196 protein-coding genes, 3 tRNA genes, 3 rRNA genes and 2 pseudogenes (2 of these 204 running past the window's edge) are annotated in these 230,686 nt (G+C 61.0%); 104 read left to right on the forward strand and 100 right to left on the reverse strand.

Features of this window, described 5'->3' with window-relative positions:
- From EPZ47_RS00680 to EPZ47_RS00755, 17 genes and pseudogenes are all read left to right on the forward strand, one after another.
- A 23S ribosomal RNA gene (locus EPZ47_RS00680) occupies window positions 1-527 on the forward strand (it extends 2,365 nt beyond the left edge of the window).
- A 149-nt stretch (window positions 528-676) separates the two neighbouring features.
- Window positions 677-792, forward strand: a 5S ribosomal RNA gene (gene rrf, locus EPZ47_RS00685).
- Between the two features lie 108 nt (window positions 793-900).
- Window positions 901-1,016 (forward strand): 5S ribosomal RNA (gene rrf, locus EPZ47_RS00690).
- Between the two features lie 185 nt (window positions 1,017-1,201).
- Window positions 1,202-1,837: an NADH:ubiquinone oxidoreductase subunit N gene (locus EPZ47_RS00695; protein ID WP_135843076.1), complete on the forward strand. Its 636-nt coding sequence runs from the start codon at window positions 1,202-1,204 to the stop codon at window positions 1,835-1,837.
- Window positions 1,838-1,992: 155 nt separating this feature from the next.
- Complete coding sequence (locus EPZ47_RS00700) at window positions 1,993-3,498, forward strand: YdgA family protein (RefSeq protein ID WP_135843077.1); 1,506 nt, start codon at window positions 1,993-1,995, stop codon at window positions 3,496-3,498.
- Between the two features lie 245 nt (window positions 3,499-3,743).
- Window positions 3,744-6,224, forward strand: a complete 2,481-nt coding sequence (gene pgaA, locus EPZ47_RS00705) for a poly-beta-1,6 N-acetyl-D-glucosamine export porin PgaA (protein WP_135843078.1) — start codon at window positions 3,744-3,746, stop codon at window positions 6,222-6,224.
- A 12-nt stretch (window positions 6,225-6,236) separates the two neighbouring features.
- Complete coding sequence (gene pgaB / locus EPZ47_RS00710; protein ID WP_135843079.1) at window positions 6,237-8,234, forward strand: poly-beta-1,6-N-acetyl-D-glucosamine N-deacetylase PgaB; 1,998 nt, start codon at window positions 6,237-6,239, stop codon at window positions 8,232-8,234.
- A 1-nt stretch (window position 8,235) separates the two neighbouring features.
- Window positions 8,236-9,591 carry a poly-beta-1,6-N-acetyl-D-glucosamine synthase gene (gene pgaC, locus EPZ47_RS00715; RefSeq protein ID WP_135843080.1) on the forward strand — a complete coding sequence of 452 codons (1,356 nt, stop codon included), beginning with the start codon at window positions 8,236-8,238 and terminating at the stop codon, window positions 9,589-9,591.
- The gene (gene pgaD / locus EPZ47_RS00720) at window positions 9,588-10,136 is read left to right on the forward strand and encodes a poly-beta-1,6-N-acetyl-D-glucosamine biosynthesis protein PgaD (RefSeq protein WP_135843081.1); all 549 of its coding nucleotides are present in this window, start codon (window positions 9,588-9,590) and stop codon (window positions 10,134-10,136) included. Before pgaC ends, pgaD begins: the two co-directional genes overlap by 4 nt.
- Before the next feature lie 184 nt (window positions 10,137-10,320).
- Window positions 10,321-10,881: a YbhB/YbcL family Raf kinase inhibitor-like protein gene (locus EPZ47_RS00725; protein WP_135843082.1), complete on the forward strand. Its 561-nt coding sequence runs from the start codon at window positions 10,321-10,323 to the stop codon at window positions 10,879-10,881.
- A gap of 166 nt (window positions 10,882-11,047) precedes the next feature.
- A complete protein-coding gene (locus EPZ47_RS30160) occupies window positions 11,048-11,221 on the forward strand; it encodes a hypothetical protein (protein WP_178084229.1) in 174 nt (57 codons plus the stop codon).
- A gap of 39 nt (window positions 11,222-11,260) precedes the next feature.
- Window positions 11,261-12,574: an MFS transporter gene (locus tag EPZ47_RS00730; RefSeq protein WP_135843083.1), complete on the forward strand. Its 1,314-nt coding sequence runs from the start codon at window positions 11,261-11,263 to the stop codon at window positions 12,572-12,574.
- 92 nt (window positions 12,575-12,666) lie between these two features.
- A pseudogene (locus EPZ47_RS30300) lies at window positions 12,667-12,899 on the forward strand (zinc-binding dehydrogenase); the annotation flags it as partial.
- A 102-nt stretch (window positions 12,900-13,001) separates the two neighbouring features.
- Window positions 13,002-13,583 (forward strand): hypothetical protein, encoded by a 582-nt coding sequence (locus EPZ47_RS00740; protein WP_135843084.1) that lies wholly within the window; start codon window positions 13,002-13,004, stop codon window positions 13,581-13,583.
- A gap of 176 nt (window positions 13,584-13,759) precedes the next feature.
- Window positions 13,760-15,433: a vWA domain-containing protein gene (locus EPZ47_RS00745; protein WP_135843085.1), complete on the forward strand. Its 1,674-nt coding sequence runs from the start codon at window positions 13,760-13,762 to the stop codon at window positions 15,431-15,433.
- A gap of 168 nt (window positions 15,434-15,601) precedes the next feature.
- On the forward strand, window positions 15,602-16,174 hold the full coding sequence (locus EPZ47_RS00750) for an RNA polymerase sigma factor (protein ID WP_135843086.1): 573 nt from the start codon (window positions 15,602-15,604) through the stop codon (window positions 16,172-16,174).
- Window positions 16,171-16,788 (forward strand): hypothetical protein, encoded by a 618-nt coding sequence (locus tag EPZ47_RS00755; RefSeq protein ID WP_135843087.1) that lies wholly within the window; start codon window positions 16,171-16,173, stop codon window positions 16,786-16,788. The genes EPZ47_RS00750 and EPZ47_RS00755 overlap by 4 nt, the downstream gene beginning before the upstream one ends.
- A 61-nt stretch (window positions 16,789-16,849) precedes the next feature.
- Here EPZ47_RS00755 and EPZ47_RS00760 read toward each other — a convergent pair.
- A tRNA-Arg gene (locus EPZ47_RS00760) sits at window positions 16,850-16,926 on the reverse strand.
- Between the two features lie 349 nt (window positions 16,927-17,275).
- Here EPZ47_RS00760 and gabD point away from each other — a divergent pair.
- The 3 genes from gabD to EPZ47_RS00775 all read left to right on the forward strand — a co-directional run bounded on the left by gabD (window position 17,276) and on the right by EPZ47_RS00775 (window position 21,529).
- Entirely contained in the window at window positions 17,276-18,718 is a 1,443-nt protein-coding gene (gene gabD / locus EPZ47_RS00765) for an NADP-dependent succinate-semialdehyde dehydrogenase (protein ID WP_135843088.1), read from the forward strand.
- A gap of 171 nt (window positions 18,719-18,889) precedes the next feature.
- The gene (gabT, locus tag EPZ47_RS00770; protein WP_135843089.1) at window positions 18,890-20,167 is read left to right on the forward strand and encodes a 4-aminobutyrate--2-oxoglutarate transaminase; all 1,278 of its coding nucleotides are present in this window, start codon (window positions 18,890-18,892) and stop codon (window positions 20,165-20,167) included.
- A gap of 144 nt (window positions 20,168-20,311) precedes the next feature.
- The gene (locus EPZ47_RS00775; protein WP_135843090.1) at window positions 20,312-21,529 is read left to right on the forward strand and encodes an HDOD domain-containing protein; all 1,218 of its coding nucleotides are present in this window, start codon (window positions 20,312-20,314) and stop codon (window positions 21,527-21,529) included.
- A 71-nt stretch (window positions 21,530-21,600) separates the two neighbouring features.
- Here EPZ47_RS00775 and EPZ47_RS00780 read toward each other — a convergent pair whose 3' ends face one another.
- Together EPZ47_RS00780 and desA are read right to left on the reverse strand one after the other, a co-directional pair.
- Window positions 21,601-22,590: a GGDEF domain-containing protein gene (locus EPZ47_RS00780; RefSeq protein WP_135843091.1), complete on the reverse strand. Its 990-nt coding sequence runs from the start codon at window positions 22,588-22,590 to the stop codon at window positions 21,601-21,603.
- A 197-nt stretch (window positions 22,591-22,787) separates the two neighbouring features.
- Complete coding sequence (desA, locus tag EPZ47_RS00785; RefSeq protein ID WP_135843092.1) at window positions 22,788-23,972, reverse strand: delta-9 fatty acid desaturase DesA; 1,185 nt, start codon at window positions 23,970-23,972, stop codon at window positions 22,788-22,790.
- A gap of 146 nt (window positions 23,973-24,118) precedes the next feature.
- Here desA and dibA point away from each other — a divergent pair, with 146 nt between their 5' ends.
- The 6 genes from dibA to EPZ47_RS00820 all read left to right on the forward strand — a co-directional run bounded on the left by dibA (window position 24,119) and on the right by EPZ47_RS00820 (window position 30,787).
- Window positions 24,119-26,026, forward strand: a complete 1,908-nt coding sequence (gene dibA / locus EPZ47_RS00790; protein WP_135843093.1) for a phosphodiesterase DibA — start codon at window positions 24,119-24,121, stop codon at window positions 26,024-26,026.
- 542 nt (window positions 26,027-26,568) lie between these two features.
- Entirely contained in the window at window positions 26,569-26,751 is a 183-nt protein-coding gene (oscA, locus tag EPZ47_RS00795) for a sulfur starvation response protein OscA (protein ID WP_030138496.1), read from the forward strand.
- A gap of 136 nt (window positions 26,752-26,887) precedes the next feature.
- On the forward strand, window positions 26,888-27,901 hold the full coding sequence (locus tag EPZ47_RS00800; RefSeq protein WP_135843094.1) for a sulfate ABC transporter substrate-binding protein: 1,014 nt from the start codon (window positions 26,888-26,890) through the stop codon (window positions 27,899-27,901).
- A gap of 192 nt (window positions 27,902-28,093) precedes the next feature.
- Complete coding sequence (cysT, locus tag EPZ47_RS00810; RefSeq protein WP_013692011.1) at window positions 28,094-28,912, forward strand: sulfate ABC transporter permease subunit CysT; 819 nt, start codon at window positions 28,094-28,096, stop codon at window positions 28,910-28,912.
- A 12-nt stretch (window positions 28,913-28,924) separates the two neighbouring features.
- The gene (gene cysW, locus EPZ47_RS00815; RefSeq protein WP_135843095.1) at window positions 28,925-29,794 is read left to right on the forward strand and encodes a sulfate ABC transporter permease subunit CysW; all 870 of its coding nucleotides are present in this window, start codon (window positions 28,925-28,927) and stop codon (window positions 29,792-29,794) included.
- Window positions 29,795-29,797: 3 nt separating this feature from the next.
- The gene (locus EPZ47_RS00820; RefSeq protein WP_135843096.1) at window positions 29,798-30,787 is read left to right on the forward strand and encodes a sulfate/molybdate ABC transporter ATP-binding protein; all 990 of its coding nucleotides are present in this window, start codon (window positions 29,798-29,800) and stop codon (window positions 30,785-30,787) included.
- 106 nt (window positions 30,788-30,893) lie between these two features.
- Here EPZ47_RS00820 and EPZ47_RS00825 read toward each other — a convergent pair whose 3' ends face one another.
- Window positions 30,894-31,418, reverse strand: a complete 525-nt coding sequence (locus EPZ47_RS00825; RefSeq protein ID WP_135843097.1) for an Mpo1 family 2-hydroxy fatty acid dioxygenase — start codon at window positions 31,416-31,418, stop codon at window positions 30,894-30,896.
- 87 nt (window positions 31,419-31,505) lie between these two features.
- On the opposite strand from EPZ47_RS00825, the gene EPZ47_RS00830 reads away from it, so the two are divergent.
- Window positions 31,506-32,192 carry a Crp/Fnr family transcriptional regulator gene (locus tag EPZ47_RS00830; RefSeq protein ID WP_135843098.1) on the forward strand — a complete coding sequence of 229 codons (687 nt, stop codon included), beginning with the start codon at window positions 31,506-31,508 and terminating at the stop codon, window positions 32,190-32,192.
- Between the two features lie 149 nt (window positions 32,193-32,341).
- Here EPZ47_RS00830 and EPZ47_RS00835 read toward each other — a convergent pair whose 3' ends face one another.
- Entirely contained in the window at window positions 32,342-33,346 is a 1,005-nt protein-coding gene (locus EPZ47_RS00835) for an AraC family transcriptional regulator (protein ID WP_135843099.1), read from the reverse strand.
- Window positions 33,347-33,446: 100 nt separating this feature from the next.
- Between EPZ47_RS00835 and EPZ47_RS00840 the strand changes: the two genes are divergently transcribed.
- The 3 genes and pseudogenes from EPZ47_RS00840 to EPZ47_RS30685 all read left to right on the forward strand — a co-directional run bounded on the left by EPZ47_RS00840 (window position 33,447) and on the right by EPZ47_RS30685 (window position 36,762).
- On the forward strand, window positions 33,447-34,520 hold the full coding sequence (locus EPZ47_RS00840) for a fatty acid desaturase (RefSeq protein ID WP_135843100.1): 1,074 nt from the start codon (window positions 33,447-33,449) through the stop codon (window positions 34,518-34,520).
- Window positions 34,521-34,881: 361 nt separating this feature from the next.
- Window positions 34,882-35,859: pseudogene (locus EPZ47_RS30680) on the forward strand (cache domain-containing protein); the annotation flags it as partial.
- Window positions 35,860-35,976: 117 nt separating this feature from the next.
- A complete protein-coding gene (locus EPZ47_RS30685) occupies window positions 35,977-36,762 on the forward strand; it encodes a methyl-accepting chemotaxis protein (protein ID WP_406550197.1) in 786 nt (261 codons plus the stop codon).
- 252 nt (window positions 36,763-37,014) lie between these two features.
- Here the strand turns inward: EPZ47_RS30685 and EPZ47_RS00850 are convergent, their stop codons facing one another.
- The 5 genes from EPZ47_RS00850 to EPZ47_RS00870 form a co-directional block, all read right to left on the reverse strand.
- Window positions 37,015-37,479 carry an SRPBCC family protein gene (locus tag EPZ47_RS00850; RefSeq protein WP_135843102.1) on the reverse strand — a complete coding sequence of 155 codons (465 nt, stop codon included), beginning with the start codon at window positions 37,477-37,479 and terminating at the stop codon, window positions 37,015-37,017.
- Window positions 37,480-37,511: 32 nt separating this feature from the next.
- Window positions 37,512-40,937: a non-ribosomal peptide synthetase gene (locus tag EPZ47_RS00855; RefSeq protein ID WP_135843103.1), complete on the reverse strand. Its 3,426-nt coding sequence runs from the start codon at window positions 40,935-40,937 to the stop codon at window positions 37,512-37,514.
- 10 nt (window positions 40,938-40,947) lie between these two features.
- Entirely contained in the window at window positions 40,948-41,880 is a 933-nt protein-coding gene (locus EPZ47_RS00860) for a diiron oxygenase (RefSeq protein WP_135843104.1), read from the reverse strand.
- Window positions 41,877-42,653, reverse strand: coding sequence for a DUF3050 domain-containing protein (locus EPZ47_RS00865; RefSeq protein ID WP_135843105.1), 777 nt, complete (start codon window positions 42,651-42,653; stop codon window positions 41,877-41,879). The genes EPZ47_RS00860 and EPZ47_RS00865 overlap by 4 nt, the downstream gene beginning before the upstream one ends.
- A gap of 685 nt (window positions 42,654-43,338) precedes the next feature.
- Window positions 43,339-44,031, reverse strand: coding sequence for a GntR family transcriptional regulator (locus EPZ47_RS00870; protein ID WP_135843106.1), 693 nt, complete (start codon window positions 44,029-44,031; stop codon window positions 43,339-43,341).
- Between the two features lie 273 nt (window positions 44,032-44,304).
- On the opposite strand from EPZ47_RS00870, the gene lapG reads away from it, so the two are divergent.
- Together lapG and lapD are read left to right on the forward strand one after the other, a co-directional pair.
- Window positions 44,305-44,928: a cysteine protease LapG gene (gene lapG / locus EPZ47_RS00875; protein ID WP_406550198.1), complete on the forward strand. Its 624-nt coding sequence runs from the start codon at window positions 44,305-44,307 to the stop codon at window positions 44,926-44,928.
- A gap of 14 nt (window positions 44,929-44,942) precedes the next feature.
- Window positions 44,943-46,889, forward strand: a complete 1,947-nt coding sequence (lapD, locus tag EPZ47_RS00880; RefSeq protein ID WP_135843108.1) for a cyclic di-GMP receptor LapD — start codon at window positions 44,943-44,945, stop codon at window positions 46,887-46,889.
- Window positions 46,890-47,574: 685 nt separating this feature from the next.
- Here the strand turns inward: lapD and EPZ47_RS30565 are convergent.
- Window positions 47,575-47,703 carry a hypothetical protein gene (locus tag EPZ47_RS30565; RefSeq protein ID WP_272949215.1) on the reverse strand — a complete coding sequence of 43 codons (129 nt, stop codon included), beginning with the start codon at window positions 47,701-47,703 and terminating at the stop codon, window positions 47,575-47,577.
- Between the two features lie 509 nt (window positions 47,704-48,212).
- Between EPZ47_RS30565 and EPZ47_RS00890 the strand changes: the two genes are divergently transcribed.
- Window positions 48,213-48,584: a DUF6124 family protein gene (locus tag EPZ47_RS00890; protein ID WP_135843110.1), complete on the forward strand. Its 372-nt coding sequence runs from the start codon at window positions 48,213-48,215 to the stop codon at window positions 48,582-48,584.
- A gap of 190 nt (window positions 48,585-48,774) precedes the next feature.
- Here the strand turns inward: EPZ47_RS00890 and EPZ47_RS00895 are convergent, their stop codons facing one another.
- The 3 genes from EPZ47_RS00895 to EPZ47_RS30065 all read right to left on the reverse strand — a co-directional run bounded on the left by EPZ47_RS00895 (window position 48,775) and on the right by EPZ47_RS30065 (window position 58,716).
- Window positions 48,775-49,113: a hypothetical protein gene (locus EPZ47_RS00895; RefSeq protein ID WP_014335964.1), complete on the reverse strand. Its 339-nt coding sequence runs from the start codon at window positions 49,111-49,113 to the stop codon at window positions 48,775-48,777.
- 183 nt (window positions 49,114-49,296) lie between these two features.
- Window positions 49,297-58,338: a retention module-containing protein gene (locus EPZ47_RS00905; RefSeq protein ID WP_135843111.1), complete on the reverse strand. Its 9,042-nt coding sequence runs from the start codon at window positions 58,336-58,338 to the stop codon at window positions 49,297-49,299.
- A 216-nt stretch (window positions 58,339-58,554) separates the two neighbouring features.
- Window positions 58,555-58,716, reverse strand: coding sequence for a hypothetical protein (locus tag EPZ47_RS30065; protein ID WP_158296343.1), 162 nt, complete (start codon window positions 58,714-58,716; stop codon window positions 58,555-58,557).
- Here EPZ47_RS30065 and EPZ47_RS00910 point away from each other — a divergent pair.
- Genes EPZ47_RS00910 through EPZ47_RS00920 form a run of 3 tightly spaced genes read left to right on the forward strand, consistent with a single transcriptional unit; the run spans window position 58,697 to window position 63,598 of the window.
- Window positions 58,697-60,046, forward strand: coding sequence for a TolC family outer membrane protein (locus EPZ47_RS00910; RefSeq protein WP_135843112.1), 1,350 nt, complete (start codon window positions 58,697-58,699; stop codon window positions 60,044-60,046). The genes EPZ47_RS30065 and EPZ47_RS00910 overlap by 20 nt on opposite strands.
- A 38-nt stretch (window positions 60,047-60,084) precedes the next feature.
- Window positions 60,085-62,241 (forward strand): type I secretion system permease/ATPase, encoded by a 2,157-nt coding sequence (locus tag EPZ47_RS00915; protein ID WP_135843113.1) that lies wholly within the window; start codon window positions 60,085-60,087, stop codon window positions 62,239-62,241.
- On the forward strand, window positions 62,231-63,598 hold the full coding sequence (locus EPZ47_RS00920) for an HlyD family type I secretion periplasmic adaptor subunit (protein ID WP_135843114.1): 1,368 nt from the start codon (window positions 62,231-62,233) through the stop codon (window positions 63,596-63,598). Before EPZ47_RS00915 ends, EPZ47_RS00920 begins: the two co-directional genes overlap by 11 nt.
- 94 nt (window positions 63,599-63,692) lie before the next feature.
- Here EPZ47_RS00920 and EPZ47_RS00925 read toward each other — a convergent pair whose 3' ends face one another.
- Complete coding sequence (locus tag EPZ47_RS00925; RefSeq protein WP_135843115.1) at window positions 63,693-64,442, reverse strand: RHS repeat-associated core domain-containing protein; 750 nt, start codon at window positions 64,440-64,442, stop codon at window positions 63,693-63,695.
- 242 nt (window positions 64,443-64,684) lie between these two features.
- On the reverse strand, window positions 64,685-65,056 hold the full coding sequence (locus EPZ47_RS00930) for a DUF6124 family protein (protein WP_135843116.1): 372 nt from the start codon (window positions 65,054-65,056) through the stop codon (window positions 64,685-64,687).
- Between the two features lie 404 nt (window positions 65,057-65,460).
- Here EPZ47_RS00930 and EPZ47_RS00935 point away from each other — a divergent pair, with 404 nt between their 5' ends.
- The 6 genes from EPZ47_RS00935 (at window position 65,461) to EPZ47_RS00960 (ending at window position 73,275) form a co-directional block, all read left to right on the forward strand.
- On the forward strand, window positions 65,461-65,916 hold the full coding sequence (locus tag EPZ47_RS00935) for a cell division protein (protein ID WP_178084230.1): 456 nt from the start codon (window positions 65,461-65,463) through the stop codon (window positions 65,914-65,916).
- Window positions 65,913-68,348, forward strand: a complete 2,436-nt coding sequence (locus EPZ47_RS00940; protein WP_135843117.1) for an alpha/beta fold hydrolase — start codon at window positions 65,913-65,915, stop codon at window positions 68,346-68,348. Before EPZ47_RS00935 ends, EPZ47_RS00940 begins: the two co-directional genes overlap by 4 nt.
- Before the next feature lie 232 nt (window positions 68,349-68,580).
- Window positions 68,581-69,360 (forward strand): efflux RND transporter periplasmic adaptor subunit, encoded by a 780-nt coding sequence (locus tag EPZ47_RS00945; RefSeq protein WP_135843118.1) that lies wholly within the window; start codon window positions 68,581-68,583, stop codon window positions 69,358-69,360.
- Window positions 69,357-70,676, forward strand: a complete 1,320-nt coding sequence (locus tag EPZ47_RS00950; RefSeq protein ID WP_135843119.1) for an efflux RND transporter periplasmic adaptor subunit — start codon at window positions 69,357-69,359, stop codon at window positions 70,674-70,676. The genes EPZ47_RS00945 and EPZ47_RS00950 overlap by 4 nt, the downstream gene beginning before the upstream one ends.
- 1 nt (window position 70,677) lies before the next feature.
- Complete coding sequence (locus EPZ47_RS00955) at window positions 70,678-72,774, forward strand: site-2 protease family protein (RefSeq protein ID WP_135843120.1); 2,097 nt, start codon at window positions 70,678-70,680, stop codon at window positions 72,772-72,774.
- A gap of 9 nt (window positions 72,775-72,783) precedes the next feature.
- On the forward strand, window positions 72,784-73,275 hold the full coding sequence (locus EPZ47_RS00960) for a GNAT family N-acetyltransferase (protein ID WP_135843121.1): 492 nt from the start codon (window positions 72,784-72,786) through the stop codon (window positions 73,273-73,275).
- Between the two features lie 132 nt (window positions 73,276-73,407).
- Here the strand turns inward: EPZ47_RS00960 and EPZ47_RS00970 are convergent, their stop codons facing one another.
- Both EPZ47_RS00970 and EPZ47_RS00975 read right to left on the reverse strand, forming a co-directional pair.
- Entirely contained in the window at window positions 73,408-73,719 is a 312-nt protein-coding gene (locus EPZ47_RS00970; protein ID WP_135843122.1) for a DUF6916 family protein, read from the reverse strand.
- Window positions 73,720-73,764: 45 nt separating this feature from the next.
- Window positions 73,765-74,352, reverse strand: a complete 588-nt coding sequence (locus EPZ47_RS00975; RefSeq protein ID WP_135843123.1) for a phage tail protein — start codon at window positions 74,350-74,352, stop codon at window positions 73,765-73,767.
- 305 nt (window positions 74,353-74,657) lie between these two features.
- On the opposite strand from EPZ47_RS00975, the gene EPZ47_RS00980 reads away from it, so the two are divergent.
- Genes EPZ47_RS00980 through EPZ47_RS01000 form a run of 5 tightly spaced genes read left to right on the forward strand, consistent with a single transcriptional unit; the run spans window position 74,658 to window position 85,155 of the window.
- The gene (locus EPZ47_RS00980) at window positions 74,658-75,503 is read left to right on the forward strand and encodes a sulfotransferase family protein (RefSeq protein WP_135843124.1); all 846 of its coding nucleotides are present in this window, start codon (window positions 74,658-74,660) and stop codon (window positions 75,501-75,503) included.
- A gap of 52 nt (window positions 75,504-75,555) precedes the next feature.
- A complete protein-coding gene (locus tag EPZ47_RS00985) occupies window positions 75,556-81,876 on the forward strand; it encodes an Ig-like domain-containing protein (protein ID WP_135843125.1) in 6,321 nt (2,106 codons plus the stop codon).
- Window positions 81,877-81,916: 40 nt separating this feature from the next.
- The gene (locus EPZ47_RS00990) at window positions 81,917-83,428 is read left to right on the forward strand and encodes a TolC family protein (RefSeq protein WP_135843126.1); all 1,512 of its coding nucleotides are present in this window, start codon (window positions 81,917-81,919) and stop codon (window positions 83,426-83,428) included.
- A 12-nt stretch (window positions 83,429-83,440) separates the two neighbouring features.
- Window positions 83,441-84,226 carry an aspartyl/asparaginyl beta-hydroxylase domain-containing protein gene (locus EPZ47_RS00995; RefSeq protein WP_135843127.1) on the forward strand — a complete coding sequence of 262 codons (786 nt, stop codon included), beginning with the start codon at window positions 83,441-83,443 and terminating at the stop codon, window positions 84,224-84,226.
- Window positions 84,214-85,155, forward strand: a complete 942-nt coding sequence (locus EPZ47_RS01000) for a sulfotransferase family protein (protein WP_135843128.1) — start codon at window positions 84,214-84,216, stop codon at window positions 85,153-85,155. Before EPZ47_RS00995 ends, EPZ47_RS01000 begins: the two co-directional genes overlap by 13 nt.
- Window positions 85,156-85,187: 32 nt before the next feature.
- On the opposite strand, the gene EPZ47_RS01005 is transcribed toward EPZ47_RS01000, so the two are convergent.
- Window positions 85,188-85,949, reverse strand: coding sequence for a slipin family protein (locus tag EPZ47_RS01005; RefSeq protein WP_135843129.1), 762 nt, complete (start codon window positions 85,947-85,949; stop codon window positions 85,188-85,190).
- A gap of 1 nt (window position 85,950) precedes the next feature.
- Entirely contained in the window at window positions 85,951-86,472 is a 522-nt protein-coding gene (locus EPZ47_RS01010) for an NfeD family protein (RefSeq protein WP_135843130.1), read from the reverse strand.
- Between the two features lie 144 nt (window positions 86,473-86,616).
- Here EPZ47_RS01010 and EPZ47_RS01015 point away from each other — a divergent pair, with 144 nt between their 5' ends.
- The 4 genes from EPZ47_RS01015 to EPZ47_RS01030 all read left to right on the forward strand — a co-directional run bounded on the left by EPZ47_RS01015 (window position 86,617) and on the right by EPZ47_RS01030 (window position 89,743).
- Complete coding sequence (locus EPZ47_RS01015) at window positions 86,617-86,862, forward strand: DUF2789 domain-containing protein (protein ID WP_135843131.1); 246 nt, start codon at window positions 86,617-86,619, stop codon at window positions 86,860-86,862.
- A 204-nt stretch (window positions 86,863-87,066) separates the two neighbouring features.
- On the forward strand, window positions 87,067-87,648 hold the full coding sequence (locus EPZ47_RS01020) for an alpha/beta hydrolase (RefSeq protein WP_109751875.1): 582 nt from the start codon (window positions 87,067-87,069) through the stop codon (window positions 87,646-87,648).
- Between the two features lie 59 nt (window positions 87,649-87,707).
- Window positions 87,708-88,643: a sigma 54-interacting transcriptional regulator gene (locus tag EPZ47_RS01025; protein WP_135843132.1), complete on the forward strand. Its 936-nt coding sequence runs from the start codon at window positions 87,708-87,710 to the stop codon at window positions 88,641-88,643.
- 317 nt (window positions 88,644-88,960) lie between these two features.
- On the forward strand, window positions 88,961-89,743 hold the full coding sequence (locus tag EPZ47_RS01030; RefSeq protein ID WP_135843133.1) for a MetQ/NlpA family ABC transporter substrate-binding protein: 783 nt from the start codon (window positions 88,961-88,963) through the stop codon (window positions 89,741-89,743).
- 527 nt (window positions 89,744-90,270) lie between these two features.
- Here EPZ47_RS01030 and EPZ47_RS01035 read toward each other — a convergent pair.
- On the reverse strand, window positions 90,271-91,431 hold the full coding sequence (locus EPZ47_RS01035) for an AAA family ATPase (protein WP_135843134.1): 1,161 nt from the start codon (window positions 91,429-91,431) through the stop codon (window positions 90,271-90,273).
- Window positions 91,432-91,564: 133 nt separating this feature from the next.
- Between EPZ47_RS01035 and EPZ47_RS01040 the strand changes: the two genes are divergently transcribed.
- From EPZ47_RS01040 to EPZ47_RS01050, 3 genes are read left to right on the forward strand one after another with little or no spacing between them, the layout of a single operon-like run.
- Complete coding sequence (locus EPZ47_RS01040) at window positions 91,565-92,668, forward strand: efflux RND transporter periplasmic adaptor subunit (protein ID WP_135843135.1); 1,104 nt, start codon at window positions 91,565-91,567, stop codon at window positions 92,666-92,668.
- On the forward strand, window positions 92,665-93,729 hold the full coding sequence (locus EPZ47_RS01045) for an efflux RND transporter periplasmic adaptor subunit (protein WP_135843136.1): 1,065 nt from the start codon (window positions 92,665-92,667) through the stop codon (window positions 93,727-93,729). Before EPZ47_RS01040 ends, EPZ47_RS01045 begins: the two co-directional genes overlap by 4 nt.
- On the forward strand, window positions 93,726-96,773 hold the full coding sequence (locus EPZ47_RS01050; RefSeq protein WP_135843137.1) for an efflux RND transporter permease subunit: 3,048 nt from the start codon (window positions 93,726-93,728) through the stop codon (window positions 96,771-96,773). The genes EPZ47_RS01045 and EPZ47_RS01050 overlap by 4 nt, the downstream gene beginning before the upstream one ends.
- Window positions 96,774-96,863: 90 nt before the next feature.
- Here the strand turns inward: EPZ47_RS01050 and EPZ47_RS01055 are convergent, their stop codons facing one another.
- Entirely contained in the window at window positions 96,864-99,083 is a 2,220-nt protein-coding gene (locus EPZ47_RS01055; RefSeq protein ID WP_135843138.1) for a heavy metal translocating P-type ATPase, read from the reverse strand.
- An 86-nt stretch (window positions 99,084-99,169) separates the two neighbouring features.
- Between EPZ47_RS01055 and cadR the strand changes: the two genes are divergently transcribed.
- Entirely contained in the window at window positions 99,170-99,616 is a 447-nt protein-coding gene (cadR, locus tag EPZ47_RS01060; RefSeq protein WP_135843139.1) for a Cd(II)/Pb(II)-responsive transcriptional regulator, read from the forward strand.
- A 141-nt stretch (window positions 99,617-99,757) separates the two neighbouring features.
- Here the strand turns inward: cadR and EPZ47_RS01065 are convergent, their stop codons facing one another.
- The 3 genes from EPZ47_RS01065 to EPZ47_RS01075 form a co-directional block, all read right to left on the reverse strand.
- Complete coding sequence (locus EPZ47_RS01065) at window positions 99,758-100,729, reverse strand: thymidylate synthase (protein WP_135843140.1); 972 nt, start codon at window positions 100,727-100,729, stop codon at window positions 99,758-99,760.
- A gap of 47 nt (window positions 100,730-100,776) precedes the next feature.
- On the reverse strand, window positions 100,777-101,586 hold the full coding sequence (gene lgt, locus EPZ47_RS01070) for a prolipoprotein diacylglyceryl transferase (protein ID WP_135843141.1): 810 nt from the start codon (window positions 101,584-101,586) through the stop codon (window positions 100,777-100,779).
- A 68-nt stretch (window positions 101,587-101,654) separates the two neighbouring features.
- Window positions 101,655-102,437, reverse strand: a complete 783-nt coding sequence (locus EPZ47_RS01075) for a sulfite exporter TauE/SafE family protein (RefSeq protein WP_135843142.1) — start codon at window positions 102,435-102,437, stop codon at window positions 101,655-101,657.
- A gap of 148 nt (window positions 102,438-102,585) precedes the next feature.
- On the opposite strand from EPZ47_RS01075, the gene EPZ47_RS01080 reads away from it, so the two are divergent.
- Window positions 102,586-103,332: an NRDE family protein gene (locus EPZ47_RS01080; protein ID WP_135843143.1), complete on the forward strand. Its 747-nt coding sequence runs from the start codon at window positions 102,586-102,588 to the stop codon at window positions 103,330-103,332.
- A 60-nt stretch (window positions 103,333-103,392) separates the two neighbouring features.
- Here the strand turns inward: EPZ47_RS01080 and ptsP are convergent, their stop codons facing one another.
- Together ptsP and EPZ47_RS01090 are read right to left on the reverse strand one after the other, a co-directional pair.
- A complete protein-coding gene (ptsP, locus tag EPZ47_RS01085; RefSeq protein WP_135843144.1) occupies window positions 103,393-105,672 on the reverse strand; it encodes a phosphoenolpyruvate--protein phosphotransferase in 2,280 nt (759 codons plus the stop codon).
- A gap of 22 nt (window positions 105,673-105,694) precedes the next feature.
- The gene (locus tag EPZ47_RS01090) at window positions 105,695-106,174 is read right to left on the reverse strand and encodes an RNA pyrophosphohydrolase (protein WP_003186867.1); all 480 of its coding nucleotides are present in this window, start codon (window positions 106,172-106,174) and stop codon (window positions 105,695-105,697) included.
- 143 nt (window positions 106,175-106,317) lie between these two features.
- Between EPZ47_RS01090 and EPZ47_RS01095 the strand changes: the two genes are divergently transcribed.
- Window positions 106,318-106,974 carry a histidinol-phosphatase gene (locus tag EPZ47_RS01095; protein ID WP_135843145.1) on the forward strand — a complete coding sequence of 219 codons (657 nt, stop codon included), beginning with the start codon at window positions 106,318-106,320 and terminating at the stop codon, window positions 106,972-106,974.
- A 103-nt stretch (window positions 106,975-107,077) separates the two neighbouring features.
- Here EPZ47_RS01095 and EPZ47_RS01100 read toward each other — a convergent pair whose 3' ends face one another.
- Window positions 107,078-107,506: a DUF2269 family protein gene (locus EPZ47_RS01100; protein ID WP_135843146.1), complete on the reverse strand. Its 429-nt coding sequence runs from the start codon at window positions 107,504-107,506 to the stop codon at window positions 107,078-107,080.
- 46 nt (window positions 107,507-107,552) lie between these two features.
- Window positions 107,553-109,067 (reverse strand): threonine ammonia-lyase, biosynthetic, encoded by a 1,515-nt coding sequence (gene ilvA, locus EPZ47_RS01105; protein ID WP_135843147.1) that lies wholly within the window; start codon window positions 109,065-109,067, stop codon window positions 107,553-107,555.
- Between the two features lie 137 nt (window positions 109,068-109,204).
- Here ilvA and rpiA point away from each other — a divergent pair, with 137 nt between their 5' ends.
- Window positions 109,205-109,879, forward strand: coding sequence for a ribose-5-phosphate isomerase RpiA (gene rpiA, locus EPZ47_RS01110; RefSeq protein ID WP_135843148.1), 675 nt, complete (start codon window positions 109,205-109,207; stop codon window positions 109,877-109,879).
- A 147-nt stretch (window positions 109,880-110,026) separates the two neighbouring features.
- Here the strand turns inward: rpiA and EPZ47_RS01115 are convergent, their stop codons facing one another.
- From EPZ47_RS01115 to EPZ47_RS01135, 4 genes are all read right to left on the reverse strand, one after another.
- Window positions 110,027-110,941 (reverse strand): SdiA-regulated domain-containing protein, encoded by a 915-nt coding sequence (locus EPZ47_RS01115; protein ID WP_135843149.1) that lies wholly within the window; start codon window positions 110,939-110,941, stop codon window positions 110,027-110,029.
- 118 nt (window positions 110,942-111,059) lie between these two features.
- Entirely contained in the window at window positions 111,060-111,989 is a 930-nt protein-coding gene (locus EPZ47_RS01120) for an SdiA-regulated domain-containing protein (RefSeq protein WP_135843150.1), read from the reverse strand.
- A gap of 215 nt (window positions 111,990-112,204) precedes the next feature.
- Window positions 112,205-112,870, reverse strand: a complete 666-nt coding sequence (locus EPZ47_RS01130; protein WP_135843152.1) for a fumarylacetoacetate hydrolase family protein — start codon at window positions 112,868-112,870, stop codon at window positions 112,205-112,207.
- Between the two features lie 36 nt (window positions 112,871-112,906).
- Window positions 112,907-114,301 carry an FAD-binding oxidoreductase gene (locus EPZ47_RS01135; RefSeq protein ID WP_135843153.1) on the reverse strand — a complete coding sequence of 465 codons (1,395 nt, stop codon included), beginning with the start codon at window positions 114,299-114,301 and terminating at the stop codon, window positions 112,907-112,909.
- Between the two features lie 205 nt (window positions 114,302-114,506).
- On the opposite strand from EPZ47_RS01135, the gene serA reads away from it, so the two are divergent.
- Complete coding sequence (gene serA, locus EPZ47_RS01145) at window positions 114,507-115,736, forward strand: phosphoglycerate dehydrogenase (RefSeq protein ID WP_030140520.1); 1,230 nt, start codon at window positions 114,507-114,509, stop codon at window positions 115,734-115,736.
- Window positions 115,737-115,827: 91 nt separating this feature from the next.
- Here the strand turns inward: serA and EPZ47_RS01150 are convergent, their stop codons facing one another.
- Window positions 115,828-116,253, reverse strand: coding sequence for a DUF4399 domain-containing protein (locus EPZ47_RS01150; protein ID WP_135843154.1), 426 nt, complete (start codon window positions 116,251-116,253; stop codon window positions 115,828-115,830).
- Window positions 116,254-116,387: 134 nt separating this feature from the next.
- Between EPZ47_RS01150 and EPZ47_RS01155 the strand changes: the two genes are divergently transcribed.
- Window positions 116,388-116,966, forward strand: coding sequence for a transporter substrate-binding domain-containing protein (locus EPZ47_RS01155; protein ID WP_135843155.1), 579 nt, complete (start codon window positions 116,388-116,390; stop codon window positions 116,964-116,966).
- Between the two features lie 91 nt (window positions 116,967-117,057).
- Here EPZ47_RS01155 and EPZ47_RS01160 read toward each other — a convergent pair whose 3' ends face one another.
- From EPZ47_RS01160 to EPZ47_RS01215, 12 genes are all read right to left on the reverse strand, one after another.
- The gene (locus EPZ47_RS01160) at window positions 117,058-117,684 is read right to left on the reverse strand and encodes a class I SAM-dependent methyltransferase (RefSeq protein WP_135843156.1); all 627 of its coding nucleotides are present in this window, start codon (window positions 117,682-117,684) and stop codon (window positions 117,058-117,060) included.
- A gap of 103 nt (window positions 117,685-117,787) precedes the next feature.
- On the reverse strand, window positions 117,788-118,432 hold the full coding sequence (locus tag EPZ47_RS01165) for a methionine ABC transporter permease (RefSeq protein WP_135843157.1): 645 nt from the start codon (window positions 118,430-118,432) through the stop codon (window positions 117,788-117,790).
- Window positions 118,422-119,546, reverse strand: a complete 1,125-nt coding sequence (locus EPZ47_RS01170) for a methionine ABC transporter ATP-binding protein (protein WP_135847930.1) — start codon at window positions 119,544-119,546, stop codon at window positions 118,422-118,424. Before EPZ47_RS01170 ends, EPZ47_RS01165 begins: the two co-directional genes overlap by 11 nt.
- Before the next feature lie 2 nt (window positions 119,547-119,548).
- Window positions 119,549-120,358, reverse strand: a complete 810-nt coding sequence (locus EPZ47_RS01175; protein WP_135843158.1) for a MetQ/NlpA family ABC transporter substrate-binding protein — start codon at window positions 120,356-120,358, stop codon at window positions 119,549-119,551.
- Window positions 120,359-120,372: 14 nt separating this feature from the next.
- A complete protein-coding gene (locus tag EPZ47_RS01180) occupies window positions 120,373-121,770 on the reverse strand; it encodes an LLM class flavin-dependent oxidoreductase (protein ID WP_135843159.1) in 1,398 nt (465 codons plus the stop codon).
- The gene (locus EPZ47_RS01185) at window positions 121,770-122,963 is read right to left on the reverse strand and encodes an SfnB family sulfur acquisition oxidoreductase (RefSeq protein WP_135843160.1); all 1,194 of its coding nucleotides are present in this window, start codon (window positions 122,961-122,963) and stop codon (window positions 121,770-121,772) included. Before EPZ47_RS01185 ends, EPZ47_RS01180 begins: the two co-directional genes overlap by 1 nt.
- A gap of 23 nt (window positions 122,964-122,986) precedes the next feature.
- Window positions 122,987-124,228 (reverse strand): SfnB family sulfur acquisition oxidoreductase, encoded by a 1,242-nt coding sequence (locus EPZ47_RS01190; protein ID WP_135843161.1) that lies wholly within the window; start codon window positions 124,226-124,228, stop codon window positions 122,987-122,989.
- 308 nt (window positions 124,229-124,536) lie between these two features.
- Window positions 124,537-125,307 carry a hypothetical protein gene (locus EPZ47_RS01195; RefSeq protein ID WP_135843162.1) on the reverse strand — a complete coding sequence of 257 codons (771 nt, stop codon included), beginning with the start codon at window positions 125,305-125,307 and terminating at the stop codon, window positions 124,537-124,539.
- A gap of 478 nt (window positions 125,308-125,785) precedes the next feature.
- Entirely contained in the window at window positions 125,786-126,547 is a 762-nt protein-coding gene (gene tcyN, locus EPZ47_RS01200; protein ID WP_135843163.1) for an L-cystine ABC transporter ATP-binding protein TcyN, read from the reverse strand.
- Window positions 126,548-126,550: 3 nt separating this feature from the next.
- On the reverse strand, window positions 126,551-127,216 hold the full coding sequence (gene tcyL, locus EPZ47_RS01205; RefSeq protein WP_135843164.1) for a cystine ABC transporter permease: 666 nt from the start codon (window positions 127,214-127,216) through the stop codon (window positions 126,551-126,553).
- The gene (gene tcyJ / locus EPZ47_RS01210) at window positions 127,216-128,010 is read right to left on the reverse strand and encodes a cystine ABC transporter substrate-binding protein (protein ID WP_135843165.1); all 795 of its coding nucleotides are present in this window, start codon (window positions 128,008-128,010) and stop codon (window positions 127,216-127,218) included. Before tcyJ ends, tcyL begins: the two co-directional genes overlap by 1 nt.
- 303 nt (window positions 128,011-128,313) lie before the next feature.
- Window positions 128,314-129,312 carry a D-cysteine desulfhydrase gene (locus EPZ47_RS01215; RefSeq protein WP_135843166.1) on the reverse strand — a complete coding sequence of 333 codons (999 nt, stop codon included), beginning with the start codon at window positions 129,310-129,312 and terminating at the stop codon, window positions 128,314-128,316.
- Window positions 129,313-129,816: 504 nt separating this feature from the next.
- Here EPZ47_RS01215 and betT point away from each other — a divergent pair.
- Complete coding sequence (gene betT / locus EPZ47_RS01220; RefSeq protein WP_178084290.1) at window positions 129,817-131,778, forward strand: choline transporter BetT; 1,962 nt, start codon at window positions 129,817-129,819, stop codon at window positions 131,776-131,778.
- A 123-nt stretch (window positions 131,779-131,901) separates the two neighbouring features.
- Here the strand turns inward: betT and EPZ47_RS01225 are convergent, their stop codons facing one another.
- On the reverse strand, window positions 131,902-132,642 hold the full coding sequence (locus EPZ47_RS01225; RefSeq protein ID WP_135843168.1) for an SDR family oxidoreductase: 741 nt from the start codon (window positions 132,640-132,642) through the stop codon (window positions 131,902-131,904).
- A gap of 117 nt (window positions 132,643-132,759) precedes the next feature.
- Here EPZ47_RS01225 and EPZ47_RS01230 point away from each other — a divergent pair, with 117 nt between their 5' ends.
- The 4 genes from EPZ47_RS01230 (at window position 132,760) to mgrA (ending at window position 135,559) form a co-directional block, all read left to right on the forward strand.
- Window positions 132,760-133,650 carry a LysR family transcriptional regulator gene (locus EPZ47_RS01230; RefSeq protein ID WP_135843169.1) on the forward strand — a complete coding sequence of 297 codons (891 nt, stop codon included), beginning with the start codon at window positions 132,760-132,762 and terminating at the stop codon, window positions 133,648-133,650.
- A 129-nt stretch (window positions 133,651-133,779) separates the two neighbouring features.
- On the forward strand, window positions 133,780-133,962 hold the full coding sequence (locus EPZ47_RS01235; RefSeq protein ID WP_135843170.1) for a type II toxin-antitoxin system HicA family toxin: 183 nt from the start codon (window positions 133,780-133,782) through the stop codon (window positions 133,960-133,962).
- Between the two features lie 92 nt (window positions 133,963-134,054).
- Entirely contained in the window at window positions 134,055-134,456 is a 402-nt protein-coding gene (locus EPZ47_RS01240; protein WP_135847931.1) for a type II toxin-antitoxin system HicB family antitoxin, read from the forward strand.
- A gap of 65 nt (window positions 134,457-134,521) precedes the next feature.
- Window positions 134,522-135,559 (forward strand): L-glyceraldehyde 3-phosphate reductase, encoded by a 1,038-nt coding sequence (gene mgrA / locus EPZ47_RS01245; RefSeq protein WP_135843171.1) that lies wholly within the window; start codon window positions 134,522-134,524, stop codon window positions 135,557-135,559.
- Window positions 135,560-135,615: 56 nt separating this feature from the next.
- Here mgrA and tauD read toward each other — a convergent pair whose 3' ends face one another.
- From tauD to EPZ47_RS01285, 7 genes are all read right to left on the reverse strand, one after another.
- Window positions 135,616-136,458, reverse strand: coding sequence for a taurine dioxygenase (gene tauD / locus EPZ47_RS01250; RefSeq protein WP_135843172.1), 843 nt, complete (start codon window positions 136,456-136,458; stop codon window positions 135,616-135,618).
- 50 nt (window positions 136,459-136,508) lie between these two features.
- A complete protein-coding gene (tauC, locus tag EPZ47_RS01255; RefSeq protein WP_135843173.1) occupies window positions 136,509-137,348 on the reverse strand; it encodes a taurine ABC transporter permease TauC in 840 nt (279 codons plus the stop codon).
- Window positions 137,345-138,139, reverse strand: a complete 795-nt coding sequence (gene tauB / locus EPZ47_RS01260) for a taurine ABC transporter ATP-binding subunit (RefSeq protein WP_135843174.1) — start codon at window positions 138,137-138,139, stop codon at window positions 137,345-137,347. The genes tauC and tauB overlap by 4 nt, the downstream gene beginning before the upstream one ends.
- A gap of 25 nt (window positions 138,140-138,164) precedes the next feature.
- Entirely contained in the window at window positions 138,165-139,142 is a 978-nt protein-coding gene (tauA, locus tag EPZ47_RS01265; protein WP_135843175.1) for a taurine ABC transporter substrate-binding protein, read from the reverse strand.
- 215 nt (window positions 139,143-139,357) lie between these two features.
- Window positions 139,358-140,941: a glutamate--cysteine ligase gene (gene gshA, locus EPZ47_RS01270; RefSeq protein WP_135843176.1), complete on the reverse strand. Its 1,584-nt coding sequence runs from the start codon at window positions 140,939-140,941 to the stop codon at window positions 139,358-139,360.
- Between the two features lie 271 nt (window positions 140,942-141,212).
- A complete protein-coding gene (locus tag EPZ47_RS01280) occupies window positions 141,213-141,596 on the reverse strand; it encodes a PaaI family thioesterase (protein WP_135843177.1) in 384 nt (127 codons plus the stop codon).
- Entirely contained in the window at window positions 141,596-143,920 is a 2,325-nt protein-coding gene (locus tag EPZ47_RS01285) for a Tex family protein (protein WP_135843178.1), read from the reverse strand. Before EPZ47_RS01285 ends, EPZ47_RS01280 begins: the two co-directional genes overlap by 1 nt.
- Before the next feature lie 357 nt (window positions 143,921-144,277).
- Between EPZ47_RS01285 and ompR the strand changes: the two genes are divergently transcribed.
- Together ompR and EPZ47_RS01295 are read left to right on the forward strand one after the other, a co-directional pair.
- On the forward strand, window positions 144,278-145,018 hold the full coding sequence (gene ompR / locus EPZ47_RS01290; RefSeq protein WP_003186825.1) for an osmolarity response regulator transcription factor OmpR: 741 nt from the start codon (window positions 144,278-144,280) through the stop codon (window positions 145,016-145,018).
- 113 nt (window positions 145,019-145,131) lie between these two features.
- Window positions 145,132-146,445, forward strand: a complete 1,314-nt coding sequence (locus tag EPZ47_RS01295) for an ATP-binding protein (RefSeq protein ID WP_135843179.1) — start codon at window positions 145,132-145,134, stop codon at window positions 146,443-146,445.
- A gap of 182 nt (window positions 146,446-146,627) precedes the next feature.
- Here EPZ47_RS01295 and rimK read toward each other — a convergent pair whose 3' ends face one another.
- Window positions 146,628-147,533 carry a 30S ribosomal protein S6--L-glutamate ligase gene (rimK, locus tag EPZ47_RS01300; RefSeq protein WP_003196697.1) on the reverse strand — a complete coding sequence of 302 codons (906 nt, stop codon included), beginning with the start codon at window positions 147,531-147,533 and terminating at the stop codon, window positions 146,628-146,630.
- Window positions 147,530-148,012, reverse strand: a complete 483-nt coding sequence (rimB, locus tag EPZ47_RS01305) for a retropepsin-like aspartic endopeptidase RimB (RefSeq protein WP_025211286.1) — start codon at window positions 148,010-148,012, stop codon at window positions 147,530-147,532. The genes rimK and rimB overlap by 4 nt, the downstream gene beginning before the upstream one ends.
- A gap of 233 nt (window positions 148,013-148,245) precedes the next feature.
- On the opposite strand from rimB, the gene EPZ47_RS01310 reads away from it, so the two are divergent.
- From EPZ47_RS01310 to EPZ47_RS01320, 3 genes are all read left to right on the forward strand, one after another.
- Window positions 148,246-148,650, forward strand: a complete 405-nt coding sequence (locus EPZ47_RS01310; protein ID WP_135843180.1) for an RNA-binding S4 domain-containing protein — start codon at window positions 148,246-148,248, stop codon at window positions 148,648-148,650.
- 158 nt (window positions 148,651-148,808) lie between these two features.
- On the forward strand, window positions 148,809-149,711 hold the full coding sequence (gene hslO / locus EPZ47_RS01315; RefSeq protein WP_135843181.1) for an Hsp33 family molecular chaperone HslO: 903 nt from the start codon (window positions 148,809-148,811) through the stop codon (window positions 149,709-149,711).
- A 178-nt stretch (window positions 149,712-149,889) separates the two neighbouring features.
- Window positions 149,890-151,434 carry a phosphoenolpyruvate carboxykinase gene (locus EPZ47_RS01320; RefSeq protein ID WP_135843182.1) on the forward strand — a complete coding sequence of 515 codons (1,545 nt, stop codon included), beginning with the start codon at window positions 149,890-149,892 and terminating at the stop codon, window positions 151,432-151,434.
- Window positions 151,435-151,581: 147 nt separating this feature from the next.
- On the opposite strand, the gene EPZ47_RS01325 is transcribed toward EPZ47_RS01320, so the two are convergent.
- Both EPZ47_RS01325 and EPZ47_RS01330 read right to left on the reverse strand, forming a co-directional pair.
- Window positions 151,582-151,935, reverse strand: a complete 354-nt coding sequence (locus tag EPZ47_RS01325) for a DUF1493 family protein (protein ID WP_135843183.1) — start codon at window positions 151,933-151,935, stop codon at window positions 151,582-151,584.
- Between the two features lie 43 nt (window positions 151,936-151,978).
- Window positions 151,979-153,049, reverse strand: coding sequence for a S8 family peptidase (locus EPZ47_RS01330; RefSeq protein ID WP_135843184.1), 1,071 nt, complete (start codon window positions 153,047-153,049; stop codon window positions 151,979-151,981).
- A 256-nt stretch (window positions 153,050-153,305) separates the two neighbouring features.
- Between EPZ47_RS01330 and EPZ47_RS01335 the strand changes: the two genes are divergently transcribed.
- The 3 genes from EPZ47_RS01335 to EPZ47_RS01345 all read left to right on the forward strand — a co-directional run bounded on the left by EPZ47_RS01335 (window position 153,306) and on the right by EPZ47_RS01345 (window position 157,034).
- Window positions 153,306-155,234 carry a RecQ family ATP-dependent DNA helicase gene (locus EPZ47_RS01335; RefSeq protein WP_135843185.1) on the forward strand — a complete coding sequence of 643 codons (1,929 nt, stop codon included), beginning with the start codon at window positions 153,306-153,308 and terminating at the stop codon, window positions 155,232-155,234.
- 107 nt (window positions 155,235-155,341) lie between these two features.
- Window positions 155,342-156,568, forward strand: a complete 1,227-nt coding sequence (locus EPZ47_RS01340) for a 3-hydroxyacyl-CoA dehydrogenase (RefSeq protein ID WP_135843186.1) — start codon at window positions 155,342-155,344, stop codon at window positions 156,566-156,568.
- 46 nt (window positions 156,569-156,614) lie between these two features.
- A complete protein-coding gene (locus tag EPZ47_RS01345; protein WP_135843187.1) occupies window positions 156,615-157,034 on the forward strand; it encodes an acyl-CoA thioesterase in 420 nt (139 codons plus the stop codon).
- A gap of 86 nt (window positions 157,035-157,120) precedes the next feature.
- Here EPZ47_RS01345 and EPZ47_RS01350 read toward each other — a convergent pair whose 3' ends face one another.
- The 4 genes from EPZ47_RS01350 to EPZ47_RS01365 all read right to left on the reverse strand — a co-directional run bounded on the left by EPZ47_RS01350 (window position 157,121) and on the right by EPZ47_RS01365 (window position 162,030).
- Window positions 157,121-157,597, reverse strand: coding sequence for a glycine zipper domain-containing protein (locus EPZ47_RS01350; RefSeq protein WP_135843188.1), 477 nt, complete (start codon window positions 157,595-157,597; stop codon window positions 157,121-157,123).
- Between the two features lie 267 nt (window positions 157,598-157,864).
- The gene (locus EPZ47_RS01355; protein ID WP_135843189.1) at window positions 157,865-160,213 is read right to left on the reverse strand and encodes an FdhF/YdeP family oxidoreductase; all 2,349 of its coding nucleotides are present in this window, start codon (window positions 160,211-160,213) and stop codon (window positions 157,865-157,867) included.
- Window positions 160,210-161,049 (reverse strand): formate dehydrogenase accessory sulfurtransferase FdhD, encoded by an 840-nt coding sequence (gene fdhD / locus EPZ47_RS01360; protein WP_135843190.1) that lies wholly within the window; start codon window positions 161,047-161,049, stop codon window positions 160,210-160,212. The genes EPZ47_RS01355 and fdhD overlap by 4 nt, the downstream gene beginning before the upstream one ends.
- Before the next feature lie 93 nt (window positions 161,050-161,142).
- A complete protein-coding gene (locus EPZ47_RS01365) occupies window positions 161,143-162,030 on the reverse strand; it encodes a LysR family transcriptional regulator (RefSeq protein ID WP_135843191.1) in 888 nt (295 codons plus the stop codon).
- A gap of 135 nt (window positions 162,031-162,165) precedes the next feature.
- Here EPZ47_RS01365 and lysM point away from each other — a divergent pair, with 135 nt between their 5' ends.
- A complete protein-coding gene (gene lysM, locus EPZ47_RS01370) occupies window positions 162,166-162,606 on the forward strand; it encodes a peptidoglycan-binding protein LysM (RefSeq protein WP_135843192.1) in 441 nt (146 codons plus the stop codon).
- 114 nt (window positions 162,607-162,720) lie between these two features.
- Here lysM and yrfG read toward each other — a convergent pair whose 3' ends face one another.
- The gene (gene yrfG / locus EPZ47_RS01375; protein WP_135843193.1) at window positions 162,721-163,383 is read right to left on the reverse strand and encodes a GMP/IMP nucleotidase; all 663 of its coding nucleotides are present in this window, start codon (window positions 163,381-163,383) and stop codon (window positions 162,721-162,723) included.
- 88 nt (window positions 163,384-163,471) lie between these two features.
- Here yrfG and nudE point away from each other — a divergent pair, with 88 nt between their 5' ends.
- Window positions 163,472-164,038: an ADP compounds hydrolase NudE gene (gene nudE / locus EPZ47_RS01380; protein ID WP_135843194.1), complete on the forward strand. Its 567-nt coding sequence runs from the start codon at window positions 163,472-163,474 to the stop codon at window positions 164,036-164,038.
- A complete protein-coding gene (cysQ, locus tag EPZ47_RS01385) occupies window positions 164,035-164,862 on the forward strand; it encodes a 3'(2'),5'-bisphosphate nucleotidase CysQ (protein WP_135843195.1) in 828 nt (275 codons plus the stop codon). The genes nudE and cysQ overlap by 4 nt, the downstream gene beginning before the upstream one ends.
- A gap of 171 nt (window positions 164,863-165,033) precedes the next feature.
- Here the strand turns inward: cysQ and EPZ47_RS01390 are convergent, their stop codons facing one another.
- Genes EPZ47_RS01390 through rfbB form a run of 7 tightly spaced genes read right to left on the reverse strand, consistent with a single transcriptional unit; the run spans window position 165,034 to window position 172,134 of the window.
- Window positions 165,034-165,489 (reverse strand): thioesterase domain-containing protein, encoded by a 456-nt coding sequence (locus EPZ47_RS01390; protein ID WP_135843196.1) that lies wholly within the window; start codon window positions 165,487-165,489, stop codon window positions 165,034-165,036.
- A 37-nt stretch (window positions 165,490-165,526) separates the two neighbouring features.
- Complete coding sequence (locus tag EPZ47_RS01395) at window positions 165,527-166,918, reverse strand: sigma-54-dependent transcriptional regulator (protein WP_135843197.1); 1,392 nt, start codon at window positions 166,916-166,918, stop codon at window positions 165,527-165,529.
- Window positions 166,915-168,723, reverse strand: a complete 1,809-nt coding sequence (locus tag EPZ47_RS01400; RefSeq protein WP_135843198.1) for a sensor histidine kinase — start codon at window positions 168,721-168,723, stop codon at window positions 166,915-166,917. The genes EPZ47_RS01395 and EPZ47_RS01400 overlap by 4 nt, the downstream gene beginning before the upstream one ends.
- Before the next feature lie 36 nt (window positions 168,724-168,759).
- The gene (gene rfbD, locus EPZ47_RS01405) at window positions 168,760-169,641 is read right to left on the reverse strand and encodes a dTDP-4-dehydrorhamnose reductase (RefSeq protein ID WP_135843199.1); all 882 of its coding nucleotides are present in this window, start codon (window positions 169,639-169,641) and stop codon (window positions 168,760-168,762) included.
- Window positions 169,638-170,183 (reverse strand): dTDP-4-dehydrorhamnose 3,5-epimerase, encoded by a 546-nt coding sequence (gene rfbC, locus EPZ47_RS01410; protein ID WP_135843200.1) that lies wholly within the window; start codon window positions 170,181-170,183, stop codon window positions 169,638-169,640. The genes rfbD and rfbC overlap by 4 nt, the downstream gene beginning before the upstream one ends.
- Entirely contained in the window at window positions 170,180-171,055 is an 876-nt protein-coding gene (gene rfbA / locus EPZ47_RS01415) for a glucose-1-phosphate thymidylyltransferase RfbA (RefSeq protein WP_135843201.1), read from the reverse strand. Before rfbA ends, rfbC begins: the two co-directional genes overlap by 4 nt.
- Window positions 171,052-172,134 carry a dTDP-glucose 4,6-dehydratase gene (rfbB, locus tag EPZ47_RS01420; protein WP_135843202.1) on the reverse strand — a complete coding sequence of 361 codons (1,083 nt, stop codon included), beginning with the start codon at window positions 172,132-172,134 and terminating at the stop codon, window positions 171,052-171,054. Before rfbB ends, rfbA begins: the two co-directional genes overlap by 4 nt.
- Window positions 172,135-172,460: 326 nt before the next feature.
- On the opposite strand from rfbB, the gene EPZ47_RS01425 reads away from it, so the two are divergent.
- The 9 genes from EPZ47_RS01425 to EPZ47_RS01465 all read left to right on the forward strand — a co-directional run bounded on the left by EPZ47_RS01425 (window position 172,461) and on the right by EPZ47_RS01465 (window position 181,997).
- Window positions 172,461-175,373: an aminotransferase gene (locus EPZ47_RS01425; RefSeq protein WP_135843203.1), complete on the forward strand. Its 2,913-nt coding sequence runs from the start codon at window positions 172,461-172,463 to the stop codon at window positions 175,371-175,373.
- A gap of 214 nt (window positions 175,374-175,587) precedes the next feature.
- The gene (gene aguA, locus EPZ47_RS01430) at window positions 175,588-176,694 is read left to right on the forward strand and encodes an agmatine deiminase (protein ID WP_135843204.1); all 1,107 of its coding nucleotides are present in this window, start codon (window positions 175,588-175,590) and stop codon (window positions 176,692-176,694) included.
- A 243-nt stretch (window positions 176,695-176,937) separates the two neighbouring features.
- A complete protein-coding gene (locus tag EPZ47_RS01435; RefSeq protein ID WP_109751950.1) occupies window positions 176,938-177,138 on the forward strand; it encodes a hypothetical protein in 201 nt (66 codons plus the stop codon).
- Window positions 177,139-177,361: 223 nt separating this feature from the next.
- Window positions 177,362-178,033, forward strand: coding sequence for a DsbA family protein (locus tag EPZ47_RS01440; RefSeq protein ID WP_135843205.1), 672 nt, complete (start codon window positions 177,362-177,364; stop codon window positions 178,031-178,033).
- A 238-nt stretch (window positions 178,034-178,271) separates the two neighbouring features.
- On the forward strand, window positions 178,272-179,558 hold the full coding sequence (locus EPZ47_RS01445) for an OprD family porin (protein WP_135843206.1): 1,287 nt from the start codon (window positions 178,272-178,274) through the stop codon (window positions 179,556-179,558).
- A 235-nt stretch (window positions 179,559-179,793) separates the two neighbouring features.
- Window positions 179,794-180,540, forward strand: a complete 747-nt coding sequence (locus tag EPZ47_RS01450; protein WP_135843207.1) for a 2OG-Fe dioxygenase family protein — start codon at window positions 179,794-179,796, stop codon at window positions 180,538-180,540.
- A 13-nt stretch (window positions 180,541-180,553) separates the two neighbouring features.
- A complete protein-coding gene (locus EPZ47_RS01455) occupies window positions 180,554-180,991 on the forward strand; it encodes a GNAT family N-acetyltransferase (RefSeq protein ID WP_178084231.1) in 438 nt (145 codons plus the stop codon).
- Window positions 180,988-181,701 (forward strand): AzlC family ABC transporter permease, encoded by a 714-nt coding sequence (locus EPZ47_RS01460; RefSeq protein ID WP_135843208.1) that lies wholly within the window; start codon window positions 180,988-180,990, stop codon window positions 181,699-181,701. Before EPZ47_RS01455 ends, EPZ47_RS01460 begins: the two co-directional genes overlap by 4 nt.
- The gene (locus tag EPZ47_RS01465; RefSeq protein ID WP_135843209.1) at window positions 181,680-181,997 is read left to right on the forward strand and encodes an AzlD domain-containing protein; all 318 of its coding nucleotides are present in this window, start codon (window positions 181,680-181,682) and stop codon (window positions 181,995-181,997) included. The genes EPZ47_RS01460 and EPZ47_RS01465 overlap by 22 nt, the downstream gene beginning before the upstream one ends.
- Here the strand turns inward: EPZ47_RS01465 and EPZ47_RS01470 are convergent.
- Window positions 181,914-182,840 carry a LysR family transcriptional regulator gene (locus EPZ47_RS01470; RefSeq protein ID WP_135843210.1) on the reverse strand — a complete coding sequence of 309 codons (927 nt, stop codon included), beginning with the start codon at window positions 182,838-182,840 and terminating at the stop codon, window positions 181,914-181,916. The two genes, EPZ47_RS01465 and EPZ47_RS01470, sit on opposite strands and share 84 nt — an antisense overlap.
- Before the next feature lie 693 nt (window positions 182,841-183,533).
- Between EPZ47_RS01470 and EPZ47_RS01475 the strand changes: the two genes are divergently transcribed.
- The gene (locus tag EPZ47_RS01475) at window positions 183,534-183,944 is read left to right on the forward strand and encodes an MbcA/ParS/Xre antitoxin family protein (protein ID WP_135843211.1); all 411 of its coding nucleotides are present in this window, start codon (window positions 183,534-183,536) and stop codon (window positions 183,942-183,944) included.
- Entirely contained in the window at window positions 183,944-184,621 is a 678-nt protein-coding gene (locus EPZ47_RS01480; RefSeq protein WP_135843212.1) for an RES family NAD+ phosphorylase, read from the forward strand. The genes EPZ47_RS01475 and EPZ47_RS01480 overlap by 1 nt, the downstream gene beginning before the upstream one ends.
- A 191-nt stretch (window positions 184,622-184,812) precedes the next feature.
- Here EPZ47_RS01480 and EPZ47_RS01485 read toward each other — a convergent pair whose 3' ends face one another.
- Both EPZ47_RS01485 and EPZ47_RS01490 read right to left on the reverse strand, forming a co-directional pair.
- Window positions 184,813-186,420, reverse strand: coding sequence for a methyl-accepting chemotaxis protein (locus EPZ47_RS01485; RefSeq protein WP_135843213.1), 1,608 nt, complete (start codon window positions 186,418-186,420; stop codon window positions 184,813-184,815).
- 264 nt (window positions 186,421-186,684) lie between these two features.
- Complete coding sequence (locus EPZ47_RS01490; protein ID WP_135843214.1) at window positions 186,685-186,963, reverse strand: DUF3077 domain-containing protein; 279 nt, start codon at window positions 186,961-186,963, stop codon at window positions 186,685-186,687.
- A gap of 522 nt (window positions 186,964-187,485) precedes the next feature.
- Here EPZ47_RS01490 and EPZ47_RS01495 point away from each other — a divergent pair.
- A complete protein-coding gene (locus EPZ47_RS01495; RefSeq protein WP_135843215.1) occupies window positions 187,486-188,127 on the forward strand; it encodes a BRCT domain-containing protein in 642 nt (213 codons plus the stop codon).
- Between the two features lie 161 nt (window positions 188,128-188,288).
- Here EPZ47_RS01495 and EPZ47_RS01500 read toward each other — a convergent pair.
- From EPZ47_RS01500 to EPZ47_RS01525, 6 genes are all read right to left on the reverse strand, one after another.
- A tRNA-Thr gene (locus tag EPZ47_RS01500) sits at window positions 188,289-188,364 on the reverse strand.
- Window positions 188,365-188,792: 428 nt separating this feature from the next.
- A complete protein-coding gene (locus EPZ47_RS01505; RefSeq protein WP_135843216.1) occupies window positions 188,793-190,025 on the reverse strand; it encodes a methyltransferase in 1,233 nt (410 codons plus the stop codon).
- Window positions 190,006-190,695, reverse strand: a complete 690-nt coding sequence (locus EPZ47_RS01510) for an ABC transporter permease (RefSeq protein ID WP_135843217.1) — start codon at window positions 190,693-190,695, stop codon at window positions 190,006-190,008. Before EPZ47_RS01510 ends, EPZ47_RS01505 begins: the two co-directional genes overlap by 20 nt.
- On the reverse strand, window positions 190,692-191,387 hold the full coding sequence (locus tag EPZ47_RS01515; protein ID WP_135843218.1) for an ABC transporter permease: 696 nt from the start codon (window positions 191,385-191,387) through the stop codon (window positions 190,692-190,694). Before EPZ47_RS01515 ends, EPZ47_RS01510 begins: the two co-directional genes overlap by 4 nt.
- A 78-nt stretch (window positions 191,388-191,465) precedes the next feature.
- Complete coding sequence (locus tag EPZ47_RS01520; RefSeq protein ID WP_135843219.1) at window positions 191,466-192,215, reverse strand: ABC transporter substrate-binding protein; 750 nt, start codon at window positions 192,213-192,215, stop codon at window positions 191,466-191,468.
- 13 nt (window positions 192,216-192,228) lie between these two features.
- Entirely contained in the window at window positions 192,229-193,002 is a 774-nt protein-coding gene (locus EPZ47_RS01525; RefSeq protein ID WP_135843220.1) for an ABC transporter ATP-binding protein, read from the reverse strand.
- A 381-nt stretch (window positions 193,003-193,383) separates the two neighbouring features.
- Between EPZ47_RS01525 and EPZ47_RS01530 the strand changes: the two genes are divergently transcribed.
- Window positions 193,384-193,821, forward strand: coding sequence for a carboxypeptidase regulatory-like domain-containing protein (locus tag EPZ47_RS01530; protein WP_135843221.1), 438 nt, complete (start codon window positions 193,384-193,386; stop codon window positions 193,819-193,821).
- A 9-nt stretch (window positions 193,822-193,830) separates the two neighbouring features.
- Here the strand turns inward: EPZ47_RS01530 and EPZ47_RS01535 are convergent, their stop codons facing one another.
- From EPZ47_RS01535 to panM, 9 genes are all read right to left on the reverse strand, one after another.
- On the reverse strand, window positions 193,831-194,277 hold the full coding sequence (locus EPZ47_RS01535; protein WP_135843222.1) for a hypothetical protein: 447 nt from the start codon (window positions 194,275-194,277) through the stop codon (window positions 193,831-193,833).
- Window positions 194,278-194,428: 151 nt separating this feature from the next.
- Window positions 194,429-195,472 (reverse strand): PDDEXK nuclease domain-containing protein, encoded by a 1,044-nt coding sequence (locus EPZ47_RS01540; RefSeq protein WP_135843223.1) that lies wholly within the window; start codon window positions 195,470-195,472, stop codon window positions 194,429-194,431.
- Between the two features lie 221 nt (window positions 195,473-195,693).
- The gene (locus tag EPZ47_RS01545) at window positions 195,694-196,101 is read right to left on the reverse strand and encodes a hypothetical protein (protein ID WP_135843224.1); all 408 of its coding nucleotides are present in this window, start codon (window positions 196,099-196,101) and stop codon (window positions 195,694-195,696) included.
- Window positions 196,102-196,166: 65 nt separating this feature from the next.
- Window positions 196,167-196,496, reverse strand: a complete 330-nt coding sequence (locus tag EPZ47_RS01550; RefSeq protein WP_135843225.1) for a DHCW motif cupin fold protein — start codon at window positions 196,494-196,496, stop codon at window positions 196,167-196,169.
- Window positions 196,497-196,617: 121 nt separating this feature from the next.
- Window positions 196,618-196,693 (reverse strand) — tRNA-Phe (locus EPZ47_RS01555).
- Window positions 196,694-196,795: 102 nt separating this feature from the next.
- On the reverse strand, window positions 196,796-197,068 hold the full coding sequence (locus EPZ47_RS01560; RefSeq protein WP_135843226.1) for an oxidative damage protection protein: 273 nt from the start codon (window positions 197,066-197,068) through the stop codon (window positions 196,796-196,798).
- A complete protein-coding gene (gene mutY, locus EPZ47_RS01565) occupies window positions 197,065-198,132 on the reverse strand; it encodes an A/G-specific adenine glycosylase (RefSeq protein WP_135843227.1) in 1,068 nt (355 codons plus the stop codon). The genes EPZ47_RS01560 and mutY overlap by 4 nt, the downstream gene beginning before the upstream one ends.
- Window positions 198,129-200,354, reverse strand: a complete 2,226-nt coding sequence (locus EPZ47_RS01570) for an AsmA family protein (RefSeq protein WP_135843228.1) — start codon at window positions 200,352-200,354, stop codon at window positions 198,129-198,131. Before EPZ47_RS01570 ends, mutY begins: the two co-directional genes overlap by 4 nt.
- A gap of 118 nt (window positions 200,355-200,472) precedes the next feature.
- Complete coding sequence (gene panM, locus EPZ47_RS01575) at window positions 200,473-200,871, reverse strand: aspartate 1-decarboxylase autocleavage activator PanM (RefSeq protein WP_135843229.1); 399 nt, start codon at window positions 200,869-200,871, stop codon at window positions 200,473-200,475.
- A gap of 262 nt (window positions 200,872-201,133) precedes the next feature.
- Between panM and EPZ47_RS01580 the strand changes: the two genes are divergently transcribed.
- The 7 genes from EPZ47_RS01580 to EPZ47_RS01610 all read left to right on the forward strand — a co-directional run bounded on the left by EPZ47_RS01580 (window position 201,134) and on the right by EPZ47_RS01610 (window position 206,938).
- Window positions 201,134-202,795: an OFA family MFS transporter gene (locus tag EPZ47_RS01580; RefSeq protein ID WP_135843230.1), complete on the forward strand. Its 1,662-nt coding sequence runs from the start codon at window positions 201,134-201,136 to the stop codon at window positions 202,793-202,795.
- Window positions 202,796-203,082: 287 nt separating this feature from the next.
- A complete protein-coding gene (gene hisB, locus EPZ47_RS01585) occupies window positions 203,083-203,676 on the forward strand; it encodes an imidazoleglycerol-phosphate dehydratase HisB (protein ID WP_003186751.1) in 594 nt (197 codons plus the stop codon).
- Entirely contained in the window at window positions 203,676-204,314 is a 639-nt protein-coding gene (gene hisH, locus EPZ47_RS01590; protein ID WP_135843231.1) for an imidazole glycerol phosphate synthase subunit HisH, read from the forward strand. Before hisB ends, hisH begins: the two co-directional genes overlap by 1 nt.
- The gene (locus tag EPZ47_RS01595) at window positions 204,314-204,568 is read left to right on the forward strand and encodes a DUF2164 domain-containing protein (protein WP_003186749.1); all 255 of its coding nucleotides are present in this window, start codon (window positions 204,314-204,316) and stop codon (window positions 204,566-204,568) included. Before hisH ends, EPZ47_RS01595 begins: the two co-directional genes overlap by 1 nt.
- 42 nt (window positions 204,569-204,610) lie before the next feature.
- A complete protein-coding gene (gene hisA, locus EPZ47_RS01600; protein ID WP_135843232.1) occupies window positions 204,611-205,348 on the forward strand; it encodes a 1-(5-phosphoribosyl)-5-[(5-phosphoribosylamino)methylideneamino]imidazole-4-carboxamide isomerase in 738 nt (245 codons plus the stop codon).
- Window positions 205,349-205,357: 9 nt separating this feature from the next.
- Window positions 205,358-206,128, forward strand: a complete 771-nt coding sequence (gene hisF, locus EPZ47_RS01605) for an imidazole glycerol phosphate synthase subunit HisF (protein ID WP_003196830.1) — start codon at window positions 205,358-205,360, stop codon at window positions 206,126-206,128.
- Between the two features lie 63 nt (window positions 206,129-206,191).
- Window positions 206,192-206,938, forward strand: coding sequence for a substrate-binding periplasmic protein (locus tag EPZ47_RS01610; RefSeq protein ID WP_135843233.1), 747 nt, complete (start codon window positions 206,192-206,194; stop codon window positions 206,936-206,938).
- 85 nt (window positions 206,939-207,023) lie between these two features.
- On the opposite strand, the gene EPZ47_RS01615 is transcribed toward EPZ47_RS01610, so the two are convergent.
- From EPZ47_RS01615 to gpmI, 4 genes are all read right to left on the reverse strand, one after another.
- A complete protein-coding gene (locus EPZ47_RS01615) occupies window positions 207,024-207,806 on the reverse strand; it encodes a divergent polysaccharide deacetylase family protein (RefSeq protein WP_135843234.1) in 783 nt (260 codons plus the stop codon).
- Window position 207,807: 1 nt separating this feature from the next.
- Complete coding sequence (locus EPZ47_RS01620; protein ID WP_135843235.1) at window positions 207,808-209,124, reverse strand: S41 family peptidase; 1,317 nt, start codon at window positions 209,122-209,124, stop codon at window positions 207,808-207,810.
- A 32-nt stretch (window positions 209,125-209,156) separates the two neighbouring features.
- Entirely contained in the window at window positions 209,157-210,449 is a 1,293-nt protein-coding gene (locus EPZ47_RS01625) for a murein hydrolase activator EnvC family protein (protein ID WP_135843236.1), read from the reverse strand.
- Between the two features lie 218 nt (window positions 210,450-210,667).
- Window positions 210,668-212,197: a 2,3-bisphosphoglycerate-independent phosphoglycerate mutase gene (gene gpmI / locus EPZ47_RS01630; RefSeq protein ID WP_135843237.1), complete on the reverse strand. Its 1,530-nt coding sequence runs from the start codon at window positions 212,195-212,197 to the stop codon at window positions 210,668-210,670.
- Between the two features lie 152 nt (window positions 212,198-212,349).
- Between gpmI and EPZ47_RS01635 the strand changes: the two genes are divergently transcribed.
- The 3 genes from EPZ47_RS01635 to secB are packed head-to-tail and all read left to right on the forward strand — an operon-like array spanning window position 212,350 to window position 213,541.
- Complete coding sequence (locus tag EPZ47_RS01635; protein WP_135843238.1) at window positions 212,350-212,763, forward strand: rhodanese-like domain-containing protein; 414 nt, start codon at window positions 212,350-212,352, stop codon at window positions 212,761-212,763.
- Between the two features lies 1 nt (window position 212,764).
- Window positions 212,765-213,019, forward strand: a complete 255-nt coding sequence (gene grxC / locus EPZ47_RS01640) for a glutaredoxin 3 (RefSeq protein ID WP_135843239.1) — start codon at window positions 212,765-212,767, stop codon at window positions 213,017-213,019.
- A gap of 39 nt (window positions 213,020-213,058) precedes the next feature.
- The gene (secB, locus tag EPZ47_RS01645; protein WP_135843240.1) at window positions 213,059-213,541 is read left to right on the forward strand and encodes a protein-export chaperone SecB; all 483 of its coding nucleotides are present in this window, start codon (window positions 213,059-213,061) and stop codon (window positions 213,539-213,541) included.
- Between the two features lie 131 nt (window positions 213,542-213,672).
- Here the strand turns inward: secB and trmL are convergent, their stop codons facing one another.
- Complete coding sequence (trmL, locus tag EPZ47_RS01650) at window positions 213,673-214,128, reverse strand: tRNA (uridine(34)/cytosine(34)/5-carboxymethylaminomethyluridine(34)-2'-O)-methyltransferase TrmL (RefSeq protein WP_135843241.1); 456 nt, start codon at window positions 214,126-214,128, stop codon at window positions 213,673-213,675.
- On the opposite strand from trmL, the gene EPZ47_RS01655 reads away from it, so the two are divergent.
- Complete coding sequence (locus tag EPZ47_RS01655; RefSeq protein WP_135843242.1) at window positions 214,127-214,567, forward strand: hypothetical protein; 441 nt, start codon at window positions 214,127-214,129, stop codon at window positions 214,565-214,567. The two genes, trmL and EPZ47_RS01655, sit on opposite strands and share 2 nt — an antisense overlap.
- A 524-nt stretch (window positions 214,568-215,091) precedes the next feature.
- On the opposite strand, the gene ntrC is transcribed toward EPZ47_RS01655, so the two are convergent.
- The 6 genes from ntrC to glnA form a co-directional block, all read right to left on the reverse strand.
- A complete protein-coding gene (gene ntrC, locus EPZ47_RS01660; protein WP_013692071.1) occupies window positions 215,092-216,528 on the reverse strand; it encodes a nitrogen regulation protein NR(I) in 1,437 nt (478 codons plus the stop codon).
- A complete protein-coding gene (gene glnL, locus EPZ47_RS01665) occupies window positions 216,525-217,610 on the reverse strand; it encodes a nitrogen regulation protein NR(II) (RefSeq protein ID WP_135843243.1) in 1,086 nt (361 codons plus the stop codon). Before glnL ends, ntrC begins: the two co-directional genes overlap by 4 nt.
- 231 nt (window positions 217,611-217,841) lie before the next feature.
- A complete protein-coding gene (locus tag EPZ47_RS01670) occupies window positions 217,842-218,462 on the reverse strand; it encodes a DUF4124 domain-containing protein (protein WP_135843244.1) in 621 nt (206 codons plus the stop codon).
- The gene (locus tag EPZ47_RS01675; protein ID WP_135843245.1) at window positions 218,459-218,977 is read right to left on the reverse strand and encodes a DUF4124 domain-containing protein; all 519 of its coding nucleotides are present in this window, start codon (window positions 218,975-218,977) and stop codon (window positions 218,459-218,461) included. The genes EPZ47_RS01670 and EPZ47_RS01675 overlap by 4 nt, the downstream gene beginning before the upstream one ends.
- Window positions 218,978-219,166: 189 nt before the next feature.
- Window positions 219,167-219,730 (reverse strand): chorismate mutase, encoded by a 564-nt coding sequence (locus tag EPZ47_RS01680; protein ID WP_135843246.1) that lies wholly within the window; start codon window positions 219,728-219,730, stop codon window positions 219,167-219,169.
- 121 nt (window positions 219,731-219,851) lie between these two features.
- Window positions 219,852-221,258, reverse strand: a complete 1,407-nt coding sequence (glnA, locus tag EPZ47_RS01685) for a type I glutamate--ammonia ligase (RefSeq protein WP_135843247.1) — start codon at window positions 221,256-221,258, stop codon at window positions 219,852-219,854.
- A 328-nt stretch (window positions 221,259-221,586) separates the two neighbouring features.
- Between glnA and thiI the strand changes: the two genes are divergently transcribed.
- A complete protein-coding gene (thiI, locus tag EPZ47_RS01695) occupies window positions 221,587-223,041 on the forward strand; it encodes a tRNA uracil 4-sulfurtransferase ThiI (RefSeq protein WP_135843248.1) in 1,455 nt (484 codons plus the stop codon).
- A 139-nt stretch (window positions 223,042-223,180) separates the two neighbouring features.
- Entirely contained in the window at window positions 223,181-225,001 is a 1,821-nt protein-coding gene (typA, locus tag EPZ47_RS01700; RefSeq protein ID WP_135843249.1) for a translational GTPase TypA, read from the forward strand.
- 223 nt (window positions 225,002-225,224) lie between these two features.
- Here typA and EPZ47_RS01705 read toward each other — a convergent pair whose 3' ends face one another.
- The gene (locus EPZ47_RS01705; protein ID WP_135843250.1) at window positions 225,225-225,662 is read right to left on the reverse strand and encodes a YkgJ family cysteine cluster protein; all 438 of its coding nucleotides are present in this window, start codon (window positions 225,660-225,662) and stop codon (window positions 225,225-225,227) included.
- Window positions 225,663-225,915: 253 nt separating this feature from the next.
- Between EPZ47_RS01705 and EPZ47_RS01710 the strand changes: the two genes are divergently transcribed.
- Window positions 225,916-228,366, forward strand: a complete 2,451-nt coding sequence (locus EPZ47_RS01710; RefSeq protein WP_135843251.1) for a glycogen/starch/alpha-glucan phosphorylase — start codon at window positions 225,916-225,918, stop codon at window positions 228,364-228,366.
- Window positions 228,367-228,655: 289 nt separating this feature from the next.
- Window positions 228,656-230,686 carry the 5' portion of a DUF2339 domain-containing protein gene (locus EPZ47_RS01720; RefSeq protein WP_135843252.1) on the forward strand. 1,584 nt of this gene lie beyond the right edge of the window, so only the first 2,031 of its 3,615 coding nucleotides appear in the window; the start codon lies at window positions 228,656-228,658; its stop codon lies off the right edge, out of view.

Below are 230,686 nucleotides of genomic sequence, written 5' to 3' on the forward strand. Positions count from 1 at the left end.
AGTAGGTCTTAGTGATCCGGTGGTTCTGTATGGAAGGGCCATCGCTCAACGGATAAAAGGTACTCCGGGGATAACAGGCTGATACCGCCCAAGAGTTCATATCGACGGCGGTGTTTGGCACCTCGATGTCGGCTCATCACATCCTGGGGCTGAAGCCGGTCCCAAGGGTATGGCTGTTCGCCATTTAAAGTGGTACGCGAGCTGGGTTTAGAACGTCGTGAGACAGTTCGGTCCCTATCTGCCGTGGACGTTTGAGATTTGAGAGGGGCTGCTCCTAGTACGAGAGGACCGGAGTGGACGAACCTCTGGTGTTCCGGTTGTCACGCCAGTGGCATTGCCGGGTAGCTATGTTCGGGAAAGATAACCGCTGAAAGCATCTAAGCGGGAAACTTGCCTCAAGATGAGATCTCACTGGGACCTTGAGTCCCCTGAAGGGCCGTCGAAGACTACGACGTTGATAGGCAGGGTGTGTAAGCGCTGTGAGGCGTTGAGCTAACCTGTACTAATTGCCCGTGAGGCTTGACCATATAACACCCAAGCAATTTGCTGACCCGAAAGGGCACCAGATTGCGGTGTGTGAAGACGACATGAACCGAAAGTTCGCAGCAAACACACAAACTATCGCATACCCATTCGCTGGCACGTGACCGCAATGCACGCACCGGCTACCGAATTTCTTGACGACCATAGAGCATTGGAACCACCTGATCCCATCCCGAACTCAGTAGTGAAACGATGCATCGCCGATGGTAGTGTGGGGTTTCCCCATGTGAGAGTAGGTCATCGTCAAGATTAAATTCCGAAACCCCTATCTGCTGATGCAGGTAGGGGTTTTGTTTTAAGTAGAAGTTATAGATTTTCACTGGCTCGTTGCTGTTGAACGGGCTGGTCACAGAATTTCTTGACGACCATAGAGCATTGGAACCACCTGATCCCATCCCGAACTCAGCAGTGAAACGATGCATCGCCGATGGTAGTGTGGGGTTTCCCCATGTGAGAGTAGGTCATCGTCAAGATTGAATTCCCAAAACCCCTGTCTGCTGATGCAGACAGGGGTTTTGTCGTTTTAAGGCCGGTAATCGGATCGAGCCCTTTGATTGCTGCCAACTCCCGGCAAACCCCGGGGCCGTTGCTATGCTGTGATAGTCGGGCTCTGGTGAAAAAGCGGCCCGCGACGTCACTGGTCATGGGGATTCCAATAATGAAAAACCCTTATGCTCCCGGCTTCTGGTGCGCTACTGCAGCGTTGATGCTGCTTTCAGCCACCTATTTCTACGGCGTCATGCTCACCCACCAGATCGACAAGGCGCTACTGTTCCTGGACAGCGCAGCTGCGTTGATCGGCGTGATCTCTATCGCAATCGTGGCCTGGGCATCGCTTCAGGGCCAACGCATCAAGAAAAAACATCTTGAGCAAGGCAAGACGCTGGTCCTGATCTGGGACACCAAGGTCGCGCTGCGGCGTGTCGAAACGGTCTTTGATCGTTATTTCTGGGGCAGCTACTGGCAGCCTGGCCGCACGTTCCAGGAAGTCATGGGCGAGCTCACCGGTACCCCGCTGGAAAAAAGCCTCGAAGCACTCAAGACCCAATGCGCAGCCTTGGACAAGCAAGTCACCCAAGACGGCTGGCATTGGCTCAACAACGCCCGTGAGCTCTGTGACGTCGCCAATGCCATGGCCCGGGAGCGTTACCAACTGGACTTCTGCGATTCGCGCACAGATTCATCAGGTGCAGCGGTGATCAACCGCGATTTTGAAGTGCTGGTGTACACCTGGACGGCGCGGCTGAAGACGTTCGACCACCAACTCGACGAGATTGAAGTCCAATATTCGTAGACCACCTCGCAAGAATATTCTTTTCCCCCTTTAAACATTGGGCCCGCTAGGGTGCCTGATGGTAATCTCCCTCCACTTTACGGCGTCGAGCCACACCCTTTACGGTGTCAGGGAAGACGACGGCTTTCTTCAACCATGGATCGATCGGGTCACACATGAATAAATCAGCAAGCGTACTTCTTGGAATCGTTGTGGTTATCGGTGCAGTCAGTGCAGGTGGCGCCTGGTACACCGGCACGAAGCTCGAAGGAGTGCTGCAAACCACTATTGCCGATAGCAACAAACAGATGCAAACGGCCTTGGCCGGGTCCAATAGCACCTCTTCAATCGAGCTGGTTTCCCTGGATCGTGGGACTTTCAGCAGCACCGCTCATTATCGCCTCAAGGGCGAAGGCGAGATATTTGGCGCAGAGCCAATCGAGCTGCTCTTTGTCGACAGGATCGAGCACGGCCCACTGCCATTCTCGCGTCTGGTGACGCTCAAATGGCTGCCGGTCATGGCCACGAGCCACAGCGAGCTTGAGCGCAATCCGCTGACTGAAAAGTGGTTTGCCGCCGCCAAGGACAAATCGCCGCTCAAAGGTGTGGTCAACCTGGGTTACGACAAGTCCATCAATGGCAGCTACGAGTTGCTGCCGTTGGATACCAAGCTCGATGAGCAATCCCAGCTTACCTTCTCCGGTCTGAAAATCGACTTGGCCGCCAGTGCCCAGGCCCAGAAGATCAAGGCCGACGGTTACATGGACAGCTTCAAGCTGACCACCGTCGCCGAAGACCAGACTCCGGTGCAGGTTGAGGTGAACGGCCTGACGCTGGCCAGCAACCTGAGCAAAAGCTCGTACGGTTACTACATGGGTGATAACACCCTGCTGCTGAGCAGCGTCAAGAGCACCTTTGGTGAGCCAAAATCGGTGCTGGGCCTGAAGAACTTCGAGATGAAGAACAACAGCACCGAGAACGGCACCAGCGCTTCGGGACGTGCTGATTACAAGATCGGTGAGTTGTCGTTCAACGATAAGACCATCGGTTCGGCACAAATGGCAGTCAGCCTGAAGAATCTGGACATCCCTGCCACGATGTCGCTGATGCAGGTTTACCAGACCAAACTGCAGCCTTACGAGAAAGCCGCTGCCGAAGCTGCGGCAGCTGGCGAACCAGCTCCAGAGTTGAACCTGACCGAGGCTGAAGAGGCCCAGGTCAAGGCCGATCTGGAAAAACTCCTGGCCGGCGGTCCACAAGTGGCGCTGGAAAACCTGTCGTTCAATACCACCAACGGTGAAAGCCGTGCGAGCCTGGTCGTCGATTTGGCCAAGCCGCAATCGATGGATCTGCCACCTGATGAGCTGGGTCGTCAGTTGCTCGCCCTGCTGGATTTCAACCTGAAAGTGTCCAAGCCGATGCTGGTGGATCTGATGACCGTACAGGCGCAGATGGAAGGTCAGACTGACGCCAAACTGATCGCCGATCAGGCCACCGCCACCAGCGATATGTTCAGCGCCATGGCAGTGGGTACAGAGCTGGCGACACTTGAAGGCAACGATGTGGTGACCAAACTGCATTACGCCAACAATCAGGTCGATTTCAACGGCCAGAAGATGACAGTTGAGCAATTCACCGCGTTCGTCATGAGCAAGCTTGGCGGCGGCGTCGCCGTTCAGTAACTGCTCAAGTAACGCCTAAAGCCCGACCCGTGCATTGCGCACGGGCCGGGCTTTTTTTTGCCCATCGACAACCCCGTCGCCGAAATCTGTTTCGATTCTGAAGAATTGTGGCGTTCTGAAAAATGACCTGTCCGAGAGTGCAAAACTAGGCCCATTAAAGCTTGGCTGGATTCCTTTGATCCGGCTTCCTGTTTGATGGGCAAGGGGGCACTGCGACCCGGCTGGCCATGTAAGGATGCTGACGAATGCCGCGTACTGTGGGTCCTTTTGTTCAACGTGGTTTGCGCCCGTTGTTTCGCGTCGCGCTGTGCAGCCAATTGTGTTGGCCGATGCTGGCGTTTGCCGATACTGCCTATGACCAAATGGTGATCGACGCCCGTGCAGGCCATTACACGCCTGCGCTGACCGCGTTGCGCCAGGTGCCGGCCGGCCAGGCCAGTGCCGCGCAGATCAGCGACCATCTGCAGATCGCCAGTTGGGCGGGGCTCGATGCCGAAGTCGTGCAAGTCTATGAGACCCAGGGGCGCTATCGCGACTTGCCGGTTCAGGCGCTGAGCGCAACGGCTCGCGCCTATCGCAACCTCAAGCGTTGGGATGCGGCTACCGAGCTGTATCGCCAGGCGCTGGCAATCGACCCTCGCAATCCCGACCTGCAACTTGGCTTGATCTTGACCCAGGCGGATGCCGGCAAGCCCGATGAAGCCGTCAGCCGCGCCAAGGCCTTGGTCGCCGCCAAGCCTGACGATCCAATGCGCCGACTCGCCTTGGGCTACGCCCTGACCTGTGCGAACAGCCCCCACGAGGCGCTGTTCGAGTACGACCAGGCTTTCACCCGCGCCGGCAACAAACCCGAGGTCGCGCGGGAATATGTCATCGCCCTGCAACGTGCCCAATTGCCGGAGCCGGCCCTGCGCCTGGCGCGTCTACAGCCGGGGCTGATTGACCCTGGAATGCGTCGGCGGCTGGAAGGCGACGTGGCGGCCGAACGGGTACGCCTGACGGATATGGCGAGCCGCAGCGAAACGGAGCGCTTCATCATTGCAGACCGCGCCTTGGCCGATTACGACAAGCTACTCGCCACCTGGAGCCCAGTGACTGAGGCCCATGATGACGTGCTCCGTTGGCGCATCGATCGCCTGGGTGCCCTCAACGCTCGCGCCCGCCGTGCTGAAGTGATTGCCGAGTACCAGAAGCTGATCGCCGAGGGCGTAAGCATTCCAACTTATGCCCTGCGCTGGGTGGCCTCTTCCTACTTGGAACAGCGGGAACCGGAGATCGCTGTCGATCTGTACCGCCGGGTATTGACGGCGCCCGATGCCGATCCTGCGGACCGCTTCGAAGACAGCACGGCGCTCTACTACGCGCTGCTGGAAAGTGAAAAATCCGAAGAGGCCCGTGTGCTGGCCGAAGACCTGGCAAAAGCCCAGCCACCACGCGTCGAGCTCAAGGGCCTGCCGATCGGCAACCCCAACGACGAGTGGATGGACGCCCAACAACTCGCCGCCCAGGCCGGTACATACGGCGCCGACCTGCCTTCCGCCGAAGCGCGCCTGGACACCCTGGTCAATCAAGGCCCTGGCAACATCGGCCTGCGCCTGGCCCAGGCCGATCTGTACCAGGCCCGTGACTGGCCGCGTCGTTCGGAAAGCCTGCTCAAGGAAGTCGAAGCCACGACGCCGCGCGACCGTGGCCTGGAAGTCGCCCAAGCCCGTGCCGCCATGGATTTGCAGGAGTGGCGGCAGATGGATGCTCTGGTCGATGACGTGGTCGCCCGCTACCCGGAAAACGCCCATGTCAAACGCCTGCAACGCCAGCGCGAAGTGCATGACATGGCCGAACTGCGCATCGAAGCCTATACCGGCAAGAGCTACGGCGGCGGCAGCGGTGACGCTGGCGCGGTCACTGGCAGTCGGGATTTTGGCATCGAAACGCTGCTCTACAGCCCACCCATTAACGAAGACTGGCGACTGTTCGGCGGCGCTGGCTACGCCACTGGCGATTTCGAGGAAGGCACCGGTCATCACCGTTGGCAGCGCCTTGGTGTCGAGCGCCGCACCCGTGACATGACTCTGGAAGCCGAGGTCTCCAACCACTCGTATGGTTCCGGTGACAAACAGGGCGCGCGCCTGGCCGTGGCCCGAGACATTAATGACCACTGGCAATACGGCGGTAGCCTGGATTACCTCTCGGCCGAAACCCCGTTGCGGGCGCTCAACAGCGGCATCCGTGCCAATGGCGGCAGCGGTTTTGTTCGCTGGCGTGCCAATGAAAGTCGCGAGTGGCGACTGGCTGTCAGCCCGTCCCATTTCAGCGATGGCAACAATCGTCTCGAGGCCGTGGTTACCGGTCGCGAGGGCATCTACAGCGCTCCGCGCCTGCAAGTGGAGTTGGGCCTGGAAGTGGCGACCAGCCGTAACAGCGGTTCCAACGAAGTGCCTTACTTCAATCCCAAGTCGGACTTCACCGTCATGCCGACCGTGAACGCCAACCACGTGTTGTACCGCCGCTACGAAACCACCTGGAGCCAGCAGTTCCAAGTGGGGGCCGGTACCTACAGCCAGCGCGACCACAGTACCGGCGCCATGGGTTTGCTCGGCTACGGCCAGCGTTTCATCTGGAACGACGTGCTGGAGGCAGGCGCCGCACTGAGCTGGCTCAACCGCCCTTACGACGGCGACCGCGAAAGCGACCTGCGCCTGCTTGTCGACCTCACTTACCGCTTCTAGAAGAGTTTGAAGATGCCCGTCATTTCGCGATTCATCCTTCTGCTGGGGGTCTTGCTGATCAGCGCTTGTGCCCAGCAAGCCCCGGCGTTCACATCGCCTTCGCAACGGCCGCTGGCGGCCAACGATGCTCCGTGGCCGAAGAACCATGTGCTCGGTATTGCCTACCACGATGTCGAGGACCGTGACCCGGACCAGGCGCTGGTGGCTGTGCGCACCGAACGTTTGATCGAACAGCTGGCGTGGCTGCGGGAAAATAACTATCAGCCGGTCACCGTGGACCAAATCATCACCGCTCGCAACGGCGGCCCGGAACTGCCACCGCGTGCGGTGCTGCTGAGTTTCGACGACGGTTACTCGAGCTTCTACACCCGGGTCATGCCGATTCTGCGCGCCTATAACTGGCCGGCGATATTGGCGCCGGTCGGTAGCTGGGTCGATACGCCGCTGAACCAACCGGTGGATTTTGCCGGGGTGCCGCGCAAGCGTTCCGAGTTTTTGACCTGGGAGCAGATTCGCGAGGTTTCGAAATCGGGCCTGGTAGAAATCGCCGCCCACACCGACGCCAATCACAAAGGTGTACTGGCCAACCCGCAAGGCAACCTGCAACCGGCGGCGACGACCCGGCGCTACGATCCCGCCACCGGTCGCTATGAAAGCGAAGCTGATTTCCAGGCTCGCCAGCGCAAGGACGTGGTGGCCATTTCCGAGAAAATCCGCAAGGTCGCCGGCTACAGTCCGCGGGTTTGGGTCTGGCCCTACGGTGCCGCCGATGGCACCGCGTTGCAGGTGATCGGCAGCGAAGGTTATCAAATGGCCCTGACCCTGGAAGATGGCCTGGACAGCCTCAATAACCTGATGAGCGGCCCACGTTTTCTGGTGGCCTCCGATCCGGATGGTGCGCACTTCGCCGAGAGCGTCGTCGGCGTGCAGACGATGGACCCGTTGCGGGTGGTCCATGTCGACCTGGACTACGTCTACGACCCGGACCCCGTGCAGCAAGAGGCCAACGTCGGCAAACTGGTCCAGCGCATCTACGACCTGGGCGCCAATACCGTATTCCTGCAAGCGTTCGCCGATCCGAAAGGCGACGGCCTGGTGCGCTCGCTGTATTTCCCCAACCGTCACTTGCCGGTACGGGCCGATCTGTTTGACCGAGTCGCGTGGCAGTTGAAAACCCGAGCCAACACCAAGGTTTTCGCTTGGATGCCCGTGCTCAGTTTTGCCCTCGATTCGAAGCTGCCGCGCGTACAGCGCTGGGATCCGGAAACCGGCAAGACGGCCATCGCCCCGGATCAATATGTACGTCTGTCGCCCTTCGACCCGAACGTACGGCGGGTCATCGGTGAGGTTTATGAAGACCTGGCGCGGATGAGCTCGATTGACGGCGTCCTGTACCATGACGACGCGGTGTTCTCCGACTTCGAAGATGCCGGCCCCGCCGCGTTGAAAGTCTATGCCGCCAACGGCTTGCCGAGGTCCATCGCCGCCTTGCGCGATGACCCGGCGACGATGCAACGCTGGACTCGCTTCAAGAGCCGCTACCTGATCGACTTTACCCGTGAACTCACCGCCAAGGTCCGGGCGATTCGCGGTCCGCAGGTGCAAACGGCGCGCAATATCTTTGCCGAGCCGATGCTCAATCCTGAAAGCGAAGCCTGGTTCGCCCAGAACCTGGACGACTTCCTCGGCGCCTACAACTGGACGGCCCCGATGGCCATGCCGTTGATGGAAAACCAGACCCTCCAGCAATCCGGTCCCTGGCTTGAGCGCCTGGTCGCCACCGTCAAGGCCCGCCCCGGTGCCCTCAAGCGCACGGTGTTCGAATTGCAGGCCCGCGACTGGCACAGCCAACCGGCCCGCGACATCGACGGCGAACAATTGGCTGACTGGATGGGGCGTCTCAAGCGCCAGGGCGTGACCAGTTTCGGCTACTACCCGGACAACTTCATCGAAGACCAGCCCGCGGTGAAAGCCGTGCGGCCGGCGCTCTCCAACAAGTGGAATCCTTGACATGTTCGACAGACTGCTCGCCCTGCTGGTGCTGGCGATTGTCCTTGGCGTGCCCCTGGGCCTGATCTTCCTGGTCACTGGGCAATTCCTGATGGACTTCGTGTTCTTTTACCCGCTGTTCATGTCCGGGCTGTGGATCGCTGGCGGCCTGTATTTCTGGCTGCACTGGGAGCGCCATTGGCCGTGGAAGGACGACACCCTGCCGCCGCCCTTGGCCGGCGAGCCGCTGATCAGCATCCTGATTCCGTGCTTCAACGAGGGCGACAACGTCGCCGACACCATTCACGCGGCGCTGGGCCAGCATTACCCGAACATCGAAGTCATCGCCATCAACGACGGCTCAAAAGACAACACCGCCCAGATGCTCGACCAACTGGCGGCTGAAGACCCGCGCCTGCGCGTGCTGCACCTGGCGGAAAACCAGGGCAAGGCCGTGGCCCTGCGCATGGGGGCCATCGCGGCGCGCAGTGAATACCTGGTGTGCATCGATGGTGACGCGTTGCTGGCGCCCAATACCTGCGCCTACCTGGTAGCTCCGATGCTCGATAACGCCCGCCTTGGCGCGGTAACCGGCAACCCGCGCATCCGCACCCGTTCTACCCTGGTGGGCCGGGTCCAGGTCGGCGAGTTCTCCTCGATCATCGGCCTGATCAAGCGCACCCAGCGGGTCTTCGGGCGGATCTTCACCGTTTCCGGGGTGATCGTCGCGTTCCGTCGTACCGCCCTGCACCGGGTCGGCTACTGGAGCCCGGACATGATCACCGAAGACATCGACATCAGTTGGAAGCTGCAACTGGACCACTGGAGCATCTTCTACGAACCCCGCGCACTGTGCTGGATCCTCATGCCCGAAACCCTGCGCGGCCTGTGGCGGCAACGGCTGCGCTGGGCCCAGGGCGGCGCCGAGGTGCTGTTCAAGAATATCCGTGGCATCTGGCAATACCGCCACCGCTACTTGTGGCCGTTACTGTTCGAATATTGCCTGTCCACCGGTTGGGCGTTCACGTTCCTGCTGTCGGTGATTTTCTGGGGCGCTGGCAAATTCGTGGAAATGCCGGCGGCCATCGCGGTCGACCACCTCATGCCGCCGGCCTTCACCGGGTTGTTGCTGGCGGTGGTGTGCCTGCTGCAGTTCGCGGTGAGCATCCTGATTGATCGCCGCTACGAAAAAGGCCTGTGGCACATCATGTTCTGGGTGGTCTGGTACCCGTTGGTGTTCTGGTTGATCAGCCTGTTCACCACCCTGGTGAGCTTTCCAAAGGTGCTGTTCGGCCAGCACCAGCAGCGTGCGCGTTGGGTCAGCCCGGATCGCGGCATCAAACCGTTAGACGATGAAGAAGAGGAAGTGATCCGATGAAAATTATCAGGACCCGGCAAAGACCTTTTCTGGTGGTCATTGACGTTCTCTTCACTGTGCTGGCGTGGGTTGGGTTGGTGTATTTGTTGGTCAATGGCTTGTGGCCGCTGTTCGACAATCAGGCAGGCGCGCATCTGGGGGGATCGCTGTTCGACACCCTGGGGACCTTGCAGATCTACGGCTGGATCGCCTTGGTCAACGCGGTCCTCCTGATTACTTGGGCACGTTATCAGCAGCGCAAAAGCCGCAGCTTTGCCCAGCGGCGGTTGCCGGCACCGGTGGTGGACGATCAAGGCTTGAGCGACAGTTTCAAATTGACCGACGAGCGCCTGGACACCTTGCGCCAGCCTGGTTCGAAGATCATCCACAACAATCAGGATGGCGACATCAGCCACGTCGTGGCGCATTTCCATCTGCTGAGCCCGGAGTTGCAACCGCCGCCTCTCGCTCCACTGGAGCGCCCCCGGGTGATTCACCTGCCGGCCGATCGTGGGAGCGAGCTTGCTCGCGATGGCGGAGTGTCAGCCAGCATAGATGCCGGTTGAACCGACGCCATCGCGAGCAAGCTCGCTCCCACAGTGGATTGGGGTTGTTGGACAGATTGGGGGCACATGTGGCGCTGTCGGGGAAAGTGGAGCGAAGTTCATCATAATTGTCACTGCAACCGGGTGGGTGCTGCGGCTATAGTTCGCAAGCCGTCCATGGCCTGATCCGCATAAGGTGCCCGGTATGACCCGATTGAACTCTCTTACCCCCTGGCTGGCGGCCGTCGCCCTGATGCTATGCGCGCAAGGGGCTGTCCAGGCCGAGGAGCGTTTCACCCTCAGCATTCCCGGCGTGTCGGACGACCGCCTCTTCACCGCAGCGGCGGCCAGTGACGCCAACACGTGTGGTGGCAAGAACATTTCCCCGGCCCTGAGTTGGAACGCCGGCCCGCCCGGCACCCTCAGCTACGCCATTGTCATGTTGGACCCGGACGGCCAAAGGGGTCAGGGCGTCGATCACTGGGTCCATTACGGTATCAAGGCCACCACACGGCAGATTCCGACGGGTGCAGGTACCAAGCCGACGCTGGAAGGCATGAGCGGTATCAACAGCAAGAACACGCGCGGCTATATCGGCCCTTGCCCGCCCATTGGCGACAGCGCGCATCATTACCTGATTCAGCTCTTCGCCTTGGACCTGCCTCCTGAAGCGTTGCCCGCCGGCCTTACGCGCGCCCAGTTGATGGAAAAGATCAACGGCCACGTGCTGCGCAACAGCAGCGTCGTGCGGCGCTACCACCGCTAAGCCAGTCATCAAAAACGCCTGTTTAGACTGGGGATATGGTCTACACCCTGTGGCGAGGGAGCTTGCTCCCGTTGGGTTGCACAGCAACCCTCCCACCACAAAATTGGCATCGCGCGCCAAAAGCGAGCACTATCGAGCCCCTGTTCACTCATGCCGGAGGATGGCGATGACGCAGAAACCCGACGGCATCGCCCGCCTCCTGAACTGCCCCACCAAGGGCGATGAGATACGCCGGGCTATCGCCCAGAGCCGCAAGGATTTCCTGCCTGCTGACGAGGCCGAAGACGCCGAGCCAGGCCAACCACCGGCTGAGCCCGTGGACAACGGTCGCGACGGCTGAGCTGTCGCCCTCTCTCAACTCCATTTTTCAAATCTGCCTATGACTGCCACCACTCATCTGCCAGGCGACCGATTCAGTCGGTCCGATTACAAAACCCTGGGCCTCGCGGCCTTGGGAGGCGCGCTGGAGATTTATGATTTCATCATCTTCGTCTTCTTCGCCCTGACCCTCAGCCAGTTGTTCTTCCCGCCGGAAATGCCCGATTGGTTGCGCTTGCTGCAAAGCTTCGGGATTTTCGCCACCGGCTACCTGGCTCGGCCCTTGGGCGGCATTCTCATGGCGCATTTTGCCGATCGCCTGGGACGCAAGCGGGTGTTCAGCCTGAGCATCCTGATGATGGCCTTGCCCTGCCTGCTCATCGGCGTCATGCCGACTTACGCGCAAATCGGCTATTTCGCCCCGTTGCTGTTGCTGGCGTTGCGCATTCTGCAGGGCGCGGCGGTGGGCGGGGAGGTCCCCAGTGCCTGGGTGTTCGTGGCCGAACATGCGCCGCTGCATCATCGCGGCTACGCCCTCGGCTTCCTCCAGGCCGGCCTGACCTTCGGCTACTTGCTGGGTGCCCTGACCGCCACAGCGCTGGCACGAATCTATACGCCGACGGAAATTCTTGATTACGCCTGGCGCTTCCCATTCCTGCTGGGCGGCGTCTTCGGGGTGATTGGTGTCTGGCTGCGCCGCTGGCTGAGCGAAACGCCGATTTTCATGGCCCTGCAAGCCAATCGCGACGGCGCGGCGGAACTGCCGCTGCGCACGGTCCTGCGGGACCACCGGCACGCTTTGCTGCCCGCCGCCATCCTCACCTGCGTGCTGACCTCCGCCGTGGTGGTGTTTGTGGTCATCACCCCGACCGTGATGCAAAAAAGCTTCGGCATGACCCCCAGCCACACCTTCGCCCTGAGCAGCCTGGGCATCGTCTTCCTGAACATCGGTTGCGTGCTGGCCGGCCTCATCGTCGACCGCATCGGCGCCTGGCGTACCGTCATGCTCTACAGCCTGTTGCTGCCGGTGGGCATCGCCGTGCTCTATGCGAGCCTGATCAGCGGCGGCGCCTGGCTGGGCCTGGCCTACGCCGTGGCCGGCCTGGGTTGCGGGGTGGTCGGCGCGGTGCCTTCGGTGATGGTCAGCCTGTTCCCGCCGAAAATCCGCGTGTCCGGCATCTCGTTTACCTACAACATCGCCTACGCCTTGTGGGCGAGCATGACGCCGTTGATGCTGATTGCGCTGGTGCCGTGGAGCCCGTGGGTGTGCGTGGGGTATTGCGTGGTGATGGGGGCGGTGGGTGTGGGGGCGGCGGCGTATTTTCCAGGACGGCATACGAGGGCTTCGCAGCGTTCGTTGGCGTGTGAATCCTGATCCGGCCCTTCAAGACGCTCACGAAGAAAGTCCACAAAGGCCCGGGTTGGTGCCGAGCGGCGCCGGTCCTGGCTGAACACGGCGCCGCGTTGTTTCGAGGAGCGAGTTATTCCGGGGTATTCACCTTGATGCCGCTGCTGACCGGCAAAGGACGTGAGCATCATGGCCAGATCCTGCGGGAAGCGGCGGCTCTGGTTGAGGCGGGACAACTGCGGATCAAGGTGGACAGCGCCGGTTTGGCCTGGGGGAAGTCAATGAGGGGTTTGCCCAGGTAGCCGAAGGGCATGGTGCGGGGAAAACGATGGTGGACATTGGGGTTGAGTAAGACGAGACCGCATTGCTTAAGGCCAAACAACTTGAGGGCGCGTTCAAACCCCGTAGAATGTAGCCGCCATTATGCCGCAGCATCTCAAGGACGAATTCAAACATGCGAGTTTTTACCCTCTTCCTGGCCCTCTGCCTTATGGCAGGTTGCGCTTCCAAGCCCGATTACTACATTTCCCCTGCGCCGGTGGTGATCCCCGAGACCGCCACTTATTGGATCGACACGTTCAACGTTGAAGTCGTAGGCAAAAACGAACGCTTTCTTCCCGACGAAAAAGTCCGAGACCAGTTGCACACCGACCTGATCGTCCGCCTGCTCGACGGCAATCGCTATGCATCCAGCAAGGAAACCGCTGACTATCTGCTGGACGTCAACGCCGTCTATGCGCGCCGGATTCAAGACACCCAAGGTGGCTTCATGAGCAAGATCGTTGCCGATGGTACGTATCTGGCCAGTGTCGATTTCAATTATGAGGTCAAGGTGAAGAAGACGGGTGTCGAAGTGTTGCACTTCGCCCAAGCCCGCAAGGGGCTGATGCCAGGTGGTACGATCGGGCAACTCGAGGTCATGAGAGGCATGGCGGGCGCCCTGACGAACAGAGGAAATTCCGATGTCGAAGACTATTACACCGGCCAGTTGAGCCGCTTCATCGCCGACGATCTGCAGGGCATTCCGTCCCGCTAGCAATGCCTGCTGCAACGTGCTGACGATTGCTCCAATCGCGGTAACGGCCTGGCCACTTTGGGGTGGCCAGTCCTGTCTTTTCAGCGCATTAAAAAAAATTCTTGGTCGTTAACCCGAACCGCGTGAGTCTAGCGTCTGACCCTGTGAACGGATCATTCATTCACGAGGTTCAGCCCATGTCCCGTCCACTTCCCTTTATGCGTCCTGCTGCCCAGGGCTTCGCCGTGACTTTGCTGGTGGCGTTGGCCGGTTGTGGGTTGTCTTCGTCCCGCGAGGCTGCCAAGTCGGCCGAACCGGTCGCCGTAGCGCCCAGCGTTGTACCGCAAGGCGAGATCGTCGAAATGCACTCGTCGGCGGTCAAGCGCATGGCCAAGCCGACATTGATGCCCGCCCCAAGGGTGGCGAACGATGCCGTCGTCGCGGGTTACCGTGACGAGCCGCGTGAGCAGTACGAAAAACTGCCGGACAACCCGATTCACAGCGTGGCTGAAACGCCGGTCTCGACCTTTAGCGTGGATGTCGATACCGGCAGCTATGCCAATGTGCGACGTTTGCTCAATCAAGGCAGCCTGCCGCCCGAAGGTGCCGTGCGATTGGAGGAAATGGTCAACTACTTCCCTTACCACTACGCGCTGCCCACCGATGGCTCGCCCTTTGGCGTGACCACCGAAGTGGCCCCGTCGCCATGGAACCCGCACGCCCGCTTGCTGCGCATTGGCATCAAGGCGAGTGACCGCGCCGTGGCGGACCTGGCGCCGGCCAACCTGGTATTCCTGGTGGACGTTTCCGGTTCCATGGACCGTCGCGAAGGCCTGCCGCTGGTCAAGAGCACCCTGAAGCTGCTGGTGGATCAATTGCGTGACCAGGACCGGGTGTCGCTGGTGGTGTATGCCGGCGAGTCCCGGGTGGTGCTCAAGCCCACTTCGGGCCGCGATAAGGTGAAGATCCGCAACGCCATTGATCAACTCGATGCCGGGGGTTCTACCGCAGGGGCGTCGGGTATCGAACTGGCTTATCAAATGGCTCGGGAGAGCTTTATCGACAAGGGCATCAATCGCATCCTGCTGGCCACCGATGGCGACTTCAACGTGGGTGTCAGCGATTTCGACAGCCTCAAGCAGATGGCCGTGGATCAGCGTAAAAGCGGTGTATCCCTGACGACGCTGGGCTTTGGTGTGGATAACTACAATGAACACCTGATGGAGCAACTGGCCGACGCCGGTGATGGCAACTACGCCTACATCGACAACCTGCTCGAAGCGCGCAAGGTGCTGGTGGACCAACTCAGCTCGACTCTGGCGGTGGTGGCGCGGGATGTGAAGTTGCAGGTGGAGTTCAACCCTGCCCAGGTCAGCGAATATCGCCTGCTGGGTTATGAGAACCGCGCGCTCAAGCGTGAGGATTTCAACAACGATAAGGTCGATGCGGGTGAGATTGGCGCCGGGCACACGGTGACCGCGTTGTATGAAGTTGTTCCGAAAGGTGAGCAGGGCTGGTTGGAACCGTTGCGTTATGCCAATACGCCTAAGCCGGACGGCAAGTCAGGAGAGTTGGCGATGTTGCGCGTACGCTACAAGCCTGCAGAAGGTGGTAGCAGCCGATTGATCGAGCATCCCATCGCCAGCGCTCCAAACGATGCCAAGGCCAGCGATGACTTGCGCTTCGCCGCCGCCGTGGCTGCTTTCGCCCAGCAGCTCAAGGGTGATGGGCGTTACACTGGAGCAATGAGCTTGAAGGACACCGCACAATTGGCTCGCTCCGCCCGAGGTGATGACCCGTTTGGTTTGCGTGCCGAATTTGTGCAATTGGTCGAGCTGGCGCAGAGCCTGAAACCCACGGTCAAACAGTGATTCTGAACACAACGGGATCAACTGTGGGAGCTGGCTCGCCCGCGAAGGCGGCCTGTCAGGCAAGGAAGTGCGGTCTGACACGCCGCCTTCGCGGGCAAGTCCGGCTCCCACAGAGTCATCCGCAATCCGCAGGACCGTGTTCAACACCGAAAGGAGTTCGCCACCCCCATGCCCGCTCCGCTTGATCCTCCCAGCGATGAATCGCTGCTGGCCCGCTACCGCGACGGCGACGGGGCTTCTTTTGAGGTCCTGTACGCACGCCATCGACTGGGGCTTTACCGGTTCCTCGTGTCCTTGAGCAACAAAGCCGAACTGGCTGAAGAAGTGTTTCAGGAGACCTGGCTCAGCCTGATCCGCAGCGCTACCCAGCCACAAGGCCGGGCGAGTTTTCGCACCTGGCTGTTCCAGATTGCCCGCAACCGCTTGATCGATCACTGGCGCAAACACGGGGTCCACAACCCGTTGCACGACAGTTACGACGAGCAGCTTCACGTCCAGCCCGACGACACCAGCAGCCCTGAGCAACAGTTGAGCCTTAGCCGCGACCAGGCTCGTCTCGAGGCCGCGTTGCAGGCCTTGCCCGAGGATCAGCGGGAGGTCTTCCTGCTGCGCCTGCACGGCGACCTGGAGCTACCGCAGATCGCCGCCTTGACCGGCGTCCCGTTGGAAACGGTCAAAAGCCGCTTGCGTTACGCCCAGCAGAAGTTGCATCGACTGCTGGCCGAGGAGGTACCCGCATGATTGATACCAAACACACCCCGGATCCCGACGACGAAATGCTCATCGAGCATTTCCGCCAACACGCCAGCGGCGAACCGCCCGCGTCCCTGGACGCTTTCATCCTGGCTGCCGCCCATCGCGAAGCGCCAACGCCCGTCCCAAGCTTGTGGACGCGCTGGCTGCAAGCCTGCCAACGGCCGCGTTGGCAAATGGCATTCGCCACGGTCGCCGGTGTGGCGCTGATGATTGGTCTGGTAGTGCGTTCACCCGTGTCCCACGACGAGCTGGCCTCACCCGCCTCGATGGAGTTTTCCGCCGATCGGCAAGAACCCGCCGTTGCCGCTGCACCGCCGCCGGCCATGCCCGCTCCCGCACCGATAGCCCGTATGGCGCCCCAGGGCGAACTGGCCCGAGCCCCGGAAAGCACTGACCAGGCCCTTGCGCAAAAGCCCGCGGCGAAAATGAGCAAAAGCGCGCCCGTTGCCCTGCCATCGTTGGAGCAGGAACTACTGGAAATCCTGCGGTTGCGCCAGGCGGGTGATGCCAAGGCCGCTGATGAGAAGCTGCTGGCGCTGCATAAGCGTTTCCCCAAGGAGGATTTGCCGGCGCGGTTGGAGGCGTTGCAAAAGCGTTGAGTGAGACAGCGCCCACAAAAAAGCCCCAGGTCTTGCGACCTGGGGCTTTTGATTCTGCAAATGGTGCACCAGGCGGGATTCGAACCCACGACCCCTGCCTTCGGAGGGCAGTACTCTATCCAGCTGAGCTACTGGTGCGACGCGGGCGCCATGATACTCATATGCATGGCGGGCGTCCATGCTGCTGAATCGCCTGCGTTTTTGGGCCGCTCGCTGGGTGTTGGCTACGCTGATCAGAAAAAACGGACAAATTCGTATTTTTCGTTCTTTTTTTCGAACAGCCTATTGTCCTTCACCCCCATCGGCCCTAGGATTCGTTTGAGATTTCAAACGCTCTTGTCTGGGTGCTGAACCGCACGTCTGTGCTTATGTGCGATATTTCTGTGCTTCAGCCCGGTGGATGATTTCCCTGACGGCAGCCCCTGAGGCGCCTTTCTACAAATCTAATTCGCTCCGCGCGTGCGCGGTGCTGTTAAGGAAAGTCGACATGCAGCTTAAAGACACCCTGTTGTTCCGCCAACAAGCCTTTATCGATGGCGCTTGGGTCGATGCGGACAATGGTCAGACAATCAAGGTCACCAACCCGGCAACGGGCGAAGTGCTGGGCACTGTGCCGAAGATGGGCGCCGCCGAAACCCGTCGGGCGATTGAAGCTGCCGACAAGGCGCTGCCGGCCTGGCGTGCGCTGACGGCCAAGGAGCGCGCGAACAAGCTGCGCCGCTGGTACGAATTGCTGATCGAGAACCAGGACGACCTCGGTCGCCTGATGACCCTGGAACAAGGCAAGCCACTGGCCGAAGCCAAGGGCGAAATCGTCTACGCAGCGTCGTTCATCGAATGGTTCGCCGAAGAAGCCAAGCGCATCTACGGTGATGTAATTCCCGGCCACCAGCCCGACAAGCGCCTGATCGTGATCAAGCAGCCAATCGGCGTGACCGCTGCCATTACCCCATGGAACTTCCCGGCCGCGATGATCACCCGCAAGGCCGGCCCGGCCCTGGCCGCCGGTTGCACCATGGTCATCAAGCCGGCTTCGCAGACGCCGTTCTCGGCCCTGGCCCTGGTTGAGCTGGCGCACCGTGCGGGCATCCCGCAAGGCGTGCTGAGCGTGGTCACTGGCAGTGCCGGCGACATCGGCGGCGAGCTGACCAGTAACCCGATCGTGCGCAAGCTGTCGTTCACCGGCTCGACCGAGATCGGACGCCAGCTGATGGCCGAATGCGCCAAGGACATCAAGAAAGTCTCCCTGGAACTGGGCGGCAACGCGCCGTTCATTGTGTTCGACGATGCGGACCTGGATAAGGCCGTCGAAGGCGCGATCATTTCCAAGTACCGCAACAACGGCCAGACCTGCGTCTGCGCCAACCGCCTGTACATCCAGGATTCGGTGTACGACGCGTTCGCTGAGAAACTGAAAGTGGCGGTGGCCAAGCTCAAGATCGGCAACGGTCTGGAAGACGGCACCACTACCGGCCCGTTGATCGATGGCAAAGCGGTTGCCAAGGTGCAAGAGCACATTGCCGATGCGGTCAGCAAAGGCGCGACCGTGCTGTCGGGCGGCAAGGCGATGGAAGGCAACTTCTTCGAGCCGACCATCCTCACCAACGTGCCATCGAACGCCGCCGTGGCGAAGGAAGAAACCTTCGGCCCGCTGGCGCCGCTGTTCCGCTTCAAAGACGAAGCCGAAGTGATCGCGATGTCCAACGACACCGAGTTCGGCCTGGCCTCGTACTTCTATGCCCGTGATCTGGGCCGTGTGTTCCGTGTGGCTGAAGCCCTGGAATACGGCATGGTCGGCGTCAACACCGGTTTGATCTCCAACGAAGTCGCGCCGTTTGGCGGCATCAAGGCCTCGGGCCTGGGCCGTGAAGGCTCCAAGTACGGCATCGAGGACTACCTGGAAATCAAATACCTCTGCCTGGGTATCTGATCCGCTTCAAGCGCAAAGGGCACGAGAGCGCTGTCCCTTTGCGTGTTTCACCCGTTCTGTTTCTTGTGGCCGGAACGCTGCGGCAGTCGATCATCGCATGCTGTCGCAGTTGCCTCCCGGCCATGTATTCCTTGAACCACGCCGACCGATGAGCGGCGAATGAGGACTGTAATGAGCAAGACTAACGCTGACTTGATGGCCCGCCGTACCGCTGCTGTTCCCCGTGGCGTCGGCCAGATTCACCCGATCTTCGCTGAATCGGCGAAGAACGCCACGGTAACCGACGTCGAAGGCCGTGAATTCATCGACTTCGCTGGCGGCATCGCTGTGCTGAACACCGGCCACCTGCACCCGAAAATCATCGCTGCCGTGACCGCACAACTGAACAAGCTGACCCACACCTGCTTCCAGGTCCTGGCCTATGAGCCGTACGTGGAGCTGTGCGAAAAAATCAACGCCAAGGTGCCGGGTGATTTCGCCAAGAAAACCCTGCTGGTGACCACCGGTTCCGAAGCGGTGGAAAACGCCGTGAAAATCGCTCGCGCCGCCACGGGCCGTGCCGGTGTGATTGCCTTCACCGGCGCTTACCACGGTCGTACCATGATGACCCTGGGCCTGACCGGTAAAGTCGTGCCGTACTCGGCCGGCATGGGTCTGATGCCTGGCGGTATCTTCCGCGCCCTGTACCCGAACGAACTGCACGGCGTGAGCATCGACGATTCCATCGCCAGCATCGAGCGCATTTTCAAGAACGACGCCGAGCCCCGTGACATCGCCGCAATCATCATCGAGCCAGTGCAGGGCGAGGGTGGTTTCTATGTGGCGCCCAAAGAATTCATGAAGCGCCTGCGCGCGCTGTGCGACCAGCACGGCATCCTCTTGATCGCTGACGAAGTGCAGACCGGCGCCGGTCGTACCGGCACCTTCTTCGCCATGGAGCAGATGGGCGTTGCCGCCGACCTGACCACCTTCGCCAAATCCATTGCCGGCGGCTTCCCGTTGGCTGGTGTTTGCGGCAAGGCCGAGTACATGGATGCCATCGCGCCGGGTGGCCTGGGCGGCACCTACGCCGGCAGCCCGATTGCTTGCGCGGCTGCCTTGGCGGTGATGGAAGTCTTCGAGGAAGAGCACCTGCTGGACCGCTGCAAGGCGGTGGGGGAGCGTCTGGTTACCGGCCTCAAGGCCATCCAGAAGAAGTACCCGGTGATCGGTGAAGTCCGAGCTCTGGGCGCGATGATTGCGGTGGAGCTGTTCGAAGACGGCGACTCCCACAAGCCGAACGCCGCAGCGGTGGCTCAGATCGTGGCCAAGGCGCGCGACAAGGGCTTGATCCTGCTGTCCTGCGGCACCTACGGTAACGTTCTACGGGTGCTGGTGCCGCTGACCTCGCCGGACGAGCAACTGGACAAAGGCCTGGCAATCATCGAAGAGTGCTTCTCCGAGCTCTGATTTACGAACTCTGATTGTGCGCTGATTCACAAAAAACCCGCTTCGGCGGGTTTTTTCATATCCGCAGGCATATCCCGCAGGTTTGAGCTGTCTGGAATGGCCTTCATTGGCTAAGGTGCATGTATGGCAAGGGAGCGATGCTGCATGGCTGCTGTGGTTTTACCCGCTGTACCGCGTGTGCTGATTGCCGAGGCCGACCCGGCGTCCCGGGAGCTGCTTGAGCAAGTGTTGTCGGGCGTGCGTTGCGATGCCCGAGTGGATACCTGCGGTGAGGGGCAACAGGCCCTGGATTTGCTGGCGCATAACTCGTACGACCTGGTCATCGCCGATTGGGAGCTGCCGGGTGTTGATGGCCTGGCGATCCTGCGTGGTCTTCGCCAACAGCATCGCACCCCGCCGTTGCCATTCATCCTGATGAGTCGGCGTAACGACAGCGCCAGTGTGCGTGAGGTCGTGCCACTGGCGCCGATGGCGTATTTGACCAAACCCTTGAACCGCGAAAGCCTGACCCAGCGTTTGCAAGGGTTGCTGTTGAGTGGCAGTGAAGAAACCTCCCACGACGTGCCGGTCCCAGGGCCGGGGCTGACCCTGGTAGCGTTTCTGGAGCGTCGGCGTGAGCTGTCCGAAGGCGCGCCGCTGATGACCGATGTGCAGGTGGCGGTCAAGCGCTGCCTGAATCCCACGGGTCTGGATCTGAAGCTGCTGGAAGAGGAGATTCGCACCGACCCGCAAATCACTGGGGTGCTGATTGCGGCGGCCAACAATGCTGCCCAGCATCAGGGTGGCGGCCCGGTGCAGACCGTAGCCCAGGCGCTGCACCAGCTCGGCACGGGGCAGAGCATGAACCTGATCCTCGGCCTGACTCTCAAGCGCTGCGCCCGGCTCAGCGTTCCGTGCCTGGCGGACTATGCCAAGCGCTACTGGGAATTGTCCCTGCACACCGCCGAGTACGCCCGAATCCTGGCTCGGCTGCTGGATCTGGAGCCGGAACGCTGTTATTGCGCCGGGTTGTTACACCGCCTGGGCGACCTGGCGCTGCTGCGTTGCCTGGAGGAGTGGACGCAGGCGGGTGGCGAGCTGGATGAGTGGGAGGAAGTAGGAAATTCCCTCGATCAATACGGCGCCGGTTTCGGCTCGGCGCTGCGCACCCGTTGGCGCCTGCCGCTGGAGCTGCGTGAGTTGATCGCGGCAGCCTACAGCCTGGGTGGTGGGGTTTACTCTCGCGAGGCACTGGTGATGAACATGGCGGCGCAGATGGCTCACCTGACCGAGCATGAAGGGCTTGAAGAGCTGGCCCGGGGGCGCACGGCGCGTTTGCTGAAGATCGGTTTGCCGGAGTTGATGCGATTGCGCAGGAAGTAGCGTCGCTGACTAACTCCCACAGGAATTTGGGTATGACTGGAGTTTTGCTGACTCCTTAGCGCGGAGATTGCTCAAGCCGCAATGATGCGATTCTTACCCTGGCGCTTGGCTTCATACATGGCCGCATCGGCCCGGGCGAACAGGCTGTCGAGGGTCTGGTCTTCGACGGTGATGCTGGTCAGGCCCTGGCTCACGGTAATGCCGAAGTTCTGCTCGCCGCAGCGAAAATTCAAGCGCTGGATTTCCCGTTGCAGACGCTCGGCCACTTGCAGCGCCATGTCCGGGGCACAACCGGGGAACACGGCGGCGAATTCTTCGCCGCCGATCCGCCCAAACAGATCACCGCGCCTGAGCACGGAGCGTCCGCTTTCGGCGATTTTCTGCAGCACGGTATCGCCTTCCTGGTGGCCGTAGGTGTCGTTGATCACCTTGAAGTCATCGATGTCCAGCAGTAGGAACGCCATAGGCATCCCCTGTAGCCGTGCCTGCTCGAACTCTCGGTGGGCGCACTCGAAGAAATGGCGTCGATTGCTGCTCTGGGTCAGCACGTCAGTGGTTGCCAGTCGCTGCAGTTCACTTTCCAGCAGCTTCTTTTCGGTGATGTCTTCGGCGATGCCCACCACAATCACCGGTTGCCCTGGCTCGGCCTTGCGGTTGATGAAGCATTTGTCGCTCAGCCAGCGGATCTGGCCATCAGCGGCGATGATGCGGTATTCGCGATCTTCGACGGCGCCTTTGACCAGCACTTCGGCCAGGCTGCGTTCGGCGTACTCTTGGTCATCCGGGTAGATTGCGTCGCGCCATTCGTTGAAATCGGCCATGACCAGGCCAGCAGGCCGGCCAAAGATCCGCTCGTAGGCGGGGCTGACGTACAGCACTTGCCGGGTTTCCCAGTTGAACGCCCACAGCACGGCATTGACACTGACCAGCAGCGAGCTGAACAGCTGCTCACGCTCGCTCAGGCGTGCGACTTCGCCCTGGGCGTGCATCAGCGCCATGAGGGTCTGGGCCGCTTCGGGCCAATGAGGTTGGGATGAATCCTGTAGGTTCTTGTCGACCATCGGCACAAATCTCAAAGAACGTGCACTGCTGTGGATTTGCACGCGCTCACTCCAAAGCCCGCCTGGATGGCGAAGTGCTCATTGAGATAGGGGATTTGAGGCGAAGTTCCTTTTCAGGCGACGAAGGGCGGGGCCTGGCAACATTTAACAGGGGGCGTGCAGCAAAGAAAAACCCCGCCGGAGGCGGGGTTTGGTTATCAGGCCGTGGCGGGCCGCAGCGAGTAGGTCTTGAGCTGGTCGGCGAAGTCCCGCAGGGACTGGATGCCGCTGGCCTCGGCTTCGTGGACCCATTCCTTGATGGCGGCAAGCATGTCATGGCCGTTGCTGCTGGTCTTGACCCAGATCTGTTGCAAGGCCAGGCGTTTTTCGTAGATCACCTTCAGCGCCTGACTGTGTTCCAGCATGTTCTGGATGCGCGCGTGGTGACGGTCATCCAGCAGGCTGGTTTCCCGCGACAGCAAGCGTTTGGCCCGGTGGAACTGATGGCGCACCGAGTGATCGACCTTCTCCAGTTCCTGTTTGACCAGCGGTGCGATGACCAGCCGGCGATACTGGGCCATGATCTGGAAACGGTTGTTGAGGATCGCCATGGCGGTGTCCATGTCCAGATGGCCCTTGCCTTCGACCCGGTGGGCGATCGGCGCGACCCGCTGGACCTTGGCCAGGCGCAGGAAACTGAACACCTGGATCCAGGCCCAGCCCAGGTCGAACTCCCATTTGCGTACCGACAGCTTGGCCGAGTTGGGGTAGGTGTGGTGGTTGTTATGCAGCTCTTCGCCACCGATCAGGATGCCCCAGGGCACCAGGTTGGTCGCCGCGTCGCGGCATTCGAAGTTGCGGTAGCCCACGGCATGGCCCAGGCCATTGACCACGCCGGCGGCCCAGACGGGAATCCACATCATCTGGATGGCCCAGATGGTGATGCCGATGGTGCCGAACAGCAGCAGGTCGATGGCGCCCATGATCGCCACACCCAGCAGTGGGAAGCGGCTGTAGAGGTTGCGCTCGATCCAATCCTCAGGGCAGTTCTTGCCGTAGATGCGCAGGGTTTCCGGATTCTCCGCCTCGGCGCGATACAGCTCGGCACCTTTGCGCAGTACGGTGGACAAGCCTTTGATCACCGGGCTGTGGGGGTCGTCGACGGTTTCGCATTTGGCGTGATGCTTGCGGTGGATAGCGGTCCATTCGCGGGTGTTCTGTGCCGTGGTCAGCCACAGCCAGAAGCGGAAGAAATGTTTGAGGCCAGCATTGAGCTCAAGGGAGCGATGCGCCGAATAACGGTGCAAGTACACCGTGACGCCAATGATCGTGACGTGGGTCATCAGCAGGGTGACTGCCACCAGTGACCAGGGCGACAAGCCAAGAAAACCTTCGTACCACATAGGCTGTAGGACCCTCGATAAAGATAGAAACTGCCGTTGCATTATCACCGGCCCGACAGATAAAACCAGTCGCCCTTTCAGATAAAAGTGGCAGGATGTTTCTTCCTCTATAATTCCCGCCTCTTCATAGGGACATGGATGGCCGAATGACTGTCTACCGCCGCATCGCTCTGCGCACAGCGCTGCTTTATCTCTTGCTGTCAGTCGTCTGGCTGCAGCTGGTTGGTTATTTATTGAGCAGTTTCTTCGATCAATCCGCCGACCGACTTCGCTGGTTGCTGATCAACGGTTATGCCTGGGTGCTGGTCAGCGCCGGGTTGATTTTCCTGACCCGAGTGCGGATGTCCCGGTTTTTCGGGCCGGGCGAGCACAGCGCCGATCGCGAGCGCCTGCGCCAGGCCGCCGCCGTCTTCGATTGCACCCGCGAAGGGGTGTTGGTGACGGACCGCAACGGCCTGATCGTGCACGTCAACCGGGCCTTTATGGCGATTACTGGTTACGGTCGGGACGAAGTGCTGGGCCAGCGACCCAATCTGTTCAAGTCCGGTCGTCATGGGCCGGATTTCTATCGCGACATGTTTGTCGCCTTGGACAGCCTGGGTGAGTGGAGCGGTGAGATCTGGAACCGGCGTAAAAGCGGCGAGATCTACCCGCAGTGGCAGACGATCCGCGTCGTTCGCGACGACAACGGCCAGGTCAGTCATTACGTCGCTGTGTTTTCGGATATCAGCGCAATCAAGGATTCCGAGCACGAACTGGCACACCTGGCCCATCACGATCCGCTGACAGGCTTGCCCAACCGCCTGCTGTTTTCTGATCGCACGGAACAGGCCCTGGCGTCGGCACAGCTCCACAAACGTGGCTGCGCGCTGCTGTTGGTGGACCTGGATCACTTCAAAAACATCAACGACAGCCTGGGGCACAACATCGGTGATGAGTTACTCAAAGGTGTGGCCGAGCGGTTTCGCGGGCTCTTTGCCCCAGGTGTGACCCTGGCCCGGCTGGGGGGCGACGAATTTGCCGTGCTGGTGGAAAACTGTGCGCAGCCCGGGCAGGCGGCAGCGTTGGCGCGGCGCATTCTAGACGCCCTGAAGGAACCGTTGCGGCTCGATCAGCAGTCGTTGTTCATCAACGCCAGCATCGGCATCAGTCTGTTTCCCGGTGATGCCCTCAGCGCCGGGCAGTTGCTGCGCAACGCCGATTCGGCGCTGTTCAAGGCCAAGAGTGCCGGGCGCGACGGTTACGCCTTGTACACCGAAGAGCTCACCGTCCACGCTCAGCAACGGGTCGAGATCGCCTCCGAACTACGCCTGGCCCTTCAGCAGCAGCAATTGCGGGTTCATTACCAACCGGTGTACGACCTGGCGAGCAGCCGCCTGATCGGTGTCGAGGCATTGGTGCGGTGGGAGCATCCCACGCGCGGGTTGGTTTCGCCCGCCGAGTTCATTCCCATCGCCGAGCGCGTCGGGCTGATTGCCCAGATCGATGCCTGGGTCATGGACCAGGCCTGTCGGCAGATGTGTCGGTGGCAGCAGGCTGGAGTGGCGTTGTCGTTCGTCGCGGTCAACGTCTCCAGCCGACTGTTCGCCCGTCGCGAGTTGTACGAGCAGGTCGCCAAGGTGCTGCACGACACGGGCCTGGACCCTGCGTGCCTGGAGTTGGAGGTGACCGAAAGCGCTGTGATGGAAGACCCGGAGGTGGCGCTGGAACAGATGCATCGCCTACGGGAGTTGGGCGTACGGCTGGCGATCGACGATTTCGGCACGGGTTATTCGTCGTTATTGCGGCTCAAGCGCTTGCCGGTGCAGAAGCTCAAGATCGATCAGGGCTTTGTCGCCGGGTTGCCGTGGGATGAGGACGACGCGGCGATTGTCCGAGTGATTATCGCCCTGGCACACAGCATGGGCATGCAGGTGCATGCCGAAGGCATCGAGCAGCGCGAGCAGGCGGCATTTTTGCTTGAACAGGCGTGTGAACTCGGGCAGGGCTACTGGTTTGGCCGGCCGGTGGCCGCGCAGCAACTGGATTGGGACCGTGCGCCGGCCATTGCCTGATCACCCGTTGAATTGATGTTGACTGATGCTCGGGTAGAAACCGGAGACATCCTTTATAGGTGTGAAATACGGTCAGGAGGTGCCTGACCATGCCCTGGACCGCTTGCACGTAATGGAGGGGGGCAGCTGTGTACGAGTGTGCAAGACCGAGTCACCTACCCAAACTCGGTAGATCCGAAGATCTCCCGAACACAGCCGTCATAGAACACGGGCGCGAATGGCTAGAAGCATTCTGGGTGGGTGTTTACTCGGACTTGCACGTCCGTGTCACCGTTTTTTGCGATGATGAACCAAGGTTAGCGGCAGAAAACCAGGGTGCCTAGTTCATGAACAGCCCAGCGTTTTGAAGGAAATATCCGAGGGTTTGGCAGGGGAAAAGCCCCCCAATTACCCCTGCCGTAGGACGCCAGATACTTTATGTTATTTTGGTTATATAAAAATTCTTAAATAGTCTTTTTAAGAATATCTGCGCTTATCTAATATTGCTCCCACGCCGCAAGCAGTGCCGCCCACTGCCAGGCATTCATTCAAGGAGCAGCAGCATGAGCGCATCCCTACGTAGCGTTGATGGCCAGGACGAAGCAACCATCTTGCGCGAGATCCAGAGCGCACTGCGCGATCTGCGCTTTGGCGCGGTGGAAATCACCGTGCACAACGCGCAAGTGGTTCAGATCGAACGCAAGGAAAAATTCCGGTTGCAGCAGCCGAGCCAAAAGCCGTCTTGAAAAAGCCAAAAGATCGCAGCCTTCGGCAGCTCCTACAGGGGGGCTAGGCGTAGGCGCTGCCGAAGGCTGCGATTTTTTCTATGAGCCAAATGAATTTCCAGAAGCCATAAAAACCAGAATTCCAGGAGCTTTCACCATGTCGTCAATTCGCCGTTATGCCTTGGCCGCCCTGGCCAGTGCTGTTTTTGCAGGTTCCGCGGTTGCCAAGGATTACGAGTTGCTTAACGTGTCCTATGACCCGACCCGCGAGCTGTATCAGGATTACAACGTCGAATTCGCCAGTTTCTGGAAGAAGGCGCACCCGGACGATAACGTGAAGATCCAACAGTCCCATGGCGGCTCGGGCAAACAAGGTCGAGCGGTGATCGATGGTCTGCGGGCCGACGTGGTGACCCTGGCCCTGGCCGGTGACATCGACGAAATCGCCAAGCTGGGCAAGTCCCTGCCGGTGGACTGGCAAACACGCCTGCCGGACGCCAGCACACCGTACACCTCGACCATCGTGTTCCTGGTGCGCAAGGGCAATCCCAAGGGCATCAAGGACTGGGGCGACCTGATCAAGAATGACGTCTCGGTCATCACCCCGAACCCGAAGACCTCCGGCGGCGCTCGTTGGAACTTCCTCGCGGCCTGGGCCTATGGCCTCAAGGCCAACGGTGGTGACGAAGCCAAGGCCAAGGAATACGTGCAAGCGCTGTTCAAGCATGTGCCGATCCTCGACACCGGCGCCCGCGGCTCGACCATTACTTTCGTCAACAACGGTCAGGGCGACGTGTTGCTGGCCTGGGAAAACGAAGCGTTCCTGGCGCTGAAAGAAGATGGCGGCGCGGACAAGTTCGACATCGTTGTGCCGTCGCTGTCTATTCTGGCCGAACCGCCGGTGGCGGTGGTGGACAAGAACGCCGAGAAAAAGGGCAACCTGGAGATCGCCGAAGCCTACCTCAAGCACCTGTACAGCCCGGCCGGCCAGGAAATCGCCGCGAAGAACTTCTATCGTCCACGTGACAAGGATGTGGCCGCCAAGTACTCCCGGCAGTTCCCGAAACTGGAGCTGGTGACCATCGACAACGACTTCGGTGGCTGGAAAACCGCCCAGCCGAAGTTCTTCAATGATGGTGGCGTGTTCGACCAGATCTATCAGGCGCAGTAAGCTGAAATAGAGCGCAATTCATGTGGGAGCGGGCTTGCTCGTGAAGGCGGTACAGTCAGTATCAATGTTGCCTGACATACCGCTTTCGCGAGCAAGCCCGCTCCCACAGGTTACGCACCCTAACGGGCTGGCATTTGCTAACAGGTCCCGATTTACCATCGGGGCTTTGCGAGTTCTCAACCAAGGACCTTTATGTCGCGTCGCATATCCCCCGTCATACCCGGCTTCGGGCTGACGCTGGGCTACACCCTGGTGTACCTCAGTCTGATTGTGCTCATACCGCTGGCGGCGATGTTCGTGCATGCCGCTCAACTCACCTGGGAACAGTTCTGGGCGATCATCTCGGCGCCGCGGGTGCTGGCTGCCTTGAAGCTCAGTTTCGGCACCGCGCTGTACGCCGCGATCATCAACGGCGTGATCGGTACGCTGTTGGCCTGGGTGCTGGTGCGCTACACCTTCCCCGGTCGCAAGATCATCGATGCGATGATCGACCTGCCGTTCGCCTTGCCCACCGCCGTGGCGGGTATTGCGCTGACGGCGTTGTATGCGCCGACCGGCCTGGTCGGCCAGTTCGCCACCGACCTGGGGTTCAAGATCGCCTATACGCCGCTGGGTATCACCCTGGCGCTGACCTTCGTGACGCTACCCTTCGTGGTGCGCACGGTGCAGCCGGTGCTGGCCGATATTCCCCGTGAAGTCGAAGAGGCCGCCGCTTGCCTCGGCGCCAAGCCGTGGCAAGTGTTCCGCCACATCCTAGTGCCGGCGCTGTTGCCGGCCTGGCTGACCGGCTTCGCCCTGGCCTTTGCCCGTGGCGTGGGCGAGTACGGCTCGGTGATTTTCATCGCCGGCAACATGCCGATGAAAACCGAGATCCTGCCGCTGCTGATCATGGTCAAGCTCGACCAATACGACTACACCGGCGCCACCTCCATCGGTGTGCTGATGCTGGTGGTTTCCTTCGTCCTGTTGCTGCTGATCAACCTGCTGCAGCGGCGTATCGAAACCCCATAAGGAGGCGCGAACATGTCCCAATCGTCTATTTCCGCGGCCTCCACCAACGCCGCTCGCCGCGGCAGTGCAACTTCGCGGGGCGTCCTGATCGGCCTCGGCTGGCTGATTTTTGCGCTGTTCCTGCTGCTGCCGTTGTTCATCGTGGTGTCCCAGGGCCTGAAGCTCGGCCTGGGGGCGTTCTTTACCGCGATCTTTGAACCCGACGCGCTGTCGGCGCTGAAGCTCACGGTGGTTGCGGTGCTGATCTCGGTGCCCCTGAACCTGGTGTTCGGTGTCAGCGCCGCGTGGTGCGTGAGCAAATATTCATTCCGTGGCAAGAGCATGCTGGTGACGCTGATCGACCTGCCGTTCTCGGTGTCGCCAGTGATCGCCGGCCTGGTCTATGTGCTGATGTTCGGCGCCCAGGGCCTGTTCGGGCCGTGGCTGTCGGATCACGACATCCAGATTGTGTTTGCGCTGCCGGGCATCGTGTTGGCGACGATCTTCGTCACCGTGCCATTCGTGGCCCGTGAGCTGATCCCGCTGATGCAGGAGCAGGGCACCCAGGAAGAAGAGGCTGCGCGCCTGTTGGGTGCCAATGGCTGGCAGATGTTCTGGCATATCACCGTGCCGAACATCAAGTGGGGGCTGATCTATGGCGTGGTGCTGTGTACCGCCCGGGCCATGGGCGAGTTCGGTGCGGTGTCGGTGGTGTCCGGGCACATTCGCGGGGTGACCAACACCCTGCCGCTGCACGTCGAGATCCTCTACAACGAATACAACCACGTAGCCGCGTTCGCCGTGGCGAGCCTGTTGCTGATCCTGGCGCTCTTGATCCTGCTGCTCAAGCAGTGGAGCGAAAACCGAATCAACCGCCTGCGCGCCAGCGCCGCGGAGGAATAAGTCATGTCGATCGAAGTCCGTAATGTCAGCAAGAATTTTCACGCCTTCAAGGCCCTGGACAACATCAGCCTGGACATCCAGAGCGGCGAGCTGGTGGCGCTGCTGGGCCCGTCGGGTTGCGGCAAGACCACTCTGCTGCGGATCATCGCCGGCCTCGAAACCCCGGACCAGGGCAACATCGTGTTCCACGGCGAGGACGTGTCCGGCCACGACGTGCGTGATCGCAACGTCGGTTTCGTATTCCAGCACTACGCCCTGTTCCGCCACATGACGGTGTTCGATAACGTCGCCTTCGGCTTGCGCATGAAGCCCAAGAACCAGCGCCCGAACGAAAGCCAGATCGCGACCAAGGTCCACGAACTGCTGAACATGGTGCAACTGGATTGGCTTGCCGACCGTTACCCGGAGCAACTGTCCGGTGGCCAGCGCCAGCGCATCGCCCTGGCCCGTGCATTGGCGGTGGAGCCCAAGGTGTTATTGCTGGACGAACCCTTCGGCGCCCTCGACGCCAAGGTCCGCAAGGAACTGCGTCGTTGGCTGGCGCGGCTGCACGAGGACATCAACCTGACCTCGGTGTTCGTGACCCACGACCAGGAAGAAGCCATGGAAGTCGCCGACCGGATCGTGGTGATGAACAAAGGCGTGATCGAGCAGATCGGCTCACCGGGGGATGTGTATGAAAACCCGGCCAGCGACTTTGTCTATCACTTTCTCGGCGACTCGAACCGCCTGCACTTGGGCGAGGATCGGCATGTGCTGTTCCGCCCCCATGAAGTTTCGCTGTCGCGTTCGGAACTGGAGGATCACCACGCCGCCGAAGTGCGCGACATCCGCCCGCTGGGCGCCACCACCCGGGTGACCTTGAAGGTCGAAGGCCAAAGCGAATTGATTGAAGCCGAAGTGGTGAAGGATCACGACAGCCTGGTGGGCCTGGCGAAGGGCGAGACACTGTTCTTCAAGCCGAAGGTCTGGCAGAAGGTCGCCAACCTCTAAGATCACAAGCATCGCGAGCAAGCTCGCTCCCACAGGGGATTTGTGAACGGCGCAGATCTATTGTGGGAGCGAGCACGCTCCCACAGAGGTTCGCATTGCGTTGTTTTCAGGCCGCCGATCGTCGGTTGCGCACGGCCACCGGCCCTGCGCGTTCTTCAATGGCCCGCTTCAGTTCGCTTCTGAGCCCCAGCAGAAAACCCGCTTCAACCACCACAAACAACGGCCCGACAATCAGCCCGGTGAGGTCGTCTACGAACGCTGGTTTGCGGCCTTCGTAATAGTGCCCGACAAACTGGATCACCCAACCCACCACAAACATCCCCAGGCCACTGCCCAGCCACACCGAGGTGCTTTGCCCGGCCAGCGTCTGGCCCAGCCATACCGCCAGGCCCAGCAGCACCGTCATGAATACACCCAGGCGCAACTCCAGGCGCAGATAGAACCAGGCACTCGCTGCCGCCACCAACAACGCCGGAGACAACAGGATCGCGCCCATCGGCCAACCCGGCCGAGACAGCAGCACGGCGACGGCGACGAAAATCAGCGGAATGCCAATGAAGTGGCTGGCGATGTTGCGTGGATCGCGGTGGTAGGCGGCATATTGACTGAGATGATCGACGAGGCTTTTCATTGTTGTTCCTCCTGAGGTGATGCCTGCATGATGCCCAGGTTCAATGAGTTGTTCTGTCAGTTAGCCGACACTTGTCCCGGAGTTTCCATGAATTCGCGTCCCTGGCACTCGCACCTGATGGCCGGTCACTGGTACCGCCATTTGCCTGTTGAGTTACAGAATAGTCTGCTGGGGATGTCGCGGGTACTGCGCCTGTTGCCGGGGGATCGACTGTTCCAGCGTGGCGATCCACCTTGCGGGATCTACGCCGTGCTGGAAGGCGCGGTACGGGTCGGTGCGGTGAACGAGCAGGGCAAGGAGGCGCTGCTAAGCGTGGTCGAGGCGCCCCACTGGTTCGGTGAAATCTGCCTGTTCGATGGCCAGCCGCGGACCCATGATGCGCAGGGGGTAGGTCAATGCACCCTGCTGCACTTGCCTCAGGCGCCGCTGCTGGCATTTCTGCAGGAGCAACCGCTCTACTGGCGGCATCTCGCGTTGCTGATGAGCCACAAACTGCGCCTGGCCTTCACCAACCTCGAACACCTGAGCCTGATGCCCGCCCCCGCACGCGTGGCCCATCGCCTGTTGATGATCGCCGAAGGCTACGGCGAAATCGAGCCGGCGCGCCGGGTCTTGCAGCTGCCCCAGGAACAACTGGCGCTGATGCTCTCGCTGTCGCGCCAGACCACCAACCAGATCCTCAAGGATTTGCAGGGCCAAGGCATTCTTCATCTCAGTTATGGCGAGATCGAAATCCTCGACATCGAGCGGCTGCGGGCGTTGACCACATTCTGAGGCCAACCTCAACCTGTGGGAGCGGGCTTGCTCGCGAAGCGGTGGGTCTGTTGGCGGTGATGTTGACTGTGCTGTCGCCTTCGCGAGCAAGCCCGCTCCCACCAGGGATTTGTGTATGCCGCAGATCATTGTGAGAGCAACACAAATCCCTAGCGCAACCCATCTCGAAACTGCCCCGGCGTCATTCCGGTCCAGCGTTTGAATGCGCGGCTGAAGCTGCTGGTGTCGGCAAATCCCAACAGATAACTGACCTCGCTCAGCGAGCAATGCGGATCACGCAGGTGCAGCAGCGCCAGGTTTTCCCGGCACTCGTTGAGCAGTGCGTCGAAGCGGCAGCCTTCGTCGGCCAGGTGCCGTTGCAGGCTGCGCAGGCTCAGGTGCATGGCCTGGGCGATGCGTTCGGCGCTGGGTTCGCCTTCGGGTAATTGGGCCTCGATGGCGGCACGCACCTTGCGCTCCCAGGTCAGCGGCTTGAGTTGCGCAAGGGTGCGCTCGAGCACCGTTTCGTTGTGTTCGGCCAGCTCCGGGTTGGCGTCGTCCAAATGGCTGTCGAAATCCGTGAGGTTGAACTCCAGGCAATCCTGGGCCGCGCCGAAATACACCGGCGAGCGGAACACTTTGTGCCAGGGGCTGGGGTCCGCCGGTTCCGGGCGCCGCAGGTACACCGCCAGCGGCGCGTAGTCGCGGCCGAGGCGGTTGCGACAGGTGCGCACATAAATCGCGGCGAACGCGTCGATGGCTTCAAAGGCCGGTCCCGGACGGCCCGGGGGCACATCAAGACTGAAGCGGTAGCGGTCTTCGCCGCGGCTCAGTTGCAATGTCAGTGCATCGCTGACCACCGGGTGATAGCGCACGATCCGCTCGAACACTTCCCGCAGGCTGCCGCTGGCCACCAGGGCATAGCCCAGTGCGTGAAAGGTGGTGGGGCTGACGAAGCGCGACACCCGCAGGCCAATCGCCGGGTCGCCGCTGGCCTGCACCGCCAACGCCCACAGGCGCGTGGTACCCGAGAGCGGGTAACGGGCGTTCGGGTCGTCCATCAGTTGCGGGTCGAGGCCAGCCTCGACGCACAGGGCATGGCTGTCCAGGCCCAGCGCATCGAGCTGTTTGCGCAGGGCACGGGTCCAGCTGGCGAGTGAGGTCGGTTCAGTCATGACGATTGGCGCTTGCGGTCAACAGGTTGGCGTTTACGGCTACCACCCGAGGGGACAACGCCCGGCAGGATGAGCACATCGATAACAGAGGATGTAAGCCATGCACGGCACTTGCGCAAGCCCCGAGCGATTGAATGCACAACAGCGATCCGCCCATATTCGCCAAGTGGTATTGGCCCGAGGCGAGCAATTGCGCCAGCGCTACCCGATTTTGCACCACCAGGATGCACTGGGCGCGGGCATCCTGGTGTTCGCCCTGGCCGGGATGATCGGTTCGGCGCTGCTCTACATCAACGGCCATCTCGCCGGGTGGGCGTGCCTGCTGCTCAACGCTTTTTTCGCCTCCCTGACCCACGAGCTGGAACACGACCTGATCCACAGCATGTATTTCCGCAAGCAGCGCCTGCCCCACAACCTGATGATGGGCCTGGTGTGGCTGGCGCGGCCCAGCACCATCAACCCGTGGATCCGTCGCCACCTGCACCTTAACCATCACAAGGTCTCCGGCAGCGAGGCCGACATGGAGGAGCGGGCCATCACCAACGGCGAGCCATGGGGGCTGGCGCGGTTGCTGATGGTCGGCGACAACGTGATGTCGGCTTTCATCCGCCTGCTGCGGGCCAAGACCTGGGCGCACAAGCGCAGCATCCTCAAGCGCACGCTGAAGGTGTACTTCCCGCTGGCGCTGCTGCACTGGGGCGCCTGGTATGTGTTCCTCGGTTTTCATGGGGCCAACGGTGTCGCCAGCCTGCTGGGTACTTCCATCGCCTGGTCGCCAACCGCGTTGTCGGTGATGCATGTGATCGATATCGCGGCGGTGGTGATCATCGGCCCGAACGTGCTGCGGACTTTTTGCCTGCACTTCATCAGTTCGAACATGCACTACTACGGCGACATCGAGCCGGGCAACGTCATCCAGCAAACCCAAGTGCTCAACCCGTGGTGGCTGTGGCCGTTGCAGGCGTTCTGCTTCAACTTCGGCAGCAGCCACGGAGTCCATCACTTCGTGGTGAGGGAACCGTTCTATATCCGTCAATTGACGGTGCCGGTGGCCCATAAAGTGATGCGTGAAATGGGCGTGCGGTTCAATGATTTTGGAACGTTTTGGCGGGCGAACCGGTTTGTGGGCGAGAAAGGGCCGGTGAGGGAAGAGGTGGATACGGTACGGGTTTGAGACGGCTATTGAAAAAGCTCTTCGGCAAGCCCCGATATTTCAGCCAGATCTGAATCCTGTGGCGAGGGAGCAAGCCCTCGCCACAGATTGTTACAACCGGCCACTCACCTGGGCGGCCACGCTTCGTTCGCCCTTGGGGCAGTCCCTCAGGCCTCCCGGCTGCATTCCAACGCATCCCATGGAAGCGTCTAATCTTCTCCTCTCGTCGGCCAACATCATAAAGCCCTAATTTTTTCCAACGGCGTGCCGACAGATTGGTATGCGTGCACCAAAGTGGAGCGGGTCAAAAGCCTGCTCGCGCTTTACGTGAAATGTTGCAACCGGAATGCACCCCCACTCCCTGCATAAGAAGCCTAACTAAATGAATCTAAAGTTCAGCCACAAAATCCTTCTTGCCGCCTCCGGTGTCGTGGTTCTGGCTTTCGCCCTCTTTACGCTCTACAACGACTATTTGCAGCGCAATACCATCGGCCGTAGCCTCGAGTCCTCCATCGAGCAATCCGGTGACTTGACGGCCAGTAGCATCCAGAACTGGATGAGTGGCCGGATACTGGTGCTGGAAAACCTGGCGCAGAACATCGCGCATCAAGGCACCGGTGCCGATCTGCCGGGGCTTGTCGACCAGCCGGCGCTGACGTCGAACTTCCAGTTCACTTACGTAGGCCAGGCCAGTGGTGTCTTCACCCAACGCCCTGACGCAAAAATGCCTGATGGCTACGATCCGCGTCAGCGCCCTTGGTACAAACAGGCCGTCAGCGCCGACAAAACCATGCTGACTCCGCCATACCTGGCGGCGGTCGGCGGCCTGGTGGTGACCATCGCCTTGCCGGTGAAGCACAACGGCGAATTGCTCGGCGTGGTGGGCGGCGACCTGAGCCTGGAAACCCTGGTGAAAATCATCAACTCGGTGGATTTCGGTGGCATCGGCCATGCCTTCCTGGTCAGCGGCGACGGTCAGGTGATCGTCAGCCCGGACAAAGACCAGGTGATGAAGAACCTCAAGGACATCTACCCCGGTACGCCAGTGCGCATCGGCAAAGGCATCCAGGAGGTTGCGCTGAATGGGCAGGACCGCATTCTTTCGTTCACCCCGGTCACTGGCCTGCCGAACGCTGAGTGGTACATCGGCCTGTCGATCGACAAGGCAAAAGCCTACGCACCGCTGAGCCAGTTCCGTACGTCTGCGTTGATTGCGATGTTTGTCGCGGTGGCGGCCATTGCGTTGCTGCTGAGCATGTTGATCCAAGTATTGATGCGTCCGTTGACCACCATGGGTCGGGCCATGCAGGACATCGCCCAGGGCGAGGGCGACCTGACTCGCCGCCTGGTGGTGCAGGGCAAGGATGAGTTCGCGGTATTGGGTGGTTCGTTCAACCAATTCGTGGAGCGGATTCACGCCTCGATTTCCGAAGTGTCTTCGGCGACACGGCAGGTGCATGACCTGTCGCAGCGGGTGATGACTTCGTCGAACGCCTCGCTCATCGGCTCGGATGAACAGAGCGCTCGCACCAACAGCGTGGCCGCGGCCATCAACCAATTGGGCGCGGCGACCCAGGAAATCGCCCGCAACGCCGCCGATGCCTCGCAACAGGCCAGCGGCGCCAGCGAGCAGGCCGATGATGGTCGTCAGGTGGTGGAAAAAACCATCCACGCGATGACCGAGCTGTCGCAGAAGATCAGTCTCTCGTGCACCCAGATCGAAACCCTGAACGCCAGCACCGACAACATCGGGCACATCCTGGACGTGATCAAAGGCATCTCCCAGCAAACCAACCTGCTGGCCCTGAACGCTGCCATTGAAGCGGCCCGGGCCGGTGAAGCCGGCCGTGGTTTTGCGGTGGTGGCCGATGAAGTGCGTAACCTGGCGCATCGCACCCAGGAGTCGGCGGAAGAAATCCACAAGATGATCACCTCGCTGCAGGTCGGTTCCCGCGAAGCGGTGACCACGATGAACGCCAGCCAGTTGTCCAGTGAGGAAAGCGTGGAAGTGGCCAATCAGGCCGGTCTGCGGCTGGTCAGCGTGACGCAGCGCATCGGCGAAATCGATGGGATGAACCAGTCGGTGGCCGCCGCGACCGAAGAACAGACCGCGGTGGTGGAAACCCTCAATATGGACGTCAGCCACATCAACCTGTTGAACCAGCAAAGCGTGGCCAACCTCAATGAAACCCTGAAGGATTGCGATGCCTTGTCGCAACAGGCCAATCGGTTGAAGCAACTGGTGGATAGCTTCAAGATCTGAGGCCTCAGCCGACATCACCGCAAGTTGAGCCACCGCCATCGCGAGCAAGCTCGCTCCCACAGGGGATTGGCGGTGGACCTGGGTTTCGCGTCCACTTCTGCGTCCACAGGGGATGGGTGGTGAGCCTGGATCTTGGGTTCACTCCAACTCAATGTGGGAGCGAGCTTGCTCGCGATGGCGGCAGTCCAGTCAAATTACTGCAAGCTGACCCACCGCTTTCGCGAGCAAGCTCGCTCCCACAAGGGAGGGGGCTTACTTGAACATCACTTGCACATTCGCCATCGCCTCATCGGCAAACCCTTGCAGGAAGTCCCTGAACCCCGACGGTGTATGGGCGTCGGTGTGGTCGGCGATGATGGTCCACGTGGCGCGGCAGCGGTTGTCGCTCAGGGGCTCGACGCGCATCGCCGCCCAGAGGTTGTCGATGCCCAAGGTGTTGTAGATCAGCGTCCAGGTCATGTGCATGGCCTGGTCGTCATGGCTATTGAGCTGTTCCACCACCAGGTTCTGGCCATCGCGGAAGAACTTCTTGCGCAGGGATCTCACGCCATTGCCGGTCATCTCAATACGTTCCAGTGCCGGGATGAATTGATCGAATCCACCAAAGTTACCCACCACTTCCCAGACGCTCGCCGCATCGCGTGCTACCTCCACCGAGGTTTCGACCTGGCAGATGTGGGGGTTCTTGATCAGGGTATCGGGTTGAAATGCATTCATGGTCTTGCTCCTTGCTTTAGGTTGGGGGTGCTTCAGATGAAATCGATGGCCTTGAGGTAATCGGCGCCGCGGCGCAGCAGGGCCGGGGATTTTTCTGGGTAGCGGGCGCCCATCTGCCGCACGCCGGCGCGGGCGTTGTCGTGACTGATCAGCGAGATGTCGCCGATGTCTTCCTCGAAGCCATTGAGATAGAAACCCAGTACGCCAAACAACGCGTTGTCGGCATCGACCCGACCCAATTGCCGTTGCCAGTCGGCGACGCTCACCAGGGAAAACTCCCGGCCGCTGTCGCGGAACGACGCCACATAAGCATCCCAGCTCAAAGGCTCGGGGTTGTGCAGGTTGAACACCGCTTGCGTCGGCTGGTAACGGCTGGCGTGGAAGGCGATGAAACGCGCCAGGAAGTCCACTGGCATCAGGTCGAAATTGAGGGACAAGTCCGGCACCTGCCCGAGCTGGATCGAGCCCTTCAGCATCAGCATCAAGCGATTTTTATGGGGCTGGCAGACCCCGGTCAGGCTGTTGAAACTGATGTTGCCGGGGCGGAACAGATTGACCCACACCCCGCGCTCGCGGGCGCGCTGCAGGATCCGTTCGCCCACCCATTTAGACAGGTTGTAGCCGTTCTTGATGTAGATCGGCGGCGTCTTGGCGGCGGGTTGCTCCAGGACCTGGCCATCGGCATCCAGGGCGCTGGACGCCGAAAGTGTGGAGACGAAATTGAAGATCTTCTTGCTGCGCCCTTCACACAGGCGCAGGCATTCAAAGATCGGCTCGACGTTGTCCCGCGCCAGGGACTCGTAGTCGAGCACATGATTGACGTGGGCGGCGTTGTGCACCAGTGCGCCGAAGGTACGGTCGATGCGGGCGTAGACGTCATCCGGCAAACCCAATTGCGGCTGGGTGATGTCGGCGTTGTAAACGCTGATGCGGCTCAGGTCCAAATGGGTCAGGCGGTTATCCTGCAAGGCTTGGGAAAAACGTTCCGCAGCGCTTTGCCCTCCAGACGCGCGCACCAGGCAGGCGACTTCGGTGGCGCCCCAGGTCAGCAACGCCTCGACGATGTGTACCCCAAGAAAACTGTTGGCGCCGGTCACCACCACCTTGTGCACATCACCGCACTGGCTGATGGGCAGCGGGTCGAGGTTGAGCTCGGCTTCGGCGTCGATGAAGGCCTGGGGGCTGAGGGTCGATGCACTGTTTTGTTCAGAGTCGTCCAGCAACTTCGCCAAGGTCATCAGCGTAGGCGCTTCGATGAAGCGATTGATCGACAGGCTGCGCCCGAAGGCTTCGCGGATGCTCAGCAGCAGTTGCGACAGCAGGATCGAATGCCCGCCGAGGTTGAAGAAGCTCTCGTCGGTGGCGATGTCTTCGACCGGCAGATCCAGAAGCTCGGCCCACAGTTTCTGCAACTGCTTTTCCAGCGCGTTCTGCGGTTGGCGCCGCTGGCTGCCGACCTGCACCTGCACCGCTGTGGCGAGCAAGGCCCGACGATCGACCTTGCCGTTGCTGGTGTAAGGCAGGCTGGGCAGTTCGACGTAGGTCGCCGGGTGCATGTAGCTGGGCAGGGTGTTTTGCACATGCTCGCGCAAGGCCTGGAGGGCGGTGCCGGGCCGGTCTTCCCGGGGGTGAACCAGGAATGCCAGGATCCGTCGGCGTTCATCGACCCCTACCGCCACTTGGCGAAACAACTGGCTGTCTCGCAGGCAATGCTCGATTTCCTCAGGCTCGACTCGAAAGCCGCGGATCTTCACCTGGTTATCGCGACGGCCACACAGTTCGATGCCGCAGTCGGTCCACTGGCCGATATCGCCGGTGCGATAAACCCGCAGTATTCGCCCGGTGGGCAGCGTCAGGTTGAGATAGCGTTTGGCGGTCAGCACCGGATCGTTCAGATAACCCAGGCCGACACCCGGCCCGGTGATGTACAGCTCACCCGGCGAGCCTTGCGGTACGGGTTGCAGCTGCTCGTCGAGAATCAGCACCCGGGCGTTGGCGATGGGCATGCCCAGGTTGCGGTTGTTGTCGCCGACGCCGAATTGCCGCGTGGTGGCCAGCACCGTGGTTTCGGTCGGGCCGTAGATGTTGTGGAACCGGCACTGTGGCGCGAGCTGTTCAATCACGAACGGCTCACAGACATCGCCGCCGGTAATCAGGTGCGCCAAACCCAACGGCGCGTCCAGCGGCATCACGCTCAGCAGCGCTGGCGGCAGGAACGCGTGAGTCACCTGCTGCGCGCCCATCAGCTCCACCAATTGTTGCGGGTCGCGGCGCTGGTCTTCGCTGGGCACCACCAGTAACGCGCCCTGGATGAAGGTCGGCAGGATATCCAGCAACGAGGCGTCAAAGTTGATGGTGGAAAATTGCAGCGCCCGACTGTCGCGCTGCAATTGGACGTAGTCGCCGTACCAGGCACAAAAATGGCCGAGGTTGCGATGACTGAGCAGCACACCCTTGGGCTGGCCGGTGGTGCCGGAGGTGTAGATCGCCACCGCCGGCTCGTCGATGCCCACCACACGACGGATCAACGAGGCCGGGATGCCAGGCTTGGGCGCAGGCAACCGATGCACATTCAGCGTCGGCAGCGCGAGGTCGCCCAGATCGCCGTCGCCGTCGTGCAGCAGTAGGTCCGCCTTGGCATTCTCCAGGATAAAGCGCCGACGTTGTGCCGGGTGCTGCGGGTCCAGCGGCAAGTACACCGCCCCACAGCCCAGCACCGCCAGGATCGCCGCGTACAGGTGCGCAGACTTGGGCAGGCACACGCCGATCACCAGTGGGTGGTCGGTTGCTTCCTGGAGCTGTGCCAACATGGCCTGCTGCAACCTCAGCGCCAGGCTGCGCAAAGTTTTGTAGTCGGTGAGCTGCCCATCAACCCACAGGGCCGGTTGTGTCGCGTCATCGAGCATGCGCTGTTCGATACTCTGCATCACCGGCACCTCGGCCGCGGCCAATAGCCAGGGCTCCGGTGGTCGGTTGAGGCAGTGTTCGAAGGCCAGCGACTCCAGCGCATCGAGCCCGTGCTGGGGCTGGTCGGCGGCGTCATCTGGTATCGTCGGCCAGTGCTCGAAGCAGGTTTCATCCCGTGATAACTGGCTGACCATCCGCGCACCGCTCTCGACCACCGCTGCCAGCGTACGCAAGCGCAAGGACTGACCATTGCCGGAGTTTTCCAGGGCGATCACTTCCCGGCACAACAGCCGCTGTGCACCGTCACGAAAAACCAATACCGGTTGTGGCAATCCCTCACCGGGCATAACTCGCAACGCCACGCGCACTTGAAGGCAGGTGCGCGCTTCAATAGCGCACGGCGCTGTGCCGTCGTCGATCAGCAAATCGACCGCACCGTGTGTTGCTGGCGATTGAGGATCCACCACACCATGGCCGTGCAGCTCAAGTTCCCGGGCCAGTTCGGCCATGGCCTGGCTTGTGCCAGGCACTGCAATTTCGAGGCGTCTCATTGAAAGGTCCTCATGGGGTCAGGTAGTCGGCGAGGGCATCGCGCACGCAGGGGGACGTGAGCATCGAGCTGCTGCGAAAAAAGCGCGTGATATTGGCCACCAAAGGGTGAAAGCGATTGACCGGGTAGGCCAGTGCGCTGGCGTCTTCACGCAGCGACTGGCGTACCGACTCGTCAACAGGCAGGTGCGCAATCAGCTCGAAATCGAACGCTTGCTGCAGGTCACTTGTCAGGTACTGGGCGATGAAACCGGGCATCAATCGTGCGATCGCCTCGTGGTCCTCGTCGGGCGCGGTGCGCCAGTAAATCTGCACCAGCCGCGTCCAGAAACCGGAATGCCGTCCTTCGTCCAGTAAGTGGTCGGCCATCAGCCCCTTGATCGAGGCCTTGACCGAATCGTCCCGGGCAAAAGCCGCCACATCGTTGGTCACGGTGTTCTCGGCAATGGCGATGCAGATCAGCTCCACGGCACTGAGCAAGTGCTCCGGCGCCTGGGCCAGGGCCGCCGGTATCGCGCGGCTGAGTTCGATCTGCGAAGGCAACGGGATCGGCGCAATACCGGTCATGTCGATGGTTTGCTGCATGAAGTCCATCGCCACCAGCGCGTGGTAATCCTCGTCCACCACCACGGTCATCGCGTCGTAACGGCAGGCGAACGGGAACTCAATGCCGAAGCTGTTCTTGGCTATACGCCGGGCGGTGTGGTCCACCAGTTCAGTCTCGAAAATCACCACGTCGTTGATGAACTTGTAGAGGCTTTGCACCAGCACAAAATCGCGCAACTGCGGGCAGTGGCTAAGAAAGGTCTGGCTGTGCACCAGTGGCTGACGGCTCATGGGGAAGATCAACTTGTCGTCGTTTTCGACCCGGCGCCGGGGCCGGGTGCGGATGGTGGCGCGGCTCTCCCAGGCGTCGGCGAACGATTGGTATTGGATGGCGTTCATGGGGTCACCTGTGCAACCGGTTGGGCCATGCTCTGGCGCAGGCCATCCCACAGCGCTGCGCGGCTGTGGACGGCGGCGAGGGCGGCGACCAACACCTCGGTTTCGCGCTGCGGGTCGCCATCGATCAGCCGGGCCAAGAGCTTTTCCGCGGCCGGGCCATGGTCTTCGGAATCGACTTCGATGTGCCGCTGCAGGTAGTAACGAAAGGTCGGCGCCTGATCCAGGCCAATGCCCCAGGCGTCGAGCATGCGCTGGAACATCTGCGGGATAACACTCTCGCGTCCATGCACGAACGCGGCGGCCACGCTGTGGGCTGGGGCGTGCAGGGCGGTGTGCAGGGTCTGGCGGACGAAACGTGCCGCCGCCGGTTCTACTTCGACGCTCTCCAGCGCTGTCTCGGGGCTGACGCCTTCCTGTTGCAGGGTGATGAACTGCTCGATGGCGCGGGTATCGGCACCGACCTCGCGCATGGCATCCAGATACAGTTCGAAATGGCTGCAATAGCCTGCTCCGGGGCGGTCATCCGATTCTTCGCCCAAGACAATTTCGTTGATCAGGCGTGCCGCGTGTGGGTCCGCCGGCGGCAGCCAGGGCAGGTGGACACAGGTCAGCTCCCGTTGCAGCCGTTTGGTCAGTGACATGAAGTCCCACACGGCAAACACATGGCTTTCCATAAAACGGCGTAGCAGATCAATTGATGTTATTTCGGAAAAAACCGGGTGTTGGCCAAGTTCGTGTTTTTTCAGAGATAGTTGTTCTTTGGTTGGCTGCATTGGAACGTCCTCATCAATGATGTTGTGCCCGGAAAGTTGCCCGTTATTTATCAAGGCGAACGGGCGCCTGAACCGGAATCCATGAATTGCTCAAGTGGCTTAAGTGCTTGCCTTTAATGCGCGTCGCCAGCCTGTGGCGCTTGATTCTTAAGCGTTGGCCGAAGGCGGGCGCGGTCGATAACAATTCGACGAATAAAAAACTAATACACAAAACAAGTAAGCGGCAAGAAGTATTTTAAATATTTAAACTGGCAAGTTTATTGGGCGCGAAAGAGACTGTTAAAACTTTTAATATAAGTTTTATTCAGGCGAAGAAGCTCCTTCCGATTTAGGGGTGTCAGAATCGAATAGTTCGAGTGAATGCCTCACTCGGAGCACTTCAGGGATCAGGGATTAAGAAGTTTGTGATTTAAGGGAGGGACACCGGTCGGACATCCGATCATCCCGCCAGTGGGCGACGCTCCTTGCGTATTGGCTTCGATTCGCCTGGTCTATCGCCAGGCGCTGACTTCTTCAGGTCTATTTTTGAATCGACAAGCGCAAGAGTGAGCCCAAATCGATGGCAGTGCCATTGAACTGATGGGACGCCGCGTCGCCGCCATGCTCAGGCGGCGCCAGGCAGGCGAGAAGTGGCGCGCAAGGATATGTAAGAAGTTTTTACGCCGGCGGGACCGTCGGCGAGGGGTCAACGATTCGACTGTTGTTCGAGATACCGGCGCATGGTGATGCAGGCTTTTTCCAGGTGGAGTTCCAGCAAGGCAATGGCTTTATCGATGTCTTTGGCTCGCGCGGCTTCAAGCAGCGCACGATGATCGTCCTGGGTCAGTTTGCCCAGGCCCATGGACGACAGATGAAAGCGCAAGAAGCGCTCTTCTTCGTTGAGCTCGTGCTCAATCAAGTCCAGCAGCCTGCTGTTGGGCGCCTTGTGGTAGAGCGACATGTGAAACAGCCGATTGAGCTTGGCGATCTGGGCGTGGTCGGTTTCGGTTTCCAACTGCTCGATGTATTGGGCTCCCAAGGCCAGGTCACTGGCGTCGAGCAGGGGAATGGACAGGCGCAAGGCGAAAGACTCCAACACCGAACGCAAGGCGTAGGTCTCGACCGCATCGTTGTTGATCAACGGAGCCACCACGGCGCCCTTGTGCTGGACCACATTGAGCAGTGACTGCGCCTCGAGCTGGCGCAAGGCTTCGCGCACCGGCATGCGGCTCACACCGAACAGGTCGGCCAGCTCCTGCTGACGCAAGGCTGTACCGCAGGGCAGGCGCCCGTCGAGAATGGCCTCGCGCAGAGACTCTTCGATGATCGAGCGTGCCTGGGCAGCGGGGATGGGTCCGTTGACCTGGATAGTACTGAGCGGTTTGGGCTTCTGTGTCACAACAACGTACCCTGACTGGTAGTAGCGAAAATTGGATCCAAGCCAACGTTAGTTACAGATTGCCTAGCCGTCAAAGTCTCGTGGCCCCGGTTCCTGAACTAAAGTTTAGCGTGCCTGCGGTGATTGCACCCTGCCATTGTTTTTTACCGGGCCAGGCTTCACCATCCAACGAATTTCCAACGGCCCTTTTCGGACGTATTTCCCTTGGCTGCACCTTTCCCTGTTCTCAGGTCCTTGCGCTGGCTGTGTTCGGCATTGTTGCTGGCCGGCCTCATGCTGGGTGGCTTGCGGGCCGACTGGGACTTTGCGCAGATCAGCCGCCGGGCGCAAGCCTTATATGGGCCGCTGGGTGAAGGGCAGCAACGAATCGATGCCTGGCAGCAATTGTTGGCGACCCAGAAGCAGGTTCCGGAGTTGGAGCAGCTTAAGGTGGTGAATCTGTTCTTCAACAAACAGGTGCGCTACGTGGAAGACATCGACCTGTGGCGTGAGGTCGATTACTGGGAAACTCCAGTCCAGGCCTTGTGGAAAGGCGCTGGCGACTGCGAGGACTACGCCATCGCCAAGTACTTCAGCCTGCGTCATCTCGGGGTCTCCAGTGACAAGCTGCGCATCACTTACGTCAAGGCCTTGCGGCAGAACCGTGCGCACATGGTGCTCACCTATTACGCCACCCCCGATGCGATGCCGCTGGTCCTCGATAGCCTGATCGACGGCATCCAGCCAGCCAGCCAGCGAACCGATCTGCTGCCGGTCTACTCTTTCAATGCCGAAGGGCTGTGGTTGCCGGGTGCCAAGGGCAACAAAAAAGTGGGTGACACCAAACGCCTGTCCCGGTGGCAGGATGTGTTGAAAAAAATGCAGGCCGAAGGTTTTCCGGTCGAGACGACTAACTAGGAGCGCGCGCTCAGATGTCTTTGTTCAAACAGCTGTTGATCGCTATCTGTCTGTTCCTGGTGGTTGCCTTCAGTGGCAGCTTCATGGTCAGCCTGGAGAGCTCGCGGACCCAGTACGTCAACCAGTTGCGCTCCCACGCCCAGGATGCGGCCACGGCGCTGGCGCTGTCGTTGACGCCGAACATCGACGACCCGGCGATGGTGGAGCTGATGGTCAGCTCGATCTTCGACAGCGGCTATTACGCGAGCATCCGCGTGGTCGACGTGACCACCGACAAAACGCTGGTCGAGCGCACGGGCATTCCGGACGCCGGCAGCGTGCCGAAATGGTTCGTCAAACTCATTGGCCTGGAGCCGGCCGGCGGTGATGCGATTGTCAGTCGTGGCTGGGAACAGGCGGCGCGAGTTGAGGTGGTCAGCCACCCGATGTTCGCTCTCGCCAAGCTGTGGCAAAGCGCGTTGGGCAGCCTCGGTTGGTTACTGCTGTGCGGCGCCGTGAGCGCGGTGCTGGGGGCCTTGCTGCTGCGTCGTCAGCTCAAGCCGCTGGATTACATGGTGCACCAATCCCATGCCATCGCCCGTCGTGAGTTCTTGAGCCTGCCGGAATTGCCACGTACCCCTGAATTGCGTCGCGTGGTGCAGGCGATGAACCAGATGGTCGAGAAGCTCAAGGCACTGTTCCAGGAACAGGCCGAGCGCAGTGAGAAGCTGCGGGTCGAGTCCTATCAGGACAACCTCACAGGCCTGGCCAACCGGCGTTATTTCGAAATGCAGCTCAATGCCCGGGTGAGCAACCCGGAGCAGGCCAGTTCCGGTTATCTGCTGTTGCTGCGGGTCAAGGACCTGGCTGGTTTGAACCAGCGGTTGGGCGGGCAGCGTACCGACCAGTTGCTTAAAGCGGTTGGTGAACAATTGCTGCGTGAGTGCGCCCGGTATCCGGAAACCCAAAACCTGGTGACGCGCATCCGCGGTGGGGAGTTTGCTGTGCTGGCGCCCGGGTTGGTGCGTGAAGAGGCGTTGCAACTGGCGCAGAACCTTGAAGGGGCGTTGGCGAGCCTGCACGCCACTGGCGCGACCGATGTGGCTTCGGTGGCCTCCATCGGATTGGCACCGTTCGTCCATGGCGACTCGCCGCAAGCGGTGCTCCAGCTCGGCGATCAGGCTCTGGCCCAAGCCGAAAGCCAGGGCGAACCGGGCTGGGCCTGCCTGGATCACAGCGCCTCGGCGAGCGTCGGCGACGATCACCATGCCTGGCACACTTTGCTCGACCAGGCCTTGAATCATCAGCGATTCGAGCTGTATTTCCAACCGGTGGTCGCCGCCCAGGACACCCAAGTGGTGCTGCATTACAAAGTGCTGTCGCGGTTGTTCGACGAGCAGGGTCAGACCATCCCTGCCGGGCGCTTCCTGCCCTGGCTGGAGCGCTTTGGCTGGACTGCGCGCCTGGACCGCTTGATGCTCGAGCAGGTGCTCAAGCAGATGGCCGGGCACGATCAATCCCTGGCGCTGAACTTGTCCTCTGCGACCCTGGCCGATCCTCAGGCGCTGAACAAGGTTTTTGAAATTCTGCGGGCGCATTCCAACCTCGGGCCGCGCCTGACGTTGGAGATTGGTGAAGAGCAACTGCCGGAGCAAGCCGTCCTGGAGCAATTGACCCGGCGTTTGCGCGAGCTTGGCTTCTCTCTGAGCCTGCAGCGTTTTGGTGGGCGGTTCAGCATGATTGGCAATTTGTCGCGGCTGGGGTTGGCTTATCTGAAGATCGATGGCAGCTATATCCGCGCGATTGATCAGGAAAGTGACAAGCGCCTGTTCATTGAAGCGATCCAGCGGGCTGCTCACAGTATTGACTTGCCGTTGATTGCCGAGCGGGTTGAGACGGAGGGGGAGTTGGCGGTGATTCGGGAGATGGGGTTGTTTGGGGTGCAGGGGCAGTTGGTGGGTGAGCCTAAGCGTTGGGAGTGAGGCTGGCTGGTGAGGCGGCCTGTGCCCTTCTGACCGTGTACATATCCATTCCTGCGGTAACGGCCACTGGCGGTTCCGCCCTTACGGCGGGTCACTTTTGGCAAACGCCCCAAAAGTAACCAAAAGGTCTTGCCCCACCACTCGGCATCTCGCCTAGGCTCGGTGTGCCCGAACGCAGGCATTGCTCCGTGGGCCCGCCGCGAAGGGCCATCCATGGCCCAGCGCGGCTATCCCGGCATCCATGCCGGGATGCCCACTCCACAATGCCTGCGTTCGGCCAGCGTGGTTAACGGGGCGCCGAGATCAACGTCTACCGCGAGGCGGCCTTAGAGCCGACCTGGTTCTCCCGGTTGTACACCCATCAGATCTGTGGGAGCAAAGCTTGCTCGCGAGGCGGCCTGACAGCCGACCTGTCTCTCCGGCCATACTCCGATCCAACTGTGGGAGCGAGCTTGCTCGCGATGGCGGAGGGTCAGTTTGCGGTGGTGTTGGATGTGCTGGCGTCATCGCGAGCAAGCTCGCTCCCACAGGTTTTTGTATCGTGTGCGAATGTTGTGAACACCCGCAAACCTATGTGGGAGCGAGCCTGCTCGCGATAGCGAAGGGTCAGTTTGCGGTGATGTTGGATGTGCCGGCCTCTTCGCGAGCAGGCTCGCTCCCACAGGAGAAACGCGATCACTCAGAATCAGGTCGGCTCTAAGGCCGCCTCGTGGTGGACGTTGATCTCGGGGGCCCCGTTAACCACGATGGCCGAACGCAGGCATTGCGCAGTGGGCACCTCGGCATGGATGCCGAGGTAGCCGCGCTGGGCCATGGATGGCCCTTCGCGGCGGCCCACGGAGCAATGCCGGAGTGAGGGCACACCGAGCCTAGGCGAGGTGCCGAGTGGTGGGGCAAAGCGTTTTTGGTTACTTTTGGCGCTCTTCCAAAAGTGACCCGCTGTAAGAGCGGAACCGCCAGTAGCCGTTACCGCAGAAACGGATATACACCCCCTCTAAAAGTAAGGTCCTAGGAGATTTCCTTCAAGTTGTAGCGAAGTCGGTGAACTTGTCCGGCGTCAGCCCCGTGGCTAGTCTGGGTTTGTCACTGAAAAAACGGTGACACCGGCGTGCAAGCCGGTTAGAAAGACGCCCAACAATATCACCAGCCACTTATCGTGCATTCGTGCTCATGTTTTATGGCAGCTGTGTGCGGGAGACCTTCGGGTCTGCCGAGGTTTTTGGGCGTTGTCTTACTCGGTCTTGCACACTCGCACATAGCTGCCACCCTTCATTGCGTGCAAGCGATCCAGGGCGGCTCTGAATTGAATAGGAAGCCCAAACCATGTTCAAAGCTACGCCTAACCCTCCACAGCCCTCATCCAAATCCCGAGTCGAAACCCTGCAAGCAAAAAAGCTCGACGAAGCCGCCGAACGCGCCCTCGACTACTACCTCAATCCCAAACCAACCGATGAAGCCTCGGGAAAACCCCAAACCGCCCAGCTCTTCATGGTCTCCCCGGACATCGACACCGAAACCCTCCTGGCCAATGCCTCCGAAGACCTGCTGTCCATCAGCGCCATCGCCGCCGACCTGGCGGATGACGTCGACGGCTCGCGCCGCAGCGTGATCCTGGCAATCAGCCGAATGGCCGATGGGGTGCATCTGTTGGTGGAGCGGGCGATGGATCGGCTTGAAGTGCAAGCGTCGAGCTGACAGGCCTGCGGTGGATTGACGATCGCCATCGCGAGCAAGCTCGCTCCCACACTGGATCTGCGTCGAACCGACAGATCGAGATCAAAACCGATCAACTGTGGGAGCGAGCTTGCTCGCGATGACTTTCGCCCAGACAACTCGCCACAGGGATTTGTGCTCTGCCCGGAACGCGTCAATCCAGGCGGCAGGCCTAGATCAACCCCTTCTCATCATCATCGATCAACCGGCTCAGCCCGCCCAATGCTTCCCGGGCCTGGTTGCGGTCCATCAGTTTGGCCTGGGCTGCTGGCGGCAGGTCGGTGACGCGGATGACGCCTTTGCTGGTCAGCACCTGGATCAAGTCGTCGAGTACCCGGATCATCTCCAGGTCGCTCTGCTTGAGCTGCTTGAGGCTGTTTTCCACCGCCTGGTTGGCGAACCAGTCCTGGATCTCGTGGTTGTCGGCCGGCAAGGTCTCGGTGGCCTCGGCGTAGGCGGTGGCTTCTACGCGCACCAGCAAGCCTTGTGCATCGCGTTGCACATAAAACATCGGGCATCCCTCATGTATGAAGCGGCGTCATGCTGGGCAGCATAGGCCAACTGCGGGGGAGTATGAACACTTATCCCGTGGCGAGGGAGCTTGCTCCCGCTGGGCTGCGCAGCAGCCCTAAAAAACAGGGCCGCTTCGCGCCCCAGCGGGAGCAAGCTCCCTCGCCACGGTTTTGTGTCAGGTTCAGCTGTTGTTGTGATCGACCTTGATGGTCGGGTCACTGCCGGCGATCAGCGAGTTCAGGTTGACGTTCGACCAGTTGTTGCCTTCGAGCTTGATCGTTACGTCCGGTGTGGCCGCTGCGCCGTTGGCCGCGTTGAACTGGCCGGTCGTGCTGACCTGCAGCGACGACACGCCATCGACCGTGCTGATTTTCAGGAAGTGGTCAATGGTGCTGCCGGTTTCGCCCTGCAACAGATCCCGCAGGTCGATCCGGTCGCCGTCGCTGGCCTTGAAGTCCTTGATCACGTCGGTGCCGGTGTCGCCGGACTTCCAGACAAAGGTATCGCCTCCCAGGCCGCCGATCAGGGTGTCATTGCCCGGGCCACCGAGCAGGGTGTCGTTGCCAGAGCCACCCAGCAGGATGTCATTGCCCTTGCCGCCATTGAGCGTGTCGTTGCCGCCCTGGCCGAAGAGAATGTCATTGCCGGCGCCACCGAGCAGGGTGTCGTTGCCATCGTGGGCACCGGACACATCGAACGCGGTGTAGTGCTCGGTGATGTACTGGTGCACGTTGCTGGTGGTGACTTTGCTGACGTCCACACCGCTCTGCTGGGCGACGAACGCCTGGATAGCCTGATAGCCCTCGCCGGCGATGCCGTTGAAGCTCACCAGGTCGCCGAACAGGATGTCGTTGCCTTCGCCGCCGTTGACCGTGTCGGAGCCCGGCAGGGTCGCTTCGGTGTGGCCGATGATCGAGTTGGCCAGGTTGTTCGGGTCGATGTTGGTCTGCGGTGTCGAGTCCGAATCGTAGGGCTTGAGGTCGTTCAGGGTCACGTCGTTGTTCAGGCCGATGGCTTCGACCGTACTCAGGCCCTTCAACAGTGTGAAGCTTTCGCTCGAGCCTGTTGCCGAATCGACATAGTTCCAGTAATCGCCATAACCGGTGCCACCCAGGTTCGACAGTTCAAAGGTGCCATTGCCCTCGGCATGTACCTTGCCCACATAGCTATCGGTCCATTTCTTGCCGTTTTTGGTCGACAGGTACATCTCACCGTTTTCGTAGATGGTGTACTTGTGCGTGCTGTCGATCGTCTGGGTGTAGTACTTGCCGACGGTGTACTTGGAGGCGCTCAGTACGTCATCGAGTTTGACGTTGTCATACAAGGTCGGGTTGGTCTGCTCACCGGTCTGGTAGTAGGTCGGCTTACCGTCGGTAATGAAATACGTCAGGTTCTTCGCGCCGGTATTGCCCATGGCTTCGGTACTTTTGAAGAAGTTCGCCGTGGTCTTGAACACGTCTTCGTAGTTGGTGCCGCCACCGGAGGCCATCGAGTCGAGCACGCCTTTGAGTTGGTTCAACGCGTCCGGGTCGTTAAGGTTGACCGAGACAGACGTGTTCACCTGGCTGTCGAAGTCCGCCAGGAAGATGTTCACGGTCCCGGAGTTGCCGCCCATGCTCTGCTTGAGGGTGTTGAACACCGAGGTCAGCGAGTTTTTGGCCGCCGTGAGGGACGCCTCGCTCATACTGCCGGAGCTATCGACCATGAAGGCGATGTTGTAGTTGGTGCCCGGCACCACTGTCAGCCCGCCGATGTCAGCGACCACCACGTCGTTACCGTCGGTGCCGGTCACGTTGTCACTGCCGGAGGTGGCGGTGATGGCGTTGTAGGTCGCCGGGTACACGGTGACTGGGATCTGCGCCGTGGTGGTCGCCGATCCGCCGAGGGCTTCGGTGGAGGTGGAAGTCACGGTCAGGTTGAGCTGGCCGTTGTAATAGGTCGGCGGGGTCAGGGTCAGGCTGCCCAGGTTCCAGCCACTGACCGACGCTTCGCCGTTGCTGCCCACGGTCGCGAAGTGGCCCGCGCCGTCGCTCAGCACACTGCCTTCCGGCATGCCGCCAATCTTCACGCTCAGGCTTTCGGAGCCGTCGGTGTCAGTCAGGGCGGTGGTGATTTTCGACAGGTGCACGCTGGTGCCTTCGGCGCCTTCGTTGAGCTTGAAGCCGTCGTAATAACCTTCGCCGTTGGTACCGTGCAAATCGGAGACCGTCACGCCAGCGTTCGTCAGGTCGGTCACGCTGGTGTACAACGGCACGCCGGCGCCGTTCAGGTCGACCGGTGTGCTGCCGTTGACCGACAGGTTCACGTCATAGCTGCCCGGACCGGTCTGGTTGTGGTGGTAGATGTCCAGGGTGTAGTAGCCGCTGGAGGTCGGGGTGAACGAGCCGTTCAACTTGCCGCCCGCGCCCCAGGTGATGGCCGCCACGTCCTTGCCGCCGATGGTCACCAGCAGGCTGTCGTCGCCGGTACCGCTGAAGGTGTAGGTCTTGCCGGCTTCGAGGAAGATCAGGCCCGAGGTTTTCGACGCTGTGCCCGGGTTGACGTTGCTGTCGGACTGCACGTTGGTCACGGTGCCGCTGCTGTTCGGCGTGCCGGCGGCATCGATCACCGATTTAAGGGTGCCGGATGGCGCACCGCTGCCATCGGTGCCCAGGCCCGACAGGCCGGTCCAGACCTCCTTGATCAAACCGGTGGAGGTCACGGCGTTGCCGGCCACGTTGAGGGTCGGTGCGTCGGCGACTGGGGTGATGTCGATTTTCACAGTGCCGGTATTGCCCAGTGCCTGGCCATCGGTTTGCTGGAATTTGACCTGTGCGTAGTCGGCCTGGTTGTTGCCCGTGCTGCTGCCAACATAACCATTGGCGCCGGACTCGTTGGCGTCCGGAGTGAAGCGCAGCTTGCCGGCGTCGATGTCAGCCTTGGTGAAGGTCTGGTTGTTGGCCACGTCCTTCCAGGTTGCACCGTCCAGGTACTGCAATTTGCCATCGGCCGGCAGCTCGGTGATTTTCACACCCAGGCTGGCGGCGGCATTGTCCACGTCGCTGACGCCGAAGGTCGACCAGCCGAGGACCAGAGAAGTGTCTTCGGTACCGGTCACGGCGCCGCCAGTGGCAACCGGCGCATCATTGACCCCGACCACGTTCACCGTGGTGGTGGCGGTGTTGGAGTAGTTGCTGCCATCGGTCACCGTCACGGTGATGATGCGCGGCACGGTGCTCGGATCTTCGCTGTTGTTAATGAAGCTGATGTTCTTGATCTGCTGCATGTAGTCGGCCAGCGTCGCGTTGCCCGACAGCGTCAGCGTGACTTTGCCATCGGTGCTGTTGGCGTTGATGCTGATGCCGTTGACGCTGTTGCCCAGGTTCAGCGCATCGCCGGGCTGACGGTTGGTCAGCACGATGGTGGCGCCGGTCAGCATGGTGCTGTCCGGGTCGGTGATTTTCAGGTCGGTGTCGCCGATGGACACGCCCGGGCCAGTGGTGCCTTCGGTGAAGGTCACCTGATAATCGGCGCCGGACTTGCCGCTGGAGTTGTTGGCGTCCAGGTCGAGCACTGGCGGCGCATCGTTGTCGATGATCGAGGTGCTGACGCTGCCGTTGGTGCCGCTGACAGCCAACTGCTCGAAGTTGCCACCGGTGGCCGAGTCAATCTTGACCACGAAGTTTTCCGTGCCTTCGGTGATCTTGTCATCCAGTGTTGCCACGTCAAAGGTGGCACTGGTGGCGTTGGCCGGGACCTTCACGGTGTACACCCCGGTGAAATCCGTGCCGTCGGCGGCGGTACCGCTGTAGACGATTTTGACCGTCACCTCGGTTTGCGCCGGATTCGTCAGGCTGACTGTGTACGTGGCGGCTTGGCCTTCGGTGACCGAGGTGCTGCCGGAGATGCTGACGGTGGTGGTGTTGACGGTGTCGGTGACATCGGTGACCGCTGGCGTGGTGCTTGGCACCAGGTTTTCGAAGTTGCCACCGGTGGCGTTATCAATGCTGACTTCGACTTTGCCGGCGTCTTTGTAGACGTCGTCAGTCGGTGCATCAACGCTGACGCTACCCGTGGTGGCGCCGGCAGCGATGTTGATCACGGCACCGTTGCTCAGGGTTACGGTGACTGGAGTGCCGGCGGCATTGGTCAGGGTTGCGGTGTAGGTGATCTGACCACCTTCGGCGACAGTATCGGTTGCCGACAGAGTCAGGCCCGTGGAGTCTTGGACATCAGTGACCGAGGTTTCAGCCGGTGTTTGATCTGCAACCAGGTTCTCGTAATTACCGCCCTGAGCGTCGTCAATCTTCACGCTCAGTGAATCACCACCCGCCAACGCATCGTTTGGCGTGGTGAAATTCACAGTGCCCGAACTGGAGCCGACCGGAATCGTGATGCTCTGGCCGTTGCTCAAGGTCACAACCAGTGGAGCACCGGTGACCGGAGCATTGACCGAGGCGGTGTAAACAACGGTGCCGCCTTCGGCCACGGTAGAAGTAGCAGTCAGGCTGACGGTTGACGTATCGATGGTGTCAGTAACGTCAGTGACGGCTGGCGTGGTGCTTGGCACCAGGTTCTCGAAGTTGCCGCCGGTGGCGTTATCAATGCTGACTTCAACTTTGCCGGCATCTTTGTAGACGTCATCAGTCGGTGCATCAACGCTGACGCTGCCCGTGGTGGCGCCGGCAGCGATGTTGATCACGGCGCCATTGCTCAGGGTTACGGTCACTGGCGAACCAGCGGCATTGGTCAGGGTTGCGGTATAGGTGATCTGACCGCCTTCGGCGACGGTGTCGGTCGCCGATAGAGTCAGGCCCGTGGTGTCCTGGACATCGGTCACTGAAGTGTCGGCAGGCGTGCCGTCGATTTCCAGTTTTTCATAGTTGCCGCCCTGAGCGTCATCGATTTTCACGCTCAAGTTATCGCCGCCAGCAAGGGCGTCGTTTGGTGTAGCGAAGTTGACCGAGCCGCTGCTCGAACCGACCGGAATGGTAATGCTCTGGCCGTTCGACAGAGTGACGACCAGCGGAGCACCGGTGACCGGAGCATTGACCGAGGCGGTGTAAACGATGGTGCCGCCTTCAGCCACAGTCGAGGTCGCGGTCAGCGAAACGGTGCTGGTGTCGATGGTGTCAGTGACATCAGTAACCGCTGGCGTGGTGCTAGGTACGAGGTTCTCGAAGTTACCGCCAGTGGCGTTATCAATGCTGACTTCAACTTTGCCGGCATCTTTGTAGACGTCGTCAGTCGGTGCATCAACGCTGACGCTGCCTGTGGTGGCACCGGCGGCGATGTTGATCACCGCGCCATTGCTCAAGGTTACGGTCACTGGCGAACCAGCGGCATTGGTCAGGGTTGCGGTGTAGGTGATCTGACCGCCTTCGGCGACGGTGTCGGTCGCCGATAGAGTCAGGCCCGTGGTGTCCTGGACATCGGTCACTGAAGTGTCGGCAGGCGTGCCGTCGATTTCCAGTTTTTCATAGTTGCCGCCCTGAGCGTCATCGATTTTCACGCTCAAGTTATCGCCGCCAGCAAGGGCGTCGTTTGGTGTAGCGAAGTTGACCGAGCCGCTGCTCGAACCGACCGGAATGGTAATGCTCTGGCCGTTCGACAGAGTGACGACCAGCGGAGCACCGGTGACCGGAGCATTGACCGAGGCGGTGTAAACGATGGTGCCGCCTTCAGCCACAGTCGAGGTCGCGGTCAGCGAAACGGTGCTGGTGTCGATGGTGTCAGTGACATCAGTAACCGCTGGCGTGGTGCTAGGTACGAGGTTCTCGAAGTTACCGCCAGTGGCGTTATCAATGCTGACTTCAACCTTGCCAGCGTCTTTGTAAACGTCGTCAGTCGGTGCATCAACGCTGACGCTGCCTGTGGTGGCACCGGCGGCGATGTTGATCACGGCGCCATTGCTCAGGGTCACAGTGACCGGGGTTCCGGCGGCGTTGGTCAAGGTTGCGGTGTAGGTGATCTGACCGCCTTCGGCGACGGTGTCGGTCGCCGACAGAGTCAGGCCCGTGGTGTCCTGGACATCGGTCACTGAAGTGTCGGCAGGCGTGCCGTCGATTTCCAGTTTTTCGTAGTTGCCGCCCTGAGCGTCATCGATTTTCACGCTCAAGTTATCGCCGCCAGCAAGGGCGTCGTTTGGTGTAGCGAAGTTGACCGAGCCGCTGCTCGAACCGACCGGAATGGTAATGCTCTGGCCGTTCGACAGAGTGACGACCAGTGGAGCGCCGGTAACTGGTGCGTTCACCGAAGCGGTGTAAACGATGGTGCCACCTTCAGCCACAGTCGAGGTCGCGGTCAGCGAAACGGTGCTGGTGTCGATGGTATCAGTGACGTCGGTGACCGCTGGCGTGGTGTTTGGCACCAGGTTTTCGAAGTTGCCGCCAGTGGCGTTATCAATGCTGACTTCAACCTTGCCGGCATCTTTGTAGACGTCATCAGCCGGTGCGTCGACGCTGACGCTGCCCGTGGTGGCGCCGGCAGCGATGTTGATCACGGCACCGTTGCTCAGGGTTACGGTGACTGGAGTGCCGGCGGCATTGGTCAGGGTTGCGGTGTAGGTGATCTGACCACCTTCGGCGACAGTATCGGTTGCCGACAGAGTCAGGCCCGTGGAGTCCTGGACATCAGTGACCGAGGTTTCAGCCGGTGTTTGATCTGCAACCAGGTTCTCGTAATTACCGCCCTGAGCGTCATCGATCTTAACGCTCAAGTTATCGCCGCCAGCGAGGGCGTCGTTTGGTGTGGTGAAATTCACGGTACCTGAGCTGGAGCCGACTGGAATCGTGATGCTCTGGCCGTTCGACAGAGTGACGACCAACGGAGCGCCGGTAACCGGTGCGTTCACCGAAGCGGTGTAAACGATGGTGCCACCTTCAGCCACAGTCGAGGTCGCGGTCAGCGAAACGGTGCTGGTGTCGATGGTATCAGTGACGTCGGTGACCGCTGGCGTGGTGTTTGGCACCAGGTTTTCGAAGTTGCCGCCAGTGGCGTTATCAATGCTGACTTCAACTTTGCCGGCATCTTTGTAGACGTCGTCAGTCGGTGCATCAACGCTGACGCTGCCTGTGGTGGCACCGGCGGCGATGTTGATCACCGCGCCATTGCTCAAGGTTACGGTCACTGGCGAACCAGCGGCATTGGTCAGGGTTGCGGTGTAGGTGATCTGACCGCCTTCAGCCACTTCGGTGGACGCCGACAAGCTCAGGCCGGTCGCGTCGACCGAATCGGTGATTGTGGTGACCGCAGGCGTAGTGCTCGGCACCAGGTTTTCAAAATTGCCACCCGTTGCGCCAGTAATGGTGGTGCTAACGGTGCTGCCATTGTTGTAGACGTCATTGGCCGGGGTATCGACAGCGACGGTACCGGTGGTCTGGCCCGCAGCGATGGTGATGACCGAGCCGTTGCTCAAGGTCACGGTCACTGGAGTTTGAGCCGGGTTGGTCAGGGTAGCGGTGTAAGTGATCTGGCCGCCTTCAGTGATGGTCTCGCTGGCGGTCAAAGTCAGGCCGGTAGCATCGACCGAATCAGTGATTGTGGTAACTGCAGGCGTGGTGCTTGGCACCAGGTTTTCAAAATTGCCGCCGGTCGCACCGGTAATAGTGGTGCTAACGGTGCTGCCATTGTTGTAGACGTCATTGGCCGGGGTATCGACGGCGACGGTACCGGTGGTCTGGCCCGCAGCGATGGTGATGACCGAGCCGTTGCTCAAGGTCACGGTCACTGGAGTTTGAGCCGGGTTGGTCAGGGTAGCGGTGTAAGTGATCTGGCCGCCTTCAGTGATGGTATCGCTGGCGGTCAAAGTCAGGCCGGTCGCGTCGACCGAATCGGTGATCGTGGTGACCGCAGGCGTGGTGCTCGGCACCAGGTTTTCAAAGTTGCCGCCGGTCGCACCGGTAATAGTGGTGCTAACGGTGCTGCCATTGTTGTAGACGTCATTGGCCGGGGTATCGACAGCGACGGTACCGGTGGTCTGGCCCGCAGCGATGGTAATGACCGAGCCATTGCTCAAGGTCACGGTCACTGGAGTTTGAGCCGGGTTGGTCAGGGTCGCGGTGTAAGTGATCTGGCCGCCTTCAGTGATGGTCTCGCTGGCGGTCAAAGTCAGGCCGGTAGCATCGACCGAATCGGTAATCGTGGTGACCGCAGGCGTGGTGCTCGGCACCAGGTTTTCAAAATTGCCACCCGTTGCGCCAGTAATGGTGGTGCTAACGGTGCTGCCATTGTTGTAGACGTCATTGGCCGGGGTATCGACAGCGACGGTACCGGTGGTCTGGCCCGCAGCGATGGTAATGACCGAGCCATTGCTCAAGGTCACGGTCACTGGAGTTTGAGCCGGGTTGGTCAGGGTAGCGGTGTAGGTGATCTGGCCACCTTCAGTCACCGTATTGTCTGCCGACAGGGTGACGTTGGTGGTGTCGATGGTGTCGGTGATCTGGGTTACGGCCGGCGTGGTAGGCAGGGTCACGGCAATGCCGCTGCCGCCGGTGGTACCGGTGACGGTCACGCTGATCTGGCTTGGGTCGTTGTAGACGGTGTCGTTCGGTGCCAGCGGTACGTTGACGCTGCCGGTGGTTTGTCCGGCAGGAATCACGATCACGGAGCCGTTGGACAGGGTCACGGTCAGGTCGGTCTGGGGCGCCTGGGTAACGGTCGCGGTGTAGACCAGCACGCCGCCGGCCTCGGTCAGAGTCGGGGTGGCGCTCAGGGTCAAAGTCGAATTGAGCAGCGCGTTGGCTGTGGTGTCAGCATTGGTGTCGCCGCCTGTGATGTCGTCGTCAGCGGCTGCGGTCGTGCTCAAACCTTCAGTCGGGAAACCCACGGTGGGATCGACGCTGCCAGCGGTGGCATCCAGCACCACAAAGCTGTGGCCGCCACCGGCGGCACCACCCGTACCTGCGGCGGTAGCGCCGGCGGCGGTGGCTTCCAGGGCGGTCGTCGGGTCGACGCCTGCGGCGATGGCTTGTTGTAGCTCTTCTACCGACGGCGCGGCCTGAGCGGTGGCTTGTGCCAGGTCAGTGGAAGAATCTGGAGCACTGGCGCTCCACTGAGTGTCGCGGCCCAGGTCCAGGGAGCGGCCATCGGCCAGCTCCAGTGTGACGGCGCCGGCAGGGCCGGTGTCCAGCTGGTCGCCCGTGTACAGGCGATCCCCTTCAATGAGTACGCGCCGAATGCCCTCGGGGGATACGGCGAAAACCTGACCGACAATGCTTTTGACAACGGCAACAACACTGCTCATTGAAGATTCTCCGGGTGCCACGCTCAGTAGACTTCCATGGACCCGCGGCCAATGGCAGCAACGGTCTGGACGTTCTTGTTTCACTAAATAAGGTTGTTTTGACGCTTTTCGGTGTCAATATTTTGGCTTATTTTTTTTGGATGATTTGTTTGTGCCAAAGTATTGACCTTATGCTGGCCATCCTAAACAATCGCTGCCGCAATGTCACATTGATATTTAAGCGGCGACCTGTTCTTTCGGTGCATGTTCCAGCTCCTGCTTTGAACTTTCCGACATACGGTTATTCCGGTTGCCATCATCCGATGCAGCGCCACGTTTCGCTGTGATCCAAGACAAGTGTTTCAGGAAGAAATCCACTATGCGTTCGCCCTTGTTCATGGCTTTACCCTTCGCCCTCGCCGCCAGTTTCGTCCAAGCACAAACCTTGCCGCAGGCCATGCAACAGGCGCTGGATGTCCACCCTGAAATTCAGGCGGGTGTGAACAGTCGCCTCGCGGCGGACTACCAGCTCAAGGCGGCCAAGGGCGGCTACCTGCCTAGGGTGGATCTCGCAGCTGGGTATGGCCGGGAAGGTACCGACAGCGTCACTACCCGTTCGGGTGGCACCAATCATTGGGAAACCTTGAACCGCAGCGAGTCGAGCCTGCGCCTGTCGCAAATGGTTTTTGACGGTTTTGCGACGTCGAGCGAAGTGGGGCGTCAACAAGCTACCGTCAATGCCCGTGCCTATTCGTTGCTGGACGCCTCCGAGCGCACCGGGCTGACCGTGGCCCAGGTTTACCTGGACGTGCTGACCCGTCGCGAGTTCGTGCGCCTGGCCGAGGAAAACCTCAAGAGCCACGAGCGCATCTTCGACCAGATCAAGCTGCGCACCAGTCGTGGCGTGGGCAGCGGTGCCGACCTGGACCAGGCCGAAGCGCGGATGGCCCAGGCCCGCAATAACCTGATCACCGAACAAACCAACCTGGCCGACGCCGAGACCAATTACCTCAGTGCGGTGGGCCAACTGCCCGATCAACTGGATCGTCCCGCCGATTTTCTGGCGCTGTTGCCGGCCAACCTGACCGAAGCCCGCGCCCAAATGCTGGAAAACAGCCCGGTACTGCGTTCTGCCGAAGCGGACATCGCGGCTGCCGAGCAGCAGTACGAGGCCGCCAAGTCGAGCTTCTACCCACGCTTCGACGCTGAACTGGGTCGCACCGCCGACAACGACCTGGACGGCCAGAACGGTCACAACAATGAATGGCAAGCCATGCTGCGCATGCGTTTCAACCTGTATGCCGGCGGCAGCAACAAGGCGGACCTGGAGTCCAAGTCGTACCTGTCCAATCAGGCCCTGGATATCCGCAACAACGCGCTGCGCCAGCTTAATGAAGAGCTGGGCCTGGCTTGGAACGCCTTGAACAACGCCAACGCCCAAGTGCCGATCGCCCAACAATACGTAGATCACAGCACGAGCGTGCGCACCGCCTACCAGAAACAGTTCAGCCTTGGCGAGCGGACCCTGCTTGACTTGCTCGACAGCGAAAACGAGCTGTTCAGCGCCTCCCGCCGCCTGGCGGAAATCAAGAATGTGCAACTGTTCACCCAATATCGGATCAAGGCGACCATGGGTCAGTTGCTCAAAAGTCAGGGCGTGGTCGCGCCGTTGGCATCGGTTGTGCAGAATGACGTGAAGCCCAAGGTTCAGTTGCCTGGGATGAATTGAGTCATCCATCCAGTTTTGATCAGCAAAGAGTGCCGAGCGTGGAATCAGAAGTCAGTCGAGTCGAACTCATCCATGATCCACGCACGCTGCACGATGACCCGTTGCTGGACGGTTTGCTGGCGCTCTGCATGCTGCATCAGAAGCCGGCCAGCGCGGCGATGCTCACCACGGGCCTACCGCTGCCCAAGCAACGGCTGAGCGTCGAGTTATTGTCGCGCGCAGCGGCCCGTGCCGGTTTGCAAGGTCGGGTGCTGCAACGCAAGCTTGAACAGATCCCGACCATCGCCATGCCGGCCCTGTTGCTGCTCAAGGACGGGCGCAGCGCCGTGTTGCTGGGCTGGGTTGGTGACGACCAGGCGCGGCTGCTGCTCAGCGAAAGCGATGGCGGTGAAGTGACGGTCAGTCGCGAATTGCTGGCTGATGACTACAGCGGCAAGGTCTTCTTCGCCCAACCCCAGCATAAATTTGACGTCAACCACGGCACGCTGATTCCCCGGGCGCGTTCGTGGTTCCGCGACACCCTCAAGCGTTCCCGTTGGCTGTACGCCGACGCCATCGCCGCCAGCCTGCTGATCAACATCATCGCCATGGCCGCGCCACTGTTCGTGATGAACGTCTACGACCGTGTGGTGCCGAACCAGGCCGAATCGACCCTGTGGGTGTTGGCCATCGGCATCACTGGCGCCTACATCTTCGACCTGATCCTCAAGATGCTGCGCAGTTTGTGCCTGGACCTGGCCGGCAAGAAAACCGACCTGATCATTTCGGCCACGCTGTTCGAGCGCATCGTCGGCATGGCCATGAAATACCGCCCGGCGCGGGTCGGCAGCTTTGCCCAGAACATCCATGAGTTCCAGAGCCTGCGGGACTTCCTCGCCTCGCTGACCCTCACCAGCCTGATCGATTTGCCGTTCACCCTGCTGATCTTCATGGTCATCGCGATCCTCGGTGGGCACCTGGTGTGGATTCCGGTGCTGGCGTTCCCGATTGCCCTGTTGATCGGCTATGCGTTGCAGAAACCCTTGGTGGCAACCATGGAGCGAACCATGGCCCTGGGCGCCGAGCGCCAGTCCAGCCTGATCGAAACCCTGGCGGGCCTGGATGCGGTGAAGGTCAACAACGCCGAGAGCGAGCGTCAGTACCAGTGGGAACAGACCATTGGCACCCTTAGCCGTCTCGAGCTGCGGGTGAAAATGCTGTCCGGCCTGGCGATGAACATCACCTTGCTGATCCAGCAACTGGCCGGGGTGATCATGATCGTCTTCGGCGTTTACCAGATCATTGACGGCAACCTGAGCATGGGCGGGTTGATCGCCTGCTACATGCTCAGCGGTCGCGCCCTCAGCCCATTGGCGTCGCTGTCTGGCCTGCTGACCCGCTACCAGCAGGCGCGGGTGACCATGACTTCGGTCGACCAGATGATGGAGCTGCCCCAGGAGCGCAACTTCGACGAGCGTCCGCTGAGCCGCAAGGTCCTGCAGGGCGCCGTTGAATGCCGTCAGTTGAATTTCACCTACCCGAACCAACAGAACGCCGCACTGAAGAACATCAACCTGGTGATCAAGCCGGGCGAGAAAATCGGCATCATCGGCCGCAGCGGTTCGGGCAAGAGCTCCTTGGCCAAGTTGCTGGTGGGCCTTTACCAGCCCGACGACGGCGCGTTGCTGGTAGACGGCGTGGACATCCGCCAGATCGACGTCAGCGAGCTGCGCTACAACATCGGTTATGTGCCCCAGGACATCCAACTGCTGGCCGGCACCCTGCGGGACAACCTGACCTCCGGCGCCCGTTACGTCGAAGACGAGCTGGTGCTCCAGGCCGCCGAGCTGGCAGGGGTGCATGAGTTCGCGCGCCTGCATCCGCAAGGCTATGAACTGCAGGTTGGTGAGCGTGGGCAGAACCTGTCCGGTGGCCAGCGCCAGAACGTCGCCCTGGCCCGCGCATTGCTGCTCAACCCGCCGATCCTGTTGCTGGACGAACCCACCAGCGCCATGGACAACACCGGCGAGGAGCGCTTGAAACAGCGCCTGGCCGCCGTGGTGGAAAACAAGACGGTACTGCTGGTGACGCATCGGGCATCCTTGCTGTCGCTGGTGGACCGCCTGCTGGTGATCGACCGTGGGCAGATACTGGCCGACGGCCCGAAAGCGGTCGTGATGGAAGCGTTGAAGAAGGGGCAGATCAGTGTTGCTTAAGTCGGGTTTCAAGGACGCCATCGGCCGCTATTTCAAAGGTTCTGCCTCGCTGCACGGCCAGCCGCTGCCCGAGGTCAACAAAGCCCTGATCGAAGACGCCCCACGGGTGGTGCGCCTGACGATCTGGGGGATCATCGGCTTCTTTGTGTTCCTCGGTCTGTGGGCCAACTTCGCGGTGATCGACGAAGTGACCAAGGGCGACGGCAAGGCGATTCCATCGTCCAAGATCCAGAAAATCCAGAACCTGGAGGGGGGTATCGTCGCCGAGCTGTTCGTCACTGAAGGGCAGATCGTCGAAGCGGGTGCGCCGTTGATTCGCCTGGATGACACACGGTTTGTCTCCAACGTCGGGGAAACCGAGGCTGACCGCCTGTCCATGCTGTTGCGGGTCGAACGTCTGAGTGCCGAGGTCGATGATCGACCGTTGAATTTCCCCGCCGATGTGCTCAAGGCCGTGCCGGGCCAGGCCGCCAGCGAGGAGTCGCTGTACATCAGCCGCCGTCAGCAGTTGCACGATGAAATTGGCGGGTTGCAGGAACAATTGATCCAGCGTCAGCAGGAACTGCGCGAGTTCGTTTCCAAGCAGGCGCAGTACCGCTCCGGCCTGGCGCTGCAACGCCAGGAAATCAACATGTCCGAGCCGTTGGTGGCCCAGGGTGCGGTATCGCCGGTGGAAGTGCTGCGGCTCAAGCGCGCCGAGGTTGAAACCCGCGGGCAACTGGACGCCACGACGCTGGCGATTCCCCGCGCCGAATCGGCGATCAAGGAAGTTCAGCGCAAGATCGACGAGACCCGCGGCAAGTTTCGCAGCGAAGCCCTGACCCAACTCAACGAAGCACGCACCGACCTGAACAAGGCTCAGGCCACCGGCAAGGCCCTGGAAGATCGGGTGAGCCGGACCCTGGTGACATCGCCGGTACGCGGCATCGTCAACAAGTTGCTGGTGAACACCATCGGCGGGGTGATCCAGCCCGGCAGTGACCTGGTGGAAATTGTGCCGTTGGACGACACCATTCTAGTGGAAGCGAAAATCCGGCCACAGGACATCGCCTTCTTGCACCCCGGCCAGGACGCCACGGTGAAATTCACCGCCTACGACTACACCATTTATGGCGGGATGAAAGCCAAGCTGGAACAGATCGGCGCCGATACCATCACCGATGAAGACAAGAAAACCACCTACTACATCATCAAGCTGCGCACCGAGCGCAGCCACCTGGGCACCGATGAAAAACCGCTGCTGATCATTCCCGGCATGGTCGCCTCGGTGGACATCATCACCGGCAAGAAAACCGTGCTCAGCTACCTGCTCAAGCCGATCATCAAGGCCCGGGCCGAGGCGTTGCACGAGCGGTAATGCGCTGGCCTGCGTCTCCTAAAATCGCCAAACGGGAAAAGCTGTAATGAGCTAAGTACCGAAACTACCTCCACTCGCGATTAATGAAGCGAATTCATTTATTTTTCCTGACGTCGGTTGTGCCCGTGGTACGCGGAGGTGGTGGTTTGGAGGGTGTAACATCCCTTCTGGTTGAATAGCCAGTATTTTGAGGTGGTGGTTGGTTGCTTGGAAGCGACGTTCTGTTTGCATAACCGCCGGCCTTGTCAGAGAGCAAGTTAAGCGGTCCTTTCGTCGTTGTCGGCCCCGTACTTGGCTGGCTAGGCATATTGGCCACCCATTCTCTGAGTTGTTTTGTAATGTCGCCGAGTTCTTTTATACCCTGGCTAATTGGGGGGATGGGCAACTGACTAGTTGTCAATCCCAGAGTAGGGGCAACTACATCGTCGAGCTTCTTCACAACCGCCGCGACCGCCGCGGCCGCTATAACCTTCAAGAAGAAGTGGCCCGTCGGATCCAAATTCAACACCGGTTCACCGCCGCAATACATGTATGCATTCAACCCGCCCTCACCAAACGGACTCATGCTGTCCGGGCTATGAAAGCGCATCAGTCGTGGGTTGTAGACGCGATAGCCATTACCCAGATAGTACCGTTCGGGCATCGTTTCGCGCCGTTCACCGTTGAATCCCAATTGGCATATGACCTCAAGCTGTGCCGATTGGTGACCATACGGTGAGTACGCAATGGGATTGGTATTGCCCGCGTCGAGTTCAGCGAGTACCGAGTTTTTGAGATCCACTGCCAGCAACACCGTACGTTGCTGGCTCGGATTCGCTTGGTCGTTCGGTTTGCTTTGAATCATACGAAGCACTCGTAAGAGTGAGGCTGGGAGCTGTTGGCCATAGTTCTACTCTCCTTGCGCAGGGTGGAGAACTATCAGAACTGTTAGTTGTTCCCTCTTTCTGGGTTGTCTGGGCTGACGCCTTCGCGAGCGAGCCCGCTCCCACAGTTGGTCGGCGTTGAGCTCGATATTTCGGTTCTACATAGATCCAGTGTGGGAGCGGGCTTGCTCGCGAAGGCGGGCTTCAAGCCACCACAGGCACATCAGCCCGCTGCTTGCACCTCAAGCCGATCCATCGCCCGCTCCACCAGCAAATGCACCCCATCAGCCATCCGACTGATCGCCAGGATCACGCTGCGACGGGTGCCATCGACGTCGTCGGTCAGGTCGGCGGCGATGGCGCTGATGGACAGCAGGTCTTCGGAGGCATTGGCCAGCAGGGTTTCGGTGTCGATGTCCGGGGCGACCATGAAAAGTTGGGCTGTTTGGGTTTTGCCCGAGGCCTCATCGGCGGGTTTGGGGTTGAGGTAATAATCGAGGACGCGTTCGGCGGTTTCGTCGAGTTTTTTGGATTTCGAGGATTTGTCGGAGTCGTTGCCAGGATTACCTGGCGGATTCGGAGTTACTTTGAACATTAGAGATATCCTAAACAGTAATTGGAAAGCGTCACCGTTCGCTTGCACGCGAATGAGGGTGGCGGCCGTACGCAGGTGTGCAAGACCGGGCCTGTTTAGGACACCCAGCAGATCCAGGGATCTCCCGCGCGCAGCCGCCATAAAGCCAGAGGGCAGAAAGCCTCTGATCGACATAGCGTCGCATCCTAAACAGTTTGTTCGGACTTGCACGTCCGTGTCACCGTTTTTTCAGTGACAAACCCAGACTAGCGGGGGACCCCAAGCCGGACAAGTTCACCAAAGCCGCTACAACTTGAAGGAAATCTCCTAGGACCCTGCCGTACGAGCCGCGCACCAATTAGCCAAGTAAAATGCCTTCCTTTTCCTTTAGACTGGCCGCCCTCAGCAAGCCTTCAGGACACGGAATGCCAGCCTCTCACAGCACCCTTCGCCAAGCCCTGGTCATTTGGTTGTATGTCGCCGCCCTGATGCACCTGCTCGGCGGTGTCACGCTGACCTGGGCAGGCCATTCGGGATTGTTCGATGACTATCTGCTGACCCTCGAGCAGGCTTTCTGGGCCACCGACGTGGCGCCCGCGGCGGCCAGGGCGCAACAAGTCTGGTGGGTGGCGTTGTTCGGCGCCACGTTGCAAAGTTATTCGCTGTACATGCTCGCCCTCGTCCACATCGGCAATCGCTTGAAACGCGCCATGCCCTGGGGATGGTTGATCGCCGGCATCGTGCTCTGGGCGCCCCAGGACATGCTGGTTTCCGCTCAGGCACGGGTCTGGTCGCATCTGTGGCTCGACAGCCTCGCACTGCTTGCCCTGTTGCCGCCGCTGTTCTGGCTTTATCGCCATGATCGCCGGACCTCCCCATGAGCAAGCCGCGGATGTACCTGCTGGCCGGCAACGGCAGCGCCGCCGATTGGTGGGATGACGCCTTAGCGCACTTTGAACGCTACGACGTGGTGCCGCTGGAGTTGCCGGGTTTTGGCAGCAACCCACAAGCCCCTTGCGAGGACCTGGCGGCCTACGCTCAAGCGTTGCTGACGGTGACGGTCAAGGGCAGCGCGATCATGGCGGTCGGGGTCAACGCGTTGCTGGTGTTGCATGCCTTGCAGCGTCAGCCAGGGCACTTTTGCCGCAGTGTGTTATTGGCGCCGGTCGGCGCCTTTTTGTGGCAGCGGCGATTGCCGGCGTTGATGTCGCCGCTGCCGATTCGCAAGACCATTCACTGGCTGCTTTCGAACGAGCCGACGCTGTTTGCCCACAAGTTCTCCCGCCAGACCTGGACGCCCGCGCAGTACCAACGCATGGGCGCTGGGTACGCCCGTTGTCGCGCTTTTGTGCCGCACTGGGATCTGGTGCGGGCGGACACCGCGTTGCCGTTGCTGGAGTGGATCACCGACCCGGTCGAATTGGTCTGGGGCGATCAGGACAAGGTGCTGGGCGTCGAGCAGGCGGCGGCCTGGTCGGCCATTCTTGCCCGCGCCGATTTGACCATCAGCCTGAAACCCGGCTGGGGCCACTACCCATGGATTGACGCACCGGCCGAGTTCGCCGCATGGCTGGAGTCGGGTGAGCGTGGGTTCGTCGCGCACACCAAGGGTGGGCGCTTGCGTCTGGCGGCATTGGCCGGGCAAGCGGTACCCACGGCGCTGTCACTCAACGATTGTCACGACCCGCGCTTGCCGGCGTTTCTCGACAGCCAACCGGACGCCCTCTGGGCGGTGCGCTCTTCCAGCTACGGAGAGGATCAGGCCGATGCGGCCAATGCTGGCTTGAGCACCACGTTCCTGCGCGAGCCGACATCCAACGTGTCGGAGCGCGTCGCCGAGTTGAGCGCGGCGGGTGTCGAGGAAGTGGTGGTGCAGCGCTTCATCACACCACGGCTGTCTGGAATCGCATTCGTGCGTCACCTGTCCGTTGAATTGGAATGGGTCGAAGGGCATCTGGAGTCGTTGGCCGATGGCAAGGTGAGCCCCGAACGCGCGATCATTTCCCGCCTCGGCGCGTCATGGAACAGTGACACATTCAAGCCAGCCCATGGCCTGACCGAAGACCTGCTGTGGCGTTTCCTGCAAGGTGTGCTGCGGGTCTTTCACTACGTGCCCGGCGACGTTGAATGGGCCTGGGATGGCACGCAGCTCTGGCTGCTGCAGTACCGGCCGATCAGCGACTACGGCTGGCGCCGGCACCTGACCGCCGCCAACATCGCCGAGATCCTGCCGCCGCAACCCAGCGTGTTGGTGGAGTACGCCCAGCGCCGCGCGGCGGCAAGCATTCCGGCGATCATGGCCCGTTGGGACTCAAGGGTGTTGCAGGACAACGAACCGTTCACCGCTGTGTTTGGCGGCGCTTCGTACATCAACAATGATCTGTTCCTCGCGCGACTGGCCGACTGGGGCATCAGTGCCAGCAGCTACGCCGGTGAGGTCGGCGGCGCCACCCCGCATCTACCTTGGCGGCCCCTGCGCCTGCTGCGTTCGTTGCCGTTGTTCCTGCGTATGCAGCGCATCGCGCGTGGCCATTTGCTGACGCTGGAAAACGGCCTGCAACGCTTTGACCGCGAGCTGCTTGAACTGACCGGGCAAGGTGCTGACGGCCAACAACTGGCCGACTGGTTCACCCGGTTCTATGTGTTCGTGGTGCAGGGCAACCTGTGTATCGCGACCGCATTGGCCAGCAGCGGCGGCGATTTGCTGGGGCGACCTCCAACCGCCTATGACGACCTTGAACACAGCCCGCACCGGCTGCCCTGGGAAACCGACCCGGCGACGCCACGCCCAGCCTCCACCGAGCTGCCATTGCAGGCATTCCCCCAATGGCCCCTGGCGATTCGCCTGGCCCATGGGGCCGGTCTGCCGGGTTTACGCGGTTACTACCTGCAAGTGCGCGAATGGTATCGCGACAACCTGATGCGAATTTTCTTTCGCCTGCACCACGCCATGCCGACGGGGGACCGGGCACAGTGGTTCGCGCCGCACCCGGACATTCGCAGCCGTGACGGCAGTTTCTGGCAGGACGGTCGTGAAGGCACCGAGCAGGCAAGCGGCTTCCTGATCTATCCGGGCCAGGCTCAAGGCATCCTGGGTGAGGACATTCTGCTGGAAGACACCCTCGACCCTGGTCGTCATGCCCACTATCAAAGCGCCCGGGCAGTGATTGCACGCATGGGCGGGCGCTTGTCCCACGGCTCGACGCTACTGCGTGAACTGCGCAAACCCTCGGCGGTATTGCCTCAGGTCGATGTGGCTTGGTTGGGGCGTGAGGTGGTGTATTGCGATGGTGAGTTGAGGTTGGTGGAGTAGGCCTGCGCGATGTCTGTCGATCACAGGGAGTGCGTTCAGCTCAGGGGCTGTTCTCAATCCCCAGAAACGAAAAAACCGGTCGAAGCCGGTGTTTTCACCCCAACGGCCAGAGAATTTAATCTCTGCGTACGGGGTTGAGTATGACCACCAGATTTCTCACCTCTCACGGCCTCTCCCTTGACGCCCCCCACCGCTGTCGTAGACTCCGACCATCCGTCAGGGAGTAACGGTCATGCGGCGTTTGAGTAGTTGGGTTGTGGGATTGACCTTTGTAACGTGTGGTATCCAGGCGCAAACGCCTGTAGCAGACGATCCATTGCTTGAGGGCAACGTCACGGCCAGCGCGTCGGGCGGCAATGAGGCGCGAGGGGTGCTTCGGGCGCGGGATCAGGCGGTGCTGGCCAGCGAGTTGGCTGGGCGTATCGTCGAGTTGCCGTTCAGTGAGGGCGAGTCGTTCAAGAAGGGCGACACTTTGGCGCGTTTCGACTGCTCGGCGTATCAGGCCCAGCTCAATGCGGCCCAGGCGGCGAGTCGTGGTGCCAGTGAAGAGCTGGCGCATAACCGGCAATTGGCGGCATTGAAATCTGTCGGACGTTTTGAAGTGTCGCGGGCCGAGGCTCGGCTCAACGAGACTCAGGCGCAGTCCCAGGTGTATCAGGTTCAGGTCAAGCGCTGCAGCGTGATCGCACCGTTCGACGGGCAAGTGGTGGCGCGCAAGGTCCAGCGTTATGAAAGCGTGGCGGCCGGTGCGCCGTTGCTGGACGTGGTGGACAACCGCACCCTGGAGATCCATCTACTGGTGCCTTCGCGTTGGATGGACCGGCTCAAGCCCGGTCAGCCTTTCACCTTTGTCCCCGATGAAACCGGCAAGCCGTTGCAAGCGACGGTCAAGCGCCTGGGCGCACGCATCGATGAGGGCAGCCAGACCTTGCTGCTGGTGGCGAGCGTGCCAGATGCCAGTGGCTTGCTGTCTGGAATGAGCGGTACGGCGCGTTTCTCGGAGTCCAAGTGAACGCGCCGGTTACGGGCAGTGCCGAGCAGGTGTTTGCCCGCTTCCTTGACCTGGAGCGCCAGACGCGGGCCGCGCGTACTCCGGCGCAACTGAGCTACAGCCTGGTTAACGACGGCCAGGCCCTGTTCGGGTTTCGCCACGCCGCGCTGTTGATCGCCGGCAAGGTCCAGGCCGTGACCGGCGTCAGTGCCGTGGAGCCGAATGCGCCGTTCGTGGCGTTTGTCGAGCAGGCGGTGGCGCAGTTGTTCAAGCAGGGAGTGTTGAATCAGGCCCGGGTGATTGCCGCCGATAGCCTGAGCGAATCCATCCGCGCGGACTGGCGAAGCCTGTCGGCCGTGCAGGTGTTCTGGCTGCCGTTGATCGATCATCAGGGTCAGGTGTTCGGCGGCTTGTGGTTGGCCCGTGACCTGCCGTGGACCCCGTCGGAGCAAGTGTTGCTGTCGCAGTTGGGCGACACCTACAGCCACGCCTGGCTGGCGCTGCAACCGCGCAAACCGTGGCGCCTGCGCTGGACGCGTAAACGCCAGGTTGCGCTGGTGGTGGTGCTCTTGCTCGGCTTGTTGATTCCTGTGCGCCAGTCAGTGTTGGCCCCTGCCGAAGTGGTGCCATTGGGCGGACAAGTCGTTGCGGCGCCGCTGGACGGGGTGATCGCCGAGTTCCTGGTCAAACCCAACCAGAACGTCAAGAACGGCGACCTGCTGCTGCGCTTCGAAAGCACCAGCCTCAAGGCCCAGGCCGATGTCGCCGAGCGAGCCTTGGGCGTGGCCGAGGCGGAGCTCAAGGCCAATTCCCAGCGTTCGTTTGCCGATGCTGAATCGAGCTCCAAGATTGATTTGCTGGCCGCCCGCGTCGAACAGAAACGGGCCGAACGCAACTATGCCCTTGAGCTGCTCAAGCGCAGTGAAGTGCGTGCCGAACGGGACGGTATTGCGGTGTTTGCCGATGCCGAACGCTGGCTCGGCAAGCCGGTGCAAACCGGCGAGCGCCTGATGGAAATTGCCGACCCGAACCAAGCCGAATTGCGCATCGAGCTGGCGGTGGGCGATGCGATTGCCCTGGCGCCCGGGGCGCAGGTGGCGTTGTTTCTCGACAGCGATCCGTTGCAGCGGCACCTGGCCCGGCTTGAGCGTTCGGCCTACGAAGCGCAATCCACCGCCGCCGGGCAACTGGCGTATCGGCTGGATGCGCGCTTCGATGCGACGGCGCCGCGCATCGGCTTGCGGGGTACGGCGAAAATCTTCGGTGACCGAGCGCCGCTGGCGCTGTATCTGTTGCGTCGGCCGCTGGCCGGGCTGCGCCAGAGCGTAGGCCTGTAGCATGGACTTGCCGAGCCTGCGGCCGGACCTGCAATTGTCCCCGGCGGCGTCGGACCCGGACGGTTCGCCCCAGTGGACCCTGGCCGACCCGGTGCGCGGGCGTTATTTCAAGCTGGGCGCGGCGGCGATGCGCATGTTGCGGCACTGGTCCCTTGGCGACCCGGAACAGGTGCTGCAAGCCGCGAACCGCGAGCCGGGCCTGCCGCTCAATGGCGAATCGCTGGAGCAGTTGCTGGGCTTTTTGCGCGGTCACGATCTGATCAGTGCGATGGACCCGCAACAGCGCGATAGCTATCAATTCAAGACCGCTGCCCAGCGCCAGAGCCTGTGGCAAATCCTGCTGCATCAATACCTGTTTTTCCGCATTCCGCTGTGGCGCCCGGACGCCTTTCTCAATCGCGCCTGGCCCTGGTTGGCGCGGTTCGGCCCGGGGATCTTGCGCTATGGCATGCCGCTGACCCTGGGCCTGGGTATTTTCCTGGTGTCGCGGGACTGGCAGCGCTTCGTCGCGACCTTTCCACACTTGTTCAGCCTGGGCGGTGCGTTGGCGTTCGGGGTGGCGTTGTTTTTCGCCAAACTGTGCCACGAGTTCGGCCATGCCTTCATGGCCAAGCGCGCCGGTTGCCGTGTGCAAAGCATGGGTGTGGCGTTCATGGTGCTGTTGCCGATGTTCTATACCGACGTCAGCGACGCCTGGCGGATCAACGACCGCCGGGCCCGGCTGCTGATCGGTGCCGGTGGGGTGCTGGCGGAATTGCTGCTGGCGTGCATCGCGTTGCTGGCCTGGTCACTGCTGCCCGACGGGCCGGCGCGCACTGCCGCGTTCATGCTGGCCAGCGCCACGTGGATCACTACGCTGATCATTAATCTGAACCCGTTCATGCGCTTTGACGGTTATTTCCTGCTCAGTGATTTCTGGGGTGTGGATAACCTTCAGGGGCGGGCGTTCGCCCTGTGTCGCTGGCGTCTGCGCGAAGCCTTGTTCGGCTATGGCGTGGCGGCGCCGGAACCCTGGTCACCGAAGATGCGCCGCCGTTTGCTGGTGTGGGGGTACGGCGCCTGGTTGTGGCGCGCAGCATTGTTTTTCGGCATTGCCCTGGCGGTCTATCACTTGTTCTTCAAGGTGCTGGGCATTTTTCTGATGTTGGTGGAATTGGTCTGGTTCATCTTTATGCCCATTGTGAATGAGTGGCGGCAATGGTGGAGTCGCCGCGAGCAGGCCCACGGTCCGCGAGTGCTGCTGACCGGCCTGGTCTTGCTGATGTTGGCTTTGGTGCTGGTGCTGCCCTGGCGCAGCGCCGTGGAGGTGCCGGCCATGCTTGAAGCCGGCCGCGCCAGTGCCCTGCATGCGCCTGTGGCGGCGCGGGTCAAACAGGTGAATGTGCACGACGGCCAGACCGTGGCCCCGGGCGATGTGTTGATTGAGCTGGAATCACCGGACATGGCTTCGCGATTGACCATCGTGCGTCGAGAAATCGAGATCCAGCAATTGCAGATGCGCCGTCAGGCCGGGCGCAGCGAAACGGCCGCCGATGCCGGTATCGTCGAACAGCAACTGGCCGAAGCGGTGGCCGAGTACCGGGGCCTGGTCGCCCAGCGTGAACGCCTGTTGTTGCGTGCGCCCCATGCCGGGCAGGTGCGTGACCTGCTGCCGCAACTGTCGGTGGGACGCTGGTTATCGCCCACCCAGCCGCTGGCGCGGGTGGTGCAGAGCGATTCGCGGTTGCGCGGCTACCTCACCGAAGCCGAGCTTTGGCGGGTCGGGCCCGGAGCCACGGGACGCTTCATCGCTGACGATCCGATGCACACCTCGATTGTCGTGCAACTGAATGAGATCGACACCAACGGCGTGGCCTGGGTCGAACAGCAGGCGTTGACGTCCGACCACCACGGGCCGATTGCCGTGCGCCGCGATTCGCAACAACGGGCCGAGCCCGTCCAGGCGCAGTATGGCGTGCGTTTGAGTGCTGTTGACGACACGTCCGCTCCGGTGCAACCGCTGCGGGGCGTGGTGGTGTTGCAGGGACAGGGTGAGTCCGTGCTGGGAGCGGCCTGGCGTCGGTTGGCGGCGTTGGGCGTCAGGGAAAGCGGGTTTTAAGGAGCGAGCATGAATTCAGTGGCGGCGGAGGGGTTGGTGGTACGGCCATCGCAGGTCAGCGATGGGCCGTTTTTGCAGAGTCTTTACCAGGCGGCGCGGCCTGACCTGCAATGGATCGACGGCGAGCACGAGCAAGTGCAGCAGGTGGTTGCCCAGCAATTCCAGGTGCAGGAGCAGGGGTTGGGCGAGAGTTTCCCCAACGCCATGCATTACGTCGTGGAAAAACTCGGCACCGCTATTGGCGCCTTGAGTACTGATTTTGGCCCCAATGAAATCCGCGTGCTGTACCTGGCGTTCATCCCCCAGGCGCGCGGGCAGGGTTACGGTCGGGCAGTGCTGCAAGGAGTGCAGAAAGCCGCGCAACAAATCCGCTGCCCGGTGGCGACCGTGGTCTGGAGCAGCAACCCCCACGCGCGCCAGCACTATCTGGCGCTGGGCTTTGAAGTGCAGGAACGCAACCCGGCGGCGGAGCGGTTGGTTTGGTATCCGAAGGGGAACTGAGCAGTTTCTGATTTGCCACCTGTTCAATGTGGGAGCGAGCTTGCTCGCGATGACGGAGGGTCAGTCAGCCTAGGTGTTGAATGCGCTGCCGCCATCGCGAGCAAGCTCGCTCCCACACGGGATCATCAGTCTTTAGTTGAAGGCGATGTAGAAATACCCCAGTGCCGGATCCCGTCCCATGGGCGGTATCCGCGACACGAACACCCCTTCGAGCCTCCCCAGTTCAGGCACTTCCAGTGCGCACAACCCATCCACGAAATCGGTGCTTTCCAGGCTATTGAATTCCACGCTGAACGGCATGCGCTCAACGTTTGGCATCTTCGACCGTGGTGTTTCTTCGAGGCTCTCGATCCGCACCGGCAAAGAGCTGCCGTCGGGCAGGGTCAGGCTGCTGGTCTGGCCCAGCAGCAGTTGAAAATGGCGGCTATGAACCTGTTGCAGCATGTCGACACTCCAAAAGCCGGAGGGCCGCAGCCCTCCGGCTGTTCATCAGTTACGGGACGGGAAAAGACCGTTCAAGGCGACACTGAAGTTGATCGCTAGGAACGGGTTCATGATCGCCAGCGGCAAGCCGTTGCCTGCCGGGGAAATCGTGCCGTCGATGCTCGTGCTCACGCCCTTGACAGGTACCGGTGAGGCACCTATCTGGTCGGAATAGATATTCGCCGCGCCCGGCCCGGTGCCCGAGGTGCCGATGAACGAATTGGTGGCCGTGGGTGTGTTCACCGGGTTGCTGGCCGGGTTCGCCAGTTGCAGGGTGGTGGAGGCGGTGAGTCCCGCCAGAGTGTGGGTGTGGGCGGGTAGGTTGTTGAGCGTCGGGGTGACGTTTTCGGTGCCGGAGACTTCGCCGATGACACGCGGCGTCAGCCCTTGGCCGTTGCCTTGTCCCAAGAGCGTGCGGCCTTGCAGATTGGGGAGCATGAAGTTGGTGGTGCCGTTGCCTCCGTAGTACGTGCCGAGCAGGGAGAACAACGCCTGGTATTGGGAAATGCCGAGTATCTGCCCGTTGCACAGCGCCCACCCATTGGGGGCAAAGTTAAAGGCAAACGGCTGGATGGTGCCCATAAATACTTCCATAGATTCCTCATCCCTTCAGATTGTTGGTTTGGTAATACCGGCAGGGTCCAAGGGAGAGGATTGCGATCAGCCCGACTTCTTCACTCCCTGGCCTGGTGACGCACGGCTGAGCGTAGACCGAGATATTTCATTCTGCTGGGCTGGAAGGGCGGAAAAATGTTGCCCAGTGGCTTAATCGATTCAGGTTCGCATGGTGCCTATACCGTCCATCTTTTTTACGGATTTGGCTGGGGCTGATATCAAAGTAGTACTAGTCGGCGATTGTTTCCTCGTCTACGCTTGCGTACAAAAGGACTACAAACAAGGTGAATGGATTGCCGCAGTTTCACTTCATTTCCGGTTTGCCGCGCTCGGGCTCGACCCTGCTTTCTGCCATTTTGCTGCAGAACCCGCGCTTTCATGCCGGCATGACCAGCCCCGTCGGTTCGCTGTTTAGCAGCGTCCTGCAGCAGTGCAGCGCCGGCAGTGAATTCGGCTCGGTGATCGACACCGAACTGCGCCGTCGCTTATTGCGCGGACTGTTCGATTCCTACTACGCCGACAAGGCCGACAAACCTGTCATCTTTGATACAAACCGCCAATGGTGCGCACGCCTGCCGGCCCTGCATGACCTGTTTCCCCAGGCCAAGACCATCGCCTGCGTGCGCAACGTCGCCTGGGTGCTCGACAGCCTCGAGCGGCTCTACCGTGCCAACCCGTTCGAGAACACCAAGCTGTTCAATGACGACGACGAGCGCAACACCGTCTACAGCCGCTGTGAAACCCTGGCCCAGCGCAACCGCCTGGTGGGGTTTGCCTGGACTGCGCTCAAAGAGGCCTATTACGGCGAAAACGCCGAGTCGATGCTGATTGTCGATTACGACCTGCTGAGCCAGGCCCCGGAGCGGGTGATGCGGCTGGTGTACGAGTTCATCGACGAGCCCTGGTTCGAGCACGATTTCAATCACTTGACCTACGACGCGCCAGCCTTCGACCAGGCCTTGGGCGTTGCCGGCCTGCATAGGGTCAAGCCCAAGGTCGCGCCGCAAGCCCGGCGGACCCTGCTGCCGCCGGATCTGTTTGAAAAGTATGCCGAGTTGTCGTTCTGGCGCGATGGGTCCTCCAGCGCTGCCAATGTCATTCGTATGAAAACCGACGCCGCGATCAGCTGATTGCGGTTTTTTTCATTGGTGTGTTCAAGAAGTTCGAGTCCAGGTGATCGTCATGTGGTGGAGCAAAGGCAAATCGCGGGTAACCGAGGGCGCACAGGCCCTGGCATCGCCAATGATCATGTCCCTGGAGCCGCGAATGCTGTTCGACGGCGCGGTGGCCGCAACCGTGGCCGATGCCGCGCAGCCGGACGCCCAGCCCACCGCCGACGCGGCCAAGACGCCCACGGCGGACCAGGCGTCAGACAACCATGCGCCGCAGGGACAGGTCGATGCTACTGACGCCACCGTTGCGGGCAAGACCGTGGTGTTTGTCGATTCCCGGGTCAAGGATTCCGCCAGTTTGCTCGAAGGCGTCGCGCCCGGTACCCAGGTGGTGCAACTCGATGCCACCAAGGACGGCTTGCAACAGATCGCCGATTACCTGGACACCCACCAGGGCATCAGCTCGGTACAAATCATCGCCCACGGCAACGCCGGTGATTTGTGGCTGGGCAACAGCTACCTGTCGGCGGACAACGTCCAGGCCCGCAGCGACGTGCTGGCGCAGATCGGCCAGGACATGAATGCCGGTGGCGATATCCTGATCTACGGCTGCTACACCGCCGAAGGTGATCGCGGCCTGAGCCTGGTCGATTCATTGGCGCAGTTGACCGGCCGCGATGTGGCGGCGTCCAACGACCGTACCGGCCTTGGCGGTGACTGGGACCTGGAAATCGCCACCGGCAACATTGAAAGCGCCAACGTGCTCTCGGCCAACGCCATGAGCGAGTACCAATGGGGCCTGGCCACCTGGACGGCCACCAACAACCTCAATTCGGGTGTCGGTTCTTTGCGCGCAGCCCTGAGCTCGGCGCAGAACGGCGACATCGTTACGTTCAATACCAGCATGACCGTCGCGCTGACCCAGGTGTTGGACGTCAATAAAAACGTCACCATCGATGGTGATCTCAACAACGATAACGTGGCCGACGTCACCCTCGACGGGCAATACCGTACCCAGATTATCAACGTGACAGCCGGGACGACGGCGACCCTCGATGGGCTGGTGATCACCCGGGGCATGACGGCGGGCAACGGCGGCAATGGTGGCGACGATGCACTGGTGTCCAAGGGCGGTGGTATCTACAACGCTGGCACCTTGACCCTGAGAAACGTCACGGTCACCGCGAACGCCGCGTCGGGCGGTGGCGGCGGCGGTGGTGTGACGCCGCAATACGCCGGTGGCGGCGGTGGCGGTGGCGGCGCGATCACTGGCGGTACCGGCGGCAAGGGTGGCGACACCCTCAACGCCACGGGCTCTAACGGCTCGGCTGGGCAGGGCGGTGCCGGTGGTGGTTTCTTCAACATGGGCGGGCGTGGCGGTTCCTCCACCGGCGGGGCTGGCGGTTCCGCGTATCCGGGCTACAGCACCGGCTCCGCGGGCGGTACGGCCACCAGCGGTGGGCTGTCCATCGGCGGTGGTGGTGGCGGTGACGGCTATAACGATATTGGCGGCGCCGGTGGCGGAGCGGTCGGCGGTATTTATAACGATACCGGCGCGACCCTGCGGATCATTGGCAACTCAGTGATTTCCAACAACGTCGGCGCGGGCGGCGGCGGTGGCGGCGGTGGTGCCGGTGGCGGTTACAACCACACGGGCGGCGCCGGTGGCGTCGGTGTCGGCGCCATCTGGAACAAAGGCTCGATCCTGATCACCGCCGCCAACTTCGCGGCCTTGGCCGGCAACGTCGGCGGCAGTGGCGTGGGAGGGACGAGTGCCGGCAGCGCTGGCGTTTCCCCGGCGTCGGTAGCCAACGTCTACGGCGATGGTGGCACCATCAACACTAGCTATGTGCCGGACGAGACGCCGCCCACTGCGACCGTCGTGGTAGCCAATACCAGCCTGAACTCCGGCGGTACGTCGCTGGTGACCATCACCTTCTCCGAGGCCGTGACCGGTCTCACCGCGGCGGACCTGACGGTGCAGAACGGCACCGTCGGGGTCTTGAGCAGTGGCGACGGCGGCATCACCTGGACCGGTACGCTGACCGCGGCCAGCAACATCGCCGACACCACCAACGTCATCACCCTGAACAACACCGGCGTTGCCGACCTGGCCGGCAACGCTGGCGTAGGCACCACCGACTCGAACAATTACGTGGTCAACGATACCGTGGCGCCCACGGCTTCCATCGTCGTGAACGATACCGCCCTGAGAGCGGGTGAAACCTCCCTGGTGACCATCACCTTCTCCGAGGCTGTCAGCGGCTTCACCGCCGCCGACCTGACGGTGGACAACGGCTCGCTCAGCGGGCTGAGCTCCAGCGATGGCGGGATTACCTGGACTGCGACTCTGACGCCAGACGCGGCCGTCACCGACACCAGTAACCTCGTCACCCTGAACAACACCGGGGTCGCGGACCTCAATGGCAATGCTGGCGTCGGCACCACCAACTCCAACAACTACGCCATCGACACCCTGCGCCCCACCGCCAGCATCGTGGTGGCCGACACCGCGCTGCGTGTTGGCGAAACGTCGCTGGTGACCATTACCTTCAACGAGGCCGTAAGCGGGTTCACCACCGCCGACCTGACGGTCGCCAACGGTACGGTCACCGGGCTGAGCAGCAGCGACGGCGGCATTACCTGGACCGGGACCCTGACCCCGAGCGCCAGCGTCAGCGACACTAGCAACTTGATCACATTGGCCAATACCGGTATTGCCGACTTGTCCGGAAACACCGGCACGGGCACCACCGACTCGAACAACTACGCCATCGACACGCTGCGTCCGACCGCCACGATCGTGGTAGCCGATACCGCGCTGAACATCGGTGAGACTTCGCTGGTGACGATCACCTTCAGCGAGGCCGTGACCGGTTTCACCCTGGCCGACATGACGGTGGCCAACGGCAGCCTGAGCGGGCTGAGCAGCAGCGACGGCGGCATCACCTGGACCGCGACGCTCACCCCGAGCGCCAGCATCACCGATGCCACCAACCTGATCATCCTGGCCAATACCGGCTTGACGGATGCCGCCGGAAACACCGGCACTGGCACCACCAGTTCCAACAACTATGCCGTCGATACGCAGCGCCCGACCGCCACCATCGTGGTGGCCGACACCGCGCTGAGCGTGGGCGAAACCTCGCTGGTCACCATCACCTTCAACGAAGCAGTGACAGGCTTTACCACCGCCGACCTGACGGTCGCCAACGGTACAATCACCGGATTGAGCAGCGGCGACGGCGGTATCACCTGGACTGGGACGCTGACGCCAAGTGCCAGTGTCAGCGACACCACCAACCTGATCACCCTGGATAACACCGGCGTTACAGACTCGGCGGGCAACGCCGGCAGCGGTACCACCGACTCCAACAACTACGCCATCGACACCGCGCGGCCCACCGCCACCGTCGTGGTCGCCGATACGGCCATTGCCGTGGGCGAAACCTCGTTGGTGACGATTACCTTCAACGAGGCGGTGACCGGTTTCACCCTGGCCGACCTGACTGTTGCCAACGGCAGCCTGAGCGGGTTGAGCACCAGCGACAACATCACCTACACCGCGACCTTCACGCCAAGCGCTGGCATCAGCGATGTCACCAACCTGATCACGCTCAATAACACAGGCGTGGTGGATGGCGCAGGCAATACCGGCAGTGGTACCACCGACTCCAACAACTACGTCGTCGACACGCTGCGCCCGACTGCCACCATCGTGGTCGCCGATACGGCACTGAATGTCGGCGAAACTTCGCTGGTGACCATCACCTTCTCCGAAGCGGTGACGGGCTTCGACAATTCGGACCTGAGCATCGCCAACGGTACGCTGAGTGCGGTCAGCAGCAGTGATGGCGGCCTCACCTGGACGGCCACCTTCACCCCGGCCCTCGGGGTCAGCGACACGTCCAACGTCATCACCCTGAACAACACCGGCGTCAGCGATGCGGCGGGTAACACCGGCACCGGCACCACCAACTCCAACAACTACCAGGTCGACACCAACGTACCGACGGCGACCATCGTGATTGCCGATAGCACACTGAGCATCGGCGAGACGTCATTGGTCACCGTGACCTTCAACTCGGCGGTCAGCGGGTTCGACAATTCGGACTTGACCGTCAGCAACGGCACGCTCAGCACCATGAGCAGCACCGACGGCGGCGTCACCTGGACGGCTACGTTCACGCCGAGCGCCAGCATTTCCGACACCAGCAACGTGATCACCCTGGACAATACCGGCTTGATCAACGGCGCAGGCAACGCGGGCGTCGGCACCACGGACTCCAACAACTACGTGGTCGATACCGTGCGCCCCACCGCGACCATCGTCGTGGCTGACACGGCCATTGCCGCCGGCGAGACTTCGCTGGTGACCATCACCTTCAGCGAGGCGGTAAGCGCTTTCACCAGCGCTGACCTGACGGTCGCCAACGGTGTGATTTCCGGGTTGAGCAGCAGCGACGGCGGTGTCACCTGGACGGCGACCTTCACGCCGACCGATGGCATCACCGACACCAGTAATGTCATCTCGCTCAACAGCGGCGGTGTCGTCGATGCGGCGGGCAACGCGAATGTCGGCACCACCGATTCGAATAACTACAGCCTCGACAGCCAGCGCCCAACCGCCACTGTCGTGCTGAGCGATTCACTGTTGAGACCGGGCGAGACTGCCCAGGTGACCATCACCTTCAGCGAGGCGGTGAGCGGTTTCAGCAACGCTGACCTGAGCGTGGCCAATGGCACCTTGAGCGCTGTCAGCAGCAGCGACGGTGGCCTGACCTGGACCGCCACCTTCACCCCGGACCTGGGCGTGACCGACGCCACCAACCTGATCGTCCTGGACAACACCGGGGTCAGCGACGCGGCGGGCAACACCGGGACCGGCACTACCAATTCGGCTAACTACGCGGTTGAGACACGGGTGCCGACCGCCACAGTCGTGGTGGCGGATAACTCACTCACGGTGGGTGAAACCTCATTGGTGACCATCACCTTCTCGGAAGCGGTCAGCGGGTTCGACAATGCCGACCTGAGTGTCAGCAATGGCACGTTGAGCAGCGTCTCCTCCACCGATGGCGGCGTGACCTGGACGGCCACCTTCACCCCGACGACCAGCATCACTGACACCAGCAACCTGATCAGCCTGGACACCAGCGGTGTGGTCAACGCTTCGGGCAATAGCGGTGTTGGCGTGGTGGACTCCAACAATTACGCGATCGACACGGTGCGCCCAGGCGCCACCATCACCGTGGGCGATACCACGCTGGGCATCGGCCAGAGCACCACCGTGACCATCAGCTTCACCGAGGCAGTGTCCGGTTTCGACCTGTCGGACCTCAGCGTCGCCAATGGTGTGTTGTCCAACCTCGCCAGCAGCGACGGTGGCCTGACCTGGACGGCGACCCTGACACCTACGGCGGGCGTGACCGACGCCACCAACCTGATCTTGCTCGACGCCAGTACTGTGCAGGACATCGCTGGCAACGCCGGCGTGGGTATCGCGATCTCTGCCAATTACGCACTCGACGCCACCCGGCCGACCGCGACCATTGTGGTCGCCGACTCGAACCTGAGTGTGGGCGAGACGACCCAGGTGACCTTCACCTTCAGCGAAGCCGTGACGGACTTTGACCTGTCGGACCTCAGCGTCACCAACGGTGAACTGACCAACCTGACCACCAGCGACGGCGGCAGGACCTGGACGGCGACGTTCACCCCGACGGTGAATCTCACCGACCCGAGCAACTTCATTGCCCTGGACACCAGCAACGTCAGCGACCTGACAGGGAACGCCGGGGCCAGCGTGGCGGTGTCCAACAATTACGCGATCGACACTGTGGTGCCCAACGATGTGAAGCCGCCGCCGGAATTCCTGACGTCGGACCCGGTCACGGTCGTTCCACCGTCCGAGGTGCCGTTGCAGCCGATCGTTTTCACACCGCCAACGGGCGACCTTGGTTCACCGCTGGGCTTCCCACCGCTGTTCGAGCAAAGGGACGTGGGCGGTGGTCTTCGGCCGATAGGGGACATTTTCATCAACCGTGGCGAACTGGCGCCGAGCTATATCGCGCAAGTATTCAGCAGCGACGCTGCTGGCGATGGTTCAGGCCAGGGCTTCCTGGGCTTTGGTGGTGGCGATGGCGGGGTGTTCGGCAGCAGCACGGTCTCGGGCCTGTTCAACCAGAACACAGGCTCCGACGGTGAATCGATGGAAGCTTTCGGCAGCCAATCGATGCAGGGCGGCGATGCGTCCCAAGGCTTGCGCGGGATGTTCGGCGCACCGACGCTGGGTCAGCAACTGCAACAACTCAAGGACACGGAACAGCGTCAGGTCAATAGCTTGGCAATGGCTTTACAGCAGGTCGGCATCAGTCAAGCGCAGGCCTGAACATCATAAGAAATTGGGGCAGTCAGGGGCAATCCAGGGAATGAATAGAAGTCAGAAGTTATTCACAGTGAGTGTGCTGGCGTTGGTGGTGAGTGGATGTGCCGTCACCAGCGAACCGATCGAGCGTAGTGTCAGCGAACAGCGCGCTCGAACCGATCTACAGAATATGTACAAGGATCAGGAGCCCCTCAGCGGTCCGCTGACCTTGCACCAGGCCATGGCTCGAGCGGTGAAGTACAACCTCGAAGGCCGCTTGAAGATCATGGAAGAAGCCCTGGCCAAGCGTCAGCTGGATCTGGCCAGTTTCGACATGCTGCCGCGCATGGCCCTGGACGCCGGTTACGTGGGCCGCAACAACGTCAGTGCCTCCAGCAGCCAGAGCGTGGAAACCGGCACCCAGTCCCTGGAACCCTCGACTTCCCAGGACCGCGACCGTGAAGTGGCAGACCTGACCATGGTCTGGAACGTGCTCGATTTCGGTGTGAGCTACATCAGTGCCAAACAGGCCGGGGACCAGCGTTTGATCGTGCAGGAGCGTCGGCGCAAGGTGGTCAACACCATCGTCCAGGACGTGCGTTCGGCGTACTGGCGCGCCATGGCCGCCGAGCGTCTGCTCAAGCAGATCGACAGTCTCATGGCCCGGGTCGAGGCGGCACGAGGCAACAGCCAAAGCATGAGCGAGCAGCGCATCGGTGACCCGGTGCAGGCGCTGGGTTACCAGCGCTCGCTGATCCAGGCCACGCGCCAGCTCGAAGAACAGCGCCGGGCGCTGTCCTTGGCCAAGACCGAACTGGCGACTTTGATTAACCTGCCCCTGGGCACCGAACTGACCCTGGCGACCCGGGATGAATACGAGATCCCGGAGCTCAAGGTCGACCTGGCCCGTCTCGAACAGGAGGCCTTGACCAGCCGTCCGGAACTGCGCGAGCAGGATTACCAGACACGCATCACCGCCGCCGAAACCCGCAAGGCCATGCTGCGCCTGTTGCCGGGCCTGGAGTTTTCCGCCGGCGGGCACTACGACAGCAACTCGTTCCTGGTGGAGCAGGGCTGGGCCGACTATGGCGTGAAAGTCACCTGGAACCTGTTCAACGTGATCTCCGCCCCGGCGGCCATCGATGTGGCCAAGGCTGGTGAAGAAGTGGCGGCGGCGCGGCGTCAGGCGATGTCGATTGCCGTGCTGGCGCAGTTGTACGTGGCCAATGCCAACTACCGTGAGGCATTGCGTCAGTTCAAGACCAATCAGCAATTGTCGGACATCGACGGGCAAATCGTCGGCCAACTGCGCAGCCGTCACCAGGCCGCTGGCCTGGGTGAGCTGGACCTGATTCAGGGTGAGCTGAACACCTTGCAGGCCGATCTGCGGCGGGACTTGTCCTATGCCGACCTGCGCAACGCCTATGGCCAGATCTTCGCCAGCGCCGGCCTCGACCCGCTGCCAAGCGAAGTGCAATCGACCGAGGTACAGTCGATTGCCACGGCGCTGGCTAACCGCGAGGAGGCTTGGGCCCAGGGGAATATCTCGGTGCCGACGGCTGCGGTGACTCAATAAGCGGGCGCAGGGATGACGCGCCCGGCGTGTTCCCGGCTACCGGTGGCAGTGAACCTGCCGTTGCTGTTGCAGGCCCTGGCAGCCATTGAAGAGGCGCGTTGGCAGGGGCATTTCAACAGCGCCTTCTACAGCGGCGACTGGAGCGGCGTGGCGCTGATTTCAGCGGTCGATGCCTTGACCGAATTGTCTCCCGGGCGCGGTTTGCCTGTGCCGCGCGCGCCTTGGTCAGAGGATCGTCGTTGGCGCGAAGCGTTGCGTGATTGCTCTCTGGAGATCGTCTCGGCCCGGCTGCTGCGGCTCGGGCCGGGAGGGAGCATTCACGAGCACCGTGACTATGACCTGGGCGGGCCGGACGCCGACCTGCGCCTGCACATTCCGCTGCTCAGTCCGCCGCAAGTGGATTTCTGGCTGGATAACCAGCGTGTGCCCATGACTGCGGGCGAGTGCTGGTTTCTCGACTTGTCGCGACCTCATCGTGTCGATAACCGCAGTGCCGAGTCCAGAGTTCATCTGGTGCTCGATTGCCGCCCAGGGCCCTGGTTGGAGCAGCAGATTGCCGATGGGCTGCCCACTACACCGGCCGCGGGCGCCGGGGATAGCGACTTAGCCCGTTTTCAGCAGCGCGTAGAAACTGATATCCAACTCGCCCGAGCCTTGCAGAGCGTGCATGACATAGACGCTTTCATCGAGTGCGCAATTGCGCTGGGTGCCGGACAAGGCCTGCACTTCACTGCGCAAGAACTCCGGGCGGCCATGCGCAACGGTCGCCGGCAGTGGAGAGACCAGTGGAAGGCCTGAACCTGGACGGCTGGCTGCCGATCCGCGTGTGGCAAGCGACGGGGCAATGGCGGGTCGATTGGTGCTGGTTCGGTGACGCGCGATTGTCGCAACCGTTTTTTGGCGATGCGGTGGACGACGCCCTGCGCCTACCCTTCAACCAAGGATTTCGCCGCCAGACACCCTTGAGCACCCTCGGCCAATGGCAGCAACAGCGCCCGGGCCTGGCGCCCAGTGCGTTCATCTTCCATGCCTCCCGTTGCGGCTCGACGTTGATCAGCCAGATGCTTGCGCAATTGGACGATCATATCGTCATCTCTGAAGCGCCGCCGCTGGATACGCTGTTGCGCAGTGACTTGCCTCCCGCCGAACGGTGCGTGGCGCTCAAGGGGCTGATCTCGGCGTATGGGCAACGTCGCTGTGGCCTCGAGCAGCGCTTGGTGATCAAGCTCGATGCCTGGAACATCGGTGAGCTGCCGCTGTTGCGTGAGTGTTTTCCCGACACGCCTTGGCTGTTCGTGTACCGCGACCCTTTGGAAATCGCTGTCTCCCACCTGCGCCGGCCCGGCATGCACATGGTGCCGGGGATGATTGGCGCGAGTGTGCTGGACGATGGGGCGCCTTTGAGCAACCAGGAGGATTTCATCGCCCGCCGGTTGGGGCGGCTGTTGCAGGTAGGGCTGGGGCATTGCCGGGCTTTTACCGGCCTGGCGGTCAACTACAGCGAGCTGCCGGGGGCGATGGCCGGCAGACTGGCAGCGTTCTTCGAGTTGGATGACGCGCAGCGCGGACGTGCGTTTGCGTCGGTGGGGCAGCATGCCAAGCAGCCGGGGCAGGCGTTTGCCAGTGACAGCGAGGGCAAGCGCCGGGAGGCTTCGCCCTTGCTGCGGGATCGGCTGATGCATTGGGCGCAGGGGCCTTACGAAGCACTTGAGTTGCTGAGACCGTAGCTATTGCGCTTCTGTGGCGAGGGATAGCGTTATCAAGACTTGTTGGGCGACAACTCCGCCATCCCCTTGAGCAATTCAATTGGCAATGGGAAGACGATGGTGGAGGTTTTGTCCCCGGCAATCGACCCCAGTGTCTGCATATAGCGCAGTTGCATGGCGCCCGGCTGGCGCCCGAGCATTTCGGCGGCTTGCATGAGTTTTTCCGAGGCCTGCAACTCGCCTTCGGCGTGGATCACCTTGGCCCGGCGTTCGCGCTCGGCCTCGGCTTGTCGGGCGATGGCGCGGATCATCGATTCGTTGAGGTCCACGTGCTTGATCTCGACGTTTGCCACTTTGATGCCCCAGGCATCGGTCTGGGCGTCGAGCACTTGCTGGATGTCGCTGTTCAATTGCTCACGCTCGGCCAGCAACTGGTCCAAGTCATGTTTGCCGAGGACCGCGCGCAAGGTGGTCTGGGCCAGTTGACTGGTGGCCATGAGGAAGTTCTCGACCTGGATGATCGCCTTCTGCGGGTCGAGCACGCGAAAGTACAGCACCGCATTGACCTTCACCGAGACGTTGTCACGGGTGATCACGTCCTGCGGCGGTACGTCTAGCACAATGGTGCGCAGGTCGACGCGGATCATCTGCTGCACCACCGGAATCAGCAGGATCAACCCCGGGCCCTTGACTTGCCAGAACCGGCCGAGCTGGAACACCACGGCACGTTCGTATTCACGCAGGATCCGGAATGTCGAAGCCGCCAGTGCGATGACCAGCAACAACAGCATCGTAAAACCGATTTGCATACCCATCTCAGACTCCTTGTGAATCAGCGGGGGCTACTTCCAGCAGCAGGCCTTTGCGGGCGATGACCCGTACCGCCTGCCCACGCCGCAGTGGCGTCGCGCTTGCCACCTGCCAGCGTTCGCCTTCCAGTTGGACCCAACCATGATGATTACCGTCCTGCAAGGCGATCACCGCAGTGACACTGCCCAGCAGCGCGGCGTCACCGCTGACGGGCTGGCGTGGGCGGGTTTTCAACGCGCGGATCAACAGGACAATCAGCAGCAGGGCGCTGACCAGGCCCAGGCCGATCATCAGGGGAACCGGCACATCGGCGTTGGTCAGGATGACCGCGCCGATCACGCACAAAATAATCCCGCCCAAGCCGACAACGCCGTAGTTGGGCAGCGCTGCCTCGGCGATCAGCAAAGCCACGCCCACGGCAATCAACCAGAAGCCCACGGGGTTGGTGACCAGCAGCGCGAGGCCATCGGCTGCGAATACTGGCCCGCTCATGGCCAGCAGCGCGATCATTAAGCAGTGAATGTTCACGGGACCTCCGCAACGCATTGGTCGTGACGTTATCCAAAGTCTAGTCGAGCCAAGGGGTGATTGAATTTTGATCAGTCTGACGGTCGCCAAGGGGCTAGACTGCGGGAAGAACCCAGCCATCCGTCTTATGCTCAGGAGCCCCGTATGGAATCCCCGATCCACAGCCTGCCCGCGCTGTTCAAACAATTGGGCCTGTCTGACGACGCCCTTGATATCGACAAATTCATCGCGACCCATTCACCCCTCAAGCCTGAGCTTCACTTGGCTGATGCGTTTTTTTGGAGCAAAAGCCAGCAGCAATTACTGCGCGAAGAAATCCTCGAGGATGCGGACTGGGCGGAAGTGGTGGACCAGTTGAATGTGTTGCTACGCAAGGGGCGTGGTGAGTAATACGTACGCAGGACCTGTGGGAGCGGGCTTGCTCGCGAATGCGTCGTATCAGCCAACATCACCGCTACTGGCCCACCGCCTTCGCGAGCAAGCCCGTTCCCGTGATTATGCTTTTTAATTATTAATAAATAGCTTCTTATTCCTTAAACAATATAACTCTCCTCCCTATACTCGTCCGGGAACAGACACGCAGGAGAGCAACCCATGCGCAACGAATCGATTCGCTACCTGATTGTGCCGGGCTGGCAAGGATCGCCGGAAAATCATTGGCAAACCCACTGGCAGAACAGCCTGCCCAACAGCGCCCGGGTCGAGCAGGCCGACTGGTTGACGCCCCGGCGTGAAGACTGGGTTGCGGCGCTGGCCGAGGCTATTGCCGCCGACAGCACGCCGGTGATTCTGATTGCCCATAGCCTGGGCTGCATTACGGTTGCCCATTGGGCCGCCACCGCGCCGGTGCAGTTTCTGCGGCAGGTTCGCGGGGCGTTGCTGGTGGCGCCAGCGGACGTCGAACGGCCGGCCTGTGCCCCGGCACTGCGTAATTTTGCGCCGATTCCGACGGATCTGTTGCCGTTCCCAAGCCAAGTGGTCAGTTCTGACAATGACGCCGCTGTGAGCGCTCCGCGTGCCCTGGAGTTAGCGCGTAATTGGGGGGCTGAGGCCGGGATTCTGGCCGGGGCGGGGCATATCAATGTGAAGTCCGGCCACCAACGCTGGGAGCAGGGGTTCGCTTATCTCTATCGTCTGCAAAATCGCATGGAGCATCACGCCCTGCGTCGCGCCTGAATATGCCCCTGGATAATAGTGCCCTTGCATTTGCCAGCGGTGCGGGGCGGGAGTCTGCCATGAGCTTGCATGAAACCTTTGGTCAGCCGCTGCTGACCTTTCCCGATGCGGAAAAAAGCCCCCTGAGCATTCGCGCCAAGGCGCTGGTGTTCGTCGACCCGCGTTCGCGGCAGTTGCGTCAGGAGGTGGAGCAACTGGCGCCGCGCTCGGTCTCGGTGCTGATACGCGGCGAAACCGGTACTGGCAAAGAATTGCTTGCCCGGCACATCCACCGCGAAAGTGATCGCGCCGGGCTGTTTGTGTCGGTCAATTGCGGCGCGATCAGCCCGACCTACGCTGACGCTGAGCTGTTTGGTTATGCCGCTGGCAGCTACAGCGGCTCGGCCAGTAGTCGGGCCGGCTGGTTCGGCTCGGCCAATGGCGGCACCCTTTACTTGGATGAAATCGGTGATTTGCCGCTGCCGATCCAGATCAAGTTGCTGGCGGCCCTGGAAAACCACGAGGTCACCCGCGTCGGCGCGCACCAGCGCAGCCCGGTGGATGTACGCCTGGTGGCGGCCACCAGCATCGACCTGGGGCAAGCCGTGGCCGCCGGGAAATTTCACGAGCGGCTCTACCATTACCTCAGCGAAGGTCGGCTCGAGCTTCCGGCCCTGCGCGAGCGGGTGGGCGATATTCTGTCCCTGGCCGAATACTTCCTGGGCATTTACACCCAGCGCCTGGGCCTGAGCGTGCCGCTGATCAGCGAGGCTGCACAACATGCGCTTGAACAGCACAGCTGGCCGGGCAATACCCGCGAACTGGAAAACGTTATTCACTTCGCGTTGCTGGTCAGCACGGGTGACGAGATTTTTCCGGAGCACCTGAATTTACCGGCCCAGTCATCGGCCCTGGAATTGATCGACCGCCAGGTGGCGCAGATCGTTGCACAAGGCACGGACGCCGAGCGCACAGCCCTCAAGGCGCTGCTCAATCAATTGAGCCAAACGCTATAGAAGACACCGGAATTGTGGTGAGGGGATTTATCCCCGCTGGGCTGCGAAGCAGCCCCCTAAGCTATCAAACTCAATCTGCCTGACACACCGGGAGGCGGCATTGAGGGTCGCTTCGCGCCCCAATGGGGATAAATCCCCTCGCCCCAAAGCGCGGCTTTTTCTATATGAGTAAAATGAATATGAACTTGAATAAAAGATATTGTTAAGGCATAAAAAATGTCGGTATTGTCCGCCACACGCCAGCGATAGCACTTCGCTGGCACCCCCCTATTTTGGCCGTCGTCCACGACGACAGTGATTTTCGATAAGGACACTGCATGAAAAAGGTTCTGTTGTTCACCGCATTGGCGGCAGCCCTGACCACGGGCCTGGCCCAGGCCGCGGAAAAACTGGTGGTGGCGGCCACCCCGGTGCCCCACGCTGAAATCCTCGAGCTGATCAAGCCGGCCCTGGCCAAAGAAGGTGTGGACCTGGAAATCAAGGTCTTCACCGACTACGTCCAACCCAACGTGCAGGTTGACCAGAAGCGTCTGGACGCCAACTACTTCCAGACCCTGCCGTACCTGAAAAACTTCAACGAAGGTAAAGGCACCAACCTGGTGACCGTGATCGGCGTGCATGTCGAACCGTTCGGCGGTTACTCGAAGAAAGTCAAAAGCCTGGCCGAGCTCAAGGACGGCGCCACCATCGCCATCCCCAACGAAGGCAGCAACAGCGGTCGTGCGCTGATCCTGCTGCAGAAGGCCGGTCTGATCGAACTCAAGGACCCGAAAAACGCTGTGTCCACGCCCAAGGACATCGCCAAGAACCCGCACAACTTCAAGTTCAAGGAACTGGAATCGGCCATGTTGCCGCGTGTGCTGGATCAGGTCGACCTGGACATGATCAACACCAACTATGCCCTGGAAGCAGGTCTTAACCCGGCCAAGGATGCGCTGGTGATCGAAGGTGCGGATTCGCCTTACGTGAACTTCCTGGTGGCCCGCCCGGACAACAAGGACAGCCCGGCCATCCAGAAACTGGCCAAGGCCCTGACCAGCCCGGAAGTGAAGGCGTTCATCGAGAAGAAATACAGCGGCGCGGTACTGCCGGCGTTCTGATTCGCGCGGTAAACCTTTTTACGGTTCAAACGCCGACGGCTGATACAGCGTCGGCGTTTTTTATTGGAAGCGCCTGTGGCGAGGGAGCGTGCTCCCGCTCGACTGCGCAGCAGTCGCAAAACAGCTAACGAGGTATGCCCTGCCAACTGGCATGTGCAGGTTTTGGGGTCGCTTCGCAACCCAGCGGGAGCAAGCTCCCTCGCCACAAAATCAAATGCGCTATCAGGCCGCCCTGGTCTTCAACGCCCTTCGCAACGCCACCAACAACTTTACGATGTCCTGCGGGTCCAGTCGCTGTGGCACTTTTACGTCTGCCATATTCTCTTCCTTGTGATGGTTTGGCCGGGAGTCTGGCCAAAAGCTGTGCGTCCTTGAAGGTTCGTTTCGAAAAAAAGATCCTTCCTACGGCAAAAAGAAAAATAGTCGTCTTCCTTCCGCGCGGCAAATGCAGACGCAAGATTGGCGGTCGAACACCATTGCCTCTGTGGGAGCGGGCTTGCTCGCGAAAGCGGTCTATCAGGCGCTGATTAATCCGGCCAATGCCAAGCCGGCTCATCCAGCATCCGCTGCCCGACAATCCCGGTCTGCCCTAGATCCTTTTCCAGCACGATGCAATTGCAGTCGTCGTCCTGCTCCAGGGCGGCGATCAGCCGCGTGGCATGGGACACCACCCAGACCTGACAACTGACTGAAGCCCGGATGATCAACCGCGCCAAGGCTGGCAACAGATCCGGGTGCAGGCTGGTTTCCGGTTCGTTGAGCACCATCAGCGAGGGTGGGCGCGGGGTGAGCAAGGCCGCCACCAGCAACAGGTAGCGCAGCGTCCCGTCCGACAGTTCGGCCGCGGACAGTGGGCGCAACAAGCCTTGCTGATAAAACTCGATGGCGAAACGCCCGCCTTGCAGAGCTTCGATGCGTAATCGGGCGCCGGGAAATGCATCGCCAATGGCAGCATGCAAAGCTTCAGCGTCACCGATTTCAAGGATGGTTTGCAGGGCGGCGGCCAGGTCGCGCCCGTCGTGGTGCAACACTGGCGTGCGGGTGCCCAATTGCGGTTGGCGTACCGGGGCGTCGGCATCGCTGCGAAAATGGTCGTAAAAGCGCCAGCGGCGAATGAACTCGCGCATCTGCAGCACCTCCGGCGAAGTGCGCAGGCTGCCGACCTGGTCGAACAGGCTGTCGAAGCTGGGCGTGTGCTGGGCCAATACATCCCATGAACGGCCTTCACGGGCCCGGATCATTGGCCCATTGCGGTCGACCAGCAGGCTGGCGGGACGAAAGACCGGCCCGGCCCAGATGCATTCGCGCTTGATTTCCGGGTCCAGTGAAAACGCTGAAAGACTGGGTTCCGGCAGGCCCAAGGCAATCGAATAGCTGAAATCTTCACCGGCGAACCCCAGGCGCAAGCGTTTGCTGGTCTGGCGCACGATACCCTGGACAGGCACCTCGCCGTTGCGCATGCGCCGGCTGATTTCTTCCGGCCCGGCCCAGAAGGTCGAGTCCAGCCCGCCTTCACGGGCCAGGGCGTTGACCACCCCGCCCTGGGCTGTCTCGGCCAACAGACGCAGGGCGCGGTACAGATTGGACTTGCCGCTGCCATTGGGACCGGTGATCAGGTTCAACCGGCCCAGGGGAATCACCAGTTTGTTGATGGAGCGGTAATTGGCCACCGCCAGCGTTTTGAGCATGAGCAATCTCCCGCAAAGGCGTTAGTCTGCCTGATAGGCGCATCCATTGTGATGCTGTGCTTGGTGTTGAACCCTGTTCTAAGCTCACAGTCGTATCGTCACTGGCACGTCCGTACAACGCAAAGGAGTCTGCATGGCTGGTCCCCGAGTCAAACTTGTAGTTGGCCTGAGTCTGTGCGCGCTGGTGGCGGGATGCGGTGATAAAAAACCCGAGGAAAAAGCCCTGCCACGGGTGTTCGTGCAGCAAGCCGTGCCCTCCGAGTACGCGGCTTCGGTGACCTTGACCGGCGATGTCCAGGCCCGGGTGAAGACCGATCTGTCATTTCGCGTGGCCGGCAAGATCATCGAGCGCAAGGTGGATGTCGGTGCCCGGGTCTCGGCCCGGCAAGTGCTGGCCCGGCTCGATCCTCGGGATCTGCAGACCAACGTCGACTCCGCCGAGGCCCAGGTGGCCGCCGAACAGGCAAGGGTCAAGCAAAGTGCGGCGGCCTTCGTGCGCCAGCAGAAACTCTTGCCCAAGGGTTACACCAGCCAGAGCGAATACGACGCGGCCCAGGCGCAATTGCGCAGCAGCCAGAGTGCATTGACCGCTGCCCAGGCCCAGTTGGCCAACGCCCGTGAACAACTGAGCTACACCGCACTGATCGCCGAGGCCCCGGGGATCATCACGGCGCGCCAGGCGGAGGTTGGCCAGGTGGTACAGGCGACGGAGCCAATCTTCAGCCTGGCCCGGGACGGTGAGCGTGACGCGGTGTTCAACATCTACGAATCCTTGCTGCACGAACCACCGTCGGATCCCTCCATCGTCATCAGCTTGCTGGATAACCCGGACATCAAGACCACGGGTACGGTACGCGAGATTACCCCGGCGGTATCCGCCGAGACCGGCACCGTGCAGGTCAAGGTCACCCTCGACGATTTGCCCGAAGGCATGCGCCTGGGCTCGGTGGTCAGCGCCACCGCCAAATCCGCCGGCAAGACGGCGGTAGAGCTGCCCTGGTCGGCACTGACCAAGAACCTCAGCGACCCGGCCGTGTGGCTGGTGGACGGCGAGGGCAAGGCGCAGTTGCAAACGGTCACTGTCGGTCGTTACCTGACCGGCAAGGTCATCATCAGCGACGGGCTCAAGGGCGGTGAGCAAATTGTCACTGCGGGCGGGCAACTGCTGCACCCCGGCGTGCGCGTCGAGATCGCTGAAAATCCCCATCAGCCACCCCAGACAGGAGCCCAGCCATGAAGCGTTGGTGGATGGTCTCGGCCGGGCTGTTGCTGGCTGCCTGTTCGAAGGAGGAAGCCCCACCGGAGCCGGTGCGACCGGTGTTGTCCATCGAGGTCCAGGCGCTTGACCAACAAGCCCTCGGGCGGTTCGCCGGGAGTATCCAGGCGCGTTACGAGAGCAATGTGGGTTTCCGCGTGCCAGGGCGGATCGCCAGTCGCAACGTTGATGTTGGCGCTGAGGTGAAGAAGGGCGACTTGCTCGCCACGCTCGACCCTACCGATCAGCAGAACCAGTTGCGCGCGGCCCAGGGCGATCTGGCGCGGATCGAGGCGCAGTACATCAACGCCCAGGCCAATGCCCGTCGGCAACAACAATTGTTTGACCGTGGCGTCGGTGCCCAGGCGCAACTGGACATCGCCCAGACCGACCTGAAAACCACCGGTGCATCCCTTGAGCAGGCCCGGGCCTCGGTAGAACAGGCCCGCGACCAACTCAACTACAGCGAGCTGCGCAGCGATCACGACGCGGTCGTCACCGCCTGGAATGCCGAAGCAGGGCAGGTGGTTACCGCCGGCCAGCAAGTGGTGACCTTGGCCCGTCCGGACATCAAGGAAGCAGTGATCGACCTGCCGGCCGGGTTGGCCGAGCGCTTGCCCGCGGACGTGGTGTTCGAAGTCGCCGCGCAGTTGGACCCGGCCAGCCACACCACCGCCACCGTGCGCGAGATCGAGCCCCAGGCCCAAAGCGCCACCCGTACGCGCCGCGCGCGCCTGACGCTGACCGATACACCGCCAGGCTTTCGGCTGGGCACGGCCATCGGTGTGACCCTGAGTTCGACCATCGAGCCGCGCATCGAGCTACCGCTCAGCGCGCTGCAAGAAGTCGACGGCAAGGCCCGGATCTGGCTGATCGACCCGCAGAACCAGACGGTCTCGCCCCGCGAGGTGCGGATTCTCGAGCGTTCAGGCGATTCGGTACTGGTGGCCAACGGCATCAAGGCTGGCGACCGCGTGGTCAGCGCCGGCGTGAACAGCCTCAAGCCGGGGCAGAAAGTGAAACTCGACGAGGACGCACGATGAAAGGGCCTTTCAATTTATCCGAATGGGCCCTGCGGCATCAGTCGTTTGTCTGGTACCTGATGTTCGTCGCGTTGTTGATGGGCGTGTTCTCGTACATGAACCTGGGGCGCGAGGAAGACCCGTCGTTCACCATCAAGACCATGATCATCCAGACCCGCTGGCCGGGCGCGACCCAGGAAGAAACCCTCAAGCAGGTCACCGACCGCATCGAGAAAAAACTCGAAGAACTCGATTCTCTCGACTACGTGAAAAGCTACACCCGACCGGGGGAGTCGACGGTGTTCGTGTACCTGCTCGACACCACCGGGGCCAAGGAAATCCCCGAGATCTGGTACCAGGTACGCAAGAAGATCGACGACATTCGCGGCGATTTCCCCCAAGGCCTGCAAGGGCCGGGCTTCAATGATGAGTTCGGTGACGTCTACGGTTCGGTGTACGCCTTCACCGGCGACGGGCTGTCGATGCGCCAACTGCGGGACTACGTGGAGAAGGTGCGCGCCGAGATCCGCGACGTGCCCGGGTTGGGCAAGGTGGAAATGCTCGGCGAGCAGGATGAAGTGCTGTATCTGAATTTCTCCACGCGCAAACTCGCCGCGTTGGGCATCGACCAGCGCCAGGTGGTGCAGAGCCTGCAGTCGCAGAATGCGGTGACGCCGGCCGGGGTGATCGATGCTGGGCCAGAGCGGATTTCCGTGCGCACGTCCGGGCAGTTCCAGTCGGAAAAAGACCTGGCCAACGTCAATCTGCGACTCAATGATCGCTTCTATCGACTGGCCGATATCGCGGATATCAGCCGCGGTTACGTCGACCCCGCGACCCCGATGTTCCGCTTCAACGGCACACCCGCCATTGGCCTCGCCATCGCGATGAAGAAGGGTGGCAACATCCAGGATTTCGGCCAGGCGCTGCACGCACGCATGAACGAACTGACCGCTGACCTGCCGGTGGGGGTTGGCGTGCACACCGTGTCGGACCAGGCCGAGGTGGTGGAAGAAGCGGTCGGTGGCTTTACCAGTGCCTTGTTCGAGGCGGTGATCATCGTCCTGGTCGTCAGCTTCATCAGCCTGGGCATACGCGCCGGGCTGGTGGTGGCCTGCTCGATTCCGCTGGTGCTGGCGATGGTTTTCCTGTTCATGGAGTACAGCGGTATCACCATGCAACGGATCTCTCTCGGTGCCTTGATCATTGCCCTCGGCCTGCTGGTGGACGATGCGATGATCACCGTGGAGATGATGGTCACGCGCCTGGAAAAAGGCGAAACCAAGGAGCAGGCCGCAACCTTCGCCTATACCTCGACGGCGTTCCCGATGCTCACCGGAACCCTGGTGACCGTGGCCGGCTTCGTGCCCATCGGCCTGAACGCCAGTTCCGCTGGTGAGTACACCTTTACCCTGTTTGCGGTGATCGCGGTGGCGATGCTGGTGTCGTGGATCGTCGCGGTGCTGTTTGCCCCGGTGATCGGTGTGCACATCCTCAGCACCAACGTGAAACCCCACAGCAACGAACCGGGACGGATCGGCCGGGCCTTCAACGGCGGTCTGTTGTGGGCGATGCGCAATCGTTGGTGGGCCATTGGTATCACCGTGCTGCTGTTCGTGCTGGCGGTGTTTTCCATGCGCTTTGTGCAGAACCAGTTCTTTCCATCGTCGGACCGGCCGGAAATCCTGGTGGACCTCAACCTGCCGCAAAACGCCTCGTTGGACGAGACGCGCAAAGCCGTCGACCGCCTGGAGGCGACCCTCAAGGGCGACCCGGACATCGCACGCTGGAGCACCTACATCGGCGAAGGCGCGATTCGTTTCTACCTGCCGCTGGATCAGCAACTGCAGAATCCGTACTACGCGCAACTGGTGATTGTCAGCAACGGCCTGGAGTCGCGCACGGCCCTCACCGAGCGCCTGCAAAAACGCCTGCGCGAGGACTTCGTCGGCGTTGGCAGCTACGTGCAAGCCCTGGAAATGGGCCCGCCGGTGGGCCGCCCGATCCAGTACCGGGTCAGTGGCAAGGACGTCGACCAAGTGCGCAAGCACGCCATCGAGTTGGCCACCGAGTTGGACAAGAACTCGCACATCGGCGAAATCATTTACGACTGGAACGAGCCGGGCAAGGTCTTGCGCATCGACATCGCCCAGGACAAGGCGCGGCAGTTGGGCTTGTCGTCGGATGACGTGGCCAAGCTGATGAACAGCATCGTCAGCGGCTCGCCGGTGACTCAGGTCAACGACGATATTTACCTGATCAACGTGGTTGGCCGTGCTGAAGATGCCGAGCGCGGTTCGCCGGAAACCTTGCAGAACCTGCAGATCGTCACCCCGAGTGGCACCTCGATTCCGCTGCTGGCGTTCGCCACGGTGCGTTATGAGCTGGAGCAGCCGCTGGTATGGCGTCGCGACCGTAAGCCGACCATCACGATCAAGGCGGCGGTGCGTGACGAGATCCAACCCACGGACCTGGTGAAGCAGCTGCAACCGGACATCGATAAATTCGCCGCCGGCCTGCCGGTGGGCTACAAGGTCGCCACTGGCGGTACGGTGGAAGAGAGCAGCAAGGCCCAAGGGCCGATCGCCAGTGTGGTGCCGCTGATGCTGTTCTTGATGGCGACCTTCCTGATGATCCAACTGCACAGCGTGCAGAAATTGTTTCTGGTGGCCAGCGTCGCGCCTCTCGGATTGATCGGCGTGGTGTTGGCGCTGGTACCGACGGGCACGCCGATGGGCTTTGTGGCAATCCTTGGGATCCTCGCGTTGATCGGCATCATCATCCGCAACTCGGTGATCCTGGTGACCCAGATCGATGAATATGAACGAGACGGCTACGAGCCTTGGGATGCGGTGGTCGAAGCCACCCAGCATCGGCGTCGGCCGATCCTGCTCACCGCAGCCGCGGCGAGCCTGGGGATGATCCCGATTGCGCGGGAAGTGTTCTGGGGGCCGATGGCCTACGCGATGATCGGCGGGATCATCATCGCCACCCTGCTGACGTTGCTGTTCCTGCCGGCGCTGTATGTGGCCTGGTACAAGATTCGCGAGCCGAAACGCGATTGAAGGGCCGCAGTTTAGCCCTGTGGCGAGGGCGCTTGCTCCCGCTGGGCGCGAAGCGCCCCCGACAAGGCCCGTCCAGCCACCCAGGACTTCTTATTTACGCAACAGCCGCAACCCATTGAACACCACCAACAAACTCACCCCCATGTCGGCAAACACCGCCATCCACATGGTCGCGAGCCCGGCAAAGGTCACCCCAAGAAAAATCGCCTTGATGACCAGCGCCAAGGCGATGTTCTGTTTCAGGATGCTTGAGGTCTGCCGCGACAGGCGAATGAATGTCGGAATCTTGCGCAGATCATCGTCCATCAAGGCGACATCGGCAGTCTCAATGGCCGTGTCGGTACCCGCCGCCGCCATGGCGAAGCCGATTTCCGAACGGGCCAGTGCCGGTGCGTCGTTGATGCCGTCGCCCACCATGCCGACGCGGTGACCCAGGGTGTACAAATCTTCGATGGCTTGCAGCTTGTCCTCCGGCAACAAATCACCGCGGGCCTGGTCCATGCCCACTTGCGCGGCAATCGCTTCGGCAGTGTGGGCGTTGTCGCCGGTGAGCATCAGGGTCTTGATGCCCAGCTCATGCAGTTGTTGGATGGCTTCGCGGCTGGATTCCTTCACGGTATCGGCCACGGCAAACAGCGCCAGGGGACCCGAGGCGTCGAGCAGCAGCACCACGGATTTGCCCTGTTTTTCCAGGGCGAAGAGTTTTGCTTCCAGTTCGGGGGAGCACAGGCCCAAGTCTTCCACCAGGCGGTGATTGCCCAAGTGATAGGTCTGGCCGTTGATGTCGCCGCGAACCCCTCGTCCTGGGAGTGCTGCGAAGTTATCCACACGCGGCGCCGGCGCTTGCTTATCCACAGCCGCGTTGGCAATCGCCCGGGATACCGGGTGGTCGGAGCGGGCGGCGAGGCTGGCGGCCAGGGCCGGGGCGCTGCTCTCCACGGTCGGGTCCAGTGCCACGTAGTCGGTTTGCACCGGTTTGCCGTGGGTGATCGTGCCGGTCTTGTCCAGGGCCAGGTAGTCGAGCTTGTAGCCACCCTCCAGGTACACGCCGCCCTTGACCAGAATGCCTTTGCGCGCTGCTGCGGCAAGGCCGCTGACGATGGTCACCGGGGTGGAAATCACCAGTGCGCAAGGGCACGCCACCACCAACAGCACCAGTGCCCGGTAGATCCAGTCGAACCACGCCGCCCCCATGAACAGCGGCGGGATAACGGCCACGGCCAGGGCCAGGACAAATACGGCCGGGGTGTAGATTTTCGAAAACTGATCAACGAAGCGCTGGGTCGGTGCGCGGGAGCCCTGGGCCTGTTCCACGGCGTGGATGATCCGCGCCAGGGTGGAGTGATCGGCCGCCGCGGTCACGCTGAATTCCAATTCACCGGCCTGGTTGATGGTGCCGGCAAACACCTTGTCGCCGATGGTTTTTTCCACCGGCAGGCTCTCGCCAGTGATCGGTGCCTGGTCAATGGTCGAACGGCCGGCGACCACGTCGCCGTCCAAGCCAACGCGCTCGCCGGGGCGCACCCGCACCCGCGCGCCGAGGGTGACGGTCTTGACATCCTGGGCCCGCCAGGTGCCATCGGCCTGTTGTACGGTGGCCTGTTCCGGGGCCATCTGCATCAGGCCGCTGATGGCGTTGCGCGCCCGATCCAGGGATTTGGCTTCGATCAGCTCCGCCACGGTGAACAGGAACATCACCATCGCTGCTTCCGGCCATTGGCCGATCAGTACTGCACCGGTCACCGCGATGCTCATCAGCGCGTTGATGTTCAGGTTGCGGTTTTTCAGGGCGATCCAGCCCTTCTTGTAGGTACCCAGGCCGCCGCTGAGGATCGACACCAATGCCACCAGCGCAACCACCCAATTGGGTGCGGCGTTGGTGAAGTGGATCAGCTCGGCACCCAGGGCGGCGACACCGGACAGCGCCAACGGCCACCAGGGCTTGGCCGGAGCGGGCGAGCTGTTGGTTGCTTTCTCCTGGTCGGACTTCAACGGCTCGGCCTGCATGCCCAGGGATTGGATCGCACTGATGATCGGCCCATCGCTGGGCAGATCGTGGGTCACGCCCAATACGCGATTGATCAGGTTGAATTCCAGTTGCTGCACGCCTTCGAGCTTGCCGAGCTTGTTCTGGATCAGCGTTTGTTCAGTGGGGCAGTCCATGGCTTCGATGCGAAAACTGCTTAGCCGTGCACCGTCCGTCGGCGCTTTGCCGAGGATGACCTGCGACGGGGCTGCTTTCGAGGCGCAGCAGGAGTGCCCGTGGTCATGGCCGTGGTCCGGCTTGTGGGTATGAATGGAATCGCTCATCGGGTTACGTCCGTGAAAAGTGCCTGTTGCACAGTAAAGACCCTGTAGCCACTATAGGGTCAAGCACCTATTTGGGAGGCAACGCCATGAAGATTGGAGAACTGGCAAAGATCACCGACTGCCAGGTCGAAACCATCCGCTATTACGAACGCGAAGGCCTGTTGCCGGAACCGGCCCGCAGTGACGGCAATTACCGCGTCTACACCCAGGCTCATGCCGAGCGACTGACCTTTATTCGCAACTGCCGCACCCTGGACATGACCCTGGAGGAGATCCGCAGCCTCCTGACCTTGCGCGACAGTCCCCAGGACCAGTGCGAAAGCGTCAACGCGCTGATCGACGAGCACATCCACCACGTCAAGGCCCGCATCGACGGCCTGCTGGCCCTGCAGGCACAACTGATCGACCTGCGCCATCGCTGCAGCGAAGGGCCGGATCTGGAGCAGTGCGGGATTTTGCAGCGCCTGGAGGTGAGCGGGGCGGTGGCGCCCGAGGTGGAGCATTCACATGTGGGCAGGAGTCATGGGCATTGAGCCCCTGTCGCCAATCTCGAACACACTGAGCCCTTTGTGGGAGCGAGCTTGCTCGCGATAGCGGAGTTTCAGTCACATCAATGGTGCATGTGAAGCCGCTATCGCGAGCAAGCTCGCTCCCACAGGGGATGGTGGTGTGGCTTAGACCGCCATCGGCGCGGTCATCGGTGCGTGGTGCTGGTAGCCTTCGAGGGAGAAGTCGCTGGGCTCCACGAGCTCCAGCCACTCAGGCTGGTACACACCGGTCTTGGCGAACTCCGGCACACGCTCGGAAATCACCAGTTTCGGCATCGGGAATGGCTCGCGCTTGAGCTGTTCCTTGAGCATGTCCAAGTGGTTTTCGTAGACGTGGGCATCGCCGATGAAATAGGTGAACCAGCGCGGCGTGTAGCCGGTCAGGCGACCGATCAGGCTCAGCAGCGCGGCGCCTTCAGTGAGATTGAACGGCGTGCCCAGGCCCAGGTCGTTGGAGCGGATGTAGAGGGTCAGGGAAATCTCCTTGGTCTCGACATTCGGGTGGAACTGGTAAAGCAGATGGCACGGCGGCAGGGCCATTTCATCGAGTTGGGCGCAGTTCCAGCCGTGGAACAGGATACGGCGGCTACCCGGATCCTTGATGATGGTGTCGACGCACTGGCGCACCTGGTCGATGGCCTTGTACAGCACCACGTAGGCCTGGTCGTTTTCTTCGCCTTCGGCGATCTGCCGATAGCCCTGGGCCAGGGTCTGTTCGATGGCCGCCGGGTTGCTCAGGGGAATCTGCTTGTAGGCCGGCCATTTGCGCCATTGCACGCCGTAGATCTCGCCCAAGTCGTCTTCGCCCTGACGGAACGGGTTGGCCAGCCACTGGGCGTTTTCGTTGGCGTTCTGGTCCCAGACCTTGCAGCCCAGGGCGCGGAATTCGGCGGCGTTGTTCACGCCGCGCAGGAAGCCGCACATCTCGCCGATGGCCGACTTGAAGGCCAGCTTGCGGGTGGTAATGGCCGGGAAGCCATTCTTCAAGTCATAGCGCAGCATAGCGCCGGGGAGGCTGATGGTGTTGACACCCGTGCGGTTGGCTTGTCGGGTGCCGTGCTCGATGACATTGGCCACCAGATCGAGATATTGCTTCATGTGTTACCTGTGTCCTTGAGTCCGGAGCGGTGCTCTGGACTTCGAATTTAAACCTTGGCTGCCGCAGCCGGCGCACGATGATAAGCCAGCCAGATCAGCGCCAGGCCACCGATGATCATCGGCAGGCACAGCAACTGGCCCATGGTCAGCCAGTTCCACGCCAGGTAGCCGAGCTGGGCATCTGGTACGCGGACGAATTCGACGACGAAGCGGAAGATGCCATAAAAAAGGGCAAACATGCCCGACACCGCCATGGTTGGCCGCGGCTTGCGCGAGAACAGCCAGAGAATCAGGAATAGTGCCACGCCTTCGAGGGCGAACTGATAAAGCTGCGACGGGTGGCGCGGCAATTGCGCCGGGTCGCTGAACGGCGGGAAGATCATCGCCCACGGCACGTCGGTCGGTTTGCCCCACAATTCGGCATTGATGAAGTTGCCGATGCGCCCGGCGCCCAGGCCGATCGGCACCATCGGCGCGACGAAGTCCATCAGCTGGAAAAACGACTTGTTGTTGCGCTTGCCGAACCACAGTGCTGCCAGCATCACGCCGATGAACCCGCCGTGGAACGACATACCGCCCTTCCAGACCTCGAAGATCAGCGTCGGGTTGGCCAGGTACGCGCTCATGTCGTAGAACAATACGTAACCCAGGCGGCCACCGACGATCACGCCCATGGATAGCCAGAACACCAGGTCGGAGAGCTTTTCCTTGTTCCAGGTCGGGTCGAAACGGTTGAGCCGGCGCGACGCCAGCAGCCAGGCGCCGCCGATACCGATCAGGTACATCAAGCCGTACCAGTGGATTTTCAGCGGGCCGATGGCCAGGGCTACCGGATCGATCTGCGGGTAAGGCAGCATTGATATTCCTCGTAAACGTCAAAAATACCCGGGCGACACTGCCACCTCGGGATTAAGCCAGGATTGCGTCAGAACAGGAAACTTAAGCCTACGCAGAACAGCAAAGCGGCGAACAGCCGTTTGAGCAAGCGCGGCGACAGGCGATGAGCCAGTCGAGCACCGAAACGGGCGAAGACCATGCTCGTCAGGGCGATGCCCAACAACGCCGGCAAATACACAAAACCGAGACTATGGGCCGGCAACAGCGGATCGTGCCAGCCCAGAATCATGAAACTTAAAGCGCTGGCCAGGGCGATCGGCAAACCGCAGGCTGATGAAGTCGCCACCGCCTGCTGCATTGGCACGCTGCGCCAAGTCAGGAACGGCACGGTCAGCGAACCGCCGCCAATGCCGAAAATCGCCGAGGCCCAGCCGATCACCGTGCCGGCCACGGTCAATGCGGCCTTGCCCGGCACCGTGCGGCTGGCCTTGGGCTTGAAATCCAGGGCCAGTTGCACGGAGACGATCATGGCAAACACGCCAATGATCTTTTGCAGGTGCGGGCCGGAAATCGCTTCGGCGGTGATCGCGCCGAAACCGGCACCGATCAGGATCCCCACGGTCATCCAGGCGAAAATCGGCCAGCGCACCGCGCCTTTGCGGTGGTGCTCGCGCACGGCATTCACCGAGGTGAAGATGATCGACGCCAGGGACGTGCCGACGGCCAGGTGCGTCAACACCTGCGGGTCGAAGCCCTGCAGGGTGAAACTGAACACCAGCACCGGGACGATGATCATCCCGCCCCCCACGCCGAACAACCCGGCCAGCACACCGGCGCAGGCGCCGAGCAGCAGATAGAGCAAAAATTCCACCAGCGTCTCCCGCCCATCCCCGAAATAAGAGCGGCATGGTACCGGATCCCTGGCCTTGGGCTCTAGTGAAGGCGATGGATGTGGGGGCGATGTCTGGGTAGAGTGACTTATTCTTTCAACTGACTGGCATTGCTAACGGGACTACCTGATGTGCCTGATCATATTTGCCTGGCGCCCCGGCCACGCCCAGCCACTGATCGTGGCGGCCAACCGCGACGAGTTCTACGCGCGTCCGACCCTGCCCCTGGCCCAGTGGCCAGACGCGCCCCAGGTCCATGCCGGTCGCGATCTTGAAGCTGGCGGTACCTGGCTCGGCGTTACTGCCGATGGTCGCTTTGCCGCCCTGACCAATATCCGCGATCCGGGCCAGCTCCCGGCGTTCAAGTCGCGAGGCGAACTGGTGGCGCGGTTCCTGACCGGGAATCTGCCGATTGCCGAGTATTTGAGCGAAATCGTGCCCCGTGCCGGTGAGTTTGGCGGGTTCAACCTGCTGCTCGGCGATGGCACTGAGCTGTGGCACTTCAACGCTCGCGATACCCAGCCACAGCGCCTGGCTGAGGGTATCTATGGCTTGTCGAACGCGGGGCTGAACACGCCATGGCCTAAGGTGCTCAAGGCCCGGGCCGCACTGGCCGAGGTGCTGGACGATCCGCAGCCCGAGGCCCTGTTGGCGCTGCTGAATGACCCGCAGCCTGCTCCGGTGGCTGAACTGCCGGATACGGGCGTGGGGCTGGCGACCGAGATGTTGCTGTCGAGTGTGTTCATTGCCAGCCCGGCTTATGGGACGCGGGCGAGTACGGCGCTGATTATCCATGCCGATGGGAGTCGGCATATGGTCGAGCGCAGCTTCGGGCCCCTTGGAGGGCATTTGGGGGAGGTGGAGGTCAGGATCTAGCTTTTGTGATATCAGGTCTGGCCCTATCGCGAGCAAGCTCGCGATAGAGGCGCCGCAGGTTCAGAGCGTCTTGTTCGAAGCCGGATTGATCATCCGCGCCAGCCCAAGGTTCTTCAGCGCCAGCTGCAAGGAGCTGTGGATCACTTGCGGGTTGTCGATGGTCATCACCTCGGCCAGCAACTCCTGGGCCTTGCTGAGGTTGATCTGGCGCAGCATCCACTTCACTTTCGGCAGGTTGGTGGCGTTCATCGACAGGCTGTCAAAACCCATCGCCATCAGCAGCACCGCCGCTGCCGGGTCACCGGCCATTTCGCCACAGATGCTCACCGGCTTGCCTTCGGCATGGGCGTCACGCACCACATTCTGCAAGGCTTGCAGCACCGCCGGATGCAGGTAGTCGTACAGATCGGCGACCCGTGGGTTGTTGCGGTCCACGGCCAACAGGTATTGGGTCAGGTCGTTGGAGCCCACCGACAGGAAGTCCACCTGCCGTGCCAGTTCCTTGGTTTGGTACACCGCCGCCGGAATCTCGATCATCACGCCCACTGGCGGCATCGGCACGTCGGTGCCTTCGTCGCGCACTTCGCCCCAGGCCCGGTGGATCAGGTGCAGGGCTTCTTCCAGTTCATGGGTGCCGGAGATCATCGGCAACAGGATGCGCAGGTTATTCAGGCCTTCGCTGGCCTTGAGCATGGCGCGGGCCTGGACCAGGAAGATTTCCGGGTGGTCGAGGGTCACGCGAATGCCACGCCAGCCGAGGAACGGGTTGTCTTCCTTGATCGGGAAGTAGGACAGGGACTTGTCGCCGCCGATGTCCAGGCTGCGCATGGTCACCGGTTGCGGGTGGAACGCGGCCAGCTGTTCGCGGTAGATCGCCAGCTGTTCCTTTTCGCTGGGGAAGCGCTGGTTGATCATGAACGGCACTTCGGTGCGGTACAGGCCCACGCCCTCGGCGCCACGTTTCTGCGCCCGGGCGACGTCGGCCAGCAGGCCGGTGTTGACCCACAGTGGCATGCGGTGGCCGTCGAGGGTCACGCAAGGGAGGTCTCGCAACGCGTCCAGGCCCAGGGACAGTTGTTTCTCTTCCTCCACCACATCGGCGAACTGCTTGCGCAGTACTTCGCTGGGGTTGGTGTAGACCTCGCCGTGGTAGCCGTCGACGATCATCTGGATGCCGTCAACCTTGGAGTACGGCAGGTCCACCAGGCCCATCACCGTCGGGATGCCCATGGCCCGGGCCAGGATCGCCACGTGGGAGTTGCCCGAACCCAATACCGAGACCAGCCCCGCCAGCTTGCCTTCGGGCACTTCGCCGAGCATGGCCGGCGTCAGTTCCTCGCTGACCAGGATGGTGTTGTCCGGGTAGACCAGGGTCTGCTGGCGCTCCTGCTGCAAGTACGCCAGCAGCCGGCGGCCGAGGTCCTTGACGTCGGAGGCGCGCTCGCGCAGGTAGGCGTCGTCCATCAGTTCGAAACGGTTGACGTGGTCGGTCACCACCTGGCGCAACGCACCCTGGGCCCATTGGCCGGTCTTGATGACCGTGGTCACTTCGCTGCCCAGGGAGGCGTCGTCGAGCATCATCAGGTAGACGTCGAACAGCGCACGCTCTTCAGGGCGCAGCTGCGTCGCCAGCTTGGCCGACAGGGCGCGCATGTCGGCGCGCACGCCTTCGATGGCGGTCTTGAACAGCCCCAGCTCGGCGTTGATGTCGGTGATGGTCTTGTCCGGAACCACGTCGAGGTCGGCGGGTGGCAACATGACCACCGCCGTACCCACTGCTGCGCCCGGTGAGCCTGGCACGCCAACGAACTTGGCTTCCTGGATGCCCTTGCCCTGGCGCCCCAGGCCGCTGATCGAGCCGGTGGCCTCGGCGTGGGCGATAACCCCGGCCAGTTGCGCGCTCATGGTCACGAGGAAGGCTTCTTCCCCCTCGTCGAACTGGCGGCGCTCTTTTTGCTGGATGACCAACACGCCGACAACGCGGCGGTGGTGGATGATCGGTGCCCCGAGGAATGAGGCGTAGCGTTCCTCGCCCGTTTCGGCGAAGTAGCGGTAGCGCGGGTGATCCGCGGCGTTTTCGAGGTTCAGGGGTTCTTCGCGCGTGCCGACCAGGCCGACCAGACCTTCATTGGGCGCCATGCTGACCTTGCCGATCGAGCGCTTGTTCAAGCCCTCGGTGGCCATCAGCACGAAACGGTTGGTCTCGGGGTCCAGCAGGTAGACCGAGCAGACCTGGCTGCCCATGGCCTCTTTGACGCGCAACACAATAATCCCCAACGCCGCCTTGAGATCCTTGGCGGAGTTAACTTCCTGGACGATCTTGCGCAGCGTATTGAGCATGGCTCGGGGTCGAACTCCGTCGTCAGTCGCGCGTCAGCAGGCGCGGGGCAAGCTCTTTGAGAGCGCGTCGATACACTTCGCGCTTGAATGTCACCACCTGGCCCAACGGATACCAATAGCTGACCCAGCGCCAGCCATCGAACTCCGGTTTACCGGTCAAATCCATCCGCACCCGCTGCTCGTTGGAGATCAGGCGCAGGAGAAACCATTTCTGCTTCTGGCCGATGCACAGCGGTTGGCTGTGCGTGCGGACCAGGCGTTGCGGCAAACGATAGCGCAACCAGCCGCGGGTGCAGGCGAGTATTTCGACATCTTCTCGCTCAAGCCCCACTTCTTCGTTCAACTCGCGGTACAAGGCCTCTTCCGGCGTCTCCTGGGGGTTGATCCCGCCCTGGGGAAACTGCCAGGCGTCTTGATTGATACGGCGAGCCCATAGCACCTGCCCTGCATCATTCGTAAGAATGATCCCCACATTGGGGCGGAAACCATCGGGATCGATCACGGCAAGAACCTCGCAAACGCATGTCGCCGCATTGTTCCACAAAGGTTGTGAAAGCAGCAACGAGCCTGCCCACCTTATGTGCACTCTTGTGAAAAGTCCGTATTCTGGACGCCTTTCTTCAGAATTTTCAGCGAGTAACTGCAATGCGGCTGGCTTTATTCGACTTGGACAACACGTTGCTGGGCGGCGACAGCGATCACGCGTGGGGCGATTACCTGTGTGAGCGCGGTTTCCTCGACGCCGTCACGTACAAAGCGCGCAACGACGAGTTTTACCAGGATTACCTGGCCGGCAAGCTCGACAACGCCGAGTACCTGAATTTTTGCCTGGAAATCCTCGGTCGTACCGAAATGGACGTGCTGGCACAGTGGCATCTTGACTACATGCGCGACTGCATCGAGCCGATTGTGCTGCCCCAGGCCATCGAATTGCTGAAAAAGCACCGTGACGACGGCGACAAGCTGGTGATCATCACCGCCACCAACCGCTTTGTCACCGGGCCGATTGCCGAGCGCCTGGGCGTGGAGACGCTGATCGCCACTGAATGTGAAATGATCGACGGTCGCTACAGCGGTCGCAGCACCGATGTCCCGTGCTTTCGCGAGGGCAAGGTGACCCGGCTGAACCGTTGGCTGGAAGAGACCGGGCATTCGCTCGACGGCAGCTATTTCTACAGTGACTCGATGAACGATCTGGCGCTGCTGGAAGTGGTGACGCATCCGGTGGCGGTGGATCCGGATCCGAATCTGCGGGCCGAGGCCCAGAAACGGGGTTGGCCGGTAATCAGTCTGCGCGGCTGAAATCGTCATCGCGAGCAAGCTCGCTCCCACAAGAGATTGCGGCGCTCACACAATCCCTGTGGGAGCGAGCTTGCTCGCGATGGGGGCGGCACGGCCTAAAGCCTTAAACCGGCTTGGCCCCCATCAACCCCGCAATGGCGATAAAGCAGACAACACTGAACAGCGCCAAGGCAAAGGTCAATTTCCCATTGCCCGCCGCCGGCGCCTTGCGCAGTTTGTTCAGCCGCACCAGCAACCAGAACCCTGCCAGCGCCGCCACGGTGTAGAGCACGCTGGAAGCCAGCAGCCAGGTCTGCCCCAGTGGCCAGCCGACCTGATGGACCATCCACCACCCCGTGAAGGGCAGGCTCGCCAGTGCAATGATCATCACCAGCCAGACAAACAGCCGAGGGCGTTGCAGCATGCGAGCCACCGCCGTGGCATCGCCGTTGCGGCGCGTGCGCCAGACCCAGATGGCCAGCCCCAGGGCGCCCGCCAACAGCAACGCCGTCGCGACGACGTGAGCGAGTTTCAGTGCGGTTAACGTTTCCATCGTTCGATTTCCTTAAGTCTTGCCCAGCAGTCTAGCCTCGACTTTCTTAGCCCAGGAACAGCTGATACGCCGGGTTATCGCTTTCGTCCCAGTAGGGATAGCCGATTTCCTCCAAGGCTGCCGGTACCAGATGGCGTTCATCGTGGGGCACTTGCAGCCCCGCGACCACACGGCCATCCGCTGCGCCATGGTTGCGGTAGTGGAACATCGAGATATTCCAGCGCCCACCCAGCTTGTTGAGGAAGTTGAACAGCGCCCCCGGGCGTTCCGGGAATTCGAAGCGCAGCACCACTTCGTCGATGACGTGGGCCGCATGCCCGCCCACCATGTGGCGGATGTGCAGCTTGGCCAGCTCGTTGTCGGTCAAGTCCAGTACCGGGAAGCCTTGCGCGGTCAGGCTGGCGATCAGCGCGCTGCGCGGATCGTTTTCCGGGTGCGTCTGCACGCCAACAAAGATGTGTGCTTCGCTGCCGGTGTTGTAGCGATAGTTGAACTCGGTGATTTGGCGCTTGCCAATGGCTTCGCAGAACGCCTTGAAGCTGCCCGGTTTCTCGGGAATGGTCACCGCGATGATCGCCTCGCGGCCTTCGCCCAGTTCGGCGCGCTCGGCCACGTGGCGCAAGCGATCGAAGTTGACGTTGGCGCCGGAATCAATGGCCACCAGGGTCTGTCCGCTGATGCCCCGCGACTCTACATATTTTTTGATCCCGGCCACGCCCAAGGCACCGGCAGGTTCGGTGATCGAGCGGGTATCGTCGTAGATATCCTTGATCGCTGCACAGATTTCGTCGGTACTGACGGTGATCACTTCATCCACATAGTGCTTGCAGATATCAAAGGTGTGCTGGCCGATCTGCGCCACGGCCACGCCGTCGGCAAACAAGCCCACGGTGGGCAGTACCACTCGCTCACCGGCGGCCATGGCCGCTTGCAGGCAGTTGGAATCGTCCGGTTCGACGCCGATGATCTTGATCTCCGGGCGCAGGTATTTCACGTAGGCCGCGATCCCGGCAATCAGCCCGCCGCCGCCAACCGGGACGAAAATCGCATCCAGGCGCCCCGGGTGCTGGCGCAGGATTTCCATCGCCACCGTGCCCTGCCCGGCAATGGTGTGGGGGTCGTCATACGGGTGGATGTAGACGTAGCCCTTTTCGTCGACCAGTTTCAGCGAATAGGCCAGGGCTTCGGGGAACGAATCGCCATGCAGCACCACTTTGCCGCCACGGGAGCGCACGCCTTCGACCTTGATTTCCGGGGTGGTCTTGGGCATCACGATGGTGGCTTTGACGCCCAGCACCTTGGCCGCCAGGGCCAGGCCCTGGGCATGGTTGCCTGCCGATGCGGTGACCACGCCGCGTGCACGCTCTTCGTCGCTGAGTTGTGTCAGCTTGTTGTAGGCCCCGCGAATCTTGAACGAGAACACCGGCTGCAAGTCTTCGCGCTTGAGCAAAATGCTGTTGCCCAGCCGCTCGGAAAGCTGGCGAGCGGTCTGTAGTGGGGTTTCTACGGCAACGTCGTAAACGCGCGAGGTGAGGATCTTTTTGACGTACTGTTCAAGCATCGGAAAGCATCACTGAGCGGGTTGGGCAGGGCCAAGGAGTCTAACCCGGCTTTTGGCTGGGCGACCACACGAATCCCAAGGTTTTGTTGGGTTATACTCGCGCCCCTCTTTACTCCCTGCCCGCTTTCGGAGCCCGCATGACCCAGGATCAACTCAAACAGGCCGTGGCCCAGGCCGCTGTCGACCTCATCCTCCCGAAGCTGGATGACAAGAGCATTGTCGGGGTTGGCACCGGCTCTACGGCCAATTGCTTCATCGACGCGCTGGCGCAACACAAAGGCGCATTCGACGGCGCGGTCGCCAGCTCCGAAGCCACCGCCGCACGCCTGAAGGGCCACGGGATCCCGGTGTACGAGCTCAACACTGTGAGCGACCTGGAGTTCTACATCGATGGTGCCGATGAAAGCGATGCGCATCTGAACCTGATCAAGGGCGGCGGCGCGGCCCTGACTCGCGAGAAGATCGTCGCGGCCGTGGCCAAGACCTTCATCTGCATCGCCGACGCCAGCAAACTGGTGTCGGTGCTCGGTGCGTTTCCGTTACCGGTGGAAGTCATCCCGATGGCCCGCAGCCATGTGGCCCGTCAATTGGTGAAGCTGGGCGGCGACCCGGTGTATCGCGAAGGCGTGCTGACCGATAACGGCAATATCATCCTGGATGTGTACAACCTGCAGATCACCAACCCGGTGGAACTGGAAACCCAGATCAACGCCATCGTTGGCGTGGTCACCAACGGTCTGTTCGCGGCCCGGCCGGCGGATGTGCTGTTGTTGGGGACTTCTGAAGGGGTGAAGACCCTGAGCCGAAGCTAACCAAATTATTGAGCTGCACTCGAACCCTGTGGGAGCGGGCTTGCTCGCGAAGAGGCCATCACATTCAACATCGATGTTGGCTGCGGCACCGCTTTCGCGAGCAAGCCCGCTCCCACAGGGGGCCTGCGTCAGGCCAGGATCAGCAGATCAAGGCTGCGGTTTCTTGAATACGTAGAACAGATTCGGCTCGCTCACCACATACAGGTTGCCGTCGTCGTCCATGGCGAGTCCTTCGGCCTGGGGCACGGTTTTCTGCAAGCCTTGGCGGCCCTTGCTCAATGACAGCGTGCTCAACGGTCGGCCGTCGATATCCAGCTCGATAATCAACCGCGACTCATCGGACAGCGCCAGCAAATGGCCGCTGCGTTCGTCGTATTGCAGACTCGATAGATCGCGCACGAACAGCCCGGCGTCGCGCTTGGGGTTGTTGATCACATGAACTGCGTAGGACTTTTCCGGATTGTGGTGGGGAAACCCATGCACTTCATAAATCAGCATCGGGTCGCGTTCCTTGGCCACGAACAGCCGCTTGCCCACCGAATCGTAGGCCAATCCTTCAAACCCTTTGTTGCTGCTCATATGCACGCCGAGGGTCATTTGTTCAGCGTCGGCTGCATCGAGGAATTGGGTGTCGTCGGCGAGATGAACCTTGATCAGCCGTTGCTGGCGTTCATCGGTAATGACGTAGGTGTCTTCGCTGATGAATTCCACCGCCTCCGGATCACCGAAGCCGATCAAGGCGATGCGCCGCAGGATCTTGCCGTCGAGTGACAACTCGATCAGCTCGGCATTCTGGTTGGTGACGGTAAACAGGCTCTTGCGTATCGGATCGAACGTCAACGCCGAAACGTCGTCATTCAGGCCATCGATTGTCTGCGCCTCCACCGTGACCCGGTATTGGTCCAAGGCAATGACCTGCTCGCTGGTAGGTTTCCAGAGGGTATTGAGGTTGAACCAGGCGCGCTCGAACAGGCGCAGGTACTGCCCAGCAGCGATCAAAGCGATTAGCGAGATCGTAAGTAGCAATAAGATCAAAGGCTTAGGGCGGGCGAGTCGACGCATCTGGGTAAGCTCGGATAAGAACAGGTGGTTGGAATACCACGGCTGCCTGAACTGAAGCTTAATGGCTGTGTGCCACACCCTACAACGAAGGAGGAGTTGTCCTACAAAACTGGTGTTATCAGCGTTGTTTTTCGAAGCGGTAGAACAGGTTTGGTTCACTGACCATATAGATATTGCCAGCCTCATCAACGGTAACGCCTTCGGCACGGGGGATCGTGTCTTTCAGGCCGTTGAAGCCTCCGAGCAACGTCATGAAGCTGACCTGCTCGCCTTTTTCATCCAGCTCCAGCAGCAGATGGGAGTCGGCCGACAGCACCAGAAGATGATCGGTGCGCGGGTCGATGGCCAGTGCCGAGAGATTGCGCAGGTCCAGTTTATTGCTGATATGGATCTGCTTGTCGCCGTTAAGCAACTGGCTGCCGTCGCTTTTCCAGGTGAACAGCGCCGGCGGGCGTTCTTCGCCAAGTACCAGTTGCTGGTTGCTCGGGTCCCAGGCGATGCCTTCGAAGCCCTTGTTCTGGTTTTTTGAAGGTCCGAGATCGTAGTGAGGGAAATCGGCTTTGTTCAGTTCGCGGGTATGGGCATCTATCTGGACGATCGACAGCGTGTGCTTTCGCTCATCGGTTATGGCCAACAGGCCGTTTTCCATGTAGGAAACGCCTTCGGGATTGCTCCAGCCCACCAAAGGCATCTTGCGCAGTACGTCGCCCTGCAAGCTCAGCTCCGCCAGAAACGGGTTTTTGCCCATGACGGCGAACAGGGTTTTGGTCTGCGGGTTGTAGGTCACATCGGACGCTTCATCCTTCTCCAGGCCTGGCAGCGGCTTGGCGTCGATGACGGCGCGGTAGTTCGGCAGCCAGACGCTCTCTTGGCGCTGGGCCGGGCTCTGGAAGCGTTCCGACAGCCAGAGCAGGCCGCGATCATCCCAATGCATCGCAAACGCCAGGCCATAGGCAGCAGCCACCGCTAGCAGCGTCCAGGCGTACCAGGGCAGGGCGAAGCGAGAGCGGGCGGGGTTGGCGGGGGGCAGTGCTTGGGGCTTGGCCATCGGGGAATGCGTTCCAGAGAATTCGGCTAGGGGAATGGCTGGCTCAGATGCCGCATTCCCCGGAATTATCCGGATGGCATGTGAAAAAAACGGTAAATGGCGAGGCAGGATCCATATCCTGTGGGAGCGAGCTTGCTCGCGATGAGGCCATCACATCCGACATCGATGTTGGCTGGCACACCGCTATCGCGAGCAAGCTCGCTCCCACAGGGCGGTTAACGAACGCTGCTTTCGAAGCGGCTCGCCCCTGGCAACTCCAGTACCAGCTCATCGCCCACATTCAGCGGCCCGACGCCCGCCGGGGTGCCGGTGAGGATCACGTCGCCGGCCTGCAGCGAGAAGCAGCCCGCCATGTACTGGATCATCGGCACGATAGGGTTGAGCATCAGGCTGCTGTTACCGTCCTGGCGCACTTCGCCGTTGATGGTCAGGCGAACGGGGATGTCCGCCAGGTCGGCAAAGGTGCCGTTGGACACGAACGGTGCGATTACCGCCGCGCCGTCGAAGGACTTGGCCACTTCCCAGGGCAGGCCCTTGGCCTTGAGTTCGGCCTGCTTGTCCCGCAGGGTCAGGTCCAGGGCCGGGGCGAAGCCGGAGATGGCGTCCAGCACTTCTTCGACGCTCGGACGGGTCGACAATGGCTTGCCGATCAGCACGGCGATTTCCGCCTCGTAATGCACCGACCCGCGCTCGGTCGGAATGCTGAAACCGCCTTCCAGGGGTACCACGCAACTGCCGGGCTTGATGAACAGCAACGGTTCGGTGGGCACCGGGTTATCCAGTTCCTTGGCATGTTCGGCGTAGTTACGGCCAATGCACACCACTTTCCCTACCGGGAAATGAATACGGGTACCGTCGACATACTGGTGCTGATAGCTCATTACCGACTCCTGCTTCTGGGATTCATCAGGTGTTTTTTAAACCGCGAAAATCTTGCCGGGGTTCATGATGCCGTTCGGGTCGAATACGGCCTTCACCGCTTTCATGTATTCGATTTCCACTGGCGAACGACTATAGGTCAGGTAGTCCCGCTTGGTCATGCCGACGCCGTGTTCCGCGGAGATCGAGCCGTTGTACTTCTCGACGGTTTCAAAGACCCATTTGTTTACGGTTGCGCACTTGGCGAAGAATTCATCCTTGCTAAGGTTTTCCGGCTTGAGGATGTTCAAGTGCAGGTTGCCGTCGCCGATGTGGCCGAACCAGACGATTTCGAAATCCGGATAGTGTTCGCCAACGATCGCATCGATTTCCTGCAAAAACGCCGGGACCTTCGAAACGGTGACCGAGATGTCGTTCTTGTACGGCGTCCAGTGGGAAATGGTTTCCGAGATGTACTCGCGCAGCTTCCACAGGTTTTGCAGTTGGGTTTCGCTCTGGCTCATCACGCCGTCCAGCACCCAGCCTTGTTCCACGCAGTGTTCGAAGGTTTCCAGGGCGTGGTTGGCGACTTCTTCGGTGGTGGCTTCGAATTCCAGCAGGGCGTAGAACGGGCACTCGGTTTCGAACGGTGCTGGCACGTCGCCACGGTCCAGGACCTTGGCCAACGCCTTGTCGGAGAAGAATTCGAAGGCGGTCAGGTCGAGCTTGCCCTGGAAGGCGTGCAGTACCGGCATGATCGAGTCGAAGTCCGAGGTGCCGAGCACCATCGCCGTGAGGTTTTTCGGGGTGCGATCCAGGCGCATGGTGGCCTCGACCACGAAACCGAGGGTGCCCTCGGCGCCGATGAACAACTGCCGCAAGTCGTAGCCGGTGGCGTTCTTGATCAGGTCCTTGTTCAGCTCCAGCAGGTCACCCTTGCCGGTGACGACTTTCATGCCAGCGACCCAGTTGCGGGTCATGCCGTAGCGAATGACCTTGATCCCGCCGGCATTGGTGCCGATATTGCCACCAATTTGGCTGGAGCCGGCCGAGGCGAAGTCCACCGGATAGTACAGGCCGTGTTCTTCAGCCTTGTTCTGCAATTGTTCGGTGACCACGCCTGGCTGGCAGACGGCGGTGCGGTCGGTGAGGTTCACGTCGAGAATCTGGTTCATGTAGTCGAATGACACGACCACTTCGCCGTTGGCCGCTACGGCGGCGGCGGAAAGCCCGGTGCGCCCGCCCGAGGGCACCAGCGCGACTTTGTGTTCATTGGCCCAGCGCACGATGGCCTGGACCTGCTCGGTGGTCTTGGGGAAGACAATGGCGCTCGGCGCCGGGGCGAAGTGCTTGGTCCAATCCTTACCGTAAGCGTTCAGGGAGTCGGCATCGGTCAGGACCTTGCCAGGCTCAACCAGGGTCTTCAGCTCATCTATCAGGGCAGGATTGGTCATCGACAGAACTCTCGAACAATTCATGGTCATCCTGAGAACGCTTCACGTCGCAGGAATGAGTGTTTAGCGGGGTGCATATGCTAGCATACCGACCCCGCAGCGTAGTGCCCAACGGCTGTTCTGCGGCGACGGCTGTCACGCCGGTCGGGCCAGCATGCGCTGTCCGATTCCCTGCCATTTTTCTCCGGGACACAGGTTTACGCAGATGAGCAAGACTTCTCTCGATAAGAGCAAGATCAAGTTCCTTCTTCTCGAAGGCGTCCACCAATCGGCTGTCGACGTCCTCAAGTCGGCGGGCTACACCAGCATCGAGTACATCACCAGTTCTCTGCCGGAAGCCCAGCTCAAGGAAAAGATCGCTGATGCTCACTTCATCGGCATTCGCTCCCGTACGCAATTGACCGAAGAGATCTTCGACCACGCCAAGAAACTGGTCGCGGTCGGCTGCTTCTGCATCGGCACCAACCAGGTTGACCTCAACGCGGCGCGCGAGCGCGGTATCGCGGTGTTCAACGCGCCGTACTCCAACACTCGCTCCGTTGCCGAACTGGTGCTGGCCGAAGCGATCCTGCTGTTGCGCGGCATCCCTGAGAAAAACGCTTCCTGCCACCGTGGCGGTTGGATCAAGAGTGCGGCCAACTCCTTCGAAATCCGCGGCAAGAAGCTGGGTATCGTCGGCTACGGCTCGATTGGCACCCAGTTGTCGGTACTGGCCGAAGGCCTGGGCATGCAGGTGTTCTTCTACGATACCGTGACCAAGCTGCCGCTGGGCAATGCCACTCAGGTCAACAACCTGCACGAGTTGCTGGGCATGTCCGATATCGTGACCCTGCACGTGCCGGAAACCGCTGCCACCCAGTGGATGATCGGCGAGAAGGAAATCCGCGCCATCAAGAAGGGCGGGATCCTGATCAACGCCGCTCGCGGCACCGTGGTCAAGCTCGACGCCCTGGCCGAAGCGATCAAGGACAAGCACCTGATCGGCGCCGCTATCGACGTATTCCCGGTGGAGCCTCGCTCCAACGACGATATCTTCGAAAGCCCGCTGCGTGGCCTGGACAACGTGATCCTGACCCCGCACATCGGCGGTTCTACCGCTGAAGCCCAGGCCAACATCGGTCTGGAAGTGGCGGAAAAACTGGTCAAGTACAGCGACAACGGTACTTCGGTATCGTCGGTGAACTTCCCGGAAGTGGCCCTGCCGGCGCACCCTGGCAAGCACCGCCTGTTGCACATCCACGAGAACATCCCGGGTGTGATGAGCGAGATCAACAAGGTCTTCGCCGAAAACGGCATCAACATTTCCGGTCAGTTCCTGCAGACCAACGAGAAAGTCGGCTACGTCGTGATCGACGTCGACGCCGAATACTCGGACCTGGCGCAAGAGAAACTGCAGCACATCAATGGCACGATTCGTTGCCGCGTGTTGTTCTAAACAGGCCTGGCATGCAATAAAAAACGGGAGCCTCGCAGGGGGCTCCCGTTTTTTTCTGTCGAACACATAACCTGTGTCAGCCAGTATTGCGTTATTTCACGTTGACTGTGATTTTCTCGGACACGATCGATGGGTCGAATGGCATGTGGCCGCTGTCGCCCAGGATCAATTGCAAGGTGTGCTTGCCCGGGGCCAGTTTGATGGTGGCCTCGGTTTGTGCCTTGCCAAAGTGCATGTGGTTGGCATCGGTCGGAATCGGCGCGCCTGCGGCAGGTAGTTTGTCGACATCGATCAGCAAATGGTGATGGCCAGTGTTCTTGGTCACATCGCCCGCCGGAGCCAGGGCAATGTTCTTGACGCCGAACTTGACCTTGAATTCCTGGGTAACGGTGGCGCCGTCTGCCGGGGAAACGATGAACACTTCAGCGCCTTTTGGCGCCGGCGTCGCGGCGCTTGCCAGCATCGAAGCGCCCAATAACAGACCGGCCAACGCGGCACGTGACATAAAGCTTTTCATTTTTTTCTCCAGTTTTTCCATGAAATCTGCGTGGCCATGACAACTTCATGACCATTCGTTGTCGAAGCCTGCAACAACCATAGCAAAGCGAACCTGAAACGAGCGTCGCTTGTATAAATTACAAAGGAGTGACCATGCGTTTTCTGCCTGGCCTGATCTGCCTGCTACCCCTTTTGAGCCCTCTGGCCCATGCCGAATTGATTGACGACATCAATGACCGTGGCGAACTGCGCATTGCCCTCGAGGCCAATACCGCTCCTTTCAACTTCAAGGAAGACGGCAAGCTCACTGGCTTTGAAGTGGAACTGGGCCAGATGCTGGCCGGTGAGCTCGATGTACAGGCCGATTTCGTGGTCACCGATGCCGGGGATCTGCTCACGGGTGTGGAAAGCGGTAAGTACGACGTCGCGATCAACCACATAGCAATGACCCCGGAACTGGCTGAACGTTTCGACACCAGCGCCGTATACAGCCATCCGGATGCGCAATTGTTGGCGAGCAAAGACGAGGCACCACGTCCGCTGGTCATGGCGCAGTCGTTCCAGCCGGAAGAAAAGAACGAGCCGGCGCCGAACCTGGTGATTCCGTTCCAGAAGGGCAACCCGGCGTTCAAGGCCAGCCTGGACAATGCCCTGGCGCGTATCAAGGATGATGGGCGGCTGGAGCAGTTGTCGCAGAAGTGGTTGGGTAAGCAGGGCGTGACAGGCAACTGAAAAACAGGACTCAAGCACGGTTCATTGTGGCGAGGGAGCAAGCTCCCTCGCCACAGGGTTCACCATTCGCTCGATCCAAACGGACCTGTCCTCAAGTTTTACGCCAGACACTCGCCAACCAAGGCTGCTGCTCCCGCGGCAGCCCCGCTGGCCGGTAGTAATGTTCCAGTTCCACAAACCCTGCGTCAGTGAGCAGCGTGCGCCACGCCGCCAGGTCGTGATAGGCGCCAAAGCGCTGGCCATTCCAGCCTTCCTGGTTCTCGCCGCGAGGGTTGGAGCTGAACAGCACGCCACCGGGCTTGAGCGTGGCATGCAATTGTTTGAGCACTCGAGGCAATTCCTGGAGCGGAATGTGGAACAGCACGGCGTTGGCGAAGATCCCGTCGAAACGTTCGGCCGGCAGGTCGAGTTTCAAGAAGTCCTGTTGCCACACTTCACAGCCGCTGTCCTGGCGCGCCATCCGGGCAAACTCCGCTGAGCCGTCGAGGCCGACCGCGACATGGCCCATGTCGGTGAACGTTCGCAGGTCTCGCCCGGGGCCACAGCCGAAGTCCAGGATGTGCAACGGTGCCTTGGCCTGGATATGCTGCAGCAACGCGTCGATGTTCTGGCTGACGTCGTGGTCACGGGTGCCTTCGCGAAAGCTCTCGGCGACCGCGTTGTAATTGCCCAGGGTTGTAGCGGTGATGGCTTGCAGGTCTTCGGCGGTATGTTTCATGAGTCATGACTGGGTTGGGAGCGTCAGCCGACTATACCGCAAGGACACTGACGGCTTCGCAGCCAATCGCGAGCAAACTCGCTCCCACATGAAAAGCCCCGCGTCAGCGTTTGTTCAGCCCCCGCGCCAACCGATCTCCGCCCAATTGAATCACCGCCACCAACGCCACCAGCAACACGATCACCGTGAGCATGATCTGGCTGTCGAAACGTTGGTAGCCATAACGGTAGGCGATGTCACCCAGGCCGCCAGCGCCAATCGCTCCGGCCATGGCCGAGGAGTTGATCATGGTTACCAGCGTGATGGTAAAACCGCCGACGATCCCGGGCAGGGCTTCGGGCAGCAGCACATGCCAGACGATGTGCCAGCGCCGGCAGCCCATGGCTTGGGCGGCTTCGATCAGGCCATGGTCGACCTCCCGCAGGCTGACTTCGGCAATGCGGGCGAAGAATGGTGTGGCGGCGATGGTCAGTGGCACTACCGCAGCCCAGACGCCGTAAGTGGTGCCGACGATCAGCCGGGTGAACGGAATCAGCGCCACCATCAGAATCAGAAAGGGTATCGAGCGAAACAGGTTCACGAACGCACCCAAGGCGCGATTCAAGACTGGCGCTTGATAGATCCCGCCCTTGCCGCTGGTGACCAGGACCACCGCCAGCGGGATGCCTGCCAGCAACGCGATCAGCGACGACACGCCGACCATCAGGAATGTGTCGATGAAGCCCTGCAATAACCGATCAAACCACATAACCCAGCACCTCCACCCGTTGCGCCCAATTGCCGGCACGTTGACGCAGTTCCTCGGCGTCCCATGACGAGCCACTTACTGCGAGCAGCAATTGCCCCAGCCCGTGGCCCTGAATCTGTTCGATGCCGCCGTGCAGCAGCCGTACTCGACCACCGAGGGCGCTGAACAACGCGGCGAGGTCCGGCTCATCATGGCCAACCCCGGTGAATTGCACACGCAGCACGGTCGCTGCATCCGTCGAGGCCGGCTGCGCTTGCAAGCGGCTTTGCAGCTCGTCCGGCACGGCGTGTTGCAACGGCGCCAACAGCGTCCGGCTGACCTCATGTTGCGGGTTGCCGAACACTTCCCAAACAGGGCCCTGCTCGACGATTCTCCCTTGTTCGAGCACCACCACCCGGTCGCAGACTTCGCGGATCACCGCCATCTCGTGGGTGATCAACACGATGGTCAGGCCCAAGCGCTGGTTGATCTCGCGCAGCAGGCCGAGGATCGATTGGGTGGTCTCCGGGTCCAGGGCCGAGGTGGCCTCGTCGCACAGCAGGATCTGCGGGTCATGCACCAGCGCCCGGGCGATGCCGACCCGCTGCTTTTGCCCGCCGGAGAGCTGCGCCGGGTAGGCCTTGTGCTTGCCTTGCAAACCCACCAATTCCAGCAGCTCGCGGACTTTGCGCTGGCGCTGGTCTTTGGGCACGCCAGCGACTTTCAGCGGCAGCTCAACGTTCTGCCAAACGGTCTTGGCCGACATCAGGTTGAAGTGCTGGAAGATCATGCCGACGCGCCGGCGCAGAGCCACCAGGCGGTCTTCATCGAACTCGCCGATGTCCACCTGATCGATCAGCACCCGCCCGCTGCTGGGTTGTTCCAGACGGTTGATGGTGCGGATCAGCGACGATTTGCCGGCGCCGCTGCGGCCGATGATGCCGAACACCTCGCCGCGTTGGATCGCCACGTCGATGCCGTGCAGTGCGGCCACCGGCCCTTGGCGGCCGTTGTAGGTCTTGCCCAGGCCGATGAAGCGCACATGGGCGCGATTCAGCTCCGGGTGCAGTTCGGTCTGTTCGGCGCTCCGGGGCGTGGGGGCTTCGTGTCGGAGTCGAGCGTTGAGGGCGTTCATCATCAGCCTTCCCAACCGGCCTGGTAGAGCTTGCCGTGGGCCTTGTCCAGGGCTGCGCGCACCGCTGGCGAGTGCTGGTAGATGTCGACGAACTTGGCCAGCCGCGGGTCGTTCTTGCTCTTGGGCTGGATCACGAACTGAATCACGTATTCCTTGTGATCCAGGCCGTCGAACAGCAAGGCCGACGTGGCATCGAAGGTCTTGGCCAGGCGGATGTAGGCTGGGTAGCCCTGCACCAGATCGGCATCTTCATAGGCCCGCACCAGTTGCACGGCTTCGACCTGGAGGATCTTGAGCTTCTTCGGGTTGGCAACAATGTCGTCTTCAGTGGCCTTGTAGCCCACGCCTGGTTTGAGCGTGATCAGCCCAGCCTTGGCCAGCAGTTGCAGGCCGCGACCGCTGTTGATCGGATCGTTGGCAATGGCCACGCTCGCGCCCTCGGGCAGTTCGTCGAAGCTTTTGTATTTCTTCGAATAGAGGCCGACGTTGTTGATGATTCCCGGCGCAAAGGGCACCAGGTCGAACCCGGCGGCGGCCTTGGCGTTTTCCAGGAAAGGGATGTGCTGGAAATAATTCACGTCGATATCCCCGGAGGCGAGGCTGACGTTCGGGGCGATCCAGTCACTGAACTCCACCAGCTCGACTTTCAGGCCTTGCTTGCCGGCTTCTTCCACGGCGGCCTCCAGGGGAATGGCGAACGCGGCGGTGGTGCCGATTTTCAACGGTGCATCGGCGGCGAACAGCGCCGAGCTGAATAGACCGAGGGTCAGGGCCAGTGCTTTGACTGGCAGGGTCAGGAGTTGCTTGGTCATGTCGGTCATTCCAGTCATTGATTAAGTGAATCGCATGCCTTTGTGGCGAGGGAGCAGTGTCGGTAGGTTGAGCCGGTGTGTTGTCCAGGTAGATGGGCCCCTGCCTGAAACAGCTTTTCACGCAGACTGCCGTTGTCGTATTCGGTCTTGTACGAACCGCGTCGCTGTAACTCGGGAATCACCAGCTCGATGAAGTCCACATAGCTTTGTGGCGTGACGATGCGGGTCAGGTTGAAGCCATCCAGGCCGGTTTCGGCGATCCACGACTCCAGCTCATCGGCCACCTGCTCGGGTGAACCCTCCACGGTGATGTAGCGACCACCGAGGGCGTGTTGCTCCAATAATTTGCGCCGGGTCCAATCGTTGTTCTGCAGGGTTTTGGTGGCTGACTGGATGGCGTTGCTCTTCACGTATTGGATCGGCTCGTCCAGTTCGTACTGGGAAAAATCGATGCCCGTCGACGCGGAAAAATGTGCCACCCCGGCCTCGGCACTGGCGTAGCCCAGGTACTCGGCATGCTTGGCCCAGGCGGCCGCTTCGGTCTCGCCGACGATCACGTTCAGGCCCATGAACACCTTGATGTCCTCGGGGTTGCGCCCGGCCTCGACGGCGCTGGCGCGAACCTTGTCCACCTGGACCTTGGTCGCCGGTTTGTTCTGGCCGCTGATGAATACGCACTCGGCATGCCGTCCGGCAAACAGCAAGCCACGCTCCGAACTGCCTGCCTGGAACAACACTGGCGTGCGTTGGGGCGACGGTTCACACAGGTGATAGCCCTCGACCTGATAGAACTCGCCCTGGTGCCGGACCTTGTGCACCTTCTGCGGCTGGGCATAAATCCGCCGCTGGCGGTCGTTGAGCACCGCGTCGTTTTCCCAGCTGCCTTCCCAGAGTTTGTAGAGCACTTGCAGGTACTCGTCGGCCTGGTCATAGCGGCGGTCATGTTCGACTTGCGCGGTCAGGCCCATGGCTTTGGCGGCGCTGTCCAGGTAGCCGGTGACGATGTTCCAGCCGACCCGGCCGCGACTCAGGTGGTCGAGGGTGCTCATGCGTCGGGCGAACAGGTACGGCGGTTCGTAGGTCAGGTTGGCGGTGAGGCCGAAGCCGAGGTTTTTCGTCACGGCGGCCATGGCCGAGACCAGCAGCAACGGGTCGTTGACCGGCAGTTGGATCGACTCCTTCAGTGTGACGTCCACCGACTGCTGGTACACGTCGTAGACCCCGACGATATCGGCGATGAACAGCCCGTCGAACAGTCCGCGCTCAAGCAGCTGCGCCAGCCCGGTCCAGTATTCAATGGTGTTGTACTGGGTCGATGTGTCCTGGGGGTGGGTCCACAAGCCGTGATTGATGTGCCCGACGCAGTTCATGTTGAACGCGTTGAGCAGGATTTTTTTCTTGCCGTGGGCCATCAAATGGTCCCCCGCAGCGGCGGCTTTTCATCGTTGAGGTAGAAGTTGCCGACGGCGTGGTACTTCCAGCGCACCGGGTCGTGCAGGGTGTGCACCCGGGCGTTGCGCCAGTGGCGGTCCAACCCATGTTCGGCCAGGGTCGCCTGGCTGCCGGCCAATTCGAACAGCGTGCTGCCGGCGGCCAGGGAAATTTCGGTGCTGATGGCGCGGGCTTCGGCCACGGCAATCGAGGCAGCGGCGACCGTGTCGGCATCGGTGTCGGCCTGGGCCCGGTCAAGGAACTCACCGGCACGCTCCAGCAGGGCTTCGGCGGCGTGCAGGCGGATGCTCAACTGGCCGAAACTCTTGAGGGTGTGCGGGTCTTCGGTGGCGACATCGCTGGTGGCATCGATCCATGGCCGGGTTTTGCTACGAACAAAGTGCAGGGCGTCTTCATAGGCGGCGCGAGCGATGCCGGTGTCGATCGCGGCGTGGAGAATCTGCGCCAGTGGCCCCACCGGCGTCGGTCGCTCGAAGGCGCTCTGGAAGGGCACGATGTCTTCGGCGTCGACATAGACATCTTCGAACACCACCGAACCGCTGCCGGTGGTGCGCTGGCCGAAACCGCTCCAGTCGTCGATCACTGTCAGGCCCTTACTGTGGCGAGGGACGAACGCCAGTTGCTGCACACCGTTTTCATCCACCACCGACGTGGGAATGCGCTGGGCGTAGATCGCGCCGGTGGCGTAGAACTTGCGGCCGTTGATGCGATAACCCTCGCCGTCGCGGCGCAGTTGGGTGATGCGGTCATGGGCGGTCTTGGTGCCAAGCTCGGCCAGGGCGTTACCAAAACGCTGGCCGGCGAGCACTTCGGTGTACAGGCGTTGTTTTTGCGCTTCAGTGCCGTTTACCCGCAGCACTTCCAGGGCGTAGAAGTGATTTTGCGGAATTTGCCCCAGAGAGCCGTCGGCCTGAGCAATCAGCGCAATGACCTTGGCCAGGGTGATGTTGGAAACGCCCGCGCCGCCGCAGGCCTTGGGTACGCTGATGCCCCACAGGCCGGAACGGGAAAAAGCCTCCAGCTCCGGGTGCGGCAGGCGGCGTTCGCGGTCGCGCAGGGCGCTATCGCGCTTGAAATCTTCGGCCAGGTCGCTGGCCACGATCAGGGCTTGTTCATCGCTGGTGATCACCGCGACATGTTGGGAAAACGTCATGTGCTGCTCCAGAGGTCGGGTCGTCAGATCCAGGAATGCCGGGCCGGCAAGGTGCCGTTCAGGTGGTAGGCGCCTACCGCGTGATATTTCCAGCGAACCGGGTCGTGCAGGGTGTGGACCCGTGCGTTGCGCCAGTGGCGATCGAGATTGAATTCGGCGAGGGTGGCGCGGCTGCCGGCCAGCTCGAACAGCTTTTCACTGGCTTGCAGGGCGATCTCGGTGGTGAGCACCTTGGCCTCGGCCACGGCAATCGAGGCGCGGGCGGCGGATTGCGCGGTGATGGGCGCGGCACTGACCTGATCCAATACCTGCCCGGCTTTGCGCAGCAGCGCCTCGGCGGCATGCAGTTCTATTTTCATCTTGCCGATGTCGGCGATCACATAGAGGTCGTCGCTGGCCCGCTCGACCTTGGCATCGATCCAGGGCCGGGCCCGTTCGCGAACGAAGGTGATCGCATCGTCGATGGCGCCACGGGCAATACCCGCATCAATGGCGGCCTGGATCAGTTGTGAAATCGCGCCCTGCACGTTCGGCGTTTCGTTGATGCGCCAGTTGTCCAGCACCAGTTCGGCGTCGACCCGGACGTTGTTCAGCAGCACGGTGCCGCTGGCCGTGGTGCGCTGGCCGAAACCCGACCAATCGTCAACGATCCGCAGGCCCGGCGTGCCGCGCCGAACGAATGCCAACACTTGCCGGCCTTGGTCATTCAGCGCCTTGACGGCCACCCAGTGGGCAAACAGCGCGCCGGTGGAATAGAACTTCTGACCGCTGACGACAAAACCGTCACCGTCAGCGCTGATCCGCGCCTTGAGTTCAAGGGTATTTCGAACGCCGCGTTCCGGCCCGGCATTGCCGATGCGCCAGCCTTCGAGCACGCTCTGGAAAAGGATTTTTTTCTGCCGTTCGGTGCCCGTGCCAAGAATCAGCTGGAGCACGCCGAACTGGTTCTGCGGAATTTGCCCCAGGGCCGGGTCGGCGGCGGAAATGATCGCGAACACGTCGGCGATAGTGACGAACGAAACCTGGGGGCCGCCGTATTGGCGGGGGATGGCGATGCTGCCCAGTCCGCTGCGGGTAAATTGCTCAATCTCTGACCAAGGCAGCTTGCGCTGTTGATCGCGCCGCGCCGCCTGTTGACGGGCGACCTGTGCCAGGTCATGGGCGGCCTTGATGGCCTCGGTATCGTTGCGCAGCACCTGCGCGGGTAGCAACAGGGGTGCGACGTCCAGGTCGCTCTGGACCTTTGCTTGCGCCAGATCAGACATCACCGCCACTCCGTGGCTGCAGGCAGTGCCTTGACGTCCTGCTCCGGGACGATTGTGTTCCGTACCATACCCACCTCACATCTCAAGAAAACGCCGCGATGAATGCGGCGAACGAAAAATCAAGAATGTCCGGTGGTCCGGTGTATATACCCTAAACGTGTGTAAATTATTTATGAACTAACTTTTAGGAATATGTATAGGTTGGATTTAAATTGGGGCTATACGCGCACTGGGGCGAGGCGGCTTTTGTGGCGAGGGGGCAAGCTCCCTCGCCACAAAAAGCGGTCCTCGCAAAAGCGTTTTCCGTATCAGGTTTTTTTGCGTCGCGGCTCGGCCGCCATGAGGGCTTCTTTGGGCGGGTTTTTCAGGTAGGGGTTGGCACAACCGATCTTCAGCGTCAGCGGTGGTGCCCACAGGGAGTTGTTGCCCACGCGGTCGAGGATGCAGTAGGTCACCTCCAGGCGCAGGTCTTCCCCCGCTTCGAGAATGATCTCTGGCGGCACCCAGATGTTGATCGGCTGGCCTACTTCGCCAGGTTTGATCCGGGGCAGGTCCATGCGCACGTCGCCCCAGCGCAGGGTGATCGCATCGTCGGCAGTCATGTTCAGGTAGGGTTCGATCGTCAGCGGTACGCCGCGCTTGATCTGGTTCGGGTTCACGCCCTGGCGCCGAATGGCCGCAGGAATACGCACCGGTGCCAGCCCCTGGTTTTCCTCGCCACTCAGAGCGGGCGGCTGGCCGCCGGGGCAATCGAGCTTGACCTGCACCTGCTGCGTGGCTGATAGCGCCGGCCCGCGCCCGACCTGCATCACGCGATAATGGATGCGCGACGTCCCGTTGACGATGAAACTCTCCGGCACCCGCAACGTCACGATCTCTTGTGTATCTGACTCCGACAGCAGGCGGGAGCCAACGTAGCAGTTGTCCCAGAACAGTTCGATCAGATCGCCCGCGTCCATGCCAGGGTAGGGCGCGATAGCGACCTCCAGGTGGGCTGCGCTGGTGATGTTGATGCCGGTGCGGTGGGCATTGGCCAGGGAGGGCGCGGCCAGTTCAGGGATGGTTGACGTACATGTCATGGTGTTCTCCTTGATGCTTGAAAACGAAGTCCGTTTCGGGTGTATCACGGCGGTTAGTAATAGCGGCATATTTTATTTGCGCCGTTGCGCAGAATTAAAATGATGTGCTTCGCCCGTTGCTCTCTAGATAAGGGGTCGCTAGTTGCAGTGTCAATAGAGGCACTTGGTTAATAATTAATTGGGTAAGGCTTCAGAAACATCCTACGCATGGATGTTAGTAATACTCGGGGCCAAACGCCCTTTTCCTAGGCTTATCTGTTCGCGAAAAAAAACGTGAGGGGCACCCGCTGGCCAGAGCGGGTTAGAGCATAGCCCGAAGTGAAGTGTTACGAGAGGTATGCATATACCGCACATAGAGTATGTCGAGGATGTCAGGTGCCGTGCAGGTTGTTTCGTTATGGGTAAGTTGACGGTGCAGTGTTGGCCTTGTCGTAGTTGCCTCACTCCCATCCCTGGAAGTGACGACACTACGAATAACTTACTGGGTGCTGTGTCCGGCTGAGAGGAACTTGCTGAGAAACTGCCGAGTGCGTTCTTCCTTAGGGGCTGCAAACAAAGCCTTGGCTTCACCTTGTTCGACGATCACGCCTTTGTCGAAAAACACCACGCGGTTTGCCACGTCCCGGGCGAAGCCCATTTCGTGGGTGACGATGACCATGGTACGTTTTTCTTCGGCCAGGCCGCGAATGGTTGCCAGTACTTCGCCCACCAGTTCCGGGTCCAGGGCCGAGGTCGGCTCGTCGAACAGGATCACCGCCGGCTCCATCGCCAACGCCCGGGCAATCGCCACACGCTGTTGCTGGCCGCCGGAGAGGCGTCGCGGGTAGGCGTCCTCCTTGCCCGACAGGCCGACCTTGGTCAACAGCTTGCGGCCCAGGGCTTCGGCTTCGGCGCGCGGCGTCTTTTTCACCACCAGCGGACCTTCGATCACGTTCTCCAGCGCGGTGCGATGGGGGAACAGATTGAAGTTCTGGAACACAAAACCCACCTGCTGGCGCAAACGCCGCACCAGGTTCTGCTGCTGGTTCAATGGGCGGCTGCCATCGATCTCGATGTCGCCGACCTTGATCCGGCCGCTGCTGGGTTCTTCGAGGAAGTTCAGGCAGCGCAGGAAGGTGGTCTTGCCCGAGCCGCTGGGGCCGATGATCGCGACCACTTCGCCTTCTTCGATCTTCAGGTCGATGCCGTTGAGCACTACCTGACCCTTGAACTGCTTTGTCAGTTTTTCCACGACAATCATGGGTCAGGACTCCTGGTCATGCCGATTGACCCGGGCTTCCAGGACGTTCTGCAGGTGTGAGAGCACGCTTGCCAGAATCCAATAGATCAGCGCGGCGGCAAGGTACATGGTGAAGATTTCGAAGGTTCGCGCGGTGATCAACTGCGCCTGGCGGAACAGCTCCGGTACCTGGATGGTCGCCGCCAACGCGGTGTCCTTGACCAGGGAAATGAAGCTGTTGCCCAGCGGTGGCAGGGCGGTGCGGGCTGCTTGTGGCAGGATGGCCCGACGCAGGGTCTGGGCGCGGGTCATGCCGATGCTCGCCGCCGCTTCCCACTGGCCGCGCTCGATGGAGCTGATGGCGGCCCGCAGGATTTCACACGCATAGGCGGCCATGTTCAGCGAGAAACCGATCAGGGCCGCCGGCAGCGGATCCAGTTCGACACCCAGTTGCGGCAACCCGTAGTAGATCACGAACAACTGCACCAGCAACGGCGTGCCGCGAAAGAACGACACGTAGATGCGGGCGATCCAGCTCACCAGTTTGAAGCGCGACAGGCGCATCAGCGCCAGGCCGAACCCCAGCAGCAAGCCGAAGAACATGCCGCCCAGGCTGAGGATGACCGTGTAGTACGCGCCCTTGAGCAGGAAGGGCGCGGAGTCCAGTGCGAGTTGGAAAGCCTCTTCCATTATTGGGTGACGTCAGCGCTGAAGTATTTTTCCGATAGCTTTTTCAGCGTGCCGTCGGCGCGAAGTTTGTCGATGGCCTTGTTCACCGCGTCCAGCAGTTCAGGCTCGCCTTTGCGCAGGGCAATGCCGGCTTCCTGGCGGGAGAACGCTTCGCCTGCGGCGGAAGTGTCCTTGGCTTTTTTGGCATATTCGAGCGCGGCGAGGCGGTCGATCAGAATGGCGTCGATACGGCCAACGCGCAGGTCCTGGAACTTGGTCGGATCATCTTCGTAGGTACGCACGTCAGCGCCGGGTACGTTGGCTTTTACCCATTGTTCGTAGTTGGTGCCCAGGCCTACGCCGACTTTCTTGCCAGCCAGGTCAGCGGCGGTCTTGATGGTGTCTTTATTCTTGGTCAGGGTCAGTGCCTGGATCCCGGAAACGGTATACGGCGTGGAGAAGTCATATTTTTTCTTGCGCTCTTCGGAGATGGTCACCTGGTTGACCACCGCGTCGAGACGCTTGGACTCCAGCGCCGCGAGGATGCCGTCCCATTTGGTCGGCTGCAGCTTGACCTTCACGCCCAGCTCTTTGGCCAGGGCTTCGGAAAACTCCACTTCGAAACCGGCCAGCTTGCCGTCGGCGTCGACGAAGCTGAACGGTGGGTACGTGCCTTCCAGGCCGACGTTGATCACGCCTGCGTCCTTGATTTTTTGCAGCTGCTCACCGGCAACTGCCTGCCCCAACAGGCCGGCGCTCAAAGCCAGGCCCAGCGAACCCACCAACAGGTTGCGACGTAATGCGGAGAAATTCATGACAAGCCCCTGTGTTTTCTTATGAAGACGTTATTTTGGATGAGAAAAGGCGAAGCCGCGATCCGAAAAGATTGCCACATCCTGCCTTAAAGCAACCCGGGCGTCTCGCGGCAAATGCGCCGGTGGCGAGACTATAGGGAGGCCTTTATAGATTGGAAAATAATATTAAATAAGTCACATATTCCAATATGGAATGTTGATTCTGTGGGAGCGGGCTTGCTCGCGAAAGCTATTTGTCAGTCCCTGTGATGCTGAATGTGCCGACGCCTTCGCGAGCAAGCCCGCTCCCACAAAAGCACTTAACTAAGCCTGGAACGCCGCGTCATAGGCGAACAACGCCGGCGCGCCACCGGTGTGCAGGAAGATGATCGGGCCTTCGTCGAAGCGGTCGCGGCCAATGCCGTCGAGCAGGCCGGCCATGGCCTTGCCGGTGTAGACCGGATCCAGCAGCAGGCCTTCCTGGCTCGCCAGCAGCTTGACCGCCGCCAGTGTCCCGGCGTTCGGTTCGCCATACCGGGGGGCGAAATATTCGTCCCACAGGTTCACCTTGAAGGCGGCTGGAAGGGCAACATCCAACAGTTGCGCGGTACGTTCGGCCAAGCCCTGGACCTTCGGAAACTGGTCTTCCTCGCTGCGCGAAACCGTAACGCCGATGACGGGAAGCTCCGGCAGCGTTTCACTCAGGGCCAGCGCCAGGCCGCTGTGGGTGCCGGCACTGCCCGAGGCCAGCACCACAGCGGCGAAATCGAGACCGGTGTCCTTGATCTGCTCGGCCAATTCCAGGCCGGCACGTACATAGCCCAGCGCGCCCAAGGCGTTCGAACCGCCAATCGGCACCAGGTAGGGCTTTTTCCCGTTGCTGCGCAGGCGACCGGCGAGGGCTTGCAGTTGGTCGTCGGCGTTGTCCAGGTTTTCGACCAGTTCGACCTTGGCGTCGAACAGTTCCAGCAGCAGCCGGTTGCCGTTACCCAGGTAATTGCTGTCCTCGGTGCCGATGGGGTTTTCCAGCAAAGCCACGCAACCCAGGCCCAGCTTTGCCGCCAGGGCAGCGGTCTGGCGTACATGATTGGACTGGATCGCGCCGGCGGTGATGAGGGTGTCGGCGCCCTGGGCCAGGGCGTCGGCAGCCAGGTATTCGAGTTTGCGCAGTTTGTTGCCGCCCAGCGCCAGGGGCGTCAGGTCGTCGCGCTTGATATAGATGTCGCGCCCGAGCCAGGTGGAGAGGCGGTCGAGCTTTTCCAGGGGTGTCGGGTGGCCGAGCAGGTCGAGACGATTAAAACGCGCCAACTGTTGATTGATCATGGGGCCGTACTGATTGCAGGAGATGCCTGGACTATAGGCACGCGGATATTCATGGGCAACCGGCAATCGTTTATCGGGGCTTAAACCGGAGAGGGACTCCGATTTGTTGAGCCCTGGAAATCCTGTGGGAGCGGGCTTGCTCGCGAAGGGGCCGTCACATTCAACATCAATGCAGATTGGAAGTCCGTCTTCGCGAGCAAGCCCGCTCCCACAGGGTTTGCGTTTGCCAGGGCATACGGTTGAGCCACTGAACGAATACACACCAAGCAGCGTCTACCCTCCCACGGGCTCGCGTAGGAAACGTGCCGTCGAGCCCTGCGATTAGTCCTTAGCTGCCTATTCATGTTTAACTTGAACGTTCATTCAAGTTAAACCGTCGGTTTGCTGCCCGCTCACAACAGGAGGCTTGCCTTTGCCGAGTCCGTTTTCGACCGTCCCTCTTTCGCTTCCCGGGGTGCATCGCTCATGAGTGCCTCGTCTCTTCCACCCAGCGGCCTGGTCCGCATGAATCCGCCGGTGTTTTACTTCGCCGCGACCTTCATTCTGCTATTCGGCCTGGTGGTTATTGCTGTGCCGGAGCAGGCCGGCGCCTGGCTGTTGGCGGCGCAGAACTGGGCGGCCAATACGGTCGGCTGGTATTACATGTTGGCGATGACCCTGTATCTGGTCTTCGTGGTGGTCACCGCCTTGTCCGGCTACGGCAAGATCAAGCTCGGTGCCGACCACGACGAACCCGAATTCAGTTACCTGTCCTGGGCCGGCATGCTCTTCGCCGCCGGGATCAGCATCACGCTGTTTTTCTTTTGCGTCTCCGAGCCGCTGACCCACATGGTGCAGCCGCCTCAGGGCGAGGCCGGTACCGCGGACGCGGCGCGCCAGGCCATGCAGATTCTGTTTCTGCACTGGGGCCTGCACGGCTGGGGGGTATTTGCTTTTGTCGGCATGGCCCTGGCGTATTTTGCCTATCGGCACAATCTGCCGCTGGCTCTGCGTTCGGCGCTGTACCCACTGATCGGCAAACGCATCAACGGTCCCATCGGCTATGCGGTGGACGGCTTCGGCATCATCGCCACCGTGTTCGGCCTCGGCGCGGATATGGGCTTTGGGGTATTGCACCTCAACTCCGGGCTCGATTACCTGTTTGGCATCGCCCACACCCAATGGATTCAAGTCGGCCTGATCGTGTTGATGATGGGCGCGGCGATTCTCGTGGCGGTGGCCGGCGTCGACAAGGGCGTGCGGGTCATGTCCGACATCAACATGTTGCTGGCCTGCGCGCTGCTGCTGTTTGTGTTGTTCGCCGGGCCCACCCAGCATTTGCTCAACACCTTGATCCAGAACATCGGCGATTACCTTGGCGCCTTGCCGATGAAGAGTTTCGATCTGTACGCCTACAACAAACCCAGTGACTGGCTCGGCGGTTGGACGGTGTTCTACTGGGCTTGGTGGATCGCGTGGTCGCCGTTCGTGGGGTTGTTCATCGCTCGGATTTCCCGTGGCCGCACCATCCGCGAATTCGTGTTTGGCGTGTTGCTGATTCCCCTGGGGTTCACCCTGGCGTGGATGTCGATCTTCGGCAACAGCGCCATCGACCAGGTGCTGAACCACGGCATGAGCGCCCTGGGCATGTCGGCCCTGGAAAACCCATCGATGAGCCTGTACTTGTTGCTGGAAACCTACCCGTGGAGCAAGACCGTCATCGCGGTCACGGTGTTCATCAGCTTCGTGTTCTTCGTTACGTCCGCCGACTCCGGCACCGTGGTGCTTTCGACGCTGTCGGCCAAGGGCGGCAACCCCGATGAAGACGGGCCGAAATGGCTGCGGGTGTTCTGGGGCGCGATGACCGCCCTGGTGACCAGCGCGTTGCTGTTCTCCGGCAGCATCGATGCCTTGAAGTCGGCGGTGGTGCTGACGTCGTTGCCGTTCTCGCTGATTCTGTTGCTGATGATGTGGGGCCTGCACAAGGCGTTCTACCTGGAATCCCAGAAGCAGATCGCGCAACTGCACTCCCTGGCACCGGTGTCGGGTGCACGCCGGGGCACGGGCGGCTGGCGCCAGCGCTTGAGCCAGGCGGTGCATTTTCCGTCCCGCGACGAGGTGTACCGTTTCCTCGACGCCACGGTGCGCCCGGCCATCGAAGAAGTGAAGGCGGTGTTCGCCGAGAAGGGCCTGACGGTGATGACCCAGCCAGACCCGGCCAACGACAGCGTCAGCCTGGAGATCGGCCACGGCGAGCAGCATCCGTTCATCTATCAGGTGCAGATGCGTGGCTACTTCACGCCGTCCTTCGCCCGAGGTGGCATGGGTTCCAAGGAACTCAACAACCGACGTTACTACCGTGCCGAAGTGCACCTGAGCGAAGGCAGCCAGGATTACGACCTGGTGGGCTATACCAAGGAGCAGGTCATCAACGACATCCTCGACCAGTACGAGCGGCACATGCAGTTCCTGCATCTGGTGCGCTGATCGAGGCTCGAACAGAGCCCACCGTTTTTCATCTGCGCCGGCCTCATCGCGAGCAAGGCATCACTTAATCCTGTGGCGAGCTTGCTCGCGATGGCGGTATGGCTGGCGACGCGGAAAAAAACCTCAGACCAGCCCGCCGTTGGCCCGCAGGATCTGCCCGTTCACCCAGCCGGCGGCGGGGCTCACTAGGAAAGCGATGATGCTGGCGATGTCTTGGGGCTGGCCGAGGCGTTCCAGGGGCGGCATTTTGGCGTAGTTCTGGATCTGCTCTTCACTTTTGCCATGCATGAACAGTTCGGTCGCGACCGGGCCGGGGGCCACGGCATTGACAGTGATCTGGCGGCCACGCAGTTCCTTGGCGAATACCTGGGTCAGGGATTCCACCGCGGCTTTACTGGCGATGTACACCGAGTAGCCGGGCAGGTTCAGGCCCACGGTGCTGCTGGAAAAATTCACGATCCGGCCACCGTCGTTCAGGCGCGTTGCGGCTTCGCGCAGGGTGTTGAAGGTGCCACGGGTGTTAATGGCGAACGTCTGGTCGAACAGCTCGTCGCTGTGCTGCGCCAGGGGCATGACCTGGAGGATGCCGGCGTTGTTGATCAACACATCGACCTTGCCCAGTAGCGCTTCGGTTTCATCGAACATCCGCCGGACATCGACGGCAGAGGACACATCCGCCTTGATCGCTATGGCTTGGTGACCGGCCTGGCGCAATTGCACCACCAGTTTCGAGGCTTCGCTGGCGCTGTTGGCGTAGTTGATTACGACGGCAAAACCTTCGCTGGCCAGTTGCTTGGCGATTTCGGCACCGATGCCGCGAGAGGCGCCGGTTACGATGGCAACTTTGGCTGTTTGAGTCGTCATGAGGGAGGTCCTTTGGAAGTGGGTGAAGCCAGATTCACATGTTTACTCTTGGCGATAAATGCCCGACAGTTGGCTTGACTGTTCAATAATTGCCAACAATAAGGGCGTTGGACTCAGATGGATCAAGTCAAAGCTATGAAGGTGTTTGTGCGCATCTACGAGCGCAGCAGCTTCACCCTGGCCGCCGAGGACCTGAACCTGCCCCGTGCGACGCTGACTTATACCCTTAATCAATTCGAAGCCTGGCTAGGCGTACGTTTGCTGGAGCGCAGCACCCGCAAAGTACGACCGACCCTCGATGGCGAGGCGTATTACCCGCGTTGCGTGCAGTTGCTGGCGGAACTTGAAGAAGCCGAACTGGCATTTCGCAGCGTGGCACCCAAGGGACGGTTGCGGGTAGACATGCATGGCACGCTGGCCCGGCACTTCGTGATTCCGGCCCTGCCGCAGTTCATGGCGCGTTACCCGGACATTGAACTGTCCATCAGCGAGGCCGATCGGTTTGTCGACCTGATCGCCGAAGGGGTCGATTGTGTGTTGCGCGCTGGCACGCTGGGGGATTCGTCGCTGATTGGCCGCCGTGTCGCCAACCTGCGGCAGATCACCTGCGCCAGTCCAGCCTACCTGCGCCAATATGGCGAACCGAAAAGCCTCGATGACCTGAGCCGGCACCGGGCGGTGAACTACGTCTCGCGCACCACCGCCAAACTGTATCCGTTCGAATTCATGGTTGACGGCGAGCTCAAGGAGGTCGCAATCGACGGCGCGCTCTCAGTGTTCGGCGCTGAAATCTACTCCGCCTCGGCCATCGCTGGCCTGGGCCTGATCCAATGTCCGTATTACCGGATGGAAACGCAGATCCAGCAAGGCCTGATCCAGGAAATCCTCACCGCCACTCCACCACCGTCCATGCCGATCTCGGTGCTCTACCCCCACAACCGCCACCTGTCGCCACGGGTGCGGGTGTTTGTGGATTGGTTGGCTGAGGTGTTTGCGCAGGCACGATGACCCGGTGGGTTGCGACGGTGTATTTGCTGGGAAGTTGAGCTAATATTTTTCATGGTGTGTATTGTGTGTATAAGAATCGCCATTCGCAGCTAGAGTTTTCCGGCAGAGCTGTCGAATAAGGCACAGGTGATGCGAAGTCGGGAAATGATCAGGAAGATCGAAGAGGACGGTTGGTATCTGGTGGCAGTCAAGGGTAGCCATCATCAGTACAAGCATTCCTTCAAGGCTGGGAGGGTGACGATCAAACACCCTGACGCCGACCTGCCGAAAGGTACGATTAATAGCATATTGAAACAGGCGGGCCTGAAATGAGGCTCATGACCGATGACGAAATCCCCGATGGGGATGCATTGTTATCAGACCGGTTGCTACGGTTGCCGGATCTGAAGGAAGGATTCATCCAAATGAAATTTCCGGTCGTTCTGCACAAGGATGCCGATTCCGAATACGGAGTGACGGTCCCGGATGTGCCGGGTTGTTTCTCCGCGGGCAGTACCGTGGGCCAGGCATTCGAAAATGTGAAGGAAGCGCTCTCGTTGCACTATGAAGGGCTGGTAGCCGACGGCGAGCCGCTGCCGCAGATCCATGAAATTGACGATCATCTCGACAATCCGGATTACGCCGGAGGGATATGGGGTGTGGTTGAGTTCGATGTCACGCCCTATTTCGGCAAGTCAGTGCGGTTCAACGCCACGCTGCCTGAGCAATTGCTTGAACGCATTGATCAAACCGTGCGACGTGATCAGCGCTACAGCTCCCGCTCGGGTTTTTTGGCGGCGGCTGCCTTGCGCGAACTTTCGGCCTGACCCATGCGTCTGTGAAGTGTTAGCTTCTGCCATCCGCATCCGTCGCTCGAACAGAGAGTCTTTCGATGACCTATACCGCTGCCGAAAACCGCTACGAGTCCATTCCTTACCGCCGCGTGGGTCGCAGCGGGTTGGTGCTGCCGGCGCTGTCGCTGGGGTTGTGGCACAACTTTGGCGACAGCACGCCGATCGACACGCAGCGTGCCTTGCTGCGTACGGCGTTTGACCTGGGTATCAACCACTTCGACCTGGCGAACAACTACGGCCCGCCCTACGGCAGCGCCGAGATCAATTTTGGTCGGTTGCTGCGCGAAGACTTCAAGCAGTACCGCGATGAGTTGATCATCTCCAGCAAGGCCGGTTGGGACATGTGGCCGGGGCCTTACGGCCAGGGCGGTGGCTCGCGCAAATACGTGCTGGCCAGCCTTGACCAGAGCCTGCAACGCCTGGGGTTGGACTATGTGGATATCTTCTATTCCCACCGCTTCGACCCCGACACCCCACTGGAAGAGACCGCCAGTGCGCTGGCCACCGCCGTGCAGCAGGGGAAGGCGTTGTACATCGGCATCTCTTCGTATTCCGGCGTGAAGACCCGGGAAATGGCCGCGCTGCTCAAAGAGTGGAAAGTCCCGCTGCTGATCCACCAGCCGGCCTACAACCTGCTCAACCGCTGGGTGGAGAAAGACCTGCTGGACGCCACTGACGAACTGGGTACCGGTGTGATTGCCTTCACCCCGCTGGCCCAGGGCCTGCTGACCGACAAGTACCTCAAGGGCATTCCGGCCGATGCACGGGTCAACCGCCCCGGTGGCGGCTCGTTGCAGGCTTCGCACCTGTCGGAGGCGAACATCGCCCACGTGCGCGCCCTCAATGAAATCGCCCAGCGTCGCGGGCAGAGCCTGGCGCAAATGGCCCTGGCCTGGACCCTGCGCGATCCACGCGTGACCAGCGCGCTGATCGGCGCCAGCCGGCCTGAGCAGATTATCGAGAACGTCGGGGCGTTGCAGAACCTGAGCTTCAGCGCGGAAGAACTGGCGCAGATCGATCGGTTTGCCCAGGAGGGTGGCATCAATCTTTGGGAGAAGCCTTCGTCGGCCGAATAACGCCTCTGCAAATACGGCGAACACAAAACCTTGTGGCGAGGGGATTTCTTAGCTGTTTACCTGAAAAACGGCACATCCCCCAATACCGTCGCCCGGTGCATCACGCGCCGGGCCGGGCGATAGTCGTCCACGGCGAAATGCTGGGTGACGCGGTTGTCCCAGAACGCCACGTCGTTGACCTGCCAGCGCCAGCGCAGGGTGAATTCCGGGCGGGTGGCGTGGGCGAAGAGCAGTTTCAGGATCGCCTCGCTTTCGCTTTCCGACAGTTCGTTGATGCGCGTGGTGAAGCCTTCATTGACGAACAGCGAGCGACGTCCGCTCACCGGGTGGGTGCGGATCACCGGATGGGACAGCGGTGGGTTTTTCCGCCGTGCTTGTTCCCAGCGCGCCAGGTCCTCGGCGGTGTTGCCAAAGCGTTCCAAGGGAAACGAGCGGGTGAAATCGTGGGTTGCCGTCAGGCCTTCCAGTAAGCGCTTCAAGGGTGCCGACAAGGCTTCGTAGGCCGCGATGCCGCTGGCCCACAAGGTATCGCCACCGAACGCCGGTAGCAGTTTGGCGCTGAGCACCGCGCCCAGGGCGGGCGTCGGGAGAAAGGTCACGTCGGTGTGCCACACGGCGTTGTCGCGAACATCGGTAACGGCGGTATCGAGCACCAGCACTTCGGGCTGCTCCGGCACGTTGGGGTAGATCGGGTGAATGTGCAGGTCGCCAAAGTACCCGGCGAAACGCGCTTGCTGCGCGGGGTCGATCGGCTGGTCGCGAAAGAACAGCACCTGATGCTCAAGCAGGGCCTGCTCGATGACATCGCGATGTTCCTGGCACAGGGGCTGGCTGATGTCGATTCCGCTGATCTGCGCACCAAGGGCGATGCTCAAAGGGGTAATGGTCGGGCGGCTCATCGTCGTGTTCTCGCAGTGGGGCGCCGAATGGTCGGCGTGGTCATTCGCTCTCAATGGGCCTGGCCGTGCCACGGCACCAGTTTGCGTTGCAGGGCGCGCAAGCCCATCTCCATGGCGAAGGCGATCAGTGCGATCACCAGGATTCCCAGCACCACCACGTCTGTGACCAGGAACTGCGCGGCTGACTGCACCATGAACCCCAGGCCACTGGTGGCGGCAATCAGCACGGCGGCCACCAGGGTCGACCAACCGACGCCCAGGCCAATGCGAATGCCGGTGAGGATGTCCGGCAGGGCACTGGGCACGATCACATGGCGAATCAACTGGGCCCGCGTAGCGCCCAACGATTGCGCGGCCCGCAACTTGGCCGGGTCGACGGTGCGCACACCCGTGGCGGTGGCGATGGCAATCGGCGCGAAGATCGCCAGGTAAATCAGCAGCACTTTCGACAGCTCACCGATGCCGCACCAGATCACGATCAACGGCAGATACGCCAACGGTGGAATCGGCCGGTAGAACTCGATCAACGGATCGAGCACGCCGCGAGCGACACGGTTGGCGCCGATGGCGATACCCACCGGCACCGCCGTTAGCACGGCGAACAACAGGCCCACGCCGATTCGCTGAAGGCTGGCGGCCAAATGCTGCCAGAGGGTGGAGTCCATGTAGCCGCTGGTCGCCAGCAGCCAGCCCTTTTGCAGGACGGCGGAGGGCGAGGGCAGGAACAGCGGTTCGATCAGCCCGCTGGCGGTCACCGCCCACCAAACCGCTAGCAATGCGATCAGGGTCAGGCCGCTGATCCACCGCGTACTCAGGCTCAGTCTCGAACCGATGGCCGGGCGCTTGTTCGCGGGCTTACTGACCAACGCTGGAATTTCGTAGCTGCTCATGCGCGCTCCTGTGGTCGAGTGGCGCTGCGTTGGGAGAAGACCTTGGCGAGTACGTGCTCGCGGGTTTCGATAAAGCGCGGGTCGGACTTGATCGACCGCGCCGACTCCCCGGCGCCGTAGCGTTGGCCGAAGTCCAGGCTCAGGCGCTCGACTATTTGCCCCGGGTTGGGCGCCAGCAGAATCAGGTCGGTGGCCAGGAACACGGCTTCTTCGATGTCATGGGTAATGAGAAACACCGGTTTGGCGGTGCGCTGCCAGACTTGCAGCAACAGTTCCTGCATCTGCTCGCGGGTGAAGGCGTCCAGCGCGCCGAAGGGCTCGTCCATCAGCAGCACGCGCGGGTTGGCTGCCAACGCCCGGGCCAGGCCCACACGCTGCTTCTGGCCGCCGGAGAGCTGCCAGACGCGGCGTTGGTCGAAACCGGCCAGGTCCACCAGGGCGAGCATTTCCCGGGCTCGGGCCTCACGCTTTTCCTTGGCGACCCCGGCCAGTTCCAGGCCGAAGCCGACGTTGGCCAGCACGTCCTGCCAGGGCAGCAACGCATCGTCCTGGAACACTACGCCGCGTTCGGCACTCGGCCCCTTGATCGGCACACCGTCGAGGGTGATCTGCCCGGCGCTGGGCTCGACGAACCCGGCGATCAGGTTCAACAACGATGTCTTGCCACTGCCGGACGGGCCGAGGGCAACCAGCAATTGCCGGGGCCCCAGGGTCAGGGAAATATCCGCCAGCACAGGTTCCGCTGCGCCGGGGTACTGTGCGCTGATGCGCTCCAGCTGTAGCAAAGCCATCGCCGTGACTCCTTCTATTGTTCGATCACTGGGTGATGTATTTGGCGCTGACAAAAGGCGCGTAGTCCGGCAGCACGGCTTCGACCTTACCCTGCTCTTTGAGGAAGGCTGCGGTGTCGGTGATGGCTTTGGTGGTCGGAGCACCGAGGCTCACGACCTGATCGGCTGCCAGGGGAAACACGTTGCCTTGCAGCAACAGCGGGATGTCGCTGGCCTTGGCGCCGGAGAGTTTCACCAGTTTGTCGATATTGGACGCATCGGCCAGCCAGGCTTGTGGGTCCTTGCGATACCGGGCATAGGCATCCAGGGTGACTTTGGCGAAGGCTGTGACAATTTCCGGATGCTTCTGAGCGAAGTCCTTGCGCACGATCCAGGCGTCGAAGGTCGGTGCGCCGAACTGGGCCAGTTCTGCGGAGCTGATCAGTACCTTGCCGTTTTCCTTGGCCACGCCCAGGGCCGGGTCCCAGACGTAGGTGGCGTCGATGTCGCCGCGCTTCCAGGCGGCAATGATGGCCGGTGGCGCGAGGTTGAGTACGGTGACTTTCGACGGGTCGATGTTCCAGTGCTTCAGCGCGGCGAGCAGGCTGTAGTGCCCGGTGGACACGAAAGGTACGGCGATCTTCTTGCCGATCAGGTCTTGTGGGGAGTTGATCCCGGAACCGTCGCGGGCTACCAGGGCTTCGGCGGCGCCGATCTGGGTGGCGATGAGGAAGGTTTCCACCGGGACCTTGCGGGTGATGGCCGCGGTCAACGGACTGGAACCGAGGTAGCCGATCTGCACATCGCCCGAGGCGATGGCGGTGATGACGTCGGCGCCGTTGTCGAATTTGCGCCAGTCGATTTTGGCTTGGGTGGCTTTTTCATAGGCGCCGTCGGCCTGGGCGACTTTGGCCGGGTCGACGGTGGTCTGGTAAGCGACGGTCAGGTCGGCCGCCTGGGCAAAAAGGCTCGCGGCGGCCAGGGAGGCGACCGCGAGAAGGCGAAGGGGGGAACGCAACGTCATGGGAAAGCTCCTCGACAGGTCGCCGGAGATTCGGCGTTCGAGGAGACTAAATGATCTAAGAATTCAAAAATAAATAACTTTTTCGAATGAGCTTATTTGCGAAAAATTCTATGCATCGGGCAGAAGTAGGGCTTGCCTGGAGCTTTTGTGGCGAGGGGATAAATCCCCTCGCCACAAAAGCTGCACTTTCACGCAGGAGCCATGGAAATGTTTGGTCAGTTACTGATCGCCAGAATGCTCGCCTGATACGAACCCACGAACACATCGAAATCCCCCACCTCGTTCTGCTCCAGCTCAGTTTGCTGAACCAGGGATTCCCGGGCGGCGTCTTCGAACGCTGTCTGCTCCTGGGCTGGCAACGGCTCGGCGCGGAAGAATTCGGCGTGGGCCTTGCTTTGGCGCAGGGAGAACTGGGCGAAGCTTTCCTGATGCTCGGCCATGGCGGCGAGCACTTGGGCGGACGGCGTCAGGGACGGATCGCGGACTTTCGCCAGTTGCGCGTCCAATGCCTGGCGGTGGGCGTCGCCACCGTGGCTCTGGTCGAGTAGCGAGGCCAGCGGCGCGATTTTTTCCAGTAATTCGATGGCCCAGGCCTGCATGTCCACCGCTTGGCCTTGTCGCTGCAATTGTAGGCCAGGCTTGCGACCTTCCTTGACCACCGTCAGGAAGTTGCTCGTGGCGTTGCTGCATTCATTGTTTTCCAGCGGCGGACTGTCGTTGAGGCCGCAATACAGCAGGAACGCATCGAGGAATCGCGATTCGGTGAGGTCGATGCCCATCGGCAGGAACGGGTTGATGTCCAGGCAACGCACTTCGACGTACTGGATGCCCCGGGCGATCAAGGCCTGGATCGGCCGCTCGCCGGTGTAGGTCACGCGTTTGGGGCGAATGTTGGAGTAGTACTCGTTTTCGATCTGCAGAATGTTGGTGTTGAGCTGCACCCACTCACCGTTCTGATGAGTGCCGACTTCGACGTACGGCGCGTAGGGCGTTGCCACCGCTTTGCGCAGGCTGTCGGTGTAGCTCGCCAGGTCGTTGTAGCACGGTGTCAGGCCGGCTTGGGCGTTGCTCTGGTAACCCAGGTCGCTCATGCGCAGGCTGGTGGCGTAGGGCAGGTACAAGGTGTCCGGGTCCAGTTGTTCCAACTGGTGCGGGCGGCCCCGCAGGAAACCGGCGTCCAGGGCCGGCGAGGCGCCGAACAGGTACATCAGCAGCCAGCTGTAGCGACGGAAATTGCGGATCAGTGCGATGTAGGCCGACGACTGGAAGTCACGATCGCTCACGTCGGCAGCTTCGTTCTGCCGGAGCAGGGGCCAAAGCTTTTCCGGCAATGAAAAGTTGTAGTGGATGCCGGCGATGCATTGCATGGTTTTGCCGTAGCGCAGGGCCAGGCCCTTACGGTAGACGTACTTGAGTCGACCGATGTTCGAGGTGCCGTAGTAGGCGATCGGGATGTCTTCTTCTTCCGGCAACGGGCACGGCATCGAAGGACTCCACAGGTACTCGTCGCCGAGTTTGCTGTAGGCAAACCGGTGGATCTTGTCGAGGCTGCGCAGGGTATCGGCCGGGTCGGCCAGGGCCGGGGTGATGAACTCCAGCAACGACTCGGAATAGTCCGTGGTGATCTGTTCGTTGGTCAGCGCCGAACCCAAGGCCTCGGGATGCGGGGTCTGGGCCAGGCGCCCATTGTCCGTGACGCGCAGGCATTCACGCTCGATGCCATGCAGGCACTGTTCGAGCAGGGAGAGGTTGGCGCGCTCGCCGAGCAGGGCCAGGCGGCGGTTTAAAAGGTCGCTCAAGTTGAATTCCTTCACGCGTCAGTCGCCCCAATATGGGGGTGGGCAAGACGGTCTACAAGGGTGAAGTTAAAACTGGCGTTTTCGCCTGGTTTTTGTGCGGCCAAGGACTGATCGCCTTGATCCCTGTGGAAGCGGGCTTGCTCGCGAAAGCGGTGTGTCAGTCGGCATTGGAGTTGCCTGACACACCGCCTTCGCGAGCAAGCCCGCTCCTACAAGGAGTCTCGACACCGCATTCGTGGGGTCGAAATTACCCCAAATCGATGACGGGGAGCTATAGGACAGCGAACGTGCCTTGCGCTTTTGCGACCAGTTTGTCGCCTTGCATCACCTCGGCCTCGACCACCAGCGTGCGTCGGCCCGGGTGGATGACCCGAGCCGTGCACAACACTTCGCCGTCGGCCACGGCGCGAATGTAGTTGATCTTGCATTCGATGGTCGCGCTCTGCTGGTCAAAGCCGTGGACACTGGAACAGGCCAGGCCCATGGCGATGTCCACCAGGCTGAACAGCGCGCCGCCGTGCAGCTTGCCGCCGCGATTGCGCAACGGCGGCTCAAGGCTCAGGGCGACTTGCGCCACCCCGTCCCCCAGGCTTTGCAGACGGCAGCCGAGCAGCTTGAAAAACGCGCTTTCCACCAACCCGGCTGGCGCGTCCATCAGCGTTTCTTCAGCTGCTTGGCGTTGGCGAACAGCGAGGCCATGGCGTTGTTCGTCGGAGCCGCGGTGGCGGTTTCCTTGCGCGGCGCGGTGTTCTGCGACTGACGCGGCGTCGAGCCCGGACGAGCCCCACGGGCACCGTCGACTTTTTCGCCCGGCGTGTCGCTCATGCGCATCGACAGGCCAACGCGTTTGCGCGGGATGTCGACTTCCATGACCTTCACTTTCACCACATCACCGGCCTTCACGGCTTCGCGCGGGTCCTTGATGAACTTCTCCGACAGCGCTGAGATGTGCACCAGGCCGTCCTGATGCACGCCGATGTCGACGAAGGCGCCGAAGTTGGTGACGTTGGTCACCACACCTTCGAGGATCATGCCCGGTTGCAGGTCCTTGAGGTCTTCGACGCCGTCCTGGAACTCGGCGGTCTTGAACTCGGGACGCGGGTCTCGGCCCGGCTTCTCCAGTTCCTGGAGGATGTCGGTCACGGTCGGCAGGCCGAAGGTTTCGTCGGTGAATTTTTTCGGATCCAGGCGCTTGAGGAACGCGGCGTCGCCGATCAGCGAACGGATGTCGCGGTCGGTCTGGGCGGCGATGCGTTGCACCAGCGGATAGGCTTCTGGGTGGACAGCCGACGAGTCCAGTGGATTGTCACCGTTCATGACGCGTAGGAAACCGGCGGCCTGTTCGAAGGTTTTCTCGCCCAGGCGCGGGACTTTCTTCAACGCGGCGCGGGTCTTGAATGCACCGTGCTCGTCGCGGTGGGTGACGATGTTCTGCGCCAGGGTGGCATTGAGGCCCGAGATACGCGCCAACAGCGCCACCGAAGCGGTATTCACGTCCACGCCCACGGCGTTCACGCAGTCCTCCACCACGGCGTCCAGGCCACGGGCCAGTTTCAACTGGGAAACGTCGTGCTGGTACTGGCCGACACCGATGGATTTCGGGTCGATCTTCACCAGTTCCGCCAGCGGATCCTGCAGGCGACGGGCGATGGACACCGCGCCACGGATCGACACGTCCAGGTCCGGGAACTCCTTGGAGGCCAGTTCCGACGCCGAATAAACCGAAGCGCCGGCTTCGGAGACCATGACCTTAGTCATTTTCATGGCCGGGTATTTCTTGATCAGCTCGGCGGCCAGCTTGTCGGTCTCGCGGCTGGCGGTGCCGTTGCCGATGGCGATCAGGTCCACCGAATGCTTGGCACACAGGGCGGCGAGCACGGCGAGGGTCTGGTCCCACTTGTTGTGTGGCACGTGCGGGTAGACCGTGGCGTGGTCCAGCAGCTTGCCGGTGGAGTCCACCACCGCCACCTTGCAACCGGTGCGCAGGCCCGGGTCCAGGCCGAGGGTGGCACGCGGGCCGGCCGGTGCGGCCAGCAGCAGGTCGTGCAGGTTGTGGGCGAAGACATTGATCGCCTCGGTCTCGGCGTTGTCGCGCAACTCGCCCAGCAGGTCGGTTTCCAGGTGAGTGTAGAGCTTGACCTTCCAAGTCCAGCGCACCACTTCGGCCAGCCATTTGTCGGCGGCGCGATTCTGGTTCTGGATGCCGAATTGCTGGCCGATCATGCCTTCGCATGGGTGCATGGTGCCTGGCAGTTCATCACCGACCTTCAGCGCGGAACTGAGAATGCCTTCGTTGCGGCCACGGAAAATCGCCAGCGCACGGTGGGACGGCATGCTCTTGAGCGGTTCGTCGTGTTCGAAATAATCACGGAACTTGGCGCCTTCCTCCTCTTTGCCGGCGATCACCCGGGCGCTGAGGGTGGCTTCCTGCTTGAGGTAACTGCGCAGTTTTTCCAGCAGATTGGCGTCTTCGGCGAAGCGCTCCATGAGGATGTACTTGGCGCCTTCCAGCGCGGCTTTCACGTCGGCCACGCCTTTTTCGGTGTCGACGAAGCGTGCGGCTTCGGTTTCCGGGGCCAGGGTCGGGTCGTTGAACAGGCCGTCGGCCAGCTCGCCAAGGCCGGCCTCCAGGGCAATCTGGCCCTTGGTGCGACGCTTTTGCTTGTAGGGCAGGTACAAGTCTTCAAGGCGGGTCTTGGTGTCGGCCAGTTTGATGTCGCGCTCAAGTTGCGGGGTCAGCTTGCCTTGCTCCTGGATGCTGGCCAGGATGCTGATACGCCGTTCGTCGAGTTCTCGCAGGTAGCGCAGGCGCTCTTCCAGATGACGCAATTGGGTGTCATCGAGGCTACCGGTGACTTCTTTCCGGTAACGGGCGATAAAAGGCACCGTGGAGCCTTCATCGAGTAGCGCGACGGCCGCTTCGACCTGTTGTGGGCGTACGCCGAGTTCCTCGGCAATGCGGCTGTTGATGCTGTCCATAAAACCACCTGACAAATTGTGAAATCAGGCTCGCCACCGCGCAAACGGGGCTCGGCGAGACTGGTTGAGCGGCCTGGCGTGCGCCGCTGCCTGGGTCAAAAGGCTGCCTGTTGACCCGCGAAATTCAAAAAATGCTGCCGGGCCAAGGGAAAAAACGATATGCCGGGATAACGATCCGACATTCCCTGGCACAAAAGGCCGCGCATTATAACCAGCGTTCCGTCCTTCCGGGGGCGTCGTGGTCTGTAGGCTCGATACCCGGATTTGTTCAGATAGAAGAAAAATCTGCTAACAATGCACACCGTACGTATAACGGCAGCTAGGCCATAATGCGCGCCGAGATCAAAGGAGCTTCCTATGAGCAGCACAGCACAAACTGCTGAAGGCGAAAAAATTCTTATCGTTGACGATGACCCGGGGCTGAGCAGCCTGCTGGAGCGTTTCTTCGTCAGCAAGGGCTACCGTGCCCGTACTGTACCGAATACCGAGCAAATGGATCGGCTGTTGGCCCGTGAGGTGTTCAACCTCGTGGTGCTTGACCTGATGCTGCCTGGCGAAGACGGCCTGACCGCTTGCCGTCGCCTGCGCGGCGCGAATAACCAGATTCCGATCATCATGCTGACCGCCAAGGGCGACGAGCTGAGCCGTATCAAGGGTCTCGAACTGGGCGCCGACGACTACCTGGCCAAGCCGTTCAACCCCGACGAGCTGATGGCCCGGGTCAAGGCGGTACTGCGTCGCCAATCGGCTCCGGTACCTGGCGCGCCCGGCAGCGAAGATGAAAGCGTGACCTTCGGCGACTATGAACTGTCCCTGGCCACTCGCGAGCTCAAGCGCGGCAATGAGATCCACATGCTCACCACCGGTGAATTCGCCGTGCTCAAGGCCCTGGTGATGAACGCTCGCCAGCCGTTGACCCGCGACAAGCTGATGAACCTGGCCCGTGGGCGTGAGTGGGATGCGCTGGAGCGTTCCATCGACGTACAGATTTCCCGTCTGCGCCGGATGATCGAGCCCGATCCTTCCAAGCCGCGGTATATCCAGACCGTCTGGGGTGTGGGTTATGTATTCGTGCCGGATGGCGCCGCCAGCAAGTGATCGGCGATTTGTAGGAGCGGGTGGCCTGGTGGGTTGAATGTCCTCTTCCAGGCGACTCGCGGTCCGTCATTGTGCGAGCATCGCTCGCTCCTGCAAGTGTGTAGCGGTTATTCATGAAAACCCCCGTGTGGTTCCCCCAGAGTTTCTTCTCTCGCACCCTCTGGTTGGTGCTGATCGTCGTGCTCTTTTCCAAGGCACTGACGCTGGTCTACCTGCTGATGAACGAAGACGTGCTGGTGGATCGGCAGTACAGCCACGGCGTTGCCTTGACCCTGCGGGCCTATTGGGCCGCCGATGAAACCAATCGAGCGAAAATCGCGGAAGCGGCGACCTTGATCCGGGTGGTCGGCGCCGGTGTGCCGGAAGGCGAGCAACACTGGCCTTACAGCGAGATTTATCAACGACAGATGCAGGCCGAACTCGGTGCCGATACCGAGGTACGACTGCGCATGCACTCGCCGCCGGCGCTGTGGGTACGTGCCCCGAGTCTGGGGGACGGCTGGCTGAAAGTGCCGTTGTACCCTCATCCGCTGCGTGGCCAGAAAATCTGGAACGTGCTCGGCTGGTTCCTGGCCATCGGCCTGCTGTCGACGGCTTCGGCGTGGATCTTCGTCAGCCAGCTCAACCAACCGCTCAAACGCCTGGTCTACGCTGCGCGCCAGCTGGGCCAGGGTCGCAGCGTGCGGCTGCCCATCAGCGACACGCCGAGCGAGATGACCGAGGTCTACCGTGCCTTCAACCAGATGGCCGAAGACGTCGAACAGGCCGGGCGCGAGCGTGAACTGATGCTCGCTGGTGTCTCCCACGATCTGCGCACACCGCTGACCCGGCTGCGGCTGTCGCTGGAGTTGATGGGCGAGCACACCGACCTGACCGACGAAATGGTCCGCGACATCGAAGACATGGATGCGATTCTTGATCAATTCCTGGCGTTCATTCGCGACGGCCGTGACGAGTCGGTGGAAGAAGTCGACCTCAGCGAGCTGGTGCGCGAAGTGGTCGCGCCCTATAACCAGAACGACGAAAAGGTGCACCTGCGCCTGGAGCCGATCCAACCGTTCCCGCTGCGTCGGGTGTCGATGAAGCGTTTGTTGAACAACCTGATCGGTAACGCCTTGAATCACGCCGGCACCGGCGTCGAGGTGGCGGCCTATGTCTCTGGCGACACCAGCGCGCCGTATGTGGTGCTGAGTGTCATGGACCGTGGCGCTGGCATCGATCCGTCGGAGCTGGAAGCCATCTTCAACCCCTTCACCCGGGGCGACCGTGCCCGGGGCGGAAAGGGCACGGGCCTGGGCTTGGCCATCGTCAAACGCATCGCCTCGATGCACGGCGGCAACGTCGAACTGCGCAACCGCGTCGGCGGCGGGCTGGAAGCGCGGGTGCGCTTGCCGTTGGGGTTGCTGCTGCCACGGGATGCGGTGTGATAACTGGCTAACCGAGAACTTGTGGGAGCCAGCCCAGTTCACCCTGTGGGAACTGAGCTTTTGTGGGAGCCAAGCTTGCTCACGATGAACGATAACGCGGTCTTACTGTAAACCGAGGTGCCTGCATCGCGAGCAAGCTCGGCTCCCACAAAAGCCCGCCCCCAACAGGTCTTGTATCGGAGTTAACCCTTGCCCTTGGTCCGGGTCATGTTCGGCCCGCCATTCTTTTCCAAGTGCTCGATGATGATCCCTGCCACGTTCTTGCTTGTGGTGGTTTCAATCCCTTCCAGGCCCGGCGAGGAGTTGACCTCCATCACCAGCGGCCCGTGATTGGAGCGCAGGATGTCCACGCCGGCCACGGCCAGGCCCATGACTTTTGCGGCGCGCAGGGCAGTCATGCGCTCTTCCGGGGTGATCTTGATCAGGCTGGCACTGCCGCCGCGATGCAGGTTGGAGCGAAACTCGCCGGGCTTGGCCTGGCGCTTCATCGAGGCGATGACCTTGTCGCCGACCACGAAGCAGCGAATGTCCGCGCCACCGGCTTCCTTGATGTATTCCTGGACCATGATGTTCTGCTTCAGGCCCATGAACGCTTCGATCACCGACTCCGCTGCTGTCGCGGTTTCACACAGCACCACGCCGATGCCCTGGGTGCCTTCCAGCACCTTGATCACCAGCGGCGCACCATTGACCATTGCGATCAGGTCGGGAATGTCGTCGGGGGAGTGGGCAAAGCCGGTCACCGGCAAGCCGATCCCGCGTCGCGACAGCAGTTGCAGCGAGCGCAGCTTGTCCCGGGAGCGGGCAATGGCCACGGACTCGTTGAGGGGAAACACCCCCATCATTTCGAACTGACGCAACACCGCGCAGCCATAGAACGTCACTGACGCGCCGATGCGCGGAATCACTGCGTCGAACCCTTCCAGCGGTTTGCCACGGTAATGGATCTGGGGCTTGTGACTGGCAATGTTCATGTAGGCGCGCAGGGTGTCGATCACCACCATTTCATGGCCACGTTCGGTGCCGGCTTCAACCAGGCGACGAGTGGAATACAGACGCGGATTACGCGACAGCACAGCGATCTTCATGCAACACCTGTGGCAGAGGTAGTGGACACCGGGAATACCGGCTTGTCTTGAACGTATTTGATACCTGGATTGACCACCAACTGGCCGTCGATCAAGGCTTTGGAACCCAATAAGAGGCGATAGCGCATGGATTTGCGGCAGGCCAGCGTGAACTCGACTCGCCAGATCCGATCACCCAGCGCCAGCGTGGTGCTGATCACGTAGCGGACCTGCGCGTGGCCGTTGGAGCTTTTTATCGTCTTGCGCGCCACCAGCGGGGCTTCGCAGCGGCGATGGCGCAACTGCACCACCGTGCCCAGGTGCGCGGTGAAGCGCACCCACTTTTCACCGTCGCGCTCGAACGGCTCGATATCGGTGGCGTGCAGGCTGGAGGTGCTGGCACCGGTGTCGATTTTTGCCCGTAGGCCCGCAACTCCCAGATCTGGAAGCGCCACCCACTCGCGCAGACCGACAACGGTCAAATGGTCAAAAGTCTTCAATAAAAACAACCTGCGATCAGTACATCGGATCGTTGAGCCCGCGAATCGCGGTATTCACGCAGAATAATCACAAAATGGCGACAGTTATCTACTCAGCTGTTTCCGCGCGTAACTTTCTACACAACCCTGGCCGGTGAGGCCGGCCTGGCGGGCATTCTATCTGTCGGGTCGAATTCGTGTGTCCGACAAAAACGGTAGTACAGTTCTGACTATTGGCAGAAAGAGGAATTGCAGTGGCACAAAAACAGGAAGAGGACGACAAGGTCCGTCTCGATAAATGGTTATGGGCGGCGCGATTCTATAAGACGCGGGCCCTCGCCAAGGCTGCCATCGAAAGCGGCAAGGTCCATCACCGGGGCGATCGCTGCAAACCGGGCAAGGAGCCGCGCATCGGCGACGAATTTGTCATTCGCACCGGGTTCGATGAAAAAACCGTGGTTGTCGAAGCCCTTTCGATCGTGCGGCGTGGCGCGCCTGAAGCGCAGGCACTGTATCGCGAAACCGAAGCCAGCATCGCCAAGCGCGAAACCGCAGCCGCCCAACGCAAGGCCGGCGCCCTGGGTGTCAGCACCGATGGCAAGCCGAGCAAGAAGCAACGTCGGGATCTGTTCAGGTTTCATGGCAGCAATAGCGAATAAAGCGTCGGTAATTTTGAGGGCATCCGTGGCGAGGCTTACAAGTGGAGCTGAGTTGTCAGTCCCTTCCCGTCAGGCAAGCCCAAGCCTTGCTTGGAACCCACCCGGAATGCCCATAAAATGCCCGCCATCAATTGTCATCACCTCAGATACCAGATCCTATGACTGATTTACCGGATACCGACTACACCCAGCGTTTCATCTTCGATGACAGCGACGCCCGCGGCGAGCTGGTGGCGTTGGAGCGTAGCTACGCCGAAGTCCTCGCCAAACACCCCTATCCGGAACCGGTCGCGCAAATGCTCGGTGAGCTGATGGCGGCAGCGGCACTGTTGGTCGGCACCTTGAAATTCGATGGCTTGCTGATTCTCCAGGCCCGCTCCGAAGGCCCGGTGCCATTGCTGATGATCGAGTGTTCCAGTGAGCGCGAGATCCGTGGCCTGGCCCGCTACGATGCACAGCAGATCGCGCCCGACGCGACGCTGGCCGACATGATGCCCAACGGCGTGCTGGCCCTGACGGTCGATCCGAACCAAGGCCAACGCTACCAGGGCATTGTCGATCTCGACGGCGCAACCCTGGCCGATTGCTTCACCAACTACTTCGTCATGTCCCAGCAGACCAACACCCGCTTCTGGCTCTATGCCGACGGGCGGCGTGCTCGCGGCCTGCTGCTGCAACAATTGCCCGCCGATCGCCTTCGCGACCCGGAAGAGCGGGACGCCAGCTGGCAGCACGTCACCGCTCTGGCCAGCACCTTGAGCGCCGATGAGTTGTTGAGCCTGGACAACGAAACCGTGCTGCATCGCCTCTACCACGAAGAGGCCGTGCGCCTGTTCGATGGTCAGCCATTGCGCTTCCAATGCAGTTGCTCCCGTGAACGTTCCGGCAATGCGCTTGTCAGTCTGGGTCTGGAAGATGCGCAGCAGTTGGTGATCGAACATGGCGGTGCCATTGAGGTCGATTGCCAGTTTTGCAATGAACGCTACCTGTTCGACGCGGCCGACATTGCTCAATTGTTCGCCGGTGCGGGTGTCGACACACCGTCAGATACTCGTCACTAAAACGTTTCAGCGCAGGTAAATCTCCTGGCAAACGCCGGATTTACGCCGTACTGACGGGAGGGCCCTACTTTTTTTGGGCTTTTCTGGCATAATCCGGCCCACTTTTTTCGGGTAGTAGTGCGCGACTTCCTACTACAAAACGTTTGGAGCACTCGGCCACGGGCCGACGGGGAACCTCATGACGCAAGCCAATAACGCCGTGTACATCGATCTGAGTGTCGATGATCTGGTTAAAGAAGCCCTGAGTCGCGGTGAAGGCGAGCTTGCCGATACTGGCGCGCTGGTTGTCCGTACCGGTCATCGTACCGGTCGCTCGCCAGTTGACCGTTTCATCGTAGAAGAGCCGACCACCCAGGCCGCCATCGCCTGGGGCCCGATCAACCGCAAGTTCCCGGCCGACAAGTTCGATGCCCTGTGGAGCCGCGTGGAAGCCTACCTGGGTGAGCGCGAGCGTTTCGTCTCCCACGTGCATGTAGGTTCCGATCCTGCGCACTACCTGCCGGTCAAGATGACCACCGAGACTGCCTGGCACAACCTGTTCGGCCGTTGCCTGTTCATCAACCCCGAGCAGTACAACGCTGGCGGCAAGGATGAATGGCAGATCCTCAACGCGCCGAATTTCGTCTGCGAGCCTGAGCGCGACGGCACCAACTCCGACGGCACCGTGATCATCAACTTCGCGGCCAAGAAAGTGCTGATCGCCGGCATGCGTTACGCCGGTGAAATGAAGAAAGCCCTGTTCTCCGTGCAGAACTTCCTGCTGCCAGCCGTTGACGTGCTGCCGATGCACTGCGCTGCCAACATGGGCGAAGAGGGCGACGTGACCCTGTTCTTCGGTCTGTCGGGCACCGGCAAGACCACCCTGTCCGCCGACGAAAGCCGCTACCTGATCGGCGACGACGAGCACGGCTGGGGTGTGGGCGTGGTCTTCAACATCGAAGGCGGTTGCTACGCCAAGTGCATCGACCTGTCCGAGAAGAACGAGCCGGTGATCTGGAAAGCCATCCAGCATGGTGCCGTACTGGAAAACGTTGTCCTGGACCCGGTCACCAAGAAAGCCGACTACGCCGACGACAGCCTGACCCAGAACAGCCGCGCCGCTTACCCGCGTGAGCTGATCGAGAAGCGCGCACCGAAAAACCTCGGTGGCGAGCCAAACGCCGTGATCTTCCTGACCTGCGACCTGACCGGCGTATTGCCGCCGGTGTCGATCCTCAGCGAAGAACAAGCCGCCTACCACTTCCTGTCCGGCTACACCGCGCTGGTGGGCTCGACCGAAATGGGTTCGGGCAGCGGCATCAAGTCGACGTTCTCCACCTGCTTCGGCGCCCCGTTCTTCCCGCGCCCTGCCGGTGAGTACGCGGAACTGCTGATCAAGCGTATCCGTGGTTTCGGCTCCAAGGTCTACCTGGTCAACACCGGCTGGACCGGCGGCGGCTATGGCGTCGGCAAGCGCTTCAACATCCCGACCACCCGTGCGGTGATCGCTGCGATCCAGAGCGGCGCGCTGATCGGTGCGCAAACCGAACACCTGGACATCATCAACCTGGACGTGCCGTTGGCTGTTCCGGGCGTTGAGACTGGCCTGTTGAACCCACGCAACACCTGGGCCGACAAGGCTGCGTACGACGAAGCTGCCAAGGCCTTGGCCGGCTTGTTCACCGAGAACTTCAAGAAGTTCGACGTGAGCGACGCGATCAAGGCCGCAGGGCCACAGCTGTAAGGCTCGGCTAGCGAATAAAAAACCGCCCTTTGTGGGCGGTTTTTTTATGGGCGGCTATTTGTACGAACATGGTTTGGAAACTGCCATTCTTCCAGCTGAAATCGAGCCAAACAGCCAGAATAATCCCACTTAAGGTATCCCGATCAACTAGGTCTCTTCCACTTCCCGCGTATCCCATCGTTGTGCCTTGATCGCCTTGTAGAGCATGCCGATGGTCAGCGGCATCTTGTTCCCACGGCCCTTGGCCCTGCGCTTTTGAAATACATCAAATCCTTCCGGTTGAAAGTAGCGATACGCGTCGTAATCGATGAGGTCGAGGGCGAACCGCTCCTCCAATGCCTCCATCAGATGCCGGGCATCCGCGCCATCGCATCCCAGATCGAGATTGATCGCCGTGTCCAAACGGATCGTCTTTCGCTCAGGCAGGCCGATTTCTTCGTGGAGCAGTTCCATGAGTTGGCGCATGGCAGGGTCGTCGGGGAAGTCTGGGGCGAGGTGCATGGTGAAATGTCCGGACTGATGGGGCGGGTCTGTGGGTGAGCGTTCAGGGTGAAATCGTTGGCCACCCAGGAGTGTGTCGTGAAGCTGCCTCAAGGTCCATCAACCCTCTGCCATAGGCATGGCTGTTGGCGTAGATACCCGTGCGGTTGGTTGTCGCCAGCAGGTGTTCGCGCACTTGCTGCGGGCTGAATTGCGGGTAAAGGCTTTGCAGCGCCGCCAGTGCACCACTGACCAAGGCTGCGGCGGGGGAGGTGCCGGCGGTTTGCACGTAGCGGCCATCCTTGCCCACCGTGAGCAGGCCTGCCTGGGCACCGCCATCACCGCCGGGAACGGCAATGCACCAGGCTGCTGCAATGCCGCAATAGTTGGATTTTCCATTGATGGCGCTGCCGTCGTTTTTCAATGCCACCACCGCGATCCAACCTTTTTCCAGTTCGGGTACTGCCACCGGCAATCCAGGTTCGGCCAAGGGCTCGCGCCTGAGCTCATTGCCAGTGGGGAAGACAAATACGGCGCCATCTGACACCAGTTTTCGAGCAGTGGCCAGGGAATCGGGCATGACTTGGTTGTAACGTGCTTCATTGATTTCGGTAGCGGGGATGGCATTGGCCCAGGAGTTGTTGAGCAGGCGAGCGCCCTTGTCGAAAGCGCTTTGCCAGGAGTGGGCGATTTCGCTGTCGAAGAAAAACGGCTCGTTGTCGTCACCAAAACGAAAAGGGAGCAACCGGGCGTTGAACGCGATGCCATGCATGCCCTGATCGTCCTTGTTGGCGGCGAGTATGCCGGCCATTTGCGTGCCATGGCCGACACGGTCCACCGTTCCCGGCCGGTTTTCGACGTAGTCGAATCCGGGATCACCCAGCCTGCCTTCGAACTCTTTCAAGCTGGCGTTGAGCCCCGAATCGATCAGCGCCACGGTCACGTCCTGACCGGTGCCGCCACGGGCATATAAAGCCGAAGCCTTGACGACGGCCAAGCCTTGTTGCGCGTGGTATTCCGGGGTTTCGAACAGGCTCGGTTCGATGCCGGATTGTTCAGGGACGCTCAAACAGCCGGCCAGTAGAGAGGCTGACGTTAACGTCAGAGCGCGTAGTGTAGAAAATGGAGGTGGCATGGTTCATTCCTTGAACAAAGTCTTGGGCAACAGGCTTCCGAGCCTCGGTGTAGCGCATGAATCGACGGCGCACCTTAACCCGCAAACGGAGTGGGAACGAGGCATCAAAATGCCTGGATTTGTATCCGCTCGTGGCAAAGCCAAAGGGCGCTGAGGCTGTATCATCCGGTAGCGTTTTTAACCCCGACCTTTTCTCGACTCGCTGCGTTGTCCCGCTAGGCTTTGGGCATCGCAGCAGTCAAAGGAGCGACCGCGGATGCACAGCACCCTGGAACAGGTTTTCGGTTATCCACAGTTTCGCCCCGGTCAGGAAGTGGCCATCAGCGCCGTACTGGCCGGTCGGTCGGCGGCGGCCATTTTCCCCACCGGGTCCGGCAAGTCCCTGTGCTATCAATTGCCGGCCCTGCTGTTACCGCACCTGACCCTGGTGGTCTCGCCACTGCTGGCGCTGATGCAGGATCAGTTGGCGTTCTTGCAACGCCACGGCATCGCATCGGCCAGCATCGATTCGGCCCAGAGCCGTGACGAAGCCAGCGATGCCATGGCCCGGGCACGTTCGGGCGAATTGAAGATTCTGATGATTTCGGTGGAGCGGCTGAAGAACGAGCGCTTCCGCAATTTCCTGCAGCAGGTGCAGATCTCGCTGCTGGTGGTGGACGAGGCTCACTGCATCTCCGAATGGGGGCATAACTTCCGACCTGACTACCTCAAGCTTCCCGATTATCAGCATCAGTTCAACATCCCCCAGGTGTTGCTGCTGACGGCCACCGCCACACCCAAGGTCATCGCCGACATGCAGGCGAAGTTCGCCATCGCCGCCGAGGACGTGGTGACGACGGGTTTCTACCGGCCCAACCTCAATTTGCTGGTCGAGCCGGTGCGCGGTGCAGACAAGCGCGGGCGATTGGTGCAATGGCTGGGCGAGCGCGCCGGGCAACCGAGCATCGTCTACGTCACCCTGCAGAAAACCGCCGAGCAGATTGCCGAACACCTGAACCAGCATGGTATAGGGGCCGAGGCCTATCACGCCGGTTTGCCCCATGAGCAACGTGAAGCGATCCAGCGGCGGTTCATGGGCGGGGAGTCCAATTGCATCGTCGCGACCATCGCTTTTGGCATGGGCATCGACAAGAGCGATATCCGCAACGTCGTGCATTTCGACCTGCCCAAATCCATCGAAAACTACAGTCAGGAAATCGGCCGGGCCGGGCGGGATGGGCAGCCGTCCGACTGCCTGGTACTGGCCAACCGCGACAGCCTTAATGTGCTGGAAAACTTTGTGTATGGCGACACCCCCGAACTGGAAGGCATCCGGTGTGTGCTCGATGAGCTGAAGGCCGCCGCCTCCGATGGGCAATGGGAGTTTTTGCTGGGGCCGCTGGCGGATCAGAGCAACATCCGGCAACTGCCGCTCAAGACGCTGCTGGTTCAGCTGGAACTGCGCCGGCTGATCGCGCCGCGTTATGCCTATTTCGCCGAGTACCGTTTCAAGTTCCTGACCGAGCCGCAAGCGCTGTTGGAACGCTTCGAAGGTGAGCGCCGGGATTTCGTCTCGGCCATCATCCAGACCTCCAGTCGCGCCCGGGCCTGGGCCACGGTGAATTTCGACGGGATGTACCAGCAGTATCATGCCGAGCGAAATCGGGTGGTCAAGGCGCTGGATTATTTCCAGGAAAAGGGCTGGATCGAGCTGGAAAGCAAACAGATGACCGAGGTGTACAACGTGCTGGAGACGGACCTTGATCCACAGGTCCTGGGTGCCGAGCTGTACGCTTATTTCAGCCGTCACGAGCACGGTGAAATCGCGCGGATCCACGCCATGCTCGAGTTGTTCGCCAGCGATCGTTGTCTCGGCTATCGCTTGGCGCAGTATTTCGGCGACGAGAATGCGCCTCGGCAGTGTGGCCATTGTTCGGTGTGCCATGGACATGTCACACGCCTGCCGGAGCCACCTTCGTTGCCGGCACTTGTGGATAAAGGCTTCGAGGCGCTGTGTGGCGATTTTATCCACAGGCATGAGCAGCATACCGGCAGCGTGCCGTCTGCAGAGCGGCTGACCCGGTTTCTGTGCGGGATCAGTGTGCCGCTGTTTACCAAACTGAAGGCGCGGACGATCCGGGGATACGCCGCTTTGGAGGAGTATCCGTACGCTGAAGTTCGCCAGTGGACCCAGGCGCATTTGTGAGTTGCATCCATCCGCTGAATGCCCGGCATCACACGAATAAATTTCAAAAATAGCCGGGTGCTGACTAAGGTGAAGGCTGTCTTTGGATCGCCAACAAGAGAGCAAACATGAGCCAGACACCCTTCGATATTCAGCGCGCCGCCGTGGTCGGTGCAGGCACCATGGGGCGAGGCATCGTGATGTGCCTGGCTAATGCCGGAGTGACGGTGCAGTGGGTCGACAACAACCCGCAGATGCTCGAACAGGCGCTGGCGGCCGTGGCCGAGACCTATGCCCACAGCGTGCGCCAGGGGCGGATCGATCAACGTGAAGCCGATACTCGGATCGCACGGGTGACGCGAGCAGATAATTACGCGGCGATCCGCAATGTGGACCTGGTGATCGAAGCGGTCTACGAGAACCTTGAACTCAAGCAGAAAATCTTTCGCGAATTGGACGGCCTGCTCAAGCCCGAGGCCATCCTGGCGAGCAACACGTCGGCGCTGGACATCGATGCCATCGCCGCTGCCACCCGCCGGCCAACCCAGGTGCTGGGCCTGCATTTCTTCAGCCCGGCGCACATCATGAAGCTGCTGGAGATCGTTCGCGGTGCACAAACTTCCAAAGCGGTGCTGGACGCGGCCCTAGTGTTGGGCAAGCGCATGGGTAAGGTCAGCGTGGTCTCGGGCAATTGCCATGGCTTTATCGGCAACCGAATGCTCCACCCTTATGTGTTGGAGGCTCGCAAGATGCTGCTGGAGGGGGCGTTTCCCCATCAGGTGGATGCGGCGTTGCAAGGCTTCGGTTTTGCCATGGGGCCGTTTCGCATGTACGACGTGGTCGGGATCGACCTGGAGTGGCGTGCCCGTGAGCTGGCGGGCAAAGGCCAGGATGCGCCAGAGGTGCAAGTGGATAACCGGCTGTGCGAACTGGGACGGTTCGGGCAGAAAAGTGGCAGCGGCTACTACCACTATGCGCCCGGCAGTCGGCAAGCTGAGCATGATGTCGAGGTCGATGCGCTGGTGCAGCAGGTCAGCGAAGCGCTGGGCTTTCAGCGCCGGGAGATCGGGCCTGAGGAAATTCTCGAACGTTGCTTGCTGGCGCTGGTCAACGAAGGCGCGAAGATCCTGCAGGAAGGCATTGCCGAGTCGGCTCACGATATCGACCTGGTCTACCTCAACGGCTACGGGTTCCCTGCGGACAAGGGCGGCCCGATGGCCTGGGCCGACGGGCAGGGGCTTGAGGATATCCATACTCGCCTGCTGGAGCTCGAAACCAAGCAAGGGGACCAATGGAAGCCTGCGCGTCTGATCGGGGAGTTGGCGGCGCAAGGCAAGGGGTTCGCGCAGGCCTGAGCCTCCGTGCCATATCAAGAACATTGAACGACCGTAAGGACTTCTGATGCCCCAACGTATCGAGTACCCACACCTGCAACCCATCACCACGCGCTGGCATGACAACGATGTGTACGGTCACGTCAACAACGTTACCTACTACAGCTTTTTCGATAGTGCGGTGAATACCTACCTGATCGAAGTCGGCGGGCTGGATATTCATGGTGGGGAGGTGGTGGGGTTCGTGGTGAGTTCGGCTTGCGACTACTTTGCGTCGATCGCCTTTCCAGATCGGATTGAAATCGGCCTGCGGGTCGGGAAGTTGGGCAGCAGTTCGGTGCAATACGAACTGGCAGTGTTCAAGGCGGGTGAGGAGGAGGCTTGTGCTGCGGGGCGCTTTGTCCATGTCTTCGTGGACCGGGCGTCGAATCGGCCGGTGGCGATTCCGGACCGCTTACGTGGGGCTTTGGAGCGGTTGGTCGTCTGAAACGAAAAATCGCAGCCTGCGGTCAGGCTCTGGGAAGAGCTGCCGCACGCTGCGATTTTTTAATCGCTGATATTTAAAACCAGCGATTAGTCGCGGTAGCGATGTTTATGCTTGCGGTGCCCATAGGCATGGCCGCGACCCGGATGGCCGTCACGGTAGTAGCGGCGGTCACCACGGCGACCTTCATAACGACGGTCGTCGTCATCGTCCTTGCCCATGTAGTTACCCAGCGCGCCACCAGCGCCACCGCCGGCGGCTGCGCCGATCAGGCTGCCGGTGCTGCCGCCCACGCTGCGGCCGACCACGTTACCGCCGGCTGCGCCCAGTGCGCCGCCGATCGCCGCTTCGCCGCGGCTGTGTTTGTCTGCACCGACTGCGCTACCACCTGCACCGCCCAGGGCCGCGCCGATAGTGGAGCCGGTGTTGCCGCCCAGGGATTGGCCGACGACTGAACCCAAAACCCCGCCCAATGCGCCGCCCACGCCTGCTTCGGCGGTGCCTCCGGCAGAAGCGATACCACTGACCAGGCCAAGGGACAACAAGAGAATGGAGGAGAACTTCATAGAGGAGCCTCAAAGGGATGACGGCGCGATCCTGAGGCTCGCTTCGCTTGGTTACAATCGAAATCCGACGAGTAACACGACTTGTGCACAATTCTCTAAGTTATTGTTTTTAGGGCGGAACTTAAGGTGTTTTCGCGGGTCTCTAGCTACTTCGGACAGGCCGTTTTTTATAGAAAACGGCCTTTTTTGTGGGCGTTTGAAAAGTGCTTTGCGGTGAGGGGATAAATCCCCTCGCCACAGGTCCACCATGATCCAAGCCAGGTCGTATCAGGCCGACTTGGCCAGGATCAACCCATTCTCGCTCGCCGCTTCCAGGCGGATCGCGACGAATTTCGAGGTCGGAGTGTGGCTGCCGTCACCGGTGCTTTCCAGCGGCACCAACGGGTTCACCTCTGGGTAGTAGGCGGCAGCCTGCCCGCCTGGAATGTCAAACGCCAACAGGGTGAAGCCCTTGACCCGTCGCTCGCGTCCGTCATCCCAGAGCGAGACGATGTCTGCCTTCTGCCCCGGCTTGAAGCCCAGGCGAATGATGTCCGCTTCGTTGACGAACAACACATCCCGCTGGCCCTTCACACCGCGATACCGGTCATCGAGGCCATAGATGGTGGTGTTGTACTGATCGTGGGAGCGCATCGACTGCATGATCAGGTCAGGCAACTGGCCGGTAGCGCGGGTGCGTTCGTGCACCAGGTCAACCGGCAACAGGTTGGGCTTGAAGTTGGCGCGACCTGAAGCGGTACTCCAGCGACGCGCACCGGCACTGTTGCCCAGGTAGAAGCCGCCGGGGTTCTGGAGCTTTTGGTTGAAGTCCTTGAAGCCGGGAACCGTGTCGGCGATCAGGTCGCGGATGCGACTGTAGTCGGCGACCAACCAGTTCCAGTCCACCGGGCGGCTGCCCAGCGTGGCGGCGGCGATCCCGGCGATGATCCACGGCTCGGAGCGCATCTGGTTCGACAGCGGTTGCAACTGGCCTTTGGAGGCGTGGACCATGCTGAAGGAGTCTTCAACCGTTACCGCTTGCGCGCCTTCGGTTTGCAGGTCGATGTCGGTACGGCCCAGGCATGGCAGGATCAGCGCTTCTTTGCCGTGAGCCAGGTGGCTGCGGTTGAGTTTGGTGCTGATCTGCACGGTCAGGTCGCAATTGGACAAGGCCTGGAAGGTCCGATGGCTATCCGGTGTGGCTTGGGCGAAGTTGCCGCCCAGACCGATGAACACCTTCGCCCGGCCGTCGGCCATGGCGTGGATCGCCTCGACCACGTTGTGGCCGTTCTCGCGCGGTACCTTGAACTGGAAACGCCGTTCCAGCGCGTCAAGGAACACCGCCGGCGGTCGCTCGTTGATGCCCATGGTCCGGTCGCCCTGCACGTTGCTGTGGCCGCGCACCGGGCACAGGCCTGCACCTGGCCGGCCGATATTGCCACGCAGCATCATCAGGTTGGCGATTTCCTGGATAGTCGCCACCGAGTGGCGATGCTGGGTGATGCCCATCGCCCAGCACATGATCACGTTCTTGCTTTTGGCGTACATGCGTGCCGCTTGTTCGATCTCGACCAGGGTCAGGCCCGATTGCTCGACGACCTGCTCCCAAGAGGTGTCGTCGACCACGGCCAGGTAATCCAGCACGTTAGCGCTGTGTTCATTGAGGAACGCATGGTCGAACACCGCAGGAGCGCCAGTGTTTTGCGCATCACGCTCCCATTGCAGCAGGAACTTCGCCATGCCGCGCAATATCGCCATATCGCCCCCCAGGGCCGGACGGAAATACGCGGTGTTGGTCGGTTTATCACCGTTGGTGAGCATTTCGAGCGGGTGCTGCGGATGCTGGAAACGCTCCAGGCCACGCTCCTTGAGCGGATTGATGCACACCACCTGGGCGCCACGCTTCACCGCCTCGCGCAGCGGCTCGAGCATCCGTGGATGGTTGGTGCCTGGGTTCTGGCCCCAGACGAAAATCGCATCCGAGTGCTCGAAATCATCGAAGGTCACCGTGCCTTTACCCACGCCGACACTCTGGGACAGTGCCACACCGCTTGCCTCGTGGCACATGTTCGAGCAGTCGGGGAAGTTGTTGGTGCCGTAGGTGCGCACGAACAGCTGATACAAGTAGGCTGCTTCGTTGCTGGCCCGGCCCGAGGTGTAGAACTCGGCCTGGTTCGGGCTGGAAAGCCCTTGCAAGTGCTTGCCGATCAGGGCAAACGCCGCTTCCCAACTGATGGGTTTGTAGCGGTCGCTCTCGGCGTCGTAGCTCATCGGCTCGGTCAGGCGACCCTGGTATTCGAGCCAGTAGTCGCTCTGCTCCAGCAGCGAGGTGACACTGTGCTTGGCGAAAAATGCACTGTCGACCCGGCGCTTGGTCGCTTCCCAGTTCACCGCCTTGGCGCCGTTCTCGCAGAACTTGACCATGCCGCTTTCCGGTGAATCCCCCCAGGCACAGCCTGGGCAGTCGAAACCACCGTTCTGATTGGTCTTGAGCATCATGCGGATGTTTTTCAGCGCGTTGTCGCTGGTCAGCCAGGCCTGAGCGACGCTGATCAGCGCACCCCAACCACCGGCCGGGCCCTTGTAGGGCTTGTAGCGCGGTACGGGTTTCTGGTCGGCTTGTTGATGATTGCTCACGCTTGATTCTCCATCGCAGGGCTGTAGACCCGCGGCGCACTTTTTTGCGGCAGGTGGATGAGATTGAGGTTGTGTTGGCGGGCCCACTGCACGGCAAGGCCCGTGGGCGACGACAGGCTGACCAGGGTCTGGATACCGGCGCGCAAGACTTTCTGGATCAGTTCGAGGCTGCAACGACTGGTGACGATCGCCACACCACCGGCCACCGGGATCTGTTGTCGGATCAATGCGCCGATCAGTTTGTCGAGGGCGTTGTGCCGACCGATGTCTTCGCGACCCAGCAGTAACTCGCCCTGGGCGTTCATGAACAGTGCCGCGTGTACCGCGCCGCAGTGCTGGCCCAAGGGTTGGAACTGGCCGATGCGTTGACGCAGGCCATCGAGCCATTGCGCCGGTGGCAGCGGTGCGCCGGGCAGCACCTTGAGCTCCGGCAGCGCCTGCTCCACCGCCTCCACGCCGCAGAGGCCGCAGCCACTGGTGCCGGCCAGCTGTCGGCGTTGCTGCTTGAGGTTCCAGAAGGCGCGGTTGGCGATGGTCACCTGGGCGTAATGCGCAGAGCCTGCGCCGCTCAGTTGCAGGTCATAGATGTCCGATGAGTCTTCGATGATGCCACTGCCGAGGCTGAAACCGACGATGAAGTCTTCCAGGTCAGAGGGGGTGACCAGCATGACGGCCTGGCTGATGCCGTTATAGGCAATCGCCAGCGCCACTTCCTCGGCCAGCGCGGTGCTGTCCGACTGGGAGTGGTCCAGATTGCAGTAGCGATAGCTCTGGCTGGCAGCCGGCGCGGGTGTTTCCACCGAAGGCGCTGGACAGACAGGGGGCTTGTCGTTCATGGGCATCACTGAAAGTAGGAATAGTAGTAAGACTAAATGCGGCAATCTGCCACGTCTAATCGCTATTACTGATCTATCAATAGATGACGTCGATCAAGATGCTGTTGTTGATTTCTGATAGAGGGCGAAGCAAGCCTCGGCCAACGCCGAGCGTGGAGCACCGCGCCGCATGATCAGGCCCAATGGAACCAGCGTCTGTGCGTCTTCAATGGGTTGCATGCGCAGGTCTTCGGTCAAGATGTCCAGGCCGCTGTTCAGGGGCATCACTGCGCAACACAAGCCACCGTGCACGGCTTGTAGCAATTGATGCACCGCGTCGGTTTGCAACAGCGGCCGAGGTGTCAGGCCCCGACTGTGGAAGCTGTGATCAATGGACTGACGAAAATGCATGCCGCTGGTGAGCATGCCCAGGGGTAATTCGATCAGCGCTTCCCAACTCAACGGTTGTTCACCGAAAAAGAAAAACCGCTGGTCGTACAGCAGGCCCATGCGGGTATGGCTGAAAGGCAGGGCTTCGAAGCGCTCGTTGTCCAGACGCTCGAGGTAGGAAATGCCCAGGTCGATGCGGTTGTTCGCCAACTGTTCGAGGATGTGTTCGGAACTCAGGGAGGACAATTCGAAACGCAGATTAGGGTGTTCGATGTGCAAGCGCTGCATGATCGACAAGGGGTCGAAGTCCGACAGCGGCACCACGCCCAGGCGCAGCGTACCCACCAGGTTGCCACGACAGGCCGCCGCTTCGGCCTGTAGGCCGTCATAGGCCGCCAGCACCGTGCGCGCCCAGGCCAGCACCCGTTCCCCTGGCGCGGTGAAACCCTCAAAACGCTGGCCGCGGTTGACCAGCGGCAGATCGAGTTCTTCTTCCAGGCTGCGCAGGCGCATCGACAGGGTCGGCTGGGTGATGTGGCAGCGAGCGGCGGCCTGGCCGAAGTGGCGGGTTTCGTCCAGCGCGATGAGAAATTTCAGCTGCTTGATGTCCATCTTCGCTCCAGGGCGCGGGAAGGTTCGGATTCTAGCGCTTTGCGCGGGGTGGGGTCATTGGTCGGCTGGGAACCGGCTTCACCTGGCCTGGTCTAGTCTTTTGCGTCAGGACACTTAACCCAAGGAGCGTGCACCATGAGTCTTTTTAGCTTTGTGAAGGAAGCAGGCGAAAAACTGATCGACCTGCTGACCCCCGGCAACGCCAATGCCAGTGAGCAGTTGAAGGAACACATCAGCAAGGTGGGCCTGGGTAATCCGAATGTTCAAGCGACTATCGAAGGCGATCAAGTCACCGTCACTGGTGAAGTCGCAAGCCAGGAAGAGAAGGAAAAAATCCTGCTGGCGGTGGGCAATATTGCAGGTGTCGGCAGTGTTGACGATCAGATCACGGTGACCGGGCCGGTGGCCCAAGCCGCGCGTTTCGTAACTGTGAAAAAAGGCGACACCCTCAGTGCCATTTCCAAGGCCGAGTACGGCGACGCGAACAAGTACAACAAGATCTTCGAGGCCAACAAACCGATGCTGTCGCACCCGGACAAGATCTATCCGGGGCAGGTGTTGCGTATTCCCGAGTAACCCGTTCCTCTGTGGCGAGGGAGCTTGCTCCCGCTCAAGTGCGCAGCACTGGTCTGTGAGAGGGGGCCGCTTCGCGCCCCAACGGGAGCATGCTCCCTCGCCACATTGGTCGTGTCAGAGCCCTTCGATCAGCGTTCGATAATCCCCCAACGCTTCAAACTCCCCGGTGTCCTTCGGCCCTTTGCGGCTGTCCGGCTCGCTGACCGCCAGCAGGTGCGCTACACCGAAATCCCGGGCGCTGCGCAACACCGGCAGGGTATCGTCGATAAACAGGCTGCGGGCCGGGTCGAAGTTCAAGTCGGCTTGCAGGGCGTCCCAGAATTGCCGGTTTTCCTTGGGGAAACCGTAGTCGTGGGAGCTGATCAAACGCTCGAAATAGGGGGCCAGTTCGATACGTTCCAGCTTCAGGGACAGCGAATCGCGGTGGGCGTTGGTGATCATCACCACGCGTTTACCGGCCCGCTGGATCGCCGCCAGGAAGGTGTCGGCGTCGGGGCGCAAGGCAATCAGGTGCGCGGTCTCCAGCTTCAGTTCGCGCACCGGCAGCTTCAGCTCAGTGCTCCAGAAATCCAGGCAATACCATTGCAACTGGCCGGCGTTGCGTTCGAACAACGGCTGCAGCTCCATCTCGGCCATCGTCCGGCTTACCCCGTGCAGTTCGGCGTAGCGCTGGGGCAGGTGTTCCATCCAGAAATGGTTGTCGTAATGCAGGTCCAGCAAGGTGCCGTCCATGTCCAGCAGAACCGTATCGATCTCATGCCAGGGCAGCAAAACCATAAAACTTCTCCAGCGGTAATCGGATATCCGACACAAACAATCAGAATAGGCCGGGTATAGTAGCCCGCTATCGCCCAGGGAGCCGTTTATGCGCCAGAAACCCACCATACTCGATCGCCAGATCGTCGCCACCAGCCGCCTGTTTTGTGTGGAAGAACTGAAACTGCGTTTTTCCAACGGTGTGGAGCGCACCTATGAACGTCTGGCGAGCAAGGGCGCGGGTTACGGCGCAGTGATGATCGTGGCGATGCTCGACGCCGACCACGCGGTGCTGGTGGAAGAGTATTGTGGCGGCACTGAGGCCTACGAACTGTCCCTGCCCAAGGGTTTGATCGAGCCGGGTGAAGATGTGCTGGCGGCGGCTGAACGCGAGCTCAAGGAAGAGGCCGGTTTCGGCGCGCGACAATTGGAGCACCTGACAGAGCTGTCGCTGTCCCCCGGCTACATGAGCCAGAAGATCCAGGTGGTGCTGGCGACTGATTTGTATGAAGAACGGCTGGAAGGCGATGAGCCCGAGCCGATGCGTGTGGACAAGGTCAATCTGCGCGAATTGTCTGCCCTGGCGCAAAACCCTCAGTTCACCGAGGGGCGGGCCTTGGCGGCGTTGTACCTGGCCCGTGACCTGCTGACCCAGCGCGGAGCGTTCCTGTCATGAATTTCCCCCATCCTCTGATGGCCCCTGTGATTGAGCTGGCGCTCAAGGCTGGCGAGGCGATCCTGCCGTTCTGGCGTGCGAATGTGCAGGTCAACCACAAGGCGGACGAGTCGCCGGTGACCGCCGCGGACATGGCCGCTCATGATGTGATCGTGGCGGGGTTGACGGCGCTGGCACCGGATATTCCGATTCTCTCCGAAGAAGACGCCAATATCGCCCAGGGCGTGCGCGCCGGCTGGCAACGCTGGTGGCTGGTGGATCCGCTGGATGGGACCAAAGAGTTCATTTCCGGCAGTGAGGAGTTCACGGTCAACATCGCCTTGGTGGAACAGGGCCGGGTGGTGTTTGGCGTGGTGTCGATGCCCACCAACGGTCGCTTCTACGTTGGCGGCGCGGGGCTGGGTGCCTGGCGCGGCGACCAGGGCGGTGAGCCCGCGGCCATCGCGGTACGTAACGTACTGGCACCGGGTGAAACCTTCACCGTGGTCGCCAGTCGCCGTCACACCAGCCCCGAGCAGGAACGCCTCTTGGGCGGTTTGAGCGCGAGCCTGGGCGAGTTGCAACTGACCAGTATTGGCAGTTCGTTGAAGTTTTGCCTGCTGGCCGAAGGTGCGGCCGATTGCTATCCACGGCTGGCGCCGACGTCCCAGTGGGACACCGCCGCCGCCCAAGGTGTGCTGGAAGGGGCGGGTGGCGAGGTGTTGGACTTGAGCGGCGAGCCGTTCTGTTATCCGGCCCGTGAGTCTCTGTTGAACACGTCGTTCCTGGCGTTGCCGGCGAAAGCGGCGTGGCGCGCAAAGCTGTTGGAGCTTGCCCGCTCCTGAACCCTGTCTGCTTTTTGTGGCAGCGAGCTTTTTGTGGCGAGGGAGCTCTTGCTCCCGCTGGGCTGCGAAGCAGCCCCCTGCTTTTGGCGGTTGCTGCGCACCCGAGCGAGAGCAAGCTCCCTCGCCACAGGGCCCATCATCTCCCCAAGTCCAAACAGGGCCTGCGGTGTTTTAGCGGTGCAACACGTACTGCCCCACAAACTCCACCGCCGGCTCCTCGCTCCCGTTATCCAACACCCGAGTCTGCAAGGCCAGCCGTGCCCGTCCGTAGCGCCGGTAGGTGGCCAGGAAGCGTTTCCACACCTTTTCCTCTGGCGCATCGCAGACGACTGTCGCGTCGCGGGTGACCGGCAGCGGGTAGCTGATTTGCCCTTCCTGAATCACGATATGCCCGTCTTCAATGCCTTCCTCGCGCAAGGCCAGGTGCAGCCAGCCCCAGCCCCCCAATACCGCGCCGCAGTACAGGCTGCCGCCGAACATGGTGCTCTTGTGATTGACGTTGGCCGCAAGCGGCAAGAACAGGCGCAGCTGTCGGGCCTGCCAATCGAGCACCTTGAGGCCCATGTCCCGCGTCAGGGGGATGTCGTGGTGCAGGATCGATTCCAGGTAACGACTGTCGCGGTTCATTGCGGGGCCTTTTGCTTGCAAGGGAAATGACGATAACTCAATCGGATTCATCGGCCGGGCCCTGGCTGCTGTCGCCGAAATTCAGCCCATGCTTGCGCAGTTTATCGTGCAAGGTCTTGCGCGGAATGCCCAAGGCCTCGGCGAGGCTGCGTACCGAGCTGTGGGGGCGGGCCAGTTCGGCGGCGATCAGGGTTTTCTCGAAGTTTTCCACCTGCTCGCTCAAGCCGCCAGTGACCACTTCGACCAGTGCCCCGGGGCTGCCGTCCGGTGCGCTGTTGTCCAGTGCCAGTTCCAGACCCAAGGCGAAGCGTTCGGCGGCATTTTGCAACTCTCGCACGTTGCCCGGCCAGGTATGGCGCAGAAGCAGCGCCCGTTGCGCCGGTTGCAGGTGGTGAGGCGGCAGGCCGTGACGAGCACTGGCTTCGTCGGCGAAGTGCTGGAACAACATCAGCGCATCTTCCCCCCGTTCACGTAGTGGCGGTATGCGCAGCGGCGCAACGTTCAGGCGGTAATACAGGTCGGCGCGAAAGCGCCCTTGGTCGGCGGCCTGGCGCAGGTCTTCCTTGGTGGCGGCGATGACGCGGATGTCCAGCGGGATCTGTTGATTGCCCCCCAGTCGCTCCACCATGCGCTCTTGCAGCAGACGCAGCAACTTGACCTGGACATCCAGGCTCATGCTTTCGATTTCGTCGAGAAACAGCGTGCCGCCGTTGGCGAATTCGAATTTGCCGATGCGGCGTTTTTGCGCGCCGGTGAACGCCCCCGGCTCGTGGCCGAACAGTTCGCTCTCCACCACCGACTCGGCCAGGGCCCCGGCGTTGATCGCCACGAATGGCCCGTTACGCCGACCCGAGAGATCGTGCAGCGCTCGGGCGACCACTTCCTTGCCGGCACCGGTTTCACCGAGGATCAGCACGTCGGCGCGGGTCGCCGCCAGTGCACCGATCTGTTCGCGCAGGCGCAGCATCTGGGCTGACTGGCCGATCAGCCGTGCGCTGAGTTCATGGCGATCGCTGAGGGCCAGGCGCAGGCTCCGGTTGTCCAGCACCAGGCGGCGCAGGGCCAGGGCCCGGCGTACGCTGTCGAGCAGGTGATCGCTGGGAAATGGTTTTTCCAGAAAGTCATAGGCCCCGGCGCGCATCGCCTGCACCGCCAGTGGCACGTCGCCGTGACCGGTGATCAGTAGCACCGGCAGCTCAGGGTCCTGGGCGTGGAGTTCGCCCAGCAGTTGGAGACCGTCGATGCCTGGCATGCGAATGTCACTGACCACCACCCCCGGCCAGTCACGCGACAGTTGCTCGGCCACGCCCTTGGCCTCGGCCAGTGGCAGGATTTTCAAGCCGGCCAGGTCGAGGGTCTGGCTCAAGGCCTGACGCAAATGCGGATCGTCGTCGATCAGCACCACCTCAATCCGGTTATCGATGGTCATACGCTACGGTCCTCGGACGGTTGCAGGCTCACTCCGGGGGCGCCGGCGCGCAGCTTCAGGGTGATCAGGGCGCCGCCTTCCTTATGGTTGGCGAACGACAGTTCGCCGCCGAAGGCGCGCATCAGGGTGTCGCAGATCGCCAGCCCCAGGCCAAGGCCCTGGGTGCGGGTCTTGGTGGTATAGAAGGGTTCGCCGGCGCGGCCAAGGGCTTCCATGCAAAACCCCGGGCCGTTATCGCGGATACACAGGTTGACGCCGGTTTCGGTGGCCTGGGCACTGAGCCAGAGTTTGCGCGGCGGGCCTTTCTCAGTCAGGGCGTCGAGGGCGTTGGCCAGCAGGTTGCCGAGCACTTGGCGCAAACGGGTTTCCCCGGCCTCGACCCACAGCGTGGCGGCCGGCAGGTCGCGGATCAGTTCCACTTCCATGCCGCGCCGACGCTTGGCAAGCAGCGCGAGGGCATCGTCCAAGGCCGGTTGCAGGGCAACACTTTCCGGGGCATGCCGGTCGCGCCGGGCAAAGGCGCGCAAGTGGGCGATGATCGAGGCCATGCGTGCGGTCAGTTCGCTGATCAGCTTGAGGTTGCCCCGGGCGTCCTCGGTACGTTGATGGTCGAGCAAAATCTCGGCGTTTTCCGCATAACTTCGAATCGCCGCCAGCGGCTGGTTGAGTTCGTGGCTGATGCTGGCCGACATCGTGCCCAGGGCCGACAATTTTCCGGCCTGCACCAGGTCATCCTGGGCGCGGACCAGTTCCTGCTGGGCCTGTTCGCGCTCCAGCACTTCCTGGCGCAGTCGCCGGTTCAGGCCTTCCAGGTCGCTGGTGCGCTCGGCCACGCGGCCTTCCAGCTCGTGACGGGCCTTGGCTTCGAAGGCGATCCGATCCAGGTAATGGCGCCTGCGCTGCATCATCAAGCCGAGCAACAGCATCAAGACCAGCAACGCCGCACCGCCTATGGCGACCACAGTGCGCACTGGGCGGTCGATCAGCGTGCGCGGGGCGAGAATGCTTACGCTCCAGCCGGTCTCTTCAATGGTCTGGGTCTGGGTCAGCCAGGCGTTGGCATCCAGGTTCAGCGGCTTGGGGTCGCGGGTCGGATAGGGTTGCACAGCACTGATGGCCTTGCGTTCGTCGTCACTCAAGGGCCGAGTCGAACGGAATCGCCATTCCTGTCGCGACGTGAGGATGACCACGCCGTTGTGATCGGTCACCAGCAACTGCTCCGGGGTTTTGCCCCACAGGCTTTCGGTGTGGTCCAGGTCGACCTTGACCACCAGCACGCCGATGACCTTCTCGCGGTCGCGCACGGCGGCGGCGAAGAAATAACCGCGCTTGGCCGATGTGGTGCCCAAGCCGAAGAAGCGCCCCAGGCGGCCGGCCATGGCTTCGATGTAGTACGGCCGGAAGGCGAAATTACGCCCGACGAAACTGTCGTGCTTGTCCCAGTTCGACGCGGCCAGCGTCTTGCCGGTGGCGTCCATCAGGTACATGACTTCGGCGCCGGTCTGGGCGCTGATATTTTTCAGCAGCCGGTTGGCGTTGCCTTGGATGATGCCATCGTCGGGGGTCGACAACGCCGCGCGCAGCGCCGGCAGTTCACCGAGAATCTGCGGTAATACCTCATAGCGATGCAAGGTACCCAACAGGTTGGCGACGTAGAGATCAAGGGTTTGGCGGTTCTGCCCGGCCAGTTCGCTACGGTAGTAACGCTCGGCGAGGTGTTCCAGCGGCCACAGCAACGGCGCCAGGCACAGTGCAAGCAAGGCCAGGCTGCGCCAGCGGGGTCTGCGGGGAAGGGTGGGGTTCATAAGCATCAGGCGCCTGTGGGAACAGGCGCATTATGCCTAGGCTTGCTCGGCAAGACACTGGTGCAACGCGCTTCGCCAGTCTGGCTGGCTCACCCCCCACTCCTGGAACAGGCGCGTGCAATCGAGGCGCGAGTTCAGTGGGCGTGAGGCCGGGGTCGGGTAAGCGCTGGACGGGATGGGCTCGAGCTCGGCACAAGGCTTGTGTTGCTCGATCAGGTGTTCGCCGATGGCCTGGGCGAAACCGAACCAGGACGTCTCACCCCGGGCAGTCAGGTGATAGGTGCCCCAGGCGCCGCTTTGACCGGCCCGCCAACGCTCGATGAGTTTGGCGGTGCTGTCGGCGATGGTGCCGGCCCAGGTTGGTGCACCGATCTGGTCGGCCACCACGCGCAGTTGTGGTTTTTCCTGGAGCAGACGCTGCATGGTCAGCAGGAAATTGCGGCCTTCGGTGGAATAGACCCAACTGGTGCGCAGAATCAGGTGCTGGCCGGCGGCCTGGCGAATGGCGTCCTCGCCTGCCAGTTTGCTGCGTCCATAGACACTCAGCGGGTTGGGCATGTCGTCTTCGGTGTATGGCGTGGGCTTGCGGCCATCGAAGACGTAGTCGGTGGAGTAGTGGATCAGCGGGACGCCCAGCTTAACCGCCACCTGGGCCAGGACGCCCGGTGCGATGGCGTTGATGGCGAACGCCAGCGCCGGTTCGCTTTCGGCCTGGTCGACGGCCGTGTGGGCGGCGGCGTTGATGATCAGGTCGGGTTTCAGGGCGTCGATGGGCGAGTGAATGAGGTCCGGGTGCGCCAGGTCGAGCTCGCTGCTGCCGCGCACGATCAACTCGCCCATGCCGGCCAGGCGCGACTGGAGTGCCCGGGATACCTGGCCGTTCTGGCCGATGATCAGGATGCGCAAGGTAGTATTCATGGAAACAGGTCGGCCTCGCCCAGGGCCTTGCCGGCTTGATCCTTGGGCGACAGGATGGGTGCGCCTTGCAGTTCCCAATCGATGGCCAACTGCGGGTCGTCCCAGCGAATGCAGCGCTCGGCCGAGGGTGCGTAGTAATCCGTGGTTTTGTAGAGAAAATCCGCTGACTCGCTCAGCACCACGAAACCGTGGGCAAACCCCGGCGGGACCCACAGTTGCCGATGATTCTGCGCCGACAGGTGCACGCTCACCCATTGGCCGAATGTGGCCGAACTGCGGCGAATATCCACCGCCACGTCCAGGACTTCCCCTGCCGTGACGCGTACCAGTTTCCCCTGGGCCTGCTCGATCTGATAGTGCAGGCCGCGCAGGACGCCTTTGGTCGAGCGCGAATGGTTGTCCTGGACGAACTGCAGCGCGCATCCGGTGGCCTCGGCAAAGGCCCGGGCATTGAAGCTTTCTTGGAAAAAACCGCGATCGTCACCGAAGATCTTCGGCTCGATGATCAGGACTTCTGGCAAACGGGTGGCAACGACATTCAATGGGTTTCTCCAGCGATATTGAACAGGTACTGACCATAACCGGTCTTGCCGAAGTACTTGGCGCGCTCAAGGACATGCTCGCGGCTGACCCAGCCCTGTTGATAGGCAATTTCTTCCAGGCATGCCACTTTCAAGCCTTGGCGGTGCTCGATGGTCTGCACGTATTGCGAGGCTTCCAGCAGGCTGTCGTGGGTGCCGGTATCGAGCCAGGCGAAACCACGGCCGAACCGCTCGACGTGCAGGTCGCCGCGTTGCAGGTAGGCATTGTTGACGTCGGTGATTTCCAGCTCGCCGCGCTTGGAGGGCTTGATGGCCTGGGCGATCTGGATCACGTCGTTATCGTAGAAATACAGGCCGGTCACCGCGTAGCTGGATTTGGGTGCGCTGGGTTTCTCTTCGATTGAAATGGCCCGCCCCTCAGGGTCGAAGTCGATCACGCCAAAGCGCTCGGGGTCCTTGACCCAGTAACCAAACACCGTCGCACCGCTCTGCCGGTTGACGGCGGTCTGTAACTGCTCGCCGAAATGTTGGCCGTGGAAAATGTTGTCGCCCAGGATCAGGCAGACCGAGTCGTTGCCAATAAATTGCTCGCCGATCAGGAACGCCTGGGCCAGGCCATCGGGTGATGGCTGTTCGGCGTAGCAGAACTGCACGCCGAACTGGCTGCCGTCACCCAACAGGTTGCGGTACTGCGGCAGGTCCTGCGGGGTGGAAATCACCAGGATGTCCTTGATGCCGGCGAGCATCAGTACCGATATCGGGTAATAGATCATCGGTTTGTCGTAAACCGGTAATAACTGCTTGGACACCCCTAGGGTGATCGGATGCAGGCGTGTGCCGGAACCGCCTGCCAGAACAATTCCTTTCATCATGCAATCACGTCCTGGTTGTCGAGCGAGCCCAGGCGCTCGCCTTGATAGCTGCCGTCCTGGACACGTCGGCACCACAGCAGGTTTTCGAGGTACCACAGCACGGTTTTGCGCAGGCCGGTCTCGAAGGTTTCCTGCGGCGTCCAGCCGAGTTCGCGTTCAATCTTGCCGGCGTCGATGGCATAGCGCAGGTCGTGGCCGGGGCGATCCTTGACGAAGGTGATCAGGTCCGCATAGCCCGCGACCCCTTCGGGTTTGTGGGGGGCGAGTTCTTCGAGCAACGCGCAGATGCTGCGCACCACCTCGATGTTTTTTTGCTCATTGTGGCCGCCGATGTTGTAGGTCTCGCCGACCACGCCTTCGGTGACGACCTTGAGCAGCGCCCGGGCATGGTCTTCGACGTACAGCCAGTCGCGCACTTGCTGGCCATCGCCATACACCGGCAGCGGTTTACCAGCCAGTGCGTTGAGGATCACCAGGGGAATCAGTTTCTCGGGAAAGTGGAACGGCCCGTAGTTGTTCGAGCAATTGGTCAACAGCACGGGCAAGCCGTAGGTTCGCTGCCAGGCGCGGACCAGGTGGTCGGACGCCGCTTTGCTGGCCGAATAGGGAGAGCTTGGCGCATAAGCGGTGGTTTCGGTGAACAGGTCGTCCACCCCGTGCAGGTCGCCATACACTTCGTCGGTGGAAACGTGGTGGAAGCGAAACGCGCGTTTCTGCGCCTCGGGCAGGGTCTGCCAATAGGCGCGGGTGGCCTCCAGCAGGCTGTAGGTGCCGACGATGTTGGTCTGGATAAAGTCTGCCGGTCCGTCAATGGAACGGTCTACGTGGGACTCTGCCGCCAAGTGCATGATGGCGTCGGGCTTGAATCGTGCGAGCACCGCGCTGACGGTCGGTTGATCGACGATATCGGCCTGCACGAACTCGTAGCGGCTGTCGTGATCGATGCTGCTCAGCGATTCGAGATTGCCGGCGTATGTCAGCTTGTCGAGGTTCAGGACCTGGTGCTCGGTGTCCAGGATCAAGTGGCGTATGAGAGCTGAGCCAATGAAGCCAGCACCACCACTGATAAGAATGCGCATCCGGTTAAGCCTTTTTCCGTGAGAGCCAAAGCATAGGAGCATAGCTTGTCGGCATGTCGGGGGTGGTGCAAGCAGGATATTTCGGGCGGCGTCCATGAGTATGGACATCCCCCTGTGGCGAGGGAGCCTGCTCCCGCTGGGCCGCAAAGCAGACTGGTCTTGGCGGTTGCTGCACAACCGAGCGAGAGCAAACGCCTTCGCCACAACAGCGCGCTGTCAGCCTGTAAAGAGTGCGCCCCCGCCCACGTCTCAATAGAGAGGGGTTGCTTATCCCTCAAGTCAGTGGCGAGATAGACATCCGATAAAACCACCCTAGGGGTCGTTGTATGCCGTTCGCCACGTTGGTTCACCGTGCCAGTTTGCCAAGCCCACAGGTCAGCGCCGAGCAGGCGTTGGTGCTGTTGCGCTCCAATTATGGACTCAGCGGTGACCTGCGACCCCTTGGCAGCCAGCAGGACCTCAACTACCGCGTCGACAGCGAGCGTGGACGGTTTGTGCTGAAAATCTGCCATGGCGACTACGCCGTCCATGAGCTCCAGGCCCAACACGCTGCCCTCAAGCAATTGGCCGAGCACAGCACAGTGAGAGCGCCGCGGGTGATGGCTGCCAATAACGGCCAGGACCTGTTGACCCTGGAGGTCGATGGGCAAGCGGTCCATGTCCGGTTGCTGGAGTACATCGACGGCCAATCCCTCACCCAACTCAAACACCTGGGGCCTGAGTTGGTGACTGGGCTGGGGCGTTTGTGCGCGGAAATCGACCTGGCCCTGGCGACGTTCGAACATCCAGGCCTGGAACGCACGCTGCAGTGGGACGCTCGCCACGCCAATACGCTGATCGGCCATCTGCTGCCGGTGATCCAGGATGATCAACGGCGCAATCTGATCGCTGAGGTCGCGCAACAGGCCGAGCGGCGTTTGCAGCCGCTCAAGGCCAGCCTGCCGGTGCAGGCGATTCACATGGATATCACCGATGACAACGTGGTCTGGCAGCGCGATGCCCTGCGCCAGTGGCAGTTGCAGGGCGTCATCGATTTCGGCGACCTGGTCCGTACGTGGCGCGTCACCGATCTGTCGGTGACCTGCGCGGCCCTGCTGCACCACGCCGACGGCGATCCGTTCTTTATTTTGCCGGCGATCAAGGCCTATCACGCGGTCAACCCGTTGCAGCGCGAAGAACTGTTGGCGCTGTGGCCGCTGATCGTGGCGCGTGCCGCCGTCCTGGTGCTCAGCGGCGAACAGCAGGTCTCTATCGACCCGGACAACCAGTACAGTCGCGACAATCTGGAGCATGAGTGGGAAATTTTCCGGGTCGCTCACTCGGTGCCTCTGGAATTGATGGAAGCGGCGATTCTCTGCGCTGTCGACCATAGCCTGCCGACCATTGCCAGCGAAGGCTTCGTGCCATTGTTGCCGACCTTGGTGGGGCGTGAGTTCGCCTTGATTGACCTGGGTGTGTTGAGCGTGCATTTCGAGGCCGGTAACTGGGAGCAGCCGGGGATCGACCAGCGTTTGCTGAGCGAAGCCGCCGCCGTTCATGGGCTGGCTGCCAGCCGTTACGGGCAGTACCGGTTGTCTCGCACCCGACCGGACAGCGCCGTTGAGCCCGATACCTATCCATTGCACGTGGAGCTGCATGTCCCTCAGGGCACGCCGCTAGAGTCGCCGTTCGCCGGGCTCGTGCATAAGAGCGCCGACGGCATGCTGCAACTGGACAGCGCCCAGTTGAGCGTGCGGTTGTGGGGCGTGACGTCGCCGTTGCATTCAGGGGCAGCGCTGGTCAAGGGACAGGTGCTGGGTGAAGTGACGGGGCCGTTGCGGGTGCAGTTGTGCCGGGGCGCCCAGGTGAATCCACCGCTGTTCTGTACGCCATCCCGGGCCACGGCCTGGCAGGCACTTTGCCCTTCGCCGGCGGTGCTGCTGGGGCTGGCGTGCGATGCCGAGCCGGAAATCGATCCCGAGGCGTTGCTGGCCCGCCGCGATGCGAGCTTTGCCCGCTCGCAGAAGCACTATTACGTCGACCCACCACGTATTGAGCGCGGCTGGCGCAACCACTTGATCGACATGCAGGGCCGTTCGTATCTGGACATGCTCAACAATGTCGCGGTGTTGGGGCACGGCCATCCGCGCATGGCGGCAGTGGCGGCCCGGCAGTGGTCACTGCTCAACACCAACTCACGTTTTCACTATGCCGCGATCGCCGAGTTCTCCGAACGCCTGCTGTCGCTGGCGCCCTCCAACATGGATCGGGTGTTTCTGGTCAACAGCGGCACCGAGGCCAACGACCTGGCGATCCGCCTGGCCTGGGCCTACAGCGGTGGCCGGGACATGCTCAGTGTGCTGGAGGCCTATCACGGCTGGTCGGTGGCGGCCGATGCGGTATCGACGTCTATCGCCGACAACCCCCAGGCCCTGAGCAGCCGCCCGGATTGGGTGCATCCGGTGACCGCGCCAAACACCTATCGTGGTGAATTCCGCGGGCCCGATAGCGCGCCGGATTATGTGCGCAGCGTCGAACACAACCTGGCGAAGATCGCGCAAAACAAGCGCCAACTCGCTGGCTTCATCTGCGAGCCGGTGTATGGCAATGCCGGCGGGATTGCGCTGCCGCCAGGGTATTTGAAGCAGGTCTACGCGCTGGTACGCGAGCGCGGTGGGGTCTGCATCGCCGACGAAGTGCAGGTCGGTTATGGGCGCATGGGCGAGTTCTTCTGGGGCTTTGAGGAACAGGGCGTGGTGCCGGACATCATCACCATGGCCAAGGGCATGGGCAACGGCCAGCCGCTGGGCGTGGTCATTACCCGCCGGGAAATCGCCGAGGCGCTGGAAGCCGAGGGTTATTTCTTCTCGTCGGCCGGTGGCAGCCCGGTCAGTTGCCGGATCGGCATGGCCGTGCTGGATGTCATGGAAGAAGAACGGCTCTGGGAAAACGCCCAAGTGGTGGGTGCGCATTTCAAGGCACGACTGCAAGCCTTGATTGACCAATATCCATTGGTCGGTGCGGTGCATGGTTCCGGGTTCTACCTGGGCGTGGAATTGATCCGTAACCGCGAAACCCTGGAGCCGGCCACCGAAGAAACCACGGCGCTGTGCAATCGCCTACGGGAGCTGGGTATCTTCATGCAACCGACTGGCGATTACCTGAACATCCTCAAGATCAAGCCGCCGATGGTCACCACGCGTCAGAGTGTGGATTTCTTTGTGGACATGTTGGCGAAGGTGTTGGACGAGGGGCTTTAAGGCGGGTCTTGCCCCTGTGGGAGCGAGCAAGCTCGCTCCCACAGATTCAATAAACACAATTCGATTTTTGTCGGTATTTTTCGCTATTTTTTCATGGCGATGAGTTTTTTATACTTTAAAAGCCGATTTTTATCGCTTATAAAGTCGACATTGCACGACGCGCTCCTCCTCGCGTGCCGTTACCCTTTTGTATCGCTCACTGGAGTCCTGATTCATGACAACGTTGCGCAGCACTCCCCGTGCGGACGGTTTCCACATGCCTGCCGAGTGGGCGACCCAGACCCAAGTCTGGATGATCTGGCCCGAGCGCCCGGATAACTGGCGCCTGGGCGGCAAGCCCGCGCAGGCCGCCCACGTCGCGGTGGCCAAGGCCATTGCCCGTTTTGAGCCAGTGACCGTGGCGGTGTCCGCGGCCCAGTACGAAAACGCCCGGGCACGCCTCGACGTGCCGAATATCCGCCTGGTGGAGATGTCCAGCGACGACGCCTGGGTCCGCGATACTGGCCCGACCTTCGTCATCAATGACAACGGCGAAGTGCGCGGTGTCGACTGGGACTTCAACGCCTGGGGCGGTTTCGACGGTGGCCTGTATGCGCCGTGGAACCGTGATTCGCAAGTGGCCAGCAAGATCCTTGAGATCGAGCGCAGCCCGCGTTATCGCACCGAGGGTTTTGTGCTCGAGGGCGGTTCGATCCATGTCGATGGCGAAGGCACCCTGATCACCACCGAAGAATGCCTGCTCAACCGCAATCGCAACCCGCATATCAGTCGCGAGGACATCGAGGCGATACTCAGCGCGCAGTTGGCGGTGGACAAGATCATCTGGTTGCCGGACGGCCTGTTCAATGACGAAACCGACGGTCATGTGGATAACTTCTGCTGCTACGTGCGGCCTGGCGAAGTATTGCTTGCCTGGACCGACGACCCGCAGGACCCGAACTACGCTCGCTGCCACGCCGCGATGAACGTGCTGAAAAACAGCACCGACGCCAAGGGACGCCCGTTCACAGTGCACAAGATGCCGATTCCAGGGCCGCTGTATGCCACCGAAGAGGAATGTGCGGGGGTGGATGCCGTGGAGGGTTCCCAGGAGCGCAATCCGAGCGTGCGGCTGGCCGGTTCTTACGTGAACTTCCTGATCGTCAACGGCGGCATCATCGCACCGAGTTTTGACGACCCGCTGGACGTCCCGGCCAGGGAGATCCTGCAACAGCTATTCCCGCAGCACGAAGTGGTCATGGTGCCGGGCCGCGAACTGTTACTCGGTGGTGGGAATATCCATTGCCTTACCCAACAGCAACCCGCGCCGCGGACAAAATGAGTGGCGATGTAACAGCTTGCTGATATCGATTGCGCCGGCTCTAGGTCGGCGTTTTTGGATCCATCCTGGTAAGCCCGCGGCCCGATTGGGCGCGCGGGTTTTTTGTGCCTGTTTCTTGGCGGTGCCGATACATTGGCATAGCTCTTGTATCTGCATCCGAACAGTTCTTGGGAGCGGAACTGAGTTGTTTTGTCATAAACCTTGGATAAATTGGCCGCTCATCAACCAGGAGAGGGCGCTGGAATGAATATGATAAGCGAGCGCACATGCCATCCCTTGGCCGTTAATGGTGAGTCGCTGCAAGCCTTGGCGCAGTGGTTGAAGTCCAACGGAACGCGTCAGATCAGAGAACCTGATCCGCGTCGGGTGATCGTGGAGCGCTACCCCGCTGGCCTGTTCAGCGAGGCGGAGCTGGAAGCGTTGTGGGATGTGATGCAAGGATAGAATTCGACGGATTGATAAAAAGCGCTGGCCGGGATGGCAGCGCTTTTTTTTTGTGCCTGAAGGATCTGTGGATTGATGCGATTCCCTGTGAGAGCGGGCAGTGTCCACCCAAGAGAGGCATTCGACCGATCCACGAAACAAACTGAACGCCATTCCGGCGTTTTTCCGCAGGACTCCCGAGGCTACCCTGCCATCGAATCCTCACGGCCAGCGGAGAGTTGCCATGACCACCCTTCATTACATCTATGACCCGCTATGCGGCTGGTGCTACGGCGCCAAACCGTTGGTGCAGGCCGCCCGGGCGGTGCTGCCGGTGATCGCCCATGGCGGCGGCATGATGACCGGTGCCAATCGCCAGCAGGTCTCGCCGCAGTTGCGCAGTTACGTGATGCCCCACGACCGACGCATCGCCGAATACACCGGACAGCCGTTTGGCGAGGCCTATTTCGAAGGCTTGTTGCGCGACGACAGCGCGGTGTTCGATTCGGCGCCGCCGACCGCAGCCATCCTCGCTGCCGAGCAGCTCGCTGGCCGCGGCCTGGAACTGTTGGGACGCCTGCAAACCGCACACTACGTCGAAGGCCGACGCATTGCTGACGAAATCGTGCTCCTGGAGCTGGCTCAATCCATCGGTCTGCAAGCCCAGGCGTTCCTGGCGGCGTTCAATGCAACTGATGTGCAAGGGCATATCAAGGCCAGTCGGGCCTTGCTGACCCAGGTCGGTGGCCAGGGCTTCCCGACGTTTGCCTTGGCGCAGGACGGTCGGTTCACGCTGATCGACATCGGTCCCTGGCTCGGTAAACCCGAGGCATTTGCCGATTGGTTAAATCAAGCCATGCCGGTGCAGGCCTCTACCCCGGCGATGGCCTGCGGTCTGGACGGCTGCGATTCTTAGATGTTTTTCGCCTAATTACAGACGATTCACGAAATTGACACGCTGTTGAGGGCGCGACTAGGATTCGTCCCACGCCTGTGGCTAACAGCCATGACTCTTAAATAATAAAAAGGCCCGACACGATCACTCGTGGGCGGGCCTTTTCATTATTTCAGGAGCAAGAGTCCGAAAAAGAGCGCAAAAGCGCCATTTCGGCTGCCAGTCGCAGTGCGTATCAACCCGTATAAGGAAAATAAACATGTTGAACAAGCGCATTGGTTTGATCGCACTGGGGATTTTGAGCACGACACACGCCATGGCCAACGACCAGGCTGAGTCCAAGGGGTTCGTTGAAGACAGCAGCCTGAAAGTGCTGTTACGCAACGCTTACATGAATCGCGACTACAAAGACGGCAACCAGGACAAGGCCGAATGGGGCCAGGCGGCTATCGGTACGTTCTCGTCCGGTTTCACCCAAGGCACCGTGGGTGTGGGTGTGGATGCGTTCGGCCTGTACGCCTTGCGTCTGGATGGCGGCAAGGGGCGCAGCGGTGCGGGCGGCATCGACTTCTTCAAGCAAGGCGACAGCGGCAGTGCGGCCGATGACCTGTCCAGGTTTGGCGCAGCGGTCAAGTTCCGTGTCTCCAATACCGTGCTGGCCTACGGCGACCAGATGCCGGCCCTGCCGGTGCTGAGCTATGACAACTCGCGCCTGCTGCCGGAAAGCTACACCGGCACGCTGATCACCTCTAAAGAGATCAAGGGCCTGGAACTGAATGCCGGCCGTTTCACCGCCGAATCGCGCAAGAGCGCCGAAGGCCGTGACAGCGGTGGCCTGAAGTCGATCAACGTATTGGGCGGCAGCTATCAGTTCACCGAGCAGTTCAAGGCTTCGCTCTACGCCTCGGACGTCGAAGACGTGTTGAAGAAGCAATACGTGAACGCCAACTATGTGTTCCCGCTGGCCAAGGATCAGTCCCTGACCCTGGACTTCAACGGTTATCGCACCAAGCTGGACAACAGCTACGTTCGCGAAAACAACGTCACCGGTGACGACAACAAGATCTGGAGCCTGGCTGCGACCTTCGCCACAGGACCGCACAGCTTCACCCTCGCCCACCAGCGCAGCACCGGCGACAGCAACCTGGGCTACGCCTACGGCGGTTATCAACGCGAGCAGAATCGTGTGGGCGACGGCGGTAACACGATCTACCTGGCCAACTCCTACTGGTCCGACTTCAACGCTGAAGACGAACGCAGCTGGCAGTTGGGTTATGGCCTGGATTTCACTACCTTCGGCGTCCCGGGCCTGACCTATAACGTCGCTTACGTGCGTGGCGATAACATCACCACGTCCACCAGCGAAGGTGGCACCGAGCGCGAGATCTTCAACCAGTTCAAGTACGTGGTCCAGAACGGCCCGGCCAAGGACCTGAGCGTACGGTTGCGCAGCTCCGTGTTGCGTGTGTCGCAAAAGTCCAGCGAGTACAACGTCAGTGGCAATGAGCTTCGGGTGTTCGTGGATTACCCGATCAACGTCTTCTGATGTCTGATGGTGTGACAAGCGCCTGATGAAAACCCCCGACGCCAACTCGGGGGTTTTTTGCCTTTTGACGCCATAAATATCGCAAAAAATGCCTGTTTTCCCGAGTAAAAGTCGTACTAATTGCATTTCACCCATCGTTTCAAGCTGGGCTTGAAATGCTTCAAAATCTTTCTCATGGACGTAAATCCTGCACCTACTAGATTAGGCCGCTCAACGTAGCGGAGACCTATGAAAAATGATCGTTCTGAACAGGGAAGTGGGCGAAGCGCTAAGACGTGACAAATACGTCAACGTTCGCGGTGGAGACTTCAACCTCTACGGTCATTTCGGCGATTTTGTCCGGCTGACCAAAAGCTGGGAAAACATGGAGCCCGACAGCTACTACGGCCAGGCCGAGTCAGGCATGCGTTTTCGCCGCTACAGCGACTTCGAATACAACCCCACGACCCGTGAGCTCAAGCAGCTTGAGCACCGCGCCTATGTGCAATCCAAGGCCAACAACAGCTATGTTGGCGGATTGGAGCGGCACTTCCAGGATTTTTCCAACGAAGTGATCAACTCGCCGGTGATGCGCAGCCTGATCGATACGGACTTCGAGGTGTACAAGAACGTCCTGCCACAGGAACTGCACGATGCAATCTGGCAGTGCCAGATCCATCAGATCCGCATCGAGATCAAGCCGGGCAAGCAGCTGGAAATCACCCCTGAAGGAATCCATTGCGACGGGTATCCGTTCAGCGGCGTGCACTTCTGGGGTCGTCATAATGTGACGGGTGCAGAAAGCCGTTTGTACACTGCCCAGGAAGAGCAACTGGCGGCTGTTACCTACGAAGACATCCTCGACACCACGTTCTTCCTTGATCGCGACATGCGCCATTACGTCACCCCGGCTCGCAACACCCACAGCCGTGAAATGGCGTACCGGCAGATCCTGGCCATTTCCTTCTCGCGGCCCGGGACCGCTTTCGACATTGTTCGCTGAACGGCTCGAACCCATGGACGACTCTGCGCAGCAGGTTCTGTTGCGTCGGGCCCAGGTCAGGGATGCGGAGCGGTTGGAGCATTTTTTTCGCGGATTCGACGAAGTGTCATTCTGCGAGTGGCAGGATGCCCGATTTTTGCGGGGCGTATTGTTGCAGGACACCACCACCGCCTATCTGGCTGTCGATGCCAGTGGCGAGGTGGTCGGTGCGGTGATCGGGGGCATGCTGGGCACCCGCGGTACGATCAATCACCTGGCCGTCAGTCCGGAGCATCGCACCCGAGGCCTGGGCCAGCGCCTGGTGGAGGCGGCCTCGGCCGACATGAAACGGGTGGGCGTGCTGCGCATGTTCCTGTTCGTCGACGATGCTAATCTGGCCGGCAAGCGCTTTTGGGCTGCCCAGGGGTTCTGTGAGCCCCGGGGTGAGATCACTTTCGAGAGGGATTTATGAACAAGACTTCCAGCCAGCCGCTGGCGGTCGAACCACAAGCCTCGCGTACCTTTGCTGAAGCCAGTCCGGTGGTGGCGGGTTATTTCACGGTTTCGTTTGTGTTCGGTCTGATGGCGGTCAACGCGGGGCTGCCCCTGTGGTTGCCCGTGGCGATGTGCCTGTTCGTCTACGCGGGCGCTTCGCAATTCGCGGCGTTGGCGTTGATTTCCAGCGGCGCCTCGCTGACCACCATCGTGCTCACCACGTTCTTGATCAATGCGCGGCACATGCTGATGTCGGTCTATATGGCCAAGGCCTTGCGAGCGCTAGGGCTCAGTCGTTTCGAGCGCTGGTGCTACGCGGCGGGGCTCACGGATGAGTCGTTCGCCTTCCACAGCGTCAAGCTGGGCAGCGGGGCGCCAGTGAGCGTGCGCTACCTGATCGGCTTCAACCTGTTTTGCCACACCTCCTGGGTACTCGGCGGCCTGTTGGGCGCCGTATGCGCGCAATACGCCGCGCACCTGATCAAATACCAGCTCGATTACGCCCTGACCGCAATGATGCTCTACGTGCTGGTTTCGCTGTGCGATACCCGTAACAAGCTGATCGCAGCCCTGGCGGCTGTCGTCTGCATGGGCGGACTGAGCCTGCTGGGCAGTTCGCCGTTCAATGTCTTCATCGCCACATTCGTTGGCTGCGGGGTGGGCGTATGCCTGACCAAACGTTCCTGATCCTGGTCGTCGTGCTGATGATGGCCGTGACTTTCCTGCCGCGTGCCTTGCCGTTGCAGATCAACACTGAACACTGGCCGCCTTTCGTCGCTCGCGCCCTGGAATACCTGCCGGTGGCGATCGTCGCTGCCATCAGCCTGACCCCGTTGTTGATCAAGGATCAGCAGATACAGTTGGATCGCCCGGAATTCTATGCCGCGATTCCGACACTGTTATGTGCGTATTTCAGCCGTAACCTGTTTCTCAGTGTGGCGCTGGGCACGGCGTCGTACATCGCGCTCGGTTCGTTCCTGTAGCGTCAGGTCCACCACATCGTGCAGCGCCTGGCCGGACAACTCCGGATTGTTTACCGCCAGGCGGACCTCAAGGAAGTCCTCGAAGTCCGGGAAAATGGCCAAGCCATTGCGCAGTGCCGCCTCCCGAGATACCAGCCCCAGGCCATCGAGCTGGGTGATCAGCGACAACGTCAGCGTTTCACTGCAGGAATACACCATCCGCTGGCTCGACCCGTATTCGCCCAGGCCTGCATCGAGAAATCGAAGAAAGCTGTGGGAATACGGACATTCTTCTGCCGGACGCACCTGAAACTTGTCACCGAGCAAACCCAGGGAGTCGTCCTCGTCGCCACAATGGGCGCCCACCACCCGCACCTGCACATCTGGCATGGTGATGCTGGAAAAACCGCTCTGCTGGTGCCCGATCAGGATCGCCAAATCAAAGGCTTCATTCTTGAGCTTGCTCAGGTTCTCCATCGACTCGGCGTAACTGAACTCCAACTGATACTGGGGGAACACCGCGATCAACCGATCGATCATTCGTCGGTTGAACTCCGCTGGCAGGGTGGTATTGAGCGCCACTTTAAGCGTGCTCTGCCGGGGCGCTTTGAGCGTCGCGACCTTTTCCTCCAGTTGCCGGGTGGCAACCAGCACCTGATCCATGAAAGGGGTCAGTTCCGAGCCTTGGCTCGTCAACGTCAGACCTTTGTTGGAGCGCCGGAACAACCGGAAACCGAACTGCTCTTCGACCTTGTTCAACTGCGCTGCCAATGCTTGCACCGTGAGACACGAATGTTCGGCTGCCGCCGACAACGAGCCGGTCTGCACGATACGCATGAGGTTGCGTAGGGTTCTGCTATCCATGAGGTAATGCCCTCTGCTTAAGTGGGCTCGCTATAGTTTTGCACCTGGCCCGGGTCAGGCAGTGCATGCGGGCTATCATCATGCACCTTGCGCCGCTTGTCGCGATTTTGTGCCGAAAAGCTCCGGGAGGCGATGGTTGGAGCTTATTTGGGATTTTGGGTTTTTGCCGGTTTGGCGTGTATGGGACTGTGTAATTCGCGTCGTGATGGGCTTTGCCTGCAACCTTGTCAGGTATTTCCCAGGGAGAAAAAGGCCCCGCCTGATATACCCGAGTTGTTCGAACAGCCGAAATGTGGCGCTTCCATTAGATAGGCATCGCCACGTCTGGATCGGTTAGATGAAGGCAATTGCCGGCGTCTACGCAACCTGCAAGTGGGTGCTAAAGGTCACTTGCATGAGTTTTCCTGGGACGAAGGAGGCGACTGGTCAAACCCGTTGGAAAGAACTTGGTTTGCCGGATATTTGATATATCACTGTCGCGTCAGCAGTCGCGCCGGCTCTTGAGGCCGATTTCTGGCATGGGTGAGGTTTATGTCAACCGGTGCTTGGATTTCCTTCAGGCCTGAAATGTAACAGGAGAGGGCTCAGAAATTTCAATCTGATCTTCTTTGTTCGTTTGCGAATTAAAACTTAATTTATATCCATATATGTACTACTCTCTCAGTATCACCCGTAGCAAAGGAGCCTAAACCCATGGCTACTTCCTCCATCACCCTCAACGCCCAGCAACAGTTGGATTCCCCGGACGCGGGTCGAGTCGCGCTAAAGTTTTTCTTCAACCTCATGGCGTTGTGGGGCTGCAGCGTCGAGCAGCAGCGCACGTTGCTGGGCAAGATAGGCAACACGACTTTCTACAAATACAAACAACTACCGGAAAACGTAAAGCTGCCCCGTGACACCCTCGAGCGTATTTCCTACCTCATGGGCATTCACAAGGCGCTGAGTATCATCTTCAGCAACAGCCGGGACCGCGTTCATCAATGGGTCAGCAGCCCCAACACCGCAGCGCCGTTCAACGGCCAGTCAGCGTTGGCCTACATGTTGGCCGGACGGGTGGTGGACATTGCCGACGTGCGGCGCTACCTCGATGGAGTGCGCGGTTGATGACGCCACCACTGGCGGACCCGCAATGGAAACGGGCCTATCGGATCGTCAACAGCAGCTTCCCACCCATTGCGCTGTTTGAAGACGTGCTCGACCCCGAAGACCTGCCCATCGCTTATGCCCTGGAGGCGTTGACCAATGACCGGCTCATGGCCGAGGCCGGCGTATTGACCCGGGTGCGTCCCGAAGACCGTGTTTCCGGACCCGGCTCCTCACCCGTGATGGCGGCGTTTACCCACATCGGCAAAAGCAGCCGCTTCAGCGATGGCACCTTCGGCGTCTACTACGCCGCGAGCAGCCAGGAAGCGGCCATCGCCGAAACCTGCTACCACCAGGCCCGATTTCTCGGGGCAACCAACGAGCCGGACCTGGAATTGACCATGCGCACCTACGTCAACAAGGTCATCAAGCCCCTGCACGACATCCGCCACGACTACCCCCATCTCCACGACCCGGACCCCGCCGCCTATGGCCCGTCCCAGGTGTTCGCCCGACAACTGCGCGAAACCCTGTCCTGGGGGCTGCTCTACAACAGCGTCCGCCTGCCCGGCCACGAATGCGTCGCCGCGTTCCGCCCGCCAGCGGTGTCGATTCCGGTGCAGGGCAAGCATATTCGGTACGTCTGGAGTGCGCAGAAACGGGAGATTTCGTTTGTGTTTGAGGTGAGCCAGGTGTGAGCTGGAATATAAAAACCTGACGGAATCGGCAACGCGACCTATCTAGAGGCGTGAATCAATCCGTGGCGAGGGATCTTGCTCCCGCTTGAGTGCGCAGCACTCATAAAAAGGAGCTGCTAAGCAGCCCTGCGGGGCGGTGCGACGTTTCGCTAAATCCCCTCGCCATAAACGTGCGATACAGCCCTGCTTGATCAGATCTTGAACTGCTGCACCGAAGCCTGCATCGACCCCGCCGCATCGTTCAATTGATCCGCCGTTTGCGTCAAATTGTGAATCGAACGGGTGTTCTCCCGAGACTGTTCGGCAATCGATTCCACTCGCTTAGCCATCTCATCGCTGGCCTTCGATTGTTCGGCAATGGTCTGGGAAATTTCCTCCACCACTTCGGCGGCATGCCGGGCGCCGGTGCGGATTTCGCTGATGGACACCCCAGCCTGCTGGGCCAGGTTCACGCCTTCGTCCACGCGGCTGACGCAAGCCTGCATATTCGCCACCGCATCCCGGGCGCTGGTCTGGATGCGCTCGATCATCGCGGTAATTTCCTGGGTGGACTGGGTGGTGCGTGCCGCCAGGTTACGTACTTCATCGGCCACCACCGCAAAACCGCGCCCTGCCTCGCCAGCGCGGGCCGCTTCAATGGCGGCGTTGAGGGCCAGCAGATTGGTTTGCTCGGCGATGCTCTTGATCACCTGAATGATGGAATGAATGTCTTCGGAAGAAGCGTCCAGGGCCGTGATCTTGCCGGACGACTGGTTGACCACCTCGGCAATCCGGTTCATGCCTTCCACCACCCCGAGAATCACCTGGCCACCACTACTCGCCAGTTGTTCGGACTGCGCCGAAATCGTCCGTGCACTGTCGGCGTGCTGATGGATCTGGCTGATGTTCGCTATCATCTGCTCCATGCTCGCTGCCATGCTGGTCGCGCTATGGGCCTGCTGATCGGCGCTGGACACAATGTGCCGTGCCGTATCGCCCAAGGTCCGGGACGTGCCGTGCAACTCATCGCTCTGGCTGCGGATCGTGGCGATCATCTGCCGCAAATTGGTCTGCATCTGCTCGATCACGCCTTGCAACTGGCCCAGCTCATCTTTGCTGTGAGCCCCCATCGACCGCTGCAAATCCCCTTGGGAAATCGCCTGGGTATTGAGGATGATTTTATTCAGCGGCGTGAGCACCGCCTTGAGCAGGCTCCATGACAACAGCGCCAACGCCACGCACGTGGCCAGCAACGTCACGATCAGCCAGCGCTCCGACATGTGAATACTCTGGTCCTGATGCTGGCGAGACGACTGGGCCTGGTTTTCGATCAGCTCGCTCACCACCTCGTTGCGTTCCTCCAGCGCCGAAAACGCCCCGTCGAACTCTGTCCGCAACGCCTGGCCATCCTGCGCACCACTCAACGCCTTGCCGATCACCTGCTTGGCCTTATCGATGTAGGTATCGATTTGTGGTTTCAACTCGACAATGGCCTTGGCGACAGCCTCCGGCAACCTCGCCTCGGCGTTCTCGGCAATTACCTTGCGCATCCGTTGAGAATGCTCGTCAAAAGCCTCCAGCACCTCCTTGGCTCCCTGCGCATCCCCCGGCTTCACCAGCAGAGCGGCCAGCACATCGGCACGAATGGCGTCGTGCATCATGTCCGCCTCCATGTGCTTGCGCATGGCCGAAATACTGGTCTCGTTCTGCACCAGGGCCTCGGTCATGGAGTGATACCCCCACAACCCGATACCGCCGAGCAACAGCGCAAAAGAAAGGCTGACCAACCCCGAGCCTATGACTTTGGTGCGGATCTTCATCGCATATCGCTCCTGGAGCGGGGGGAATTCTGGGCAAGTGTAGTTGAGCGCGAGCGGAGCCTTGGGACAGGTCGTGCGCTTATCTGAAGCTATCGGCGGGGAAAATGATTAGATGAGGGTTCCGCCGCTCCCCGTGGCGAGGGTGCCCAGCGCCCGCTGGGCTGCGAAGCAGCCCTTCTCTAACTTGCACCCTTTCTCGCGGCGCTACTACAGATTAAAGCCCAACGCTGCCCCGCCCAGTGAGCAGCATTGCACCAGCAGCTCTTAGGCAGGATTACTCCCCGGCGCCTCCAGCACCTTCACCACATCATCGATGACGGCCTTACTCATATCCTGCAAATAACACGACGCCCAGGCGTACCGATCCGTGCTGCGAATCATCGCCGCGTCCTCGGCCAAGACCTTGGCGACGTGGAGCAGGTCGGAAGCGTGTGACAGGGCTTCGCTAATGGGGATGCCGCTGTTGACGCGGAATAGCGGGCGGTCGGAGTGGTAGGAGAAGGGGGTTAGGCCTGGGGTTTTGAGGTCTTTGGGATGGGTCATTGCGCACCTCCGTTTGCCAATTGGCGGCGGCTGGTGACTAGCAAAGCGATAAAGCGAGACTGCAGCAGATCCATGGCGTGCATCGATAAACTCCCATATCAAATGAGAGCTGCCACGTTCGTTCTCAGGCGAATGGGTGGCAGCTGTGCGCAGGCTGAGAAACCGGAGATACAGGAACCCGGCAGACCCGAAGGTCTCCCACGCACAGCCGCCATTACACTGAATGCGGACATTAAAAAACGCCGCAAAACGTGGTTCGGGCGCTGTAGCGCCTGCATCTTACTCGGGTTCTCAGGCCCGGTCGCTGAATTGGCAGCGACAGTTGGAGGGTATCGGTCGATCGAATAGGGGGCAATCGTGGCGCGATGCTGGCGGGGTTAGAAATTGTGTGTCCGGGATTAACGCATCTGTGATCACCGGTACGAGGTCGGGTCGGATAGCGCGAGCTTGCAGCTGTGTGGCGGAGTGCTAGCTTTATGACATTGCCGCATCCGAGCCAACACCATCCAAGGAAAGCTCGTAATGGATCTACACAACGAATTCGAAAACAGTAAATTCTTCCACCGTGCCCGCATCGATCGACGCGCTGCTGACGCATTGGTCGGGCTAGCGGCAGGCATTGCGGCAGATGGCGTGGTGAATACCACCGAAGCGGTTTTCCTGAAGCAATGGTTGGAAAGCAATCTGGCGCACCTGAACGATCCGGTGATCAACCTGCTGTATTCGCGTTTGGCGTGCATGCTTCAGGACGATGTCTTGGACCAGGATGAGTCTCTTGAGCTGCTTAATATCCTGCATGGCTTTTCTGGAATGGACATCGAGAGACCAAAGGTCGGCGGTGCTGTTGCCGTTGCGCCTACGGATCTTCCATTCAACTTGCCGGCCCCTGATTTGGTGTGGGATGGCCGGATGTTTGTGTTTACAGGTGTCATGGCCTTTGGGCCGCGCAAAGATTGTCAGGCGCTGGTCGAGGAGCGGGGTGGTTTGATTGGGGGCGGTGTGAGTAAGAAGGTGCATTACTTGGTGGTCGGCAGCGTGGGCAATGAGCAGTGGCGCCACAGTGCCTATGGAACGAAGATCATGAAGGCGGTAGAGCTGCGGGAGGCGGGGGCTTCGATTGCCATTGTGGGTGAGGACCATTGGCAAAAGATGCTGTTTGGTTGAGGTTGCTTCGTTCGTTGTGTTCCAAGCAGCCCTTTGTCTTGGCTGGTAGATTGTCGGTGGGTTTTACGGCCTCATTGCGAGCAGGTTTTAGCGTGTGGATGAAAAGTGGATGCTCCAGAAACAACGAAGCCCTCGCATCTCTGCGAGGGCTTCGTTTTGTATGGTGCCGGCACCAGGAGTCGAACCCGGGACCTACTGATTACAAGTCAGTTGCTCTACCAACTGAGCTATACCGGCGTGTGGGCGACGATTATAGCGATTGGGTGCGTTCTGTAAACCCCTGAATTCTGACTATTTTTGCATGGGGTTCGACGCGTTGCAGGGGGGCGGTGATATTCAAGGGGCGTCGGCGGGTGAAGCTTCTGCCGCCCAGTACCGAGGGTGTTTGTACGACACGGCTGTTTTGGGCGTAACTACTGGCCTCGGGCCGTACGAAATTCGTCGGTTATGTCGTTTCGCTCAGACGCTTATGCACAATGGGAAGGACGAAGCGACCGGCACCTTGCGATTTTGTGACAGCTTTCTCGTTTGCTCGCAAATGCCTGTTTTCATGGTTTTTTATCCATGTGAACAAAAAATGACCAGTCTTGAATCGGTCAGGAAATCGCGGGTTTCTTGGATCCAGGCAGATTCCATCAACAGAGTTATCCACAGGCTGTTTCGCCTCAGTAACGCTCTGCCAGCAATATCAGATTTCGTGGCGTCAGAGGCATTTCGCAGAAGGTGCCCAGGCGAACGTCGTAGCCTTTTTGGGTGAGGAAAAGTGCCCGGTCCAGTACCAGCCAAAGCTCCAACGGCCGTCGGAAAAGCCCTCGCACCAATTCCAGATTGCGCACCTCGGCCAGGCGTTGATAACCCGCCGTTTCCAATCCGGCCCAATCCGGGGAGCCGACTGTGGATAAATCTTTCAGGGCTGCCAGATCGATGCAGTACTGGGCGAAGGATTTTTCCAGCCAGGCACTGGGTAACGAGGGGGTTGGCAGGTAATCCTCGCACCCGCGGATTTGCCGTTGCAGCAGGTCGAAGCCCAGGCGCCAGGCCATGGACTGGTCCCGTTGCCGTCGGACGCGTGCGCCAGCGGTGACGGTTTCGCTCATCGGCAGGCCCAGATCCTCGAGCGACAGGTGTAGGGCCGAGCCAAAGGCTGCGTCGGACAGCGGTTGATAATGCTCAGTGCTGATGCGGTTGTAGCAGCACGGTGCGATAGCCAGTTGTCCACAGCCGGTGGCGCTTGCCAGGTGCATCAATCGCACATGCAAGTCGCCGCAGGCATGCAGCGCCACTGGCGTGTGTGCGGGGCGGATCGCCTGGGCTGCGTCTGCCGCCAACACGTCTTGGCGCAGGTGTGTGGCGGGCAAGTAATGGCGTTGGCTCAGTTGCTGGCCGCTGGCGACCAGGGCCGGGTTGTATTCCAGGCAGGTCAGTTGTTGTTCGCCGTGCACCAGGCGTCGGCCGAGGTGGCCTTTACCGGCGCACCAGTCGAGCCAATGAGTCGGTTCTGTGGCGAAGTTCAGGCGGCTGGCGAAGGCTTCGATCTGCTGCCACTTGCGGCCGGGCACGTCGACGTTGAGGCGGTGGGCCGGCGGTTCGAGCATTCGGGTCGGTAATTCCGCGACAGCACTCAATGCGCGGGAAAGCGCTGCCAGCTCTGGAAATGGTGCTGGCGCATTCTCGATCAACCACGGCTGATGATGGTCGTTTTCCGCCTCATCCAATGAACGCTGGCGTAGCCATTGGGCCAGTTCCGGGTGGGACTTTTCCCAGGGCAGCTGCAGATGGGTGAACGGACGCGGTTTCCACAGGGCCTGGTGCTCCGTGAGAAAAGCGTCCAACGCGGTGAAACGAGCGAGCAGCGCCTCGCCCGTCAACACGCCGCTGTCAGCGCCCTTGGCAGGCATCGACGCGCAACCAGCGCTCCAGTTGCTTGAAGCCTTGCACCAGCAGGACCGACATCAACAGGTAGAACATGCCGGCCGCGAAGAAGATCTCCACCGGCAGGTAAGTCCGGGCAATGATGGTGCGGGCCATGCCGGTGAGTTCCAGCAGGGTCACGGTGCTCGCCAGGGCGCTGGCCTTGAGCATCAGGATCACTTCGTTGCTGTAGGCCGGCAGGCCGATACGCGCGGCACGGGGCAGCATGATGTAGAACAGCGCCTTGGGCCGCGACATGCCCAGGGCCCGCGCGGCTTCGATCTCGCCCTTTGGGATGGCCTGGATCGCGCCACGCAGGATTTCGGCGATGTAGGCGGCGGTGTGCAGGGTCATGGTGACCGTGGCGCACCAGAACGGGTCCCGCAGGTAGGGCCACAATGCGCTGCTGCGTACGGCATCGAATTGCGCCAGGCCGTAGTAGACCAGGAACAGCTGAACCAATAACGGCGTACCGCGGAAAAAGAAGATGTAGGCGTAGGGCAAAGCCCGCACGTACCACAGGCGTGAAGAACGGGCGATGCCCAGTGGAATCGCCAGCAGCAGCCCGGCGATCACGGCGATGGCCACCAGCTCCAGGGTCAGTGTGGCGCCCTGGGCCAGCTTCGGCAGCCACTTGATGATGACTTCCCAGTTCATTGGGTGCTCCTGGTAAATCCACGGGCGGCGCGTCGTTCCAGCAGGTGCATGCCGATCATGGCGAGCACTGTCAGGCCCAGGTACATGAGCGCTGCCACCATATAGAAGGTGAACGGTTGCTTGGACACGGTCACGCCGATTTCCGCATGGCGCATGATTTCTTCCAGGCCGATCACCGAGACCAGCGCGGTGTCCTTCATCAGGATCATGAACAGGTTGCCCAGGCCGGGCAGGGCGATGCGCCACATTTGCGGCAGGATCAGCCGGGTGAAGATCCGCGACTTCGATAGGCCCAAGGCCACGCCGGCTTCACGATGGCCCTTGGGGATCGCCAGGATCGCGCCGCGAAACACTTCGGTGGCGTAGGCGCCAAAGCACAGGCCCAGGGCGATGACGCCGGCAGCGAAAGCGTTCAGGGTGAGGTCGGGGTTGCCGAAGTACTCGCCCAAGGCACTCATCAGGTTGACGGTGCCGAAGTAGATCAGCAGTACCCAGAGCAATTCCGGGACGCCGCGCACCAGCGTCGAATAAGTCCCGCCAAGCCATTGCAGCGGCTTGTACGGGGAGGTCTTGGCCAAGGCGCCGAGCAGGCCGAGCAGCAGCCCCAGGCACAGGGCCGAGAGCGCCAGTTTGACGGTCATCAGCGCGCCGGCGGCGAGTGCCGGGCCGAATCCGTAGAGATCGATCATCATGGGTGTGTGTTCATATCGCGGCAGGCTTTGCTAAGGACCGGTGCTGCGGGGAAGCAGCACCGGCCAGGCACGTCAGCATCAGTAGATGCTGAACGGGAAGTACTTGTCGTTGATCTTTTTATAGGTGCCGTCGGCGACGATTTCTTTCAGTGCGGCGTTCAGCTTTTCGCGCAGCGGGTCACCCTTGCGTACAGCAATGCCGATCTTGTCGCTTTCCACCAGTGGGTCGCCCTTGAATTCGTAAGCTCGGCCGGCATCGGTTTTCAGCCAGTCGTAGTTCGCGTACTTATCCGCCAGGATCGCGTCGACGCGGCCGGAGGTCAGGTCCAGGTAGGCGTTTTCCTGGGTGTCGTAGAGCTTGGTGGTGACGCCCTCATAATTGTCTTCAAGGTAAGTGCCGGCCAAGGTGGAGCGTTGTGCACCGATGATCTTGCCTTGGAGCGAGTCTTTGTCGGTTTTGAATTCGACGTTTTTCGGCGCGATGAATTGCAGTTTGTTGGAGTAGTACGGGTCGGTGAAATCCACAGCCTGCTTGCGCTCTTCGATGATCGACAGCGACGAAATCAGGAAGTCGAACTTCTTGGCGAGCAGGGCCGGGATGATGCCGTCCCAGTTGGAGGTGACCACTTCGCATTCGACTTTCATCTTGGCGCACAGGGCATCGCCAATGTCTTTGTCAAAACCCACGACCTGGCCGCTGGCGTCTTTATTGTTGAACGGCGGGTAGGCCGCTTCGATGCCCATCTTCAGTTTGTCGGCCGCCATGGCGTTGGCCGAGAACACCAGGCTGGCGGCTGCCGCCAGGAGGAGTTTCTTGTAGATCTGCATGGGTACTGCTCCGTTAGCGGTTGCTAGACATGAATTGTTTGCAGCGCGCCGAAAGCGGGTTCTCAAAGACCTGCTGTGGCGATCCTTGCTCCTCGACCAGCCCCTGGTGGAGGAACACCACTTCGCTGGAAACCTGGCGGGCGAAACCCATTTCGTGGGTCACCAGCAGCATGGTGCGACCTTCTTCGGCCAAGGCGCGGATCACACTAAGTACTTCCTGGACCATTTCCGGGTCAAGAGCGGAGGTGGGCTCGTCGAACAGAATCACCTTGGGCTTCATCGCCAAGGTGCGGGCAATGGCGGCGCGCTGTTGCTGGCCGCCGGACAGCTCGGCGGGGTAGGCGTGACGCTTGTCGGCGATGCCGACCTTGGCCAGCAGGGCTTCGGCCACTTCGACGGCTTCGGCCTTGCTCTGGCCAAGCACGCGGCGCGGTGCTTCGATGATGTTGTCGAGCACGCTCATGTGCGGCCAGAGGTTAAAGTTTTGAAACACAAAACCGATCTCGCTGCGCAGGCGGTTGATCTGTTTGCCGTCGGCGGCCACCAGCTCACCGTTTTTTGCCGCCTTTAACTTGAGTTCTTCGCCGGCCACCAGAATCTGCCCCTGGTTGGGGTTTTCCAGCAGGTTGATGCAGCGCAGGAACGTGGACTTGCCGGACCCAGAGGAACCCAGGATCGAGATCACATCGCCGTCGCGGGCGGTCAGCGAGACGCCTTTGAGCACCTCCAGCTTTCCATAGCGTTTGTGCAGGTTGCGGATTTCAAGCGCGGGCGTGGCCTGGGCCATGTGCGGTCCTCATGGTGTGTGCTCCCTTGTTGTTGGCGGCCTTCCAGGGCGAGGCGGCCAAGCTAGCATGCGTCCGAATGGCCGCCAACAGCGCTACGGGTGGTAAACCGGTGATGCGCGGCAGGTTGTCGCATAGGCGCAGCAGACTGTCGCGCCATCAACAACCTAACGGCCGTGCAAACCCTGTCTGCCGGTGAAGATCCCGGGGGAGTCGCGTGAAAAAAGGCGCGATGGTGCCAGCTTTGGGCGGGGGTTGGAAGGGTTAATCGGATGAGCGTGCCTATTCCAATCCGCAGTCGGCCCAACTTCCAATCGATCTAAACCGGAACGCTCCTGAATTCATCAAAAGAGATGGCTTTCCCAGAATCAGGAGTTGCCGCCATGAAGTCCCTCTACTGTCTTATCGCCATCGGCGCACTGCTTTTCCCCGTCACGCTCAACGCCACCAACCTCGCCCCAATAGACAGCGCAGGCGTGCAAGTCCAGCCGTCACAACAGAACGGTATCGCCTACTTGTCCGGCGGTATCGGCGAGGATGAAGCCCGGGCCATCGGGCAGGCCCAGGGCTATAACCTGCACATGACATTTGCGATTGGCGTGGAAAACAAATACATCCCGGATGTGGATGTCACCGTGCAGAACGCGTCGGGGCAAACTCTGCTGACGCTGGAAGACGCGGGGCCGCTGGTTTACGTGCAATTGCCGCCGGGCAAGTACACCGTGGTGGCGACCCGCAACGGTGAGGCGCGCCGCGACACTGCCGAGGTAGGCAGCGGCGCCGCACGCAATCTGGTGTTCCATTGGAGCGGTGACGAATAACCGAAGGGCTTATTCGCTGGCAGGCGCTTCCATCGATTGGCGATACCGATCCAGCGCCTCGCTGAAGTCCTGGATGAACTCCGGGGTGCTGAGCCAGCGTTGCGCCGTCTCGCGGTCCATCTCGTCGACCCACATGCGGTAATCCACCAGCATGTCGGCGGCCAGGTTGGTGGCTGCCATGCTTTCGTTTTCGGCGTTTTTCAGGTCCAGCAGGCTTGGGCGTTCGCTGATCATCACGCTCAGGGACGCGAGCAACGTGTCGAGCATTTCGCTGCGACTGATGGCCTCGGCGTCGCGCAGCTTGACGAACAGCTCCAGTACGTAGACCGGCGGCTGGGCGGTGGCGTGGGCCGGGTCGCCATACATCGGGATGGATTTGCGCCCGGTCATGCGGATTTGCTTGGCTTTTTCTTTGGCGCGCTTGGCGCGTTTTTGCTGTTTGTTCAGTGAGGCCATTGGGCTTCGGTTTCCAATTCGTTAGGGGCGGTCCGCAAGGTCTGGTTAGAGAAGGATCGGCTGCGGCCGGTGATATGCAGGATAGCGTTCTTGAGGTCGCTGTTGCTGAAAAAGCGCGTAATCCTACATGGGTTTACTGAACATGCGGTTTTCAGAGGCCGGCGGTCACGTCTTCAAGTCGCGCCCGTTCGCGATCCAGCTCATGGCGCAGCTCTTCTTCCGTAGGCAGCACCAACTGGTATTGGCTGGCGAATAATTGCTCGTTACCTTGCAACACGGAATAACGCACCACCGATTCATCCTTTTGGGCGCAGAGGATAATACCGACGGTGGGTTTGTCGTCGGGACCGCGTTTGAGGTCGTCGTAAAGACGAACGTACATGTCCATCTGCCCGATGTCCTGATGGCTCAGCTCGCCACGTTTGAGGTCGACGATCACAAAGCATTTGAGCAGGTAGTTGTAAAAGACCAGGTCGAGGTAGAAGTCCTTGCTTTCGGTGCTGATTCTTTGTTGGCGAGCGATGAAGGCAAAGCCCTTGCCCAGCTCCAGGAGGAAGCCCTGTAGCTGGTCGATCAAGGCCTGCTCCAGTTCCGTCTCCAGAACGGTGCCGGCATTGGGCAGCCCGAGGAACTCCAAAACCACCGGGTCCCTGATGATATCCCTTGGGCCAAGGTCAAGTTCCTTGATATTGACGGTGGCCTCCTGTTTCACCGCAGGCCGGTCGCGGCTGGCCAGGAGGCGTTCGTAGTAGAACGTGCCGATCTGGCGCTCCAGGGCGCGGGTGGACCAGTTTTGCGCAGCGGCTTCGTTCATATACCAATGGCGTGCGTTGTCATTTTCGACGCGCAGCAGCATGCGATAGTGGGTCCAACTCAATTCGTGACGCAGTGCGTCACACATTGGAAAGGCCTGATAGAAAAGTCGCATGTAGCGCAGATTCGACGCATCAAACCCTTTCCCGAACTTTGCTGTCAGTACTTTCGCCAGCGTCGACAGCAGCCGCGCCCCATAGGCCGCCCGCTCGGCGCCTCCCTGTTCGAATTCGATGATATGCCGCCCGATCTGCCAGCAGGTTTGCACTTGAAGGGTGTCGACCGCGCGCAAGACCTTCTGGCGTGCTTGGCGGATCAGTTCGCCAAGCTCGTTAATTAGCGGTGCGAGCTTTGGGTCATCTTGAGGAAGGAGGGAAGTCATCGAAATGTCAGCCGTGAGGGTGGGCGGACCAAAAGGATGCTCCAGACAACGTGTCGATGATGCCGGACGAGGCTGATTGCTCGGGAGGAAAAACAACTGATTCGTGCAGGACGGATTTGACGCCGCCTTATGTCGGTTGCCCTCTGTTTGTAGGAGCTATCTCAGGAGGATGTCATCTACCGCGAGCGCCTTCATGACAAAAGCGCTTGGCAGTGTGATGGTCAGCTCGGGTCTTGCGCCAGCGCGTTGGACGCAGCGACGTAATCGGCTTGGAACTGCTCGCTTTCAACCCAGTCCAGTGCGGTCTGCTCGTCGACGTCCTTTGTCATGCGCCGATATTCGATCAGGGCGGTGATGATGAAGTCAGTGGCTTCTTCTTCGCCTTCCTGTTCCAGCACGAGTGCCAGTAGTGGATGCCCCAGGAAGACCGCGCACATGGCCTGCTGGCTGATTTTTTCGGCCGCCCGCATGACTTGGAACAGCTCCGATAAATCCACGGTTTCCAGATCGATGCGCTCATCGTTCGGGTCCAGGAAGTCGTTCGGCGCGGCGGTGCGTTGAATCCGGTTCTTCTTGGCTTTTGCTTTGGCGCGCTGGTTGCGCTTCTGCTGTTTGTTTGCCGATGACATGGGTCAGATTCCTGACATGAAAATAAGGCGATCTATCCTACAGCTTCAGGGCGAACGCTTCGAATTCAATCCACCACAAACAACGTTGCACCCAGTGAGGTTGAAGAGCGATGAGGCTCGGCCTGGTCGGCCACCTGGTAGCTCATGCCGGGCTTGAGCACAAACTGCCGCCCGTCCTCCAGTTCGGTGTTCAACTCACCCTTCAGGCAAAACAGGATATGGCCTTTGGTGCACCAATGGTCGGCCAGATACCCCGCCGTGTACTCCACCATTCGCACCCGGATGTTCCCGAACTGCTGGGTGCGCCAATAAGCGGTTCCGGTGACGCCTTTGTGTTCGGTGGGCTCGATGGCCGACCAGTCGGTGATGCCAAAGGGGGTGTTGGTGATGTCCATGTCGACTCGTCTATTTGGGGGGGAAGCAGCGAGTCGAATGTAGCTGAGTCGGTAGGGCAGAGGAAGAAACCCCACGCAATAAAAAACCCCGATCAATTTCTTGATCGGGGTTTTCGGTATTTGGTGCCCAGAGACGGAATCGAACCGCCGACACGGGGATTTTCAATCCCCTGCTCTACCGACTGAGCTATCTGGGCAACGGGGCGCATTAAACGGGTTTTTCAGGGGGTCGTCAAGCAAGTTTTCAAAAAATATTTAATTATTACCGTCGCTTACGATCCGCCCCGGTTCTGGGCAGCTTATTCGGACGGCGGCACGTAGCCTTCGGCCTTGGCGTATTCTTCGCCGGAAAAGAACTTGTCCATCTCGCCCTGAAGGTATTTGCGGTCTTCGGCGTTCATCATGTTCAGGCGTTTTTCGTTGATCAGCAGGGTCTGGTGTTTCTGCCAGTCGGCCCAGGCCTTGGCCGAGACATGGTCAAAGATATCCTGGCCTTTGGCGCCCGGAAACGGAGCGCGCTCCAGGCCTTCGAGTTCTTCTTTGTACTTGCGACACATGATGATGCGGGTCATGACGACTCTCCTGCGTTCAATACGGCGGCCGCGCGTTCGAGCAAGGTTTTGACCGGGGCGGCGAGGCCCAGGCGCGGCGGGGTGGCGAGGTTATACCAGAGCCAGTCGGCCTCGGCCACGTGATGGCCGGTTTCCCGGACCCGGACCAGCCAGGGTTCGATCGCCAACTGGAAGTGGCTGAAGGTGTGCACCAGACTCGGCATTTCCTGTTGCTTGCCCAGTTCCAGCGAGTGTTGCAGGGCCAGGTGCTGCAGGTCGTCGAGGTCGTCGAGTTCCGGCAGGCTCCACAAACCGCCCCAAAGGCCGGTGGAGGGGCGACGGTAAAGCAGAATCGCGCCTTCGCGATTGGCCAGCATCGGCATCAGCGTGCGTTTTTTCGGCACTTCCTTGCGGGGCTTGGGAATCGGATAGCGCGTCTCCAGGCCAAGCATGTGCGCCTCGCAGCCGCTTTTCAGCGGGCAAAGCAGGCAGCTGGGTTTACTGCGGGTGCAGAGTGTGGCGCCCAGGTCCATCATTGCCTGGGTGTAGGCGTTGACCCGGTCCTGGGGCGTGAAGCGCTCGGCGGTGGCCCACAGCTGTTTGGCAACCTTCGGTTCGCCCGGGTAGCCTTCCTGGGCCGTGAAGCGCGCCAGCACACGCTTGACGTTGCCGTCGAGAATCGGGGCCCGCAGGCCCATGCTAATGCTGGCGATTGCGCCGGCCGTGGACAGGCCGATCCCCGGCAACTCGGTGAGTTTTTCCACGTCACGAGGGAATTCCCCATCGTAGAGGTCGACGACGATCTTCGCGGTTTTCTGCAGGTTGCGGGCGCGGGTGTAGTAGCCCAGCCCGGTCCACAGGTGCAGCACTTCGTCCTCTGGCGCGGCGGCCAGCGCTTCGACGGTAGGCAGCGAGGCCATGAACCGATCGAAGTAATTGAGCACGGTGCTGACCTGGGTCTGCTGCAGCATGATTTCCGAGACCCACACCCGATACGGGGTGATGCCTTGTTGCCAAGGCAAATCGTGGCGCCCGTGGCGGTCGAACCAATCCAGTACGGCGGTGGAAAACTGCTCGGCTCTCATCGCTTGAACAGTCCCTTGAGCGCGTCTTTCAGCTCGGGGCTGACCTTGTCGCCCAGCTTCTCTTCGATCTTGTCACCGAGGCGGTCGCCGGCCAGTTTCGCCGCGACCTTGCCCATCCCCTCGTTGTCCAGTCGGCAGGCCTTGGCGCCCAGCTCCAGCGGGCCGCGGCAGCGCAACGGCCATTCGATGTCGACGTAGCGTTCGTTGACCTGGCAGGCCGGGTCGGGCATGTCGCTCTTGTCACCTTCGACGATGATGCCGACGCGGTAGTCCATGCCCAGCACGCGCAGGTCGATATCGCCGTTGCCGTTGACGATCATGCCGGGGATGCGCACTTTCAGGTCCGGGTTGCTGGCAACGCCATTGTGGAACGTGAGGTTGCCGTTGAGTTGCTGGAACGGCGTGTCCTTGCCCCGGGGTTCACCACTGAGGGTCTTGCGATTGAGGGTGGCGATGCCTTTGCACAATTGCTGTTCGAGGTTGGCATTGAGCAGCATGCCATCGTTGATGACGAACCCGGCGTTGCCATTGAGGCTGTCGATCAGGGCTTTCTGGCTGTTGCCACTGGCGGTTATGGCGCTGTTGAGCGTCACCAGGCCTTTGACCGGTGGATTCTTACCCTGGCTTTCGATGATTTTCTCGGCCGGCACGCGGTTGATGCGGGTTTGCAGGTTCAACTGCGGCGTGGGCTGGCGCACGTCCAGCGTGCCTTTGGCTTCGAAGTTGCCGTTGTACAAATCGCCCCGCAGGTTCTCCAGGGTCAGCAGGCCGCCAAGGCCCGTGGCCTTGAGCGCGGCGTTCTGGATGGGCAGTTTATCGAGGGTCAGTTGGCCGAAGGTCAGGTCGGCTTCCAGGTCCAGTTTGCTCAGGCGCTCCACCGGAAACAGTCGATCGTTGCTCCAGGCGCCCTGGGTCGGAGCGCTCGGCAGTGGCGTGCTGCCGGCACCGGCCATGGCGCTGGCTTCGGTGTTGTTGACCTCGGCCTCGCGAGCCGCCTTGCTGCTGTCGGCTTCGGCGGATTTGGGTGGCAGGTAGCGGTCGACGTTGAACGTGTCGGCCTTGAGCTGCACACGCAAGGATTGCTTGGCGAAGTCTTCCACGACGATACGACCGTTGAAGCTGCTGTCGTCGACTTTCAGGTTGAGGTCATTGAATTCGGCGCTGGTCGGCGTACCGGCAATGCGGCTGACCAGCTCGACCTTGCTCAGGCTGCCTTCGGCCATGGCCGGCAGTTTCTGGCCGATGCTATCGACAAAGTTTGCCAGGTCGAACTGGGCGATCGACATGCCGCCACTCAATTGCGGCGTTTTGTCGAGGTCGTTGACCTTCAGTTCACCCAAGGCACGCAATTGGTTGAGGGACAGCTTGATGCCGGTCCATTCGGCGACGTTTGCTGCCTTATCCAGGAATAGCTGGCCTTGTGCGGCAAAGTTCAGGGTCTTGCCCTGCAATGGGTCGCCTGTGGCTTCGCCGGACAGCTTCAGGTCTTCGAACTTGTAGCGCTGCAAGGCGCGTTCGAAGCGCAGTTCGCCAGTGAGTTCGGTACGCACACGCACGGCTGGCTGGTTGCTGGACAGGAATGCGGTAAGGGTGACCGGGATGTTGGTGGAGTCGTGGACCGCGCCGGTGCTCAGCTGGATGCTTTCGGCAGTGAACAACTTGCCGGTCTGCTCGTCGGTGTATTCGATCCGGGCGTTGTTCACGGTCAGGCTGTCGATATCCAGGCGGGTCGGCTGGGCCGGTTTTTCTGCCGGGGTGCTGGTGGACGGGGCTGGCTGCTCGGCCGGTGCCGGCGCACTCGCTGTTGTCGCAGAGGCGGGTACCTTGCCGATGTCTTCCCAATTGCCGTGGCCGTTCTTGTCACGGTTGAGTCGCAGGTTCAGGCCTTCGACCCGGACGTCGCTCATCTGCACTTCCCGACGCAGCAACGGTATCACTCGCACCGACAGGCCGAGCATCTGCAGGTCGGCGAAAGGGTGTGTCGGGTTGGCCAGTGTGGCGACGCTGGCGTCATGTAACTCCAGACCCAACCATGGAAACAGGCTCCAGCCGATGTCGCCATTGAGCGTCAGCTCAATGTGGGCCTTGTCGCGGGCTATCTGGCGGATCTCTTCTTTATAGTCGTTGGGATCGAAGAGGTGGGTCAGGGCAAAGCCCAGGGCCACAATGATCAGCAACAGCCCGAGAAGTACCAGACCCAGGATTTTGCCGAACGCTTTCATGGGCGAGTCCTTGTAGGTTGAGTTCAAAATTTAGCCTGGGAGTATAACGCCCTCAATTGCTGGCGCGTTGGCTGATCGTTTCTCGCTCCCTCGCCACGGGAATTGTGTTCGGCCTTAATTAGCGTTCATCCAGCGTGATCTTCAATTTGGCCGCCAGTGCTTGGGCTTCCAGGTGCCCGGCTGGCGCCAACAACCGTAGCTCGGCGCCGTTTTCCCCGGCGATTCTGCGCGCCTCGCTCACCAGTCGTTCAGCCACGCCACGGCGACGAGTAATGTTTCGTACGCACATTTGGGACAAGTGCCAGACGTTCTGCTGCCGTTGCAGGCGTGCGGCGCCGAGTAGCCGGTCATTGAAACGTGCCGCGATCAGCGAGCTGTCTTCCAGGCAGCCTTGTATGAGTTGTGCGGCACCACCAAAAGGCTCGAACAGCCAGGTCGGGGCGTCGCGGTAGATTTTATGCAGGTCCTGCTGGTCCTGGCTGGTGGCTTCATTCAGGTGCTCGACAACGATGGGCATACAGATTCCTGAAAAATAAAACGGTTCACACCCTACAGAAAGTGAGTAATGGCGCGATAAGACAAATGACACAAAAAAGGTGATATCACTTTGACTCTTCTGTCACGATCAAATGGTAACCTTTGCCTGTTCGTCCGTCCTTCTGCGGCGTAATGTCGCACCAATATGGAGCTTCACCAAAAAATACAGCCATGCCTGCGTGCAATGAAGGCTGAGGGTGAGGCGTGGCTGGCGAACCATTCTAACAACTGGGGGATACACCATGAGCACGAGCATCACGGCGGACGGCATTGCCGACCAGCCTGCGTTCCTCTCCAAGGAGCGCATCATCGCCAAGCCCGGTTTCAACCGGTGGCTGGTTCCACCGGCCGCACTGGCCATTCACCTGTGCATCGGCATGGCCTACGGCTTCTCAGTATTCTGGTTGCCACTGTCCAAAGCCTTGGGTGTCACTAAGCCTGTGGCTTGTGCGCCGGATATGAGCTTCATCTCGCAAGTCTTCTCGTCCCAATGTGATTGGCCGATCTCGATGCTCGGCTGGATCTACACCTTGTTCTTTATCTTCCTGGGTTGCTCGGCAGCCATCTGGGGTGGCTGGCTGGAACACGCCGGGCCGCGCAAGGCGGGTGTTGTATCGGCATTGTGCTGGTGCGGTGGCCTGCTGATTTCCGCGTTGGGTATTTATACCCACCAGATCTGGCTGATGTGGGTCGGTTCCGGAGTCATTGGCGGTATCGGCCTGGGCCTGGGCTACATCTCCCCGGTTTCGACGCTGATCAAGTGGTTCCCGGACAAGCGTGGCATGGCCACCGGTATGGCGATCATGGGCTTCGGCGGCGGCGCGATGGTAGGTGCTCCGTTGGCGGCAGCGCTGATGAGCCACTTCGCTTCGCCGACTGGCGTGGGTGTATGGCAAAGCTTTTTGGTCATGGCCGCGATCTACTTCGTGTTCATGATCGGTGGCGCCTTGTCGTACCGCGTTCCGCCGACTGGCTGGAAGCCTGAAGGCTGGACCCCGGCACCGAAGAAAGCCGCGAACGCGATGATCACTCATCGCCACGTTCACGTGAACGTTGCCTGGAAAACCCCGCAGTTCCGTCTGGTATGGCTGGTGCTGTGCCTGAACGTTTCCGCCGGTATCGGCATCCTGGGCATGGCTTCGCCACTGTTGCAGGAAGTGTTCGGCGGTAAATTGCTTGGCACCGACCTGCCTTTCGGTCAACTGGACGCTGTGCAACTCGGTCAAATCGCTGCCATCGCGGCCGGCTTTACCGGGCTGTTGAGCCTGTTCAACATCGGTGGGCGGTTCTTCTGGGCATCCTTCTCGGATTACCTGGGCCGCAAAAACACCTATTTCGTGTTCTTCGCCCTGGGCTTTGCCCTGTACGCGCTGATCCCGAACCTCGGTCACCTGGGCAGCGTCGCGCTGTTCGTGGCGGCGTTCTGCATCATCCTGTCGATGTACGGCGGCGGTTTCGCCACTGTGCCGGCCTACCTGGCGGACCTGTTCGGTACGCAAATGGTTGGCGCGATCCACGGTCGCCTGCTGACTGCCTGGGCTGCGGCGGGCGTGCTGGGTCCGGTACTGGTGAACTATCTGCGTGAATATCAGTTGAGCATCGGCGTTGAACGCGCTGCAGCCTATGACATCACCTTGTACATCCTCGCCGGCCTGCTGGTGCTGGGCTTCCTGTGCAATCTGCTGGTCCGCCCGGTCGCCGACAAGTACTTCATGACCGACGCCGAACTGGCCGCCGAACAGGCGCTGGGCCATGACAAGGGCGCCGACAGCAGCACTTCGCTGGAATGGAAAGCCGCGCCGGGCACCAAGCCTTTGGCGATCGCCGCCTGGCTGGTGGTGGGCATTCCGTTGGCGTGGGGTGTGTGGGTGACCCTGCAGAAGACGGCGGTGTTGTTCCGCTAAGACCGTTGCCCGAACCCTCAAGGTAAGGGCAACTCTAGTGTGGGAGCGGGCTTGCTCGCGAAAGCGGTGTGTCAGTTGACGATGATGTCGACGGATACGCGGCCTTCGCGAGCAAGCCCGCTCCCACATTTGATTCTGGGTGATGGCAAGAATTGCTTGTATGGACATGTCTATCACCGACAGCCCAGGATTCAGCCCGTCAGGGATATCACCTCCCGTGTTTCTGTTTGTCGCTCGCGCCCCTATAATGGCTGCCTTTTTCGCCCAATGATTTTGCGGAGCTGGTGATGGCCGAACGTAAGGCGTCTGTCGAGCGCGACACTCTGGAAACCCAGATCAAAGCCTCGATCAACCTGGATGGCACCGGAAAGGCCCGGTTTGATATCGGCGTGCCTTTTCTTGAGCACATGCTGGACCAGATCGCCCGTCACGGGCTGATCGACCTGGACATCGTCAGCAAGGGCGACCTGCATATCGATGACCACCACACGGTGGAGGACGTCGGTATCACTTTGGGACAAGCCTTTACCAAAGCCATCGGCGACAAAAAAGGCATCCGTCGCTACGGCCATGCCTACGTGCCGCTCGATGAGGCGCTGTCGCGGGTGGTCATCGACTTCTCTGGCCGCCCGGGCCTGCAGATGCATGTGCCGTACACCCGTGCCACTGTCGGCGGTTTCGACGTTGATCTGTTCCAGGAATTCTTCCAGGGCTTCGTCAACCACGCCAACGTGACCCTGCACATCGACAACCTGCGCGGGCACAACACCCACCACCAGATCGAAACCGTGTTCAAGGCTTTCGGCCGCGCGCTGCGCATGGCCGTGGAGCTCGATGACCGCATGGCCGGGCAAATGCCGTCCACCAAGGGCGTCCTGTAATGCAGACGGTCGCGGTTATCGATTACGGCATGGGCAACCTGCACTCGGTGGCCAAGGCCCTCGAGCACGTGGGTGCCGGCAAGGTGCTGATCACCAGTGATGCCGCCGTGATTCGCGAAGCCGACCGGGTGGTATTCCCCGGCGTTGGCGCAATTCGCGATTGCATGGCCGAGATTCGGCGCCTGGGTTTCGACAAGCTGGTGCACGAAGTCAGCCAGGACCGTCCGTTCCTCGGCATCTGCGTGGGCATGCAAGCCTTGCTCGAACGTAGCGAAGAGAACGACGGCGTCGATTGCATCTCCCTGTTCCCGGGTCAGGTGAAGTTTTTCGGCAAGGGCCTGCATGAAGACGGCGAGCACTTGAAAGTCCCGCACATGGGCTGGAACGAAGTGAAGCAGACGGTGGATCACCCGCTGTGGCACAACATTCCGGACCTGGCGCGCTTTTACTTCGTGCACAGCTACTACATCGCGGCCGGCAATGCGCGGCAGGTGGTGGGTGGCGGTCACTATGGCGTCGATTTCGCCGCGGCCCTGGCCGACGGTTCCCGATTCGCCGTGCAGTTCCACCCGGAGAAGAGCCATACCCATGGCCTGCAGTTGCTGCAGAACTTCGCCGCGTGGGACGGGCGCTGGTAATGGCCCGCAAGAAGCCGCCAATCCTCACCCTCACGCCTGAGCAGGAGAGTGAAGCGAACCGCAAGATCCAGCGGTTCATGGAGGAGCGTTTCGAACTGGACCTGGGTTCGTTCGAAGCGGCGGAAATTCTTGACCTGTTTACCCGCGAAATTGCGCCGCACTATTACAACAGGGCGATTTTCGATGTGCAGACGCACCTTAAAGAAAGGTTCGAAAGCATTGAAAGCGACCTGTGGGCGCTCGAGAAAAACTGATTTTCGAGCCAAGCTGAATATTCGTCTTTGAAGGTTTGCCAGATGCTGATTATCCCCGCTATCGATCTCAAGGACGGCGCTTGCGTACGTCTGCGTCAGGGCCGGATGGAAGATTCCACGGTGTTCTCCGATGACCCGGTGAGCATGGCCGCCAAGTGGGTGGAAGGCGGTTGCCGTCGCCTGCATCTGGTTGACCTGAACGGCGCCTTCGAAGGGCAGCCGGTGAACGGTGAAGTGGTCACGGCCATCGCCAAGCGCTACCCGCACCTGCCGATCCAGATCGGCGGCGGCATTCGCTCGCTGGAAACCATCGAGCACTACGTCAAGGCCGGCGTGAGCTACGTGATCATTGGCACCAAGGCCGTCAAAGAGCCGGAGTTCGTCGCCGAAGCCTGCCGCGCGTTCCCGGGCAAGGTCATCGTTGGCCTGGACGCCAAGGACGGGTTTGTCGCCACCGACGGCTGGGCTGAAGTCAGCACCGTGCAGGTGATCGACCTGGCCAAGCGCTTCGAAGCCGACGGCGTGTCTGCCATCGTCTACACCGACATCGCCAAAGACGGCATGATGCAGGGCTGCAACGTCCCGTTCACCGCCGCCCTGGCCGCCGCCACGAAGATCCCGGTCATCGCCTCCGGCGGTATCCACAACCTGGGCGACATCAAGGCGCTGCTCGACGCCAAGGCGCCAGGCATCATCGGCGCGATCACTGGTCGCGCGATCTATGAAGGCACCCTGGATGTCGCTGAGGCCCAGGCCTTCTGCGACTCCTACAAAGGCTGAGGACTCACCATGGCGCTGGCCAAACGCATCATCCCTTGCCTGGACGTGGACAACGGTCGGGTGGTCAAGGGTGTGAAGTTCGAGAACATCCGTGACGCCGGCGACCCGGTGGAAATCGCCCGTCGCTACGACGAGCAGGGTGCCGACGAAATTACCTTCCTCGACATCACGGCCAGTGTCGATGGCCGCGATACCACCTTGCACACCGTCGAGCGCATGGCCAGCCAGGTGTTCATCCCGCTGACCGTGGGCGGTGGCGTGCGCACCGTGCAGGACATCCGTAATCTGCTCAACGCCGGTGCGGACAAGGTGTCCATCAACACGGCGGCGGTGTTCAACCCGGAATTCGTAGGCGAGGCGGCCCAACACTTCGGCTCGCAATGCATTGTCGTGGCCATCGATGCCAAGAAGGTGTCCGGCCCGGGCGAAACCCCGCGTTGGGAAATCTTCACCCACGGCGGCCGCAAGCCTACGGGCCTCGACGCCGTTGAATGGGCGAAGAAGATGGAAGGCCTGGGTGCCGGTGAGATCCTGCTGACCAGCATGGACCAGGACGGCATGAAAAACGGTTTCGACCTGGGCGTCACCCGCGCGATCAGCGATGCCCTGGGCATTCCGGTCATCGCCTCTGGCGGCGTCGGCAACCTGCAGCACCTGGCCGATGGCATTCTTGAAGGCCACGCCAGTGCGGTACTGGCGGCGAGCATTTTCCACTTCGGCGAATACACCGTGCCGGAAGCCAAGGCCTACATGGCGCATCGCGGTATCTGCATTCGCTGATCGCTGGACACCATGGCGGGCCCAAGGCACTCTTGGGCACACCATGGATTGCGGTAGCCCGACATGCTCAAACGTCTCGTTCTTGCCTTTGCGGGCGCCACGTTGCTGCTCGCAGGCACCACCCGTGCCGCCGATGCTCCGCTGGTGTTGCTGACGGAAAACTTCCCGCCGTACAACATGGCCAAGAACGGCAAGAACTTCGCCCAGGACGAGAACATCAACGGCATCGCCGTGGACATCGTCCGCGAGATATTCAAGCGTGCCGATATCCCCTACAGCCTGACGCTGCGGTTCCCTTGGGAGCGAATCTATAAACTCGCCTTGGAAAATCCTGGCTACGGGGTGTTTGTCATGGCGCGGTTGCCGGAGCGCGAAAAACTCTTCAAGTGGGTCGGCCCCATCGGTCCGGACGACTGGATCATGCTCGCCAAGGCCGACAGCACGATTGCCCTCGACTCGCTGGAACAGGCGCGCAAATACAAGATTGGTGCCTACAAAGGCGACGCGATTGCCGAGACGCTGGCCAAGCAAGGGCTGAACCCGATTGTCGTATTGCGTGATCAGGACAACGCTAAAAAACTGGTCAGCGGCCAGATCGACCTGTGGGCCACCGGTGATCCGGCCGGGCGTTACCTGGCGCGTCAGGATGGGGTGAACGATCTCAAGACCGTGTTGCGATTCAACAGTGCCGAGTTGTACCTGGCGTTGAACAAAGACGTGCCTGACGAGGTGGTCGCCCGGCTGCAGGCAGCCTTGGATGAGCTGCGCAAGGAAGGTGCGGTGGACGCGATCATGGCGCGGTATCTCTGAGCGCCGATTCGGTTCCGGATGCGCAAATCTGTGGGAGCGAGCTTGCTCGCGATGCGGCGCCGCGGTTTGAGACAGAACCCAGCCGCTACCGATAAACCCCGTCTTTCCCATGCCCAGCCATCGCCTGATTGCTGCGCAGGCTGATCATCGATTTGATATCGATCCATTCGATGCCCTGGGCCTTGAGCTTGGGCAATTCGCGTTCGAGCACCGCCAGGGTCTGCGGGTAGGGATGGCCGATCATCACTGCCGAGCCCTGCCGGCGGGCCAGGTCGATGGCGGTCTGCAGCTGATGGGCGATGGCGGCTTCGGTGCGCTCGTCGTCGAGGAACACATCCCGCGACACACTGGCGAGGCCAATCTTCTGGGCCTCGGCGGCGGCGACGGTCTGGGCGCTGGTGCGGCTGTCGACGAAGAACTTGTGGCGCTGCTGCAAATTCGCCATCAACCACGCCATGGCCTGGGGTTGGGCGGTCATGCGGCTGCCCATGTGGTTGTTGATGCCGCTGGTGTAGGGCACGGCGGCGAATGCGGCGTCGAGGCGCTTTGCCAATTCCTCAATGGGCAGTTGCGGATGCCAGGCGAACGGCCCGGTGGCCGGGTCCATGGGCATGTGCAGCATGACCAGTTTGCCGGCGCGATGGGCTTCGCGGGCGAATTCGGTGGCGTGGGGTGTGTCGGGCATGATCGCGGCGGTGACCGGGCCGGGGAGGGCCAGTACCCGGCGATCCCGGGGCAGGTTTTGCCCCAGGTCGTCGATGATCAAGCTCAGGTAGGCCTTGTGCGGTGATGGCGCTGGCGTGGCGGGTGCCGCAACGGCAGCGCCCGCCAGGCAGCACAACAGGCCGAGGATGAAGCGCAGGGCCATCTCAGCGGCCGGACGTGATGTTCAGTCCTTTGAGCAGGCTCAGGGCCTGGGCCAACTGGTAATCGTCATCCTGCGGCATTGGCTTGGCCTTGGTGCCGGAACCGGTCGGTTTGTCGGCGCCGCCGTTGCCATTGCCCAGGTGACCTTGCAGGTCGGCTTCCTTGAAGTATTCGCTGTCCTGCTCGTTGGTGATCTTGGCCTTGCGCACCTCGATGTCCGGGACGATGCCTTGGGCCTGGATGGAGCGGCCGTTCGGCGTGAAGTACAGCGCGGTGGTGATCTTCAGGGCGCGGTCGTTGTTCAATGGCAATACGGTCTGCACCGAGCCTTTGCCGAAGCTGGTGGTGCCCATGACCACGCCGCGTTTTTGATCCTGCAGGGCGCCGGCGACGATTTCCGAGGCCGAGGCGCTGCCGCCGTTGATCAGCACCACCAGTGGCACGGCTTCGCTCAGGTCATTGCCGGTGGCTGAGAAACGCAGCTCGGAATTGGCGATGCGGCCCTTGGTGTAGACAATCAGGCCCTTGGTGATGAAGTGATCCACCACTTCCACGGCCGATTGCAGCACGCCGCCGGGGTTGTTGCGCAGGTCCAGGACCAGGCCGTTGAGTTTCTTGCCGTTGTCCTTGCGCATCTTGGCCAGGGCCTTGGCGACTTCTTCACCCGTCTTGACCTGGAACTGGGTGATGCGGATGTAGCCGTAGCCCGACTCCAGCAGTTGGCTCTTCACGCTTTTGACCTGGATGACCGCTCGGGTCAGGGTCACGTCGAACGGCGTGCCGCCATCGCGCACCAGGGTCAGGGTGATCTTCTGGCCGATCTTGCCGCGCATCTTGTCCACGGCTTCGGTCATGCTCTGGCCGCGAGTCGGCTGGCCGTTGATCTTGACGATGAAGTCGCCGGCCTGGATGCCGGCCTTGGAAGCAGGTGTGTCGTCGATCGGCGAGACCACTTTAACGAAGCCATCTTCGCTGCCGACCTCGATGCCCAGGCCGCCGAATTCGCCGCTGGTGCTTTCCTGCAGCTCGGCAAAATCCTCCGGCCCCAGATAGGCCGAATGTGGGTCAAGGTTGCTGAGCATGCCTTTGATGGCGTTCTCCAGCAGCACTTTGTCATCCACCGGTTCGACATAGGCGGCCTTGATCCGGTCCATGACTTCGGCAAAGGTGCGCAGTTCATCCAGTGGCAGCGGGGCCTTGGTGGTCGCAGCCGTGGCGGCGGGTGCCAACGGGGCCGGTTCAGCGGCGAAAGCCAGGGGCGCACCGATCACAAGGGCGATCGTCAGAGCCAGCGAGGTGAGGCGGGACAAATGCAGCATGTCGAACGAACTCCTTAATTGGATGGGCACGCTTATCCTTGCGCACGACACCATTGGGCCGGGTCACTGGGGCGACCCTGCTGACGAATAGCGAAATACAGTGCTGGCGTATCCTGACCGCCACTGTTGCCGACCGTGGAGATGGACTCGCCGGCCTTGACCACGTCGCCCGCGGCCTTGAGCAGCGTCTGGTTGTGGCCGTACAGACTCAAATAACCGTTGCCGTGATCGAGGATCACCAGCAGGCCGGCACCGCGCAGCCAGTCGGCGAACACCACACGCCCGCCATGCACGGCATGCACCTGGCTGCCGGCGGAGGCGCTGATCATCACGCCGTCCCACTTGGTGCGGGTGTCGTCGCCACGGGTTTCACCGAAGCGCGCCAGTAATCGACCATTGACCGGCCATGGAAGTTTGCCTCGCGTCGAAGCAAAAGCGCCGCCGAAGGTTTCGCCATCGCTGGAAACCAGTGCGCCGGGGCTGGATTTCACCGGCTTGCGCGGCGCCTCGCCGGCGTCTGCTTCGGCCTGGGCTTCACGCAAACGCTTTTTTTCGGCTTCCTGCTGGGCGATCAGCGCTTTCTGACGCGCTTCTTCTGCCTCCCGAGCCTGGCGGGCCAGGGTTTCTTCGATGGTTTTCAATACCTTGGCCAGCTCGGCCTGGTCCTGCTCGCGGGCTTTGAGCTTGCTGTCGCGGGCTTTCACGTCCTCATTGAGCTTGGCCAGGGCCACCTGGCGCTCCTTGCGAACTTTTTCCAGTTCGTCGCGCTGGGTGTCGAGGGTGCTTTTCTGCACCAGTAACTGGGCTTGCTGCAGCTCGATGTCTTTTTCGACATTGGCCAGTTGGCGCAGGGTTTCGTTGAAGTTCTTGAGTTGTTCCAGGCGTGCCTGGCTCAGATAGTCGTAATAAGTGAGGGTTCGGGCGAATTTCTCGGGATTCTGCTGGTTGAGCAACAGCTTGAGATACTCCTGTCGACCGTTCTGGTAGGCGGCCCGGGCCTGGATGGCGATCAGCTTTTGCTGTTCAGCGCGCGCGCTCTGGAGTTTTTTTTTCTCTCCATCGAGCCGCTGCAACTCGAATTCGCTTTTCTTCAGCTCTTTTTGCAGGGCCTCGACCTGCTTCTCCAGATTCCCCATTTCGGTCTCGGTGCCGCGCAGGTCTTTCTGCACGCTGGATTTCTCTTCCTGCAACTTGCCCAGCAGTTTTTTCAGCTCGGCAATGTCCTGACGCGTGGCGTCCAACTGCTGTTGGGTTTGCGCGCGCTCGTCAGCAAAGGCTGGTTGGAGCAAGCAGGTCAGAACAAGGGCTATCAGGACGCGAAGCATAGAGGCGGGCGACACCAGGGAAAGGGACGGCCTAGTATGCCCGCCCCACGCTGCAAAAAAAACGCCCATTTGGGACTGTGTGATAACTGGCCCAAAAAACACCAAAAACCAATGTGGGAGCGGGCTTGCTCGCGAATGCGGTAGACCAGCCACATAAATGTCGACTGGCAGACCGCATTCGCGAGCAAGCCCGCTCCCACAGGGGGATTTGTGTTGGATCAGACCAGGATCGACGTCCCGGTCATCTCCGCCGGCTTCTCCATGCCCAGCAACATCAGCATGGTCGGTGCCACGTCAGCCAGCACCCCACCGTCGCGGACCTTGAAGTTACGCTTGCCGACATAGATGAACGGCACCGGCTCGGTGGTGTGGGCGGTGTGGGCCTGGCCGGTGGATTCGTCGGACATCTGCTCGACGTTGCCGTGGTCGGCCGTGATCAGTGCTTCGCCGCCGACTTTCTCCAGCGCCTCGACGATGCGGCCAACGCAGGTGTCCAGGCATTCCACAGCCTTGACCGCCGCCGCGAACACACCGCTGTGGCCGACCATGTCGCCGTTGGCGTAGTTGACCACGATCACGTCGTAACGCTGGTTCTCGATGGCGTCGACGATGCGGTCGGTCACTTCCGGTGCGCTCATCTCCGGCTGCAGGTCGTAGGTGGCGACTTTCGGCGATGGGATCAGGATGCGTTCTTCGCCCGGGAAGGGTTCTTCACGGCCGCCGGAGAAAAAGAACGTCACGTGGGCGTACTTCTCGGTTTCGGCGATGCGCAGCTGGGTCTTGCCGTTTTTCGCCAGGTAGTCGCCCAGCACGTTTTCCAGGCTGCCAGCGGCGAAGGCCGATGGCGCGGGGATGCTGACGGCGTATTGGGTCAGCATCACGAAACCGGCCAGTTTCGGCTGGCGGGCGCGTTCGAATTCCTTGAAGTCGTCTTCGACAAACACCCGGGTCAACTCGCGGGCGCGGTCGGCACGGAAGTTCATGAACACCACGGCGTCGCCGTCTTCGACTTTGACCGGCTCGCCGATGGTGGTGGCCTTGACGAATTCGTCGCTTTCGCCGCGCTCATAGGCGGCTTGCAGGCCTTCCTGGGCGGTGGCGGCGTTGAAGTCGGCGCTGCCGTCGACGATCAGGTTGTAGGCCTGGGACACGCGGTCCCAACGATTGTCGCGGTCCATGGCGTAGTAGCGGCCGACGATGCTGGCGATGCGGCCCTTGCCGAGGGCCTGAAAGGTGGCGTCCAGCAGTTCGATCGACGAGGTGGCGCTTTTCGGCGGCGTGTCGCGGCCATCGAGGAACGCGTGCAGGTAGATCTTCTCGGCGCCGCGCTTGAACGCCAGTTCGGCCATGGCGATCAGGTGATCCTGATGGCTGTGCACGCCACCGTCGGACAGTAGCCCCATGAAATGCACGGCCTTGCCGGCGGCCACGGCTTTATCCACGGCGGCGCAAATGGTCGGGTTTTCGAAGAATTCACCGTCGCGGATCGATTTGGTCACGCGGGTGAAGTCCTGGTACACCACCCGGCCTGCGCCGAGGTTCATGTGGCCGACTTCGGAGTTGCCCATTTGCCCGTCCGGCAGGCCGACGTCCATGCCGCTGCCGGAGATCAGGCCGTTCGGCACACTGGCCCACAAGCGGTCTAGTACAGGCTTGTTGGCCGAATACACGGCGTTGGATTCGTGGCTGTCACTGTGACCGAAGCCGTCGAGAATCATCAGGACCAAAGGTTTAGGCGTGGTAGTCATGGAATCCACTCGTGGCTGGTTAAAAGAAGACGATGGAAAAGGGACGGGCAGTTTAAAGGTAAGTTCCGACGGCGTCACCGCCGGGCGGGGTTTGGCCGGCCTTGTGTGCTGTGTATACTGGCCGACATTTTAACGCCCTGGAACCTCCTTCGATGGTTGCTCACCTGATTGAATTTGCCACTAACCACTACATTCTCGTCGGTATCTTCGTCGTACTGCTGGCGTTGCTGGTAGCCCATACGATGCAGGGCGGCGGCCGTAGCCTGAGCACCGGCGAACTGACCGCGCTGGTCAACAAGGACGCCGGCGTGGTGGTGGACATCCGCCCGAGCAAGGATTACGCCGCAGGTCACATTGTCGGGGCGGTGAACATTCCCCAGGACAAACTGATCGCGCGTATCGGCGAACTGGAAAAACACAAGGCCAAGACGCTGATCCTGGTGGACGCCCAGGGCCAGCACGCCGGCACCCACGCCCGCGAGCTGATGAAGTCCGGTTTCACCGCTGCCAAGCTGTCCGGTGGCGTTGCGAGCTGGAAAGCCGACAATCTGCCGCTGGTGAAGTGAGATGACCCACGTCGTTGTCTATTCCAGCGATTACTGCCCCTATTGCTCCAGAGCCAAGTTCCTGCTCCAGAACAAAGGCGTGGCTTTCGAAGAGATCAAGGTCGACGGCAAGCCGCAACTGCGCGCCGAAATGACCCAAAAGGCCGGACGTACGTCCGTGCCGCAGATCTGGATCGGCAGCACCCACGTGGGCGGTTGTGATGATCTGTTCGCCCTGGATCGCGCCGGCAAGCTCGACGCGATGCTCAAGGCCTGAATTCCCTACTAAAGAACCTGAAAGTAAGAAGGATCTGCGATGACTGACCAACAGAACACAGCTGCCAGCGAAGAAGAAACCGCACCGCAATTCTCCTTGCAGCGCATTTATGTACGTGACCTGTCCTTCGAGGCCCCGAAAAGCCCGGCGATCTTTCGTCAGCAGTGGGAGCCGAGCGTGGGCCTGGACCTGAACACCCGCCAGAAAGCCCTGGAAGATGACTTCCACGAAGTGGTGCTGACCCTGTCGGTGACCGTGAAGAACGGTGACGAAGTGGCGTTCATCGCCGAAGTGCAGCAGGCCGGGATCTTCCTGATCAAGAACCTGGATGCCGCTTCGATGAGCCACACCCTGGGTGCGTTCTGCCCGAACATTCTGTTCCCGTACGCTCGCGAAACCCTGGACAGCCTGGTGACCCGTGGTTCGTTCCCGGCCCTGATGCTGGCCCCGGTGAACTTCGACGCCCTGTACGCCCAAGAGCTGCAGCGCATGCAGCAAGAAGGCGGCGCGACCGTTCAGTAAGCCGTTCTGAGCGTCGACGCAAGTCCCATGTGGGAGCGGGCTTGCTCGCGAAAGCGGTGTGTCAGTGACATTAATGTCAACTGGCACGCCCTATTCGCGAGCAAGCCCGCTCCCACATTTGTTATTGGGGGCTATTGGAAACCGTTCTGCCGCCAAGCCTCATAAACCGCCACCGCCACGGTGTTGGACAAGTTCAGGCTGCGACAGCCCTCACGCATCGGCAGGCGCAGGCGTTGATCGGTGGGCAGGGCGTCCAGCACGTCGGCTGGCAGGCCACGGCTTTCCGGGCCGAACAGGAACGCATCGCCAGCGACGAAACTGGCGTCATGGAATGGCCGCGAACCCTTGGTGGTAAAGGCGAACAGGCGCGGATGCCCTAGACTTTCCAGACAACTGGCGAGGTCGGCGTGACGCTGCAAGGTGGCATACTCGTGGTAGTCGAGGCCGGCACGGCGCAGGCGTTTGTCGTCCATCTCGAAACCCAGCGGTTCGATCAAATGCAGGTGGCAGCCGCTGTTGGCGCACAGCCTGATGACGTTGCCGGTGTTCGGCGGAATTTCCGGTTGAAAAAGGATGACGTGAAACATGCACGGCTCCGCAGATAAAGATGAGCGGCATTCTACGCCGCAAACCGATCGACGTTCGAAGCTAATGCCTCGGGTGATGGGCTCTTTGGCGATTTTCGGCGTGATGATCGGGCTGATGATCGGTCGGCTGACCACGCCCGAACCGAGTGAGTTGCAACAGATCGAGGTGGCCGACGGGGCGCTGATAGCCTGGTTTAACAACGAGCCCAAGCTGCACGGCGAAATCGTCGACGGCTCCGTGGCGCTGTTGTTCCAGGCAGCAGGCCGGGCGCAGAAGGGCCAGCTCAAGTTCAACGGCAAGGACGTCAACTGGCGGGTGCGTTTGAGTGATAAGGGATTATTGCTGACGTTGGTGGCGGCGCGTCCGTTGCGGGGGGAGTGGGCCGGCAGCGAGGTCGATGACCGCTGGCGACTGGAGATCCGTCTCCGGGAGCAATAAAAGAGGGAATCCCCGGCCTGCCTGTACCAAGGTCCCCAAAACGGGAGGGCGCGCGCTCGGCGCACAGCCCTGGATGTAAAGAAGGGAAACCTTGACCTGCCTGTATCAAGGCCCCCAAAACAGTGGGCTCGATGAGCCCGGTATAAAATGGGGAATCCCCGGCCTGCCTGTACCAAGGTCCCCGAAACTGGGTAGTGATTGGGTTATTGCAGGGGGCGTGCCAGTTTTTAATGGCTTGTCTCAAAAAATCTGCCGATGAGGCGAAAAGCCCCGTATTCCGGGGCTTTTTCTTTTGTATGGGCTGTTTTTCCCGCGTTTTGCCGATTGGCTGAGGCTCGCGCGGCATGCGCAATTGCGGTTCGCCGTGCATTGATGCGGTGCATGAAGCCTTTAAAAGCATCGCGAGCAAGCTCGCTCCCACAATGGTTTTTCGGTGTTCGCGAGCGCGTGAACACCACTGAACCCTGTGGGAGCGAGCTTGCTCGCGATTGGGCCTTCAAATTCAGCGAAGGGTTAAAGACTGATCAGCCCTCATCCCCGTCATCATCATCCCCACCATCGACCTTCATCCCCAATTCCTTGATCTTGCGAGTCAAGGTATTGCGGCCCCAGCCCAGCAGCACGGCGGCGTCGCGGCGGCGGCCGGCGGTGTGCTTGAGGGCGGTTTCGATCATGATTCGTTCGAAACTCGGCACTGCGCTGTCCAACAGGCTCGACTGGCCACGGGACAAGGCCTGGTCGGCCCACTGGCGCAAGGCTTGCTCCCAGTTGGTCACCGGGGCCGAGTCCTGCGGCAGGCTCAGCAGTTCCGGTGGCAGGTCGCTGATGTGCACTTCGCGACCCGACGCCATCACCGTGATCCAGCGGCAGGTGTTCTCCAGTTGACGCACGTTGCCGGGCCACGGCAGGTTCTTGAGGTATTCCTCGGTTTCGCTCTTGAGCAGCTTGGGCTCGACCGCCAGTTCCTGGGCCGCGCGGCTGAGGAAGTGTCGGGCCAGGGTCGGGATGTCTTCGCGACGATCCGCCAGGCGCGGGATATGAATGCGGATCACGTTCAGGCGGTGGAACAAGTCTTCACGGAACTTGCCAGCGTGGACCAGGGTTTCCAGGTTCTGGTGGGTCGCTGCGATGATGCGCACATCCACCTTGACCGGCGTATGCCCGCCGACCCGGTAGAACTCGCCGTCGGCCAGAACGCGCAGCAATCGGGTCTGGGTGTCGGCCGGCATGTCACCGATTTCATCAAGGAACAACGTGCCGCCGTCGGCTTGCTCGAAGCGCCCACGTCGCAGGTTGGCCGCGCCGGTGAACGCGCCTTTTTCGTGGCCGAACAGCTCCGACTCCATCAGGTCCTTGGGAATCGCCGCCATGTTCAGCGCGATGAACGGCGAGGCCGCCCGTGGACTGTGGCGATGCAGGGCATGGGCCACCAGTTCTTTACCGGTGCCCGATTCGCCGTTGATCAGCACGGTGATGTTGGAGTGGCTCAGGCGCCCGATAGCGCGAAACACTTCCTGCATCGCCGGCGCTTCGCCGATGATTTCCGGGGTGCGGGCCAGGGCCGGCACCTCTTCCATGCCTTGTTGTTCCTGGGCGTGTTGATTGGCGCGCTTGACCAGCGACACGGCTTCATCGACGTCGAACGGCTTGGGCAGGTATTCGAAGGCCCCACCCTGGTAGGACGCCACGGCGCTGTCCAGGTCGGAATGGGCGGTCATGATGATCACCGGCAGCCGTGGATGCTGCTCGCGAATCCGCGCCAGCAGGTCCAGGCCACTGGCGCCAGGCATGCGGATGTCGGAGATGATGACGTCCGGTTGCTGACGCGCCAGGCGACTCATCACCCCATCGGCGCTGTCGAAGCTCTGGGTGGTCATGCCTTCCTGTTGCAAGGCTTTTTCCAGGACCCAACGGATAGAACGGTCGTCATCGACGATCCACACGGTTTCACTACGGCTCATGTCGCTGTGGCTCCTTGTTCCAGTGGCAGGAAAATCGAGAAAGTGGTGTGGCCGGGGTGGCTCTCACACTCGATCAAGCCCTGATGCTGACTGATGATGTTCTGGGTAATGGCCAGGCCCAGCCCGGTACCGTCCGGGCGGCCGCTGACCATGGGAAAGAAGATGGTTTCCTGCAGCTCGGCAGGGATGCCCGGGCCGTTGTCGATGATCTCGATCTTGGTCACCAGGCGATGACGCACGTGGCCGATGGTGAACTGGCGCATGGCGCGGGTGCGCAGGCTGATGCGGCCCAGGCGCAGCTCGTTCTGGCTGCTGATGGCCTGCATCGCGTTGCGCACGATGTTCAGCACCGCCTGGATCATCTGCTCGCGGTCGATCAAGACGTCTGGAATGCTTGGATCGTAGTCGCGCACCAAAGTGATGCAGCCCTGGCTTTCCGCTTCCACCAGGCTGCTGACGCGCTCCAGCACTTCGTGAACGTTGCACATCGCCAGCGACGGCAGCTTGTTCGAACCGAGCATCCGGTCCACCAGGTTTCGCAGGCGGTCGGCTTCTTCGATGATGACGTTGGTGTAGTCCTTGAGGCTTTCTTCCGGTAGCTCACGGGCGAGCAACTGCGCTGCGCCGCGAATCCCACCGAGGGGGTTCTTGATCTCATGGGCCAGGCCGCGCACCAGCATCTTGCTGGTTTCCTGCTTGGACAACTGGGCTTCTTCCTTGGTGATGCGCAGCAGGCGATCACGCGGGTGGACTTCCAGCAGCAGCAGGGTGGCGCCATTGTTCAGGATCGGCGTGACCGCGTAGTCCACGGTCAAGGTCTGGCCGGTCAGGGCGGTGAGCATCGCTTCGCGCTTGGTAAACGGGTGGGCCTGTTCCACCGCCTGGCGCAGGGAATTGAGCGCCTCGGTGGACTCGGTGAACAATTCGCTGATGAACTGCCCATGGCTGCGCTGGCCGCTGACGGCCAGGAGCATCTCCGCCGCCGGGTTCATGTACTCAAGGCGCAGTTCGGCGTCGAGCAGCAGGGTTGCGGTGGTGAGGTTGTCGAGTAGCAAGCGGTGTAGTGCGTCGCTAATGGTCATCAGGACCTCTTTTGGAGCGTAGCTAGCACGCGTATGACGCGCTGGTACAAGGAAAATGCAAAAACCAAACCAAGGCTCCGAAAAGAAGCGTTTAGAGCCTTAAAAGGGCTTTATTCGCCCGTTTGCGTGGCGTTCTGCCAGTTTTTACGGGTACTTTCGAACCAAAATGGGTTGGGGTTTGGGTATTTGTGCAAGATGCCGCACCAATATAGTGCGCAAGCCCGGGCGGTGTTAGAAGAACGGCAAGATACTGCTTTCTTCTTCAGGTTTATCGGCGAGGGGGCATTCGGGGCGCAGGCCGTAGTCGGCGATGGCGCAGGGTTTGATACGGCGCTTCTGCGCCAGGGACATGCGTTGCATGTGGAACGGCTGGTTGGCGGTGCGTTCGAGGATACGGTCTTGCTCATCGAGGATTTCCACCGCCAGATGATGGGTGCCTCGATCGATGTCGCTCAAGGCGAACACCGGGCTCGGCCCCGGTGCGCCCGTGGGTTGGCCGTCGAGCAGCAGGCGGTACCGGTGACCTTTTTTCAGTCCGGGTTCGCTGGTAACGCTGACGATCAGCTCTCCGGCGGTGCTGCGTATCGTGGCGTCCGGTTCCGGGATCAGTAGCCGGAGCATTTCATAATGGAACAGCGGCTCGGGGCGGTTTTCCGCTGTCGGCGCTGGTGCTGCGCTGGCGGAGGGGGGCGACATCCGATTGCCGGGCGGCAGCTGTACTTTCTTTGCGTTGCCGGGGCGCGGCTGGTCGGTGAAGACGCGATTGCCTTGGGCGTCGATGTAGGTATAGACCTGCGCCATTCCCGGCAGCGTGGCCAGCAAAAGGCCCAGCGCGAGCAGCCAGCGGATCATGGCTGGTGCACCCGCTGTACGGTGAACGTGACGGTGTCACTTTGTTGCACGAGGGTGTCCCCGGCGATGACTTGAACCGCCAGGCTGTGTTCGCCTCGATCGATATTCACCAATTGCAGGCGAGGCACGTTGGTTGGCTGCCCGTAGGGTTGGCCATCCAGCAGCAGCCGGAACAGATGGGGGCTTTGCAGACGCGGTTGAGCCCGGACGCCAACGGTGAACGTGCCGTTATTGGCGCGCAGGGCTTCCTCGGTGGGGATGTCTGTCAGCTCCAGCACCTCGTAGGCATTGTGCGGCTCGTCCTTGGCTAGGGGCACCGCGGGCGCGTCCGGGCTGGTTGGGGGCTGGCGTTCGATGCTGTTGAGCGGCGGCAATTCCACCGCCTGGGCCGGTACGCCTTGGGGCGGCTGGTTGCTATAGGCGGTGTTGCCGTCAGCGTCGGTGTACTTGTAGATCTGCGCAGCGGCTGGCAGCGCCAACAGCAGCAACAGGATGATTGGAAAACCGCGACCCATGAAAAATCGACCGAAAACGAAAAGTGATGGGTTGCAGCATAGGTCAGGTGGCGCGGTTGGCCCAAGTTGTTGCCCTCAATCCCCTGTGGGAGCGAGCTTGCTCGCGATGGCGGTGTGTCAGTCGCCAGGATGTTGGATGTGCTGGCCTCATCGCGAGCAAGCTCGCTCCCACAGGGTGGATTGTTGTCTTTAGGATTTTGTGAAGACACACAGCTCAGCAGTCGCCCGGATCAGGGCGAGCCGGTGCACCGGGTGCTGTTTGTTGTTGTGGGTGGCCCGGGCCAGCCATTGCGGGCACTGCGGGTCGGTGCGGTAGGGGGCGAAGTCAGCCAGTTGTTGCAGCAGGCGCTTTTGCAGGCGGTCGAGTTGCGGGCGGATCTGTCCCACCAGGTCCGGGCGTGGGAGGTCCGGGGCCTTACCTTCCAGGGCCCAGTCGGACAAATTGATGTACTGCACCATTTTGTTGGCTTCTATCTGGGCAGCGAAAAACGCTTCCACGGTTTCGCCGCTCAGCTTGTAGGCCGGCGCCTGGGCGACGGCGGCGGCAATGACTTCACGCTCGCGCTGACGGTCTTCTACTGGTTTGTGGCTGTCCCATTTGCTCAGTGCCACTTGGTCGGCGAGGGCCAGGCGCTCGCCAATGGCGTTAAGCAGCGGGGTGAGGGCCTCAGGGGCGGGAGCAGAGGCGGCCTCGGCGGTGGAGGCCAGCAGCGCGGCAGACAGGGCAAGGCAGAGTTTGAAGCGCAAAGTCATGGGCAGTCTCGTCTTCTATCGGGGAGCGACGAGTCATCATGCACGTAACCTGCGCCCATAAAAAAGGCCTCCCGAAGGAGGCCTCTCTTTATTCACGCCGTGCGTGGCGGCGCTTACTGGATCAGCAGCTGTAGTACAGCTCATATTCCAGTGGGTGTACGAAGGTGCGAACCTTGATTTCTTCTTCGCTTTTCAGTGCGATGTAAGCGTCGATGAAGTCATCGCTGAATACGCCGCCCTTGGTCAGGAACGCACGGCCCTTGTCCAGCTCTTCCAGGGCTTCTTTCAGGCTGCCGCAAACCTGTGGGATTTCCTTGGCCTCTTCAGGCGGCAGGTCATACAGGTTTTTGTCAGCGGCATCGCCAGGGTGGATCTTGTTCTGGATACCGTCCAGACCGGCCATCATCAGTGCAGCGAAGGCCAGGTATGGGTTGGCAGCCGGATCCGGGAAGCGAGCTTCGATACGGCGGGCTTTCGGGCTGTTCACGTAAGGAATACGGATCGAGGCGGAACGGTTACGAGCCGAGTAGGCCAGCATGACCGGTGCTTCGAAGCCTGGTACCAGACGCTTGTAGGAGTTGGTCGACGGGTTGGTGAAGCCGTTCAGGGCCTTACCGTGCTTGATGATGCCGCCGATGAAGTACAGGGCGGTGTCCGACAGACCGGCATAGCCTTCGCCTGCGAAGGTGTTCTTGCCGTCTTTGGAGATCGACATGTGCACGTGCATGCCCGAACCGTTGTCGCCGTACAGAGGCTTAGGCATGAAGGTCGCGGTGCGGCCGTATGCATCAGCAACGTTGTGTACGCAGTACTTCAGGGTCTGGACTTCGTCAGCCTTCTTGACCAGCGTGTTGAATTTCACGCCGATTTCGTTCTGGCCGGCAGTTGCCACTTCGTGGTGGTGAACTTCGACGGTCTGGCCCATCTCTTCCAGTGCGTTGCACATGGAGGTACGGATTTCGTGGTCGAAGTCGAACGGTGGAACCGGGAAGTAACCGCCTTTGATACCAGGGCGGTGGCCTTTGTTACCGCCTTCCACGTCCTGGTCGGACATCCACGAACCTTGTTCGGAGAAGATCTTGAACATGGAGCCGGAGATGTCGGACTTGAACTTGACCGAGTCGAAGATGAAGAACTCAGGCTCAGGGCCGAAGAAAGCGGTGTCGCCGATACCGGTGGACTTCAGGTATTCCTCGGCACGGTGGGCGATGGCGCGTGGGTCGCGGTCATAGCCTTGCATGGTCGAAGGTTCGATGATGTCGCAGACCAGGATCAGGGTCGGCTCTTCGGTGAACGGGTCCAGGACGGCAGTTGCGTCGTCCGGCATCAGGATCATGTCGGAGGCTTCGATGCCTTTCCAGCCAGAGATGGAGGAGCCGTCGAACATTTTTCCGATTTCAAAGAATTCGTCGTCCAGCGCATCACGGGCCGGCATGGTCACGTGATGTTGAGTACCTTTGGTGTCAGTGAAGCGCAGATCAATCCACTTGACGTCATGATCTTTGATGAGTTGAACCGACTTCGACATATGTCCTCCGGGTGGCTTCGGGCGGGTAGTGGAGTGCCCTTAGATATGGGTGATGCCGGCGCGAATACTCTGCCAAGGCAACCTGCCTCACAAGGGAGCAAATTGCATGCCAGTGCCCCAGCATGGGTTTTTTGCACCAAATCCACGCTTTTGAAGGCGTAAATCGCAGATTGTCAGACAATAACGCACTGCAATGTGGCGCTGCCAATCGATAATGACCTGTTTTGGTGCGAACAAAACCATCTGCACATTAACTGGTTAAACCTTGAGCAATTTCCGCTATAATCCGCGCCCCCCTTTTTCGGCTGGCCGTTCGCGCGCTGTTTTCATGAAACTAATCGTAAAAGTCTTCCCCGAGATCACCATCAAGAGCCGCCCGGTACGGATGCGTTTCATCCGCCAGTTGGCCAAGAACATCCGCACCGTGCTCCGAGACCTGGACCCGGCCGTGGTGGTGAACGGCGTGTGGGACAACCTCGAGCTGGAAACCCGCGTCAGCGAACCCAGGATCCTCAAGGAAATGACCGAGCGCCTGAGCTGCATGCCGGGCATCGCGCATTTCCTGCAGGTCGATGAATATCCACTGGGGGATTTCGACGACATCCTCGCCAAGTGCATGCTCCATTATGGTGATGCCCTGGCCGGCAAGATCTTTTCGGTACGTTGCAAGCGTGCCGGCAAACACCCGTTCAGCTCGATGGACGTGGAGAAATACGTCGGCAGCCAGCTACGTCGTCAGTGCGGCGCCGCCGGTATTTCGTTGAAAGACCCGCAAATAGAAGTACGCATCGAGATTCGCGACCAGCGGCTGTTCGTGATCCACAGCCAGCACAACAGCATTGGCGGTTACCCGCTGGGTTCGCTGGAGCAGACCCTGGTGCTGATGTCCGGCGGCTTCGACTCCACGGTCGCCGCCTACCAGATCATGCGTCGCGGGTTGATGAGCCATTTCTGCTTCTTCAACCTCGGCGGGCGCGCCCATGAACTGGGCGTAATGGAAGTGGCGCACTTCATCTGGAAGAAGTACGGCAGCTCCCAACGCGTGTTATTTGTGAGTGTGCCGTTCGAAGAAGTCCTGGGCGAGATTCTCGGCAAAGTCGATAACAGTCATATGGGCGTCATTTTGAAGCGTATGATGTTGCGCGCCGCTTCACGAATTGCCGACCGCCTGCAGATCGATGCGCTGGTGACCGGTGAAGCGATCTCCCAGGTATCCAGCCAGACGCTGCCGAACCTGTCGGTGATTGACTGCGTGACCGAGAAGCTGGTCTTGCGTCCGCTGATCGCCAGCCACAAGCAGGACATCATCGACACGGCCATCGAGATCGGCACCGCCGATTTTGCCCGGCACATGCCGGAGTACTGCGGGGTCATCTCGGTCAATCCGAAGACGGCGGCCAAGCGCGGGCGGGTGGAGCATGAAGAGAAAGAATTCGACATGGCGGTGCTCGAGCGTGCGCTCGAAAACGCCAGGCTGGTGCCAATCGATCGCGTAATCGATGAGTTGGGCCAGGACATCCAAATTGAAGAAGTCGGCGAAGCGCTGGCCGGTCAGATCATCATCGACATCCGTCACCCGGACGACGCTGAAGACGACCCGCTGAATATCGCCGGCATCGAGGTACAAACGATGCCGTTCTATGCAGTGAACGCGCGTTTCAAGGAACTGGACCCTACTCGCCAGTACCTGCTGTATTGCGACAAAGGCGTGATGAGTCGCCTGCATGCCCACCATTTGCTCAGTGAGGGGCATGCCAATGTGCGCGTTTATCGACCGAGCTAAGTGCCCGGGGCTGTTTGCCTGTGGCTTGCGTCACCGGCCCCCCGACGCCGCCGACAAGCTGTAACGGCAAAGCCTGACTCTACTGTTAATCGCTGCCACGACCTGTCAGCACACCGAATCCTCTGATCGAGATACACAAGTGATCGAAAATCTACGCAACATCGCCATCATTGCTCACGTTGACCATGGTAAAACCACCCTGGTAGACAAACTCTTGCGTCAATCCGGCACCCTGGAGCGCAACGAGCTCAACGACGAGCGCGTGATGGACTCCAACGACCAGGAAAAAGAGCGCGGTATTACCATCCTGGCGAAAAACACCGCCATCAACTGGAACGGCTACCACATCAACATCGTGGACACCCCGGGCCACGCCGACTTCGGTGGTGAAGTAGAGCGCGTAATGTCGATGGTCGACTCCGTGCTGCTGCTGGTCGACGCCCAGGACGGCCCTATGCCGCAAACCCGCTTCGTGACCAAGAAGGCTTTCGAAGCCGGCCTGCGTCCGATCGTGGTCATCAACAAGGTTGACCGTCCAGGCGCGCGTCCGGACTGGGTTCTGGACCAGATCTTCGACCTGTTCGACAACCTGGGTGCTACCGAAGAACAGCTGGACTTCAAAGTCGTCTACGCCTCGGCCCTGAACGGTATTGCCGGTCTGGACCACACCGCCATGGCTGAAGACATGACCCCGCTGTACCAGTCGATCGTCGACGACGTACCGGCGCCGAAAGTCGACCGTGACGGTCCGTTCCAGATGCAAATCTCGGCACTGGACTACAACAGCTTCCTGGGTGTGATCGGTGTTGGCCGTATCGCTCGTGGTCGCATCAAGCCGAACACGCCGGTCGTGGCTATCGATGCCGACGGCAAGAAGCGTAACGGTCGTATCCTCAAGCTGATGGGTCACCACGGTCTGCACCGTATCGACGTTGAAGAAGCAGCAGCCGGCGACATCGTCTGCATCAGCGGCTTCGAGCAACTGTTCATCTCCGACACCCTGTGCGATCCGATGAACGTCGAAGCGATGAAGCCGTTGACCGTCGACGAGCCAACCGTTTCCATGACCTTCCAGGTCAACGACTCGCCATTCTGCGGTAAAGAAGGCAAGTTCGTGACCAGCCGCAACATCAAGGAACGCCTGGACAAAGAGCTGCTCTACAACGTTGCCCTGCGCGTTGAAGAAGGCGACTCGGCCGACAAGTTCAAGGTTTCCGGCCGTGGTGAGCTGCACCTCTCGGTACTGATCGAAACCATGCGTCGCGAAGGCTTCGAAATGGGCGTTGGTCGTCCTGAAGTGATCATCCGTATGGTTGATGGCGTCAAGCACGAACCGTACGAAAACGTGACCATCGACCTGCCGGAAGAATCCCAGGGCGCGATCATGGAGCAAATGGGCCTGCGCAAGGGCGACCTGACCAACATGGTTCCGGATGGCAAGGGCCGTGTGCGCCTTGAGTACAACATCCCGGCCCGTGGCCTGATCGGTTTCCGTAACGAGTTCCTGACCCTGACCTCCGGTGGCGGCATCCTGACTTCGATCTTCGATCGTTACGACGTGATGAAGTCCGGCGACATGTCCGGCCGTCAGAACGGTGTTCTGGTATCGGTTGCGACCGGCAAGGCACTGACCTACTCGCTGGAAACCCTGCAAGCCCGTGGCAAGCTGTTCGTTGAACACGGCCAGGACATCTACGAAGGTCAAATCGTCGGCCTGAACAGCCGCGACAACGACCTGGGCGTGAACCCGACCAAAGGCAAGAAGCTCGACAACATGCGTGCTTCGGGCAAAGACGAAACCATCGCCCTGGTTCCGCCGGTCAAGTTCACCCTGGAGCAAGCTCTGGAGTTCGTACAAGAAGACGAACTGTGTGAAGTGACGCCGAAGTCGATTCGCCTGCGTAAGAAAATCCTTGGCGAAAGCGAGCGTACCCGCGCTGCCAAGAAAAGCGGTAACTGAGTTTCGACTTAGTTAGTGGCTGAAAAAAACGCCCCTGATTGTGAGATCAGGGGCGTTTTTTTATGCCTTGAAATTGTGGTGTCTGTCAGGGCCCTATCGCGAGCAAGCTCGCTCCCACAATGGATTTATGCCGGACACAAAATCTGTATCCGCTGAAAATCAACTGTGGGAGCGAGCTTGCTCGCGATAACGATGGTTCAGGCGCAGTTGAACCATCAGTCGATCAGAATTTGTCCAGCGTCCGCGGATTGCGCTCGCGCTCCACTTCCTTGGGCTTGTACGCGCAATACCCCGGCCGCGGTCCAACCCTCGGATGGTTGCGGCAGGTATCCGGGCGTTTCTCGTAAATGGTGCACAGCCGGCTCTTGCGGTCCAGATAAAGGCAATCGTTGTTGCTCATGCGCTGGAGCGTGAAGATCTCGGACTTCTGGTTGTAGCGTTCGACGATCCCTTCCTTTTGCAGGCGCTTGGCGATGTTCTTCGGCGGGTCGCCCAGTTCGAACTCATCGACAATGCCGATGCGGATCAGGTCCTTGATCTTGACCTCCACCGGCAGCGTGCAGCAGCTCGACACGCAGGAACCGCACATCGGGGCGGAGTACTTGGCCCAGGTATCGAGTCGGTCGAGTTCCGCGGCGGCGATCAGGTTGGGCTTCATCATCAAGGTTTACCAGCGTGCATCAGGGCGCGCGATCATACCGGGACTGGTGAAATTTTGAACGACCATCTGCCGGTTTTTTTTCATCCCCGCCAAAACGCTCCAGGACCGGCACGCCCCCTGCATTCATTCGCCCATAGGGCCGTTCCATGGCGATGATTCTCCGGCGTGGTGGAAAAACCACCGAACCTGCGCCTGTACCGCCTGTCAGACCGACTAGGCTCAGACAATTCCATGCTCGTTCGAGGTCTCATCAATGACTCAAGAACCACTTGTTCGCGAAGCCGAAGTCGCTGCTTTTCGCGATGCTGTGTTGACCAAACTCACTTATGCCGTTGGCAAGGACCCGGATCATGCGTTTGATCACGACTGGTTCGAAGCCATTGCCCTGGCCGCCCGCGACCACATGGTCGAACACTGGATGGACCACACGCGGCAGATCTACCGCAAGGGCCAGAAGCGCGTCTATTACCTCTCCCTGGAATTCCTCATTGGGCGCTTGCTCTATGACAGCCTGAGCAATCTCGGCCTGTTGGACACCGCCCGTGAAGCGTTGACCGAACTGGGCGTGGACCTGGAACGCATTCGCCTGCTCGAACCGGATGCGGCGTTGGGCAATGGCGGCCTCGGCCGGTTGGCGGCGTGTTTCATGGAAAGCATGTCGACCCTGGGCATCGCTGGCCACGGCTACGGCATTCGTTATGAGCATGGTCTGTTTCGTCAGGCCATCGTTGACGGCTGGCAGCAGGAGCAGACCGAGCACTGGCTGGATTTCGGCAACCCGTGGGAGTTTGAACGACCGGAGGTGGTCTACCCGATCGGCTTTGGCGGCGGCGTCGAAACGGTGACTGATGAGGCTGGCAAGACTCGACAAGTCTGGACGCCGGGCGAAACCGTGCGTGCCATCGCCTATGACACCCCGGTGGTGGGGTGGCGTGGTGCCAGCGTCAACACCCTGCGTCTATGGCGCGCCCGGGCTGTGGAAGACCTGCACCTGGAACGCTTCAATGCCGGCGACCATTTGGGGGCGGTGGCAGAAGTGGCCCGTGCCGAAAGTATTTCCCGCGTACTCTACCCGGCCGACAGCACCGAAGCTGGCCAGGAACTGCGCCTGCGCCAGGAGTATTTCTTCGTCGCCGCCTCGTTGCAGGACTTGCTGCGCCGTCATCGCAACATGCACACCTCAGTGCTGACCCTGGGCGACCACGCGGCGATCCAGCTCAACGACACTCACCCGTCAATCGCCGTGGCCGAGCTGATGCGGCAGTTGGTGGACGTCTATGACGTGGCATGGGACGCGGCCTGGCAGATCACCCAGGACACGCTGTCCTACACCAACCACACGCTGCTGCCCGAAGCCCTGGAAACCTGGCCAGTCGGGTTGATGGAGCGCATGTTGCCCCGGCACATGCAGATCATTTACCTGATCAACGCCCAGCACATCGATTCGTTGCGGGCCAAGGGCGTGCATGATTTCGACGTGCTGCGCTCGGTTTCGCTGATCGAAGAGGACAACGGTCGTCGGGTGCGCATGGGCAATCTGGCGTTCCTCGGCTCCCACAGCGTCAACGGTGTATCCGCGCTACACACGCAGCTGATGCGCAGCACGGTGTTCTCCGAGATGCACAAGCTCTATCCGGATCGGATCAACAACAAGACCAATGGCATCACCTTCCGCCGCTGGTTGTTCCAGGCCAACGCCGAACTGACCTCGATGATGGTCGACGCCCTCGGCCCGAGCGTGCTCGATAACCCCGAAGAGCGCCTGATCGAACTGGAGCCGTTCGCCGATAAGCCGGCGTTTCGCAAACAGTTCGCCGAGCAGCGGCTGCACAGCAAGAAGGCCCTGGCGTATCTGATCCACGAGCGGCTCGGTATCGCCGTGAACCCGGCGGCGATGTTCGATGTGCAGGTCAAGCGGATCCACGAATACAAGCGCCAGTTGCTCAACCTGATGCACACCGTGGCGCTGTACCAGGCGATTCGCGCCGAGCCGGAAGTGGACTGGGTGCCACGGGTGAAGATCTTCGCCGGCAAGGCCGCTGCCAGTTACCACCAGGCCAAGCTGATCATCAAGTTGACCAACGACATCGCCCGGGTAGTGAACAACGACCCGACCGTACGTGGCCTGCTCAAAGTGGTGTTTCTGCCCAACTACAACGTCAGCCTGGCCGAGAGCATTATCCCGGCGGCGGACTTGTCGGAGCAGATCTCCACGGCCGGTTTCGAAGCGTCGGGCACCAGCAACATGAAGTTCGGCCTCAACGGTGCGCTGACCATCGGCACCATGGACGGCGCCAACGTAGAGATGCATGAGCGCGTGGGCGGTGAGCATATGTTCATCTTCGGCCTGACCGCCGAGCAGGTGGAAGCCCGCAAGCAGAACGGTGAGTTCAGCGCCGCGCCGGACATCGCCGCGTCCCATCGCCTCAATGATGTGTTGCAGGCGATTCGTGGCGGGGTGTTCTCGCCGGATGATCCGATGCGCTATACCGGGTTGGTGGATTCGTTGGTGGACTACGACCGCTTCCTGGTCTGCGCCGACTTCGACTCGTACTGGAACGCCCAGGCCAAGGTCGAAGAGCGTTGGCACGACTCCAAGCAGTGGTGGCGTTCGGCGGTACTGAACACCGCGCGCATGGGCTGGTTCTCCTCGGATCGGACTATCCGCGAGTACGCCACCGACATCTGGAAGGCCCTGGAGTAGCATTTGCTGTAAGAAATGTGAGCGAAGCCCAACGGCGGTTGGGCTTCGTCGATATACTAAGTGCCAGTTTCGCCGGGTTGTGCGGCGGACTCAGTATTTGGAAGCGCACCAATCCAATGTGGGAGCGGGCTTGCTCGCGAATGCGGTGTAACAGTCAACGTTGCTGTGACTGACACTCCGCATTCGCGAGCAAGCCCGCTCCCACAAGGTTTGTGCTGTTCCACTAGACTGATCCAGGCACCGCATCACCCCGGTTATGCCCGCAACGGGCGGCTTAGGGATATCGACTATGCAATGGATTTTGACGCTGTTGGGCCTGGCACTCGGCTGGGTGGTGGATGAGTCGTTCGCCGATGCGCTGATAGGTGCGCTGGTGGGACTTGGCATCGCCCAAGCATTCCGGCTGAGCCGCCTGGCTGTCCAGGCCGCCAAGCAACAGGGCCTTCTGCAGGAGGCGCAGCGTAGCTTGATCGAGCTGCAAGCGCGTCTGACGGTGCTTGAGCGCGGCACCACTGCTGCACCGGGTGATCCGGCGCCAGCGCCTGAAGTCGTCGTCGCCCAGTCACCGAAAGCCGAACCTCGCGTCGAGCCGGAGTTGAGCTGGGAACTGCCGCCTGACCTCGAGCCCGTCTCGGCAATGGCTACGCAAGCCAGTCAGCCCCTGCCCGACGACATCTGGAAACCTCAGTCTGTCGCCTCCAAGCCCGCCGCCCGCAAACCGGCTCGCCCGGAACCGGTGGTTTTTGAGCCCGTAGCTCCTCGTGGCCCGAATCTATTCGACCGCGCCTGGATGGGCGCGCGCAATTGGCTGTTTGGCGGCAACACCGTGCTGCGGGTCGGCGTGGTGCTGTTGTTCCTCGGCCTGGCGTTCCTGCTGCGCTATGCCACTGAAGGCATGGTGGTCCCGATCGAACTGCGTTACGCCGGCGTCGCGGCCAGTGCCTTGGGCCTGCTGGGCCTGGGTTGGTGGCTGCGCCAACGCAACAACAATTATGCGCTGATGCTTCAGGGCACCGGGATCGCGGTGCTGTACTTGACCGTGTTCGCTGCCATGCGCCTGCACCCATTGCTCGACTCCAAGGCCGCCCTGGGCTTGCTGGTGGCCGTCACGGTGTTCTCGGCGATCCTGGCGGTGACCCAGAACGCCTTGGGCCTGGCCGCCGCCGCAGCGTTGGGCGGGTTTGCCGCACCGATCCTGACTTCCACCGGCAGCGGCAACCACGTCGCCCTGTTCAGTTACTTCATCCTGCTCAACGCCGGCATCCTCGCGATTGCCTGGTTCAAGGCCTGGCGCCTGCTCAATCTGATCGGCTTCGTCGGCACCTTCGGCATCGGTTTGGCCTGGGGCCTGCGCTCTTACGCGCCGGAGCTGCTCTGGAGCACCGAGCCGTTCCTGATCCTGTTCTTCCTCATTTACCTGGCGATCGGCTTGCTGTTCACCCGTCGCAAACTGTTGGAAATGAGCGACGCCCCCGAGGACGGCAGCCGCGATGCGTTGTTGCGCTGGTCGACGCGCAAGGGCGATTACGTGGACGGCACGATGCTGTTCGCGCCGCCGCTGGTGGGTTTCGGTTTGCAGTTCGCCTTGGTGCAGCACCTGGAGTTCGCCGCTGCGTTCAGTGCCCTGGCCCTGGGCATGATCTACATGGGCCTGGCCCGCGTGCTGATGGGCGGCCGGGCCTTGCTGCTGGCTGAAACCTGCCTGGCCCTGGGGGTGATTTTTGCCAGCCTGGCGATTCCCTTGGGGCTCGACGCCCGTTGGACCTCGGCAGCCTGGGCCGTGGAGGGCGCGGGGATCTTCTGGTTGGGCCTGCGTCAGCAACGACCCTTCGCCCGGGCCTTTGCCTTGCTGCTGCAACTGGGCTCGGCACTGGCATTCATCAGCGAACTGCGGACCGGCGAGAGCAGCCTGCTCGATGGCCCACCGTTGGGCGCGTTGATGCTCGGCGGCGCCTTGCTCTTCACCTTCTACCAGTTGCGCAAGGCTGCGCCAGAGCTCACCTCGAATTGGGAGCGCCAGGGTTTGCCGGTGCTGGCTGTCCTGGGACTCAGCTTCCTGTATCTGCTGGCGCCGCTGTTTTTCTTCACCCACGGCACCGCTATCGCCTGGGCCCTGGCCGGTTTGGCGACACTGTTTGTTGGCCTGCGCCTGCAATCGCGCAGCTTCCTGTTCACCGCGTTTGCGGTGCAGTTGCTCGGCGGCGCGCTGTTCCTGTTGCGCCTGCAAGGCGCCGAGGGTGACTCGGCGGCGGTGTTCAGTGCCGGCTGGAGCGGTTTGCTCAGTGCTTCCCTGATCGGTCTGGCATTGATTGGCGGTATG

This window comes from Pseudomonas viciae (assembly GCF_004786035.1).
Classification (GTDB): Bacteria; Pseudomonadota; Gammaproteobacteria; order Pseudomonadales; family Pseudomonadaceae; genus Aquipseudomonas; species Aquipseudomonas viciae.

Coding starts and splice junctions, on each gene's coding strand:
- EPZ47_RS01545 (WP_135843224.1), bottom strand. CDS start 196,101: ATGTCATCGGCAAACAAACAGCAGAAGCGCAACCAGCGCGCCAAAGCA.
- EPZ47_RS00750 (WP_135843086.1), top strand. CDS start 15,602: ATGCCCGCTCCGCTTGATCCTCCCAGCGATGAATCGCTGCTGGCCCGC.
- EPZ47_RS01705 (WP_135843250.1), bottom strand. CDS start 225,662: ATGATGAAGCCCAACCTGATCGCCGCCGCGGAACTCGACCGACTCGAT.
- EPZ47_RS01475 (WP_135843211.1), top strand. CDS start 183,534: ATGGCTACTTCCTCCATCACCCTCAACGCCCAGCAACAGTTGGATTCC.
- EPZ47_RS01625 (WP_135843236.1), bottom strand. CDS start 210,449: ATGCTTCGCGTCCTGATAGCCCTTGTTCTGACCTGCTTGCTCCAACCA.
- desA (WP_135843092.1), bottom strand. CDS start 23,972: ATGTGGTACGAAGGTTTTCTTGGCTTGTCGCCCTGGTCACTGGTGGCA.
- EPZ47_RS00740 (WP_135843084.1), top strand. CDS start 13,002: ATGCGAGTTTTTACCCTCTTCCTGGCCCTCTGCCTTATGGCAGGTTGC.
- EPZ47_RS01100 (WP_135843146.1), bottom strand. CDS start 107,506: ATGGAAACGTTAACCGCACTGAAACTCGCTCACGTCGTCGCGACGGCG.
- EPZ47_RS01190 (WP_135843161.1), bottom strand. CDS start 124,228: ATGTCTGATCTGGCGCAAGCAAAGGTCCAGAGCGACCTGGACGTCGCA.
- tcyN (WP_135843163.1), bottom strand. CDS start 126,547: ATGATTGTCGTGGAAAAACTGACAAAGCAGTTCAAGGGTCAGGTAGTG.
- cysW (WP_135843095.1), top strand. CDS start 28,925: ATGTCCCAATCGTCTATTTCCGCGGCCTCCACCAACGCCGCTCGCCGC.
- glnL (WP_135843243.1), bottom strand. CDS start 217,610: ATGACCATTAGCGACGCACTACACCGCTTGCTACTCGACAACCTCACC.
- EPZ47_RS00835 (WP_135843099.1), bottom strand. CDS start 33,346: ATGACTGAACCGACCTCACTCGCCAGCTGGACCCGTGCCCTGCGCAAA.
- hisF (WP_003196830.1), top strand. CDS start 205,358: ATGGCGCTGGCCAAACGCATCATCCCTTGCCTGGACGTGGACAACGGT.
- EPZ47_RS01440 (WP_135843205.1), top strand. CDS start 177,362: ATGACCACCCTTCATTACATCTATGACCCGCTATGCGGCTGGTGCTAC.
- EPZ47_RS01320 (WP_135843182.1), top strand. CDS start 149,890: ATGACGCAAGCCAATAACGCCGTGTACATCGATCTGAGTGTCGATGAT.
- tauD (WP_135843172.1), bottom strand. CDS start 136,458: ATGAGCCGCCCGACCATTACCCCTTTGAGCATCGCCCTTGGTGCGCAG.
- EPZ47_RS01710 (WP_135843251.1), top strand. CDS start 225,916: ATGACTCAAGAACCACTTGTTCGCGAAGCCGAAGTCGCTGCTTTTCGC.
- cysQ (WP_135843195.1), top strand. CDS start 164,035: ATGAATTTCCCCCATCCTCTGATGGCCCCTGTGATTGAGCTGGCGCTC.
- thiI (WP_135843248.1), top strand. CDS start 221,587: ATGAAACTAATCGTAAAAGTCTTCCCCGAGATCACCATCAAGAGCCGC.
- EPZ47_RS00775 (WP_135843090.1), top strand. CDS start 20,312: ATGGCTGCTGTGGTTTTACCCGCTGTACCGCGTGTGCTGATTGCCGAG.
- EPZ47_RS01130 (WP_135843152.1), bottom strand. CDS start 112,870: ATGAGCTATCAGCACCAGTATGTCGACGGTACCCGTATTCATTTCCCG.
- EPZ47_RS00970 (WP_135843122.1), bottom strand. CDS start 73,719: ATGCTGCAACAGGTTCATAGCCGCCATTTTCAACTGCTGCTGGGCCAG.
- EPZ47_RS01045 (WP_135843136.1), top strand. CDS start 92,665: ATGAAGCGTTGGTGGATGGTCTCGGCCGGGCTGTTGCTGGCTGCCTGT.
- EPZ47_RS01285 (WP_135843178.1), bottom strand. CDS start 143,920: ATGGACAGCATCAACAGCCGCATTGCCGAGGAACTCGGCGTACGCCCA.
- EPZ47_RS00940 (WP_135843117.1), top strand. CDS start 65,913: ATGAGCAAGCCGCGGATGTACCTGCTGGCCGGCAACGGCAGCGCCGCC.
- hisH (WP_135843231.1), top strand. CDS start 203,676: ATGCAGACGGTCGCGGTTATCGATTACGGCATGGGCAACCTGCACTCG.
- EPZ47_RS01185 (WP_135843160.1), bottom strand. CDS start 122,963: ATGACGTTTTCCCAACATGTCGCGGTGATCACCAGCGATGAACAAGCC.
- EPZ47_RS01455 (WP_178084231.1), top strand. CDS start 180,554: ATGGACGACTCTGCGCAGCAGGTTCTGTTGCGTCGGGCCCAGGTCAGG.
- EPZ47_RS01170 (WP_135847930.1), bottom strand. CDS start 119,546: ATGAACGCCCTCAACGCTCGACTCCGACACGAAGCCCCCACGCCCCGG.
- EPZ47_RS01510 (WP_135843217.1), bottom strand. CDS start 190,695: ATGAACTGGGAAGTCATCATCAAGTGGCTGCCGAAGCTGGCCCAGGGC.
- pgaD (WP_135843081.1), top strand. CDS start 9,588: ATGAAAATTATCAGGACCCGGCAAAGACCTTTTCTGGTGGTCATTGAC.
- EPZ47_RS00945 (WP_135843118.1), top strand. CDS start 68,581: ATGCGGCGTTTGAGTAGTTGGGTTGTGGGATTGACCTTTGTAACGTGT.
- EPZ47_RS01570 (WP_135843228.1), bottom strand. CDS start 200,354: ATGAAAGCGTTCGGCAAAATCCTGGGTCTGGTACTTCTCGGGCTGTTG.
- EPZ47_RS01180 (WP_135843159.1), bottom strand. CDS start 121,770: ATGGCCCACGGCAAGAAAAAAATCCTGCTCAACGCGTTCAACATGAAC.
- panM (WP_135843229.1), bottom strand. CDS start 200,871: ATGCCCATCGTTGTCGAGCACCTGAATGAAGCCACCAGCCAGGACCAG.
- EPZ47_RS01435 (WP_109751950.1), top strand. CDS start 176,938: ATGAATATGATAAGCGAGCGCACATGCCATCCCTTGGCCGTTAATGGT.
- EPZ47_RS00695 (WP_135843076.1), top strand. CDS start 1,202: ATGAAAAACCCTTATGCTCCCGGCTTCTGGTGCGCTACTGCAGCGTTG.
- hisB (WP_003186751.1), top strand. CDS start 203,083: ATGGCCGAACGTAAGGCGTCTGTCGAGCGCGACACTCTGGAAACCCAG.
- mutY (WP_135843227.1), bottom strand. CDS start 198,132: ATGAGAGCCGAGCAGTTTTCCACCGCCGTACTGGATTGGTTCGACCGC.
- EPZ47_RS00910 (WP_135843112.1), top strand. CDS start 58,697: ATGCGTTCGCCCTTGTTCATGGCTTTACCCTTCGCCCTCGCCGCCAGT.
- EPZ47_RS01615 (WP_135843234.1), bottom strand. CDS start 207,806: ATGGCCCTGCGCTTCATCCTCGGCCTGTTGTGCTGCCTGGCGGGCGCT.
- ilvA (WP_135843147.1), bottom strand. CDS start 109,067: ATGCTTGAACAGTACGTCAAAAAGATCCTCACCTCGCGCGTTTACGAC.
- EPZ47_RS01525 (WP_135843220.1), bottom strand. CDS start 193,002: ATGGCCCAGGCCACGCCCGCGCTTGAAATCCGCAACCTGCACAAACGC.
- EPZ47_RS30065 (WP_158296343.1), bottom strand. CDS start 58,716: ATGAACAAGGGCGAACGCATAGTGGATTTCTTCCTGAAACACTTGTCT.
- EPZ47_RS01505 (WP_135843216.1), bottom strand. CDS start 190,025: ATGCCTGCCAAGGGCGCTGACAGCGGCGTGTTGACGGGCGAGGCGCTG.
- ompR (WP_003186825.1), top strand. CDS start 144,278: ATGAGCAGCACAGCACAAACTGCTGAAGGCGAAAAAATTCTTATCGTT.
- EPZ47_RS00930 (WP_135843116.1), bottom strand. CDS start 65,056: ATGTTCAAAGTAACTCCGAATCCGCCAGGTAATCCTGGCAACGACTCC.
- EPZ47_RS00865 (WP_135843105.1), bottom strand. CDS start 42,653: ATGCAGCCAACCAAAGAACAACTATCTCTGAAAAAACACGAACTTGGC.
- cysT (WP_013692011.1), top strand. CDS start 28,094: ATGTCGCGTCGCATATCCCCCGTCATACCCGGCTTCGGGCTGACGCTG.
- hslO (WP_135843181.1), top strand. CDS start 148,809: ATGACTGATTTACCGGATACCGACTACACCCAGCGTTTCATCTTCGAT.
- yrfG (WP_135843193.1), bottom strand. CDS start 163,383: ATGGTTTTGCTGCCCTGGCATGAGATCGATACGGTTCTGCTGGACATG.
- EPZ47_RS30565 (WP_272949215.1), bottom strand. CDS start 47,703: ATGGCCCAGCGCGGCTACCTCGGCATCCATGCCGAGGTGCCCACTGCG.
- EPZ47_RS00990 (WP_135843126.1), top strand. CDS start 81,917: ATGAATAGAAGTCAGAAGTTATTCACAGTGAGTGTGCTGGCGTTGGTG.
- EPZ47_RS01225 (WP_135843168.1), bottom strand. CDS start 132,642: ATGACGACTCAAACAGCCAAAGTTGCCATCGTAACCGGCGCCTCTCGC.
- nudE (WP_135843194.1), top strand. CDS start 163,472: ATGCGCCAGAAACCCACCATACTCGATCGCCAGATCGTCGCCACCAGC.
- ntrC (WP_013692071.1), bottom strand. CDS start 216,528: ATGAGCCGTAGTGAAACCGTGTGGATCGTCGATGACGACCGTTCTATC.
- rpiA (WP_135843148.1), top strand. CDS start 109,205: ATGACCCAGGATCAACTCAAACAGGCCGTGGCCCAGGCCGCTGTCGAC.
- rfbA (WP_135843201.1), bottom strand. CDS start 171,055: ATGATGAAAGGAATTGTTCTGGCAGGCGGTTCCGGCACACGCCTGCAT.
- EPZ47_RS00925 (WP_135843115.1), bottom strand. CDS start 64,442: ATGATTCAAAGCAAACCGAACGACCAAGCGAATCCGAGCCAGCAACGT.
- EPZ47_RS01280 (WP_135843177.1), bottom strand. CDS start 141,596: ATGGACGCGCCAGCCGGGTTGGTGGAAAGCGCGTTTTTCAAGCTGCTC.
- EPZ47_RS00725 (WP_135843082.1), top strand. CDS start 10,321: ATGACCCGATTGAACTCTCTTACCCCCTGGCTGGCGGCCGTCGCCCTG.
- EPZ47_RS01030 (WP_135843133.1), top strand. CDS start 88,961: ATGAAAAAGGTTCTGTTGTTCACCGCATTGGCGGCAGCCCTGACCACG.
- EPZ47_RS01490 (WP_135843214.1), bottom strand. CDS start 186,963: ATGACCCATCCCAAAGACCTCAAAACCCCAGGCCTAACCCCCTTCTCC.
- gabT (WP_135843089.1), top strand. CDS start 18,890: ATGAGCAAGACTAACGCTGACTTGATGGCCCGCCGTACCGCTGCTGTT.
- EPZ47_RS01080 (WP_135843143.1), top strand. CDS start 102,586: ATGTGCCTGATCATATTTGCCTGGCGCCCCGGCCACGCCCAGCCACTG.
- lysM (WP_135843192.1), top strand. CDS start 162,166: ATGAGTCTTTTTAGCTTTGTGAAGGAAGCAGGCGAAAAACTGATCGAC.
- EPZ47_RS01530 (WP_135843221.1), top strand. CDS start 193,384: ATGAAGTCCCTCTACTGTCTTATCGCCATCGGCGCACTGCTTTTCCCC.
- EPZ47_RS01005 (WP_135843129.1), bottom strand. CDS start 85,949: ATGGGTATGCAAATCGGTTTTACGATGCTGTTGTTGCTGGTCATCGCA.
- oscA (WP_030138496.1), top strand. CDS start 26,569: ATGAGCGCATCCCTACGTAGCGTTGATGGCCAGGACGAAGCAACCATC.
- EPZ47_RS01560 (WP_135843226.1), bottom strand. CDS start 197,068: ATGACCCGCATCATCATGTGTCGCAAGTACAAAGAAGAACTCGAAGGC.
- tauC (WP_135843173.1), bottom strand. CDS start 137,348: ATGAGCAGCTACGAAATTCCAGCGTTGGTCAGTAAGCCCGCGAACAAG.
- EPZ47_RS00825 (WP_135843097.1), bottom strand. CDS start 31,418: ATGAAAAGCCTCGTCGATCATCTCAGTCAATATGCCGCCTACCACCGC.
- EPZ47_RS01095 (WP_135843145.1), top strand. CDS start 106,318: ATGCGGCTGGCTTTATTCGACTTGGACAACACGTTGCTGGGCGGCGAC.
- EPZ47_RS01135 (WP_135843153.1), bottom strand. CDS start 114,301: ATGACCAATCCTGCCCTGATAGATGAGCTGAAGACCCTGGTTGAGCCT.
- EPZ47_RS00745 (WP_135843085.1), top strand. CDS start 13,760: ATGTCCCGTCCACTTCCCTTTATGCGTCCTGCTGCCCAGGGCTTCGCC.
- grxC (WP_135843239.1), top strand. CDS start 212,765: ATGACCCACGTCGTTGTCTATTCCAGCGATTACTGCCCCTATTGCTCC.
- pgaA (WP_135843078.1), top strand. CDS start 3,744: ATGCCGCGTACTGTGGGTCCTTTTGTTCAACGTGGTTTGCGCCCGTTG.
- EPZ47_RS00935 (WP_178084230.1), top strand. CDS start 65,461: ATGCCAGCCTCTCACAGCACCCTTCGCCAAGCCCTGGTCATTTGGTTG.
- EPZ47_RS00820 (WP_135843096.1), top strand. CDS start 29,798: ATGTCGATCGAAGTCCGTAATGTCAGCAAGAATTTTCACGCCTTCAAG.
- EPZ47_RS01595 (WP_003186749.1), top strand. CDS start 204,314: ATGGCCCGCAAGAAGCCGCCAATCCTCACCCTCACGCCTGAGCAGGAG.
- lgt (WP_135843141.1), bottom strand. CDS start 101,586: ATGCTGCCTTACCCGCAGATCGATCCGGTAGCCCTGGCCATCGGCCCG.
- EPZ47_RS01620 (WP_135843235.1), bottom strand. CDS start 209,124: ATGCTGCATTTGTCCCGCCTCACCTCGCTGGCTCTGACGATCGCCCTT.
- pgaC (WP_135843080.1), top strand. CDS start 8,236: ATGTTCGACAGACTGCTCGCCCTGCTGGTGCTGGCGATTGTCCTTGGC.
- EPZ47_RS01390 (WP_135843196.1), bottom strand. CDS start 165,489: ATGAACCGCGACAGTCGTTACCTGGAATCGATCCTGCACCACGACATC.
- EPZ47_RS01155 (WP_135843155.1), top strand. CDS start 116,388: ATGCGTTTTCTGCCTGGCCTGATCTGCCTGCTACCCCTTTTGAGCCCT.
- EPZ47_RS01675 (WP_135843245.1), bottom strand. CDS start 218,977: ATGGGTCGCGGTTTTCCAATCATCCTGTTGCTGCTGTTGGCGCTGCCA.
- EPZ47_RS01445 (WP_135843206.1), top strand. CDS start 178,272: ATGTTGAACAAGCGCATTGGTTTGATCGCACTGGGGATTTTGAGCACG.
- EPZ47_RS01040 (WP_135843135.1), top strand. CDS start 91,565: ATGGCTGGTCCCCGAGTCAAACTTGTAGTTGGCCTGAGTCTGTGCGCG.
- EPZ47_RS01480 (WP_135843212.1), top strand. CDS start 183,944: ATGACGCCACCACTGGCGGACCCGCAATGGAAACGGGCCTATCGGATC.
- EPZ47_RS00890 (WP_135843110.1), top strand. CDS start 48,213: ATGTTCAAAGCTACGCCTAACCCTCCACAGCCCTCATCCAAATCCCGA.
- EPZ47_RS01235 (WP_135843170.1), top strand. CDS start 133,780: ATGCGAAGTCGGGAAATGATCAGGAAGATCGAAGAGGACGGTTGGTAT.
- EPZ47_RS01325 (WP_135843183.1), bottom strand. CDS start 151,935: ATGCACCTCGCCCCAGACTTCCCCGACGACCCTGCCATGCGCCAACTC.
- EPZ47_RS01050 (WP_135843137.1), top strand. CDS start 93,726: ATGAAAGGGCCTTTCAATTTATCCGAATGGGCCCTGCGGCATCAGTCG.
- EPZ47_RS00855 (WP_135843103.1), bottom strand. CDS start 40,937: ATGAGACGCCTCGAAATTGCAGTGCCTGGCACAAGCCAGGCCATGGCC.
- cadR (WP_135843139.1), top strand. CDS start 99,170: ATGAAGATTGGAGAACTGGCAAAGATCACCGACTGCCAGGTCGAAACC.
- EPZ47_RS01150 (WP_135843154.1), bottom strand. CDS start 116,253: ATGAAAAGCTTTATGTCACGTGCCGCGTTGGCCGGTCTGTTATTGGGC.
- EPZ47_RS01350 (WP_135843188.1), bottom strand. CDS start 157,597: ATGAAGTTCTCCTCCATTCTCTTGTTGTCCCTTGGCCTGGTCAGTGGT.
- EPZ47_RS01330 (WP_135843184.1), bottom strand. CDS start 153,049: ATGCCACCTCCATTTTCTACACTACGCGCTCTGACGTTAACGTCAGCC.
- EPZ47_RS01460 (WP_135843208.1), top strand. CDS start 180,988: ATGAACAAGACTTCCAGCCAGCCGCTGGCGGTCGAACCACAAGCCTCG.
- EPZ47_RS01535 (WP_135843222.1), bottom strand. CDS start 194,277: ATGGCCTCACTGAACAAACAGCAAAAACGCGCCAAGCGCGCCAAAGAA.
- EPZ47_RS01340 (WP_135843186.1), top strand. CDS start 155,342: ATGAGCCAGACACCCTTCGATATTCAGCGCGCCGCCGTGGTCGGTGCA.
- EPZ47_RS00905 (WP_135843111.1), bottom strand. CDS start 58,338: ATGAGCAGTGTTGTTGCCGTTGTCAAAAGCATTGTCGGTCAGGTTTTC.
- EPZ47_RS01450 (WP_135843207.1), top strand. CDS start 179,794: ATGATCGTTCTGAACAGGGAAGTGGGCGAAGCGCTAAGACGTGACAAA.
- EPZ47_RS00840 (WP_135843100.1), top strand. CDS start 33,447: ATGCACGGCACTTGCGCAAGCCCCGAGCGATTGAATGCACAACAGCGA.
- tauB (WP_135843174.1), bottom strand. CDS start 138,139: ATGGCTTTGCTACAGCTGGAGCGCATCAGCGCACAGTACCCCGGCGCA.
- ptsP (WP_135843144.1), bottom strand. CDS start 105,672: ATGCTCAATACGCTGCGCAAGATCGTCCAGGAAGTTAACTCCGCCAAG.
- EPZ47_RS00860 (WP_135843104.1), bottom strand. CDS start 41,880: ATGAACGCCATCCAATACCAATCGTTCGCCGACGCCTGGGAGAGCCGC.
- EPZ47_RS01295 (WP_135843179.1), top strand. CDS start 145,132: ATGAAAACCCCCGTGTGGTTCCCCCAGAGTTTCTTCTCTCGCACCCTC.
- EPZ47_RS00730 (WP_135843083.1), top strand. CDS start 11,261: ATGACTGCCACCACTCATCTGCCAGGCGACCGATTCAGTCGGTCCGAT.
- dibA (WP_135843093.1), top strand. CDS start 24,119: ATGACTGTCTACCGCCGCATCGCTCTGCGCACAGCGCTGCTTTATCTC.
- tcyL (WP_135843164.1), bottom strand. CDS start 127,216: ATGGAAGAGGCTTTCCAACTCGCACTGGACTCCGCGCCCTTCCTGCTC.
- EPZ47_RS00700 (WP_135843077.1), top strand. CDS start 1,993: ATGAATAAATCAGCAAGCGTACTTCTTGGAATCGTTGTGGTTATCGGT.
- EPZ47_RS01540 (WP_135843223.1), bottom strand. CDS start 195,472: ATGACTTCCCTCCTTCCTCAAGATGACCCAAAGCTCGCACCGCTAATT.
- mgrA (WP_135843171.1), top strand. CDS start 134,522: ATGACCTATACCGCTGCCGAAAACCGCTACGAGTCCATTCCTTACCGC.
- EPZ47_RS00995 (WP_135843127.1), top strand. CDS start 83,441: ATGACGCGCCCGGCGTGTTCCCGGCTACCGGTGGCAGTGAACCTGCCG.
- gabD (WP_135843088.1), top strand. CDS start 17,276: ATGCAGCTTAAAGACACCCTGTTGTTCCGCCAACAAGCCTTTATCGAT.
- EPZ47_RS01465 (WP_135843209.1), top strand. CDS start 181,680: ATGCCTGACCAAACGTTCCTGATCCTGGTCGTCGTGCTGATGATGGCC.
- betT (WP_178084290.1), top strand. CDS start 129,817: ATGAATCCGCCGGTGTTTTACTTCGCCGCGACCTTCATTCTGCTATTC.
- rimK (WP_003196697.1), bottom strand. CDS start 147,533: ATGAAGATCGCTGTGCTGTCGCGTAATCCGCGTCTGTATTCCACTCGT.
- EPZ47_RS01520 (WP_135843219.1), bottom strand. CDS start 192,215: ATGCAGATCTACAAGAAACTCCTCCTGGCGGCAGCCGCCAGCCTGGTG.
- EPZ47_RS00830 (WP_135843098.1), top strand. CDS start 31,506: ATGAATTCGCGTCCCTGGCACTCGCACCTGATGGCCGGTCACTGGTAC.
- EPZ47_RS01470 (WP_135843210.1), bottom strand. CDS start 182,840: ATGGATAGCAGAACCCTACGCAACCTCATGCGTATCGTGCAGACCGGC.
- EPZ47_RS00780 (WP_135843091.1), bottom strand. CDS start 22,590: ATGGTCGACAAGAACCTACAGGATTCATCCCAACCTCATTGGCCCGAA.
- EPZ47_RS01485 (WP_135843213.1), bottom strand. CDS start 186,420: ATGAAGATCCGCACCAAAGTCATAGGCTCGGGGTTGGTCAGCCTTTCT.
- EPZ47_RS01400 (WP_135843198.1), bottom strand. CDS start 168,723: ATGAACCCCACCCTTCCCCGCAGACCCCGCTGGCGCAGCCTGGCCTTG.
- EPZ47_RS01165 (WP_135843157.1), bottom strand. CDS start 118,432: ATGTGGTTTGATCGGTTATTGCAGGGCTTCATCGACACATTCCTGATG.
- EPZ47_RS01160 (WP_135843156.1), bottom strand. CDS start 117,684: ATGAAACATACCGCCGAAGACCTGCAAGCCATCACCGCTACAACCCTG.
- EPZ47_RS00800 (WP_135843094.1), top strand. CDS start 26,888: ATGTCGTCAATTCGCCGTTATGCCTTGGCCGCCCTGGCCAGTGCTGTT.
- EPZ47_RS01065 (WP_135843140.1), bottom strand. CDS start 100,729: ATGAAGCAATATCTCGATCTGGTGGCCAATGTCATCGAGCACGGCACC.
- EPZ47_RS30160 (WP_178084229.1), top strand. CDS start 11,048: ATGACGCAGAAACCCGACGGCATCGCCCGCCTCCTGAACTGCCCCACC.
- pgaB (WP_135843079.1), top strand. CDS start 6,237: ATGCCCGTCATTTCGCGATTCATCCTTCTGCTGGGGGTCTTGCTGATC.
- EPZ47_RS01215 (WP_135843166.1), bottom strand. CDS start 129,312: ATGATCAATCAACAGTTGGCGCGTTTTAATCGTCTCGACCTGCTCGGC.
- EPZ47_RS01230 (WP_135843169.1), top strand. CDS start 132,760: ATGGATCAAGTCAAAGCTATGAAGGTGTTTGTGCGCATCTACGAGCGC.
- EPZ47_RS01495 (WP_135843215.1), top strand. CDS start 187,486: ATGGATCTACACAACGAATTCGAAAACAGTAAATTCTTCCACCGTGCC.
- EPZ47_RS01240 (WP_135847931.1), top strand. CDS start 134,055: ATGAAATTTCCGGTCGTTCTGCACAAGGATGCCGATTCCGAATACGGA.
- EPZ47_RS00755 (WP_135843087.1), top strand. CDS start 16,171: ATGATTGATACCAAACACACCCCGGATCCCGACGACGAAATGCTCATC.
- secB (WP_135843240.1), top strand. CDS start 213,059: ATGACTGACCAACAGAACACAGCTGCCAGCGAAGAAGAAACCGCACCG.
- rfbB (WP_135843202.1), bottom strand. CDS start 172,134: ATGCGCATTCTTATCAGTGGTGGTGCTGGCTTCATTGGCTCAGCTCTC.
- serA (WP_030140520.1), top strand. CDS start 114,507: ATGAGCAAGACTTCTCTCGATAAGAGCAAGATCAAGTTCCTTCTTCTC.
- gpmI (WP_135843237.1), bottom strand. CDS start 212,197: ATGACTACCACGCCTAAACCTTTGGTCCTGATGATTCTCGACGGCTTC.
- glnA (WP_135843247.1), bottom strand. CDS start 221,258: ATGTCGAAGTCGGTTCAACTCATCAAAGATCATGACGTCAAGTGGATT.
- aguA (WP_135843204.1), top strand. CDS start 175,588: ATGACAACGTTGCGCAGCACTCCCCGTGCGGACGGTTTCCACATGCCT.
- EPZ47_RS00955 (WP_135843120.1), top strand. CDS start 70,678: ATGGACTTGCCGAGCCTGCGGCCGGACCTGCAATTGTCCCCGGCGGCG.
- EPZ47_RS01610 (WP_135843233.1), top strand. CDS start 206,192: ATGCTCAAACGTCTCGTTCTTGCCTTTGCGGGCGCCACGTTGCTGCTC.
- EPZ47_RS01425 (WP_135843203.1), top strand. CDS start 172,461: ATGCCGTTCGCCACGTTGGTTCACCGTGCCAGTTTGCCAAGCCCACAG.
- EPZ47_RS01015 (WP_135843131.1), top strand. CDS start 86,617: ATGGAATCCCCGATCCACAGCCTGCCCGCGCTGTTCAAACAATTGGGC.
- EPZ47_RS01395 (WP_135843197.1), bottom strand. CDS start 166,918: ATGACCATCGATAACCGGATTGAGGTGGTGCTGATCGACGACGATCCG.
- EPZ47_RS01345 (WP_135843187.1), top strand. CDS start 156,615: ATGCCCCAACGTATCGAGTACCCACACCTGCAACCCATCACCACGCGC.
- EPZ47_RS01025 (WP_135843132.1), top strand. CDS start 87,708: ATGAGCTTGCATGAAACCTTTGGTCAGCCGCTGCTGACCTTTCCCGAT.
- EPZ47_RS01175 (WP_135843158.1), bottom strand. CDS start 120,358: ATGACCAAGCAACTCCTGACCCTGCCAGTCAAAGCACTGGCCCTGACC.
- EPZ47_RS30685 (WP_406550197.1), top strand. CDS start 35,977: ATGACTTCGTCGAACGCCTCGCTCATCGGCTCGGATGAACAGAGCGCT.
- EPZ47_RS01515 (WP_135843218.1), bottom strand. CDS start 191,387: ATGATGATCGATCTCTACGGATTCGGCCCGGCACTCGCCGCCGGCGCG.
- EPZ47_RS01655 (WP_135843242.1), top strand. CDS start 214,127: ATGCACGGCTCCGCAGATAAAGATGAGCGGCATTCTACGCCGCAAACC.
- EPZ47_RS01365 (WP_135843191.1), bottom strand. CDS start 162,030: ATGGACATCAAGCAGCTGAAATTTCTCATCGCGCTGGACGAAACCCGC.
- EPZ47_RS01115 (WP_135843149.1), bottom strand. CDS start 110,941: ATGCGTCGACTCGCCCGCCCTAAGCCTTTGATCTTATTGCTACTTACG.
- EPZ47_RS01035 (WP_135843134.1), bottom strand. CDS start 91,431: ATGCTCAAAACGCTGGCGGTGGCCAATTACCGCTCCATCAACAAACTG.
- EPZ47_RS00975 (WP_135843123.1), bottom strand. CDS start 74,352: ATGGAAGTATTTATGGGCACCATCCAGCCGTTTGCCTTTAACTTTGCC.
- EPZ47_RS00985 (WP_135843125.1), top strand. CDS start 75,556: ATGTGGTGGAGCAAAGGCAAATCGCGGGTAACCGAGGGCGCACAGGCC.
- lapG (WP_406550198.1), top strand. CDS start 44,305: ATGCTGGGTGGCTTGCGGGCCGACTGGGACTTTGCGCAGATCAGCCGC.
- EPZ47_RS00895 (WP_014335964.1), bottom strand. CDS start 49,113: ATGTTTTATGTGCAACGCGATGCACAAGGCTTGCTGGTGCGCGTAGAA.
- fdhD (WP_135843190.1), bottom strand. CDS start 161,049: ATGAACGACAAGCCCCCTGTCTGTCCAGCGCCTTCGGTGGAAACACCC.
- rfbD (WP_135843199.1), bottom strand. CDS start 169,641: ATGAATACTACCTTGCGCATCCTGATCATCGGCCAGAACGGCCAGGTA.
- tcyJ (WP_135843165.1), bottom strand. CDS start 128,010: ATGAATTTCTCCGCATTACGTCGCAACCTGTTGGTGGGTTCGCTGGGC.
- EPZ47_RS00850 (WP_135843102.1), bottom strand. CDS start 37,479: ATGAATGCATTTCAACCCGATACCCTGATCAAGAACCCCCACATCTGC.
- hisA (WP_135843232.1), top strand. CDS start 204,611: ATGCTGATTATCCCCGCTATCGATCTCAAGGACGGCGCTTGCGTACGT.
- EPZ47_RS01580 (WP_135843230.1), top strand. CDS start 201,134: ATGAGCACGAGCATCACGGCGGACGGCATTGCCGACCAGCCTGCGTTC.
- EPZ47_RS01055 (WP_135843138.1), bottom strand. CDS start 99,083: ATGAGCGATTCCATTCATACCCACAAGCCGGACCACGGCCATGACCAC.
- EPZ47_RS01550 (WP_135843225.1), bottom strand. CDS start 196,496: ATGGACATCACCAACACCCCCTTTGGCATCACCGACTGGTCGGCCATC.
- EPZ47_RS01195 (WP_135843162.1), bottom strand. CDS start 125,307: ATGACATGTACGTCAACCATCCCTGAACTGGCCGCGCCCTCCCTGGCC.
- EPZ47_RS01680 (WP_135843246.1), bottom strand. CDS start 219,730: ATGACTTTGCGCTTCAAACTCTGCCTTGCCCTGTCTGCCGCGCTGCTG.
- EPZ47_RS01670 (WP_135843244.1), bottom strand. CDS start 218,462: ATGATCCGCTGGCTGCTCGCGCTGGGCCTTTTGCTGGCCACGCTGCCG.
- lapD (WP_135843108.1), top strand. CDS start 44,943: ATGTCTTTGTTCAAACAGCTGTTGATCGCTATCTGTCTGTTCCTGGTG.
- EPZ47_RS01335 (WP_135843185.1), top strand. CDS start 153,306: ATGCACAGCACCCTGGAACAGGTTTTCGGTTATCCACAGTTTCGCCCC.
- tauA (WP_135843175.1), bottom strand. CDS start 139,142: ATGACGTTGCGTTCCCCCCTTCGCCTTCTCGCGGTCGCCTCCCTGGCC.
- EPZ47_RS00960 (WP_135843121.1), top strand. CDS start 72,784: ATGAATTCAGTGGCGGCGGAGGGGTTGGTGGTACGGCCATCGCAGGTC.
- trmL (WP_135843241.1), bottom strand. CDS start 214,128: ATGTTTCACGTCATCCTTTTTCAACCGGAAATTCCGCCGAACACCGGC.
- EPZ47_RS01120 (WP_135843150.1), bottom strand. CDS start 111,989: ATGGCCAAGCCCCAAGCACTGCCCCCCGCCAACCCCGCCCGCTCTCGC.
- EPZ47_RS01635 (WP_135843238.1), top strand. CDS start 212,350: ATGGTTGCTCACCTGATTGAATTTGCCACTAACCACTACATTCTCGTC.
- EPZ47_RS01020 (WP_109751875.1), top strand. CDS start 87,067: ATGCGCAACGAATCGATTCGCTACCTGATTGTGCCGGGCTGGCAAGGA.